General features: G+C 64.8%; 229 protein-coding genes and 4 pseudogenes. 116 read left to right on the forward strand and 117 right to left on the reverse strand.

Annotated elements, in window-relative coordinates; all coding sequences use genetic code 11:
* Positions 1–85 precede the first annotated feature (85 nt).
* Positions 86–1156 carry a Ppx/GppA phosphatase family protein gene (locus NLM15_RS19270; protein ID WP_254118636.1) on the forward strand — a complete coding sequence of 357 codons (1071 nt, stop codon included), beginning with the start codon at positions 86–88 and terminating at the stop codon, positions 1154–1156.
* Between the two features lies 1 nt (position 1157).
* Positions 1158–1838: an RlmE family RNA methyltransferase gene (locus NLM15_RS19275; RefSeq protein WP_254118637.1), complete on the forward strand. Its 681-nt coding sequence runs from the start codon at positions 1158–1160 to the stop codon at positions 1836–1838.
* A gap of 23 nt (positions 1839–1861) precedes the next feature.
* On the opposite strand, the gene NLM15_RS19280 is transcribed toward NLM15_RS19275, so the two are convergent.
* Complete coding sequence (locus NLM15_RS19280; protein WP_254118638.1) at positions 1862–2716, reverse strand: TorF family putative porin; 855 nt, start codon at positions 2714–2716, stop codon at positions 1862–1864.
* Positions 2717–2799: 83 nt separating this feature from the next.
* Positions 2800–3525, reverse strand: a complete 726-nt coding sequence (locus tag NLM15_RS19285; RefSeq protein WP_254118639.1) for a VIT1/CCC1 transporter family protein — start codon at positions 3523–3525, stop codon at positions 2800–2802.
* Between the two features lie 105 nt (positions 3526–3630).
* On the opposite strand from NLM15_RS19285, the pseudogene NLM15_RS19290 reads away from it, so the two are divergent.
* From NLM15_RS19290 to NLM15_RS19300, 3 genes and pseudogenes are all read left to right on the forward strand, one after another.
* Positions 3631–3714 (forward strand): annotated as a pseudogene (locus NLM15_RS19290) (rRNA methyltransferase); the annotation flags it as partial.
* A 116-nt stretch (positions 3715–3830) separates the two neighbouring features.
* Positions 3831–5690, forward strand: coding sequence for a hypothetical protein (locus NLM15_RS19295; RefSeq protein ID WP_254118640.1), 1860 nt, complete (start codon positions 3831–3833; stop codon positions 5688–5690).
* 138 nt (positions 5691–5828) lie between these two features.
* Positions 5829–6917 carry a hypothetical protein gene (locus NLM15_RS19300; RefSeq protein ID WP_254118641.1) on the forward strand — a complete coding sequence of 363 codons (1089 nt, stop codon included), beginning with the start codon at positions 5829–5831 and terminating at the stop codon, positions 6915–6917.
* 469 nt (positions 6918–7386) lie between these two features.
* On the opposite strand, the gene NLM15_RS19305 is transcribed toward NLM15_RS19300, so the two are convergent.
* Complete coding sequence (locus NLM15_RS19305; RefSeq protein WP_254118642.1) at positions 7387–8877, reverse strand: MFS transporter; 1491 nt, start codon at positions 8875–8877, stop codon at positions 7387–7389.
* A gap of 412 nt (positions 8878–9289) precedes the next feature.
* On the opposite strand from NLM15_RS19305, the gene guaB reads away from it, so the two are divergent.
* From guaB to NLM15_RS19320, 3 genes are all read left to right on the forward strand, one after another.
* The gene (guaB, locus tag NLM15_RS19310; RefSeq protein ID WP_254118643.1) at positions 9290–10783 is read left to right on the forward strand and encodes an IMP dehydrogenase; all 1494 of its coding nucleotides are present in this window, start codon (positions 9290–9292) and stop codon (positions 10781–10783) included.
* Positions 10784–10993: 210 nt separating this feature from the next.
* Entirely contained in the window at positions 10994–12016 is a 1023-nt protein-coding gene (locus NLM15_RS19315; RefSeq protein WP_254118644.1) for an NADP-dependent oxidoreductase, read from the forward strand.
* Positions 12017–12269: 253 nt separating this feature from the next.
* On the forward strand, positions 12270–12578 hold the full coding sequence (locus NLM15_RS19320; protein WP_254118645.1) for a hypothetical protein: 309 nt from the start codon (positions 12270–12272) through the stop codon (positions 12576–12578).
* 9 nt (positions 12579–12587) lie between these two features.
* Here NLM15_RS19320 and NLM15_RS19325 read toward each other — a convergent pair whose 3' ends face one another.
* From NLM15_RS19325 to NLM15_RS19370, 10 genes and pseudogenes are all read right to left on the reverse strand, one after another.
* The gene (locus NLM15_RS19325; protein WP_254118646.1) at positions 12588–13652 is read right to left on the reverse strand and encodes a LacI family DNA-binding transcriptional regulator; all 1065 of its coding nucleotides are present in this window, start codon (positions 13650–13652) and stop codon (positions 12588–12590) included.
* 41 nt (positions 13653–13693) lie between these two features.
* On the reverse strand, positions 13694–14722 hold the full coding sequence (locus NLM15_RS19330) for a succinylglutamate desuccinylase/aspartoacylase family protein (RefSeq protein WP_254118647.1): 1029 nt from the start codon (positions 14720–14722) through the stop codon (positions 13694–13696).
* Between the two features lie 62 nt (positions 14723–14784).
* A complete protein-coding gene (locus tag NLM15_RS19335; protein ID WP_254118648.1) occupies positions 14785–15129 on the reverse strand; it encodes a RidA family protein in 345 nt (114 codons plus the stop codon).
* Positions 15130–15184: 55 nt separating this feature from the next.
* Positions 15185–15982, reverse strand: a complete 798-nt coding sequence (locus NLM15_RS19340) for a transporter substrate-binding domain-containing protein (protein WP_254118649.1) — start codon at positions 15980–15982, stop codon at positions 15185–15187.
* Positions 15983–16013: 31 nt separating this feature from the next.
* A complete protein-coding gene (locus NLM15_RS19345; protein ID WP_254118650.1) occupies positions 16014–16742 on the reverse strand; it encodes an amino acid ABC transporter ATP-binding protein in 729 nt (242 codons plus the stop codon).
* Complete coding sequence (locus NLM15_RS19350; protein WP_254118651.1) at positions 16729–17379, reverse strand: amino acid ABC transporter permease; 651 nt, start codon at positions 17377–17379, stop codon at positions 16729–16731. Before NLM15_RS19350 ends, NLM15_RS19345 begins: the two co-directional genes overlap by 14 nt.
* A gap of 9 nt (positions 17380–17388) precedes the next feature.
* Entirely contained in the window at positions 17389–18048 is a 660-nt protein-coding gene (locus NLM15_RS19355; RefSeq protein ID WP_254118652.1) for an amino acid ABC transporter permease, read from the reverse strand.
* Positions 18049–18061: 13 nt separating this feature from the next.
* Positions 18062–19349: pseudogene (locus NLM15_RS19360) on the reverse strand (alanine racemase).
* Between the two features lie 141 nt (positions 19350–19490).
* A complete protein-coding gene (locus NLM15_RS19365) occupies positions 19491–20333 on the reverse strand; it encodes a metallophosphoesterase (protein ID WP_254118654.1) in 843 nt (280 codons plus the stop codon).
* Between the two features lie 69 nt (positions 20334–20402).
* Entirely contained in the window at positions 20403–21026 is a 624-nt protein-coding gene (locus tag NLM15_RS19370; RefSeq protein WP_254118655.1) for an acriflavin resistance protein, read from the reverse strand.
* 161 nt (positions 21027–21187) lie between these two features.
* Between NLM15_RS19370 and NLM15_RS19375 the strand changes: the two genes are divergently transcribed.
* Both NLM15_RS19375 and NLM15_RS19380 read left to right on the forward strand, forming a co-directional pair.
* Positions 21188–21610: an MAPEG family protein gene (locus tag NLM15_RS19375; RefSeq protein ID WP_254118656.1), complete on the forward strand. Its 423-nt coding sequence runs from the start codon at positions 21188–21190 to the stop codon at positions 21608–21610.
* Between the two features lie 47 nt (positions 21611–21657).
* Entirely contained in the window at positions 21658–22956 is a 1299-nt protein-coding gene (locus tag NLM15_RS19380; RefSeq protein ID WP_254118657.1) for an RsmB/NOP family class I SAM-dependent RNA methyltransferase, read from the forward strand.
* A gap of 276 nt (positions 22957–23232) precedes the next feature.
* Here NLM15_RS19380 and NLM15_RS19385 read toward each other — a convergent pair whose 3' ends face one another.
* Together NLM15_RS19385 and NLM15_RS19390 are read right to left on the reverse strand one after the other, a co-directional pair.
* On the reverse strand, positions 23233–23442 hold the full coding sequence (locus NLM15_RS19385; RefSeq protein ID WP_008141931.1) for a cold-shock protein: 210 nt from the start codon (positions 23440–23442) through the stop codon (positions 23233–23235).
* A gap of 265 nt (positions 23443–23707) precedes the next feature.
* The gene (locus tag NLM15_RS19390; RefSeq protein ID WP_254118658.1) at positions 23708–24040 is read right to left on the reverse strand and encodes a DHCW motif cupin fold protein; all 333 of its coding nucleotides are present in this window, start codon (positions 24038–24040) and stop codon (positions 23708–23710) included.
* Between the two features lie 130 nt (positions 24041–24170).
* On the opposite strand from NLM15_RS19390, the gene guaA reads away from it, so the two are divergent.
* On the forward strand, positions 24171–25769 hold the full coding sequence (gene guaA, locus NLM15_RS19395; protein WP_254124294.1) for a glutamine-hydrolyzing GMP synthase: 1599 nt from the start codon (positions 24171–24173) through the stop codon (positions 25767–25769).
* Between the two features lie 183 nt (positions 25770–25952).
* Here the strand turns inward: guaA and NLM15_RS19400 are convergent, their stop codons facing one another.
* A complete protein-coding gene (locus tag NLM15_RS19400; protein ID WP_254124295.1) occupies positions 25953–26507 on the reverse strand; it encodes a YdeI family protein in 555 nt (184 codons plus the stop codon).
* Positions 26508–26582: 75 nt separating this feature from the next.
* Between NLM15_RS19400 and NLM15_RS19405 the strand changes: the two genes are divergently transcribed.
* The 3 genes from NLM15_RS19405 to NLM15_RS19415 all read left to right on the forward strand — a co-directional run bounded on the left by NLM15_RS19405 (position 26583) and on the right by NLM15_RS19415 (position 29025).
* Positions 26583–27842, forward strand: coding sequence for a serine hydrolase (locus NLM15_RS19405; protein WP_254118659.1), 1260 nt, complete (start codon positions 26583–26585; stop codon positions 27840–27842).
* Positions 27843–28000: 158 nt separating this feature from the next.
* Positions 28001–28663 carry an SRPBCC family protein gene (locus NLM15_RS19410; protein ID WP_254118660.1) on the forward strand — a complete coding sequence of 221 codons (663 nt, stop codon included), beginning with the start codon at positions 28001–28003 and terminating at the stop codon, positions 28661–28663.
* Positions 28663–29025, forward strand: a complete 363-nt coding sequence (locus NLM15_RS19415; RefSeq protein WP_254118661.1) for a helix-turn-helix transcriptional regulator — start codon at positions 28663–28665, stop codon at positions 29023–29025. Before NLM15_RS19410 ends, NLM15_RS19415 begins: the two co-directional genes overlap by 1 nt.
* 87 nt (positions 29026–29112) lie before the next feature.
* Here NLM15_RS19415 and NLM15_RS19420 read toward each other — a convergent pair whose 3' ends face one another.
* On the reverse strand, positions 29113–29517 hold the full coding sequence (locus NLM15_RS19420; RefSeq protein WP_254118662.1) for a hypothetical protein: 405 nt from the start codon (positions 29515–29517) through the stop codon (positions 29113–29115).
* A gap of 63 nt (positions 29518–29580) precedes the next feature.
* On the reverse strand, positions 29581–30078 hold the full coding sequence (locus tag NLM15_RS19425) for a peptide deformylase (protein WP_254118663.1): 498 nt from the start codon (positions 30076–30078) through the stop codon (positions 29581–29583).
* Between the two features lie 78 nt (positions 30079–30156).
* Between NLM15_RS19425 and NLM15_RS19430 the strand changes: the two genes are divergently transcribed.
* From NLM15_RS19430 to NLM15_RS19440, 3 genes are all read left to right on the forward strand, one after another.
* Positions 30157–30741 carry a TetR/AcrR family transcriptional regulator gene (locus NLM15_RS19430; RefSeq protein WP_254118664.1) on the forward strand — a complete coding sequence of 195 codons (585 nt, stop codon included), beginning with the start codon at positions 30157–30159 and terminating at the stop codon, positions 30739–30741.
* Positions 30742–30840: 99 nt separating this feature from the next.
* Positions 30841–31431: a DUF308 domain-containing protein gene (locus tag NLM15_RS19435; RefSeq protein ID WP_254118665.1), complete on the forward strand. Its 591-nt coding sequence runs from the start codon at positions 30841–30843 to the stop codon at positions 31429–31431.
* 309 nt (positions 31432–31740) lie between these two features.
* The gene (locus NLM15_RS19440) at positions 31741–32961 is read left to right on the forward strand and encodes an MFS transporter (protein ID WP_254118666.1); all 1221 of its coding nucleotides are present in this window, start codon (positions 31741–31743) and stop codon (positions 32959–32961) included.
* Between the two features lie 76 nt (positions 32962–33037).
* On the opposite strand, the gene NLM15_RS19445 is transcribed toward NLM15_RS19440, so the two are convergent.
* The 4 genes from NLM15_RS19445 to NLM15_RS19460 all read right to left on the reverse strand — a co-directional run bounded on the left by NLM15_RS19445 (position 33038) and on the right by NLM15_RS19460 (position 35301).
* A complete protein-coding gene (locus NLM15_RS19445; RefSeq protein WP_254118667.1) occupies positions 33038–33433 on the reverse strand; it encodes an ester cyclase in 396 nt (131 codons plus the stop codon).
* A 55-nt stretch (positions 33434–33488) separates the two neighbouring features.
* Complete coding sequence (locus NLM15_RS19450; RefSeq protein ID WP_254118668.1) at positions 33489–34361, reverse strand: helix-turn-helix domain-containing GNAT family N-acetyltransferase; 873 nt, start codon at positions 34359–34361, stop codon at positions 33489–33491.
* A gap of 51 nt (positions 34362–34412) precedes the next feature.
* Positions 34413–34826, reverse strand: coding sequence for a cupin domain-containing protein (locus NLM15_RS19455; protein WP_254118669.1), 414 nt, complete (start codon positions 34824–34826; stop codon positions 34413–34415).
* An 82-nt stretch (positions 34827–34908) separates the two neighbouring features.
* Positions 34909–35301 (reverse strand): Ohr family peroxiredoxin, encoded by a 393-nt coding sequence (locus tag NLM15_RS19460; RefSeq protein ID WP_254118670.1) that lies wholly within the window; start codon positions 35299–35301, stop codon positions 34909–34911.
* Positions 35302–35450: 149 nt separating this feature from the next.
* Between NLM15_RS19460 and NLM15_RS19465 the strand changes: the two genes are divergently transcribed.
* On the forward strand, positions 35451–35915 hold the full coding sequence (locus NLM15_RS19465; RefSeq protein WP_254118671.1) for a MarR family winged helix-turn-helix transcriptional regulator: 465 nt from the start codon (positions 35451–35453) through the stop codon (positions 35913–35915).
* Positions 35916–35939: 24 nt separating this feature from the next.
* On the opposite strand, the gene NLM15_RS19470 is transcribed toward NLM15_RS19465, so the two are convergent.
* On the reverse strand, positions 35940–36293 hold the full coding sequence (locus NLM15_RS19470) for an MmcQ/YjbR family DNA-binding protein (RefSeq protein ID WP_254118672.1): 354 nt from the start codon (positions 36291–36293) through the stop codon (positions 35940–35942).
* A gap of 69 nt (positions 36294–36362) precedes the next feature.
* Between NLM15_RS19470 and NLM15_RS19475 the strand changes: the two genes are divergently transcribed.
* The 3 genes from NLM15_RS19475 (at position 36363) to NLM15_RS19485 (ending at position 38366) form a co-directional block, all read left to right on the forward strand.
* Complete coding sequence (locus NLM15_RS19475; protein ID WP_254118673.1) at positions 36363–36914, forward strand: carboxymuconolactone decarboxylase family protein; 552 nt, start codon at positions 36363–36365, stop codon at positions 36912–36914.
* A gap of 127 nt (positions 36915–37041) precedes the next feature.
* Positions 37042–37668 (forward strand): PadR family transcriptional regulator, encoded by a 627-nt coding sequence (locus NLM15_RS19480; protein WP_254118674.1) that lies wholly within the window; start codon positions 37042–37044, stop codon positions 37666–37668.
* A gap of 53 nt (positions 37669–37721) precedes the next feature.
* Positions 37722–38366, forward strand: a complete 645-nt coding sequence (locus tag NLM15_RS19485) for an O-methyltransferase (protein WP_254118675.1) — start codon at positions 37722–37724, stop codon at positions 38364–38366.
* On the opposite strand, the gene NLM15_RS19490 is transcribed toward NLM15_RS19485, so the two are convergent.
* Positions 38347–38589 carry a 4-oxalocrotonate tautomerase family protein gene (locus NLM15_RS19490; RefSeq protein ID WP_254118676.1) on the reverse strand — a complete coding sequence of 81 codons (243 nt, stop codon included), beginning with the start codon at positions 38587–38589 and terminating at the stop codon, positions 38347–38349. The genes NLM15_RS19485 and NLM15_RS19490 overlap by 20 nt on opposite strands.
* Positions 38590–38612: 23 nt before the next feature.
* A pseudogene (locus NLM15_RS19495) lies at positions 38613–39352 on the reverse strand (SDR family oxidoreductase).
* A 103-nt stretch (positions 39353–39455) separates the two neighbouring features.
* On the opposite strand from NLM15_RS19495, the gene NLM15_RS19500 reads away from it, so the two are divergent.
* The 8 genes from NLM15_RS19500 (at position 39456) to NLM15_RS19535 (ending at position 45885) form a co-directional block, all read left to right on the forward strand.
* On the forward strand, positions 39456–40349 hold the full coding sequence (locus tag NLM15_RS19500; protein WP_254118677.1) for a LysR family transcriptional regulator: 894 nt from the start codon (positions 39456–39458) through the stop codon (positions 40347–40349).
* A 215-nt stretch (positions 40350–40564) separates the two neighbouring features.
* The gene (locus tag NLM15_RS19505; protein ID WP_254118678.1) at positions 40565–42229 is read left to right on the forward strand and encodes an acetolactate synthase large subunit; all 1665 of its coding nucleotides are present in this window, start codon (positions 40565–40567) and stop codon (positions 42227–42229) included.
* A 182-nt stretch (positions 42230–42411) separates the two neighbouring features.
* Positions 42412–42759, forward strand: a complete 348-nt coding sequence (locus NLM15_RS19510; RefSeq protein WP_254118679.1) for a Lin0512 family protein — start codon at positions 42412–42414, stop codon at positions 42757–42759.
* A 5-nt stretch (positions 42760–42764) separates the two neighbouring features.
* Entirely contained in the window at positions 42765–43454 is a 690-nt protein-coding gene (locus NLM15_RS19515) for a GNAT family N-acetyltransferase (protein WP_254118680.1), read from the forward strand.
* Between the two features lie 72 nt (positions 43455–43526).
* Entirely contained in the window at positions 43527–44711 is a 1185-nt protein-coding gene (locus tag NLM15_RS19520) for a serine hydrolase (RefSeq protein ID WP_254118681.1), read from the forward strand.
* A 95-nt stretch (positions 44712–44806) separates the two neighbouring features.
* On the forward strand, positions 44807–45016 hold the full coding sequence (locus NLM15_RS19525; RefSeq protein ID WP_254118682.1) for a DUF2892 domain-containing protein: 210 nt from the start codon (positions 44807–44809) through the stop codon (positions 45014–45016).
* The gene (locus tag NLM15_RS19530) at positions 45013–45534 is read left to right on the forward strand and encodes an RNA polymerase sigma factor (RefSeq protein WP_254118683.1); all 522 of its coding nucleotides are present in this window, start codon (positions 45013–45015) and stop codon (positions 45532–45534) included. Before NLM15_RS19525 ends, NLM15_RS19530 begins: the two co-directional genes overlap by 4 nt.
* A gap of 3 nt (positions 45535–45537) precedes the next feature.
* Entirely contained in the window at positions 45538–45885 is a 348-nt protein-coding gene (locus NLM15_RS19535) for a carboxymuconolactone decarboxylase family protein (protein WP_254118684.1), read from the forward strand.
* Between the two features lie 43 nt (positions 45886–45928).
* Here the strand turns inward: NLM15_RS19535 and NLM15_RS19540 are convergent, their stop codons facing one another.
* Positions 45929–47269: an RtcB family protein gene (locus NLM15_RS19540; RefSeq protein ID WP_254118685.1), complete on the reverse strand. Its 1341-nt coding sequence runs from the start codon at positions 47267–47269 to the stop codon at positions 45929–45931.
* A gap of 310 nt (positions 47270–47579) precedes the next feature.
* Between NLM15_RS19540 and NLM15_RS19545 the strand changes: the two genes are divergently transcribed.
* The 3 genes from NLM15_RS19545 (at position 47580) to NLM15_RS19555 (ending at position 49301) form a co-directional block, all read left to right on the forward strand.
* Positions 47580–48242 (forward strand): DUF429 domain-containing protein, encoded by a 663-nt coding sequence (locus tag NLM15_RS19545; RefSeq protein WP_254118686.1) that lies wholly within the window; start codon positions 47580–47582, stop codon positions 48240–48242.
* A gap of 118 nt (positions 48243–48360) precedes the next feature.
* The gene (locus NLM15_RS19550; RefSeq protein ID WP_254118687.1) at positions 48361–48504 is read left to right on the forward strand and encodes a hypothetical protein; all 144 of its coding nucleotides are present in this window, start codon (positions 48361–48363) and stop codon (positions 48502–48504) included.
* Positions 48505–48596: 92 nt separating this feature from the next.
* Complete coding sequence (locus tag NLM15_RS19555; RefSeq protein WP_254118688.1) at positions 48597–49301, forward strand: glutathione S-transferase family protein; 705 nt, start codon at positions 48597–48599, stop codon at positions 49299–49301.
* Position 49302: 1 nt separating this feature from the next.
* Here the strand turns inward: NLM15_RS19555 and NLM15_RS19560 are convergent, their stop codons facing one another.
* The 3 genes from NLM15_RS19560 to NLM15_RS19570 all read right to left on the reverse strand — a co-directional run bounded on the left by NLM15_RS19560 (position 49303) and on the right by NLM15_RS19570 (position 51307).
* Complete coding sequence (locus NLM15_RS19560) at positions 49303–50085, reverse strand: sulfite exporter TauE/SafE family protein (RefSeq protein WP_254118689.1); 783 nt, start codon at positions 50083–50085, stop codon at positions 49303–49305.
* A 3-nt stretch (positions 50086–50088) separates the two neighbouring features.
* Complete coding sequence (locus NLM15_RS19565) at positions 50089–50721, reverse strand: TetR/AcrR family transcriptional regulator (protein ID WP_254118690.1); 633 nt, start codon at positions 50719–50721, stop codon at positions 50089–50091.
* 214 nt (positions 50722–50935) lie between these two features.
* Positions 50936–51307: a tRNA-binding protein gene (locus tag NLM15_RS19570; protein ID WP_254118691.1), complete on the reverse strand. Its 372-nt coding sequence runs from the start codon at positions 51305–51307 to the stop codon at positions 50936–50938.
* Between the two features lie 105 nt (positions 51308–51412).
* On the opposite strand from NLM15_RS19570, the gene NLM15_RS19575 reads away from it, so the two are divergent.
* Positions 51413–51766, forward strand: coding sequence for an ArsC family reductase (locus tag NLM15_RS19575; RefSeq protein WP_254118692.1), 354 nt, complete (start codon positions 51413–51415; stop codon positions 51764–51766).
* 37 nt (positions 51767–51803) lie between these two features.
* On the opposite strand, the gene NLM15_RS19580 is transcribed toward NLM15_RS19575, so the two are convergent.
* Positions 51804–52445 carry a hypothetical protein gene (locus NLM15_RS19580; RefSeq protein WP_254118693.1) on the reverse strand — a complete coding sequence of 214 codons (642 nt, stop codon included), beginning with the start codon at positions 52443–52445 and terminating at the stop codon, positions 51804–51806.
* Between the two features lie 343 nt (positions 52446–52788).
* Between NLM15_RS19580 and NLM15_RS19585 the strand changes: the two genes are divergently transcribed.
* From NLM15_RS19585 to NLM15_RS19615, 7 genes are all read left to right on the forward strand, one after another.
* Positions 52789–53544 carry an ABC transporter ATP-binding protein gene (locus tag NLM15_RS19585; RefSeq protein ID WP_254118694.1) on the forward strand — a complete coding sequence of 252 codons (756 nt, stop codon included), beginning with the start codon at positions 52789–52791 and terminating at the stop codon, positions 53542–53544.
* Entirely contained in the window at positions 53537–54283 is a 747-nt protein-coding gene (locus NLM15_RS19590) for an ABC transporter ATP-binding protein (RefSeq protein WP_254118695.1), read from the forward strand. Before NLM15_RS19585 ends, NLM15_RS19590 begins: the two co-directional genes overlap by 8 nt.
* 62 nt (positions 54284–54345) lie before the next feature.
* Positions 54346–55569: an ABC transporter substrate-binding protein gene (locus NLM15_RS19595; protein ID WP_254118696.1), complete on the forward strand. Its 1224-nt coding sequence runs from the start codon at positions 54346–54348 to the stop codon at positions 55567–55569.
* A gap of 76 nt (positions 55570–55645) precedes the next feature.
* Positions 55646–56509: a branched-chain amino acid ABC transporter permease gene (locus tag NLM15_RS19600; RefSeq protein WP_028149745.1), complete on the forward strand. Its 864-nt coding sequence runs from the start codon at positions 55646–55648 to the stop codon at positions 56507–56509.
* A 1-nt stretch (position 56510) separates the two neighbouring features.
* Complete coding sequence (locus NLM15_RS19605) at positions 56511–57479, forward strand: branched-chain amino acid ABC transporter permease (protein WP_254118697.1); 969 nt, start codon at positions 56511–56513, stop codon at positions 57477–57479.
* A 155-nt stretch (positions 57480–57634) separates the two neighbouring features.
* Positions 57635–58279 (forward strand): DUF47 domain-containing protein, encoded by a 645-nt coding sequence (locus NLM15_RS19610; RefSeq protein ID WP_254118698.1) that lies wholly within the window; start codon positions 57635–57637, stop codon positions 58277–58279.
* A 99-nt stretch (positions 58280–58378) separates the two neighbouring features.
* A complete protein-coding gene (locus NLM15_RS19615) occupies positions 58379–59383 on the forward strand; it encodes an inorganic phosphate transporter (protein ID WP_254118699.1) in 1005 nt (334 codons plus the stop codon).
* On the opposite strand, the gene sugE is transcribed toward NLM15_RS19615, so the two are convergent.
* Positions 59376–59690, reverse strand: a complete 315-nt coding sequence (gene sugE / locus NLM15_RS19620; RefSeq protein ID WP_254118700.1) for a quaternary ammonium compound efflux SMR transporter SugE — start codon at positions 59688–59690, stop codon at positions 59376–59378. The two genes, NLM15_RS19615 and sugE, sit on opposite strands and share 8 nt — an antisense overlap.
* Before the next feature lie 157 nt (positions 59691–59847).
* Between sugE and NLM15_RS19625 the strand changes: the two genes are divergently transcribed.
* The 8 genes from NLM15_RS19625 (at position 59848) to NLM15_RS19660 (ending at position 68686) form a co-directional block, all read left to right on the forward strand.
* On the forward strand, positions 59848–61467 hold the full coding sequence (locus tag NLM15_RS19625) for a peptide chain release factor 3 (RefSeq protein ID WP_254118701.1): 1620 nt from the start codon (positions 59848–59850) through the stop codon (positions 61465–61467).
* 241 nt (positions 61468–61708) lie between these two features.
* Positions 61709–62287, forward strand: coding sequence for a hypothetical protein (locus tag NLM15_RS19630; RefSeq protein ID WP_254124296.1), 579 nt, complete (start codon positions 61709–61711; stop codon positions 62285–62287).
* Between the two features lie 69 nt (positions 62288–62356).
* The gene (locus NLM15_RS19635; protein WP_254118702.1) at positions 62357–62941 is read left to right on the forward strand and encodes an NnrU family protein; all 585 of its coding nucleotides are present in this window, start codon (positions 62357–62359) and stop codon (positions 62939–62941) included.
* 72 nt (positions 62942–63013) lie between these two features.
* Positions 63014–64606 carry a class I adenylate-forming enzyme family protein gene (locus tag NLM15_RS19640; RefSeq protein WP_254118703.1) on the forward strand — a complete coding sequence of 531 codons (1593 nt, stop codon included), beginning with the start codon at positions 63014–63016 and terminating at the stop codon, positions 64604–64606.
* Positions 64607–64772: 166 nt separating this feature from the next.
* Positions 64773–65426, forward strand: coding sequence for a tetratricopeptide repeat protein (locus tag NLM15_RS19645; protein ID WP_254118704.1), 654 nt, complete (start codon positions 64773–64775; stop codon positions 65424–65426).
* Positions 65427–65455: 29 nt separating this feature from the next.
* Entirely contained in the window at positions 65456–66001 is a 546-nt protein-coding gene (locus NLM15_RS19650) for a hypothetical protein (RefSeq protein WP_254118705.1), read from the forward strand.
* 49 nt (positions 66002–66050) lie between these two features.
* Entirely contained in the window at positions 66051–67433 is a 1383-nt protein-coding gene (gene der, locus NLM15_RS19655; RefSeq protein WP_254118706.1) for a ribosome biogenesis GTPase Der, read from the forward strand.
* Positions 67430–68686, forward strand: a complete 1257-nt coding sequence (locus NLM15_RS19660) for a TCR/Tet family MFS transporter (RefSeq protein ID WP_254118707.1) — start codon at positions 67430–67432, stop codon at positions 68684–68686. The genes der and NLM15_RS19660 overlap by 4 nt, the downstream gene beginning before the upstream one ends.
* 167 nt (positions 68687–68853) lie before the next feature.
* Here the strand turns inward: NLM15_RS19660 and NLM15_RS19665 are convergent, their stop codons facing one another.
* The 6 genes from NLM15_RS19665 to radA all read right to left on the reverse strand — a co-directional run bounded on the left by NLM15_RS19665 (position 68854) and on the right by radA (position 76168).
* Complete coding sequence (locus NLM15_RS19665) at positions 68854–70080, reverse strand: ABC transporter substrate-binding protein (protein WP_254118708.1); 1227 nt, start codon at positions 70078–70080, stop codon at positions 68854–68856.
* A gap of 167 nt (positions 70081–70247) precedes the next feature.
* Positions 70248–71396 carry a hypothetical protein gene (locus tag NLM15_RS19670; protein WP_254118709.1) on the reverse strand — a complete coding sequence of 383 codons (1149 nt, stop codon included), beginning with the start codon at positions 71394–71396 and terminating at the stop codon, positions 70248–70250.
* A 91-nt stretch (positions 71397–71487) separates the two neighbouring features.
* Positions 71488–72228 carry an SDR family NAD(P)-dependent oxidoreductase gene (locus NLM15_RS19675; protein ID WP_254118710.1) on the reverse strand — a complete coding sequence of 247 codons (741 nt, stop codon included), beginning with the start codon at positions 72226–72228 and terminating at the stop codon, positions 71488–71490.
* 158 nt (positions 72229–72386) lie between these two features.
* Positions 72387–73898 (reverse strand): amidophosphoribosyltransferase, encoded by a 1512-nt coding sequence (gene purF, locus NLM15_RS19680; protein WP_254118711.1) that lies wholly within the window; start codon positions 73896–73898, stop codon positions 72387–72389.
* 28 nt (positions 73899–73926) lie between these two features.
* Positions 73927–74556 (reverse strand): CvpA family protein, encoded by a 630-nt coding sequence (locus tag NLM15_RS19685; RefSeq protein WP_097665957.1) that lies wholly within the window; start codon positions 74554–74556, stop codon positions 73927–73929.
* Between the two features lie 166 nt (positions 74557–74722).
* Positions 74723–76168 carry a DNA repair protein RadA gene (gene radA, locus NLM15_RS19690; RefSeq protein ID WP_254118712.1) on the reverse strand — a complete coding sequence of 482 codons (1446 nt, stop codon included), beginning with the start codon at positions 76166–76168 and terminating at the stop codon, positions 74723–74725.
* A gap of 202 nt (positions 76169–76370) precedes the next feature.
* On the opposite strand from radA, the gene NLM15_RS19695 reads away from it, so the two are divergent.
* Together NLM15_RS19695 and NLM15_RS19700 are read left to right on the forward strand one after the other, a co-directional pair.
* Positions 76371–77528 (forward strand): ABC transporter substrate-binding protein, encoded by a 1158-nt coding sequence (locus NLM15_RS19695; RefSeq protein WP_254118713.1) that lies wholly within the window; start codon positions 76371–76373, stop codon positions 77526–77528.
* Positions 77528–79597 carry a bifunctional diguanylate cyclase/phosphodiesterase gene (locus tag NLM15_RS19700; protein WP_254118714.1) on the forward strand — a complete coding sequence of 690 codons (2070 nt, stop codon included), beginning with the start codon at positions 77528–77530 and terminating at the stop codon, positions 79595–79597. Before NLM15_RS19695 ends, NLM15_RS19700 begins: the two co-directional genes overlap by 1 nt.
* Before the next feature lie 6 nt (positions 79598–79603).
* Here the strand turns inward: NLM15_RS19700 and NLM15_RS19705 are convergent, their stop codons facing one another.
* From NLM15_RS19705 to NLM15_RS19740, 8 genes are all read right to left on the reverse strand, one after another.
* On the reverse strand, positions 79604–80329 hold the full coding sequence (locus NLM15_RS19705) for a sulfite exporter TauE/SafE family protein (RefSeq protein ID WP_254118715.1): 726 nt from the start codon (positions 80327–80329) through the stop codon (positions 79604–79606).
* Between the two features lie 106 nt (positions 80330–80435).
* Positions 80436–80882, reverse strand: coding sequence for a ribose 5-phosphate isomerase B (gene rpiB / locus NLM15_RS19710; RefSeq protein WP_212433903.1), 447 nt, complete (start codon positions 80880–80882; stop codon positions 80436–80438).
* A gap of 67 nt (positions 80883–80949) precedes the next feature.
* Positions 80950–81744, reverse strand: a complete 795-nt coding sequence (locus NLM15_RS19715) for a transporter substrate-binding domain-containing protein (RefSeq protein WP_254118716.1) — start codon at positions 81742–81744, stop codon at positions 80950–80952.
* A 19-nt stretch (positions 81745–81763) separates the two neighbouring features.
* Positions 81764–82522 (reverse strand): amino acid ABC transporter ATP-binding protein, encoded by a 759-nt coding sequence (locus NLM15_RS19720; RefSeq protein ID WP_254124297.1) that lies wholly within the window; start codon positions 82520–82522, stop codon positions 81764–81766.
* Between the two features lies 1 nt (position 82523).
* Positions 82524–83192: an amino acid ABC transporter permease gene (locus tag NLM15_RS19725; protein ID WP_254118717.1), complete on the reverse strand. Its 669-nt coding sequence runs from the start codon at positions 83190–83192 to the stop codon at positions 82524–82526.
* A gap of 7 nt (positions 83193–83199) precedes the next feature.
* Positions 83200–83883: an amino acid ABC transporter permease gene (locus NLM15_RS19730; protein ID WP_254118718.1), complete on the reverse strand. Its 684-nt coding sequence runs from the start codon at positions 83881–83883 to the stop codon at positions 83200–83202.
* Between the two features lie 10 nt (positions 83884–83893).
* Complete coding sequence (locus tag NLM15_RS19735; RefSeq protein WP_254124298.1) at positions 83894–84883, reverse strand: NAD(P)-binding domain-containing protein; 990 nt, start codon at positions 84881–84883, stop codon at positions 83894–83896.
* On the reverse strand, positions 84829–85569 hold the full coding sequence (locus NLM15_RS19740) for a FadR/GntR family transcriptional regulator (RefSeq protein WP_254118719.1): 741 nt from the start codon (positions 85567–85569) through the stop codon (positions 84829–84831). Before NLM15_RS19740 ends, NLM15_RS19735 begins: the two co-directional genes overlap by 55 nt.
* Before the next feature lie 180 nt (positions 85570–85749).
* On the opposite strand from NLM15_RS19740, the gene NLM15_RS19745 reads away from it, so the two are divergent.
* From NLM15_RS19745 to NLM15_RS19755, 3 genes are all read left to right on the forward strand, one after another.
* Positions 85750–86067, forward strand: a complete 318-nt coding sequence (locus NLM15_RS19745; protein ID WP_254118720.1) for a hypothetical protein — start codon at positions 85750–85752, stop codon at positions 86065–86067.
* 75 nt (positions 86068–86142) lie between these two features.
* Positions 86143–86511: a GFA family protein gene (locus NLM15_RS19750; protein ID WP_254118721.1), complete on the forward strand. Its 369-nt coding sequence runs from the start codon at positions 86143–86145 to the stop codon at positions 86509–86511.
* A 96-nt stretch (positions 86512–86607) separates the two neighbouring features.
* Positions 86608–87423, forward strand: coding sequence for a hypothetical protein (locus tag NLM15_RS19755; protein WP_254118722.1), 816 nt, complete (start codon positions 86608–86610; stop codon positions 87421–87423).
* Positions 87424–87554: 131 nt separating this feature from the next.
* Here the strand turns inward: NLM15_RS19755 and NLM15_RS19760 are convergent, their stop codons facing one another.
* The gene (locus NLM15_RS19760; protein ID WP_254118723.1) at positions 87555–88331 is read right to left on the reverse strand and encodes an exodeoxyribonuclease III; all 777 of its coding nucleotides are present in this window, start codon (positions 88329–88331) and stop codon (positions 87555–87557) included.
* Between the two features lie 40 nt (positions 88332–88371).
* Between NLM15_RS19760 and NLM15_RS19765 the strand changes: the two genes are divergently transcribed.
* Positions 88372–88590 carry a cysteine rich repeat-containing protein gene (locus tag NLM15_RS19765; protein ID WP_254118724.1) on the forward strand — a complete coding sequence of 73 codons (219 nt, stop codon included), beginning with the start codon at positions 88372–88374 and terminating at the stop codon, positions 88588–88590.
* Positions 88591–88602: 12 nt separating this feature from the next.
* Here NLM15_RS19765 and alr read toward each other — a convergent pair whose 3' ends face one another.
* Both alr and NLM15_RS19775 read right to left on the reverse strand, forming a co-directional pair.
* On the reverse strand, positions 88603–89880 hold the full coding sequence (gene alr, locus NLM15_RS19770) for an alanine racemase (protein ID WP_254124299.1): 1278 nt from the start codon (positions 89878–89880) through the stop codon (positions 88603–88605).
* Between the two features lie 46 nt (positions 89881–89926).
* The gene (locus NLM15_RS19775) at positions 89927–91438 is read right to left on the reverse strand and encodes a replicative DNA helicase (protein WP_254118725.1); all 1512 of its coding nucleotides are present in this window, start codon (positions 91436–91438) and stop codon (positions 89927–89929) included.
* A 1037-nt stretch (positions 91439–92475) separates the two neighbouring features.
* Here NLM15_RS19775 and NLM15_RS19780 point away from each other — a divergent pair.
* The 3 genes from NLM15_RS19780 (at position 92476) to NLM15_RS19790 (ending at position 94610) form a co-directional block, all read left to right on the forward strand.
* Positions 92476–93426 (forward strand): hypothetical protein, encoded by a 951-nt coding sequence (locus NLM15_RS19780; protein WP_254118726.1) that lies wholly within the window; start codon positions 92476–92478, stop codon positions 93424–93426.
* Between the two features lie 108 nt (positions 93427–93534).
* Complete coding sequence (locus NLM15_RS19785) at positions 93535–94131, forward strand: TetR/AcrR family transcriptional regulator (RefSeq protein ID WP_254118727.1); 597 nt, start codon at positions 93535–93537, stop codon at positions 94129–94131.
* Positions 94132–94142: 11 nt separating this feature from the next.
* Positions 94143–94610, forward strand: coding sequence for a PaaI family thioesterase (locus tag NLM15_RS19790; RefSeq protein ID WP_254118728.1), 468 nt, complete (start codon positions 94143–94145; stop codon positions 94608–94610).
* 36 nt (positions 94611–94646) lie between these two features.
* Here NLM15_RS19790 and rplI read toward each other — a convergent pair whose 3' ends face one another.
* The 4 genes from rplI to rpsF form a co-directional block, all read right to left on the reverse strand.
* Positions 94647–95249: a 50S ribosomal protein L9 gene (gene rplI / locus NLM15_RS19795; RefSeq protein WP_254118729.1), complete on the reverse strand. Its 603-nt coding sequence runs from the start codon at positions 95247–95249 to the stop codon at positions 94647–94649.
* A 49-nt stretch (positions 95250–95298) separates the two neighbouring features.
* The gene (locus tag NLM15_RS19800; RefSeq protein ID WP_254118730.1) at positions 95299–96276 is read right to left on the reverse strand and encodes a DUF2232 domain-containing protein; all 978 of its coding nucleotides are present in this window, start codon (positions 96274–96276) and stop codon (positions 95299–95301) included.
* A 129-nt stretch (positions 96277–96405) separates the two neighbouring features.
* Positions 96406–96645, reverse strand: a complete 240-nt coding sequence (rpsR, locus tag NLM15_RS19805; protein WP_007592020.1) for a 30S ribosomal protein S18 — start codon at positions 96643–96645, stop codon at positions 96406–96408.
* 5 nt (positions 96646–96650) lie between these two features.
* Positions 96651–97157 carry a 30S ribosomal protein S6 gene (gene rpsF, locus NLM15_RS19810; RefSeq protein WP_254118731.1) on the reverse strand — a complete coding sequence of 169 codons (507 nt, stop codon included), beginning with the start codon at positions 97155–97157 and terminating at the stop codon, positions 96651–96653.
* A 344-nt stretch (positions 97158–97501) separates the two neighbouring features.
* Here rpsF and NLM15_RS19815 point away from each other — a divergent pair, with 344 nt between their 5' ends.
* Complete coding sequence (locus NLM15_RS19815) at positions 97502–98206, forward strand: TetR/AcrR family transcriptional regulator C-terminal domain-containing protein (RefSeq protein ID WP_254118732.1); 705 nt, start codon at positions 97502–97504, stop codon at positions 98204–98206.
* 3 nt (positions 98207–98209) lie between these two features.
* Positions 98210–99235 (forward strand): fatty acid desaturase family protein, encoded by a 1026-nt coding sequence (locus tag NLM15_RS19820; protein WP_254118733.1) that lies wholly within the window; start codon positions 98210–98212, stop codon positions 99233–99235.
* On the opposite strand, the gene NLM15_RS19825 is transcribed toward NLM15_RS19820, so the two are convergent.
* On the reverse strand, positions 99232–100488 hold the full coding sequence (locus tag NLM15_RS19825) for a GGDEF domain-containing protein (protein WP_254118734.1): 1257 nt from the start codon (positions 100486–100488) through the stop codon (positions 99232–99234). The two genes, NLM15_RS19820 and NLM15_RS19825, sit on opposite strands and share 4 nt — an antisense overlap.
* Positions 100489–100790: 302 nt before the next feature.
* On the opposite strand from NLM15_RS19825, the gene fabD reads away from it, so the two are divergent.
* The 7 genes from fabD (at position 100791) to gmk (ending at position 107489) form a co-directional block, all read left to right on the forward strand.
* Positions 100791–101750 carry an ACP S-malonyltransferase gene (gene fabD / locus NLM15_RS19830; RefSeq protein WP_254118735.1) on the forward strand — a complete coding sequence of 320 codons (960 nt, stop codon included), beginning with the start codon at positions 100791–100793 and terminating at the stop codon, positions 101748–101750.
* 11 nt (positions 101751–101761) lie between these two features.
* A complete protein-coding gene (gene fabG / locus NLM15_RS19835; RefSeq protein WP_254118736.1) occupies positions 101762–102499 on the forward strand; it encodes a 3-oxoacyl-[acyl-carrier-protein] reductase in 738 nt (245 codons plus the stop codon).
* A gap of 309 nt (positions 102500–102808) precedes the next feature.
* Positions 102809–103048 (forward strand): acyl carrier protein, encoded by a 240-nt coding sequence (locus tag NLM15_RS19840; protein ID WP_008130699.1) that lies wholly within the window; start codon positions 102809–102811, stop codon positions 103046–103048.
* A gap of 108 nt (positions 103049–103156) precedes the next feature.
* Complete coding sequence (fabF, locus tag NLM15_RS19845; RefSeq protein WP_254118737.1) at positions 103157–104422, forward strand: beta-ketoacyl-ACP synthase II; 1266 nt, start codon at positions 103157–103159, stop codon at positions 104420–104422.
* Between the two features lie 125 nt (positions 104423–104547).
* Positions 104548–105822 carry an endolytic transglycosylase MltG gene (mltG, locus tag NLM15_RS19850; RefSeq protein ID WP_254118738.1) on the forward strand — a complete coding sequence of 425 codons (1275 nt, stop codon included), beginning with the start codon at positions 104548–104550 and terminating at the stop codon, positions 105820–105822.
* 116 nt (positions 105823–105938) lie between these two features.
* Positions 105939–106826, forward strand: coding sequence for a YicC/YloC family endoribonuclease (locus NLM15_RS19855; RefSeq protein ID WP_254118739.1), 888 nt, complete (start codon positions 105939–105941; stop codon positions 106824–106826).
* Positions 106827–106829: 3 nt separating this feature from the next.
* Positions 106830–107489, forward strand: coding sequence for a guanylate kinase (gene gmk, locus NLM15_RS19860; RefSeq protein WP_254118740.1), 660 nt, complete (start codon positions 106830–106832; stop codon positions 107487–107489).
* Here the strand turns inward: gmk and NLM15_RS19865 are convergent.
* The 4 genes from NLM15_RS19865 to NLM15_RS19880 all read right to left on the reverse strand — a co-directional run bounded on the left by NLM15_RS19865 (position 107422) and on the right by NLM15_RS19880 (position 111961).
* Positions 107422–108762 (reverse strand): hypothetical protein, encoded by a 1341-nt coding sequence (locus NLM15_RS19865; protein WP_254118741.1) that lies wholly within the window; start codon positions 108760–108762, stop codon positions 107422–107424. The two genes, gmk and NLM15_RS19865, sit on opposite strands and share 68 nt — an antisense overlap.
* Positions 108763–108912: 150 nt before the next feature.
* Positions 108913–109416, reverse strand: coding sequence for a hypothetical protein (locus NLM15_RS19870; RefSeq protein WP_254118742.1), 504 nt, complete (start codon positions 109414–109416; stop codon positions 108913–108915).
* Between the two features lie 43 nt (positions 109417–109459).
* On the reverse strand, positions 109460–110806 hold the full coding sequence (locus tag NLM15_RS19875; protein ID WP_254118743.1) for a caspase family protein: 1347 nt from the start codon (positions 110804–110806) through the stop codon (positions 109460–109462).
* A 765-nt stretch (positions 110807–111571) separates the two neighbouring features.
* Positions 111572–111961, reverse strand: a complete 390-nt coding sequence (locus NLM15_RS19880; protein WP_254118744.1) for a helix-turn-helix domain-containing protein — start codon at positions 111959–111961, stop codon at positions 111572–111574.
* Between the two features lie 81 nt (positions 111962–112042).
* On the opposite strand from NLM15_RS19880, the gene NLM15_RS19885 reads away from it, so the two are divergent.
* On the forward strand, positions 112043–112777 hold the full coding sequence (locus NLM15_RS19885) for an SDR family oxidoreductase (RefSeq protein ID WP_254118745.1): 735 nt from the start codon (positions 112043–112045) through the stop codon (positions 112775–112777).
* 13 nt (positions 112778–112790) lie between these two features.
* Positions 112791–113432 (forward strand): DsbA family oxidoreductase, encoded by a 642-nt coding sequence (locus tag NLM15_RS19890; protein ID WP_254118746.1) that lies wholly within the window; start codon positions 112791–112793, stop codon positions 113430–113432.
* Positions 113433–113512: 80 nt separating this feature from the next.
* On the opposite strand, the gene NLM15_RS19895 is transcribed toward NLM15_RS19890, so the two are convergent.
* From NLM15_RS19895 to lptF, 12 genes are all read right to left on the reverse strand, one after another.
* A complete protein-coding gene (locus NLM15_RS19895; RefSeq protein WP_254118747.1) occupies positions 113513–113920 on the reverse strand; it encodes a hypothetical protein in 408 nt (135 codons plus the stop codon).
* Positions 113921–114290: 370 nt separating this feature from the next.
* Entirely contained in the window at positions 114291–114467 is a 177-nt protein-coding gene (locus NLM15_RS19900) for a hypothetical protein (RefSeq protein WP_254118748.1), read from the reverse strand.
* Between the two features lie 39 nt (positions 114468–114506).
* A complete protein-coding gene (locus NLM15_RS19905) occupies positions 114507–114698 on the reverse strand; it encodes a hypothetical protein (protein ID WP_254118749.1) in 192 nt (63 codons plus the stop codon).
* Between the two features lie 190 nt (positions 114699–114888).
* A complete protein-coding gene (locus NLM15_RS19910; protein WP_254118750.1) occupies positions 114889–115605 on the reverse strand; it encodes a Crp/Fnr family transcriptional regulator in 717 nt (238 codons plus the stop codon).
* Between the two features lie 310 nt (positions 115606–115915).
* The gene (locus tag NLM15_RS19915; RefSeq protein WP_254118751.1) at positions 115916–116152 is read right to left on the reverse strand and encodes a hypothetical protein; all 237 of its coding nucleotides are present in this window, start codon (positions 116150–116152) and stop codon (positions 115916–115918) included.
* Between the two features lie 96 nt (positions 116153–116248).
* Positions 116249–117307 (reverse strand): alcohol dehydrogenase, encoded by a 1059-nt coding sequence (locus NLM15_RS19920; protein ID WP_254118752.1) that lies wholly within the window; start codon positions 117305–117307, stop codon positions 116249–116251.
* 25 nt (positions 117308–117332) lie between these two features.
* Positions 117333–118187 carry a 16S rRNA (adenine(1518)-N(6)/adenine(1519)-N(6))-dimethyltransferase RsmA gene (gene rsmA, locus NLM15_RS19925; RefSeq protein ID WP_254118753.1) on the reverse strand — a complete coding sequence of 285 codons (855 nt, stop codon included), beginning with the start codon at positions 118185–118187 and terminating at the stop codon, positions 117333–117335.
* The gene (gene pdxA, locus NLM15_RS19930; RefSeq protein ID WP_254118754.1) at positions 118187–119200 is read right to left on the reverse strand and encodes a 4-hydroxythreonine-4-phosphate dehydrogenase PdxA; all 1014 of its coding nucleotides are present in this window, start codon (positions 119198–119200) and stop codon (positions 118187–118189) included. Before pdxA ends, rsmA begins: the two co-directional genes overlap by 1 nt.
* The gene (locus NLM15_RS19935; protein WP_254118755.1) at positions 119200–120135 is read right to left on the reverse strand and encodes a SurA N-terminal domain-containing protein; all 936 of its coding nucleotides are present in this window, start codon (positions 120133–120135) and stop codon (positions 119200–119202) included. The genes pdxA and NLM15_RS19935 overlap by 1 nt, the downstream gene beginning before the upstream one ends.
* A gap of 67 nt (positions 120136–120202) precedes the next feature.
* A complete protein-coding gene (locus tag NLM15_RS19940) occupies positions 120203–122695 on the reverse strand; it encodes an LPS-assembly protein LptD (protein WP_254118756.1) in 2493 nt (830 codons plus the stop codon).
* A complete protein-coding gene (gene lptG, locus NLM15_RS19945; RefSeq protein WP_254118757.1) occupies positions 122695–123792 on the reverse strand; it encodes an LPS export ABC transporter permease LptG in 1098 nt (365 codons plus the stop codon). Before lptG ends, NLM15_RS19940 begins: the two co-directional genes overlap by 1 nt.
* Positions 123789–124958, reverse strand: a complete 1170-nt coding sequence (lptF, locus tag NLM15_RS19950; protein WP_254118758.1) for an LPS export ABC transporter permease LptF — start codon at positions 124956–124958, stop codon at positions 123789–123791. The genes lptG and lptF overlap by 4 nt, the downstream gene beginning before the upstream one ends.
* 338 nt (positions 124959–125296) lie before the next feature.
* On the opposite strand from lptF, the gene NLM15_RS19955 reads away from it, so the two are divergent.
* From NLM15_RS19955 to NLM15_RS19965, 3 genes are all read left to right on the forward strand, one after another.
* On the forward strand, positions 125297–126796 hold the full coding sequence (locus NLM15_RS19955) for a leucyl aminopeptidase (protein ID WP_254118759.1): 1500 nt from the start codon (positions 125297–125299) through the stop codon (positions 126794–126796).
* 3 nt (positions 126797–126799) lie between these two features.
* Entirely contained in the window at positions 126800–127252 is a 453-nt protein-coding gene (locus NLM15_RS19960) for a DNA polymerase III subunit chi (protein ID WP_254118760.1), read from the forward strand.
* Positions 127253–127418: 166 nt separating this feature from the next.
* On the forward strand, positions 127419–127916 hold the full coding sequence (locus tag NLM15_RS19965; protein ID WP_254118761.1) for a hypothetical protein: 498 nt from the start codon (positions 127419–127421) through the stop codon (positions 127914–127916).
* Positions 127917–128028: 112 nt separating this feature from the next.
* On the opposite strand, the gene NLM15_RS19970 is transcribed toward NLM15_RS19965, so the two are convergent.
* Entirely contained in the window at positions 128029–128178 is a 150-nt protein-coding gene (locus NLM15_RS19970) for a hypothetical protein (RefSeq protein WP_254118762.1), read from the reverse strand.
* Positions 128179–128380: 202 nt separating this feature from the next.
* On the opposite strand from NLM15_RS19970, the gene NLM15_RS19975 reads away from it, so the two are divergent.
* From NLM15_RS19975 to NLM15_RS19990, 4 genes are all read left to right on the forward strand, one after another.
* Positions 128381–131227 carry a calcium-binding protein gene (locus tag NLM15_RS19975; protein ID WP_254118763.1) on the forward strand — a complete coding sequence of 949 codons (2847 nt, stop codon included), beginning with the start codon at positions 128381–128383 and terminating at the stop codon, positions 131225–131227.
* Positions 131228–131257: 30 nt separating this feature from the next.
* Positions 131258–133390, forward strand: coding sequence for a type I secretion system permease/ATPase (locus tag NLM15_RS19980; RefSeq protein WP_254118764.1), 2133 nt, complete (start codon positions 131258–131260; stop codon positions 133388–133390).
* Complete coding sequence (locus NLM15_RS19985; protein ID WP_254118765.1) at positions 133377–134828, forward strand: HlyD family type I secretion periplasmic adaptor subunit; 1452 nt, start codon at positions 133377–133379, stop codon at positions 134826–134828. The genes NLM15_RS19980 and NLM15_RS19985 overlap by 14 nt, the downstream gene beginning before the upstream one ends.
* Before the next feature lie 391 nt (positions 134829–135219).
* Entirely contained in the window at positions 135220–135399 is a 180-nt protein-coding gene (locus NLM15_RS19990; RefSeq protein ID WP_254118766.1) for a hypothetical protein, read from the forward strand.
* Between the two features lie 105 nt (positions 135400–135504).
* Here the strand turns inward: NLM15_RS19990 and NLM15_RS19995 are convergent, their stop codons facing one another.
* The gene (locus NLM15_RS19995) at positions 135505–136017 is read right to left on the reverse strand and encodes an adenylate kinase (protein WP_254118767.1); all 513 of its coding nucleotides are present in this window, start codon (positions 136015–136017) and stop codon (positions 135505–135507) included.
* Between the two features lie 228 nt (positions 136018–136245).
* Here NLM15_RS19995 and NLM15_RS44050 point away from each other — a divergent pair, with 228 nt between their 5' ends.
* Both NLM15_RS44050 and NLM15_RS20000 read left to right on the forward strand, forming a co-directional pair.
* Entirely contained in the window at positions 136246–136680 is a 435-nt protein-coding gene (locus tag NLM15_RS44050) for a bleomycin resistance protein (protein WP_375166852.1), read from the forward strand.
* A 253-nt stretch (positions 136681–136933) separates the two neighbouring features.
* Positions 136934–137899, forward strand: a complete 966-nt coding sequence (locus NLM15_RS20000) for a tripartite tricarboxylate transporter substrate-binding protein (protein WP_254118768.1) — start codon at positions 136934–136936, stop codon at positions 137897–137899.
* Between the two features lie 87 nt (positions 137900–137986).
* Here the strand turns inward: NLM15_RS20000 and NLM15_RS20005 are convergent, their stop codons facing one another.
* The 3 genes from NLM15_RS20005 to NLM15_RS20015 form a co-directional block, all read right to left on the reverse strand.
* Positions 137987–139849: an ABC-F family ATP-binding cassette domain-containing protein gene (locus NLM15_RS20005; protein WP_254118769.1), complete on the reverse strand. Its 1863-nt coding sequence runs from the start codon at positions 139847–139849 to the stop codon at positions 137987–137989.
* Between the two features lie 59 nt (positions 139850–139908).
* Entirely contained in the window at positions 139909–140082 is a 174-nt protein-coding gene (locus NLM15_RS20010) for a hypothetical protein (protein WP_254118770.1), read from the reverse strand.
* A gap of 215 nt (positions 140083–140297) precedes the next feature.
* On the reverse strand, positions 140298–140555 hold the full coding sequence (locus NLM15_RS20015; protein WP_254118771.1) for a sulfur globule protein precursor: 258 nt from the start codon (positions 140553–140555) through the stop codon (positions 140298–140300).
* 313 nt (positions 140556–140868) lie between these two features.
* Here NLM15_RS20015 and ndk point away from each other — a divergent pair, with 313 nt between their 5' ends.
* Complete coding sequence (ndk, locus tag NLM15_RS20020; protein WP_254118772.1) at positions 140869–141291, forward strand: nucleoside-diphosphate kinase; 423 nt, start codon at positions 140869–140871, stop codon at positions 141289–141291.
* A gap of 44 nt (positions 141292–141335) precedes the next feature.
* Complete coding sequence (locus NLM15_RS20025; protein WP_254118773.1) at positions 141336–142196, forward strand: TerC family protein; 861 nt, start codon at positions 141336–141338, stop codon at positions 142194–142196.
* A gap of 22 nt (positions 142197–142218) precedes the next feature.
* On the opposite strand, the gene ppx is transcribed toward NLM15_RS20025, so the two are convergent.
* The 4 genes from ppx to NLM15_RS20045 form a co-directional block, all read right to left on the reverse strand.
* Positions 142219–143721 carry an exopolyphosphatase gene (gene ppx, locus NLM15_RS20030; protein ID WP_254118774.1) on the reverse strand — a complete coding sequence of 501 codons (1503 nt, stop codon included), beginning with the start codon at positions 143719–143721 and terminating at the stop codon, positions 142219–142221.
* A gap of 15 nt (positions 143722–143736) precedes the next feature.
* A complete protein-coding gene (locus NLM15_RS20035) occupies positions 143737–145929 on the reverse strand; it encodes an RNA degradosome polyphosphate kinase (RefSeq protein WP_254124300.1) in 2193 nt (730 codons plus the stop codon).
* Between the two features lie 141 nt (positions 145930–146070).
* Positions 146071–146748 (reverse strand): DnaA ATPase domain-containing protein, encoded by a 678-nt coding sequence (locus NLM15_RS20040; RefSeq protein WP_254118775.1) that lies wholly within the window; start codon positions 146746–146748, stop codon positions 146071–146073.
* Positions 146749–146840: 92 nt separating this feature from the next.
* Positions 146841–147383 carry a CDP-alcohol phosphatidyltransferase family protein gene (locus NLM15_RS20045; RefSeq protein ID WP_254118776.1) on the reverse strand — a complete coding sequence of 181 codons (543 nt, stop codon included), beginning with the start codon at positions 147381–147383 and terminating at the stop codon, positions 146841–146843.
* A gap of 156 nt (positions 147384–147539) precedes the next feature.
* Between NLM15_RS20045 and purM the strand changes: the two genes are divergently transcribed.
* Complete coding sequence (purM, locus tag NLM15_RS20050; protein ID WP_254118777.1) at positions 147540–148613, forward strand: phosphoribosylformylglycinamidine cyclo-ligase; 1074 nt, start codon at positions 147540–147542, stop codon at positions 148611–148613.
* Positions 148613–149266, forward strand: a complete 654-nt coding sequence (gene purN / locus NLM15_RS20055; protein ID WP_254118778.1) for a phosphoribosylglycinamide formyltransferase — start codon at positions 148613–148615, stop codon at positions 149264–149266. Before purM ends, purN begins: the two co-directional genes overlap by 1 nt.
* Positions 149267–149359: 93 nt before the next feature.
* On the opposite strand, the gene NLM15_RS20060 is transcribed toward purN, so the two are convergent.
* Positions 149360–149566 carry a cold-shock protein gene (locus NLM15_RS20060; RefSeq protein ID WP_007591938.1) on the reverse strand — a complete coding sequence of 69 codons (207 nt, stop codon included), beginning with the start codon at positions 149564–149566 and terminating at the stop codon, positions 149360–149362.
* A 372-nt stretch (positions 149567–149938) separates the two neighbouring features.
* Between NLM15_RS20060 and NLM15_RS20065 the strand changes: the two genes are divergently transcribed.
* Complete coding sequence (locus tag NLM15_RS20065; RefSeq protein WP_254118779.1) at positions 149939–151153, forward strand: autotransporter outer membrane beta-barrel domain-containing protein; 1215 nt, start codon at positions 149939–149941, stop codon at positions 151151–151153.
* Positions 151154–151249: 96 nt separating this feature from the next.
* On the opposite strand, the gene NLM15_RS20070 is transcribed toward NLM15_RS20065, so the two are convergent.
* Positions 151250–152290: a LysR family transcriptional regulator gene (locus NLM15_RS20070; RefSeq protein WP_254118780.1), complete on the reverse strand. Its 1041-nt coding sequence runs from the start codon at positions 152288–152290 to the stop codon at positions 151250–151252.
* A gap of 71 nt (positions 152291–152361) precedes the next feature.
* Here NLM15_RS20070 and NLM15_RS20075 point away from each other — a divergent pair, with 71 nt between their 5' ends.
* The 5 genes from NLM15_RS20075 to NLM15_RS20095 all read left to right on the forward strand — a co-directional run bounded on the left by NLM15_RS20075 (position 152362) and on the right by NLM15_RS20095 (position 155918).
* Positions 152362–152979 carry a hypothetical protein gene (locus NLM15_RS20075; protein ID WP_254118781.1) on the forward strand — a complete coding sequence of 206 codons (618 nt, stop codon included), beginning with the start codon at positions 152362–152364 and terminating at the stop codon, positions 152977–152979.
* Positions 152966–153586 carry a GNAT family N-acetyltransferase gene (locus tag NLM15_RS20080; protein WP_212486263.1) on the forward strand — a complete coding sequence of 207 codons (621 nt, stop codon included), beginning with the start codon at positions 152966–152968 and terminating at the stop codon, positions 153584–153586. The genes NLM15_RS20075 and NLM15_RS20080 overlap by 14 nt, the downstream gene beginning before the upstream one ends.
* A gap of 25 nt (positions 153587–153611) precedes the next feature.
* Positions 153612–154175: an isochorismatase family protein gene (locus tag NLM15_RS20085; RefSeq protein ID WP_254118782.1), complete on the forward strand. Its 564-nt coding sequence runs from the start codon at positions 153612–153614 to the stop codon at positions 154173–154175.
* Positions 154176–154209: 34 nt separating this feature from the next.
* Complete coding sequence (locus NLM15_RS20090; protein ID WP_254118783.1) at positions 154210–154377, forward strand: hypothetical protein; 168 nt, start codon at positions 154210–154212, stop codon at positions 154375–154377.
* A 158-nt stretch (positions 154378–154535) separates the two neighbouring features.
* The gene (locus NLM15_RS20095) at positions 154536–155918 is read left to right on the forward strand and encodes an aspartate aminotransferase family protein (RefSeq protein WP_254118784.1); all 1383 of its coding nucleotides are present in this window, start codon (positions 154536–154538) and stop codon (positions 155916–155918) included.
* 159 nt (positions 155919–156077) lie between these two features.
* Here NLM15_RS20095 and rnd read toward each other — a convergent pair whose 3' ends face one another.
* Together rnd and NLM15_RS20105 are read right to left on the reverse strand one after the other, a co-directional pair.
* A complete protein-coding gene (rnd, locus tag NLM15_RS20100) occupies positions 156078–157226 on the reverse strand; it encodes a ribonuclease D (RefSeq protein ID WP_254118785.1) in 1149 nt (382 codons plus the stop codon).
* 292 nt (positions 157227–157518) lie between these two features.
* Positions 157519–158442, reverse strand: a complete 924-nt coding sequence (locus NLM15_RS20105; protein WP_254118786.1) for a LysR family transcriptional regulator — start codon at positions 158440–158442, stop codon at positions 157519–157521.
* Positions 158443–158542: 100 nt separating this feature from the next.
* Between NLM15_RS20105 and NLM15_RS20110 the strand changes: the two genes are divergently transcribed.
* Positions 158543–159532 carry a zinc-dependent alcohol dehydrogenase family protein gene (locus NLM15_RS20110; RefSeq protein WP_254118787.1) on the forward strand — a complete coding sequence of 330 codons (990 nt, stop codon included), beginning with the start codon at positions 158543–158545 and terminating at the stop codon, positions 159530–159532.
* 144 nt (positions 159533–159676) lie between these two features.
* On the opposite strand, the gene NLM15_RS20115 is transcribed toward NLM15_RS20110, so the two are convergent.
* The 7 genes from NLM15_RS20115 to NLM15_RS20145 all read right to left on the reverse strand — a co-directional run bounded on the left by NLM15_RS20115 (position 159677) and on the right by NLM15_RS20145 (position 166015).
* Positions 159677–161008 (reverse strand): ABC transporter substrate-binding protein, encoded by a 1332-nt coding sequence (locus NLM15_RS20115; protein WP_254118788.1) that lies wholly within the window; start codon positions 161006–161008, stop codon positions 159677–159679.
* A gap of 11 nt (positions 161009–161019) precedes the next feature.
* A complete protein-coding gene (locus tag NLM15_RS20120; RefSeq protein WP_254118789.1) occupies positions 161020–161889 on the reverse strand; it encodes a carbohydrate ABC transporter permease in 870 nt (289 codons plus the stop codon).
* Positions 161886–162836 carry a carbohydrate ABC transporter permease gene (locus NLM15_RS20125; RefSeq protein ID WP_254118790.1) on the reverse strand — a complete coding sequence of 317 codons (951 nt, stop codon included), beginning with the start codon at positions 162834–162836 and terminating at the stop codon, positions 161886–161888. The genes NLM15_RS20120 and NLM15_RS20125 overlap by 4 nt, the downstream gene beginning before the upstream one ends.
* 1 nt (position 162837) lies before the next feature.
* Positions 162838–163689, reverse strand: coding sequence for a phosphodiesterase (locus tag NLM15_RS20130; RefSeq protein WP_254118791.1), 852 nt, complete (start codon positions 163687–163689; stop codon positions 162838–162840).
* A gap of 146 nt (positions 163690–163835) precedes the next feature.
* A complete protein-coding gene (locus tag NLM15_RS20135) occupies positions 163836–164087 on the reverse strand; it encodes a hypothetical protein (protein WP_254118792.1) in 252 nt (83 codons plus the stop codon).
* Complete coding sequence (locus NLM15_RS20140) at positions 164084–164413, reverse strand: hypothetical protein (RefSeq protein WP_254118793.1); 330 nt, start codon at positions 164411–164413, stop codon at positions 164084–164086. Before NLM15_RS20140 ends, NLM15_RS20135 begins: the two co-directional genes overlap by 4 nt.
* 129 nt (positions 164414–164542) lie before the next feature.
* Positions 164543–166015 carry a YdiU family protein gene (locus NLM15_RS20145; RefSeq protein WP_254118794.1) on the reverse strand — a complete coding sequence of 491 codons (1473 nt, stop codon included), beginning with the start codon at positions 166013–166015 and terminating at the stop codon, positions 164543–164545.
* A gap of 197 nt (positions 166016–166212) precedes the next feature.
* On the opposite strand from NLM15_RS20145, the gene aspS reads away from it, so the two are divergent.
* Positions 166213–167985, forward strand: coding sequence for an aspartate--tRNA ligase (gene aspS / locus NLM15_RS20150; RefSeq protein WP_254118795.1), 1773 nt, complete (start codon positions 166213–166215; stop codon positions 167983–167985).
* Positions 167986–168134: 149 nt separating this feature from the next.
* On the opposite strand, the gene NLM15_RS20155 is transcribed toward aspS, so the two are convergent.
* On the reverse strand, positions 168135–170105 hold the full coding sequence (locus NLM15_RS20155; RefSeq protein ID WP_254118796.1) for a hypothetical protein: 1971 nt from the start codon (positions 170103–170105) through the stop codon (positions 168135–168137).
* A gap of 245 nt (positions 170106–170350) precedes the next feature.
* On the opposite strand from NLM15_RS20155, the gene NLM15_RS20160 reads away from it, so the two are divergent.
* The 3 genes from NLM15_RS20160 to NLM15_RS20170 all read left to right on the forward strand — a co-directional run bounded on the left by NLM15_RS20160 (position 170351) and on the right by NLM15_RS20170 (position 175036).
* On the forward strand, positions 170351–172660 hold the full coding sequence (locus NLM15_RS20160; RefSeq protein ID WP_254118797.1) for an NADP-dependent malic enzyme: 2310 nt from the start codon (positions 170351–170353) through the stop codon (positions 172658–172660).
* A gap of 311 nt (positions 172661–172971) precedes the next feature.
* Positions 172972–173424, forward strand: coding sequence for a DoxX family protein (locus tag NLM15_RS20165; protein ID WP_254118798.1), 453 nt, complete (start codon positions 172972–172974; stop codon positions 173422–173424).
* Positions 173425–173641: 217 nt separating this feature from the next.
* Complete coding sequence (locus tag NLM15_RS20170) at positions 173642–175036, forward strand: outer membrane protein (protein WP_256565467.1); 1395 nt, start codon at positions 173642–173644, stop codon at positions 175034–175036.
* Between the two features lie 15 nt (positions 175037–175051).
* On the opposite strand, the gene NLM15_RS20175 is transcribed toward NLM15_RS20170, so the two are convergent.
* The 4 genes from NLM15_RS20175 to NLM15_RS20190 all read right to left on the reverse strand — a co-directional run bounded on the left by NLM15_RS20175 (position 175052) and on the right by NLM15_RS20190 (position 179104).
* Complete coding sequence (locus NLM15_RS20175; RefSeq protein ID WP_254118800.1) at positions 175052–175603, reverse strand: dihydrofolate reductase; 552 nt, start codon at positions 175601–175603, stop codon at positions 175052–175054.
* Between the two features lie 7 nt (positions 175604–175610).
* Complete coding sequence (locus tag NLM15_RS20180; RefSeq protein ID WP_254124301.1) at positions 175611–176624, reverse strand: polysaccharide deacetylase family protein; 1014 nt, start codon at positions 176622–176624, stop codon at positions 175611–175613.
* A 165-nt stretch (positions 176625–176789) separates the two neighbouring features.
* Positions 176790–177359 carry a glutathione peroxidase gene (locus tag NLM15_RS20185; protein WP_254118801.1) on the reverse strand — a complete coding sequence of 190 codons (570 nt, stop codon included), beginning with the start codon at positions 177357–177359 and terminating at the stop codon, positions 176790–176792.
* Positions 177360–177448: 89 nt separating this feature from the next.
* Complete coding sequence (locus tag NLM15_RS20190) at positions 177449–179104, reverse strand: L,D-transpeptidase family protein (protein WP_254118802.1); 1656 nt, start codon at positions 179102–179104, stop codon at positions 177449–177451.
* A gap of 210 nt (positions 179105–179314) precedes the next feature.
* Between NLM15_RS20190 and NLM15_RS20195 the strand changes: the two genes are divergently transcribed.
* Entirely contained in the window at positions 179315–179863 is a 549-nt protein-coding gene (locus NLM15_RS20195; protein ID WP_254118803.1) for a CreA family protein, read from the forward strand.
* Here the strand turns inward: NLM15_RS20195 and NLM15_RS20200 are convergent.
* Positions 179853–180062 carry a hypothetical protein gene (locus NLM15_RS20200; protein ID WP_254118804.1) on the reverse strand — a complete coding sequence of 70 codons (210 nt, stop codon included), beginning with the start codon at positions 180060–180062 and terminating at the stop codon, positions 179853–179855. The two genes, NLM15_RS20195 and NLM15_RS20200, sit on opposite strands and share 11 nt — an antisense overlap.
* 301 nt (positions 180063–180363) lie before the next feature.
* A complete protein-coding gene (locus NLM15_RS20205) occupies positions 180364–180747 on the reverse strand; it encodes a hypothetical protein (RefSeq protein ID WP_254124760.1) in 384 nt (127 codons plus the stop codon).
* Here NLM15_RS20205 and NLM15_RS20210 point away from each other — a divergent pair.
* Entirely contained in the window at positions 180688–181053 is a 366-nt protein-coding gene (locus tag NLM15_RS20210) for a hypothetical protein (RefSeq protein WP_254118805.1), read from the forward strand. The genes NLM15_RS20205 and NLM15_RS20210 overlap by 60 nt on opposite strands.
* 4 nt (positions 181054–181057) lie before the next feature.
* Here NLM15_RS20210 and NLM15_RS20215 read toward each other — a convergent pair whose 3' ends face one another.
* Positions 181058–181303 (reverse strand): DUF6719 family protein, encoded by a 246-nt coding sequence (locus NLM15_RS20215; protein WP_254118806.1) that lies wholly within the window; start codon positions 181301–181303, stop codon positions 181058–181060.
* Between the two features lie 67 nt (positions 181304–181370).
* Positions 181371–182840, reverse strand: coding sequence for a PLP-dependent aminotransferase family protein (locus tag NLM15_RS20220; RefSeq protein ID WP_254118807.1), 1470 nt, complete (start codon positions 182838–182840; stop codon positions 181371–181373).
* A gap of 75 nt (positions 182841–182915) precedes the next feature.
* Here NLM15_RS20220 and NLM15_RS20225 point away from each other — a divergent pair, with 75 nt between their 5' ends.
* From NLM15_RS20225 to kynU, 5 genes are all read left to right on the forward strand, one after another.
* Positions 182916–183641: a pyridoxamine 5'-phosphate oxidase family protein gene (locus tag NLM15_RS20225; protein WP_254118808.1), complete on the forward strand. Its 726-nt coding sequence runs from the start codon at positions 182916–182918 to the stop codon at positions 183639–183641.
* 54 nt (positions 183642–183695) lie between these two features.
* Positions 183696–184973 (forward strand): ArgE/DapE family deacylase, encoded by a 1278-nt coding sequence (locus NLM15_RS20230; RefSeq protein ID WP_254118809.1) that lies wholly within the window; start codon positions 183696–183698, stop codon positions 184971–184973.
* Between the two features lie 230 nt (positions 184974–185203).
* Positions 185204–186013, forward strand: a complete 810-nt coding sequence (locus NLM15_RS20235) for an alpha/beta hydrolase (protein WP_254118810.1) — start codon at positions 185204–185206, stop codon at positions 186011–186013.
* Between the two features lie 34 nt (positions 186014–186047).
* Complete coding sequence (gene kynA / locus NLM15_RS20240) at positions 186048–186887, forward strand: tryptophan 2,3-dioxygenase (protein WP_254118811.1); 840 nt, start codon at positions 186048–186050, stop codon at positions 186885–186887.
* Between the two features lie 11 nt (positions 186888–186898).
* Complete coding sequence (kynU, locus tag NLM15_RS20245; RefSeq protein ID WP_254118812.1) at positions 186899–188113, forward strand: kynureninase; 1215 nt, start codon at positions 186899–186901, stop codon at positions 188111–188113.
* Positions 188114–188228: 115 nt separating this feature from the next.
* On the opposite strand, the gene NLM15_RS20250 is transcribed toward kynU, so the two are convergent.
* The gene (locus tag NLM15_RS20250; protein WP_254118813.1) at positions 188229–189011 is read right to left on the reverse strand and encodes a cobalamin-binding protein; all 783 of its coding nucleotides are present in this window, start codon (positions 189009–189011) and stop codon (positions 188229–188231) included.
* Between the two features lie 119 nt (positions 189012–189130).
* On the opposite strand from NLM15_RS20250, the gene NLM15_RS20255 reads away from it, so the two are divergent.
* Entirely contained in the window at positions 189131–189532 is a 402-nt protein-coding gene (locus tag NLM15_RS20255; protein WP_254118814.1) for a PaaI family thioesterase, read from the forward strand.
* A gap of 150 nt (positions 189533–189682) precedes the next feature.
* A complete protein-coding gene (locus NLM15_RS20260) occupies positions 189683–190294 on the forward strand; it encodes a GNAT family N-acetyltransferase (protein WP_254118815.1) in 612 nt (203 codons plus the stop codon).
* Positions 190295–190373: 79 nt separating this feature from the next.
* On the opposite strand, the gene NLM15_RS20265 is transcribed toward NLM15_RS20260, so the two are convergent.
* The 5 genes from NLM15_RS20265 to NLM15_RS20285 all read right to left on the reverse strand — a co-directional run bounded on the left by NLM15_RS20265 (position 190374) and on the right by NLM15_RS20285 (position 193351).
* The gene (locus NLM15_RS20265) at positions 190374–190679 is read right to left on the reverse strand and encodes a hypothetical protein (RefSeq protein WP_254118816.1); all 306 of its coding nucleotides are present in this window, start codon (positions 190677–190679) and stop codon (positions 190374–190376) included.
* Between the two features lie 85 nt (positions 190680–190764).
* Positions 190765–191064: a putative quinol monooxygenase gene (locus NLM15_RS20270; protein WP_254118817.1), complete on the reverse strand. Its 300-nt coding sequence runs from the start codon at positions 191062–191064 to the stop codon at positions 190765–190767.
* A 24-nt stretch (positions 191065–191088) separates the two neighbouring features.
* Complete coding sequence (locus tag NLM15_RS20275; protein ID WP_254118818.1) at positions 191089–191775, reverse strand: DUF2161 domain-containing phosphodiesterase; 687 nt, start codon at positions 191773–191775, stop codon at positions 191089–191091.
* A 113-nt stretch (positions 191776–191888) separates the two neighbouring features.
* Positions 191889–192569, reverse strand: coding sequence for an SDR family oxidoreductase (locus NLM15_RS20280; RefSeq protein WP_254118819.1), 681 nt, complete (start codon positions 192567–192569; stop codon positions 191889–191891).
* A gap of 23 nt (positions 192570–192592) precedes the next feature.
* Positions 192593–193351 (reverse strand): tyrosine-protein phosphatase, encoded by a 759-nt coding sequence (locus NLM15_RS20285; protein WP_254118820.1) that lies wholly within the window; start codon positions 193349–193351, stop codon positions 192593–192595.
* A 71-nt stretch (positions 193352–193422) separates the two neighbouring features.
* On the opposite strand from NLM15_RS20285, the gene NLM15_RS20290 reads away from it, so the two are divergent.
* On the forward strand, positions 193423–193749 hold the full coding sequence (locus tag NLM15_RS20290; RefSeq protein ID WP_254118821.1) for an MliC family protein: 327 nt from the start codon (positions 193423–193425) through the stop codon (positions 193747–193749).
* Positions 193750–193859: 110 nt separating this feature from the next.
* Here NLM15_RS20290 and NLM15_RS20295 read toward each other — a convergent pair whose 3' ends face one another.
* Positions 193860–194063, reverse strand: coding sequence for a DUF2735 domain-containing protein (locus NLM15_RS20295; protein ID WP_254118822.1), 204 nt, complete (start codon positions 194061–194063; stop codon positions 193860–193862).
* Positions 194064–194599: 536 nt separating this feature from the next.
* Between NLM15_RS20295 and NLM15_RS20300 the strand changes: the two genes are divergently transcribed.
* The 4 genes from NLM15_RS20300 to NLM15_RS20315 all read left to right on the forward strand — a co-directional run bounded on the left by NLM15_RS20300 (position 194600) and on the right by NLM15_RS20315 (position 198090).
* Positions 194600–195634 carry a glutamine synthetase beta-grasp domain-containing protein gene (locus NLM15_RS20300; RefSeq protein ID WP_254118823.1) on the forward strand — a complete coding sequence of 345 codons (1035 nt, stop codon included), beginning with the start codon at positions 194600–194602 and terminating at the stop codon, positions 195632–195634.
* Between the two features lie 198 nt (positions 195635–195832).
* A complete protein-coding gene (locus NLM15_RS20305) occupies positions 195833–196534 on the forward strand; it encodes a GrlR family regulatory protein (protein WP_254124302.1) in 702 nt (233 codons plus the stop codon).
* 18 nt (positions 196535–196552) lie between these two features.
* A complete protein-coding gene (locus NLM15_RS20310; RefSeq protein ID WP_254118824.1) occupies positions 196553–197236 on the forward strand; it encodes a substrate-binding domain-containing protein in 684 nt (227 codons plus the stop codon).
* Between the two features lie 32 nt (positions 197237–197268).
* Positions 197269–198090, forward strand: a complete 822-nt coding sequence (locus tag NLM15_RS20315; RefSeq protein ID WP_254118825.1) for a tetratricopeptide repeat protein — start codon at positions 197269–197271, stop codon at positions 198088–198090.
* A 63-nt stretch (positions 198091–198153) separates the two neighbouring features.
* On the opposite strand, the gene NLM15_RS20320 is transcribed toward NLM15_RS20315, so the two are convergent.
* A complete protein-coding gene (locus NLM15_RS20320) occupies positions 198154–198612 on the reverse strand; it encodes a hypothetical protein (protein ID WP_254118826.1) in 459 nt (152 codons plus the stop codon).
* Between the two features lie 91 nt (positions 198613–198703).
* On the opposite strand from NLM15_RS20320, the gene NLM15_RS20325 reads away from it, so the two are divergent.
* The 3 genes and pseudogenes from NLM15_RS20325 to NLM15_RS20335 form a co-directional block, all read left to right on the forward strand.
* Positions 198704–198853: a hypothetical protein gene (locus NLM15_RS20325; RefSeq protein WP_254118827.1), complete on the forward strand. Its 150-nt coding sequence runs from the start codon at positions 198704–198706 to the stop codon at positions 198851–198853.
* Between the two features lie 291 nt (positions 198854–199144).
* On the forward strand, positions 199145–199849 hold the full coding sequence (locus NLM15_RS20330) for a GrlR family regulatory protein (RefSeq protein ID WP_254118828.1): 705 nt from the start codon (positions 199145–199147) through the stop codon (positions 199847–199849).
* A 39-nt stretch (positions 199850–199888) separates the two neighbouring features.
* A pseudogene (locus NLM15_RS20335) lies at positions 199889–199975 on the forward strand (JAB domain-containing protein); the annotation flags it as partial.
* Between the two features lie 244 nt (positions 199976–200219).
* Here NLM15_RS20335 and NLM15_RS20340 read toward each other — a convergent pair.
* Both NLM15_RS20340 and NLM15_RS20345 read right to left on the reverse strand, forming a co-directional pair.
* Entirely contained in the window at positions 200220–200828 is a 609-nt protein-coding gene (locus tag NLM15_RS20340) for a tetratricopeptide repeat protein (protein ID WP_254118829.1), read from the reverse strand.
* A 19-nt stretch (positions 200829–200847) separates the two neighbouring features.
* Positions 200848–202446 carry a hypothetical protein gene (locus NLM15_RS20345; RefSeq protein WP_254118830.1) on the reverse strand — a complete coding sequence of 533 codons (1599 nt, stop codon included), beginning with the start codon at positions 202444–202446 and terminating at the stop codon, positions 200848–200850.
* A 206-nt stretch (positions 202447–202652) separates the two neighbouring features.
* On the opposite strand from NLM15_RS20345, the gene NLM15_RS20350 reads away from it, so the two are divergent.
* Positions 202653–203228: a GrlR family regulatory protein gene (locus NLM15_RS20350; protein ID WP_254118831.1), complete on the forward strand. Its 576-nt coding sequence runs from the start codon at positions 202653–202655 to the stop codon at positions 203226–203228.
* A 159-nt stretch (positions 203229–203387) separates the two neighbouring features.
* On the opposite strand, the gene NLM15_RS20355 is transcribed toward NLM15_RS20350, so the two are convergent.
* The 3 genes from NLM15_RS20355 to NLM15_RS20365 all read right to left on the reverse strand — a co-directional run bounded on the left by NLM15_RS20355 (position 203388) and on the right by NLM15_RS20365 (position 209426).
* Complete coding sequence (locus tag NLM15_RS20355; protein ID WP_254118832.1) at positions 203388–205175, reverse strand: vanadium-dependent haloperoxidase; 1788 nt, start codon at positions 205173–205175, stop codon at positions 203388–203390.
* A gap of 224 nt (positions 205176–205399) precedes the next feature.
* Positions 205400–207760 carry a sulfatase-like hydrolase/transferase gene (locus NLM15_RS20360; RefSeq protein ID WP_254118833.1) on the reverse strand — a complete coding sequence of 787 codons (2361 nt, stop codon included), beginning with the start codon at positions 207758–207760 and terminating at the stop codon, positions 205400–205402.
* A 142-nt stretch (positions 207761–207902) separates the two neighbouring features.
* Positions 207903–209426, reverse strand: coding sequence for a DUF1254 domain-containing protein (locus NLM15_RS20365; protein ID WP_254118834.1), 1524 nt, complete (start codon positions 209424–209426; stop codon positions 207903–207905).
* Positions 209427–209898: 472 nt separating this feature from the next.
* Here NLM15_RS20365 and NLM15_RS20370 point away from each other — a divergent pair, with 472 nt between their 5' ends.
* Both NLM15_RS20370 and NLM15_RS20375 read left to right on the forward strand, forming a co-directional pair.
* Positions 209899–210816, forward strand: a complete 918-nt coding sequence (locus NLM15_RS20370) for an NADP-dependent oxidoreductase (RefSeq protein WP_254118835.1) — start codon at positions 209899–209901, stop codon at positions 210814–210816.
* A 314-nt stretch (positions 210817–211130) separates the two neighbouring features.
* On the forward strand, positions 211131–212753 hold the full coding sequence (locus tag NLM15_RS20375) for an ABC-F family ATP-binding cassette domain-containing protein (RefSeq protein ID WP_254118836.1): 1623 nt from the start codon (positions 211131–211133) through the stop codon (positions 212751–212753).
* Here the strand turns inward: NLM15_RS20375 and NLM15_RS20380 are convergent.
* A complete protein-coding gene (locus tag NLM15_RS20380; RefSeq protein WP_254118837.1) occupies positions 212750–213733 on the reverse strand; it encodes a glycerophosphodiester phosphodiesterase family protein in 984 nt (327 codons plus the stop codon). The two genes, NLM15_RS20375 and NLM15_RS20380, sit on opposite strands and share 4 nt — an antisense overlap.
* Positions 213734–213878: 145 nt before the next feature.
* On the opposite strand from NLM15_RS20380, the gene NLM15_RS20385 reads away from it, so the two are divergent.
* Complete coding sequence (locus NLM15_RS20385; RefSeq protein ID WP_254118838.1) at positions 213879–214754, forward strand: MBL fold metallo-hydrolase; 876 nt, start codon at positions 213879–213881, stop codon at positions 214752–214754.
* A 65-nt stretch (positions 214755–214819) separates the two neighbouring features.
* Here NLM15_RS20385 and NLM15_RS20390 read toward each other — a convergent pair whose 3' ends face one another.
* A complete protein-coding gene (locus NLM15_RS20390; RefSeq protein ID WP_008133377.1) occupies positions 214820–215068 on the reverse strand; it encodes a hypothetical protein in 249 nt (82 codons plus the stop codon).
* Between the two features lie 202 nt (positions 215069–215270).
* Here NLM15_RS20390 and NLM15_RS20395 point away from each other — a divergent pair, with 202 nt between their 5' ends.
* On the forward strand, positions 215271–215735 hold the full coding sequence (locus NLM15_RS20395; protein ID WP_254118839.1) for a cupin domain-containing protein: 465 nt from the start codon (positions 215271–215273) through the stop codon (positions 215733–215735).
* Between the two features lie 3 nt (positions 215736–215738).
* On the opposite strand, the gene NLM15_RS20400 is transcribed toward NLM15_RS20395, so the two are convergent.
* A complete protein-coding gene (locus tag NLM15_RS20400; RefSeq protein WP_254118840.1) occupies positions 215739–216701 on the reverse strand; it encodes an alpha/beta hydrolase in 963 nt (320 codons plus the stop codon).
* Between the two features lie 142 nt (positions 216702–216843).
* On the opposite strand from NLM15_RS20400, the gene NLM15_RS20405 reads away from it, so the two are divergent.
* On the forward strand, positions 216844–217521 hold the full coding sequence (locus NLM15_RS20405; protein ID WP_254118841.1) for a nitroreductase family protein: 678 nt from the start codon (positions 216844–216846) through the stop codon (positions 217519–217521).
* Positions 217522–217898: 377 nt separating this feature from the next.
* On the opposite strand, the gene NLM15_RS20410 is transcribed toward NLM15_RS20405, so the two are convergent.
* Genes NLM15_RS20410 through NLM15_RS20420 form a run of 3 tightly spaced genes read right to left on the reverse strand, consistent with a single transcriptional unit; the run spans position 217899 to position 220493 of the window.
* The gene (locus NLM15_RS20410) at positions 217899–219020 is read right to left on the reverse strand and encodes an HD-GYP domain-containing protein (protein ID WP_254118842.1); all 1122 of its coding nucleotides are present in this window, start codon (positions 219018–219020) and stop codon (positions 217899–217901) included.
* Positions 219021–219075: 55 nt separating this feature from the next.
* Positions 219076–219399 (reverse strand): PilZ domain-containing protein, encoded by a 324-nt coding sequence (locus NLM15_RS20415; RefSeq protein WP_254118843.1) that lies wholly within the window; start codon positions 219397–219399, stop codon positions 219076–219078.
* On the reverse strand, positions 219396–220493 hold the full coding sequence (locus NLM15_RS20420) for a DUF2336 domain-containing protein (RefSeq protein ID WP_254118844.1): 1098 nt from the start codon (positions 220491–220493) through the stop codon (positions 219396–219398). The genes NLM15_RS20415 and NLM15_RS20420 overlap by 4 nt, the downstream gene beginning before the upstream one ends.
* Before the next feature lie 303 nt (positions 220494–220796).
* Here NLM15_RS20420 and NLM15_RS20425 point away from each other — a divergent pair, with 303 nt between their 5' ends.
* A complete protein-coding gene (locus NLM15_RS20425) occupies positions 220797–221744 on the forward strand; it encodes an AraC family transcriptional regulator (RefSeq protein ID WP_254118845.1) in 948 nt (315 codons plus the stop codon).
* Positions 221745–221772 lie beyond the last annotated feature (28 nt).

The following is a 221772-nucleotide window of genomic DNA, read 5'->3' on the forward strand; positions in this document are numbered from 1 at the left end:
GTTGCGCATACCCGCCGCGCTGCTAATGTTTCAGGCGAAAAATCAATTCCAGACCGGCCCGACCGGCCGCGGAAAGACAGTTTGTATGAATGACCACACGCGGCTCCGCGACGGCCATGTGCCGCACGGTGAGCTGGAGGGGTCGATGGCGGCGGTGGCGTTGGCCCCCGAACCGGCCGTCCCCGCGCAAGCGGGAACCGGCGTCTACGCGGCGCTGGACCTCGGCACCAACAATTGCAGGCTGCTGATCGCCTGTCCGACCCACGACGGCTTTCGCGTGGTCGATTCCTTCTCGCGCATCATCCGGCTCGGTGAGGGCGTCTCGGCGACGGGCTGCATCAGCGAGGCCGCGATCGAGCGCGCCATCGCGGCGCTGGGCATCTGCCGCGACAAGATCAATTTGCGCAAAGCCAAGCGCCTGCGGCTGATCGCGACCGAAGCCTGCCGCGCGGCCTCGAACGCCGAAGGTTTCCGCAGCCGCGTCGCGGCCGAGACCGGCATCGAGCTCGAGGTGATCAACCGCGAGACCGAGGCCGCGCTCGCCGTGCTCGGCTGCTCGCCGCTGGTGGACCCCAGGGGCAGGGGCGCGATCCTGTTCGACATTGGCGGCGGCTCGACCGAGCTGGTGCGGATCGAGCGCGATCCCGCGAATCCGGAGCCGCGCATCAAGGCCTGGATGTCGATCCCGCTTGGCGTCGTGACGCTGGCCGAGCAGTTCGGCGGTCGCGACGTCACGCCGGAGATCTATGCCGCCATGGAGCAGGAGGTCGCCAACCACGTCGCGCCGTTCGCCGAGGAACATGGCCGCGATCTCGCCGACATGCATTTGCTCGGCACCTCCGGCACCGTAACGACGCTCGCCGGCATCCATCTCAACCTCGCGCGCTACGACCGCCGCCGCATCGACAGCATCTGGATGAACGATTCCGACATCACCGCAACCATCGGCAAGCTGCTCGGCATGAGCTACGAGGAGCGCGCCGGCAACAGCTGCATCAGCGTCGAGCGCGCCGATCTGGTGCTCGCCGGCTGCGCCATCCTCGATGCTATCCGCCGCGCCTTTCCGCTGCCGCGCCTGCGCGTCGCCGACCGCGGCCTGCGCGAGGGCATGCTGGTCGAGATGATGCGCGAAGACGGCGCGCTCAGGAGCTGGTGAGATGGCGAAAGACACCACCGGCCGCTTGCACGTCCAGGTCAAGACCGGCGGCAAGCGCAAGCTCTCGTCCAAGCTGTGGCTCGAGCGGCAGCTCAACGATCCCTACGTCGCCAAGGCCAAGGCGGCGGGCTATCGCTCGCGCGCGGCATTCAAGCTGCTCGAGATCGACGACAAGCACCGGTTTCTGAAGCCCGGTATGGCCGTGATCGACCTCGGCGCCGCGCCCGGCGGCTGGAGTCAGATCGCCGCCAAGCGCGTCGGCTCCACGGAAGGCAAGGGCAAGGTCGTCGCCATCGACCTGCTCGAGATGCCGGAGATTCCCGGCGTCGATTTTGCGCAGCTCGATTTCATGGACAATGACGCGCCGGACAAGCTGACGGCGATGCTCGGGGGCGGCGCCGATGTCGTGATGTCGGACATGGCCGCGAACACCACGGGCCACCGCAAGACCGACCAGCTCCGTATCGTCGGCCTGGTCGAAACGGCGGCCGCGTTCGCCTGCGACGTGCTCAAGCCCGGCGGTACGTTTCTCGCCAAGACGTTCCAGAGCGGCGCCGACGCTGATCTGCTCGCCCAGCTCAAGCGCGATTTCGCCACGGTGCGTCACGTCAAGCCCGCGGCGAGCCGGCAGGACTCGTCGGAGCGCTACGTGCTGGCGACGGGGTTTCGGGGCGACCGTTAGGATTTGACGGTCATTCCCTTTGCCTAATTGAACGCAAACCAGACCTTGGCAACGAAGGTCGCGCCGCACCAGTTCGAGACCAGGCCGTCCGGGTTGGTGATCGGATTGGCGCGGCCGCCCGGCCGCGCATTTGGATCGCCTGTAAAGACGAAGCAGTTTTCCTTCGACAGATTGGTGTCGTAGTAGCGCAGATCGAGGTTGAGCGCCTTGTGAGTGAACGTCACGCCCGCCTGCCAGTTGAGATAGGAAGGCAGCGGGAAGCCGCCGAGTTGCGAGCTCTGGTTGCCAAACCAGGAATAGCCGGCGGCGGTGGTGAATGACACGGTCAGGTTCTGCAGCAGAAGCCGCTCCGGCACGTCGAAGCCGACTCCGGCCGCCACATATTGGCTCCAGGCACCGGTGTTCGAGACATTCGGAGAATAGGCGTAACCGCCGGCGACGCGGACCTGATCGCCGATGCGTCGGTCGCCTCGGATAACCATCTCCCAATAATTGATGCCGTTGGTCTCGCCAGGAAGTCTTTCACCGGGATAAGCGAAATAGGTCGCCCCAAGATCAAAATCGATCGTTGCAATCTGCTTTCTCATGCCGGCGGCAAAGGTGAGTTCGGCGGCCGGTTGGGTCGGCAGCTTGACGGTGGCGACCGTTGTGCCGGCGTAGAGCGGGCCCCATCTCGTCTCGAAGGCGGCGCCGGCTGCGGGTCCATGATCGGACAGCGTGGTCCCGCGATAGATGTAGTCGGATGCAAGCCCCGCGCGAGCGCTGAATTCGAGCTCGTCGGCAGGTGTTGCGTGGGTGGTGTCGGCCGCCGACCAACCGCGGTTGCCGAGGCCGAGCGCGCCGGCCGGGGATTGGGCCTGCGCCAAACCGCCCGTCATGGGTGCAAGCCACAATCCGGCCAGCGCGGCAAATAAGGCGCCGCTTGCACCCCGAAACGATGTTTCGTGTCGCCGCAAGTCGATCATCCTCCCAGAGCGACCGCGATGCCAACCAGCGTACTACCGACAGCCACCATCGCAAGTCCCGCCACCGAAGGCCGCAGCCCGCTACGAACCCCGAACACGTAGCCGCAACAGAACAGCATCCTGATGGCGACGGCGTAGGAGACGCGCAGCGCCAGTCTTGCATCGGTCAGGAGCAGGAACGGGATGACCACCGGGAAGGTCGACAGGAAGCTCAGCAGGCAAAGGCCGAGCGCTCCGATCCAGTCGCGCTTCGTCAGCCCTGGACCGGGAGCCGGCTCAGGCAATTGTTGCAACCGTTGCCGCATCAATTCCAATTGCTCTACGGGCAGCATGGCCGACAATTCCGGCGGCAGCGCGTCGGCAATGACGCGGCGCGCGGCTTCGGGATTCGGCGCCTTCCGTATTGCGCGGAGGGTCAGAACCTTGTCTCCCCGGTCATTAATGCGCGCCAGCAGATAAAGACCGCCGTCAACGATGCCCCAGGCGAGATTGCAGCCGAGTGCGCCGATCAGCATTGTTTGAACATTGATATTGGTCCCGCTCGCGACACCAAGCGAGCAGATGAAGGTGAGGGCCATGATCAGCCCGAACAAAGTCTCCGAGATCCGTTCCATCGGATCAAGTATGCCCCCGAACGGAGTATCCGGTCCCAATAAAGCCATGGCTTGGTCTTCGATCACCGTTTGCTGACGATCTTGGCTGCGCACGCGAGGCGAATGCATCGTCTCGGCTCCTGAGCCAAGCCCGACCTACGTCCGAGCAGGTGTCATCGAGGCTCATGTCCGGCTTTCGCTCTTTGAGTTATGTCAAAGCGCCTGGGCATGACCACGGTGCGTCACGTCAAGCCGGCAGCGAGCAGGCCGGATTCGTCCGAGCGCTACGTGCTGGCGACGGGATTTCGCGGGCAATGAATTGCACGCCACGTCGCGCATGCTGCCGGCTTCGCGCGAAGATAACATAACATTCACACTGACAACATCTTGAGATGTTAATTGCTGCATCCGCAATTCCAGCGGGTGGAGTCAACATGCAGTGCCTTCCTGATCGTCGACGTTTCCTTGCGCGCCGTCTTCTTCTCACCTCGGCCTCGTTCCTGATGTCCGTCTCGCTGAGCCTCGGCTCGGCGACGACGTCCCGTGCGGAGACGTCGATCGTGGTCGGCACGCAGACGCCTTACAATGTCGGCCTCAGCGGCAGCGACGATCTCGGCGACCTCAAGAAGATCTACCAGAGCGCGAACAGCCCGTCCGAACAGGCCTTCGACCAGTTCAACCAGATCATCACCGATACGGGGATGAAGCGGACACGCCTGCTGCTCAGCGATATCTATTGCGACGTCGATCAGACCGGGAACGTGTTCGGGTACACGCAGGACGGCGTCTTCCATCCGGGCGACTGCCAGCCTCTGGGCTGGCATCTTCAGTGGGCCCTGGATCGCGGGCTCTCGCCCCACGTCGCCGTCGCGGCCTTCATGCCGCCGCGCCTCGTGCAATACGGGCCCGGCGAGAGTTGGGATCCGAACGGGCCGGCTCCGGCACTCTTCAGGAAATACGCGGAAGCTCTCGTGCGCTACATCGCGAAGAAGTCGTTCGACGGTGGGGCGTCATCGGTCATCTTCGAGGTCAGCAACGAGACCGACATCGCCGATTCCGCCCCTGAGAACTGGAGCAGCACAAATCCAGCCGCCTATACGCTCAAGCCGTTGGGGTCTTGGGGCCGCTGGCTGTGGTGGATGGACCCGGCCAAGTATGTCCTCAACCAGTGGCCCCCGCTACAGAGCCACGTGATGTCCAATGCCGACGATCCGACCTTGTCGTACCCCTACCAGCTCGATGCGCGCCGTCTGCCCAGGCAGCTCCTGCCGGTCCAGAAGGTCTTCTCGCAGGCGATCGACACCATCAGGGCCGAACTCGCCGGCAACCCCAGCTATAGCGGCAAGACGCTTGAAATGTCCGGGCCGGCCCTGGTCGGACTGAGCTTTCTCTATTATCCGGCGGAGCATCTCCCAACCCTGGAGGAAGTGTTCCTCGACCAGACCTTCAATCCGCTGGCGGACACCTACGGTGCAAAATTCAACGCACGTCTCGATCGCTTCTCGTTCCATTATTACGGCTCGACCGACGGCACCGGCGGATTCGCGTTCTTCGACAATCTGGTCGACAAGGTCAGGGGCAAGCTGGCGAGCCTGAAGGCAGGCAACGCGAGCATGCCCGACGTGAAGCTGTTCCTGTCGGAATGGGGCCCGACGGCCTATGAGGAGACCGACGTCAATTACTCGCACAAGGGAGCAGCCTGGACGGCGGCCTTCCTGTCCGAAGCGGTGAAAAAGAAGATCTCGATGGGGTCGTACCTCATCATCGGCGACGGCCAGGGGGATCCGCGCATCACACCCTTCCTCGGGCAGGCGAGCCTGCTGCACAAGGTGCCGCACGGCGACAACCCGGCCGACTACTACCCGAAGCCGGTCGCGAACCTCTTCAAGATGTACAACAAGATGTCCGGCCAGCGCGTGCAGGCCGCTCTCACCGGCGGATCCGACTCCCACCTCAATGCGTTCGCGACATGGGATGGCAGCAACGCCACCGCCAACATCATGCTGTACAATTACGATGCGACACGCGTCTTCGGCTCCAACACATCGACCGAGGTCCCGGAGGCGTTTTCGCTCGCTGTCGACAATCTGCCCTTCAGCAACGGGCCGGTGACGGTGGAGCGCTATCTGATCGATGCGAACAACAGCAATCTGGCCCGCTTCCTGGTCGATTCGAGCCGTTCGCCCGATCTGCAGAAGACCACGTTGACCGGAACGGTCACGGGCGGGAAGCTCACGCTGTCTGACAGTCTGGGGCTGGGTGTCTCGCTCTATCGTGTCCTGCCGCCGCATTAGTCGAGACGTTGGTCGCGGGCATCCGGGGTAGCCTCTCGCCTTCGAGGGGGCCTTGTGACGCGCGCGTCCCGTTTTGCACTAGCGCTGCTGTGCCGTGTTCGGCTATTTTCGCCGCGGGATTCCCGCGGTGGGGTCGAAATGAAATTTCGAGCATTTTCAGGCGTCGCGGCAGCGGCTTTCACCCTGATCGTGGCGCAGCCCGCCGCAGCTCAGTCCGCCGGCATCAGTCGTTATCAGGAAATCAACAACAACGTGGTGCAGAACATTCTGCAGAACGTTCGCGACCAGTTGCGCCGGCAAGGAGTTGTTTCGCCGTCTCCCGGGAGACTTGGTTTTGGTGCAGGCGGATCGGATTTCGACAACCGCGATCCGTTTGCGGTCCGTGGTTTTGACGATCCCTTCCGTGCTCTTGCCTACGCGAAAGCACCGGGAGGGGTACCTGCCGTCGCTTCAGGGTGGCTCTATGGCGGCAACGTGATTGGCGGCGCAGACCGTTCCATGACCGCGGGTATCATGACCGATACCTCGTCAGTCACCGGGGCGTTCGACGTTACGAAGATCGGGGTCTTCACGGGTGATGACGCCCTGACGTTCATCGGAACGGGAGGCGACTCCTGGTCCCACCAAGGCGGCCTGTTCGCCGTTGACACCTCCGCGCCTTCGACCTCGGTCACGGTCTCATATCTACGGGGAGGGCTTTCCGCCGATCTGACGAGCTTCGTCGGCTGGACAAGAAGTACGCTGTCCGCTCCGGGCTTCGCGCCCGCCGTCATTGAGGGCAGCTCAATTGGCTTCACCGGAAACGTGCAATACCGGTTTGATTTTCCCTTTTCGGTATTCATCGAGCCCGGGATTGGAATGACGTACTCCGAAGGCTACACGGAAAACTTCGGGACCAAGCTTTCGGACACGACGGAGGTGCACGGGGGGGCGCGGTTCGGGACCGAAATGAAATGGATGACCTATACGGTTCAGCCATCCGTCTCCGTGTTCGCGTATCAGATCACCGACTCGAGCGCGCTGGGAGTTGTCGGGCCAATAATCCCCACGAGTGCAATCGGCTACCGCGGGTCCGGCAAGATTGCCGTGGTCTGGAGCCCAAGCTTCTCATCCTACCTCGAGGTTCACGCGATTGGGCCGGCCGGCGGTCCCAGCAAGCCGATCGTGGGGTACAGCACGACACAGACCACGGGACTTCAAGCCGGCCTCCGCTACACGTGGAATTGAGCAGCCGTCGCATTTGGAGCGAAGCGCCGGCCCTTGATCAGCTTTGACGGGCGTGCTCCACTCAAGGTGGTATATTTTAAGGACAGCTCACAATGCATATCAGAGCGATTTCTCTCGCAGCAGCGACTTTTGTCCTCGGCGCCGTCCTGATTTCCACCCTTGCCAATGCCCAGAATGTGCAGAGGCCCAACGTCGGGACCGGTGTCACGTCTCGCACATTGCCCAGTCCCACTACGCCGAGGGTTCCAAATCAAGCTCAGCCGCAGGGATTGCAGACCGGAAGCATCGCCAATCCAACCGCGAACCGCTTCAACAATCCTCGTCCGCCAAATCCGAACGTTGCTGTCTCCGGTCCCTATGTGGGGGTGAAGTGGATCGGGAACGTCCCGTAGGGGCTCACCCATCGGCTTTTGAACTTTGAGCCTGTCCTGCTGCTTTTTCGCCGCAGGGTGGATGGCGTTATCCTGGATTACCCGAGCCGCTGGTCCCGCACGTCCTGGGTATCTTCCGTCGCCGTCTTGACGGCGGCGCTGGCCGCGCTCTTCGCGGCACCCTTGCGGCTGGAAATGTCCACCGCCTTGCGGCCCGAGATCTCGCTGCCGGCGTCAGCGGGCATCTGCCAGAAGAACCAGCTCGAGGCCGCCGAGGTCAGCGCCACCACGACGAAGGCGGGCGCGAACACGGTGGCGTTGAGCTCGCTGACATGGCTCAGCCACATCGTCGTCTCCACCGTGGCCGCGCCGACCGCGACGCCGGCGGAGACCGCGAGCTGCTGGTTGACGCTGACCAGCGTCGTGGCACGGCTCATCTGCGCGGTCTCGACGTCGGCATAGGCTACCGTGTTGATCGCGGTGAATTCGAGCGAGCGGAAGAAGCCGCCGACCACGAGGATGATCATGATGATCAGCAGCGGCGTCGTCACCGTGAACAGCGCACAGGCGGCGAGGAAAACCGCGCTGACGATCGCGTTCACCGTCATCAGATTGCGGAAGCCGAAGGTGCGGATGATGCGCGCGGCCAGCGTCTTCATGCCCATCGCGCCGAGCGAGGAGGCGAAGGTGACGAGGCCGGAATGGAACGGCGACAGGCCGAAGCCGATCTGCATCAACAGCGGCAGCAGGAACGGCAGCGCGCCGATGCCGAGGCGGAACAGAAAGCCGCCGAGCACGGCCGCGCGCAGCGTCGGCAGCTTCAACAGCGAGAAGTCCAGCACCGGCGATCCGGTCCGCCGCGCGTGCAGGACATAGAGCGTCATCGAGATCGCGCCGCCGCCGACCAGGGCCGCAACCGTGCTCCAGGGCAGCAGGTTGAGCCCGGCCACGGAGAGGCCGAACGCGATGCCGGCGAGGCCGATGCCCGCGAGCACCATGCCGTAGAGATCGAACGGCTCCTGCGTCTCGCTCTTGATGGGATCGATGAAGCGCAAGGCCATGAAGATGCCGAGCAGCCCGATCGGAATGTTGATCAGGAAGATCCAGTGCCATGAGGCATAGGTCGTGATGAAACCGCCGAGCGGCGGTCCGATCACGGGGCCTATGAGGGCAGGGACCGTCACCCATGCCATCGCGTTGACTAGCGCGCTCTTGTCGACCGAGCGCAGCAGCACCAGGCGCCCGACCGGCGTCATCATCGCGCCGCCCATGCCTTGCAGGATGCGCGCGAACACGAAATCGGTGACCGAGGTCGAGAGCGCGCAGCCGACCGAGCCGACCATGAACACGCCGACCGCGATTGCAAACACCATGCGCGCGCCGAAGCGGTCCGCGGTCCAGCCGCTCGCCGGGATGAACACCGCGAGCGACAGCAGATAGGAGGTGATGGCAAGCTTGAGCGTCAGCGGGCTCGTGCCGATGTCGGCCGCGATGGCCGGCAGCGAGGTGGCGATCACCGTCGAGTCCATGTTCTCCATGAAGAGAGCGGTGGCCACGATCAGCGGGATGACGCGTTGCTTGTCGACCATGACGGATTGGTAATGAAAATCAGAAGGAAGGGCGAGAACGCGGCTTATCACCGCCACCCGGCCGGGGCCATTGTGGATCGGTGCATAGCACCTAAATCCTGCGTAACAACGGTGTGACCCCCGGCTGCGCTCGCTGAGGCAACACGGCCTCTGGCTCCCTCGTCATTCCGGGCTCGCGACTTCGTGGCGCCCGGGAATGCCGGCGCGCCCGGCTTTCCCCGCCGAATTTGCCTAAAATGCCTGTGCATGGCTGGCCAGCGGTGCGATTTGCTTTGATTCGTCACGCAGCCGTGCTATCGACCCGCGTCAACCCCACCGATGGGCTCCGATTCTCCGGCGTTGCCGCAAGGTACGCCGAGGGCGGCGCTCATCCATAGCTATTTGCGGCAGGGCCGCAGGAAGGAGTTGGCAGATGGCCACGGTGCAACTTCAAGGCATTCGCGAAGCCTTTACGTTCGACGACGTGCTGTTGAAGCCGGGCCTGTCGGACGTCATGCCGGGCGAGGTCGACATCCGCTCCCGCGTCACCCGCGCCATTCCGCTCAACATCCCGATCATGGCCTCCGCCATGGACACCGTCACCGAAGCCCGCATGGCGATCGCCATGGCGCAGGCCGGCGGCCTCGGCGTCATCCACCGCAATTTCGATCCGGAAGGGCAGGCCGCCCAGGTGCGGCAGGTCAAGCGTTACGAGTCGGGCATGGTGGTGAACCCGCTCACCATCAGCCCCGAGGCCACGCTCGACGACGCGCTCAAGCTGATGAGCGATCACGGCATCTCCGGCATTCCCGTCGTCACCGGCGCCGGCAAGAATACGCCCGGCAAGCTGGTTGGCATCCTCACCAACCGCGACGTGCGGTTTGCGACCGATCGCCGGCAAAAAGTCTCCGAGCTGATGACGCACGAAGGTCTCGTCACCGTGCGCGAGAATGTCAGCCAGGATGAAGCGCGGCGGATGCTGCACCAGCACCGCATCGAGAAGCTGCTCGTGGTCGACGAGCAATATCGCTGCGTCGGCCTGATCACCGTCAAGGACATGGAGAAGGCGGTCGCCCATCCGCTCGCCTGCAAGGACGCCCAGGGGCGCCTCCGCGTCGCCGCCGCCACCACCGTGGGTGATACCGGTTTCGAGCGCACCGAGCGGCTGATCGATGCCGGTGTCGATCTCGTCGTCGTCGACACCGCGCACGGCCATTCCCGCCACGTGCTGCATGCGGTGAACCGCATCAAGCGCCTGTCCAACTCCGTGCAGGTCGTTGCCGGCAACGTCGCCACCACCGAGGGCGCCCAGGCGCTGATCGACGCGGGCGCGGACTGCATCAAGGTCGGCATCGGCCCGGGCTCGATCTGCACCACGCGCATCGTCGCCGGCGTCGGTGTTCCCCAGCTCACCGCGATCATGGATGCGGTGGAAGCGGCGAAGAAGTCCGACATCCCCGTCATTGCCGACGGCGGCATCAAGTTCTCCGGCGACCTTGCGAAAGCGCTCGCCGCCGGCGCCGATATCGCCATGGTCGGCTCGCTGCTCGCCGGCACCGACGAGACACCGGGCGAAGTGTTCTTGTGGCAGGGCCGCTCCTACAAGGCCTATCGCGGCATGGGCTCGGTCGGCGCGATGGCGCGGGGCTCTGCCGACCGCTACTTCCAGCAGGACATCAAGGACACGCTCAAGCTCGTGCCTGAAGGCATCGAGGGCCAGGTGCCTTACAAGGGCCCGGTCGGCAACGTCATGCACCAGCTCGCCGGCGGCCTCCGCGCCGCGATGGGCTATGTCGGCGCCAAGGACATGAAGGATCTGCACGCCAAGGCCCAGTTCGTCCGCATCACGGGCGCAGGCCTTCGCGAAAGCCACGTCCACGACGTCACCATCACGCGCGAAGCCCCGAACTATCCGGGCGGGGGTTAGTTCGCTCCACACACCGCCGTCATGCCCCGCGAAGGCGGGGCATCCAGTACGCCGCGGCTTCTCGGCTCAATAACGACTGTCTCTGGAATACTGGATCGCCCGATCAAGTCGGGCGATGACAGCGAGTGTGAGGCCTCCACCGCTTTTGTATTGACGCGCATCGCTCCCTCCGCTTCCGTTCGCGTCGAAAGACAATTGGAGGAAGCCATCATGTCCCAAGCAAAACGCATCGTTCTGACCGCGCGTCCCGTTGGCGAGCCAAAGCCGTCTGATTTCCGCATCGAGGAATTCGCGATTCCGACGCCCGGCGCAGGTGAAGTTCTGCTGCGCACGGTCTGGCTGTCGCTCGATCCCTATATGCGCGGGCGCATGAGCGAGGGACCGTCCTACGCCGCGCCGGTGCCGATCGGCGGCGTGATGGAAGGCGAGGCCGTCAGCGAGGTTGCGGCCTCCAACAATCCTGATTTCGCCAAGGGCGACATCGTGCGGATTCGTTCGGGCTGGCAGTCGCACGCGATCTCGAACGGCAAGGGCTTGATCAAGGTCGATCCGAAGCTCGGGCCGATCTCGACCTCCATCGGCGTGCTCGGCATGCCCGGCATGACTGCCTATACCGGCCTGCTCGACATCGGCAAGCCGCAGGAAGGCGAGACGGTCGTCGTTGCCGGCGCCTCCGGTGCGGTCGGCTCGGCCGTCGGCCAGATCGCGAAGATCAAGGGCGCACGCGCGGTCGGCATCGCCGGCGGCAAGGACAAGTGCGACTACGTCGTGAAGGAGCTCGGCTTCGACGAATGTCTCGATCATCGTGAAACCGATTTCGCGGCCAAGCTGAAGTTCGCTTGCCCGAAGGGCATCGATGTCTATTTCGAGAATGTCGGCGGCGCCGTGTTCGAGGCGGTGTTCCCGCTGCTCAATCCCTTCGCGCGCGTGCCGGTCTGCGGCCTGATCGCCCATTACAACGACACCGAGGCCAAGCCGCCGAAATGGGCGGCAAGCATGATGCGCGCGACGCTGACCAAGCGGCTGACCTTCCGCGGCTTCATCGTCTCCGACTTTGCCTCCCGCCATGGCGACTTCCTGCGCGACATGTCCGGCTGGGTGCGGGACGGCAAGGTCAAGTACAAGGAGTTCGTCACCGAGGGCCTCGAGAGCGCGCCGGGCGCCTTCATGGGGCTCCTGAAGGGCGCCAATTTCGGCAAGCAGCTGGTGCGGGTGGGGCCGGACAAGGCGTAAAGCGTTTTCAAGCGAAGTGGGTACCGGTTCGCGTGAAGAAAACGCGCCAAACGAGAATCTAGAGCCCCGGAACGGGGCTCTAGTTGCAGGCCTGATTGAGGCCTTGTTGCACGGGCGTCACACCCCGGACACCGATGGTTAACAAAGAGTCACCGATCGGCCACACTTGCCCGCAAAACCCGCAGGTGTGACCGTTGGTTCATTGACGCTAGGGCGAAGGCATTGAATCATCGCGCATATTTTAGGTGCTGCGATGTTAGAGATCGGTATTTTCTGCGTAATCCTTTTGGCTGCCGGCTATTGGGCGGCGATGTTCGTCATGGGTCGCCATGACGACGTGATCCACGGCAAATTCGTGCATAGCGAAGACGAGGGCGCTTTCACCCAGCCCTTGATGCCGACGCCTCCGCCGCCGTTTCCGAAGCGTCCGGTCAGGGCTGCGCAGCCCGGTGGTTCGCATGCCAGTGTTCCGCCTGCGAAGACCGAGGCCAAACCGGTCAACAGCGCGGCGCTGGAATCGTTGCTGGCTGCGATCCAGCAGGATTTGAAGGGCGTTGCCTGAGCCGCACGGTCAGACGCTGCCGCGCTCGACCATGAACAGCTCGACCGCGAGCCGCTGTTCGGCGAGCGGGGTGCCGGACAGGCGCGCCAGCAGCAATTCACCCGCGATCCGCCCCACAGCCGCCGCATCGAATGAGATGGTGGTGAGGCCCGGCGTGATCTGATCGGCCACATCATTGTCGCCGAAGCCGAGCAGGGCAAGATCGCGCGGCACCGACAGGCCGCGGGCGCGAGCCTCGATCAATGCGCCGGTCGCAAGCAGATCGTTGGCGCAGAACACGGCGTCAACCTTGTCGCCGCGGTCGAGCAGGGCAGTGAAGGCGGCGCGGCCGTCGACGAGACCGGTGATCTCACTGAGGCCGATCTCGTGGACGATCTCGAGACCCAGCTGCGCCGCTGCGGCACGAAAGCCATCGCGGCGGAGCGCGCCACGGCCGCTGCGACGACCGATGAAGGCGACGCGGCGATGACCGGCCTCGGCCAGCCTTCGCGCCGCCTTCGCACCGGCATCCGCATTGGGAAGGCCAACCAGCATGTCGATGGGATCGCGCGGAAACGCCCAGGTCTCGATCACGGGAATACCGAGCTCGAGCAGCGCGGCGCGATTCTGCTCGAGCTCGATCACGCCCGTAAACATCACGGCCGCCGGCCGGATGCCGCGCAGCGACTGGATCATCGCGACCTCCTTCGCATAGGAGTAGGAGGTCTGGCCGACCAGTACCTCGAAACCCTCAGGCTCCAGCGTGGCGGCGAAGCTGCGCACCGCCAGCCCAAACTGCTGGCTGAGGATGTTGGAGACGAAGGCCATCACCACGTTGGAGCGGCCCGAGCGCAGCGCGCGCGCATGCGGGTTGGAGGCGTAGCCGGTCGCCTCGATCACCTCGAGGATGCGCTCGCGCGTCTCGCGATTGACCTTCTCGGGATGGCGCAGCACCCGCGACACCGTGATCGGCGCGACGCCGGCGCGCTCCGCCACTTCCTCGATGCGCGGCGGACGCCCGGTCGCGTTGCTGCGGCCAGGCGGCGCCGGAATGCGCACCACGTCGTCGTAAGTCGGCTTTGCCGGATCGGTCATCGAATCCCGAGAGTAATCGAAGTCGGTCTGCCCTCCAAAGTTCAGCCTGCCGGCACCTCGTCGCGCGACAGCGCGCGGCCGACCTGGACCAGGCAGTCGCCGCTCTGGCTGTCGGTGTGCAGCCGCTGCGAGATCACGATGCCGTCGGCGGGGAAGCGCAGCACCTCTTCGGCCAGCTCCGGTCGCTCGAAATCGTGATACCAGCCGGCGATGTCGCCGGCCGCAACGCGCGCGCCGACCATGACCGCAGGCTCGAACCAGCCGCGACGGGTCGCGAACACCGCCTGGGCATGGCTTTGCAACGCCAGCAGCTCGGTGGCGCGCTCGACCGGCGAATGCGGCCCCAGCACGGGCGCCTGGACGAGACCGAGCGCCAGCAACAGGCGGTCGACGGCGCGTGCGGTGAGCGCCATCGTCTGCGGCGTGACGGTGCCGCCGCCGCCGAACTCGCCGGAGAGTCCGATCGCGCCGGCACGTGCGGCCGCCGCCATCGAGGTCGGCGCCGTGGCGCCGTTCTCGGCGACGAAGGCGAAGGGCATTCCTAACCCTTCCATCAGGCGCAGCGCATGGCCGAACATCTCGGGCGGCCCCTGCCGCTCGATCAACGCGCAAGGCACATGCGCCATCGAGGTGCCGCCGGAATGGATGTCGAAGACGACATCGTGCCGCGGGAACAGCTCGTGCTCCAGGAAGTGCGCCAGGCGGAACGTCGGCGTTCCCGAGGCATCGCCCGGAAAGGCGCGGTTGAGATTGCCCTCGTCGAGCGGCGAGCGGCGCCGCGCCGCCATCACCGCCGGCAGATTGGCGAAGGGCAGGATGGTGATCTCGCCCGTCACGGCGGCGGCATCGAGCCTGCGATACAGCCGCGTCAGCGTGATCTCGCCCTCATATTCGTCGCCGTGATTGCCGGCCATCAGGAGAAGTTTTGGGCCCGCGCCGTTCTTGATCCGGAAGATCGGAATCTTGAGCTGGAAGTAGGGCGAGCGATCGATCGAGAAGGGAATGCCGAGATGGCCGGACCATTTCTGGTCCTTCCCGAAATCGATCTCGTGGAAAAGTCCGGTATGCATGGCTTGCCTCGGGGCCGCGCCGTCGCCGGCGCCGGCCGAAGGTTGGAAGAAGAACGGAGTCTTTAGAGCAAGGCGACCGCGGTCATCTCGACACGCAGGTCGGGATCGGCGAGGCGGGCCTCGACGCAGGCGCGCGCCGGCGGATTGGCCGGATCGATCCACGCGTCGTAGACCGAGTTCATGGTGTCGAAATCGGTGATGTGCGGCAGGAAGACGTTGACCGCGATCAGCTTGGAGCGGTCGGAGCCGGCCTCCTTCAGGAGGGCGTCGATCTTGCCGAGCACCTGCTGGGTCTGGGACACGATGCCGGCCTTGCGGTCGTCCGCGACCTGGCCTGCGATGTGCACCATGCCGCCGGCGGCGACGGCCTGGCTCATGCGTGAACCCACGACGTAACGTTTGATCATCTCAATTCTCCTCGTGAAGGTCGGCTCCCGCATGATGCGGGAGCCGTGTGCGAGCTTACAGGGTCGGCAGCGTCTGCTCTTCCTTGAACCATTTCAGCTGAAGTGCGCCGAGCTTGCCGTTGAGCTTGTTGAAGAAGATGTCGGTGTTGATCCAGTTGAGCAGGTTCTGCTCGCCCTGACGCACGCCGACATGGGCCGGCGACTGGCGGATGAGGAATTTCAGCTCGACCTCCTTGGTCGGGTTCTGGTCCTGCACCTTCAGCGCGATGGCGCTGTTCTCCGCGAACGTATCGGCCTGGCCTGCCAGATAGGCAGCGAGTGCGGCCGGCGTGTCCTCGAAGCGCACCAGCTTCACCTTCGGCGCGTTGTCGGTGAGCCAGACGTCGAGCGTCGAGCCCTTGGCGACTGCGACGCTGCGGCCGTCGAGATTGTCGGGTTTCTTGCCGGTGGCGGCGGGAAGCGATTTGGCGCCGTAAACGCCGAGATTCACCACCGCATAGGGCTGCGAGAACATCACCTGCTGGGCGCGCTCCGGCGTGGCGCCGAGGCCCGCGATCAGAATGTCGATCTTGTCCGAGAGCAGGCTCGGGATACGCGCGGCGCCGGTGACTGGGACCAGTTCGAGCTTCACGCCCATGTCGGCGGCGATCAGCTTGGCGAGGTCGGCGTCGAGACCTGCGATCTCGCCCTTGTCGTCCTTGAAGCCCCAGGGCGCGGCGTCGGTCAGGATGCCGATGCGCAGCTTGCCGGAGCCGAGCACGTCCTGGAGCTTGTCGGCGTGAGCAAGGTTAGGCGCAGCAACGACGGCGAGTGCGGTGGCTGCGATCGCAAAGAGGGACTTCAGTTGTCTCATGACTCTCTCCTGGTGACGGATGGCTGGTTGATCATTTCGCGGAGGCGATGAAGCTGGCGAGCTCGGGGGTTTCAGGGTTGGCGAACAGCTTTGCCGGCGGGCTCTGTTCCCAGACGCGGCCCTGATGCATGAAGACGATGCGATTGGCGACGTTGCGGGCAAAGCCCATCTCGTGGGTGACGAGGATCATGGTCATGCCTTGCTTGGCCATCGCCTCCATCACCTTCAGCACTTCGCCGACGAGCTCGGGGTCGAGCGCGGAGGTCACCTCGTCGAACAGCATGAGGTGAGGGGCCATGGCGAGGCATCGCGCGATCGCGACGCGCTGCTGCTGGCCGCCGGAGAGCTGCTCCGGCCAGGCATCGATCTTGTCGGCAAGGCCGACACGGGTGAGCACATCCTCGGCCAGCGCACGTGCTTTCGCTTTGTCGATGCGGCCGGTAAGGAGCGGGGCCAGCGTGATGTTGCGCTCGACCTTCAGATGCGGAAACAGGTTGAAGGCCTGGAACACAATGCCGACGCGCTGACGGAATTTCTTCAGGTCAGGCATCCTGGCGTGGACCTTCTGGCCCTCGACGCGGATCTCGCCGGTGTCGACGCTCTCCAGCGCGTTGATGCAGCGAAGCAGCGTCGACTTGCCCGAGCCGGAGCGGCCGATGATGGTGACGATCTCGCCTTCCTCGACCTCGAGCGAGACGCCCTTGAGCACCTCGGTCTTGCCGAATGTCTTGTGCACGTCGCGGATTTCAACGAGAGCCATCGAGGCGGGCCTCCAGGGAGCGGGACCAGAGCGTGAGCGGCAGGCACAGCGCGAAATAGATCGCAGCGACCAGCGCGTAGGTGAGCAGCGGCTGGAACGTCGCCGCGCTCACCACCTGCCCGGCACGGGCAAGCTCGACGAAGCCGAGGATCGAGGCGAGCGAGGTGCCCTTGATGAGCTGCACCAGGAAGCCGACGGTCGGCGGCAGCGACAGCCTCAGCGCCTGCGGCGCGATGATGTGGCGAAACTGCTGCCAGGCCGAGAGGCCGAGGCAGGCACCGGCCTCCCATTGCGCCTGCTTCACGGCTTCCAGGCCGCCGCGCCAGATCTCGCCGAGGAAGGCGGCGGTGTAGAGCGTGTAGGCGACGGTGACGGCGATGATCGCGGGCACCTGGATGCCGAGGAAAACCGGCATGCCGAAATAGAAGAAGAACAATAGCCCGAGCAGCGGCACGCTCTGGATGGTCTGGATCAGCGCTGCCATGGTCCAGCGCAGGCCGGCAAAGCGGCTGATGCGGCCCATGGCGAGGCCAAGGGCCAGCGGCGCACCGAAGGCGAGCGCGAGCACGACCAGCGCGACGGTCCAGCGCAGGGCTTCGACGAGCGAGACGAAATCGATGAGGGAGAAGGATCGCATCGTCTGCCCTCAGCGCCGCCGCGGCCAGCGGAAGGCGGCCAGACCGATGACGGCGAACAGCGCCTTGAACGACATCGCCATGGCGAAATAGACGACGCAGATCACCGCATAGACCTCGAAGCTGCGATAGGTGCGGCTCTCGATGAAGCCGGCGACGTGGAACAGCTCGTCGGCTGCGACTTGCGAAGCGAGCGAGGTGCCGAGCAGCAGCAGCACGAACTGGCTGGTCACGGCCGGATAGGCGTTACGCAGCGCCGGCGGCAGGATGATGTGGCGAAACACCTGCCAGCCCGACAGCCCGAGGCACTGGCCGGCTTCGACCTGGTTGCGCGGGATGGAGTCGAGGCCGGCGCGGATGATCTCGATCGAATAGGCGCCGAAATAGAGCGACAGGGCCACGCAGGCTGCTTCGAAGGCCGGAATCTTCAATCCGAAGGTCGGCAGCACGAAGAACACGATGAAGATCTGGATCAGCGACGGCGTGTTGCGGAACAGCTCGATGTAGCCGCGCACCAGCCAGCGCAGCGGTGTCATGCGCCCCTTGAGCGCGACTGCCCCGGCAATGCCGATCAGAAGCCCCGCCACCGCCGAGATCACCGTCAGCTCCAGCGTGACGATGGCGCCGTCGATGAGCTGGTTCTGATAGCGCCAGAGCGGGAGGAAATTCATCGCGTGCCCGCTCTCAACCGAACTGGGTGGGGAGGGCGCGCGCCACCACGCCCGCCTCGTCGAGGCCGAAGATCACGCGCCAGCGGTCGAGGCAGGTGCAGGGATGCGAGATGCCGAAGGCGATGACGTCGCCGACCGCGAGCGCGCTCTCGGCTGCCACGGACACGAACGCATGCTGGTCGTTGAGACGCGTGACTGACAGGCTCTCGGCCAGCCCCTGCTGTTCGACGCCGTCGCGGAAGACGCGCAGCGGTACCGGCAGTCCCTGATCGAAGGAGGCATCGCGCATGCCGAAGCCCGCGATGGCAAGATCGGCTTGCGGCCGCGACAGCACTTCGGCCCAGAGCGTCAGCGCCGGGCGGAAACTTTTGGCTGCCGCGTGCTGCGTGCCGTCGATGAGCAGACCGCCGCGCCGGTCGAGTTCGGCAAAGGCGCGCGCATAGACGCCGTGATCGGCGAAGAACAGCGCGCCGGAGCGGAGGAGGACGGTGGCGTTGCCGTCGGCCTGCGCCACCGGTGCAAGCGCGTGCGCCACGATGTCGAAATAGGCGGAGCCCCCGGCGCTGATGATCAGCGGCAGGCCCGGGGCAGCGGTGCGCACCAGGGCAAAGGCCTCGATGGTGCGCTCCATCAGTGCCGCGATCGCGCGCGCGGTCTCGCCGGCATCGGGCGTTGCGGCTGCGCCCTCGTAAGTGGCGACGCCGCCGAGCACGAGCCGGTCGGCCGCGAGCACCGCGGCCATCGTGGCCTCGACGGCCGCGCGGTCGCGTGCGCCGGCGCGGCCCGAGCCGAGTTCGATCAGCACGGACAATTTGCTCCGGCCAGCAACGCGCGCCGCCTCGGCGAGTGCTACGACCGCCGCCGGTGAATCCGCGAAGGCGTGAAGCTCGACGTCGGGATAGGCGCCCAGCAGCGCACCGAGCCGCCGGCCGGCGGCGAGCCCGCCGATTTCGTTGGCGAGCAGCAGCCGCCGTTCGCCATGGGCAAGCAGCACGGCGGCCTGCTGGATATTCGCAACCGTCGTGCCCCAGGCGCCGGCCTCGCGCAGCGAGCGCGCGAGCTCGGGCGACATCGGCGTCTTGGCGTGGGGTGCGACAGTGACGCCGGCGCCCTTGCACCAGCGCAGGAAGAGGTCGCGGTTGGCGGCGAAGGCGGCTTCATCGAGCGTGAGCGGCGAGGTCGCCGCGGCAAGGCCGCCAATCCTGGCCGGCGATCTCCTCGATCGGCAGGCCATCGACCAGGGGAATGCCCCGAATGGTCGCTGACAGACGTTGGCCATCCCTTGGGGATAAGAACTGCATCGTTGCTCCCGCAGCGGCCCCTGACCGCGGAAGGAACGACATGTCGGAATGACAACGTTGTCATTAGGCTCATTTAGCCATTTGCGAGCCTTTTTTGATGCAGCGAGGTAACAAGGTAAGGAGAGGTGCCTGCGGATTGGGCTAGTGCTCGCCGCCCATCTGGACGAGCAGCTCTTCGATATCGACATCGACCTGGCCCGCTGCGCGGACGTGGCGGACTTCAAAGCTGTCCGGCTGGAAGCGGTATTCCACGAGCCCGACTTCCTTGATCGCGATGCGATCCTGGCGCGAATCGTTGATCTTGAAGCCGGCGGACGGCGCCCAGACGTGGCGGGTGTGGCGCCAGGTGAAGTCGCGCCGCTGGTGCACGTGCCCGCTGGCGATCAGGCGCAGATCGACCTGCGCAAACATCTCGATCAGCCGCGCGCGTGCCGGCTGCGGCACGTAGCGGATCGAGGTCTCCGGTGTTTCGGGGTCGTCCGGCAGGTTAAGGAACAGCGGTTTGTGCACGAACAGCGCGACCGGCCTGCCATTGGTGCGCGCGATCTCCTGTGACAGCCAGTCGAACTGCTCGGCCTCGAAGGCGAGCCCTGAGTTCATCACCAGCGAGTTGAGGCCGATGAAGCGCCAGCCTGCGGCCTCGAACGACCAATGGTCCTCGCCGATGATCTCGCAGAACTGTTTGCGGTGTGCTTCCGCGATCGGCGGCTTGGGCGCAGGCCCGATCGCGGTCGGATTATCGCCGATGTCGTGATTGCCGGGAATGTAGCGGCAGGCGACGGGCAGCGCGGCGTGCAGTCTCTTGGCGAATTCGACATCATCGCGGCTGGTCGGGCCGTCGAAGGACACGTCGCCGGTGTTGACGACGAGGTCAGGCCTGTCGGCGTCGATATGCGCGCTGACCGCCTGGAAATTGGCGATCAGGCCGGGGAAGCGTCGGCCGAGATGCGTGTCGGAAATCTGCGTGAGGCGAAATTCGGACATGGGCTGATCATAGGCCCGGCCACGCGTCGGAACGATGACGGCATGCCCCGATCAGCGAACGAACAAAGTTTAAAGCACGCGATAGCGGATCGTGTAGGCGTCCTGCGGCGCGGCGGTGCCCGTGACGGGCGAGGCGATACGGTCGGCGAGATGCCAGGGGCCGAACTGCTCGGAGCGATGCGGTTCGGCGGGCAGGCGGAGGCGGAATTCGAACGTGCCCTTGCCGGGCAGGTTCACGACCAGCATGCGGTCGGCGGTACGGTGGTTGAGCGCCACGGCGCCGCGCAGCACCGCGCGTCCGTCGCCGAGCTCGCGCACCCCGCCGACCAGCGCCAAGGTCTGGTTGCGGTCGGTGTGCAGCTCGATCTGGGTGTCCGACACGGCCGACACGGCCGCCAGCATCTCCCTGGGCATGCGGATCTCGAACTCCACCGCGGGCCTGGACGGGTTGAGGCCGAGATAGGCCGACGCGGCATGGCGCATGTCGTAGACGGCAAAGGCGAACAGAGCGATGGCGGCGAACGTGGCGAGGCCGTGCCTGACGACGTCGCGCCAGCTCCGGTAGCTCAGCCGGAAGTACACCGTCATCGCCAGCGCGACCGCGAGCGCCGCCGCAATACCCGATAGCGCCGACATCAGGATGCCGAGCTGGTTGTCCGCGGATTCGGTCCAGAGGCTGGACAGGGTGGTCATGGCGCTATCTCGCCTTGCGCCCCGCAGAGGGGGCAAAATCGCTTTAACTGTCGGCAGTTGGTCGCCGGATCGGGAACACCGGTTCAACTGGTTGATTGTCAGGACGAGGAGCGGCGGCTAATGGACGGGTCCGGCGGCCGCCGCCGGATGGGAAAACGCAGATGTCCGTTCAAATGGTCTTGCTGCCTGTGTTCGTGCAGGTCGGTCTTACCTTCGCGCTGCTGATCGGCATGGCGCTGGCGCGCCGGCGCTCGCTCGTCTCCGGCGAGACCAAGAGCCGCGACATTGCGCTCGGCGAGCCGAACTGGCCGAAGGGCGTCACACAATTCGCCAATTGCTACCGCAACCAGTTCGAATTGCCGGTGCTGTTCTACGCCCTGATCGCGCTTGCGCTCCCCTTGCGCCATGCCGATCTCTTCATTGTGCTGATGTCCTGGGTGTTCGTGGTGACGCGCTTCGTCCATGCCGGCGTGTTCGTCTCTTCCAACGATTTCGGCCGGCGCTCCACGATCTGGCTCGCCGGCGTGCTCGTGCTGCTCGCGATGTGGATCTACTTCGCGTTGAAAATGCTCCTGCTGATCTAGGCGGTTACTCGCCGATCCTGATCTGCAAGATTCACTGAAAGATTCAAATGACTCCCGCTGCCCGGCTGTCCGCAGCCATCGAACTGATCGACACCATCGAGAAGGACCGCGTGCCCGCGGCCAAGGCGCTGAAGGAGTGGGGCACCGCGCACCGCTTCGCCGGCTCCGGGGACCGCGCCGCGATCGCCGGCCTCGTCTGGGACGTGCTGCGCCGCTATGCCTCGAGCGCGCATCTGATGGATTCCGACACCGCGCGGGCGCGGCTGATCGGCATGCTCCGGCTCGAGCGCAACATGGACGTGGCCACCATGGGCGCGCTGTTCGACGGCAGCCGGTTTGCACCGGCGCCGCTGACCGAGGCCGAACAGGCCGCGCTGGCCTCGCGTTCGCTGAAGGACGCGCCGGCTGCGATCGTCGGCGATTATCCGGAATGGCTCGACCCGTATTTGGCAAAAGTGTTCGGCGAGGATCGCGCCGCGGAGGCGGCTGCGATGGCGAGCCGGGCGCCGCTCGATTTGCGCGTCAACACGCTAAAATCCAATCGCGACAAGGTGCTGAAGGCGCTTGCTCATCTTCACGCGAAACCGACGCCATGGTCCGCAAACGGCCTGCGCATCGAGCTTTCGGCCGATGCGCGCAACCCCGGCATCCAGGCGGAGGAGGATTTCATCAAGGGCGGCGTTGAAGTGCAGGATGAGGGATCGCAGCTTGCGGCCAGCTTCACGGCGGCAAAACCCGGCGAGCAGGTGATCGATCTCTGCGCCGGCGCCGGCGGCAAGACGCTGGCGCTGGCCGCGCTGATGCAGGGCAAGGGCCGGCTGATCGCGACCGACAGCGACAAGCGGCAACTCGCCCCCATCCACGAACGCCTCTCGCGCGCCGGCGTCCACAATGCCGATGTTCGCACGCCCAAGGGCGAGGCCGATCCGCTGGCCGACATCCGCGGCACCGCCGATCTCGTCGTCATCGACGCGCCCTGCACGGGAACCGGAACCTGGCGCCGCAACCCCGACGCCAAATGGCGTATGCGGCCGGGCGCGCTGGAGATCCGCCTGCGCGACCAGGCCGAGGTGCTGGAGCGCGCGGTTCCCCTGGTGAAGCCGGGCGGCCGCATCGCCTACATCACCTGCTCGGTGCTGGCGGAAGAGAACGGCGAGCAGGTGAGGGCGTTCGTCGCCCGCCATGGCGAATTCGCGGTCGTGCCGCCCGAGCAGACCGCGAGCGTGCTCTGGGACAAGGCGGAGGATTTTGCAAAGGCCGCGCTGCAGTCGGCGGAAGGCTGGCTGATGACGCCGCGGCGGACGGGCACGGACGGGTTTTTCGTTTCGGTGCTGCGGAAATCGTAGCCCTCGTAGGGTGGATTAGCCCGCGGCTGCGCGAAGCGCGGTCCGCGGCGTAATCCACCGCTTCTCTCTCCGGCGAAGCAGGCGTTGGTGGATTACGCTCCGCGGTTTGCGCTTCGCGCAATCCGCGGGGCTAATCCACCCTACAGCACCGCTGATCGACGTTGTCATTCCGGCCCGAAAACAAAAGCCCCGCAGACCGAATCCCGGTCGCGGGGCCTGTATTAGCGAGCGCTTCTGCCGGTACGTCCGTGGTCAGAAGCGCCGGTGCGCGGGCGATTAGCCGACGCGGAGATTGTCAGCCGACGACTTGCCGCTGCGACGGTCGGCGACGATGTCGAACGAGACCTTCTGACCCTCGTTGAGGGAGGAGAGGCCAGCGCGCTCGACAGCGCTGATGTGCACGAACACGTCCTTCTGGCCGTCGTCCGGCTGGATGAAACCATAACCCTTTTGGGTGTTGAACCACTTCACGGTGCCCATAGCCATGGGAATTTCCTTTAGTTAATTAGAGAGGATACGCACGCAGACCGGTACGCACAATTGCGCCCATAGCCCTGATGAGTCGATGTTTTGGAGAGATCATCTGAAGCGTGCGCGCCTGTCTTAGACGAGGCGAAGCGGCCCAGTCGTTCGGCCAAGTATCGATGATCACAATATAGCGAGCATTTGAGGCCACTTCAAGGCACCACCCGTGAGCCGGGACGTCGCGCGACTTTGCTATTTTGCAGTGCAAATGAACTGCTCGCGCAGCTCAATCCACGATGAAGAGCGTGGCGCCGGTGACCGTCGAGGACCGGTGCGCGGCGTCGCCGAAATCCGAGACCTGGTAGCTCATTCCCGCCGTCAGCTTGAACTTGCGCCCGTCGCGCAGCTCGCTGTCGAGCTCGCCCGCGAGCACGTAAAGCACGTGGCCGCGGTCGCACCAATGGTCGGCGAGATAGCCCGGCGAATACTCGACCATCCGCACCCTGAGATCGCCGATGTTGAGCGTCCGCCACTTGGCCTGCCCGGTCTCGCCGGGATGCGTGGTGGTCTCGACCTTGCTCCAGTCGGTGACGGTGAAGGGCGAGGCGGGGAGTTTCATCGGATCATCCGCATTGCGCAAATTGGGTCAATAATATTGACGTATATGGCCGCTGTCCATGCCCAAAGAAGGATGTGGGGCGCGCGCCCGCGCGGTTGCGGGCCATCGCGCCGTCGCGTATCTGCTGGCCATGACAGCAGCACAGAACGACCGCTCCGCGTCGACGCCCTCGGTGGCCTCGGCGCACGACAAGATTCTCATCGTCGACTTCGGCAGCCAGGTGACGCAGCTCATCGCGCGTCGCGTGCGCGAGGACGGCGTCTATTGCGAGATCGTCCCGTTCAACAAGGCCGAGGCGGCCTTCGACGCGATGAAGCCGAAGGCGGTGATCCTCTCCGGCGGCCCCGAGTCGGTGCATGAGGCCGGCTCGCCCCGCGCGCCGCAGGTGATCTTCGATTCCGGCGTGCCGGTGATGGGCATCTGCTACGGCCAGATGACGATGGCGGCCCAGCTCGGCGGCACCGTCGAGGGCGGCCACCACCGCGAATTCGGCCGCGCCGATGTCGAGGTGAAGGCGCCGAGCAGGCTGTTCGAGGACGTCTGGTCGCCCGGCGGCAAGAACCAGGTCTGGATGAGCCACGGCGACCGCATCACCAAAATGCCGCCGGGCTTCTCGGTCGCCGGCACCTCGCCGAACGCGCCGTTCGCGATCATCCAGGACGAGACGCGCAAGTACTACGGCCTGATGTTCCACCCCGAAGTGGTGCACACGCCCGACGGCGCCAAGCTCATCCGCAATTTCGTGCGCAAGATCGCCGGCCTCACCGGCGACTGGACCATGCGCGCCTTCCGCGAGGAGGAGATTGCGAAGATCCGCGCGCAGGTCGGCAAGGGCAAGGTGCTCTGTGGCCTCTCAGGCGGCGTCGATTCAGCCGTGGCCGCTGTGCTGATCCATGAAGCCATCGGAGACCAGCTCACCTGCGTGTTCGTCGATCACGGCATGCTGCGTCTCGATGAAGCCAAGACCGTGGTGGATCTGTTCCGCCACCACTACAACATCCCGCTCGTGCACGTGGACGCGTCCAAGCAGTTCCTGGGCGAGCTCGAAGGCGTCACCGACCCGGAAGTGAAGCGCAAGACCATCGGCCGCCTCTTCATCGAGGTGTTCGAGGCGGAGGCCAAGAAGATCGGCGGCGCCGACTTCCTCGCACAGGGCACGCTCTACCCAGATGTGATCGAGAGCGTCTCCTTCACCGGCGGTCCCTCGGTGACGATCAAGTCGCACCACAATGTCGGCGGTCTGCCCGAGCGCATGAACATGAAGCTCGTCGAGCCCCTGCGCGAGCTGTTCAAGGACGAGGTGCGCAAGCTCGGCTACGAGCTCGGCCTGCCCGAAATCTTCGTCGGCCGCCATCCGTTTCCGGGCCCGGGCCTCGCCATCCGCTGCCCCGGCGACATCACGCGCGACAAGCTCGACATCCTGCGCAAGGCCGATGCCGTCTACATCGACCAGATCCGCAAGCACGGCCTCTACGACGACATCTGGCAGGCTTTTGCCGTGCTGCTCCCCGTCAAGACCGTCGGCGTCATGGGCGACGGCCGCACCTACGACTACGTCGTGGGCCTGCGCGCCGTCACCTCCACGGACGGCATGACCGCGGACTTCTACCAGTTCGACATGAAGTTTTTGGGGGAGACCGCGACACGCATCATCAACGAGGTGAAGGGCGTGAACCGGGTGGTGTATGACGTGACCAGCAAGCCGCCTGGGACGATTGAGTGGGAGTAGGGGGGCAGGTCAGAAGCGCGTTGGCTCGGACAAAAGCCGGGACGACGCTCGCAATCTGACTGAAGAGATGCCGCATGGGCGGAGAGCTAGCTGTTTGGGAAGTGTGCTCGTCAACTCAGGTGCTGCGACGTCCACATTTCAGTGCAAGTTACGCTGTCGCTAACCCGCCCTACGGTCTTCGATCTACCGTCGCTCCTGAAACCCTCTTCCTTCGAAGATCGCGGGCATCGCCTTCTCGATCCGCGCAGTCCTCGTCGCGGACTGCTTCGCGCCGTTGAAGTGAAACAAATATCCCCGTTGCCGTCCCGGCGTCAGCGCCTCGAACGCGCGTTTGAACTTCGGGTCTTTGCGGAACTTCTCTTTCAGCTCGTCGGGTAGGGGTAACTTCGGCGGTTTCGTCTCGACCTTCAGTCCGGCCTTCGCCGCCGCCATGGCCTCGCGCAAATAGGCCTTGATGGTAGACGTCTTCGCCGCGATCTCCTCGACGCCGGTGAACTTCATCACCCGGCCGGCCTGAACCTGTCCGAGCTGCACCAGCAGCTTCTTCGGGTCCTTCAGCAGCGCACCCTGGAAGAAGCCCAATGCGCAATATTCCTTGAAGTCCTGAATGATGACGACGTTTTTCCCATCCAGGGTGTAGCAGGGCTTTCCCCACTTGCGCTCCTCTTTCAAGTCAACCCCGGACAGGATCGCCTGCAGCTCGGCAATCTCGGCCTGCCACCGCTCTCGATACGCCATCTCCAAGCTGCACCTCCGTTGTTGCACCACGCCGTCCAATGATACGACGATCCATCACCTCTGGAGCAAGTGTTCATGTCAGTTCCCGCCGCCGCCAGCCAGCAGCCCGCACCCCCCACCGAATCCGACCCCGAAACCCTCGGCTGGATGCAGGGCTTCCCTCCGTCCCCCGACCGCACCATCACCTTCCAGAACGGCTCGTTCCGCAGCTTTCCCGAGCTGCGCTGGACCTGGAGCAACATCCGCCAGCTGGTGCCGACGGTGAACGTCTGGCGCGGGGCGGGACCCGCGTCGCCGCTTCCGCGCGCGGACCATGACATCGGCGCTGTCGCCTCCACCACGATGGACGGCCGGCCCATGACGTTCGCGAAGATGCTGGAAGAAACCTACACCGACGGCATCGCCGTGCTGCATCGGGGCAAGCTGATCTATGAGCGCTATTTTGGTGCGCTGAAGCCGCACAAGCCGCATATCGCGATGTCGGTGACGAAGTCGTTCACCGGCACGCTCGCCGGCATTCTGATCGCCGAAGGCAAGATCGATCCGCAGGCGCCTGTCACCGACTATGTGCCGGAGCTGAAGGCGAGTGCGTTTGGCGATGCGCGCGTGCACGAGGCCATGGATATGACCACCGGCCTTGTCTACACCGAAGTCTACACCGACAAGAATTCGGACGTGTGGGGGCTGCGGCGGGCGAACGGCATGGCGCCGATCCCACAGGACTATGAGGGTGCGACCAACATCTTCGATTTCCTCATCGGGCAGAAGAAGCAGGGCGAGCACGGCAAGGCCTTTGCCTATAAGACCGTCAATTCCGACGTGCTGGCCTGGACCATCAGGCGCGCCAGCGGCATGACGTTGTCCGATCTTCTCTCGGAGCGGATCTGGGCGCCCATGGGCGCGGAGGAGGACGCGCATTATCACGTCGATCGCATCGGCACCGAGAGCGGCGGTGGCGGCCTCTCCACCGCGCTGCGCGATCTCGCCCGCTTCGGCGAGATGATCCGCAATCGCGGTCGCTTCAACGGTCGCCAGATCGTGCCGTCGTCCGTGGTCGAGGACATCGCGCGCGGCGGCGACCCCGAAAAGTTCAAGCCGGCCGGCTACACCACGCTGCCGGGCGCGTCCTACCGCAATCAATGGTGGATCACGCATAACGCCCATGGCGCCTATATGGCGCGCGGCGTCCATGGCCAGGGCATCTACATCGATCCCAAAGCCGAGATGGTGATCGCGCGCTACGCCTCGCATCCAGTCGCGGGCAACGCCGCCAACGACCCCGTGACGCTGCCGGCGTACATGGCGCTGGCGAAGGAGCTGATGGCGGGCGGGTAGGTCGCGATGATCGCGTAGGCGTAATCCGCCATCTCTCGCCAAGTTGCGCTCAAGGTGGCGGATTGGGCTTCGCCAATCCGCTTCTGAATATAAGGATTGACTTATATTAGTCTTGGCCGATATTCATCTTGCGCTCAACGATAAAAAGGAGAAACGCAATGGAGATCGACGTCGCCAGGGTCCTGGGGCTTGTGACACGGTCGGTGAAGAACCTTGAGAAAGACGGGAAGGCGGCCAGCGCGGTGACGCTGACACGGCTTTACGAGACGAGCGTCGACGATCTCTGGGACGCCGTGACGAGCAAGGAACGCATTCCGCGCTGGTTCTTGCCGGTGGAGGGAGACCTTCAGCTTGGCGGCAAGTACCAGCTCAAGGGGAACGCGGGCGGCACCATCACGGCGTGCACGCCTCCGACCCATTTTGCAGCAACGTGGGAATTCGGCGGTGCGGTGACGTGGATCGACGTCAGGCTGGCGTCTGAACGGGGCCAGGCGCGTTTGACGCTGGAGCACACCGCGATCATCGAGGATCATTGGGATCAGTTCGGTCCGGGTGCGGTGGGTATCGGCTGGGACCTCGCCATTGCGGGACTTGAGCGATATCTTGCCACCGGGGCATCGGTCGACCATGAGACGGCCGAGGCGTGGATGGGCTCTCCCGCGGGCAAGGAATTCATGACGACAAGCGGCGAATATTGGCGCGCAGCGCATGTCGCAAGCGGGGTCGATCCCGACACGGCGAAGCAGCGCTCGGATCGCACCATCGCGTTCTATCGCGGCGAGATGCCGCCCGACGTCGCTCATCCAGGCACAGGAAGCTGATGCACGTCTTCGAAGTCCTCGCCGATCCCGTGCGCCGTCGTATCCTCGAGCTGCTGGCGCCTGGCGAAATGGCGTCCGGCGAGGTCGTCGAGGTGATCGGGGCCGAGTTCGGGATCACGCAGGCCGCCGTGTCGCAGCACCTCAAGGTGCTGCGCGAGAGCGGCTTTGCGACGGTTCGGGCGGAGGCGCAGAGACGGCTCTATTCGATGGATGCTGCCGGGCTTCGGGCCGTGGACGCGTGGATCGGCCGGTTCCGGAATTTCTGGGAGCCGAAGCTCGACGCGCTGGCGACCGAAATCGCGCGCGGCAAACGTGAGCGCCGTAATGCCCCAATCACCAAACGGGGCGGGAAGAGGGCGTGAGCTCGTAAGGGGATTGGCCGAAGGTGTAATCCGCCACCCTCATCGCGCCGTGCTGATGGCCGGCGGATTACGCTTCGTTAATCCGCCCTACGGTCTGTGGCGTTCGACGCGAGGGCCCCACGCATACGCCTCGTCCGGATCGTCAAACGCGCGGATGACTGGCTCCTCAAAACCAAGCGCTTCATAGCAATAGTCGCCGCCAACGAAGGAGAATTGTCGTGGCTTCCGGCCGATCGGATCGGTCGCGGCGTAGGCCGTCAGCAACGCCGAGGTCTCGGCTTCCTTGATATAGACGCCGCCGTCGTAGCGCCCCGACGCGGTGCCGTGGTTAGCGACCGAATAGATCATCTCCTCGTAGCCAGCATAGATTTCGCAAGGCATTTCGATTCCGTAAGCGCGGCCGTGAGTTGGTGGTACCACGATGAGGTGAAGCACGCCGTGCCAAAGGCCTCGATCGAGAACGAAAGGCGGGCGTTCGATGCCGTCGATCATCGACGGATATGGTCGCCAGAGGAGTGTGAAATCAGGAAACACGCTGACTCTCCCTATCGATTGTCACGTCCGCACCATCTTCTCGAACTTCTTCACCAGCCGCTCGCGCTTCAACCGCGACAGCCGCTGGATCCAGAACATGCCGTCGAGCTGGTCGATCTCGTGCTGGTGGCAGACCGCGCGCAGGCCGTCGGACTCCTCGCTCTGCATGTTGCCGTCGAGATCCTGATAGCCGATCCGCACGCGGGCGTGGCGCTGGACCTCGTCGTTGACGCCGGGCATCGAGACGCTGCCTTCCTTGTGCAGGATCATCTCGGGCGAGGCCCATTCGATCTCCGGGTTGACATAGGTCTGCGGGCCCGCCTTGGCGTCGAGCTCGAGCACGACGAGCCGCAGGGGCACGCCGATATGCGGCGCTGTGATCCCGATGCCGGGCGCGGCGCGCATGGTCTCGAGCAGGTCGGCTGCGAGCTCGCGCAAGCCGTCGTCGAAGGCCGTGACAGGACGGGCAGGCATTGCGAGGCGGCGGTCGGGATAACGAACGATCGGGCGAATGGTCATGCAGGGCTCCTACCACTCACGGATGGTTGAAGCACCCCATTCTTGACTGCCTACCAACTGGAAGGTAGCTAATGGGCCATGACCAACGTCTCCTCGACCGCCGACGACATCCTGGCTTGCGCGCGCAGCCTGATCATCGCGGGCGGCTATAACGGCTTCAGCTACGCCGACGTCGCCGATGTCGTCGGCATCCGCAAGCCGAGCGTCCACCATCATTTCGCGAGCAAGGTCGATCTGGTTCGCACGCTCGTGTCGCGCTATCGCGCGGAAGCCGAGGCGGGACTGGCGGCACTTGAGCGCAACGTCCCTGATCCGCGCGACCAGCTCAAAAGCTACGTCGCCTACTGGGAGGCGTGCATCGCGGATGCGACGGCTCCTTTCTGCGTCGGTGCAATGCTGGCCAGCGAGCTTCCGATCCTGCCGGAGGAGGTGGCACTCGAAGTCCGCGCGCACTTCCGTTCGCTCGCGTCCTGGCTGACGTCGGTGATGGAGCGCGGCAAGCGGAAGGGACGGCTTCACCTCTCCAGCTCAGCCAAGGTCGAAGCTGAGGGATTCATGGCCACCATTCACGGCGCAATGCTGTCGGCGCGCGCCTATGGCGATCCGAAGATTTTCGGCGTGATTACCGCTCCGCTGCTGGAGCGGCTGTCGACCAGGCACTGAAACATTTCGGCGAGACGACGACACGCCCGCGGGCAGGCTGCGGGTGAGGGTGATCTGTTGCCTGTAGAAACTACCAACTAGTAGGTAAAGGAGAGCGAAGTGGCGCATTATCAACTGGATCTCGTTCGGGCCGATCGCGAGCGATGGCTGAAGCAATACTATTTCCTGCGAGCTGCGTTCTCGATCGCCTGGGTCGTTGCTGCGTTCGCCGTCGGACCGTCGTCTCCGGCGATCGCCGGCGTCTTGCTCGCGCTCTATCCGGCATGGGACGCCGCGGCCAACTTCGTGGATGGTTTGCGCAGCGGCGGGCTCAATCAAAACCGTACGCAGGTGCTGAACGTCGTGGTCAGCCTTGCGACGACGATCGCCGTCCTCATTGCGTTGCAGATGAGCATGAATTGGGTGCTCGGTGTCTTCGGGGCCTGGGCGATCCTGTCAGGGTTGCTTCAGCTGGGAACGGCGACCCGGCGCTGGAAAAGTTACGGCGCGCAATGGGCCATGGTGCTCAGCGGTGGCCAATCAGCGCTCGCCGGCGGCTTCTTCATCTTTCAGGCGACGACGCCGATGTCTCCAACGATCGCGACTGTCACGGGCTATGCCGCGGTTGGCGCGGTCTACTTCCTGGTTTCTGCGGTCTGGCTCACCGTCAGCGCATGGCGTCAGCGCGCCAAGCAAGCTCAGCTGGGATGATGCGATAGCGATGGCGGGATCATGACATGATGCCGGTGTTTTGCCCGACGAGTCAAATCGCGGTCTTGCAGTTGATGCGCATCGTAAGTCATTGATCCCGCAGGGGCCGTCTACTGTGCATGGGGTTGTTTTCGACATTTTTGTTTGACGGGCGCGTCGGACTGGCGAACTAGTCCGGATAGGGCGTGCCGTCCTTGTGCACGAAGCGGCCATCGGAATTGATGGCGCGAAAATTAAAGTACAGATGTCTTGTCGGCCTGCGCGGTTCCCATTCGTCTTCCACCCAGACGGACCTGACGGAAGACCAAAATGAACGCTTCCTCCTATCGCTGGGTGATCGTGGCTGCGGGCGGCTTGCTCGGCTGCGTCGCGATCGGCGGCATGTTTTCGCTCCCGGTGTTTTTGCAGCCGATCGCAAAGGACACCGGATGGTCGGTGACAGGCATCTCCAGCGCGATGACGATCGGATTTCTGGCAATGGCTTTCACCAGCATGGCCTGGGGCACGCTGACGGATAAGTTCGGGCCGCTGCCGGTGGTGCTGACGGGATCGGCGGTACTGTCACTCAGCCTGTTCGCCGCGAGCCACGCGACCTCGCTGCTGGCGTTCCAGTTCGTGTTCGGCCTTCTGGTCGGCGCCTCCTGCGCGGCGATCTTCGCGCCGATGATGGCGACCGTCACCGGCTGGTTCGACACCCATCGCAGCCTTGCCGTGTCGCTGGTGTCGGCCGGCATGGGCATGGCGCCGATGACGATGGCGCCGCTCGCGGCCTGGCTCGTCTCCGGCCACGACTGGCGGACCTCGATGCAGATCGTGGCGCTCGTGGTCGGCGCCATCATGATCCCGGTCTCGTTCCTGGTGCGCCGCCCGCCCGCGCTCGCGCATGCCGCGGCCGCGCCAATGGGCGAGGGCGGGTCGCAAGGGGAGATGTCGCTGGGCGAAGCGCTGCGCTCGCCGCAATTCATGATCCTGCTCGCCACCAACTTCTTCTGCTGCGCCACCCATTCCGGCCCGATCATCCACACCGTCAGCTATGCCGTGAGCTGCGGCATCCCGCTGATCGCGGCGGTGACGATCTACAGCATCGAGGGTTTTGCTGGGATGGGCGGCCGCATCGCCTTCGGGCTGCTCGGCGATCGCTTCGGCGCCAAGCGCGTGCTGGTGACGGGCCTGTTGCTGCAGGCGTTCGGCGCGCTCGCCTATGTCTTCGCGCAGCAGCTCGCGACGTTCTACGCGGTCGGCGCCGTGTTCGGCTTCATCTATGCCGGCACCATGCCGCTCTATGCCGTGCTGGTGCGCGAAAACTTTCCGCTGCGCATGATGGGCACGGTGATCGGCGGCACGGCGATGGCCGGCAGCCTCGGCATGGCGACCGGCCCGCTCGCCGGCGGCCTGATCTACGACGCGTTCTCCAGCTACGCCTGGCTCTACATCGCCTCCTGGGCGATGGGCCTGGGTGCCTTCCTGATGGCGATGAATTTCAGGCCGTTTGCCAAACCACAAGGGGAGACGGCGGCGGCGACGGCGTGATCTTGTAGCCCGGATGAGCGAAGCGACACCCGGGACAGTGCTCGTGGCATCCCGGATGTCGCTGCGCTCATCCGGGCTACGGCACTTTCAGCTGCGCCTCGATCGCGGCCTTGTCGACCACCGACCACACCTGCCAAATCCTATCCTCGCGAAACTCGTAGAACACGTTCTCGCAGAAGGACACGCGCTTGCCGTTGACGGCAAGTCCCAGAAATGTCCCGACCGGCGAACAGTCGAACTTCAGCCGGGCAGCAATGCTTGGCGGATCGGAGATCAGCAGCTCGATGTCGAAATGCAGGTCCGGAAGCTCGCGAAAATCCCGCTCCAGCATCGCGCGATAGCCTGACAGCCCGAGTGGCCGCGCATTGTGGGCGACGTCGTCATGCACGAACTGCCCGAGCGCCGGCCAATCCTGCCGGTTCAGGCAGGCGATGTAATCGCGGTAGATGCCGGCGAGGTGGTCTTTGGTCATATCGAAGTTCCCAAGGCTTCGATGATAACGCGGAGGAGAGGAGGTGTGGCTCAGCTCACAGCCGTTTTTCGAAGAATAGATCCGGGTAGGGATCGTCGTTGAAGCGCGGGATCTCGGTCCAGCCCGTGGTGCGGTAGAGCTGGCCCGCTTCGGGGAGGGCACTGTTGGTGTCGAGCCGCAGCAGCGCGATGCCGAGCTCGCGTGCGGCGTCCTCGGCCGCGTCCATCAGGCGCCGGCCGAGCCGCAATCCGCGCGCGGCGGGGGCAACCCAGAGACGCTTGATCTCGGCATAGCCGCGATCCGTTCCCTTCAGTCCGACGCAGCCGATCGGGAGCGTGTCGGACATCGCGACGATGAAGGTGCCGCGCGGCCGGCGCATGTCTTTGGCATCGGGATCGCGCGACAGCGACACGTCAAAACCCTGTTTGAAGCGGCGGCCGAGCTCGGCATAGTACGCGCCGAGACAATGGCGGGCCTCCTCGCTCCGCGGATCCATCTCGTCCAGCGTGACGCGCTCGCGCGTCAGCGCCGAGGCGATCAGGTCCATCGCCGCCAGCAGCGCCTCGCGCTGCGAATGTTGCGACAGGAGGCCTTCGGCCTGCGTATTCGAGAGCGCCTCGTAGGCTGCGAACTCGCGCCGGCCCGCCCGCGTCAACGTCGCCACACGGCGGCGCGCATCGTTCTCGTGCGTCGTGGTCTCGACCAGGCCTTCGTCCTCGAGGCTGCGGAGCAACCGGCTCATCAGTCCGGAATCGAGGCCGAGATAGTCGCGGATCTCGGCGACATCCGAGCGCCCATGCCCGATCGCATTGAGCACGCGCGCCGCACCCAGCGGCCGCCCGCGTCCCAGGAACGAATTGTCGAGCGCGCCGACGGCGGAGGTCACGGCACGGTTGAAGCGGCGGACGCGGGAGACGGGGTCGAGCATATATCTGACGTTAGTCAGACATCGTGCGGGTGTCAATCGGAACGGCTGGTCTCACTTCACCGGCGTCAGCAGCGGCCTGTTCTTCTCGACGATATAGGTCGCAAGCTCGCTCGCGGTGTCCTGGCCGACGTTCTTCGCCGCATGCACCGTTCCGGCGGGGATGAACAGCACGTCGCCCGCCTTCAGCGTCACCGGCGGCTTGCCGTCGACGTCGTATGCGATGGCGCCCGCCAGCACGTAGATGATCTCTTCGCCGGGATGGGTGTGGCGGCCGAACGCCACGCCGGGGGCGAGGTCGACGCGCACCTGCACGGCCTCGCGCCCGGGCGCGCTGAGATCGTGGCGCTGAAGGTCGGTGCGCGTGACACCGGCCGGCTGCGCCGCCGCCGGCAGCGTGAGAAGGTTGGTGGCGAGCACGGCTGCGCTGACGAGAAGGCGCACGGCGTGCAACGAACGGTGGCTCATGGTCGACTCCTTGTGAGCTCTCGATTGTCGGCACCGCGCGGGCCCGGCCGATGTCCGGCCGGTCCGCGTCGGGTGGGAAGGGTCAGGCGAGGGTCGTGGTCACCTCGATGTTGCCGTGCACCGCCTTGGAATAGGGGCAGATGCCGTGGGCGGCCTCGATCAGTTCTTGCGCCACGGCGCGGTCGACACCGGGCACGCTGACGTCGAGCCGGGCGCGGAGGAAGAAGGCGCCATCGGCGTTGTTCAGGTCGATCGCGGTGTCGACCGAGGGCTCGCTCGGCAGCTTGACCTTGCGCTGGGCCGCAGCGAGTCCGAGCGCGCCGAGATAGCAGGCCGACCATGCGGCGGCGAACAGGTTTTCGGCGGCCGGATGCGGCTGGGCCAGCTTGATGGCGAGAGAGCCGTCGCTGGAGCGCGCGGCGCCGGAGGTGACGTGGGTCTTGCCCGTGAAGAGAAGCTTTGCAGCGGATGACATGACGATATCCTTTCGAAATTCACTTGTATCGCATCCGATCTAATCGGATGCGATGTGAAATAGACTCGTCTCAGTCGGCGGTCAAGCTCTTCCGATTTAATCGGATACGAGTTATATCGGTCGGCGGATCACGAATTGCGGAGGTTCCGATGGCCCGTAATGCCAAAGCTGCCGGCAAAGGCCGAAAACTGTCGAATTTCCTGTGCTTTGCCGTCTATTCGGCCAATCTGGCCTTCGGCCGCGCCTACAAGCCGCTCCTCGACAAGGTCGGCCTGACCTACACCCAGTACATCGCCTTGGTCGCGCTGTCGGACGAGGACGAGCTGACCGTCAGCGCGCTGGGCGAGAAGCTGTTCCTGGAATCCAACACGCTGACGCCGATCCTGAAGAAGCTCGAGCAGATGGGGTACCTCAAGCGCCACCGCGATCCAGCCGACGAGCGGCAGGTGCGGGTGAGCCTGACGCCGGCGGGGCGAAAACTGATCGAGCAGGACCTCGGCCAATCCGTGATCGAGGCGACCGGCCTCGGCGACGATTTTCCGGTGGTGCAGACAACGGTGAGCCGACTGCGCGACAATCTTCTGCGCAACACCAGGGCCAGAGAGAAATCTTAAAGCGCGGCGCACCGGCGCTTGCGCTCACTCCAGTCCCAACACCTTGCGCGACTTGCGCGTGAGCTTCGTAACGATCAGCGCGTGCGCCTGAACCAGATAGGCCGTGAGCTCGGCATCGGACAGCGCGCTGTTGCTGACGAGCTGCACCCATTTGGCGCGCGCGAGATAAGGCGCTGGCCGCGCGATCCCTTGCTCGATCAGCATTCCATAAGCCATGTCCGAGGCCTTGAACATGTAGCCGCCGGAGCCCGCGGCAAAGCCGCCGCCGAGTGCGAACATCTTGCCGCCGACCTTGAACACGGAGGTGCCTTCCCACTGCACGACCTTGGTGGCGGCAGGCAGGCGCAGGCAGCGTGCTTCGAATGTCTTGGGTGTCATGCGATCGCGACCGAGACGCGGGACGAGCCTTTATGGCAGCATGCGGGTTCCAACCAGGGATGAATGGCCATGTCGCGCGTTTCGATCAAGACCAGGGACGATTTGCCGGAGGCGCTGAGACCGCTGTGGGACAAGATGACAACCTACGGTGCGTTCGAGAACCAGGCCGGCGTCATGGCGCATCGGCTGCCGATCTTCAAGCACATGTGGTCGCTGCTGGTCGACCTCGCCAGCGAAGGCATGGTGTCGAAGCGCCATCTCGAGCTCGCGCTGGTCACGGTCTCGCTGCTCAACAAATGCGATTATTGCGTCTCGCACCACGCGCCGAAGCTCGCGGTGCAGGGCGTGTCGGAGCAGGGCGCCGCGCGCCTCGTCGACTACAAGGATCATCCCGAGCTCGATGAGCTGGACAAGCTCGTCGTCGAATACTCCATCGCCGTCACCAACAACTGGAACAAGACCCGCGACGAGATCTTCGCCCGCCTGCGTGCACACTTTTCGGAGGCGCAGATCGTCGAGCTGACCTGGCGCATCGCGCTGTGCGGGGCCTTCAACCGCTTCAACGACATTCTTCAGCTCGAAGTCGAGCAGGGCGTCCCCCACAGCGAAGCCGCCGAGTAGCGCCGCGCCGGCGGTGCCGGTCTTTCGCCCTGCGCCGGCGCCAGAGTGCCCGATCACAGGTTTGTGGGTTGCAGTCGGTCTATCGCAAGCTATATCGTAAGATATATTTTACAGAAGGACGTACGATATGCACCACGGACGCGACCACAGGGACTTCCATTTTGGGCATTTCGCCCATTTCGCCATGGGCCGGCACGGAGGACGGCACCGCTTCGGCCGCGGCGGACATGGCTTCTTCGGCGGCGGCCCGGGCGGGGACTTTCCCGGCGCCAGGCGGCTGTCCTCGCAGGATCTCCAGCTGGTCATTCTGGCGTTGCTGACCGAAAAGCCGGCCCATGGCTACGAGCTGATCAAGATCATCGAGGAGCGGTCCGACGGCTTCTACACGCCGAGCCCGGGCGTGATCTATCCGGCGCTGACCTATCTCGAAGAGGTCGGCCACAGCAGCGTCGCGCAGGATGGCGGCCGCAAGCTCTACAGCATCACGCCGCAGGGCACGGCACATCTCGCCGAGAACCGCGCAACCGCTGACGCGATCCTGCAAGCGCTGTCGCGGATCGGTCGCCGCATGGACGAGGTGCGCGAGGCCTTTGCCGGTGTCGGCGATCTCGATGCGGGTGCATCCGACGAGTTGCACCGCGCCCGCCACAATCTCAAGCGCGCGCTGCGCTCCCGGCACGGCAGCGACGCCGCCGAGGCCCGCCGCATCGCTGCGATCCTGGATCGTGCCGCCGCCGAAATCCTCGGCAAGTAACGGGCCGGCAAGTCACCGATCGGCAAGTAACTGACCTGGAAGTGAGACAACGCATGAATGATCGGCCCCACAGCCCGATTCAGGATCCCCGCATCAACGCCGTCCTCGCGCGCCTGCAAGGCGCGCGGCAGCGGCCGGCCGGCGGCGGCCCGCGCGGCGCCTTCAACAGCCGTGATCCCCACGCCTATGCAGAGCAGGGCTTTTCGATTCATCCGGAGCAGGGCGAATTGATCTACCTGCTGTGCCGTGGCCTGCGCGCCACGCGTGTGGCCGAGTTCGCCACCTCGATCGGAATGTCCACGCTGTATTTTGCGGCCGCCATCCGCGACAATGGCGGCGGCACCGTGATCGGCTCGGAGATCGTGCCGGCCAAGGTCGAAACCGCCAGGCGCAATCTCACGGAGGCGGGCCTTGCCGACTATGCCGAGATCCGCGAGGGCGATGCGCGGCAGACGCTGCGCGATCTCGGCGGCCCCGTCGATTTTGTTCTGATCGACGGCTGGCCGGGCGAGGCGGGCCCGTCGCTGGCACGCGAGGTGATCGAGATCGTCGCGCCGCAGCTGCTGGTCGGCGGCTACGTCATGAACGACAACGCCGAGCCCGACTATCTCGCCTTCATCCGCGATCCCCAAAACGGCTTCGTGTCGATGACGCTGCCGCTCAAGGGCGGCACGGAGCTCAGTCTGAAGGTGAAGTGACGGGCGCGCCGGCATCGCTGGCACGATACGCGTCGGGAACGACGAACACCTCGTCGGCGCGGCCATAGCCGCCGTCGCCGACTTCCTCGATCAGCACCATCGTGTGCGGCCGCGCCGCCTCGCCGAAATAGTCGACGAACAGCGCGGTGAGGCGGTGCACGATCTCGGCCTTTTGTGCGCGCGACAGCGCGGCCTGCGGGATCTTGATGTTGGCGAAAGGCATGATTGATATCTCCGTGTGAGCTGTCAGATCACGCCGCCATTGGCGCGGATGACCTGGCCATTGACCCAGCCGCTGTCGTGTCCCGCAAGGAAGGCGACGACGCCGGCGATGTCGTCGGGCTGGCCGAGGCGGCCGAACGGGTTCATGGCGGCGGTCGCGCGCACCTGCTGCTCCTCTTGCCCTCGAGGAACAGCCGGGTTTCGACCGGCCCGGGCGCGACCGCGTTGACGGTGATGCGGCGGCCGCCAAGCTCCTTGGCGAGGATGTGCGTCATGGCCTCGACCGCGGCCTTGGTCGCGGCGTAGACGCCGTAGCCGGGCTGATAAAGACCGATGACGCTGGACGAGAAGCTGACGATGCGGCCACCGTCGCGCAGCCGCCGCGCAGCTTCGCGCATGGACCGGAACACGCTGTCGAGGTTGATCGACGTCTGTCGCGCGAACGCTTCGTCGGTCACCTCAGCGAGCGGCCCGAGCTCCATCACGCCGGCATTGTTGACGAGGATGTCGACGCCGCCGAAGCTGCGCTCGGCCGCATCGAACAGCCGCGCCGGCGTTGCCGGATCGGCCAGATCAGCCTGGACCGCGAGGGCGCGTCCGCCGGCGGCTCCGATCTCGGCAACGAGGGCCTCGGCAGCCGCTTGGCCGCTCGCATAGTTGATCGCAACCGCGATTCCGTCTTGCGCCAGCCGGCGGGCGATCGCTGCGCCGATGCCGCGGGAGCCGCCGGTGACGATGGCGGCGCGCTGATGTTGGTTGGTCATGGCTGATATCCTCGATGTCTATGCCGGGAGAATAGCCGGTCGCTATGGCCGGATAATCGCGTAGGACTTGCCATCACTTGTCGGCTGTGGTGAACAATCGATCATGGATCGCTTTGACGCCATGCGCCTGTTCGTCCGCCTCGTCGAGCGGCAGAGCTTTACGGCTGCGGCGGCTGATCTCGGCATTCCGCGCTCGACCGCGAGCGAGGTGTTGCGCGGCCTCGAGGCGCGTCTGGGCGCGCGGCTGCTCGAGCGGACGACGCGGCACGTCACGCCGACGCTCGACGGCGAGGACTACTATCGCCGCTGCGTTGCCATTTTGGCGGAGGTCGAGGAAGCGGAAGCTGCCATGCGCGATGCGCAACCGCGCGGCCTGCTCCGCATCGATGCGCATCCCTTGCTGACCCGCACCTTCATCCTGCCGCACCTGCCGGATTTCCTGGCGCGTCATCCGCAACTCGAATTGCAGATCGGGCAGGGGGACCGGCTGGTTGATCTCGTGCGTGAGGGCATCGATTGCGTGATCCGGTCGGGCGAGCCCGAAGACAGCGGCATGATCCTGCGCCGCCTCGGCACGATCGCGGAGATCACGGTGGCGAGCCCGGCCTATCTCGCCGGCCATGGCATACCCGCGACGCCTGATACGCTCGACGGGCATCAGATGGTCGCATTCGTCTCCTCGCGTACCGGCGATGTGCTGCCGCTGGAATTTTCCGTCGCCGGCGCGCTTCGCCACATCGTGTTGCCGAGCCGGGTTCGCGTCAACAATTCCGACACCATGGCCGATCTCGCACGGCTCGGCTTCGGCCTCGTGCAGGCGCCACGCTATCGCTTCGCGGACGATCTCGCCAGCGGCGCGCTGGTCGAGGTGCTCGCGGATTATCCGCCATCGCCGACGCCGCTCTCCGCGCTCTATCCGCAAAACCGCCAGCTCGCGCTGCGCCTGCGCGTCTTCCTCGACTGGATATCCGGCATCTTTGCCGCGGCGAAGCTGTGAGGGACGCGCGCTATTGCCACTCACTCCGTCATTGCGAGCGCAGCGAAGCAATCCAAACAGTTACCGCGGAAAGACTCTGGATTGCTTCGCTGCGCTCGCAATGACGATGTTGAAACGACCGTGCGCTTCTTTGTGAGTTGTGCCAGCGCGGCAGACCGTTACGATGCGCCCGCTTTCGTGGAACACGACAGTACCCATAGCCATCAGGAGGCGACATGAGCGGGCAGGAACGCAAAGTCAAAGGATCGGACCTGTTTGTCGCGGCGCTGGAGAACGAAGGCGTCGATCGCATCTTCGGTGTTCCCGGCGAGGAAAATCTCGACCTTGTCGAATCCTTGCGTACCTCCAAAATCGAACTGGTCCTGACCCGTCACGAGCAGGCTGCCGCCTTCATGGCCGCCACGCACGGGCGGCTGACCGGAAAACCGGGCGTGTGTCTGTCGACGCTCGGTCCCGGCGCGCTCAACCTGTCCACCGGTGCGGCCTATGCCCATCTCGGCGCGATGCCGATGATTTTGATCACCGGCCAGAAGCCGATCATGAGCAGCCGGCAGGCGCGCTTCCAAATCGTGGACGTGGTTCCGACTATGAAGCCGCTGACGAAGCTCTCGCGGCAGATCGTCAGCGCCTCCAGCATTCCGACCGTGGTCCGCGATGCCTTTCGCGTGGCGATGGAGGAACGGCCGGGGCCGGTGCATCTCGAGCTGCCCGAGGACATCGCGGGCGATGAAGTGCCCGCCGCTCCCGTGATCCCGGTCCACCCGATTGAAATTCCGGTGGCCCATCGCGCCGCGCTCGACCGCGCTGCCGAGATGATCCTGGCCGCAAGGCGTCCATTGGTGATGATGGGAGCTGCGACCAGCCGGCCGAGCTCGACTCACGGCATCGCCAGCTTCGTGCGGCGAACCGGCATTCCGTTTTTCACGACGCAGATGGGGAAGGGCACGGTGCCCGGCGGCACCAATCTCTACATGGGCACGGCGGCGCTATCCGAGCGCGATTACGTCCACGACGCGATCGACGCAGCCGATTTGATCGTCGCGATCGGCCATGATCCGGTCGAGAAGCCGCCCTTCATCATGGGACCGTCGGGGCCCAAGGTCATTCACGTCAGCTACACGCCGGCGAGCGTCGAGCTGGTCTATTTCCCGGATGCCGAGGTCGTCGGCGACGTCGGCCCGAGCCTGGAGCTCCTCGCCGACCGGCTCGAAGGCAAGCTGCCGCAGGCGGCGGCGCTGTTGCCGTTGCGCGAGGAGATCCTCAGGCACATCGCCGACCGCGCCACCGAGGCGCGCTGGCCGCCGACGCCGCAGCGAATCGTGCACGACATCCGCCAGGTGATTCCGGAGAACGGCATCGTCGCGCTCGACAACGGCATGTACAAGATCTGGTTCGCGCGCAACTACCGCACCCGCGTCGCCAACACGCTCTTGCTCGATAACGCGCTGGCGACCATGGGCGCAGGCCTGCCGTCGGCGATGATGGCCGCAATGCTCTATCCCGAGCGCCGCGTGCTCGCGGTCGCCGGCGACGGCGGTTTCATGATGAACAGCCAGGAGATGGAGACCGCCGTCCGCCTCAAGCTCAACCTGGTCGTGCTGGTGCTCGAGGACAACGCCTACGGCATGATCCGCTGGAAGCAGGCTGTCGATCACTTTGCCGATTACGGCATGACCTTTGGCAATCCCGATTTTGTCCTGTACGCGAAGGCTTATGGCGCCAAGGGGCATCGCATCGAGAAGATCGACAGCTTCGGCCCGACTTTGGATGCCGCGTTCAAAGAGGGCGGCGTGCATCTGGTCGTGATCCCGATCGACTATTCGGAGAATGTGCGCGTGCTGGTCGACGAGCTGCGGGCGCACGAGAAGGCGAAGGCATGAGTTTGTTCGAGCCTCTCGCCACACCCGTCATTGCGAGGAGCGTAGCGACGAAGCAATCCAGACCGTCTCCGCGGAAAGATTCTGGATTGCTTCGCTGCGCTCGCAATGACGGAGTATGCCGATCGGTCCAAATGCGATAACAATTTGCGTCAACATCATCCAACCAATTACGGGAATAAAACATGGCTCGCGTTCGCTGTATCACCGAGATGGGCATGGGCGTCGACGTCCACGGCAGGGACGCCACCAAGGCGGCGAAGCGCGCGGTGTCGGATGCCATCCGGCATTCGAGTCTCGGTTTCTTCCGGATGATCGACAAGACCGCGAACGACATGTTCGTCGATGTCACGATCGCCGTGCCGAACCCTGAGGCGGTGGACAAGGAAGCCGTTGCCAAGGAGCTGCCTTACGGCACCGTGACCGTCACCGCGGTCAAGGGCGGGCTGGAGATCCCCTCGGCCACGGAAGTCGCCAACGACCCCATCCTCATCGCCAACGCTGCCGTCATCGTCAGCTTCGAGAAGGATTAGGTCCGGTGTCCGACAGCGATGTGGCGCTGCTGGATCGCCCGATCTGGAGCGCGCTGACGACCAGCCACCGGCACCTGGCGGAGGGCGGCCCGCAGGCACTGCGCTATCCCGTGGACATGACGCCGTTCGCGGACATGGTCGACATGTCGCCGGCGAGCTTTGCAGCGCTCGGCGATCTCATGTCGGGCTCGCAGGTCGCCGCACTGTTCACGCCGGAGCCGGTCGATGTCCCCGCCGGCTTCAAGGTCGTGTTGGCCGAGACCGGGGAGCAGATGATCGGCTCGCCCGCCGACAGTCCGCTGCGCGACGCCGAGATCGTCACGCTGGGGGCGGCCGACGTGCCCGCGATGATGGCGCTGACGGAGCTGACCAAGCCCGGGCCTTTCGCCGCGCGGACGCATCAGCTCGGCACGTTCCTGGGCATCCGCGCCGGCGGCGAACTGGTCGCGATGACGGGCGAGCGGATGAAACCGGGAAAATTCGTCGAGATGACTGCCGTTTGCGTGCATCCCGACTATCGTGGGCGCGGCTACGCGCAGGCGCTGCTGGCGGCGGTCGCGCGCCGGATCGAGGCGCGCGGCGAAATTCCGTTCCTGCACGTATTTTCCCACAATGCCTCGGCGATCGCGCTGTACGAACGGCAGGGCATGACGAACCGCCGCCGCCTGTACGTCACGGCGCTGATGAAGGCATGAGGGCCGCGCGGGCGACCTTCAATTCCTGCCAAAGCGCGCTATATCCATCCCAACCATAATTGGGGGAAACACATGGACGCCAGGACGATTGATTTTTCCGCCGCGCGGACGGCGATGCAGCGTTACGTCGATCAGGAAATCGTTCCGGGCGTATCCTGGGCGGTGCTGCGCGGCCGCGACGTGGTCGATCAGCAATGCGTCGGCTTTGCTGATCGCGAGGCCAATACCGCGCTGCGGCCCGACCATATCTTCCGCGCCTATTCCAACACCAAGATCTTCGTCACGTGCTCGATCATGCTGCTGGTCGAGGAAGGCCGCATCGGGCTCGATGACGCCGTCGAGAAATTCCTGCCGCAGCTCGGCAATCGCAAGGTGCTGAAGCAGGGCGCTTCGAGCCTTGCCGATGTCGAGCCGGCGAAGAGCCCGATCACGATACGTCAGCTGCTGACCCACACCTCGGGCCTCAGCTACGGCATCTTCGATCCCGGCACGGTGCTGTTCAAGGGCTATAACGAGGCGGGCGTGCTCAATCCGCTGACGCCGCTGACCGACATGATCGACAAGCTGGCCGGTCTGCCGCTGTCCTATCATCCCGGCACGGGCTGGGAATATTCTGTCGCCACCGACGTGCTCGGCCGCGTCGTCGAGGTCGTCTCGGGCAAGTCGCTCGATGCCTTCTTCAAGGCCCGCATTTTCGATCCGCTCGGCCTGACCGATACCGGCTTCTACGTGCCGGAAGCACAGCAGGGCAGGCTGGTTGCGCTCTACACCGGCGCTGATGTGCTCGATCCGATGAAGCCCGGCCTGACCCGGGCCGACAATCTGCCTTACCCGCAGGCCTATCGGCGACAATTCCCGCGGCTGTCGGGTGGCGGCGGCCTGGTCTCGACCTTGCCCGACATGCTGGCGCTGGTACGCGCGCTGCTACCCGGTTCTGATGCGCTGCTGAAGCCCGACACGCTGCGGCAAATGATGACGAACCAGCTGCCCGCAGGCCAGACCATCCGCTTTGCCAATCTCGGGCCGATCCCCGGCAAAGGCTTTGGCCTCGGCGGCGCCGTCACTTTCGCGCCGACGCCGTTCGATCCCCCGAATTCGACCGGCGAATTCCAGTGGGGCGGCCTTGCCGGCACCCATTGGTGGATTTGTCCGCAAGCCAATACCGCGGGCGTCCTGATGGCGCAGCGTCATATGGGCTTCTGGAATCCATTCTTCTTCGAGTTCAAGCGCCTGGCCTATCAGGCCGTGGGAGGCTGACCGCGAAAAAATTGTCGGCGGCCGCGAATCCTTTCGGGTCGTCGCGCCCTCTTGATGGTCGAGGCAGTTTGCCTCGGCTCATCTCGGAGGATGTGATGGCATTTTACAGGAAGAACATCGGCGGCCTGCATCAGGCGGTGCGGGTCGCTGCGGGGATTGCGGTGGCGGTCGCGGCGTTCGTTTATCTCGCCGGCGCCGCGGCGTGGCTGGTGGCCCTTGGCGGCGCGGGCTTCGCGCTGACCGGCCTCGTCGGCTATTGCCCGATGTGCGCGATGGCCGGGATCGGTCGGGGAGGCGTGTCGTGAGCGCGGCTGCGATCTCGCCAAACCTGTTCGAGGCGGCACGGCTCGGCGACCCGCAGGCGATCGCCTCGCTGCTCGAGACGGCGCAGCCGGACATCCGCCGCTATGCGCGCGCGACCTGCCGAAGCTCGGCGGATGCCGAGGACGCGACGCAGGAGGCGCTGTGGATCCTGTTCCGTCATGTCGGCACGATCCGCTCGCTGCTGGCGTTTTCGGCCTGGCTGTTCAGCGTGGTCCGCCGCGAATGTCTGCGGCTCGCCCGCAAGGCCGGCCTTGTCCCATCGATCGATGACGGCGAGGCCGAGGCCTTGCTGCTGTCGCGTCCCGAAGCCGATTTGCGTCTCGATGTGGCGGCTGCGTTCGAGGCGCTGCCGCCGCATTATCGCGATGTCGCGCTGATGCGCGACGTCAGGGAAATGACCATCGACGAAATCGCTGACGCACTCGGTGCGTCCAGGCAGACCGTGAAGGCACGCCTGCACCGCGCCCGCGCCCTGATGCGCGAATACCTGACGAGATGAGACATGACCGATTATCAGAGCCCTGACGATCTGAAGTTGGTTCCCGGTTTCGTGGCGCTCGCGCCGGTCGAGGCCAACGCGTTCCTGGCTTTCAACCACGCGGTCGAACGCAAGGACGGACTGATCCCGCCGAAATATCGCGAGCTGATCTCGCTCGCGGTCGCGCTCACCACGCAATGCGCCTATTGCCTCGACGTGCATACGGCGCAGGCAGCGAAAGCCGGTGCGACGCGCGAGGAAGTCGCCGAAGCCGCGCTTATTGCGGCGGCGGTACGGGCCGGTGGCACGCTTGGCCATGCGTTGCTGGCGCAGCGGCTGTTCGAGCGGCATCGCGGCGAGGGAGAAATGTAGATGGTGCAGGCGGGAGGTATTCACCTCCCGCCCACTGTTTGCGTCAGTCCTTCCACGGATCGAACTCGCCTTCGCCGGCCATGGCGACGGCGAACGGGCGCAGCGTGTGCAGCACCCGCACGGTGCCGGCACGCTGCGCGAGCACATCGGGCAGGCGGCGATAGGCCATCGGGCTCTCGTCGAGGTCGGCACCGATCAAGGTGACGCCACGCTCGTTGAGCCAGCGGTCCATCTCCGCGCGCGAGAAGCGCCGCTTCGCTTCCCGTCGCCCGAACATGCGGCCGGCGCCGTGCACGGTCGAGTAGAGCGAAGCCTTGGCTTCCGGACTGTCAACGCCTTCGAGAATGACGGCGTCGTCGCCCATGGAGCCACCGACGAATCCCTTCTGGCCGGGAAACGCCGGCGTCGCGCCCTTGCGCACCACCCACAGATCACGCCCGTCGTGGGTCTCACGCCAAGCATAGTTGTGGTGGTTGTGCACGCTCTCGGTCACGCTGCCGCCGATGATCTGGCGGACGCGTTCGACGACCCACTCGCGGCCCGCATAGGCATAGCGCCCGGCGAGCTGCATCGCCGCGATGTAGCGGCGGCCGAGCTCGGAGTCCTCGTCGACCACGGCGGGTGGGACGTTCATGCCGTCCTTGCCGCCGGCGGCCTTGAGGTAGCGCGTCGCGGAGGTGTGCCCGAGACCGCGGCTTCCGAAGTGGACGCCGATCCAGACAAAGCCGTCCTCGTCGCGCATGAGGTCGACATAGTGGTTACCCGATCCGACCGTGCCGAGCTGGCTCACGGCCTTTTGTCGGTAGGCCTCCATGTCGCTCTCGCGCCAGGCATCGCCGTCGTCGAACAGCGCGTGCTCGGCCCGTTCGGAATTGGCGCGGCCGACACCGAACGAGATCACCTTGGCGACGTCGCGGATGATTGTGGGCACGATCGCCGCAATGTCGTCGAAGCGCGTGTCGAGCCGCGCGGCCATGTTGCCGCAACCGATATCGAAGCCGACGCCGGAGATGCTGATCTGCTTCTCATAGGCGATGACGCCTCCGACCGGCTGGGCGTAGCCGAGATGGCCGTCGGCGCAGATCACGCCGGACACGACATTTCCGACCGCCATGCAGTTGCGCATCTGCGCGATCGTCGCCTCCTCGTGCGGGCCGAAGATCTTCAGCGGCGCATTCTGGAAGCGGGCGTCCTGCAGTCGGAACTCGGCGATCGAGCTCGCGGTCGCATTGGCCTCGCGGGCAAGGTGTTCCTTGCGCGCGGCGTCCTTGTACAGGCACCAGGCGGGCTGGCCGCGTCCTTCGCCGACGCGCGAGTCGGGATCGACGCCGGCGGCGAGGCAGAGCTCGCGGGCGCGTTCCATGTAGGGATCGGGTCGTCGCATGGTCTTGCTTTCTGCTTAGGTCGTACTTCAGGCAACAAAAAACCCTCCGGAGCGGCTGGCTCGGGAGGGTCCGTAGACGTGGACTTTTGGTCTCGCTGTCAGGCAAGACCTCTCCCATGAGCCAGGCGCGCGCAATCGATTGACCGTGGGTCATTCGACGGGCGGACGATTCTTTCGTAGCGATGCAGCATTGCTCGGTTCATGGTGTCTGTCGCGAACGGACGTGTTCGCGAGGGCGCAGGACCTACGCCCGCAACTTGCGGATGTCAAGCAACGCGCTTGTGAAATTTGCAAGACATGGATCGATGACGTGCCCAACTATCTCGGTCTCGATGGATTTCGCTTCGGTTGGGTCGCCGCGTGGATTGATGATCGCGGCGATCACGGTTTCGATTATTCACCGGGCCTGACGCGCTTGCTTGCCCTGCCGCATGCGCGCGCGATGATCGACATGCCGATCGGATTGAAACCGAGCGGTTATCGGGTCTGCGACCTGCGCGCACGCGAGCTGATCGGCCCTGCCGTATTTCTCGGCGCGCGCCGCGACCTCTGGACATTTCCCGACATGGCGGCAGCCAATCGCCACTACTGGGAGCATGAAGGCAAGGGCAGGGGCGTGTCTGCGCAGCTCTGGAATATCAGGGACAAGATCAGGGACGTCGACGAGATCATGACGCCGGCGCGGCAGGCTACGATCGGCGAGGCGCATCCGGAATTGATCTTCTGGAATCTGGCGGGGCGAGCCCGGCTTGCGCGGAAGACGTCCGCGGAAGGTCGCGCGCAGCGCATTGCGCTGCTGGCGCAACGCGGCTTCACGCGCTTGCCGAAATGGCTGACGCAGCGACATGGCACCGGCATAGGCCGGGACGATCTCATCGACGCCTGTGCCTGTGCCGTCGCGGCACGCGACAGCAATCAACGTGTCGGTGGAGAGGAGGATCCGCGCGGGCTGCGGATGGAGATCAATTACTGAGGCAGGGAGCCGGCGGCCCATTAGACGGGAAGAAGTGGCAATTTATTTGAGGCATGCAGGAACTGTCGATCCTCAGCCCGCGTTCCCCATTCGGACCGATGAGGGAGAATCTCGTGCGATGAAGGATGCCAGTCAGCTCGCGACCGCGATGCTCGCGCTCGTTTTCACCGGAGCGCTGCTCGTCACCGGCCAGCTCTTCATCGAGCAACGCGCACAGCGCGATAGCGTGTACGCCACCAGCCATTTGCTGCGGCCCTTGTAGTCCGGCTTCGATGCGTGATCACTGCTCGGCCTTGCGCCGTTCGGTGGCTCGCCTAGATTAGGCGGAGTTTCACGAACGAAGCCGGGGTCCCGATGTCTGATCTGTCCGCCTTTCCCATCACCAAGCGCTGGCCGGCCAGGCATCCGGAATTGCTTCAGCTCTATTCGCTGCCGACGCCGAATGGCGTCAAGGTTTCGATCATGCTGGAAGAGATCGGTCTGCCTTACGAGGTCCATCTCGTCGATTTCGGCAAGGACGACCAGAAGACGGCGGAATTCCTCTCGCTCAATCCCAACGGCAAGATCCCTGCGATCCTCGATCCCAACGGTCCTGGCGGCAGGCCGCTGCCACTGTTCGAGTCCGGCGCGATCCTGCAATATCTCGCGGAGAAGACCGGCAAGCTTTTGCCCGAGGACGCCGCGCGGCGCTACCAGACCATCCAGTGGGTGCACTTCCAGATGGGCGGCATCGGGCCGATGTTCGGTCAGGTCGGCTTCTTCCACAAATTCGCCGGCAAGGAGTTTGAGGACAAGCGGCCGCTGGAGCGCTATGTGGGCGAATCCAAGCGGCTGCTCGGCGTGATGGAGACGCATCTTACGGGCCGGCAGTGGTTCATGGATGACGACTACACCATCGCCGACATCTCCATGCTCGGCTGGGTGCGCAACCTCAACGGCTTCTACGGCGCCGGCGATCTCGTCGAATTCAGCAAGTTCAAATCGGTCGGTGCCTGGCTCGAACGCGGCCTTGCGCGTCCGGCGGTGCAGCGCGGGCTCAACATTCCGAAGCGGCCGTGAACTAGGTCAGCGCCTTGTGGGTCATGTAGAGCGCCATCAACGAGATGAGGGCGATCATGACCCGGCGCAGCACCGCTTTGCTGACGCCGTTCGCCGCGCGTGCCCCGAGATCGGTGCCGATCCAGAGCCCTGCCAGAATGCCGATGATGGCCGGCCAGCCGACCATCAGGCCCTTGCTCCAGTAGATCCAGGCCGCCGGAATGTTGGTCGGGATCACCGAAAAGACGAGGCTGACGAGTTGCGCCTGATGCTGCGGCACGCGCAGGCCGGCGGCGAGGCCGACGGTGATCGCGAGCCCGCCGCCGATGCCCATGAAGCCGGAGGAAAATCCGGCAAGCACGCCGATGAGGAGCAGGGGTAGCCAGGGCAGTTCGTTGCGATCGCCGGCTTCGCTGTCGCCGTCCTTCCGGTCGCGGCGCAGGATCAGCAGAGCGATCAGTGCGACGAGATAGACGACGTAGGTCCATTGCAGGACGGAGTCTGGGACAGCCGCCGCGGCGTAGCCGCCGCCGGCGCCGCCGATGAGAAATCCGATGCCGATCCAGACGATCCATTGCAACGGGCTGCGGTTGCCGCTCTGCCAGTAGCGGCGCACGCCGGCAAGGCCCGTCGGCGGGACCTGCGTGATCAGCGACGTTCCTTGCGCGACGTGCTGCTCTGCGCCGAGCAGCAGCACGCTGAAGATCACGAGCCCGCCGCCCGGGCTCGTTCCCATGAAACCCGAGGTCAGTCCGCCGACGAGACCGACGCCGGCACCGGCGAGGAGATCGTGGATCCAGGACATCGCTTACGTCCTGCTTCGTCGCTTGACGTCGGGCTTGGCCGTGCGAAACCCTTCGATCACGCCCGCCACGGCCGTCATGCAGGCCACGACGTCAAAATCCTCGCCCCAGCATTTTTGCAGCACAAAGCCCTGGAAGATCGCGATCAGGACGCGCGCGATCGCGTCCGCTCCGACGTCGCGCTTGATGAGGCCGTCATGCTGGCCGCGCTCGACCAGAGCGACGATCAGGGCGCGCGGCATGTCGATGCCTTCCACGACGCTGGTGCGGACGCGGCGGTTGCGCAGGGCCTCGGCCCAGCCATGAATACCGACGCGGCGGCGCGCTTCGCCGGCGGGATCGCCGAGCCATTGCGCGTAGACGCGGACCAGCGCGTGAAGTCCTTCGATCGGATCGCCCGATCCCTGCGCCACCGAGTTGAGCACGGCCTCGCGCCGGTGCCGGTCGTCGGCGAGCGCCTCGATCAAATCGTCCTTGCTCTGGAAGTAGAGATAAACCGCGCCGTGGCTCAGCCCGGATCGCTTCACGATGTCGGCCATGCCGGTCTGGTGGAAGCCGTTGTCCGAGAAACAGGCAAGGGCGGCTTCGAGGATCTGCTGCCGCCGGCTTTCGCGCTGCTTGTCGCTGATCTTGGGCATCGGGGGCTTCCATAAATAACTGACAGATCGATCGTTTTGGCTGTTGGCCAAAACCTGCCTGCAGAAGGTTTGTCAAAATAAAAAGCGATCAGTCAGTCATTTTATAGCCAAAGCGGATTTTGGTCAAGGTCCTGCCATCTGAGCCGGGAAAGAGGAGGTCTATGCCGTTGTAACGCGCCGACAAGGCGCCGCTGCGGCCCCCGATCGCGCTCGGCTAGAACAGCCGCCCACCGTTTGGCACCGGCTTGCCCGGCTGCACCAGCACGACCTTGCCATCCGCATCGGGGAAGCCGAGCGTCAGCACTTCCGAGACGACCGGGCCGATCTGGCGCGGCGGGAAGTTCACGACGGCTGCGACCTGCTGTCCTACCAGCGTCTCGAGCGGATGGTTTTCGGTGATCTGCGCCGAGCTCTTGCGCACACCGATCGCGGGGCCGAAGTCGATCCACAGCCGCCAGGCCGGCTTGCGCGCCTCGGGGAACGGTTTTGCATCGACGATGGTGCCGACACGGATATCGACCGCGAGGAAGCTGTTGAAGTCGATGGTCGGCGAGGCCGTGGCGGCGGGATCGTGGGTGACGTGCATGCTGTGTCCGTTGGAAGAGCGAGGTTCGTTGGCAATATTGTCGCGCGAAGCGGAGTTTCGTACAACATGCGCACTTGACGATACGACGCATGCACGAGGGACGTCTTGCCCAACATCATCTATGGCATCAAGAACTGCGACACCATGAAGAAGGCGCGCGCCTGGCTCGACAGCCATGGCGTCGCATACGAGTTCCACGACTACAAGGCAGCGGGCGTCGAGAAGGACAAGCTCAAGCAGTGGAGCGACAAGGCCGGCTGGGAGACGCTGCTCAATCGCGCCGGCACGACCTTCAAGAAGCTGCCCGATGCCGACAAGGAAGGCCTCACCGAGAAGAAGGCGCTGGCCTTGATGCTAGCGCAACCATCGATGATCAAGCGGCCGGTGCTCGAGGTCGGCGGCAAGCTGCTGGTCGGCTTCAAGCCGGAGATCTATGCCAAGGATATAAAGACCAAGTAGGTCGGCGCCCAATCGCGGTGAAAAGTCGCGCTGATTCCTAGTTCAGCTCGACGATCTCGGTGGTGACGCCGGGCTGTTCGGCGAACTCGACCACATCGGCCGCCGCGATGCGGCCGGGAGCGCGATGGAAGAGATCTCGGTCGATCACCGCGCGCAATTTCGGGCGCGGCAGCGCGTCATTTCCGCGCATCAGATTCTTGATCTCGAAGCCGCCGTCCTCGCAGAACGTCTTGAGCGAAGCGATGACGTGGCAGACCTTGCCATCGGTCTGGAACGGCAGCAGCAGGCGCTCATAGGCGACGACGCGTCCATAGATGTCGTCGACGTCGGCAATGCTGTAAACCGGAAGCCCGCGTGCCACGCATTCATGATAGATCGGCATCACGAAGGGCGCGAGCCGCGGTCCGATATAGTCGTCGAGCAGAACGCCCTTGCCGGTATGTCCATAGGCGCGAGAGATGCGCGTGCCTTCGCTCTGGATGGTGAGTCGCGGCGCCGGTGCAGAGATCTCCACCGTATAATAGATGAGATCGGACAGCTCTTCCTCGAGCCGCGCGGGCTGATACTCCCAGATCGCCGGTGCCATCTGCTCGCGCGCATAAAGTCGCAGCCACGTGTTGAGGAGATCACGCTGCCTGATCGACTTGACGACGGAAGGAGCGGCGCTTGCAAAATCCAAGACAATATTCCCGGCGCATAAAGCCCGCACATGATGCCGCTTGCGGGAAAATTTTCTATGAAGGCTGGCGCGCGGGATGAAAGACCGTTAACGACGGCTTGATGACCGGTGCCTTGCGAACCGGGAGGCCGGGCAGGCACGACATCAAAACGCGTCCGACTAAGGGAGCATAAGCCTCCCGGCCGGAGACCTGATCTGCTCAGCTTTCCGCCTTGCCTAACCCCCGTCACCTCCGGCATATTCCGCGCCCGGAGGCGGCGTTCCGGGACAGGCTCCAAGGCCTCCGGAAAGCCGAAGCAACTAAGGACAGCCACGCGCATTTCGCGGGCAGGGGGAAATCTGTTTGGCCGATGAGTTCATTCTCGAAACGGAAGGCTTGACCAAGGAGTTCGCGGGCTTCTTCGCCGTCCGCGACGTTGCGCTCAAGGTTCGCCGTGGGAGCATTCACGCGTTGATCGGGCCGAACGGCGCCGGCAAGACGACGTGCTTCAATCTTTTGACCAAGTTCCTCAAGCCGTCGGCCGGGAAAATCCTGTACAAGGGACAGGACATCACCGCGATGGCGCCGGCTGACGTCGCCCGCATGGGGCTGGTCCGTTCATTCCAGATCTCGGCGGTATTTCCGCATCTCACCGCGCTGGAGAATGTTCGTGTCGCGCTTCAACGCCAGCACGGCAGCTCGTTCGATTTCTGGCGCTCCAAGTCCGTGCTCAATCGCTTCAACAACCGCGCGCTGGAACTGTTGAACGATGTCGGCCTCAGCGAGTTTGCCAATACGCCGGCGGTCGAGATGCCCTATGGACGCAAGCGCGCACTGGAGATCGCAACGACGCTCGCGCTCGACCCGGAGATGATGCTGCTGGACGAGCCCATGGCCGGCATGGGCCACGAGGACATCGACAAGATCGCGGCGCTGATCAAGCGCATCTCGGCCAAATATACCATCCTGATGGTCGAGCATAATCTGAGCGTCGTCGCCAATCTCTCCGACATCATCACCGTGCTGACGCGCGGGCAGGTGCTGGCGCAGGGCAATTACGCCGAGCTCACCAAGGACGAGCGCGTCAAGGAAGCCTATCTGGGAGCCGGTCATGCCTGAGACTGCAATCGCGGACGCTCCCGCAAAGGCCGCAACCGGCGGCAACATCCTCCAGGTCCGCAACCTGGAAGCCTGGTATGGCGAGTCGCACATCCTGCACGGGATCAATTTCGACGTGAACGCGGGCGAGGTCGTCACCCTGCTCGGGCGCAACGGCGCCGGCAAGACGACCACGCTGAAATCGATCATGGGCATCATCGGCAAGCGCACCGGCTCGGTGAAGTTCAACAACCAGGACATCATCCGCGCGACCTCCGACAAGATCGCGCGGATGGGTATCGCGTTCTGTCCGGAGGAACGCGGAATTTTCTCCAGTCTCGATGTGCGAGAGAATTTGCTGCTGCCGCCGGTGGTCCGCGCGGGCGGATTGCCGCTCGAGCAGATCTTCGATCTGTTTCCGAACCTAAAGGAACGTCTCAACAGCCAGGGCACCAAGCTCTCCGGCGGTGAGCAGCAGATGCTCGCGATCGCGCGCATCCTGCGCACCGGCGCGAGCTTCCTGATGCTGGACGAGCCGACCGAAGGTCTTGCGCCTGTCATCATCCAGCAGATCGGCCACACCATTGCGCGGCTCAAGAAGGAGGGCTTCACCATCCTCCTTGTCGAGCAGAACTTCCGCTTCGCATCCACCGTCGCCGACCGTTATTACGTGGTCGAGCACGGCAAGATCATTGACGGATTTTCCAATTCGGAGCTTGCCGCCAACATGGACAAGCTCCACACCTATCTCGGCGTCTAGAACGGCCAAGACTCGAACGGCCAACAGAAAACGGCGAAGAGAAAATTCACAAGGGAAGTAGCATGAAGACAAAGTCGATTGCATCGTTTCTGCTCGGCACGGCGTTGGCCGTGACCGCCGCCGGCGCAGCCTTCGCGCAGGACAAGACCGTCAAGATCGGCGCGCTGTCCGATCAGTCCGGCCTCTACGCCGACCTCGGCGGTCCGGGCTCGACCGTGGCCGCGCAGATGGCCGTTGAAGATTCCGGCCTCGCTGCGAAGGGCTGGAAGATCGACATCATCTCGGGCGATCACCAGAACAAGCCCGACATCGGCACCGCGATCGCGCGGCAGTGGTTCGACGTCGACAAGGTCGACGTCATCGTCGACGTGCCGAACTCCGGCGTGGCGCTCGCCGTCAACAACGTCATCAAGGAAAAGAACGGCGTCTACATCAACTCCGGTGCGGCGACCTCGGATCTGACCAACGCGCAGTGCTCGCCCAACACCGTGCACTGGACCTACGACACCTACATGCTGGCCCACACCACGGGCCAGGCGCTGGTGAAGGCCGGTGGTGACTCCTGGTTCTTCCTGACCGCGGACTACGCCTTCGGTGCGGCGCTGGAGCGCGACACCACGGCCGTGGTCACCGCCAATGGCGGCAAGGTCGTCGGCGGCGTCAAGCATCCGCTGAACACGCCGGACTTCTCGTCCTTCCTGCTCCAGGCGCAGGCCTCCAAGGCCAAGATCATCGGCCTTGCCAATGCCGGTGGCGACACCACCAACACGATCAAGCAGGCGGCCGAGTTCGGTATCGTCAAGGGCGGCCAGAAGCTCGCGGCGCTGCTGCTGTTCCTCACCGACGTCAAGGCGATTGGTCTGGAGACCGCGCAGGGCCTCAACTTCACCGAGACCTTCTACTGGGACATGAACGACCAGACCCGCGCCTTCTCCAAGCGCTTCGCCGCGAAGATGAAGAACAATGCTCCGCCCACCATGGTGCAGGCCGGCGTCTATGCGGGCGTCCGCCACTATCTCAAGACGCTGGAAGCGCTCGGCGGCAATCCTCATGACGGCGTCAAGGTCGTCGAGAAGATGAAGTCGATGCCGACGGAGGACGATCTGTTCGGCAAGGGCGAGATCCAGCCCAACGGCCGTACCATCCACAACGCCTATCTGTTCGAGGTGAAGAAGCCCTCCGAGTCCAAGGGACCGTGGGACTTCTACAAGCTCGTCGGCACGGTGCCGGGCGACCAGGCCTTCACGCCGCTCTCCGAGAGCAAGTGCGCGCTGCTTAAGAAGTAAGACAATAGCCCGCAGGCCTTGAACCGGCCTGCGGGTGACTTTCAGGGGAACGCCGAAGGGACCGGGTGCGGGATCGATGCAGGCTCTTTACGCTCAGCTACTGGTAGGACTGATCAACGGCTCGTTCTACGCGCTGCTCAGTCTCGGGCTCGCCGTGATCTTCGGCATGCTCAACATCATCAATTTCGCCCATGGCGCGCTCTACATGATGGGTGCGTTCGTCGCCTATTTCCTGCTGAACCTCGGCGGCATCAACTACTGGTGGGCGCTGCTGCTGGCGCCCATCATCGTCGGCATCTTCGGCATGATCCTGGAACGGACCATGCTGCAATGGCTGACAGGGCTCGACCACCTCTACGGCCTGCTGCTGACCTTCGGCATCGCGCTGATCGTGCAGGGCGTGTTCCAGAACTATTTCGGTTCCTCCGGCCTGCCTTACGCCATTCCGGACCAGCTCAAGGGCGGCATGAATCTCGGCTTCATGTTCCTGCCGATCTACCGCGGCTGGGTCGTCATCTTCTCGCTGGTGGTGTGCATCGCCACCTGGTTCCTGATCGAGAAGACGCGGCTCGGTGCTTACCTGCGCGCCGCCACCGAAAACCCGACGCTGGTCCGCGCGTTCGGCATCAACGTGCCCCGCATGATCACGCTGACCTACGGGCTCGGTGTCGGACTTGCCGCGCTCGCCGGCGTGCTCTCGGCGCCGATCAACCAGGTGCGGCCGCTGATGGGCGCAGACCTCATCATCGTCGTGTTTGCGGTGGTCGTGATCGGCGGCATGGGATCGATCATGGGCTCCATCATCACCGGCTTTGCGCTCGGCGTGATCGAGGGCCTGACCAAATATTTTTACCCCGAGGCCTCCAACACCGTCGTCTTCGTGCTGATGGTGCTGGTGCTCTTGGTGAAGCCAACGGGATTGACGGGAAGGGCGGCCTGATATGACAGCCTTGACGGACGACACGCTGCCGGTAGCCCCGCGCGCCATTCGTGACGAGATGATCGTGTTCGTGGTGATGGCACTGCTGCTGGCCGCGGTGCCATTCAGCGGCATCTACCCGTTCTTCGTGATGCAGGCGCTGTGCTTCGCGCTGCTCGCCTGTGCCTTCAATCTTCTGATCGGCTACGGCGGCCTGCTGTCGTTCGGTCACGCGATGTTCCTCGGCACGGCCGGCTATTGCAGCGCGCATGCGCTGAAGGTGTGGGCGTTGCCGCCGGAGCTCGGCATCCTCGTCGGCATTGCCGCGGCTTTCGTGCTCTCGATCATCACCGGGTACATCTCGATCCGCCGCCAGGGCATCTATTTCTCGATGATCACCCTGGCGCTGTCGCAGCTCCTGTACTTCATCTACCTCCAGGCGCCGTTCACCCATGGCGAGGACGGCATCCAGGGCATTCCGCAAGGGCGCATGTTCGGCTTGTTCGATCTGTCCAAGCCGACGGTGCTTTATTACGTCGTGCTGGTCGGTTTCCTCGCCGGCTTCCTGCTGATCTACCGCATCATCAACTCGCCGTTCGGCGAAGTCCTGAAGGCGATCCGCGAGAACGAGCCGCGTGCGATCTCTCTCGGATACCGGACCGATCAATACAAGTTCCTGGCGTTCGTCCTGTCGGGCACGCTGGCGGGCTTTGCCGGCGCGCTGAAGGTGTTCGTGGCACAGAATGCCTCGCTCACCGACGTGCACTGGTCGATGTCGGGCGAAGTCGTGCTGATGACGCTGGTCGGTGGTCTCGGCACCATCTTCGGGCCCGTGATCGGCGCCTTCGCGATCATCGCGATGCAGCAGTATCTGGCGGGTTTCGGCCAGTGGGTGACGGTGATCCAGGGCTCGATCTTCGTGATCTGCGTGCTCACCTTCCGCCGCGGCGTCATCGGCGAAATCGCGCATTACTTCCGGCGATCGCTCTAAGTAGTTGATTTCAAGTCAATTTACCTAGTGCGTGAAAGCGGTGGATGATCCGGTTCCGCGGGCGTGAGATGACACGCGCGCGGATCGAAAATGGTCTATGACAGTTTTGTGACGGCCGTTCAGGCCGGGCCATTTCCAACCGGTAGTCTCTCCCCATGATGCGATGGTTTCGCGCTTTCCTGCCCAAGGAAGAACGGTTCTTCGACCTGTTCGACCGCCACGCCCAGACCGTGATCCAGGGCTCGATCGCGCTTCAAGGCATGCTCAACGGTGGCGAGGAGACGCCGGTCTACTGCCAGCGTGTCAATCAGTTCGAGAACGACGCCGACAACATCACCCGTGAGGTGCTGACGGCGGTGCGCCGCACCTTCATCACCCCTTTTGACCGCGGCGACATCAAGAATCTCATCACCTCGATGGACGATGCCATCGACCAGATGCAGCAGACCGCCAAGGCCGTGATGCTGTTCGAGGTCCGTACCTTCGAGCCGCCGATGCGGGAGATCGGCGCTCTTCTGATCGAATGCGCCAATCTGGTCGGCCGCGCGCTGCCGCTGATGCAGTCGATCGGCCCGAACGTCGCGATGCTGACCGCGATCACGGAAGAGCTGGGCAAGCTGGAGGGCCGGGTCGACGATCTCCATGACATCGGGCTGAAGGAATTGTTCCTCAAGCACCGTGACGGCAGCGCGATGGATTTCATCGTCGGCGTCGAGATCTACGACCATCTCGAGAAGGTGGCCGATCGCTTCGACGACGTCGCGAACGAGATCAACAGCATCGTCATCGAGCAGGTCTAGCGCATGATCCGGAAAAGTGTGCAGCGGCTTTCCTTCGCGACAAACGCGGAACGCGTTTGCGCGGAGATCATGCGCCGACTTTAAGGCGGGGGCCGCGCTGTGGATGCTGCGTTGGGTCTTCCCGTCCTGGTCGGACTGATCGCCGTCGCGCTGCTGTTCGACTTCCTGAACGGCCTGCACGACGCCGCCAATTCGATCGCGACCATCGTCTCGACCCGCGTGCTGCGGCCGCAATTCGCGGTATTCTGGGCCGCGTTCTTCAATTTCATCGCCTTCATGGTATTCGGGCTGCACGTCGCCCAGACCATCGGCACGGGCATCATCGACCCCGCGGTCGTCGATGCCCAGGTGATCTTCGCGGCGCTCGTCGGCGCGATCGTCTGGAACCTCGTGACCTGGGGGCTCGGCATCCCGTCCTCATCGTCGCACGCGCTGATCGGCGGCCTCGTCGGCGGCGGCATGGCCAAGGCGGGGATCTCGGCGGCGGTGTGGAGCGGCCTGTCCAAGGCGGTGCTGGCGATCGTGCTGTCGCCGCTGGTCGGCTTCCTGTTGGCCATGATGCTGGTGGCGATCGTGTCCTGGCTCTCGGTGCGTTCGACGCCGTTCGCGGTCGACCGCGCCTTCCGCATCCTGCAATTCGCCTCCGCCTCGCTGTATTCGCTGGGGCATGGCGGCAACGACGCGCAGAAGACCATGGGCATCATCGCCGTGCTGCTCTATTCGCAGGGCCATCTCGGCGGCGAATTCTCGGTGCCGTTCTGGGTGGTGCTGTCCTGCCAGGCCGCGATGGCGCTGGGTACGCTGATGGGCGGTTGGCGCATCGTCCGCACCATGGGCCTGCGCATCACGAAACTGACGCCGATGCAGGGGTTCTGTGCCGAGACCGGCGGCGCCGCGACGCTGTTCATGGCGACCTTCCTCGGCGTTCCCGTCTCGACCACGCACACCATCACCGGCGCGATCGTCGGCGTCGGCGCGGCCCGCCGCGTCTCGGCGGTGCGCTGGAACGTCGCAAGCTCGATCGTCTACGCCTGGGTGATCACCATCCCGGCCTCGGCCATCGTCGCGGCACTGACCTGGTGGGCGGTCCAGATATTCAAGTAACCAGCTTCAGCCCGATGATGCCGGCGACGATCAACCCGATGCTGGCGAGGCGGAGTGCGGTGGCGGGCTCGCCGAACAGGACAATGCCCAGCGCCGCGGTGCCGACCGCGCCGATACCGGTCCAGACGGCATAGGCGGTTCCAATGGGCAGCGATTTGAGGGCGAGGCCGAGCAGGAGCACGCTACCGGCCATGGCCGCGAGCGTAAGGACGGACGGAACGAGCCTGGAAAAGCCCTCGGTGTATTTAAGCCCGATCGCCCAGCCGACTTCCAGGAGGCCAGCGACGAACAGGATGCTCCAGGCCATGACGACCCTCCATTCAAGGCAGGGTCGTCCCCGCGGCTGATGTGCTGATGAGCAGGAAGGCCGTCCTCCCCGGGAACGATATGGGGCTGGCCGAAGGGCTCCGCAATCACCAAATGAGGCTTGATCAGGCCCATTTTCCCTGCCAAACGCTCCCGCCATGTCCGACATCGCCATATCAGCCGACTCGCCGGCCCGTTCCCCGCTTGCCACCGAAGTGGCGCGGCGGCGCACCTTCGCGATCATCTCCCACCCGGACGCGGGCAAGACCACGCTGACCGAGAAGCTGCTGCTGTTCGGCGGTGCCATCAATCTCGCCGGCCAGGTCAAGGCCAAGGGCGAGCGGCGCAACACTCGCTCGGACTGGATGAAGATCGAGCGCGAGCGCGGCATCTCGGTCGTGACCTCGGTCATGACCTTCGAGTTCGAGGGCCTCGTGTTCAACCTCCTGGACACGCCGGGCCACGAGGACTTTTCGGAGGACACCTACCGCACGCTCACGGCCGTCGATTCCGCCGTCATGGTGATCGACGCCGCCAAGGGCATCGAGGCGCGCACCCGGAAGCTGTTCGAGGTCTGCCGGCTGCGCGACATTCCGATCATCACCTTCATCAACAAGATGGACCGCGAGAGCCGCGACGTGTTCGAGCTGCTCGACGAGATCGAGAAGACGCTGGCGCTCGACACCACGCCGATGACGTGGCCGGTCGGCCGCGGCCGCGACTTCCTCGGCACCTATGACGTCGCCAATGGCGGCGTGCGCCTGCTCGAAGGCGGCGGCGCCAAGACTGGCGCGGCACAGCAGATCGAGATCGAGGAGCTGGCGAAGCTCAACGCCAATCTCGACGTCTCCGCGGTGAAGGACGAGCTCGAGCTCGTCACCGAAGCGTCGAAACCGTTCGAGCTCGGCGCATTCCGCGAGGGCCATCTGACGCCGGTCTATTTCGGCAGTGCGCTGCGTAATTTCGGCGTCGGCGACCTTCTGGAAGGTCTCGGCAAGTTCGCGCCCGAGCCGCGCGCGCAGGAGAGCGACCAGCGCAAGGTCGAGGCGACCGATCCGCGCATGAGCGCCTTCGTGTTCAAGATCCAGGCGAACATGGATCCGAACCATCGCGACCGCATCGCCTTCGCGCGACTATGCTCGGGAAAACTCAGCCGCGGCATGAAGGCCAAGCTGGTGCGTACCGGCAAGAGCATGCCGCTGTCGAGCCCGCAATTCTTCTTCGCGCAGGACCGCTCGGTGGCGGACGAGGCCTTCGCCGGCGACGTCGTCGGCATTCCCAATCACGGCACGCTGCGCATCGGCGATACGCTGACCGAGGGCGAGGATTTCACCTTCGTCGGCGTGCCGAGCTTCGCGCCGGAAATCGTCCGCCGCGTGCGTCTCACCGACGCGATGAAGGCGAAGAAGCTGAAGGAAGCGCTTCAGCAGATGTCGGAAGAGGGCGTGGTGCAGGTGTTCCGCCCGCGCGACGGCGCGCCGGCGCTGGTCGGCGTGGTCGGCGCGCTCCAGCTCGACGTGCTGAAGGCGCGGCTCGAGGCTGAATATTCGCTGCCGGTCGAGTTCGAGGTCAGCGAGTTCCAGCTGGCGCGCTGGGTGTCGTCCGAAGATCGCAAGAAGCTCGACACCTTTATCGCCGCCAACACCTCGAGCATCGCCGACGATGTCGACGGTGATCCCGTGTACCTGGCGAGGAACGAGTTCTATCTCGGCTACGCCAGGGAGCGCGCCGAGGGAATCGAGTTCACCAACGTCAAGGACGTCAAGAAAAAGGGGTAGGGCGGGATCGCTGGTAGCCACGTTCTTGGCAGCCGCACCTTCCGCTGTCATGCCCCGGCTTGACCGGGGCATCCAGTACACCGCAGCCCATCGATTGAATCAAAACCGTCACGGAGTACTGGGTCGCCCGGTCAAGCCGGGCGACGACACCGTGATTGAACGCGAGCATGTGAACGCCGCCAGGCTTGACGCGTTCATGGACGATGCCACGTTTGTCGGTGTGGCATTGCGAGTTCGCATCATGTGGCGCGGCATCCTCGTCTTTCTCTTGCTGGCAATATCGACGATCGCCGCCGACGCGCAGCGCCGCCAGATCAATCCGATCCCGTTTTCGCACGAGCCCTGCAGCGTGCTCGACGGCCGGCCCTGCACGCCGTACTATTGCAGCCCGCTCGAGCCCGGTCCCTGCATTCCCGAGATCGACTATCCCTACGGGCAGAACCTCCAGCTCACGATTCAGAGCGTGCCGGCGGAGGCCGATCGCGCCAAGTATCAGAAGCCCGATCACGATCTCGATACGATCGGCGATCTCTTCGCCGAGCTGCGCACCTGCTGGTCGCCGCCGTCGGACCATGCGCGCGCGGGCATGCAGGTGGCGGTGCGCTTCAGCTTCAACAAGGCGGGCGGCCTGATCGGTCCGCCGCGCCTGACCTATGCGACCGCGGGCGTCCCGGCCGATACGCGAACGACGTATCTGAACGCGATCAATTCATCGTTGAACGCCTGCCTGCCGCTGAAATTCACCAGCGGCCTTGGTGGCGCTCTGGCCGGGCGGCCGATCGCGATCCGCTATGTCGACAATCGCGAGCTCGGCAAGTAGCGCATCAGTTGCGACCAGCTACCAATCGATGATACCTCAGAGGCGGGGGCTGCTTGTGGGGAGGATGTCGTGGGTCTGCTGGTCATGATCCTGGGGCTGGTGCTGTTTTTCGCGGCCCATGTTTTTACGACGAAGCGCGAGGCGCGCGCGCAGGCGATCGCGAAGCTGGGCGAGGGGACCTACAAGATCCTCTATTCGGTGGTCTCGCTTGCGGGACTTGCACTGATCATCTGGGGCTTTTCCCATTATCGCAGCTCCGGCTGGATCGACGTCTGGTATCCGCCGAAGGCGATGAAGCACATCACGCTGGCACTGATGCTGCCCGCGGTCATCCTGGTGGTCGCCTCATATCTGCGCGGCCGCATCTACGCGACGCTGAAGCATCCGATGCTGGCCGGCATCAAGCTGTGGGCGGCTGCGCATCTGCTCGCCAATGGCGACCTCGGCTCCATCATCCTGTTCGGCTCGTTCCTGGGCTGGGCGGTATATGATCGCATTACGCTGAAGCATCGCACCGATGGCGGCGGCCCGCCGATTCCGGTGGGCGGCGTCACCAACGATCTGATTGCGGTGGCAGTCGGCGTCGTCGCTTATCTGGCGCTCGCCTTTGCATTCCATCCGGTCGTGATCGGCGTTCCCGTCATGGGCACCTAGCCGGTCAGCACAAGACGGAACCTGGATGCCCATGGGCGGAAGGTAGCAAGAGCAACAAGCCGAGGCATTCCGATGGACTGGTCGCAATCACTGATTCCGCCGATGCGGCTCGAGGCGCGCTTTGGCGATCGGGTGGTGCCGGCGTTCTGCGACCGGCCGGCGAGCCTGTGGGCGATGATCGCGGACGCTTGCGCCCGCAATGCCGATGGCGAAGCGCTGATCTCGGGCAATGTCCGGCTGAGCTGGCGGCAGGCCGTGGAGCAGGCTGCACGGATCGCAGCCGGTTTTCGCAAGCTCGGCCTGCAGCGCGGCGACCGCGTGGCGATCCTGCTCGGCAACCGCATCGAATTTCCGCTGCTGCTGTTTGCCGCCGCGCATGAGGGGCTGGTGACGGTGCTGCTCGGCACGCGCCAGCAGAAGCCGGAGATCGCCTATGTCCTCACCGATTGCGGTGCCAGGATCCTGATCCACGAAGCGGCGCTCGCCGAGCGGCTGCCCGATGCGATGGACGTGCCTGATGTGATCCACCGCATCGCGATCGACAGCGATCCGGCCTTATCGCGTTTCGCCGTGCTTGCCGACAATCCACCGGCACCCGCGCCGGTCGAGGTCGGCGAGGAGGACACGGCGATGATCCTCTACACTTCGGGCACGACAGGCAAACCGAAGGGCGCGATGCTCGCCCATTGCAACATCGTCCATTCCTCGATGGTGTTCGTCTCCTGCCTGCAATTGACGGACGTGGACCGCTCGATCGCGGCAGTGCCGCTCGGCCACGTCACCGGCGTCGTCGCCAACATCACGACCATGATCCGCTGCGGCGGCGCGCTGATCATCATGCCGGAGTTCAAGGCCGCGGATTATCTCAAGCTCGCCGCGCGCGAGCGCGTGACCTACACGGTGATGGTGCCGGCGATGTACAATCTCTGCCTGCTCCAGCCCGATTTCGACAGCTACGACCTGTCGAGCTGGCGCATCGGTGGCTTCGGCGGCGCGCCGATGCCGGTCGCCACGATCGAAAAGCTCAAGGCGACGATTCCCGGCCTGAAGCTGGCGAATTGCTACGGCTCGACCGAGACGACATCGCCCTCGACGATCATGCCGGGCGAATTGACGGCGAGCCATATCGACAGCGTCGGCTTGCCGTGTCCCGGTGCGCGCATCGTCGCGATGGGAGCGGATGGGCGCGAACTGCCCCATGGCGAGATCGGCGAGCTCTGGATCCAGAGCGCCTCGGTCATCAAGGGCTACTGGAACAACCCGAAGGCTACCGCCGAAAGTTTCACTGGCGGCTTCTGGCATTCCGGCGACCTCGGCTCGGTCGATGCGGAGGGGTTCGTCCGCGTGTTCGACCGGCAGAAGGACATGATCAATCGCGGCGGCCTGAAGATCTATTCGGCCGAGGTCGAGTCCGTGCTGGCCGGCCACCCGGCGGTGGTCGAGAGCGCGATCATCGCCAAGGCCTGCCCGGTGCTGGGCGAGCGCGTCCACGCCGTGGTGGTGACGCGCGCGCCGGTCACCGACGCGGCCCTGCGGGCCTGGTGCGCCGAGCAGCTGTCCGACTACAAGGTCCCCGAGACCATGGCGATCACCGCCGAGCCGCTGCCGCGCAATGCCAATGGCAAGGTGTTGAAACGGCAACTGCGGGAGCTGCTGGGAGCCTGAGCCGGGCGAGCGGTTCCCGGGCTGTCCCGGGTGGTTAACGCCTTGATCGGGCTCGCTTTGCCTTGCCACCGCCATATCGTTAGGGTACCTCGCCGCCACGCGGGGACGGGATTCCTGACGCGAACGCTCTGGCGCGCGCACCCGGACGGGCATGGGATTAGCATAAGTGTCTGAATTATTTGACGAAGTCGACGAGGAAGTACGTCGCGAACAGCTCAAGAAGCTGTGGGAGAAGTATTCGATTGTCTTCATCGCCCTGATGGTGCTGATCGTGGCCGCCGTGGGCGGCTGGCGCGGCTACCAGTATCTGGAGGGCAAGAAGGCCGCCGAGGCCGGCGCTGCCTTCGAGAAGGCCGCTGAGCTGTCCGACCAGGACAAGCACGCCGAGGCCGAGGCCGCCTTCACCGAGCTCGCCGCCAAGGCTCCCTCGGGTTATCGCACCCTGGCGCGGCTGCGCGCTGCGGCCGAGGCCGGGCCCCGCGATCCCAAGGCTGCCGCCAAGATGTTTGACGATATCGCCGCCGATCGCAGCGTCGGCGGCGAGTGGCAGGATCTGGCGAAGATTCGTGCCGCCGGCTTGCTGGTCGACAGCGCGTCCTATGCCGACATGCAGCAGCGGCTGGAGTCCTCCGCCGCCCCCAAATCCACGTTCCGCCACAGCGCCCGCGAGTTGCTGGCGCTGTCGGCTTGGCGCAACAACGACATGACCGCGGCCCGCAAATGGCTCGACGCGATCGCCGAGGACGGCGAAACGCCGCCGGGCCTGCGCTCGCGCGCCGAGGCGCTCCAGGCTCTGTTGCCGCCCGTCGCCAAAAGCTGACGGCTCTCTGACTCGAACGAGACACCAAGATGCGCCGCACGCCACGCTTGATCGCAGCCGCCGTCCTGATCGCCTTCACGGGCGTCCTGGGCGGCTGCTCCAGCTTCGATCCAAGCGATATGCTCGACTTCCTCGACACCAAGAAGAAGCTGCCGGGTGACCGCAAGCCGGTCTTCCCGGGAGGCGTGCCGGGCCTCGAGCAGGGCGTGCCGCGCGAGATGTATAAGGGCACGGCACAGCAGCCGCCGGATCCGAACGCGCCTGCCGTCGCGGCTCTGCCCACGGAGCCGCCGCCCGAGGCCAAGCCGGCCAAGGGCGCCAAGGCGAAGAACACCAGGCAGCCGTCCGCGGCCGCGCCGGCCGAGGCGCCTGCCGGTGAGGTCGATGGTGAGGCCCAGCCGGAGGCCGCGCCGCCCACAGCCGCTCCGGCGCCCAAGCAGAAGATCGTCCGCAGGCGCACCACCGCGCCGCCGCCGGATCAACCCGTCCAGCAGACGCAACCGACCCAGACCACGCAGCAGCAGTCGCAGGGTGCTTTCCCGGCGCCGATGCCGAGCGGCAGCTTCTCGCGCTAATTGTTTCATTGCATTGACAGGCGCAGCTCTCGCAGCGCACGAATGACCGATGTCCTTCACGATTGCCATCATCGGCCGACCCAATGTCGGCAAGTCGACGCTGTTCAACCGCCTGGTTGGGCAGAAGCTGGCGCTCGTCGATGACCTGCCGGGCGTCACGCGCGACCGCCGCGAGGGTGATGCCAGGCTCGGCGATCTCGAATTCACCATCATCGACACAGCCGGACTCGACGAGGGCGCCAAGGGCTCCCTGACCGCGCGCATGCAGGAGCAGACCGAGGCCGCGATCGCTCAAGCGGACGCGCTGTTCTTCGTCATCGATGCCCGCATCGGACTGACGCCCACCGATCGCGCCTTCGCCGATTTCGCCCGCAAGGCCAACAAGCCGGTGCTGCTGGTCGCCAACAAGAGCGAAGGCAAGCATGGCGATGCCGGCGCGATGGAGTCTTTTGCGCTCGGCCTCGGCGATCCCATCCAGATCTCGGCCGAGCACGGCGAGGGCATGGGCGAGCTCTATGATGCCCTTAGAGAGCTGATGCCGGAGCCCGTCGACGAAGACGAGAACGAGGACGACGCGCCGCTCTCCGAGGAGGAGGCCGCGACGCGTCCGATCCGGGTCGCCATCGTCGGCCGGCCCAATGCCGGCAAGTCGACGCTGATCAACCATCTGCTCGGCGAGGAGCGCCTGCTGACGAGCCCGGAGGCCGGCACGACGCGTGATTCCATCGCGGTCGAGATCAACTGGAAGGGCCGTGATTTTCGCGTGTTCGACACCGCAGGATTGCGGCGGCGCTCGCGTATCGAGGAGAAGCTCGAAAAGCTCTCGGTCGCCGATGCGTTGCGCGCGGTTCGCTTTGCCGAGGTCGTCGTGCTGATGATGGACACGCAGAACCGCTTTGAGGAGCAGGATCTGCGCATCGCCGATCTGATCGAGCGCGAGGGCCGCGCGGTCGTGCTCGCCGTCAACAAATGGGACCTGATGGAGACCAAGGGCGGCGGCGCGATCTCGACTCTGCGCCGCGACGCCGATCATTGGCTGCCGCAGGTCAAGGGCGTGCCGATCGTCGCCGTCTCCGGCCTGATGGGCGAGGGCATCGACCGCCTGATGCAGGCGATCCAGGACGCCTACGCGGTCTGGAACAGGCGCGTGCCGACGTCCGCGCTCAATCGCTGGTTCGAGCAGGCGGTCCAGGCCAATCCGCCGCCCGCGGTGTCCGGCCGCCGCCTGAAGCTGAACTACATCACGCAGAACAAGGCCCGTCCGCCGAGTTTTGTGCTGTTCTGCTCGCGCGCGGACGCGGTGCCGCAGTCCTATCTGCGCTACCTGACCAATTCCATGCGCGAGACGTTCGAGCTGCCGGGTACGCCGGTACGCATCACCTTGCGCGAGAAAGCCAACCCCTTCGCCCACAAGCGCAAGCGGCCGTCGTGAGCAACGATGCCGGCGAGGCGATGGCGCAGGGCGCAGCGCCGGTCCGGCGCGGTGCGGTCGCCTTCATCTTCGTCACCATCCTGCTCGACATGCTCGCACTCGGCGTGATCATGCCGATCCTGCCGAAGCTGATCGAGAGCTTCGTCGACAACGACACCGCGCATGCGGCCCGTATCTTCGGCCTGTTCGGCACCGCCTGGGCGCTGATGCAGTTCGTGTTCTCGCCGGTGCTCGGCGCGCTGTCGGATCGCTTCGGACGGCGGCCGGTGGTGCTGCTGTCGAATTTCGGGCTTGCTGCCGATTATGTGCTGATGGCGCTGGCGCCCTCGCTGGTCTGGCTGTTCGTCGGCCGCGTGATCTCGGGCATCACGTCGGCGAGCATTTCGACCGCCTTTGCCTATATCGCCGACATCACGCCGCCGGAGCGGCGCGCGGCGATCTTCGGCAGGATCGGGGCGGCCTTCGGTGCCGGCTTCATCCTCGGCCCCGCGCTTGGCGGTTTGCTCGGCGATATCGATCCACGCCTGCCGTTCTGGGCCTCGGCTGCCCTCAGCTTCGCCAATGCGCTCTATGGGCTCTTCGTCCTGCCGGAATCGCTGGCATCCGACAAGCGCGCGCCGTTCCGCTGGGCGAGCGCCAATCCGGTCGGGGCGCTGCACCTGCTGCGTTCCAACGCGGCGCTGGCCGCGATGTCGGTCGTCAACTTCATCGCGCAGGTCGCGCATGTCGTGCTGCCGTCGACCTTCGTGCTCTATGCGACCTATCGTTACGGCTGGGATTCCAAGACCGTCGGACTGACCCTCGCGATGGTCGGCATCTGCGCCATGGTGGTGCAGGGGCTCGCCATCGGTCCGATCGTGCGCGTGCTCGGCGAGCGGAACGCGCTGGTGCTCGGCCTGTGCTGTGGCGCGATCGGGTTCGTGATCTTCGGCGCTGCGCCGACCGGCCCGCTGTTCTGGATCGGCATTCCCGTGATGTCGCTGTGGGGCATCTCGGGTGCCGCCATGCAATCCTTGATGACGCGGCTGGTCGCGCCCGATCAGCAGGGCCAGTTGCAGGGCGCGACCGCGAGCGTGCAGAGCGTGTCGCAGCTCGTCGGGCCGTTCCTGTTCACGCTGACGTTTTCCTATTTCATCGGCGCCAGCGCGCCGCTGCATCTGCCCGGCGCGCCGTTCCTGCTTGCGGCGGTCTTGATGGTGGTGTGCGTGGCGATCGCGATGCGGACGCTGGTGACCACGAAGACGGTCTCGTAGGGTGGGCAAAGGCGCGTAGCGCCGTGCCCACCATTTCTCTGCGACCTCAAGAAGTGGTGGGCACGCTTCGCTTTGCCCACCCTACGACAGTCTTTTCCGAGGCCTGACGCAAATGCCCGGGACTTGCCCGGGCATCACGTCGTGGAGGTGGTGCGTGCGCTACGCGGTTACTTCTTCAGCAGCGGACATTCGCTGTCCTTGAGCGGCTTGGCCGCGTCTTCGGCCGCGATCGTGGCGATCTGCTTGTAGTAGTCCCACGGGCCCTTCGACTCCTCGGGCTTCTTCACCTCGAACAGATAGGCCGGGATGAGGCGGCGTCCGTCCGCGCGCAGCGGGCCGTTGCCGAACAGCGGATCGTCGGTCGGCAGCTCCTTCATCTTGGCGACGACCTTGGCGCCGTCATGCGGGTTGCCGCCAAGCGCTTCCATCGCCTTGAGATAGTGCAGCACCATCGCGTAGTTGCCGGCCTGGGTCATCGACGGCATCGCGTTCTTGCTGGCCAGTGCGGCGAAGCGCTTCGACCAGGCGCGGGTCTGCTCGTTCATGTCCCAGTAGAACGACTCGGTGAAGGTCAGGCCCTGCGCGGTCTTCAGCCCCAGCGAATGCACGTCGTTGATGAACAGCAGCAGCGCCGCGAGCTTCTGCCCGCCCGACACGATGCCGAATTCCGCCGCCTGCTTGATCGAGTTCGTGGTGTCACCGCCGGCATTGGCGAGGCCGACCACCTTGGCCTTGGACGATTGCGCCTGCAGCAGGAACGACGAGAAGTCCGAGCTGTTGATCGGATGCTTGACGCTGCCCAGCACCTTGCCGCCATTCGCCGTCACGACGGCCGTGGTGTCGCGTTCCAGCGCGTGGCCGAAGGCATAGTCGGCGGTAAGAAAGAACCAGGTGTCGCCGCCGGCCTTGGTCAGCGCCTTGCCGGTGCCGTTGGCCAGCATGTAGGTGTCGTAAGTATAGGAGATCGTGTTCGGCGTGCAGGCCTTGCCGGTCAAGTCGGCAGAGGCAGCGCCTGAATTCAGCAGCACCGCGTTCTTTTCCTTGACGAGGTTGCTGACCGCGAGCGCGACGCCGGAGTTCGGCGTATCGGCGATCGCATCGACCTTCTCGTTGTCGATCCACTGCCGGGCGATATTGACGCCGACGTCCGGCTTGTTCTGGTGATCGCCGCTCAGCACGTCGATCTTCCAGCCCTTCTTGAGCAGGCCGGAATCTTCGACGGCCATCTTGATTGCGACCACGGAGTTCGGGCCGCCGATGTCGGCATAAAGGCTCGACATGTCGTTCAACACGCCGATCTTGACGGTCTTGTCCTGCGCGTAGGCGGATGTTGCAAAACCGAAGGTGGCACAGGCCAGAAGGGCCGCATAGCGGCGCGCGAGCGTCGTCGTCATAAAAGGTTTCCTCCATTGTCAAATATGCGGACGGCTCTCTTGCGGAGCCTTGTTCCGGCTGATCGCTCTACCGTGTCCCACGGCCGGCGGCAATGCGCCTAAAGCCGGATGACGCTGCGTCGAAGCGTCATCCGTCGGTTAACTTTTGAGCAAAGTGTGTTGAGACGCTATTTGAGCGCGTCCGACGTCAGCTTGAATTTCTGGATGCGCTTACCGGTGTCGACCTCGGCGGTATAGACGTTACCCTTGGCGTCGATCGCCATCGCGTGCACCCAGTGGAATTGCCCGGCATTGCGGCCGTTGCGCCCGAAGCTGCCGACCACGCTGCCGTCGTCGCGCTTGATGACCCTGATCTCGTTGTTCTCGCCGTCGGCGGTGAGCAGCCAGGTCTGCTTCGGATCGGGCCAGATCGCGATATCCCATACCGCGCCGTTGCCGAGCGTGTTCTTCTCGAAGAAGAACTCCTTCACGAAGGTGCCGTCCTTCCTGAACACCTGGATGCGGTTGTTGATGCGGTCGCAGACATAGACGAGGCCGTCCTTGGCGAGCTTCACGCAGTGGACGGGATTTCCGAATTGCTGGGCGACCGGCGCCTTGGGATCGTAGGCCGCCTGCTTGCTGTCGTCTGGCTTGTTGCCATAGGCGCCCCAGTGCCGCTTGTAGGCGAGCGTCGTCGCGTCGAACACGATCACGCGGCGGTTGCCATAGCCGTCGGCGACGTAGATTTCGTTCGCATCCTTGTCGATCGCGGTTTCCGCGGGCTTGCCGAGCTGCGTCGTGTCGTTGCTGCCCAGGCTCGGTGCGATCTTGCCGATCTGCGCGACGAACTTGCCGTCGAGCGTGAACTTCAGGATGGCGTTGTCATTGTCGGCATTGCCGCCGACCCAGACGAAGCCGCGTTCGTCGACCTCGATGCCGTGCTCGCGTCCGACCCATTCATAGCCTTCGCCCGGACCGCCCCAGGACCGCAGCAGATTGCCGTCGGTGTCGAATTCGAGAACAGGCGGCGCCGAGACGCAGCACTTCGAGCGCGGCGGGCTGAGGCTCGCACCTTTCTCGTCGTCGGTGAGCGAGCGCGGGCGATGGATGACCCAGATGTGGCCCTGCCAGTCGACGGTGATGCCGCCGACCTGGCCGAGAATCCAGTTGTTCGGCAATTGCTTTGGCCAGGAAGGATCGACCGCAAAGGTCGGGATGTCGCCGGCGCTTGCCGTGCCCGGAAGCAGAAACGCGATGGCGGCGATGAGGATCGAGAAGGCGTGAGAGACGTTTGCGAGCGCACGCGTAAAGCTTGCGCGATCATGCCATGGTGCCATGGCGACCTCCCTTTTTTGGCTTGCGGCTTGCTGCCGCTTGAGCAGCGGCAGTCAAACGCGGGGAGGCACGCGAGTCAATCAGGCAAGGCAATTACGCAGGCGCGCGGAAGCTCATCAGGGTGCGGGTCTTGTAGTCGTAGAACTTGCCGGTCTCGGTCCAGCCGGGTCCGCACATCGGCACGATGAATTCGGCGACCTGCTCGGCCGTGTCGAGCGTGGCGGGGTCCTCGCCCGGCATCAGCGTGGCGCGCATGCGGGTGCGGACCGGGCCGGGATTGAACAGGTTGACACGGATCGGTGTGTTCGCGGTCTCCTGCGCCCAGGCGCGGGCCAGCGTCTCCAGCGCGGCCTTGGAGACGGCGTAGGGGCTGACATAGGCGGTCGCCTTGTTGGCGGCGCCCGAGGTGATGAACACGGCGCGGCCGGCGTCGGACTGCTTCAGCAGGGGCTCCATGCAGCGGATCAGCTGGAAGTTCGCGGAGACGTTGACCGCCATCACGTCGGTGAAGGCCTTCAGCTCGATATGACCGACCGGCGAGGAGGGGCCGAGCACGCCGGCATTGCCGACCAGGATATCGAGCTTGCCGTAGCGCTCATGGAGGCCCGCGCCGAGGCGTGCGATGCCGTCGGAATCGGTGAGATTGAGCGGCACCAGCGTGGCGCTGCCGCCGTCCTTCCGGATCTCGTCGTCGAGCTCTTCCAGCCCGCCCTGCGTGCGTGCGACCGCAACGATATGCGCGCCGGCCTTGGCCAGCGCGCGTGCCGTGGCGAAGCCGATGCCGCGCGAGGCGCCGGTGACGAGAGCGATGCGGTTGGCGAGGGGATTTGTCATGGCGGGGTTTTACAGGCGTGGATGGCCGGGACAAGCCCCCACTACGTCGTCATTCCGGGGCGGTCCGCAGGACCGAACCCGGAATCCAGACGTTTGAGGCAACACGTCGAGATCCCGGGCTCGATGCTTCGCATCGCCCCGGGATGACGGCTGTGCCGTCAGCTCGCCTCCGCCAGCAGCGACAATTGCCGCGGCTGCTGCTCGGTCTGGGTCTGGTCGGTGAGGTGGGTCGGATACGCCCCGGTGAAGCAATGATCCGAGAACTTCGGATTGGCGGGATCGCGGCCGGGCTCGCCCATGGCGCGGTACATGCCGTCGATCGACAGGAAGGCGAGCGAGTCGGCGCCGATGATCTCGCGCATCTCCTCCAGCGAATGCGTCGCGGCCAGCAGGCCGCCGCGATCCGGCAGGTCGATGCCGTAATAATCGGGATAGAGGATCGGCGGCGAGGCGAGGCGGAAATGCACTTCCTTCGCGCCCGCATCGCGCATCATGCGAACGATCTTCTTCGAGGTGGTGCCGCGCACGAGCGAGTCGTCGATCAGGATGATGCGCTTGCCCTCGATCGCGGCGCGGTTCGCCGAATGCTTCATGCGCACGCCGGACTCGCGGATCGCCTGCGTCGGCTGGATGAAGGTGCGGCCGACATAGTGGTTGCGGATGATGCCGAGCTCGAACGGCACGCCGGAATGCTGGCTGTAGCCGACCGCGGCCGGCACGCCGGAATCCGGCACCGGCACGACGACGTCGATCGGCACATGGCTCTCGCGCGCGAGCTGCGCACCAAAGGCCTTGCGCACCTCGTAGACCGAGCGGCCGTGAACGATGGAGTCCGGACGGGAGAAATAGATGTATTCGAAGATGCAGGGCCGCGGCGCCATCGGCGGGAACGGCTTGTGAATGTCCTGGCCGTTCTCGTCGAACACGATGACTTCGCCCGGTTCGATGTCGCGGATGAAGCGCGCGCCGATGATGTCGAGCGCGCAGGTCTCCGAGGTCAGGATCGGGCAACCATCGAGCTCGCCGAGCACCAGCGGACGGATGCCGCGCGGATCGCGCGCGCCGACCAGCTTCTTGTTGGTCAGCGAGACCAGCGCATAGGCGCCCTCGATCTCGCGCAGCGCGTCGATATAGCGCTCGATGAAGCGGCCGCGCTTGGAGCGTGCGACCAGGTGCAGGATCACCTCGGTGTCGGTGGTCGACTGCATCATCGCACCGTGCCGCACGAGCTCGCGACGCAGCGTCAGGCCGTTGGTGAGGTTGCCGTTGTGGGCGACCGCAAGGCCGCCGGCGTTGAGCTCGGCAAACAGCGGCTGCACGTTGCGCAGGATGGTGGCGCCGGTGGTGGAGTAACGGACATGGCCGACGGCCATATTGCCGGGCAGGCGGTCGATCACCTCGCGGCGGGAGAAGGTGTCGCCGACGAGACCGAGGCGGCGTTCGGAGTGAAAGCGGCTGCCGTCGTAGGAGACGATGCCGGCGGCTTCCTGGCCGCGGTGCTGAAGGGCGTGGAGACCGAGCGCGGTAATGGCTGCGGCGTCGGGGTGGCCGTAGATGCCGAAGACGCCGCATTCCTCGCGCAGCGTATCCCCCTCCAGGTCATCCTGTAGCTCGAGCGCGGCTGGGCCGAGATCGTGGTCAAGCTGGGCGTCCTGGTCAGGGTGTCGCATCTCGTCCGCGCCTCTCTTTAGGGCTAAATCAACGCGCCGCAGGTTTCTCGATCAGCTTTTTAAGGCTGTCACGAGCCGGTTTGCTGTATCCGTCGCCACTGCCCGAAGGCTGCTGCTCGGAATCAGCTTGATCATCATCTGGTTTGTTTTTCTTGAATCTCTTCAAGATGGTGTTCTCGGGGTCGTCAGGCAAGAGGGCCATCAGCCAATCGCCGGTTCCCTGGAGCACCACGCGGGACTTGGCCCCCGTGACCCAGTCCGGGCGCTGCTTGTCCGGCACCAGCCAGGTGAAGAACAGGAACGCGACCACGACGATCAAAAGCCCGCGAGCCAGCCCAAACAGGAAGCCCAGGGTGCGATCCAGCGCACCGATGCGCGAATCCAGGATCATGTCGGAGATCCGGACCGTGATCACCGAGACCACGACCAGGGTTCCGACGAACACGCCCGCAACGACGACCACGCTCGCGACCGTGTCGTTGTTGAAATAGGTCTTGGCGGTCGGCAGCAGCTTCGAGAACGAGTACAGCGTCACGATGGCCGCCGCGCCCCAGGCCGCGATCGAGAGAATTTCGCGCATGAAGCCGCGGACCATGGCGAGCAGGCCCGAGATCAGCATCACACCGAGCAGGATCAGGTCGAGGATGGTTACTGGCATCGGCTGGTCTGGTCCGCTCGTACTTCAAAGGTGCTCAGCGAATCGGTGTTTGGCCGTGGCCCTAAGTGAGGGCCAGACGGCGTTCCCGGCAAGGCCGCAACCACGCAATCCCATGCTGCTTTTGTGACGGCTGTATAGCGGCGGGGGCGGAGGACGTCACCTCCGCCTAACCCTCTCCACGGCGGAATCTTGCCGGTGTGGCATTTTTCTCCGCCGGCGCGCTCTGTTCGCCGCGGCGGGAGCCCTTGGCGGCGATCTCGGCCACGAGGGTCGTGAGGCTGTTGACGGCGTTCAGGGACAGTCCGGCATCGCCGCCGGAGTCGCCCCGGGCCGATTCGGGCAGCACGGCGCGTTTGAAGCCGAGTTTGACGGCTTCCTTGAGCCGGGCCGGGGTCTGCGCCACCGGCCGGATCACGCCGGAGAGCGAAATCTCGCCGAAATAGACCGCGTCGGTGGGTAACTGCGCATTAACCAGGGACGACACCAGCGCGGCAGCAGCGGCCATATCGGCCGCCGGCTCGTGGATGCGCAGGCCGCCTGCGACGTTCAGATAGACGTCGTGACCGGACAGTTTGACCCCGCAATGGGCCTCCAGCACCGCCAGCACCATGGAGAGCCTGCTCTGATCCCAGCCGACCACGGCCCGGCGCGGAGTGCCGAGCGAGGTCGGCGCCACCAGCGCCTGCAATTCGACCAGAACGGGCCTTGTGCCCTCAATCCCTGCGAAGACCGCGGTGCCGGGCGTGCCGAGGTCGCGCTCGGACAGGAACAGCTCGGAAGGATTGGTGACTTCGCGCAGGCCAAGTCCCGTCATCTCGAACACGCCGATCTCGTCGGTCGGGCCGAAGCGGTTCTTCACGGCGCGCAGGATGCGGAATTGCTGCGAGCCTTCGCCCTCGAACGACAGCACCGCGTCGACCATGTGCTCGACCACGCGGGGGCCGGCAATCTGGCCGTCCTTGGTGACATGGCCGACCAGGATGATGGCCGCACCGGTCTTCTTCGCGAAGCGGATCAGCGCCTGCGCCGAGGCGCGCACCTGGGTGACCGTGCCGGGCGCGGATTCCACCGTGTCGGTCCACATGGTCTGGATCGAGTCGATCACGATCAGCCGCGGGACCGCACCTTCCGACAGCGTCGAGACGATGTCCTCGACCGAAGTCTCGGCGGCAAGCTGCACCGGCGCATCCGACAGGCCGAGCCGCTCGGCGCGCAGCCGTACCTGCGCGACCGCCTCTTCGCCGGAGATGTAGACGATGCGATGCCCGGCGCGCGCCATCATGCTGGTGGCCTGCGTCAGCAGCGTCGATTTGCCGATGCCGGGATCGCCGCCGACCAGCAGCACCGAGCCGCGGACGAAGCCGCCGCCGGTGACGCGGTCGAGCTCGGTCATGCCTGAAGACAGGCGCGGCGCGTCCGGGCTTTTGCCGGCGAGACTCTCCAGCGCAAAGGTCCGGCCCTTGCGCTTGGAGCGGATCGAGACTGGCACGCTGCCGGTCGTGTCCTCCTCGGCCAGCGTATTCCACTCGCCGCAGGACTCGCACTTGCCCTGCCAGCGGTTATAGGCCGCGCCGCAGTTCTGGCAGACGAAGGAAAGCGTGTTCTTGGCCATGGGGACAGCGAGTCGAGGGTTTCTGGTTTGCTGATAGCACGGAATGACGGGTGGAGACGGCGATCGCCAGCCCCCCAATTAGCGCAATTCACATCAGCCGATACACCCTTTGTTAGCTCTGCGCCGCGGCGCCGTTCCGGACTTTGCCAAATATTAGCGGACACCGGTCCAGTTTCGGAACCAATACGGGGTAGCGAACAGAATGACGGTAGTCTTGCGGATCGTGCTCGCTGTGGGCATCGCCTGCGGCGTATTTGTGCCGCCCGGCGGCGCCGTTGCGGCCGACGCGAGGCATCTCAACATCGTTTTCGTCAACCCCGGCAAGACCGGCGAGGTCTATTGGGACATGGTTTCGCAGACCATGCAGGCCGCCGGCCGCAAGCTCGATGCTCATGTCGAGGTGCTGACCAGCGAACGCAATTATCGCACCATGCAGGAGCTCGGGCTCGGCGTGGTGGCGCGCGCCGACAAGCCGGACTTCCTCATCCTGTCGAACGAGGAATCCGCCGCCGTGCCGATCCTGGAGGCGGCCGAGGCTGCCGGCGTCAGGACGCTGCTGTTGTCGAACACGCTGATCGGTGACGACGCGGCGCGTCTCGGACCGCCCCGGCAAAAGCTCAAGACCTGGCTCGGCGACATCACGACGGATCTTCAGACCGCGGGCGCGCGGATGGCCAATGCGCTGATCAGCGTGGCGCGCGCCGAGAAGTGGCAGAGCCCGGACGGCAAGATCCACATTCTCGGCATCGGCGGCGACGAGATCACGCCGGCCTCGATCGCCCGCAACGCCGGCCTCAAACTCGCGGTGGACGCCGCGCCCGATGTGGTGGTGGACCGGATGCTGTTCGCCAACTGGACCCAGTCGGAGGCCGAGCAGGTCACCACGAATTACCTGAGCTGGGCCGCGCGCAAGGAGATCCGGCCTGCCGGCATCTGGGCCGGAAACGATCCGATGGCGCTCGGCGCGCTTCGCGCGGTGGTCGCTGCCGGCCTCACGCCGGGCCGGAACATCCAGCTGGTCGGCCTCAACTGGTCGGAGGACGCACTGCGCGAGATCAAGGCGGGCCGTCTCCTGCTGACCGACGGCGGGCATTTCCTGCTCGGCGGCTGGTCGATCGTTCTGCTGCGCGACTACGCCGACGGCTGCGATTTCGCGGCGGTATCGCCCCGCGTCGAGGCGAAGACGGCTGCGATCACGCGCGGCAATCTCGCTGCGGTCGGAGACCTCATCAAGACGCGCGCCTTCGACCGGATCGACTTCGCACGTTTCAGGGCGAGGGCGGGGCGCTGCGGCCAGTATGATTTCTCCATCGATGCGCTCATCTCTTCGCTGACGCCGCCGGAAGGCGCTGCCGACTGATGCGAAACGGTAACGACACGAGCGATCCGGATCGCAAGCAGCACGCGCCGCCGTCGCGCTCGCGCTCGGTCGTCCGTGCGATGATCTGGGCCACCGTGCCGGTGCTGCTGGTGGTGCAGCTGCTTGCCTCCGCCGGCGTCGAGGCCTCGAGCTTCTGGTCGCAGATCAGGCAGCTCGACGCCCGCATTGTCCGCACGGCCGACAGCCGCGCCGAGCTGATCGCCGAGCCGCTCTGGAAGATGCGTTACGACCAGGTCACGAGCGTGCTCAACGAGATCATGCACGACGAGACCATCGCCGCGGCGGCGGTCTATGACGACACCGGCGTTGCGATCGCACGCGTGGTGGCGCGTCCGGCGGACCAGGCGGTCGCGGAAGTCTCGCGTCCGATCAACTACAGGAACGGCAACATCGCCGTGCAGGCCGGCCGTATCGCGATCGCCTATTCCTATGCGACGGTCTACGCGGACACGGGCAGCCGGCTGATGTTGCTTCTGGTCGTCGGCCTGCTCGCAACGTTTGCGACCATGGTTGCGATGCGGATCTCGGCCGACATCTTCATCGGCAAGCCGCTCGCCGCGATCATGTCGGCTATTCAGCGCAGCAAGCAGGACGGCCGCGCCTATCCGGCGGACATCAAATCGTCCAACGAATTCGGCCAGCTCGCGCACGCCTTCAACGCCATGCAGCATACGACTTCGGGTGCGCTCGACCGCCTCGGGCACATGGCCGCGCACGATCCGCTGACGGGCCTGCCCAATCGCCGCTCGCTGTCTGAGCACCTGGTGACCCTGAGCAGCGATGCCGGCTCGCCGGACTCGCTGATCGCTTTCTGCTTCATCGATCTCGACGACTTCAAGGGCATCAACGACACCTTCGGCCATGATGCCGGCGACAAGTTCCTGGTGCACATCTCCGAGCGCCTTCGTGATGCGGTCGAACCGCAGGATTGGGTGGCCCGGCTCGGCGGCGACGAATTCGTCGTCATCCGCCCCGAGGTCAGCAATGAAGCGACCGCCCAGGCCTTCGCGCGCCAGCTGCTCGATGCGATCTCCGAGCCGATCCGGCTGCACGACAAACAGGTCGTGCCGCGCGCCAGCATCGGCCTTGCCGTGCGCCGCGCCGGCGATCCTGAATTGTCGCATCTGCCGGCGCTCGCCGACATCGCGCTCTACCACGCCAAGAGCAAGGCGCCCGGCACGGTCGCCGTGCTGGACGAAGCGCTCCAGCGCGACTATCGCCGCCGCCGGGATCTCGAGCTCGCCATTCCCACGGGTTTCGCCGAGGGGCAGTTCGAGGTCTGGTATCAGAGCCAGGTCGACCTCGAGAGCCAGGCCGTCGTCGGCCTCGAGGCGCTGATCCGCTGGCGCCATCCCGAACATGGCCTGATCGGTCCCGGCGAATTCCTCCCCCTGATCGAGCGCAGCGGCAACAATGCGCAGCTGACGCGCTATGTGCTGACCGATGCCTGCCGCGCGCTGCAACGACTGGCGTCGGCCGGCAAGCCGCACATCCGGATCGCGATCAACCTGCCGCCGTCCGAGCTTGCCGACCATTCGTTCGCCGCAGAGCTGCGCGCGACCTGCGCGCGCTTCGATGTCGCGGCATCATTGCTGGAGCTCGAGATCACCGAGGGCTCGCTGATCAACAACATCGCCAGCGCCTCCGAGACGCTGCATCGCCTGCGGCGCCTCGGCGCAACCATCGCGCTCGACGATTTCGGCACGGGCTACAGCTCGCTCGCCCATCTCAGGCGTTTCCCGCTCGACAAGGTCAAGATCGACAAGGCCTTCATCAGCGAGATCCCGGCCAGCGCGGAAGACAAGGCGATCGTCGGCGTCATCGCCTCGCTCGCCGGCACGCTGGGGCTGACCCTGGTCGCGGAAGGCATCGAGCGGGCCGAGCAGGCGCAAGCCATGCGCGAGATGGGCGTGACGCTCGGGCAGGGCTATTTCTATCAGCGGCCGCAGCCGCTCGAGGCCGTGCTGCGATGGCTCGCGGGACAGGCGCCGGCGGAAAGCCGTGTTCTTGCGGAGAGCCCGTCGATCGCGCCGGAGTTCGCTGCCTGAGCGGGCCTACGGCTGGGTCGCATTCCACAACATCGAGAGCCCGGCGGCGATCATGATCGCGTCCATCACCATGCGGAACATCTCCGGCTTCAAGTGAAGCACGAAACGCTTGGCAATGAAGGCGCCTGACATCAGCGAGGAGCCCGCGATCAGGCCCTTGACGAACACGTCGCCGGTCAGGGCGCCGAACCGCTCGAACGTCACGGACTTCGCGAAGTAGAGCCCGAGCGAGGAGGCGGCCTCGGTGGCGAGGAAGGCGCCCTTGGACAGGCCGTAGAACAGGAACAGCGGCACGCTGAGCGGTCCGGTCGAGACCACGATGCCGGTGAGATAGCCGATGATCGCTCCGCCGATCGCCAGGTGCCAGAGATTGGCCTTCAGGTCATGCCGCGCCAGCCAGTGCCGCACCGGCACCATCGCGATCAGGAAGGTGCCGATGGCGAGATCGACCGCGTGCGAGGGGAGCGCGAGCAGCGTGCGGGCGCCGAGCGCCGCGGCCGGAATGCCGGTGACGGAATAGGCTGCACAAGCGCGCCAGTCGACCTCGCGCCACCAGGCCAGGATCCGGGAGAAATTCGCCATCACGGAGGCCACTGCCATGATGGGCACGGCTTCCTTCGGCCCGTAAGCATAGACCAGCACCGGCATGAGCATGATCGACGAGCCGGTGCCGACGATGCCCGAGACGGTGCCGGCGATCAGGCCGACGATAAGGACGAAGAGGAAGGCCAAGTTGCTCTCCACGAATCGGGAGAGTTTAGCCGTCGCCGGCCGTGCGGGCGATCCGTTCCAGGTAAGGGAACCGATCGCCCCGCGCATGCCCGGTCTGAGCGGGGCGTCAGCCTTGCTCGTCCATGACGCGCAGCTTCTCGACGCGGCGGCGGAAGTCCTCGTCGGTCGAGAATTCGGCCGAGAGATAGGACGAGACGAGATCGACCGCGAGCCAGGCGCCGACGATCTGCGCGCCGATGCACATGACGTTGACGTCGTCATGCTCAACGCTCTGATGGGCGGAATGGACGTCGTGGCAGACCGCGGCGCGGATGCCCTTCATCTTGTTGGCGGCGATCGAGGCACCAACGCCGGTGCCGCAGACCATGATGCCGCGCGCGGCTTCGCCCGAGGTCACCTTCTGGGCGACCGCCCGCGCGATGTCGGGGAAGTCCACCGGCTTGTCGTCGTAGGAGCCGACATCGATGACGTCGTGGCCGAGCTTGCGGATGTGGTCGATAACGGTCTGCTTGAGCGGCCAGCCGGCGTGGTCGGATCCGATGACGAGACGCATGTGATGTCCTTCTTGATCTTGCATGGGTCGTGACAGCCGCATGCGGCTGTCACGATTGTTTCTGGTCTTAGCTACGCATGTCCGGCGGCAGCTCGACGCCGTGGAATTTCTTGTAGATCGCGTTGAGCTTGCCGTTCTTGACGTTTTCCGTGATCCAGGCGTTGAGCTTGTCCATCAGGCGCTGCTCGCCCTTCTTCAGGCCGATGGCGAGGTCGAAGGTCGCCAGCGGAATCCGGGATTCGAACACGCGCGAAGGATTCTTCACGCCGATCTGGTTGATGATCGTCGCGGAGGAGGCGACGCAGTCGACCTGGCCGGAGACGGCCGCCGTCACCATCGTGGCGTCGTCGTCGTAGCGAGCGATCTTGAGGTCCTTGTCCTTCATGTTGGACAGGGTGGTGTCCTGCGTGGTGCCGCGCGAGACGCCGATCTGCTTGTCCTTCAGGTCGGGCCAGTCCTTGACGGTCGAGGATTTCAGGCAGCCGACGTCGGATTGCAGCGTCGCATAGCGCTTGGTGAAGTCGATGACCTTGGCGCGATCGGGCGTCACCGACAGGGTCGAGATGATGATGTCGGCCTTGCCTGTCAGGACGTTGGGGATGCGGGTCGCGCCGGTGGTCTGGATGAATTCGAGCTCGAGCCCCCAGTCCTTGGCGAGCAGCTGCGCCACTTCGACGTCGGAGCCGGTCGGCTTCATGCTCGCGTCCATCATGCCCGAGGGCGGAATGGCGACGTCCGTCGAAATGCGGATCTTCTTGGCCTGCGTGATGTCGTCGAGCAGGTCGGCTGATGCCGGCGTGGCCGATATCATGGCGAGGCCGAGCAGCGCAGCGGCGGTCCCCAGAAGCTTCTTGTTTGTCATCCTTGGTTCTCCCTTCCTGTTATGATTTTAAGTTTCCTGTGCCCACGAATTGCGTGAGTTCGGGCGTGGTCGGCGACGTCAGGATCGAGGCGGATCCGGTCTCGTGGACCTTGCCGCGATGCATGAAGACGATCCGGTCGGCGATCCCCTTGGCAAAGCCCATCTCGTGGGTGACCATCACCATGGTCATGCCGTCTGCCGCGAGCTGCTCGATCACCTTGAGCACCTCGGCGGTGAGCTCGGGATCGAGCGCGGAGGTGACCTCGTCGAACAGCATGACCTTCGGCTGCATCGCCAGCGAGCGGGCGATCGCCGCACGCTGCTGCTGGCCGCCGGAGAGCTGTTCGGGATAGGCGTGCAGCTTCTCCTCGAGCCCGACCTGCGCCAGCACTTTTCGCGCGAGGTCCTTTGCATGCGACGTGGCCATACCTTTCACCGCGCAGGGCGCCAGGGTGATGTTCTGCTCGATCGTGAGATGCGGAAACAGATTGTAGCTCTGGAATACGATGCCGACGTCCTGGCGCAGCGCGCGCAGATCGACGTCGGGACGATCGACGCGGTGCCCGCAGACGACGATCTCGCCGCCGTCGACCTTCTCGAAGCGGTCGATGCAGCGCAGCGCGGTGCTCTTGCCGGAGCCTGAGCGGCCGATCAGCGCCAGCACCTCGCCGCGCTCGACGGCAAAGGAGACGCCGTCGAGCACCCGGAGCGGGCCAAAGCTCTTCTGCACGTCGCGGAGCGACACGATCGGTTCGGGGGAGGAGGGGTTTTGCTGCATGTCAGGCTGGCGCGAGGTTGGACGTGCCACGCCCCATCCGTCGTTCCAGCTTCTGGCTGAACAGCGACAGGGGATAGCACATGGCGAAATAGACGACGGCGATGATCGCGTAGATGGCGAACGGCTCGAACAGCGAGTTGTTGACGATCTGGCCCGAGCGCATCAGCTCGACGAAGCCGACGACGGAGGCGAGCGAGGTGTTCTTGATGATCTGCACCATGAAGCCGACGGTCGGGGGCGTCGCGATGCGGATCGCCTGCGGCAGGATCACCTTCATCATGCGCTGGGTGCGGCTCAGCGCGAGGCCCTCGGCGGCTTCCCATTGCGGCTTCGGCACCGACTGGATGCAGCCGCGCCAGATCTCGCCGAGATAGGCGGCGACATAGAGCGTCAGCGAGGCGCCGGCGGCAGCGAGCGGCGACACTTTGAGGCCGATGGCAGCGAGGCCGAAATAGCCGAGGAACAGGATGACAAGCAGCGGCGTGCCCTGGATCAATTGGACATAGACGCCGCTGGCGATCCGCAGAGATCTAAGCGGCGAGATTCGCGCCAGCGCGATCACGAAGCCGACAATGCCGCCGCCGATCAGCGCGATCACCGAGAGACCGACGGTCCACAGCGCGCCCTGGCCGAGGAACATCAGATGGTTGATGTTGAGATGTCCGCCCATGGTCATCTCACAACGGCGTGCCGAGCCGGCGACGGCGCGGGAACAGTACGAGGCCGAGGCCCCAGAAGCCGGCGCGCATCACCAGCGACAGAATGACGTAGAGCACGGCGACGATGATGTAGGTTTCGAATGCCCGGTAGGTGTCCGACTGGATGTAGTTGGCGACGGCGGTGAGCTCTTCGGCCGAGATCTGCGAGCAGACCGAGGAGGCCAGCATCAACAGCACGAACTGGCTGGTCAGCGCCGGATAGACCTTCTCGATCGCCGGCAGCAGGATGATGTGCCAGTAGATCTGCAGGCGCGACAGCGCCAGCCCCTCGGCGGCCTCGATCTGTCCGCGCGGGATCGCCTCGAATCCGGCGCGCATGATCTCGGCGGTGTAGGCGCCGACATTGATCGTCAGCGCGGCCACCGCGACGGTGAAGGCGGAGAATTTCAGACCCAGGCTGGCGAGGCCGAAATAGACCAGGAAGATCTGCACCAGCAGCGGCGTGTTGCGGATGGTCTCGACATAAGCCTTGCAGGCGCCCGCGATCAGCGAATTGTGCGTGCCGCGTCCGACCGCCGCGAGCGTGCCGAGCAGGGCGCCCAGCACCGTCGCGAAGGCCGCAAGCTCCAGCGTGAGGGCGGCGCCGGCCACAAAACTCGGCCAACGCTCCAGCACTGCGGGAAAGTCGAGTTGGAGGCTCATCGTATCAGGTTCAGCCAGTGGTCTGGTTGGTCATGCGGTCGTAGACGCGGAACAGCGCCTGATTGCCGTTGCTGCCTTCGCCGTGGGCGCGCGCATCGACATACTGGCTGGTGACGAGCGCGGTGCCGGGCAGGGGCACGCTCAGCGCCTGGGCCTGCTCCTGCACGAGCCGAAGGTCCTTGAGCTGCAGGTCGATCCGGAAGCCGGCGGAGACGTCGCCAGCGATCATCGCGGGGCCGAGCTTGTCCAGCATCCAGGAGGCGGCGGAGCCACCGAGCAAAACCTTGCGCAGCAGATCGAGATCGAGGCCTGAAGCGCGCCCGAGCGCCAGGGCCTCGCAGATCGCCTGGATGTTGATGCCGCAGATCAGCTGATTGCAGAGTTTGACTGTCTGGCCGGCACCGGATGCGCCGACATGCGTGATGGTCGTGCCCATCGCGCGAAAGAACGGCTCGGCCTGCGCGAAGGCGGCCACATCGCCGCCGGCCATGATCGAGAGCGCGGCGTTCTTGGCGCCGACGGGCCCGCCCGAGACCGGCGCGTCGATGAAGCTGACGCCGACCTTTTGCAGGTCGGCATGGATCCGGCGGACCGCGACCGGCGAGATCGTGCTCATGTCGACGATCAGCTTGCCTGATGGAGGCGACTTCAGCAGGCCTTGCTCACCGTAAACGGTCGCCTCGACATGGGGCGTGTCGGGCAGCATCGTGATGACGATGTCGGCGCCATGCGCGGCATCGGCGGGGCTGTTGGCGCGGGTCGCGCCTTCCTTCGCGCTGTCGGCCAATGCGGCCTCGTTGAGATCGAAGACGCGAACCGCGTGCCCGGCCACCAGGAGGTTGCGCACCATCTCCCGGCCCATCGTGCCGATGCCGATGAAGCCGACCTTGCCCTTGTCGTTCCGTCCCATGTTGCTTGTCCGTTTCTTGGTTCGTTGGTCTGCGGTCAGCCCGAGGCGCTGGTCTTGTCGATGTCGCCGACGACGGCGCGCCTGCGGTATTCGTCGCCGATGGCAAAATGCTTGCGCAGCGTCGCGTCCGCGCGCTCGGGATCGCGCGCGATCACGGCTTCGAAGATGCGGCGGTGGTCGTCGATCAGATAGGTCTTCATCGACGGTAAGGCCTGTACCAGCTCGCGGCGGCTGCGATGCGAATGCGTCAGCAGGCCGGCCATGGAGCTGTGCAGGACCGTCAACGTCTCCGAATGCGAGGCCACGACGATGGCGCGATGGAAATCGAAGTCGGCCATGCCGCCGGCATCGGCCTCGTCGATGGTGTCCCCGATCTTGGCGAGTGCGCGCTGGAGGCGTTCGAAATCGGCGATGTTGGCGCGCTCGCAGGCGAGGCGGATCGCCTGGCATTCGATCGCGACGCGGGCCTGCATGACGTCGTCGAGCATGTCCGCCTGCTGGGCGAGCGCGAAGGTGAAGAAGTCGTTCAGCACGGAGACGTCCGGCCGCGTCACCACGGTGCCGATGCGGTCGCGGATCTCGACGATGCCGAGCACGGTGAGGGCACGCAGCGCCTCACGGACGATCGGACGGCTGACGCCGAGCTGGGTTGCCAGCTCGCGTTCGGAAATCAGGCGGTCACCGGGCTTGAGCGATCCCGCAAGCAGGCGCTCACGCAAGAAGGCGAACACCTTCTCGAACCCTTTTTCGCCCTCGGCGGCGCGCTTCAGCTCCATCCCGGTCTCTTTTGGTCTGATCTTGGTCAGACCAGTAGGCTAACCAGAGCGACCGCGTCAAGGGCCTTGGTTAATGGCGGGTGTCGCAGGCACGCCCAATCCGACCGGTTCCCCGGCCTGATCCTTCAAATTTGAAGCGTATTGATCGGAGCGTTCGCTCAAAGAATTTGAGGTCCCGCGATGCCCGATCACCATTCCTTCTCCGCGCTCGACCGCCATGCGGTGCTCGGCGGATCCGACAACGGCTTTCCCTGGTTTGCCGGCGCGATGCTCGCGGTTGAAGCGAGCGAAGTGGTGCGGCTGCGCTGCGAGAAGCTCCGCCATGGCGACGAGGCGGCCGGGCAGGAGGCCGTGCTGATGGTCAGCGAGAAGATCGCCGCGGCCTTCGAGGCGGCAGCGAACCTGCTCGCCGGAGCAACGCCGGCGGCGATCGTCCAGCGCTATCGCGAGCATGTGGCCGCAAATGCCAGGCGGCTCTCCTCGAACGAAGCTCCGTGACGAATTGCGCTGCTGACAGCATGTTGGCAGCAGGGGCAGGCTACGACCACCTCCTGACAAAACGGAGAGCGGGTCATGCCGATCGAGGCAAGCTGTCATTGCGGTGAGACGGTGTTCGAGGTGACGGAGGCGCCCGCGAGCGTGACCCGCTGCACCTGTTCGCTCTGCGCCAAGCGCGGCGCGTTGTGGGCGTACTACACGCCGGCGCAGTTTCGCCTGCTGTCACCCCCGGACAATGTCGCGACCTATCTGTGGGGCAGCCGCACGGTCAAACATCATTTCTGCGCAAGCTGCGGCTGCGGCACTTATTCGGAGTCCCCGGACTGGTCGACCGGCAAGCCGGATTTCGACAATCCCAAGGTCGCAGTGAACGCACGCCTGTTCGACGATTTCGATCTCGAGGCCGTGCCGGTGAACATGATCGACGGCAGGAATTTGTGGTGAGTGCCGGGCTCACGCATGTCTGCTCCACGCCCGTGCTCTTGAGGCTCTTTTGAAAAGCTGATTTGGTTCCGGCCCCGGACAACAAGGGGAGAAATCATGATGCGTCTTTTTGCGCGAGTGATGCTTGCGATGTGTCTGGCCGTTGCAGCCGGCTTCAATGCACAGGCGCAAACCAAGCCGAAGGTCACGACAGCAGGGCCCGACTTCCCGAAGGCGACCCTGTTCGTCGGCAACAGCTTCTTCTACTACAACAACGGCATGCCCGGGCATCTCTCGTTCATGGAGCGAGCCGCGGACGCGGCCAACAAGGCGGCGTATCGCAACACCATGGCCACGATCGGCGGCTCCGGCCTCGACTGGCACGACATGGACAATCTGCTGCGGCCGGGCGGCCTCGGCGCCTATTCCTTCGACGAGCAGAACAACGTCGTCTTCAACAAGCCCGGCAGGCAGTACGACGCGGTCGTGATGATGGATTGCAGCCAGTGCCCGATCCATCCGCAATTGAAGGACGTCTTCGCGACCTTCGCGAAGAAGGATAGCGACATCGTGCGCGCCCATGGCATGCGGCCGGTGCTGTTCATGTCCTGGGCCTATGCCGACAAGCCCGAGATGACGGACGCATTGGCGGAGGCCTATACGGTCGCGGGCAATGCCAACGATGCGCTGGTCATTCCGGCAGGTCTCGCGTTTGCGCGCGTCCGCAAGCTGCAGCCGGAGCTTAATCTCTATGCACCGGACAAGCGGCATCCGAGCCCGGCCGGCACGTATCTGGCGACGTGCGTCACGCTCGCCGCGCTGACGGGCCGCTCGCCGGTCGGCAATTCCTACACGATGGGGCTGGATGCGCCGACGGTGGAACTGTTGCAGAAGGCGGCGTGGGATACGGTGCAGGACTACTACGGGCGCTGATCTGAACTCGGCAGTAGGGCGGATTAGCGCAGCGTAATCCGCCACTGTTCATATCCGCAGAGACAGAAACGGTGGATTACGCCAGCGACCGCGCTTCGCGCAGCCGCGGGCTAATCCACCCTACGGCACTGTCATCGCGGCTTCAGCACCACCCACGCCGGCGCATGATCGCTGGCGCCGTCCTCGCCGCGGACCTCCTTGTCGACGCCGGCCTTGGCCAGGCGCGAGACGAGGGCAGGGCTGAGCAGGAGATGATCGAGCCGCAGGCCCGCATCGCGCGGCCACCGGTTCCGCTTGTAGTCCCAGAACGTGTAGATGCGTTTCTCCGGGTGCAGTTCTCGGATCGCATCGCACCAGCCTTGTTCGACGAGCGAGGCGAATGCCGCACGGCTCTTCGGCTGGATCAGCGCATCCTTGTCCCATGACCGCGTCGGATAGATGTCGATCTCACCAGGCGCGACGTTGTAATCGCCGGCGAGCACCACGGGCAGATCCTGCTTGATGAAGGTTTTGGCGTGGCGCTTGAGCCGCGCGAACCAGTCGAGCTTGTAGTCGAATTTCGGGCCCGGCTGCGGATTGCCGTTTGGCAGGTAAATGCTGGTGACGATGATTCCGCGCACGGCGGCCTCGATGTAGCGCGCCTCGAGATCTGCAGGCTTTCCCGGCAGGCGGTCGCGCGTCAGCACGGGCTCGGCGTTGCGGGCGAGGATGGCGACGCCGTTCCACGTCCTTTGTCCACACCAGACCGCGCCGTAGCCGGCCTTTTCGATCGCCGCCGCCGGAAATTCGCCATCACTTGCCTTCAATTCCTGAAGCGCGACGACATCGGGCTTCGCCGCCTTCATCCATGCCAACAGATTGGGCAGGCGGCGATTGATGTTGTTGATGTTGAATGTCGCAATCTTCATGTAGAGCTACCGGCTCCTGCCTTCCGTCTCCGGAGATACAATGTCCAAGTTGAGCTTTGCCGCCATTGCATTCGTCGTTGCGTTCTCCGGAGTCGCTTCGGCACAATCGTCCGATCCGCGCGGCGCATGCAAGGCGGACTATGACAAATTCTGCGCCGGCATCGCGCCGGGCGGCGGCAAGATCATCGCCTGCCTCAACGCCAAGCGCGATCAGCTCAGCGCGTCCTGCAAGACGGCGCTCGACAGCCGGAAGAAGTAAGCGGCGAGACGTTCAGCTCGGCAGCGGTGGCGGGCTCGCCGGCTGCTCGACGGGCGGCGGCGAGGGCGGCTGCTCGGCCGGCTGCGCAGGCTCCGGCCTTGCCAGCGGCTCCACCACATTGCCGCCCTTGTAGACGCGGGCGTAGCGGTGGCCGAGGCTGGTCAGCACCTCGTAGCCGATGGTGCCGAAATGATGCGCGAGCTCGTCGACGGTGATGCCCTCGCCGAGCAACGTCACCATGTGGCCGCGCCGCGCTGCGTTCGGCGGCAGATCGGTGATGTCGATCGCGATCAGGTCCATGGAGACGCGGCCTGCGACCGGGCAGCGCTTGCCGGCGACGATGACCTCGGCGCCGCGGGTGCCGTCATTGGAGCTGGCGGCGCGGAAATAGCCGTCGGCGTAGCCGACCGCGATGATCGCGAGCCTGGTCGGACGCCGCGCGGTCCAGGTGCCGCCATAGCCGACGCTCTCGCCGCGATCGACAGTGCGGATCTGCACAATGCGGGCCTTGAGGTCGACCACCGGCTGCATCGGATTGTCGGCCTCCGGCGTCGGGTTGACGCCGTAGAGCGCCGCGCCCGGCCGCACCAGGTCGAACTGGAACGGCGCGCCGAGGAAAACGCCTGAGGAATTGGCGAGCGCCGCCGGCACGCCGGAGAATTCGCTGGCGATGCCGCGGAAGGCCGCGAGCTGTTTGGCGTTCACGGAACTGTTGAGCTGCTCAGCCGAGACCAGATGGCTCATCACCAGCGTAATGCCGTGGTCGCCCGCGTGGATGCGGGGGATGATCGCCTGCGCGTCCGCAAGCGTCAGCCCGAGCCGGTTCATGCCGGTGTCGACGTGGATTGCGGCGCCGCCGGTCCAGCCGGTGCGGCGGCAGAACACGTCCCACTCGGCAAGCTCGTTGAGATCGCCGATCACCGGCCGGCAATTGATCTTGGCGTAGTGCTCGCCGGTGTTCTGGAAATAGCCGCCGAGCACGTAGATCGTGGGCTCCGGTACGGCCGCGCGCACCTTGCGCGCTTCCTCGATGGTGGCGACGAAGAAGGTCTTGCAGCCAGCCTTGCTCAGGGCACGCGAGACCTGCTCGGCGCCGCAGCCATAGGCATCGGCCTTGATGACGGCCGAGCATTCGGCCGGCACTGCCGTCTTCTCGAGCTTGCGCCAATTGGCGATGATGGCGTCGAGGTCGACGGTGAGCACGCCGCCGAAGGCAGCGAGCGCGGCAGCCTGATTGGCCTCCGCGGAGAGAAGGCCGGTTTGCGGGGTCATTTTCGGGTCGGACGCCATTGTCATGGCGCCGTTTTACGCAAGAGGCGTCTCTGGTTCAAGAAACTCAGTAGTCGCCACCGCTGCGAGCCGGCAGCTGACTGTCAGGCGCGAGGTCGCCGAACCGCGTGACCGAGGCTTCGAACGCCAGATCGACGGTGCCTGTCGGGCCGTGGCGCTGCTTGCCGATGATGACTTCGGCCTTGCCGTGCGCAAGACTCATGTCGAGCTGCCATTTCTCGTGCTCGGGCGTGCCGGGGCGCGGCTCCTTCATCGCGAGGTAATATTCCTCGCGATACACGAACAGCACGACGTCGGCGTCCTGCTCGATCGAGCCGGATTCACGCAAGTCGGAGAGCTGAGGCCGCTTGTCGTCGCGGGATTCGACCTGGCGTGAGAGCTGGGACAGAGCGATGACCGGAACGTTGAGCTCCTTCGCCAGCGCCTTCAGGCTGGTCGTGATCTCCGTGATTTCCTGCACGCGGCTGTCGCTGGCGCGCTTGCCCGAGCCCGACAGCAGCTGGATGTAGTCGATCACGAGCAGATCGAGGCCCTTCTGGCGCTTGAGCCGGCGTGCACGCGCCATCAGCTGCGCGATCGACAGGCCGCCGGTCGCGTCGACATAGAACGGCAGCGATTGCAGCTCGATCGAGACCTGGCGGATATTCTCGAAATCGGCTTCGGAGATGCCGCCGCGGCGGATGTGGGAGGAGGGAATGCCGGTGCGCTCGGCCACGATACGCGTGGCGAGCTGGTCGGCCGACATTTCGCAGGAGAAGAAACCGATGACGCCGCCATTGGCGGCCCTCATGGTGCCGTCGGCCTGGAGCTCCGGAACGTAGGCCTGCGCGACGTTGTAGGCGATGTTGGTCGCCAGCGACGTCTTGCCCATGCCGGGACGTCCCGCGACGATGATGAGGTCGGAGTGCTGCAGGCCGCCCATCTTGGTGTCGAGGTCGCGCAAGCCCGTCGAGATGCCCGACAGCTTTCCGTCGCGCTGGAACGCCTTCGCCGCGAGGTCGACCGCGACCGTCAACGCCTGCGAGAATTTCTGGAAGCCGCCGTCATAGCGGCCGGATTCGGCGAGCTCGTACAGGCGGCGCTCGGCGTCCTCGATCTGCGCCCGCGGCGCGAAGTCGACCGGGGCGTCGTAGGCGACATTGACCATGTCCTCGCCGATGCCGATCAGGTCGCGGCGCAGCGCCAGATCGTAGACGGTGCGGCCGTAATCCTGGGCGTTGATGATGGTGGTCGCTTCCGCCGCGAGCCGCGCCAGATACTGCCCGATGGTCATGCCGCCGACGTCAGTGTCGGCGGGCAGGAACGTCTTCAGCGTGACGGGCGTGGCGATCTTGCCCATCCGGATCAGGCTGCCGGCGGTCTCGTAGATGGTCTGGTGCAGCGGCTCGAAATAGTGCTTCGGCTCCAGGAAGTCGGAGACCCGATAGAAGGCGTCGTTGTTGACCAGGATCGCGCCCAGAAGGCTCTGTTCCGCCTCGATATTATGCGGAGCACTCCGATAGGCGGGAGTTCCGGGCTCGGGCGCGAGTTTGAGGACGTTCGAATCAGTCAGGGCCATGGTCGAGCGTTAGCAATTTTCTGGGCGGATGCGGGGCCGGGATAAAGCGCCGCCCCGGGCCAAAGCGGAAGCAAAAGCTCGCCGCTATCAACCGATCTTAAAAGCGGTGGATGATTGGCAACCGCAGCATGCCGCGCGCTTGACGGATTTTCGCGGAACTCGCCCGTCCAGCGGGGACCGTGACCGCGCCACGGAAAAATCAGGATGAGGTGAACCTAATGGATCGGCGGGCAGACGTATCGAGAAGTGCGCGAAATGACGCACGAAGGGAGCTCTGGGCTCAGATTCAGACCAGCAGAAGGTAGACCAGTGCAGCCAGGGCCGCTCCGATGCCGGTGGCGATCAGGGCGTAATCGGTGCGGAGGTCTTCCTGCGCGTCGAATGAGGTTTGGGTCTGCTTGCTCATAGCGACGGTCTAAGCCGAGCCCGACAAGACTTATGTGAAACAGATCACATCTCCCCGGATTCTTTCGGGGTACCACCGGAACCGGCGGGCCGGCGGGGGGTTGTCTCCCGCCATCAGGGAACGAGGCAAGCGATGCGGCCAGAACGGCAGCACCAGAATTGGCGAAGCGAGGCAGGCAGCCGGCTTTGGCTGACGGGGCTGATCGCGGCCATGCAGCACGCCGAGCGGCCCGAAGTGCGGCGCGAGCCTGTCTCGCCGGAGACCCTCGCGGACCTGCGGGAGCAATTGGCGTTAACGGCCTCTTTCCCGTCCGCTCCGATTTCGACCTTGCATCACTAGGATTGATTCAGCTTCAGGCCCGGGTTCGGCGCGCACGCAGAGGGGCGTCTGCGGCGATGTGGCTTTGCGACGATCTGCCGCTTTCCGGCAGGCGGCGCGTGGTCTCACAGGCCTCCGGCGTTCGAACGAGATGCTGCGCTATTGCACAGTGATCACAGCCGAATTCGAAAATCGCTTAATCACATCCTTGCGTGCGCGGGCTGCTTCCATTCGCGGCTCAATCCGCTAAAAGGTGACCCGCCGCGGCGCCGGATGCCGGCTGCAATCGCATGAATTCAATGGAGATGATGGGATGTCGAGCCGAGCGCTCAGCCTCGCGACGGTACTGCTTCTGATCGGCTTCGGCGCGACCGACGCCGTTCTGGCGCAGGCGACGAACCTCGAGGCGGGCAAGGCCCCATCCCAGCTTTTCGCGCAGACCTGCAATGTCTGCCACAAGAGCCCGCGCGGTCTGTTGAAGACGGTCGCGCCGGGCTCGCTGCCGGGCTTCCTGCGCCAGCACTACACGACCAGCTCCGACATGGCCGGCGTGCTCGCTTCCTATCTCGTCTCCAACGGTGCCACCGACACCCGCTATCAGGCCAAGGACGGCAAGGACAAGAAAGACGGCGCCAAGGATAAGGAAGCCAATACGGCTCCGGGCCAGGCGCCGGAACATCAGGGGCGCCGCCAGCGCTCGCAGGACGCCGCCAGGCCGGAAGGCGAGGCTGCTCCCGCGGCGGAGGGCGCGCGTCAGAAGCGCGCGGCGCGGCCGCCCGAAGAGGGATCCAAGGAAGGTGCGAAGCTCGAGGGCCAGGCAGCGCCCGAGGGACGCAAAGGTAAGCGTCGCGGCAAGCCTGGGACCGAGGAAGCACCGAAGGTCGACGCCGCCACACCGGCCGCCGACGACAAGAAGGGCGAGTCCAAGCCCGAGTTGAAGCCCGAACCCAAGCCCGAGCCGAAGCCCGACACGGCCAAGGTTGAGCCCGGCCGCGACGAGGCGAAGCCCGAAAGCGCCAAGGTCGAGCCGCGCGGCAGCGATGCTCCGGCGCTGCGACCCGATCCGGTCCCGCAGGTGACGCCGGCTGCACCGGCCGCCGCGAAGCCCGCCGAGCCGGCTGCGCCCAAGCCGGTCGAAGAAGCGGCTCCCAAGCCTGCCGCGAGTTCCGAGCCGGCAGCGAAGCCGCAGGAGCCGGCATCGCCCGCGACCGCTGCGGCGCCAGCCGAATCGTCCGGTTCGCCGACACCGCCGATTTCGCGATAAGGATCCCCATTTTCCGTCGACTTGCCGAAGGCCGCATCCATCGCGGCCTTAGCATCGTCTTGACCGCGATTAGAGTAACACTCTAGAGTAGTGCTCTAGGAGGCGGCGATGACGACGAGCATGCGTGACGATCTGTTGGCGGCCGGGCTTGTCGTGTTCGACCGCGTCGGCTTCGAAGCTGCGACGGTGGCGGCGATCCGCGCACGGGCGCGCGCTTCCAATGGCAGCTTCTTCCACGCCTTCGGCTCGAAGAAGGAACTCGCCGGCGCGCTGTTCCTGGAGGTGCTCAGGCACTATCACGCCGCAGTGCTGGCCGTGCTCGATCCTGCCCCCGATGCCGCGCAGGGCATCGATCGCCTGATCCGGGCGCATCTCGACTGGGTGGTGTCGAGCCGGCGCGAGGCGCGCTATCTCTTCGAGATCTCGCGCAGCGAATGGGGCGAGGACGTCCGCGACGCCCAGCGCGCGCAGAATGCGCGTCTTGCCGAAGGCATCGAGCGCTGGCGCGCGCCGCTCGTTGCCAGCGGCGAGCTTTTGCCGATGACGCCGGTGATGTTCGTCAGCCAGCTGATCGGCCCTGCTCAGATCTTCTGCCGCGCCTTTCTCTCAGGACGCGACCGCGCCGATCCGCGCAGCGAAGCCGACACCCTGGTCGCCTGTGCCGTCCGAGCATTGCGGCCGCCCGATCGCATCAACAAACAATGAGGAGAGGCCTCATGCGAGCCGAAGCAGATCCCGAATTCGCAGCCGTAGCCGAGCGCATCCACGCCAATGTCGGCCGGCAGGGTTTTATGAACCTGGTCGGCGCCGAGCTGTCGGACTTGTCGCGTGGCACCTGCACGATCGCGGTCGAACGCCGGCCGGAGCTGCTCCAGCAGCACGGCTTCTTCCATGGCGGCGTCACCGCCTTCCTGGTCGACAACGCCACAACCATCGCGGCGGCCACCTCGCGCGGCCAGCCGGCGCTGACGGCGGAATACAAGCTCAATCTGTTATCACCGGCGGTCGGTGAGAAGCTGATCTGCCGGGCCAGGGTGATCAAGCCGGGGCGCCAGGTCTCCGTGGTCGCGGCCGACGTGTTCTGTGTCAGCGACGGCGTCGAGAAGCATACGGCAACGGCGCTCGCCTCGATCGCGATGCTGAGCGAGGACGTCGCTACGAAAACGAAAAGCCCGGCCGCCTGAGGCGGCCGGGCTTCGCAACCTGCGCGAACGCGAGGTTTACTTCTCGGTTTCTTCCGCGGCCGGCGCCGGCTCGTCGTCGTGCTGGGCTTCCGGATCGAAGAACTCGCCGGCGGCGGCGATCGCCTCGGCGGCCGCATCGCGGTCCTCGTTGCGGGTCGAGATGTCCTCGCCGCGGTTGATGCGCTCGGCTTCGTCCTGGCTGCGTGCAACCGTGACGGTGATCTCGACTTCAACCTCGGGGTGGACGGCAACGGTGATCGAGTGCTTGCCGATGGTCTTGATCGGTGCGTCGAGCTGGATCTGCGGGCGAGCCAGTGAAATGCCGTCGGCTTCGAACGCGATGACGATGTCACGCACGTTGACCGAGCCGAACAGCTGGCCGGCTTCCGAAGCCTGACGGATCACGATGATGTTCTTGCCCTCGATCTTCTCGGCGACCTTGGACGCCTCGGCCTTGGACGCGAGGTTGCGGGCCTCGAGATCGGCCTTCATGCCGTCGTACTTGGCGCGGTTGTCGGCGGTGGCGCGCAGCGCCTTGCCGCGCTTGAGCAGGAAATTGCGGGCATAACCGTCGCGAACCTTCACGACTTCGCCCATCTGGCCGAGCTTGCTCACGCGTTCCAGCAAAATGACTTCCATATTCGTTCTCCTTTGAAGTGTTGAGTGAGTTGGATTTTCGAACTTGAACTTAAGGGGTCGGCAGTGGCGGCGGCTGGCGTGTGCGCAGGAAGCGCTCACGGAAGCCGAACACCGCATCCGCAAGGCCGAGGATCACCATCGCGATGACGGGCCAGCCGAACACGACGACGACGGCGTAGGTCGAGCCGAGCCAGAAGGTGCGGCTCTTCAGCGCCAGCGTCAGCGTATGCAGCACGGCGAAGCCGGTGAACGCGTAGCCCATCATCAGCGCCGCCGTGACGATCTGCGCGACGATCGCGAGCAACCCGCCGGTGAAGCAGAAGGCGAGTGCGACGCAGAGCCCGACCAGGGTCATCGGCGGCAGCTCGGCCGTCATCATGTCCGGCCAGGGACGGCGCAGCCGGCCCGACGTCGCCGTCACCTTGGCGCTGAGCCAGAGATTGAGCGTGAGCGTCATCATCGCGACGATGGTGGCGGCGGCCGGTGCGATGCGCACCAGCGCGTCGACGAACTGGCCGGCTTCGCCCGATGTCTGCGGGTCGGTGGCGCGGAGCAGGCGCATCAGGCCGCGCCGCAGCGTGCCGATGATGGTGTCGGCGTCGGTGCCGAGCGTGAGCAGGGCGGCGATCGTGGTCAGCGCGGCGAAGCCCGCGATCCACAGCAGAATGCGACCGACCGGATACCATTCGAGCTCGGGTTCGGCCGGCGGCTCGGTGGCGGCCTCCGGTGTGACGGGGCCTGTCCGCCGGCTGAGCAGGACGAGATGGCCGAGCCACCACGCCGGCAGCGCGACGGTGACGGCAAAGGCGATGCAGTAGGGCAGGCCGAACAGGGCCCCGAGGCCGAGCGCGGCGGCGATGCCGCCGAGGCTCGCGCAAAGCGGACCCCAGCCGATCGAGGCGACCATCAGCGGCAGCGGTGCGAGATAGAACAGGACGAGCGAGATCAGCGCGCCCGACACGATCGAGGCGAACATCAGGGCCGACGCAGCGCCGGCGATCAGGGCTATCAGTCCAAAAGCCATCATCAGCTGTCCCGCTCCCTTCGAGCGGTTAGAGGCATCTCGCCCCAACCATCGGCGACCGGACGACCCGGAAGCCTTATGAAACCAAAAGAAGTACGGCCGGCGGCAATTTTGCCGCCGGCCGAATTCGTCTTAGCGAATGACGTAGGGCAGCAGGCCCAGGAAGCGCGCGCGCTTGATGGCACGGGCGAGCTCACGCTGCTTCTTGGCCGACACCGCGGTGATGCGGCTCGGCACGATCTTGCCGCGCTCGGAGACGTAGCGCATCAAGAGCTTGGAGTCCTTGTAGTCGATCTTCGGAGCGTTAGCGCCCGTGAACGGGCAGCTCTTGCGACGACGGAAAAACGGACGGCGTGCACCAGCTTCAGCCATTGATCTTACTCCGCATCCGTCGTTGTGGTTTCAGCTTCGTCACGCGGACGGCGCGGACCGCGGTCACCGCGGAAGCCACCACCGTCACGATCGCCGCCACGGAAACCGCCCTCGCGGTCGCCACGGAAGCCACCGCCTTCGCGGTCGCCACGGAAGCCGCCGCCACGGTCGTCACGCTCGCGGTCGCGGTCGGCCTTGCGCATCATCGCGGACGGGCCTTCCTCCAGCTCCTCGACGCGGACGCTGAGATAGCGGATCACGTCTTCGCTGATGCGCTCCTGGCGCTCGATCTCGGCGATCGCCGCGGACGGCGCGTCGATGTTGAGCAGCACGAAGTGCGCCTTTCGATTCTTGTTCATGCGATAGGTGAGGGAGCGAACGCCCCAATTCTCGGTCTTGGTGACCTTGCCGCCGAGACCCTCGACGATGCCGGTCATCTGCGCAGTCAGCTCTTCGACCTGCTGCGTGCTCGCGTCCTGACGCGCGAGAAATACATGCTCATAGAGAGCCATGGTGGTCCTTTCCTCGTGTTGGCGCATCGCCCGGCGTCAAGCCCTTAAGAGACCTTCGGAAAGGACTCTGGGATTAAGCTCAGAAGGCGGAAACACGGGACGACGGGCCGACTGGCCCTGCCACACCAAAATCACGAATGATTTGCTGAGACCGTCCGTTCAGCTCCCGGCCGGGGTCTGCGGATGCGCGCCTTATACGGATTTTGGCTGGCTTTGCAAGGTTGGAAGGCCGGCCGTCAGCCCGGATCGTCCTGACCCGGGGTGGCCGGACCCGTCCTCCCATACCACAACAGCTTGATTTATTTGTTTGTATAGCATACAAATAAATCGACGGAGACGACCCAATGGCGGAAAAGTCGGTCCATGAGCCGTTTGAGGCGGCTGGCGACCCCAAGCATGCCGCACGCGCCACGCGTTCGGCCGGCCGCAAGATGCGGTCGCTGCTGCTGGATGCCGCGAGCCCGCTGTTCCGGGAGCGGGGCCTGTCGGGCACGGCGATCACCGACATCGCCGCGGCCGCGGACGCGTTTCCGAGCCAGATCACCTATTACTTCCGCACCAAGGAGGCGCTGTTCGTCGAATGCGCCTGCCGCGATCTGCTGTATCTGGCACGCGCGACCGAGCAGGCGGCGCTGAAGGCGCGCACGCCGCGTGAATACACCCATGCTCTGGCCGAGACCGTGACGGCGAGCGATTCGATCGCCTTCTTCGCCGAGGCATTGACGCTGACGCGCCGGCGCCAGGATCTGGCGCCGCTGGTCGAGCGCACCATCGAGCGCCTGCACGGCGAAGGCGCGCGCGCCTATGCGAGCCAGGTCGAGCGGCACGGCTGGCGCTCCCTGCGCGCGCCCGACGAAAGCTCGCGGCGGTTCTGGGCCGTCGCCATCGGCGTCATTCTCGAAGGTTACGCCATGGGGCGGTCGCCGGATGAATTATGCGCCGAGATGCTGCGCGTGCTCGGCGAGCAAGCGAAATCCAATGATGACACCGCGCGCCTGCGTCTCGTCGGTGAGCGCGATGCATCGAGCAATTCGAATGAGGAGGGTTAGGCCATGACCGCGCTTCGCATGCGTGCCCGCGATTTCCTGACCGACGATCAACTCGCCGACGTGCGCCAGCGCGTGACCTGGAAAGGCGTCGCGCTGATCGCCCATGCCTGGGCGTTGATCATCGGCGCGATCGCTTTGGTCGCGTGGTGGCCCAACCCGGTCACCTATGTCCTCGCCGTCGCCATCATCGGCTCGCGCCAGCTTGGGCTCGCGATCCTGATGCATGACGGCGCGCATGGCTGCCTGTCCGCCGACGAGAAGACCAATCTGGCCCTGAGCCAGTGGTTCTGCGCTTATCCTCTCTTCGCGGAGACGCGGAGCTACCGGCGCTATCACCTTCAGCATCATGCGCGCACCCAGCAGGAGGACGACCCCGATCTCGTGCTGTCGGCGCCGTTTCCGATCACGCAGCTGAGCTATCGCCGCAAGTTCATCCGCGACATCACGGGGCAGACCGGCTACCAGCAACGCAAGGCACAATTGCTTAACGCGCTCGGGCCGAAGGATTGGCCGTGGCGCCAGCGCGCCACGCATTTCTGGGAGAAGCTCGGCCCGCAATGCCTCGCCAATGCCGTGATGTTCGCAGTGCTGGCGGCGGCCGGCGTGTGGTGGGCCTATCCGCTGCTATGGCTGGTGCCGCTCCTGACCTGGATGATGGTCATCACCCGCATCCGCAACATCGCCGAGCACGCCGTCGTGCCCGACAGCAGCGATCCCTTGCGCAATACCCGCACCACACATGCGAATTTTCTCGAGCGCCTGTTCATCGCGCCGTACTACGTGAACTACCACCTCGAGCATCACCTCCTGTTCTACGTGCCCTGCTACAATCTGCCGAAGGTGCATCGCCTGCTGAGTGCGAGCCGGCACGCCGGCCGCATGGAGGTGCAGCCGGGCTACGCCGCGGTGCTGCGGCTTGCGACCGCGAAGCCAAACCGCGATGACCGGCCGGGGCAATTGGTCAACAGCGCGCGCCGCGCGCAGGCGGGGTCGGAGGTCGACGCCAATCAGACGGCCGGCGGATTTTAGCAGGCCAGCGCGGGAGTTTTAGCGAGGGGGACGAGAGGCACGATCTCGGCGACGAGCTCGACGCCGCGATGGATCACGAAATCGCCTTTGCCCCGGCGCTTGGCCTCGTACATCGCGCGGTCGGCCGCGCTCAGCAACTCGTCGGCGCTGGTGCCGTCACGCGGCGCTGACGCGATGCCGATGCTGGCTCCGACGCAGGCTGCCGGCGCGAACTCGAACGGTTCGCAGACGCGCGAGATGATACGCTCGGCCACGACGACGGCTTCGCGCTCGGTAATGTCAGGCAGCAGCACGACGAACTCGTCGCCACCGAGCCGGCACACGAAATCGACGTCGCGCACGCTGGCGCGCAGGCGCTTCGCCACCGCAACGAGGACGGCGTCGCCTGCTGCATGTCCAAACCTGTCGTTGACGCCCTTGAAGCCGTCGAGATCGACGCAGAACACGGTGAGCTTCGAGCTGGCCGACGCGGCTTCCGGCCACGGGCCGTCGAGCATCTCGGCGAAGAGCTTCTGGTTGAGCGCGCGGTTGGGAAGGCCGGTGAGCAGGTCGTGATGCGCCATCAGGCGGTTGTTGCGCTCGGAATGGTGGAGATCGAGCAGGATCTTGTGGTTCTCCAGCAGCAGGAAGATCATCCCCGCCGTGTAAACCGGCGTTTGCAGGCCGATGATGAACAGGAACGGCACCGGCGACAGGATCGTGGCCACCGCGAACGGCAGCGTCAGGATGCAGATCAGGAGAATGCCGTAGCGCGGCGTGCCGGCATTCCGCGAGGCGATGCCGCCGACGAGATTCGCCAGTCCAATGCCGGCCATCAGCACCAGCGGCATGACGCCCGATGCGACGCATTGATAGCAGCCGGCGGAAATCAGGACGACCGAGGCGAGCCCCGCCCAGATCGGCGAGACGTTCACCGGCGCCCGCCGGTCGCGCTTCGCCCGTGCGAGGGCCCTCATCATCAGGCAGATGCGCGTGCTGCCGAGCGCCAGCTCCGCCAGCACCCAGGCATAAGCCCATGCGGCACCGGTCAGCGCGGCGGCAAGCGATGCGATCAGCAGCGATGCCAGTATGGCCACGACCATCGTCCTGGTCTTGTTGGTCCGCTGCTGCAGCAATTCGTTGTGGATGTCGTCAGGCTGCGGACGTGGGCCGGCGAGCAGCCATTCGACGCTGGCATGGAAAGGAAACCACGGCCGCCGCGGATGCCCGGCCGGAGCGGAAACGGTGGATGCCAGTGGGACCATTGTTGCCATGCCGGCAACCTAGGTGAGCTGAATTTAAGGCCTCTTAAGTGGTGGAACCAAGTTCCGGACAGCGTAAATGCTTTGCTCGCGCGCAATGCCCGGCAGGCCCGCATGGTGCACAGCAACGGGCGGCTTTTGGGCGCCGCGCCCATGGCCAAGTGCCCACCAGCGGCCCATCGCGGCTTGACAGCGCGGCCCTGGTCGTTGTCTACGGCCCCCTTTGGAGCAAGATCGGGAACCAAGGCTCGGGCCGGACGTAGTTCGCTGCCGGTTCTCGAAGAAGACTGCTCAAGCGATCCAGGGGAGCGCCGATGACGGCAGCATTCACATTTCCGGGGCAGGGGTCCCAGGCGGTTGGCATGGGCAAGGCCCTGGCCGACGCCTTCCCGGTGGCGCGCGCCGTGTTCGACGAGGTCGATGCCGCGCTCGGGGAGAAGCTGACAGCGACCATCTGGGATGGTCCGGCGGAAACCCTCCAGCTCACCCAGAACGCCCAGCCGGCGCTGATGGCGGTATCTGTCGCCACCCTGCGCGTGCTGGAGGCTGAAGCCGGGTTTTCCGTGGGGCGGGATGCAGCCTTCGTGGCCGGCCACTCGCTCGGTGAATATTCGGCGCTGGCCGCGGCCGGCAGCCTGACGATTTCCGACACCGCGCGGCTGCTTCGCACGCGCGGTCTCGCAATGCAGAAAGCCGTGCCGGTCGGTGCCGGCGCGATGGCCGCACTGCTCGGCCTCGACTACGAGGCTGCCATGGAGGTCGCCACCGAGGCGGCGCAGGGCCAGGTCTGCCAGGCCGCCAACGACAATGGCGGCGGGCAGGTGGTGGTCTCCGGCGACAAGGCCGCGGTCGATCGCGCCGTCGAGATCGCCAAGACCAAGGGCGCCAAGCGCGCAATGTTGCTGCCTGTGTCCGCGCCGTTCCATTGCAAGCTGATGCAGCCGGCTGCGGACGCCATGGCGGAAGCGCTGGCCAAGGTCACGATCAAGGCGCCGGCCGCGCCGCTGGTGTCGAATGTGCTGGCGAGCGCGATCACTGATCCCGACGAGATCCGCCGCCGTCTGGTCGAGCAGGTGACGGGCACGGTGCGCTGGCGCGAGTCGGTTGCCTATATGGCAGGACAGGGCGTCACCCGTTTCTTCGAGATCGGCGCCGGCAAGGTGCTGTCGGGACTCGTCAAGCGCATCGCGGACGGCGCCGTCGGCGTTTCGGTCGGTGGTCCCAACGACATTGCCGCCGCCAAGGATGCATTGGCCGCTGCGAAGCAGGGCTAGAGGAGTACTCAATGTTCGATCTGACTGGCAAGAAGGCGCTCGTCACCGGCGCGACCGGCGGCATCGGCGGCGCGATCGCGCAGGCGCTGCACGCGCAGGGCGCTACCGTCGCGATCTCGGGAACGCGCAAGGAAGTGCTGGATGAGCTTGCCGGCAAGCTTGGCGAGCGCACCCATGTGCTGCCCTGCAATCTCTCCAAGGCCGACGAGGTCGAGGCGCTGGTGCCTGCCGCGGAAGCTGCGATGGGTCAGGTCGACATCCTCGTCGCCAATGCCGGCATCACCCGCGACAATCTCTTCGTCCAGCTCCGTGACGAGGACTGGGAGGAGGTCATCAATATCAATCTGACCTCGACCTTCCGCCTGGCGCGGGCCGCCACCAAATTGATGATGCGCAAGCGCTTCGGCCGCATCATTGCCATCACCTCGGTGGTCGGCGTCACCGGTAATCCCGGGCAGGGCAACTACACCGCGTCGAAGGCGGGCCTGATCGGCATGATCAAGACGCTGGGTGCCGAATACGCCAAGCGGGGCGTCACCGCGAACTGCATCGCGCCTGGCTTCATCAAGACGCCGATGACCGATGCGCTCAATGACAAGCAGCGCGAGACGATTCTGACCAAGGTTCCGGCCGCTCGGCTGGGGACGCCCGAGGACATCGCGGCGGCCGCGGTTTACCTGAGTTCGAACGAAGCAGCTTACGTCACAGGGCAAACCATCCACGTCAACGGCGGCATGGCCATGATCTGACCTCTCGTTCCGCACTGCCCACAAGGGCGGTGCGGGATGCGGCAAACGGCCGTTTCGGGAGCGAAATGAGGCTTGTAGTCAAGGCAGTTGAAGTATGATAACCGGACCTTCAACGGATGGGCAAAGAACGCCATTGCAGGTTTTTGAAACCCTGTATATTGGCGATGCGGAGCCTTGGCCGTCGTTCGCCCGGGCCCGCATCGTTAGGATGGGGCCAAATCAAGTTCGTAAGCGAAGGCAGTCAACGACCACGACGGCTCGTATCGTCCCGGGGGGTCGGGTCTACAGGGAACAACACGAGGTTATGCAATGAGTGACATTGGCGAGCGGGTTAAGAAGATCGTGGTCGAACACCTTGGTGTTGAACCCGAGAAGGTTGTCGACGCTGCGAGCTTCATCGATGACCTCGGCGCCGACAGTCTGGACACCGTCGAATTGGTGATGGCGTTCGAAGAAGAATTCGGTTGCGAGATTCCGGATGACGCCGCGGAGACGATTCTCACCGTCGGCGACGCCACGAAGTTTCTCGAGAAGAACGCGAAGAGCTAAGGCTCTTCATTTTCGCGGGGACAACATTGAAACCGGACGGGCCGCTTCCCAGCGGTCAGCCGGTTTCTTGTTATTGGCCGTGAATCTTTCGATGCGGAGTTTTCAGATATGAGGCGAGTTGTCGTCACGGGTCTCGGCATGGTGTCGCCACTCGGCTGCGGCGTCGAGCCGACCTGGAAACGCATCCTCAACGGCGAAAGCGGTGCGCGCCCGATCGAGAGCTTCGATGTCTCCGATCTGCAGACCAAATACGCCTGCAACGTCGTTCGCGGCGACGGCACCAACGACACCTTCAATCCCGACAAATGGATGGAGCCGAAGGACCAGCGCAAGGTCGACGACTTCATCATCTTCGGCATGGCCGCTGCCGGCCAGGCGCTCGACGATGCCAACTGGCATCCCGAGACCGAAGAGGACAAATGCGCGACCGGCACCATGATCGGTTCCGGCATCGGCGGCCTCACCGGCATTGCCGACACCGCAATCCTCCTGAAGGAGCGCGGACCGCGCCGGGTCTCGCCATTCTTCATCCCGGGCCGCCTGATCAATCTGGCCTCCGGCTACGTCTCGATCGCGCACGGATTGAAGGGGCCGAACCATTCGGTGGTCACGGCCTGCTCGACCGGCGCGCATGCGGTCGGCGATGCCGCCCGCCTGATCGCCCTGGGCGATGCCGACGTCATGGTCGCCGGTGGCGCAGAGTCGCCGATCAGCCGTATCGGCATTGCCGGCTTCAACGCCGCGCGAGCGCTTTCGACCGGTTTCAACGATACGCCCACGAAGGCATCGCGCCCTTACGACAAGGACCGCGACGGCTTCGTGATGGGCGAGGGCGCCGGCGTCCTCGTTCTGGAAGAACTCGAGCACGCCAGGCGCCGCGGCGCCAGGATCTATGCCGAGGTGATCGGCTACGGACTTTCGGGTGATGCCTATCACATTACGTCGCCGTCGCCCGATGGCGATGGCGGCTTCCGCAGCATGTCGGCAGCGCTCAAGCGCGCCGGCCTCACGGCATCCGATCTCGACTACATCAACGCGCACGGCACCTCGACACCGCTCGGTGACGAGATCGAGCTCGGTGCGGTCGAGCGCCTGCTCGGCAACGCCGCTTCAAAGGTCGCGATGTCCTCGACCAAATCGTCGACCGGCCATCTGCTTGGCGCCGCCGGCGCGATCGAGGCGATCTTCGCCATTCTCGCGATTCGCGATAATGTCGTGCCGCCGACCATCAACCTGGACAATCCGTCGGTCGAGACTGCAATCGATCTCGTGCCCCACGCTGCAAAGAAGCGCGAGGTCAACGTCGCGTTGTCGAATTCTTTCGGTTTTGGCGGTACCAATGCGTCGGTGATCGTCCGGCGTCTGGTCCATTAGTTTGTTGTTGCGACGAATCCACCGTTTTGCCGTATTCGGCGATAGTCATGGAAGTGGGCGCGTGCATGTGGCTCGGCAAGCGATTGCCTGGCCGCGATTGAACCGGCAGGATTCAGGTTGCTTCGATGAGTGAAAGGCCGCCCATTTCGCCCCGGAGTCCGCGGGCCGCGCTGGAGCCCGAACAGGTTCCGCCGCCGCCGAGGCGATCGGACCGGGCGCGAAATCCCTTCGTGATCGTCGGCAATGCCATCATCACCCTGCTGCTGATCTCGATGATCGGCGCGGGCGGCGTGTACTATTACGGCAGGCAGGTGCTCGAGGCGCCGGGGCCGCTGAAGGAAGACAAGATCGTCAACATCCCGCAGCGGGCCGGCAAGCGCGACATCGCCGAGACGCTGAATCGGGAAGGCGTGACCGACATCAATCCGTGGGTGTTCATCGCCAGCGTTGCCGCGCTGAAGGCGAGCTCGGACCTGAAGCCGGGTGAATATTCGTTCCAGAAGACCGCCTCCTTGCGCGACGTCATCGCGACCATCGTCGAGGGCAAGGTGGTGCAGCACGCCGTGACCATACCGGAAGGCCTGACTTCCGAGCAGATCGTGGCGCGGCTGTCCGACAACGACATCTTCACCGGCAGCGTCCGCGAGCTGCCGCGGGAGGGCACGCTGCTGCCCGAGACCTACAAGTTCCCGCGCGGGACCCCGCGCGATCAGGTGATCCAGCGCATGCAGCAGGCGCACAAGCGCGTGCTGGCCGAGATCTGGGAGCGCCGCAGCCAGGACACCCCGGTCAAGACGCCGGAGCAACTGGTGACGCTGGCCTCGATCGTCGAGAAGGAGACCGGCAAGCCGGACGAGCGCAGCCGTGTCGCGGCCGTCTTCGCCAACCGCCTGAAGCAGAAGATCAAGCTGCAGTCCGATCCCACGATCATCTATGGCATCGTCGGCGGCAAGGGTACGCTCGGCCGTCCGATCAAGCGCAGCGAGATCACGCAGCCTTCGCCCTACAACACCTATGTCATCGAGGGACTGCCGCCCGGCCCGATCTCCAACCCAGGCCGCGCCTCGCTCGAAGCCACCGCCAATCCGGCCCGTACCCGCGACCTCTATTTCGTCGCCGACGGCACCGGCGGGCACGCCTTCACCGAGACCTACGACGCGCACCAGAAGAACGTCGCCAAGCTCCGCGCGATGGAGAAGCAGATCCAGAACGACACCGTCGAGCCGGCCGAGGATGCGCAGCCGCCGGCGGCCGCCGCGCCCGGCGCTGCCGCGGATCCGCCGACGGCGACCACGCCGGCGCGGCCCAACCAGCAGAAGAAGCCGCCGGCGCGCCCCGCCGGCCCGGCGCCGGCCCGGCAGGGTGCGGTGCAGCCGTCGCCGCCGGTAGTCCAGCGCTAGCGCTGCCGCAGGGCTGCCTACCGGACTTTGCGGATTCCACTTTCCGGCAAAATAGTCTTAAGATTCGCGTGCCTTGATGGCCCCGCGAATCTTATCTTTCTGGAGAATCTGACCTGATGGCGCTGTCGTCCATGACCGGCTTTGCCCGAAGCCACGGCGCTAGCGGGCCGTATACGTTCGAATGGGAGTTGAAGTCGGTCAACGCCAAGGGCTTTGACCTCAGGGTGCGGCTGCCGCAGGGGTTCGACGAGCTGGAGGCCCACGCCAAGAAGCGCGCCGGCGAGGTTTTGTCGCGCGGTACGGTCTACGCCAATCTCAACGTCAAGCGCGCCAACACCGCCGCCACGGTCCGCGTCAACGAGGACGTGCTCAACGCCGTCCTGAAGGCCGCCGCCGTGATCGCCGGCAAGGTCGATGCGGTCGCGCCGAGCGTCGACGGCCTGCTGGCCATCAAGGGCGTCGTCGAGGTCGCCGAACCCGAGGGCGACGAGGACGAGGACAAGGCCGCGCGCGCTGCTGTAGCGGAGGCCTTCGACAAGGCGCTCGCCGATCTCGTCGAGATGCGCAAGCGTGAGGGGACTTCGCTCGGGCAGATCCTGACCCAGCGGGTTGACGAGGTCGAGGCGCTGGCGAGGAAGGCGGAGGCCGCGCCGGGCCGCAAGCCCGAGGCGATCAAGGCCAGGCTCGCCGAGCAGATCGCAACGCTGCTCGACACCTCCGACCGTTTCGATTCCGACCGCCTGATGCAGGAGGCGATCCTGATCGCCACCAGGGCCGACATCCGTGAGGAGCTCGACCGCATCGCCTCCCACGTCGCGCAGGCGCGCGAGCTGATCGGCAAGGGCGGCCCGATCGGCCGCAAGCTCGACTTCCTGGCGCAGGAGTTTCACCGCGAGGTCAACACCTGCTGCTCGAAGTCGAACGACATCGAGCTGACCAATACGGGGCTCGCCATGAAGAACGTGGTGGAGCAGTTCCGCGAACAGGTCCAGAATCTGGAGTGATCGATGACGACGGGCGGTCACGGAACTGACGGTGTCGAGCGACGCGGATTGATGTTCGTGCTGTCCTCGCCCTCGGGCGCAGGCAAGACGACGCTGTCGCGTCTCCTGATCGACCGCATGCCCGGCCTCAGGATGTCGGTCTCCGCGACCACGCGGGCGATGCGGCCCGGCGAGGTTGACGGCCGCGACTATCTGTTCGTCGACAAGGCCAAGTTCGACGCGATGGTGAAGGGCGACGAGCTGCTGGAATGGGCGACGGTATTCGACAACAGCTACGGCACGCCGCGCAGCCCGGTCGAGGCTGCGCTGTCAGCCGGGCAGGACGTGCTGTTCGACATCGACTGGCAGGGCACGCAGCAGCTGCGCGAGAAGGCGCGCGCTGATGTCGTGAGCGTCTTCATCCTGCCGCCCTCGGCCGCGGATCTCGAGAAGCGGCTGCATTCGCGCGCGCAGGATTCCGACGAGGTGATCCGCAAGCGCATGAGCCGCGCCAGTCACGAGATGAGCCACTGGGCCGAGTACGACTACATCGTCATCAACCACGATGTCGATGAGGCCTTCGCCGAGGTGCAGTCGATCCTGAAGGCCGAACGCCTCAAGCGCGAGCGGCGGACTGGCCTCGTTGGTTTCGTGCGAGGTTTGCAAGGCCAGCTTCAAGGTTAGGCTTCGAGAGGCGCGGTCCTTCGTGCGCCAGCCGTTCCAGCATCGCCGTGATCACGTCGACGTCGACGGTGTCCTCGATCTGCACACTGTCATCGCGATCGGCCGATTTCTGGTCCTTGATGTCGTCGGTCGCGAGCCGGGGGGCTGATGCCTCGATCTCGAACTCTCGATTGAACATGTAGGCCTCGTCGAGGTCGGCGACCTCGTTGCGGGCTTGCGGTTCGCGCTCATCGACGACGTCGATCGCGTGATCGATCGCCTCGAGCTGCGCAGCTTTGAGCTGCGCGGCTTCGCGTTGGGAGGCCTCGAGTTTGGTGGTTTGGGGACGCGCGGCGGCCTGGCGACGGGCGGCATCGAAATCCACCGGGCGCGGCTGCTGCGCGCGCGGCGCGGCAGCTGGCGTCATCTGGCGCCAGGGCGCACGGCCCTCGTCATGCGGCTCCCGATTGTCCCAATTGACGCGGCGCTGGTCGGCGGCCTGAACGCGGACGCGCCGGCCCGCGAAGCGATAGATGATGCTGGCGAGCAGGCCGGCGAGCGCCAGCGCGCCGCCGATCACGAGCAGCAGCATCTGGAATGAGCCGGTCGCCTTCTCCGTGGTGGCATCTGCTGCGGCAAGCGTGACCGGGGCAGGGGATTTTGCCGGCTTTGCGCTCGGCGGCGCGGGCGACGCAACGGGAGCGGGCGCCGGCTGCGGTGCGGCCGCCGGTTGCGGTGCGGGCGCCGGCTGCGATGCAGGCGCCGGTTGCGGTGCGGGCGACGTGGCCGCGGTGGAGGCATCGGGCCAGCGCGTGGCGACGGCGGGCTGCTGTGCGTTGCTGTCGGCGGTCGGGCTCGCAGGCTGCTGCGTCGGCACCGGCTTCGCTGGCGCGGTCGGCGTCGTCGGCTTGGCATTGCTCTGCGCCGTCAGATATTCGGCGCGTGCGTCCTGCACCGAGTTCTGCTGCGGCGGGGGTGCTGAATCTGCTGTCGGTGCGTCGGGCGTAGCCTGCGCGGTTTGCGCGGGCTTCGCGCTATCCTTGGCGCTGTCTTTCGCGTTGTCCTTGCCGCCTTCGGCACGTAGATACCAGCATTGCCGCTTGGTTCCGCGCTCGACGCGATAGTACCAATGCTGACCCTGCGGCGCGACGCCCTTTGGCGAGCCGAGGCAGTCGCTGGCGGCATTTGCCGTGCTCGTTGCCGCCGGCGCATTCTGCGACACGGCGGCCAGTGGCGCGCCGGCGATGATGCTGCCGGCAAGCGCGGATATGAACTTTGCGGTGCGGTTGCCCATCCTGGTCTCCCGTTTACGCATGACGCAACTTGTTACCGACCCTTTGTCATCAAAGACTTGGGTGGCAATGAGCCGCAAATCCGGACAGGATGTGGCTTGAATCGGGCCCGCGCCGCGTTCGTTCCGCTGCGAAATCAGGCTTTTTCGCTGCTATTGCTTGGTCGAGGTCCAGGTTCCGCCGCAGCCGTCGGAGCGGCGAAAGGTTCCGGAACCGCTGCGGCTCGACAGACGTCCGGAGCCCCTGAAGGTTACGCCTTCGCCCTGACCGAACGTGCTGACTGCGCCGCCGGAGCTGACGGTTCCGCTGACGCCTTGGCCAATGACCTTGCCGGAGGAGACCACGACCGCGCCGGACGTGGTGCCGCCGCAGCCGACGCTGACGACCATCCAGGCCCCGTCGAAGCTGCCGCCACCTCCACCGCCGCGGCGCGACGATGAGCGCGGCTCCTCGGCCGCAGGCTTGCTTCGGCGCACTGTGGGCGCGGGCTCGGCCGAGCGGCCTGAAGACGAATCCTGACGCGAGCCCGACAGCGATTTCTCGTCATTGCCGATCGAGCCGCCGGCACTGCCGGACTGCGCGACGGCGGACGATGAGGCGAGGGTACCGGTGAGGAGGAAGGCGAGGGCCATCGTTCGAACGGAGACAGTGCGCATGAGCAAAAATCCAAAATGAAAAAAATCCAAAATGAAAACTGTATCAGCGGCCGGAGCCGTCGGCGCAGACGGATCCGATAATGCGGCAAGCTTTGCCAGCCTTGCCGCATTCGTCAAGCGCGGCATCCCTGGCGCGCTGGACGCTGTCGCGCTGGACCAGCGACCAGGATTTGTCGGAGATCGCGAACGCGCCGCAGCTTCTGCCGTAGAAGGAGAGCTCGATCGGACATTTGGCGCCGGCGCAATTGCCACGCGCATCCGCAACCGCCGCGCGCCGCGAGGCGTGGTTCCACGCTATGCCCCATTTGCTGCTGTCGGGGCCGTAGACGATCGAGCCCCACGGCTTCAGATCCTCCATCTTGCGCATCCGCAGCAGCAGGCCCTCAGTTGCTTCGCCGGTCGGCGCCATCGCAATCCGCTGCTGGAGTTTCGTGATCGCGCGGGTCAGTCCATCAGGCGTGTCAGGATCGAAATTGAGCTCGTACAGCCGCTCGCTCAATTCGCTCAGCAGCGCGGCATCGCGCAGCGGCGCGCGATCCGGATCGGCGCGCAGCCGATCCGCCTGCAGCGGATCGGGCTGCATCGCGGCGACCTGCGGCGGCGGGCTTTGCGCCGGCGGCACGAAATAGAAGGTGCCGTCGATCGGCGAGGACGACACCCAGGGCTGCTGCGCGCCTGATGTGGCGCGCTTCACGGCGAGGCCGACCTGGTTGAAGGTCTGGAACACGTCGAGGCCGGCGGTCCGGACCGTCGCCGCCAGCGCCTTGGTGTAGGGGCTGTGGCCGTCGCTGCCGTCCTGGGCGACGTTGCCCGGCTGCGTCGCGTAGGAGATCAGCGTGCCCTCCGGCGCGCGCATCTGTGCCAGGCCGCCGTCGGAGGATCGCAGGCCGCGCGAGCCAAACGGGTTGTTGCGGCAGGCGTCGAGGATCACGAGGTTGAGCCGCGTGCCGGATCCCTGCATCTGCCGCAGCACGAGGTTGACGTCCGTCATCTGGAAGTCGACATCGGCCTCGCGCGTCGGATTGGCGCCGACGGGCACGAGATAGTTGGAGCCTGCGACCTGCACGCCGTGGCCGGCATAATAGAACAGCGCGACGTCGGCGCCCTGGACCTGCCGGCCAAAGCTCTGCACCGCGATGTCCATCGCGCCCTTGTCGAGATCGAGCTGGGCGCGCCCGCCGACCAGCGTGAAGCCGAGCTGCCCGAGCGTCTCCGCCATCAGGCTCGCGTCCTTGGAGGGATTGTCGAGCGGCGTGATGTTCTTGTAGGCGGAGTTGCCGACGACGAGCGCAATGCGCTTCTCGGCCGATGCCGGTGCAACAGTGGCGACAAGCAGGGCCGCGGCCAGCGCCGCCAGCCCCACGACGCGATTGAAAATTCTCGCGCGCATCAAAATTCCCCAAAATAATAGCGCCAACCTACCAGCCCGCGGCGCGGGCGAAAAGCGTGCGACATTCTGGACGGTAACGGCTGTGCGTATGGTGCCGGGAAGGGCGCGTGGTTGTACCTTCCCGCGGCAGGTTTTGCCCGAGTCTTGCCTGGATAAGGTCGCCCGTTGGAGGCCAAAGGGCGCAGGGAAGGCCGGGCGCCGGCGGCACCCTTGGTCCGTGCGCTACGAGAAATGCACACGGGGTGGACCGATGGGTTGACCGAACGCCCGGCCTTCCCTGCGCGGATGGTTTTAACGGTGTCCTTCGTGCTCTCCCCGGGGAGCGATGCACTATTGCCCCCGTCGCCTCGCGGTTCGCCGATGCGCGCGCCCGGTCGGGCCGCTCGCATCACCGCAGGACTTGACGCACAGACCCCGGGCGTCAGGACCACACGACTTCTCCGTCCGCGGACGGTCCCGCCTGATCGTCCGGGGCTGGCGCGTGCTCACCCCCTGACGATTGTCGAGCCCGCTTTGACTGCGCCGTGTCGTACCGCGTCGCGTGAGACTCACGGTTGCCCGCCCTGTCGTCACGCATTCCGCGCCGGCGCTGCCGCGTCCTCCGCCACCCGGCCCGCATGTCGTGACGGTCGCGAACGCCCCTTTGGCAGGGCCGGGATGACGGAGCTTATGCCATAAATCCGAAATTCGGGAAAGTGGAATGTTTTTGCGCAGAGGGATTGACGAGGTGTTTTGCCCGACGGGTCGCGTGACGTCTCCGCGGCCTCACCCCTTTGCCTTGGAGCGTCGCGTCTCGCGGGCGGCCAGCACCTGCGCCGTGTTGTCCGATATCCACGTCGCGAGCCTGGCGACGTGCGTGGCGAGCTGACGTCCCATCGGGGTCAGCGCGTATTCCACGCGCGGCGGCACTTCGCCGAAATCGTGCCGGAGCACGAAGCCGTCCTCCTCCAGCGCGCGCAGCGTCTGCGCCAGCATCTTCTCGCTGACGCCGCCAATGCGCCGGCGCAGCTCGCTGAAGCGGTGCGTCCCGTCGCGCAGCGCGAGCAGCACCAGAACGCCCCAGCGTGACATCACGTGGTCGAGAATGCCGCGGCCGGCACAGTCGCGGCCGCCTTGCGGGCCGCCAAGGAGGTCGTCGTAGGTTTTGGGCTTCATGGCGGGGGTACTTACCAGAAAGTGGGTACTTACGAAAGGAAATCGAGGGTGGTAGCGAGCCGTCACAGGAGAAAAATCACCATGAGCACGACCAAGACCACCACCAGGACCATTGCCATTTTCGGCGCCGGCACCGGGCTCGGCGCCTCCCTTGCCGCGCGGTTCGGACGCGAGGGTTATCGCGTTGCGCTCGTCGCGCGCCGTGCCGCGCCGCTCGAAGAGCGGGTCGCCGAGCTCGCGCGCGCCGGCATCGAGGCCGCGGCGTTTCCGGCTGACATTACCGACATCGCAGCTGTCCCGGCGCTGGTGCGCGCCATCGAGCAGCGGTTCGGGGCGATCGACATCGCCGTCTACCAGCCGGTCGGGCATGCCGGCTTCGTGTCCGCCGTGGACCTCGACGCCGCGAAGCTCGAGCCGATGGCGAACATCTTCGCGTTTGCGCCGATCGAGGTGTCGCATGCGGTGCTGCCCGGCATGCTGGCACGTGGCGACGGTGCGATCGTGATCGTCGGCGGGCTGACGGCGGTGGTGCCGATCCCGGGCCTTAGTGGCGTCGGCCCCCTGATGGCGGCGGCGCGCAATTACGTCTTCACGCTCAATGCCGAGGTGAAGGAGAAGGGTGTCTTCGCGGGCACGCTGAATATCGGCGCCGTCATCGAGAACTCGGCGGGCTTCCGCGCCATGACGGCCGGCGGTGTTGCACTCGATCCGAGATATCCCGTGCTCAACCCCGACGACATCGCCGAGGAGCTTTGGACCCTCGTCAACAGGCGCGACCGGGTCGAGGCCATCCTTCCGCCGCTGCCGGCAGCGTGAGGCCGAGGGCGCCATGCTGCAAATCGACCTCTATACCGAGATATCCTGCCCGTGGTGCATGATCGGACTGCACCGGCTGGACAAGGTGCTGATGGAGCGCTTTCCCGATCTCGCCGCGGATATCCGGCACCATCCGGTCCTGCTGCTTCCCGAGACGCCGGAAGCGGGACTGTTCATTCCGGATCTGCTTCGGGCGCGCTACGGCGTGACGGATGCCAAGGCCGCCTTCGCGCGGCCTGAGGCCGAGGCGCGTCTGTCCGGGCTCGACCTCGATCTCACGCGACAGCTCTGGGCCTATCCGACGCAGCGTGCTCATGCGCTGGTCCTCGCCGCACGCGAGAAGGGCACCCAGCATCGCCTCGCGGTCGCGATTTCGAAGGCCTATTTCCTCGGTGCGATGAACGTCGCGGATGTCGATGTGCTGGCCGATATCGCGGTCGACTACGGTTTCGATCGCGCCGAGGCCGGTGCAATCGCGCGGGATCCGGCGCGGCAAAAGCGTGTCGAGCAGGAGGCGGCGCGCGCCGCAGCGGCAGGCGTTCGCGCTGTTCCTCACTTCGTCTTCGCCGGCCGCCTCGCGATCAATGGCGGCCGGAGCGAGGACGAGATCGCCGCATCGGTGCGCGACGCGCTGCGGGGTGGCACGCAGAGTTAGCGAATATCCGTCACCGGGCGCAACTGTGAGCGGACGGCAATGCTCCTGGCGCATTGCCATCCGCATCCAGTGGATTCCGGTCAGTACCGATACCCGTACTGACCCGGGCAAACCCAATTGCCGTAGGTGTCGTAGGTGCAGTTGCTGTTGTTGTAGTAGCCGTAAGCTCCTGCTGCGGCGGCTCCTACCGCGGCCGCTCCCAAACCATAGGCTGCGCCTCGATAGGCACCGCGATAGGCCGCATTGCGGTAAACGCCCCTGGCGACCGGTCGGCCGGGTATTGGGCGGTATCCATATCCGCGACCTGCCACGCGATATCCGCCGCCGACACGTCCGGCACGAACAGCGCCGCCCCCGGCGTAAGCGCCGCGCATGCCGCCGCCTCCATGAAATCCGCCACCCCCGCGGCGGGCATAGGCCTCATCTGGAATCAGGCTCACTGTGATCAGGACGAGAGCTGCCAGCGCAGCGAGAACGTATCGAAGCATGGCGTTCCTCCGTGAGTTGGGGTGCCGTGCAAACACCAGCGCGCGATGCCGCCTCGTGAGGATCGGCACCCGCCGAGAACCTCGGCTTCTGCCCGGAGTCTGATTTGACCTAAATCAAGCATCGAGGCGTGTGGGTTCGAGTTCCACTTTGGGAGACCTCTCACCTCGGCGGTCGCATTGATTGCGGTCTATCTGCACCTGAAGCGTCAGCCGCCGCCGCGAATTTGAGACCACAAGGCGCCAGCCCTCGGCAGATGCCGCGCACTCCGCACGCGCCAATGAGGGCCTAGCGGACGATACGGATCATTGATGCAGGGTTACAACGACACGGCCGAGCGGGTTGCTCCGCTGCTGTGCGCGGGCCTGTGTGTCAGTTGCGCGCGCAGCAATCGACGAGCGCGCGCCAGATGCGCTGGACCTCGATTGTTCTCTGGCGTTCGAGCACGTGGTTCTCGCTCTCATGGGAAGATGTCGCCTTCAGGCGTATTTCGCGCGGTGCGATCCAGCGTTCCGATATCGGATCGTACCATTTGCCGAGATTGACCAAGCTCGTCTCTCCTGTTTCGTCTCCCCCGTGGTTGTCTGCCTATCCCATGCGCCTGTTGCTGGTGTTCTGGGTGAGATTGCCGTGCGCGGCCTGCTCGCGAATGTTCTGCTTCTCGTCGTCGCGATGGCCCTTGGTGGTATCGACCGGTGTTGCGGGCGTGCTGCCCGCGCCCTTGTGGCTCCTGTTCTGTTCGGGAACAGGCTGCACCGTTTTCGTCAGCGGCTTTGTCATCGGCTCTGACTCCATCGTTGCCTACGGGTTGCCAACGCGCGGAACATTCGCGGCGTTCCAACGCGTGATCCGAAGTGATGAGGGCGGAAGGCGCCGTCGCGAAGGTTTTACCGTCGGGGCGGGGCTCTGGATTTTCGTCCTGGCCCGTTTTCCTGACGCGACCAAGTGTCGACTTCGCTCGACAATTCTCTTAGCTCGCCGAGGCCGCGCGTCCGAGCACTTCGCGAAAGTGCTTCTTCACCGTGCCGTTGCAGGTGCAGGCGCTGGTCTCGAGCGCCGGGGCATCGAGAATCAGGATGGCACCGCGGCGGGTCGCGAGGATGCGCCTGGCCTTGAACGTCTGGATGACGCGGCTGGCATAGCTGCGGGAGACGCCGAGCATACCGGCGAGCTGCTCATGGGTAAGAGGGATTTCGTCGCTGCCGATATGCTCGCGGGCAGCACAGATCCATTTGGCCGCGCGTTGCTCGATCGAATGCGTCGCATTGCAGGCCGCGGTCTGGAGCAGCTGCGCGAACTGCCATGCTGCGTAGCGCGAAAGAATCTCGTGCAGGCTGGCCGATCGCTGCTGTGCCTGCTCGAGCGCGCGCAGCGGCAGGCGAATTAGCGTGCCGCCGACCTTCACGACGACGCGGGAAAAGGCCAGCGACGGGCTGCGGCCCGCGGAAAGACCGACCCCGCCTTCGCGGCCGACCAGGAGACTTTCGACCTCGCGGTCATCCTCGACCGGCACGGCGAACGACACGAACGCAGGGCCGCAGGGGAAGTGGACGGCGGAGATGCCGTCGCCGGCATGATGCAGAACGTGGTTCGCGGCGAGCTCGACCGCTTGCAGATGAGGGGCGAGCAGCTCGAAGTCCTGGGCGCTGAGCGTTCGCAGCAGATCGTTCCTGGGCCGGCCGGTCACGCTTCTTGTCTCGTGGTTCTTGGTCTTGGCTCGTGCTGGCCGGGAATCGGCACGTCGGAAAACCCTACGTTTCCGCGCAGGAACCGACAGTTCCAAAGTGAACACAAGTGTTTGGGGAAATCGAAAAGTTCACAGCCGGAGGCGTCGCGCCGTCCGGCGTTGCGCGCGGGACACGCTGCGAACTTTGTTCTCGTCCGGAGAACTACGGAATTTCGATAGCCCGGGGTCCTCTGTTCAGGAGTGAACATAAGTCGCGCCGGGATTGCACCGGCATCGGGCGGCCGGTCCGAGATGGCTGCGCCGCAGGCCCTTAGCCGAGACGGATCTGGCGTCCGGCCAGGAGACGGCCTTGGGCCATCTGCCTGCGGTAGGCATCGATCGCCTTGTTGGCGAGCATCAGCTGCCGGCGCTCGCCGGTCCTGAGCTGCGCTTCGATGGCATCCAGAATGATGTTCGCCGTCGCGTCCGGAGGACCGAGCTCGCCGCTCTGCTCCAGGAAGCTCCAGGCGATGAAGAATGCGCTTTCGACGGTGCAGCGAATGGACATGCGCTGCCAACGCGGTGTGGCCGCAGCCGTTCCGCGTTGCCGTGTCGCGGAAGGAAGGTGTGGAGGCGGCGAGACTACATCCCGCCGCCTCGGGCCTCAGTTCTTCAGCACGATGCGGCCGACGACCTTGCCGGCGCGCAGCTCCTCGATCCATTTCTGGACGTCGCCCATCGGCTCCTCGCGCATCGGCGTCGGCTTGATCTTGCCGGCGCGGGCGAGCGCCATCAGCTCCTGGGCCTCCGTGAGCGTGCCGACCATGAAGCCTTCGACGGTCAGGCGCTTGTAGACCCACTGCACCATCGGCAGCGTGAACTGGCCGCCCATCAGGCCGGAGACCACGACCTTGCCGCCGCGCGCGGCAACCGCCACCGCGAACGCCATCGACTTCTCGTTGCCGGCGAAATCGACGACCTCGTCGAAGCCGCCTTCGGTCTCCTTGAGGATGCGCTTGATCACGTCGGGCTCGGCCGGATCGTAGGCGCTGGCTGCGCCGTTCTTCAGCGCGGTGTCGCGCGCGGCGCCGCTGAGGTCGGCGACCGTGATCGGCTGCTTGAACATCGCCTGCGCGAACGACAGGCCCATCATGCCGACGCCGCCGAGGCCGATCAGCAGCAAATTGCGCTGGCGCGGACGGTCGACCAGGCGCTTGAGCGCGCCATAGGCGGTGACGCCGGAGCACATCAGGGTCGCGGCCTGGTTGACGGGCAGGGGATCGTAGTCGAGCAGGTATTTGGCGTCGGGCACCAGCACGTGGGTGGCGAAGCCGCCGTCGATGGAGACGCCGAGGAAGCGTTGTTTCGCGCAGAGGTTCTCGTCGCCATTGGCGCAGTCGCGGCACTGGCCGCAGCCGATCCAGGGAAACACCGCCTTCTTCGCGCCGACGAGGCCGGCGGGAACGTCAGGGCCGACCTCGTCGACCACGCCCGCGATCTCGTGGCCGAGCGTGAAGGGCAGCGTCATGCCGCGCGTGGTGTCGAGCTTCTTGCCGCCGCCGAGATCGGCATAGCCGTCCTGGATGTGCAGATCGGAATGGCAGAGGCCGCAGCGCTCGATGCGCACCAGCACTTCGCGTCCTTGCGGCTTGGGCGTGTCCACGATGGTCTCGCACAAGGGCGCATCGAACTTGACCAGGGACTGCCGACGCATCAACGCCATTTTCTTTCCTCCGGAATTTCCGTTGTTACGCTTCGCTGCGTATATCCGCCAATTCACGCGCCATGGCAACAAAACCGGAAATCGGAATGGTCTCCGCACGCCGCGTCGGATCGACGCCCGCGGCGGCCGCGAGCCGTGCAGGATCGACGCCCAGCGATTTCAGGCTCTGGCGCAGCATTTTTCGGCGCTGGCCGAAGGCGGCGGCCGCGACCTGCTCGAGCAGTTTTCGCTCGCAAGGCAGAGGCTTTTCGCGCGGTATCAGTCGTACGACGGAGGAGGTGACCTTCGGCGGCGGGACGAAGGCGGACGGCGAAATGTCGAACAGGATCTTGGTCTCGCAGCGCCAGTTGGCGAGCACGCCGAGGCGGCCATAGGCCTCCTCGTCCTCACGCGCGACGATGCGCTCGCCGACTTCGCGCTGAAACATCAGGACCATCATGTCGTACCAGGGCGGCCAGGGTTCGGTCGTGAGCCAGTTGATCAAGAGCTGGGTCGCGATGTTGTAGGGCAGGTTCGCGACGATCTTGGCCTTGTTGCCGTCGAGCAGCGGGCGCGGATCGAAGGTCATGGCATCGCCGTGCACGATCTCGAGCCGGCCGGGATAGCGCGCGGAAATGTCCTCCAGCGCGGGGATCGCGCGCTCGTCATGCTCGATGGCGATGACGCGCCTGGCGCCGAGCGCAAGCAGCGCGCGCGTCAACCCGCCCGGGCCGGGCCCGATCTCGACGATCGTGGAGTCGTCCAGCGGCGCCGCCGCACGCGCGATGCGCGCGGTGAGATTGAGGTCGAGCAGAAAATTCTGGCCGAGCGATTTGCGCGCCGACAGCGCGTGCTGGCGAATGACCTCGCGAAGCGGCGGGAGGTCGTCGATCGCGCTCATCAGCTTTTCGCAGCCGCCATGCGGCTCGCAAGCCTCAAGGCCGCGATCAGGCTTGCCGGATTGGCCTTGCCGCTGCCGGCGATGTCGAAGGCGGTGCCGTGGTCGGGCGAGGTGCGGATGAAGGGCAGGCCGAGCGTGACGTTGACGGCGTCGTCGAAGGCGACCGTCTTGATCGGGATCAGGGCCTGGTCGTGGTACATGCAGACCGCGCAGTCATAGGTGCTTCGCGCGGCTTCGTGGAACATGGTGTCGGCGGGCAGCGGGCCCCTGGCGTCGATGCCGTCGCTGCGCAATGCCTTGAGCGCCGGCGCAATCACGGTCTGCTCCTCGTGGCCGAGCGAGCCGTCCTCGCCGGCATGCGGATTGAGGCCCGAGATCGCGATGCGCGGCCTTTCGATGCCGAAGCGGGATTTCAGCTCGGTCGCGACGATGCGCGTGGTCGAGACGATCAACTCACTCGTGAGCTGGGCCAGCGCATCGCGCAGGGAGACGTGGATCGTCACCGGCACCACGGCGAGCCGCGGCGACCACAGCATCATCACCGGCTGCGGCACGCGGCCGTCCTCTGCGGCCAGCTCGGCGAGAAATTCGGTGTGGCCGGGATGGCGGAAGCCCGAGCGGTAGAGCACGCTCTTGGCGATCGGGTTGGTGACGACGGCGCTGGCGCGGCCTTCACGGACATCGCTGACCGCCTGCCGGATCGAGGCGAGCGCGGCCGGTGCGCTCGAGGTGTCGGGCTTGCCGGGCTCGGCGGTCGCGCGTTCGCCGGTTGCGACGACGGGCAGGGCCTCGGGGAAGGCGGCTCCGGCCTCACCGGCGCTCACGGCGGCGGTCTTGATATCCGCACCGAGCGCCTTGGCGCGGCGCGCAATCGCCGCCTCGTCGCCGAGCAGATAGAAGGCGGGCAGGTTCAGCTCGCGGCGCTTGAGCCAGGCTGCGATCGTGATGTCGGGGCCGATGCCGGCAGGCTCTCCCAGGGTCAGGGCGAGGGGCTTTGCGGTGGGCTTGGCCATCAGCGGTTGCGATATTCGATCATCGCCGCCTTGCGGAGATCGTCGAGATAGGCCTTCTGGGTCTTCTCGTATTTCTCCGAATACATCTTCTCGCGGACCTCGCGCTTCTTCGGCGTGTCGATCATGGTCGGCTTGCGCGAGCACAGCACCACCATCTCGATGCCAGACTTGGTCACCTCGGGGGCGGTCAAATGGCCGATCGGGGTGTCGTCGAGCACTTTGCGCAGCGCCTCGGGCAGCTCCGCGGTGGTCTTGGTGACGCTGTCGCGGATGGTGGCGTTCGGCGTCGAGCGAAACAGCGAGTTGGCTTCCTCGCAGCTTCCGACGCGCGAGCGATATTGCTCGGCCTCCTTGTGCCGCGTCTCGATGAAGGCCGGCGAGGAGCCGCGCGGCACGATCAGGACGATCGGCTGCATCTTGTATTCGGTGCCCTCGATCTGGAGCTTGTCGCCGGTCTGGGCCTGCACGGCCTGCGCGACGTCGCGCTCGCCGACCATCAGCTTCTCCTTGAAGCGGCCGCGCACGAGGCTGGTCCAGACCATCTCGGCCTTCATGCGGCCCTTCAGGGTCTCGGGGCGGACGCCTTTGACCTCGAGCGATTTGGTGAGCTGTTCGGGCGAGAGGCGCATGCGCTGCGCCATGCCCTCGTAGGACTGGTTGATGTCGGAGATGCCGGGATCGACGCCGTACTTCTTGCCTTCCTTGAGCTTCACCTTGTCGTCGATCAGCTCGTTGATGACCTCCTGCCGGCTCGGGACCTTCTGCGTCGTCAACTGGTCGAGCTTGGAACGCTGCTCGATGTCGAAATCGGTGATCGGATCGCCGTTGACCATGACGACGATGTTCTGCGCGCGCGACGGCGCCGGCAGGCCGGTCAGGATCAGCCCGGCGCCGAGGGCGAGGAGGAGGCGGAAGACAGGCAGTGGGGTCGTCATGATTCTCGCTCGCATGTCAGCCGAGATGAACCCTGCGATTGGGAACGCGGTCGTCACTTCGGATGGTTTATTGCATGCCGGTCAGGCCAGACGCACTGGACCCGGTCGAGGTCGCCAGCGTGCGCAGGCCGATCTGGAACATGAACGCGTGGCTCAGCACGGGCGGTGTCGTGCCCGCGGAGTAGCTATACGAAGTTACATAGTTCGCCGCCAGCACGAAGCAATCGTCGACATAGCCGGCGCCGAGCACATACTGGTTGATCTTGTTGGCCTCGAGGTCCCAGCGCGCCGAGCCCGTCACCACCCAGTTGGCCGCAACCTTCAGCGAGCCCGAGGTCAGGATGCCCTCGCGGCGCGTCAGATAGCCGAGTTCCGGCTGCGCGGCGTAATTGCCGTACATCACGCCGACCGACCAGCGATTGAAATTGGCGCGGCCTTCCGCCTCGAAGCGCTGCACGTTCCAGGTCTGCTCGTCCATGCGGGAGCGGACGCTGAACGTGTAGGTGCTGTTGGGCGAGTAGGCGGCGCTCGCGACGTAATCCGAGCGCGGCTTGTCGAGGCCGGAGTCGAGGCCGGTATTGATGGAGTCCTGGACCGCGTAGGAGTTCAGGCCGAACAGCTGGTAGGACTGCCCGAACAGCACCTTGACGGCGCCGCCCCGGTCGAATTGCGTGGTCGACTGCACGCCGACATTGGCGCGGCCGCCGCCCTCGACGCGGTCGTAGCCGGAGAACTTGTCGACGCTGAACAGGTTCGAGGTGTCGAACACCATGCTCTGGGCGTCCTCGTTCGGGAACTTGCCGGCATAGGTCTCGTTCGGCCGGATGATGATCTGTGCGATCGGCTCGATGGTGGTCGAGCCCCAGGGCTGAACGTTGATGAAGGGATAGCGGTATTCGAGGCCGACGGTCGGCATCAGGCGGAACGCCTGGGTGTCGCCGACGGGAAGGAAGTTCGACACGCCCGGCTGGTTGGAGATCGAGGCGTTGATCGCATCGGCGCGAACGCTGGCGAACGGGGTCCAGATCTGGCCGAACGGATCAGTGAAAGACTTGCGCCACTGCGCTTCGGCCGTCAGGCGGGTGTAGTTGCCCGGGAAGCCGCGCAGCAGGCACTGCGACGGCGTCCGCGCGAGCGGATCGGCCGACGCAGTCGTGCACAGGCTATTGGTGTTGGCGAGCGTCGTGATCGGGTCGAACACGGCGGTATCACGCGACATGTTCACGAAATTGGTCCTGTAGCTCAACTCGCCGCCGAACACCGGATAGTTGAGCACGTTCGAATAGTCGATCACGGGATAGACGATCGGCACCTGGCTCTGGTTGCCCGAATAGCTCAGCCAGTACATCGTGCGCGCGTCGAAGAAGCTGCGATTGCCGACGCCGGTCAGATAAAGCTGCGACAATGCGTCGGTCGGCAGATACAGGAACGAGCCGAGCGGATCGCGGTACTGCGACAAGCGGTAGTCCGAGAAGAAGTAGTAGTCGGACATGACCACGCCGTCCCAGCCCCAGACCCACTTGTCGTTCAGCGCGAACTGACCCTTGGTGTCGACGGCGCCGCGGAACTGGCGGTCGCCGGGCTGCCCGGCGAGCGCGCCGGGGTCGAGCTGGTCGATGCCGTAGACCCGGATCTGGTAGGCGCCGTCCATCAGGCGCTGGCGGTACTCGGCCTGGAACAGCACGCCCTGCTTGGAGGTGATGCGCGGGCTGAAGGTCATGTCCATATCGGGCGCGATCGCCCAGTAGAACGGAACTTCGACGCCGTAGCCGAACGGCGTGTTCGACGTGAAGCCCGGCATCAGGAAGCCGGTCTTGCGCTTCACGGTCGGATCGGGCGTCGAGAAATAGGGCATGTAGGCGAGCGGCACGCCGAAGAACTCGAGCGACGCCGTCTCGAAATACAGCATCTTCTCCTGCTGGTCGTGGATGATGCGCGCACCCTTGACCTGCCATAGCGGCGGCTTCTTCGGATCGTCCTTACACGGCGCGCAGGCCGTGTAGACGCCGTTCTCGAACACCGTGTAGTTGCCGCTGGAGCGGTCGGCGCGGCTCGCGGCCATGCGGGTCTGGTCGGCGGTGTCCACGCGCAGCGAATCGACGAAACCATCGCGGTAGTCGTCGGAGAGATCCAGGATCTCGGCATAGGTGATCTTGCCGTCGGCATCCGTCATGCGGATGTTGCCTTCGGCATGCAGCCGCTTGGTCTTCTGGTCGTAGATGACCTTGTCGGCCTCGACGCTGGTGCCGTTGTAGAACAGCTGGACGTTACCGACCGCGGAGACGCGTGAGTTGTTGTAGTCGTAGTCGACCTCGGTCGCCTGAACCAGCATCTGGTTGTCGTTGGCGACCTTCGGCGGCTTCGGACGCGGCGGCAGCGGATTGTAGGTGAAGCCCTGGGCCGATGCAGGGGCCACGGCGGCAACGTCGATCAGCGCGCCGAGCGATGCCACGGCGGCGACAGCCAGGAGAAGCCTGCGAATGGACAAGCCTACCCCGTTCGCGCGCACCAATGTGCGCCGCGTCAAACGAGACACGGGTCCGCGATGGACGGCAGTCACTAACCGTCCTCCTGGTACAACAAGGCCAAAAAGCCGGTGAGGCCGCCCACCACCACGGGCAACCACGCCGCAGCGATCGGATGCATCAACTCAGCCTTGCTCAAGTCTTCAGTCACTTTCGACAAAACGTAGAGCAGAAAGCCTGCGCCCACGCCACTCAAAACCATCTTCTGCACGCCGCCCATCCGGAAGAAGCGCAACGACACGGAAGCCGCCAGCATCACCATGGCGGCCAGCAAAAACGGCTGTGCCAAGAGCTTGTGATACTGGAGTCGATAGCCCGCTGTCGCGAAGCCCGAGCTCTCGGAAGAGCGGATGTAGCTCGGTAGTTGCCAAAAGGACACAGTCTCGGGTGTGGAAAAACTGTTGCGGACCTGCGCCTCGGTCAGCGTCGTCGGAATCTCCAACCTGGCCTGGTCGATCGGCGGCGAATCCAGCGAGAAGCGGCGGACGGTCTTGAACAGCCAGTGGCCGGCCTCGAGTGTCGCCTCGCGCGCCTCGATGCGCTCCTTGAAATGCCAGTCCGCATCAAATCGGAACAGGGTCAGGCCGGTCAGCCGGACGCCTTGCTGCTCGCTGCGCGCCGCGTTGATGATGACCTGGCCGTCATTGGTGACCTGGTTGAGCCAGAAGCCGGAGGCGTCCTGGATGCCGCCGCCGGGCGCCGAGCCGAACAGCTCGGCTTCCATGCGCTTGGACAGCTCGCGCAGGTTGGCCGACATCGGATTGTAGGCGACGGTGGCGATCACCCCGATCAGGAGCGCGCTGCCGAGGGCAGGCGAGATGAACTGCCATGCGGAGATGCCGGCGGCGCGCGCGACCACGAGCTCGAGCCGGCGGGAGAGGGCGAGATAGCAGGTCATGGCGCCGATCAGCATGCAGAACGGCGTCAGCTTCTCCAGCAACTGCGGCACCCGGAACAACGAGGTCTCGGCCACCATGATCGCGGAGGCGGAGGCAAGGCCGGAGGTCTTGCGCACCATCTCGATGTAATCGACCAGCACCAGCAGCAGGAAGATGCTGGCGAACACGCCGAGCGCCGCGACGACGAAGCGCCCGGCGAAGTAGCGCCCGAGTGTGTTGGTGAGCATGCTCATGCGGTGGCCGGCCGTCCGAACAGCCGCGCGATGCGCGCGTTCGACCTGTTGATGGCCTCCATGAGGCGGGGCGGCGGCTCGACCACGATCCCGCCGATGATCATCCACAGCCCGACGCCGATGGCGCCCAGGACCATCGCGTATTGGAACAGCACCGGGCCAGGCGACTTCACCGCCATCACCGAGCAGGCAAATCCCGCCATGCGCAGGCCGAACACGGCGAGCACCGAGCCGCCGATCGAGAAGTTGCGGCTCTGGCGGGTGGTGCGCGGCGCGCCGAGAAAGGCGAAGGTCAGCACGGCAAAGGCGAACGGATAGATCGGCGCCAGCAGGCTGTCGTGCAGGGCCGAGCGGAACTGCCCGGGGATCTGCTTGTAGACCGGGTCGTCCTCGGACGGCGCGAACAACTCCCAGAGATAGCGCTCGCGGATGCCGAGGGTGACGTCGTGGCCCTGGCCCGAGAACTTCGACATGTCGAAGCCGTAGCGGCCGAACGCCACCAGCGCGGGATCGCGCTTGCCGGCCTCGAAGCGCTGGAGATTGCCGTCCTTCAGCACCAGGAACGAGCCGTTGTCGTTCTTCACGACCTCGCCATGCTCGGCGACGATCGAGACGCGCTCGTTGGGATCGCGGCGATCGTCGATGAAGATGCCGGCGAGGATGCCGCCGGGCTGGCGTTCGCGGATCCGGATCGTGAGGTTCTTGTCGAGCTGGGCGAAGCGGCCGGGCTGGAGGATGTTGGTGAGCACGTCGGCGGTGATCTCGGCGTCCCACTGCTTGATCCGCCGCATGCCGTCGGGGGCGAGATAGGCCGCTATGAAGGCGACCAGCAGCGCCACGACACAGGTGGCGTAGAAGAACGGATAGAACAGCCGGAACGGCGAGAAGCCGGCGGCATTCATCACGATGATCTCGGAATCGGTCGCGAGCTTGTTCAGCGTGTGCGAGATCGCGATCATCAGCGCGATCGGCGAGATGATCAGGACCAGCGCCGGCACGACGAGGCTGGTGATGCCGAGGAAGGTCAGGATGGTCTGACCCTGACTCGTCATCAGGTCGATGCCGCGCAACGCCTGCGTAATCCAGATCACGCCGGTGAGGCTGACCAGGACGAGCGCAAACGACGCCAGCGTCGTGCGGAAAATATACCTATCGATTGACCCCATGCGCTACCGCACGAATCCCACCAAGCCCCAAATGTCGGCTGAAATTCTGTCTGTCCAACCAATCCCCGACAAGGGATCCCCAAGGTTGGCCAACAGCTCGTCCGCCGACTTACTGTCTCACTAGCATCCCTTTGATCCGTCAACAAAATGGCTGCCCCGTGGCACCCTCACAATATGGTTAATATTTCCCTTGTTGTGACATGGCGGCCACGGGGGTGCTTGGCATCCGCCGGGCGGGTGGCCCATAGTGGCGAAAGTCCAGTGAATCGCCGTTCAGCGCCGGCTCGTGACCGGAACCGCCGAGCGGCGAAAAGCCCGATGTTTTGAAGGAGTTACCCATGTCCGATGCCATCAAGGTCGGCTTCGTCCCGCTGTCTGCCGCCGCCCGTGGCATCCTGGTCGTGTTCTGCGACGACACTTTGAAGCTCGGGCCGGCGACGGCCAAGGCGCTGGGGGGCGCCACCGAGCTGGTGAAGCGGGCCGCCGTCGCGGCCGGCTTCAAGGGCAAAAGCGGCGCGGCGCTGGACATCCTGGCGCCGGAGGGGGTGAAGGCCACCCGTCTGGTCGTGATCGGCGCCGGGAAGGCGGCGAGCCTGAAGGCGAACGACTTCCTCAAATTCGGCGGCGTGGTGGCGAGCAAGCTCTCCGCCGGGGCCACCGCCATGACCATCGTGGCGGAACTACCCGATGGGGCGATGACGAGCGAGCAGGCGGTCGCGATCGCCTCGGGCCTTCGCTTACGCGCCTACAAGTTCGACCGCTACAAGACGAAAAAGAAGGAGGGCGAGGAGGGCGGCCTGCGCGCCGACGTCTCGCTTGCCGTGGGCGACGCCGCCGCGGCGAAGAAGGCGTTCGTCTCGGCCGGCCATGTCGTCGACGGCGTGATCATCGCGCGCGACCTTGTCAACGAGCCGCCGAACGTCCTCTTTCCCGAGGAATTCGCGCGCCGCGCCAGTCAGCTCCGCAAGCTCGGCGTGAAGGTCGAGGTGCTCGACGTCAAGGCGATGGACAAGCTCGGCATGGGCGCGCTGCTCGGCGTCGGCCAGGGCTCGTCGCGGCCGAGCCGGACCGTGATCATGCGCTGGGACGGCGGCAAAAAGGGCGAGGCACCGGTCGCCTTCGTCGGCAAAGGCGTCTGCTTCGACACTGGCGGCATTTCGATCAAGCCGGCCGGGAGCATGGAGGACATGAAGGGTGACATGGGGGGAGCTGCCTGCGTCGTCGGCCTGATGCATGCGCTGGCGGCGCGCAAGGCCAAGGCCAACGTGGTCGGTGCCATCGGCCTCGTCGAGAACATGCCCGACGGCAATGCGCAGCGGCCGGGCGACATCGTCACCTCGATGTCGGGCCAGACCATCGAGATCATCAACACCGACGCCGAGGGCCGCCTCGTGCTGGCCGACGTGCTCTGGTACGTCGCCAAGAAGGCCAAGCCGAAATTCATGGTGGATCTGGCGACGCTGACCGGCGCGATCATGGTCGCGCTCGGCACCGAGCATGCCGGCATGTTCTCCAACAATGACGAGCTTGCCGAGCGGCTGCTGGCAGCCGGCATCGAGAGCGGGGAGAAGGTCTGGCGCATGCCGCTCGGCCCCGAATACGACAAGCTGATCGATTCCCAGTTCGCCGACATGAAGAACACCGGCGGCCGCCATGGCGGCTCGATCACTGCGGCGCAGTTCCTCCAGCGCTTCGTCGACGGCACGCCCTGGGCGCATCTCGACATCGCCGGCACCGCGATGGGCGCGCCGAAGACCGACATCAACCAGAGCTGGGGCAGCGGCTACGGCGTCCGTTTGCTCGACCGTCTGGTGGCCGACCATTACGAGCGCAAATAACCGATGACTGAAGTGCTGTTCTACCATCTGCAAAACATGACGGTGGAGAACGTGTTGCCGCCGCTTCTCGAGAAATCGCTCGAGCGCGGCTGGCGCGTCGTGGTGCAGTCGACCTCGGAAGAGCGCGCCGATGCGCTCGACGCTCATTTATGGACCTATCGCGACGATTCCTTCCTGCCGCACGCGACATGGCGCGTGAACGATGCCGCCGAGCAGCCGATCGTGCTGGCGATCGAGGAGGGCAATCCGAACGGAGCCAATGTCCGCTTCCTGGTCGACAACGCCGCGCTGCCGCAGGACGCGCAGGGCTATGAACGCATGGTGCTGCTGTTCAACGGCGACGACCCGGACGCGCTGGCGTTTGCCCGCAGCGCCTGGACGGATTGCAAGGCGCGGGGATTTGATGTCACCTATTGGCAGGCCGACGAACGGGGCCGTTGGCAGCGCCGGAATTAGCGGTCGTTTGCAATTAATGATAATTTGCACTTTTCGGGCGATGCTGGCTTTTGTCACCTTCGTGCCGCAAAGTGATGTTGGGACAATCGCTTAGGGCCGGTCCTTCACGCGGGGAATTTAGTTTATCGTGCGACATCAAAAGCTTCCCAGCTCGCTCATAGTTGCGTTGGCTGCCGTAGCACCGCTGGTCGCGGGCTGTTCGGGCGGGACCGATCTGCTGGCGTCCGCCAAGGACGCCCAATGGTTCAACACGCCGAGCCGCCTGTTCATCAAGAGCATCTCGATCGAATCTCCGCCGCTGACCCCCGATAAGCCGGTGACGGCGGAGGATCTGGTCAGCGCCGACGGCGCCTGTCCCGGCATGGTGCCGCCACCTGGACCTGCGGATGCCAATGCCTCGACGACGACCCCGGCCCCGATGGGCGGAACCGTCGCGCTCGGCCATACCGAATGCGACGTGGTCCGTGGCGTCGGTGCGCCCTCGACCGTCAATCTCTCCAGCGATGCCGCCGGCCGGCGCGTTGCCGTGGTGACCTGGACCAGCGGTCCGCGTGCCGGCATCTACACCTTCACCTCCGGCCGCCTGTCCTCGATCGAGGGCACGCCGGAAGCGCCTGTCATGCCGAAGGCGACCAAGCCGAAGCCGAAGAAGAAATCGGCGTAAGCCGGTGCTCTTGTCCCGGACGCGGCGCGGCATGTCCCGGCGTTGCGAAGCATCGTCCGGAATGACGCGACGCTGAATCGGGACCGAGCCTCTCTCGCTCATAGGCCCCGGTTCAACAGCGCATCATGATCGTGCTGCGCTGAATTTGGGACACGCGAGCAACGATCCAATCTGCGACCTCATCAAACTGCACGCTCGCTTCGAGGCACTGCTTCTCCTTCTCCGCGCGCGTCAGTGCGTCGGCTGCATTCGCCTGCACCATTAAAAGTCACGCGGCCGTGACACGCGATCAGGCGACTCGCGATGTCACAGTCATTGCGTCTGCGATCGAAAATCCACCCAAGGAAAACTGGAGGAAATCTCCAGAATAATCACGCGCGTCTCAAGCGGCGCTTCAAGAATGTCATCCACGCGGCTGCTACGCATCGAGGCGAGGGGCGATATCGACCGCAAGGATCATTAGGATGTCTATTACTTCTGTTTTTTCCCCGGTTACGGGCCAGCTCACGATTTTCGGCGATAGCGCCAATAACGGCGTCGTGATCAGCCGCAATAACTTAGGCCGCATTCTGATCAATAACGGCTCTGTGAAGCCGATCGGTGGCGATCCCACAATTGCCAACACCAACGAGATCGACGTTTTCGGTCAAGGCGGCGATGACACGATCACTGTCAACGAATGCCACGGGCCGATGCCTGCCGTGCACATCTTCGGCGGCGACGGCAATGACAGGATCACGGGCGGCTCGGGCGCCGATCTGCTTTTCGGTCAGGCGGGCGACGATACGATCAAAGGCGGCGGCGGCAACGATCTGCTGTTCGGCGGCGCGGGTAACGATACGCTGGACGGCGGCAGCGGCGACAACCAGTTGTTCGGCGAGGCCGGCAACGACCTCATGATCTGGAATCCCGGCGGCGGCACCAATCTGTTCGAAGGCGGCGACGGCAACGATACGGCTGAGGTTAACGGCAGCAATGACGCCGAGACGTTCACGATCACGGCGAACGGCACGCGCGTGCGCTTCGACGGCACGGGCGCCGCGCCATTTTCGCTCGATATCGGCACGACGGAGAACCTCGTGCTGCACGCCGGCGGCGGCGACGATGTCATCACCGCGAGCAACGGGCTCGGCAGCCTGATCTCGTTGACGCTCGATGGCGGCGCCGGCAACGACCGGATCACCGGCGGCGACGGGAACGACCTCATCATCGGCGGCAGCGGCGACGACATCGTCAATGGCGGACGCGGCAACGACACCGCCCAGCTCGGATCTGGCGATGACACCTTCATCTGGAATCCCGGCGACGGCAGCGACATCGTCGAGGGCGGGGCGGGCACCGACAAGCTGCTGTTCAACGGGGCCAACGTCAACGAGACCATCGATATCTCGGCGAATGGCAGCAGGGTTCGCTTCACCCGCGATGTCGCCAACATCACGATGGACCTCAACAGCGTCGAGCAGGTCGAATTCGATGCGCGCGGCGGCGCCGACAACATCAGCATCGGCGATCTCACCGGCACCGGCGTCAAGCAGGTGCTGGTCGATCTCGGAGCCGTTCCCGGCGGAACGCAAGGCGACGGTGCGGCCGATACGATCACCGCCAACGGCACCAACGGCAATCAGCACATCCTGGTCACGGCCGAGGGCACCACGGTCACGGTGACCGGCTTGCCGGAGGTGGTGACCATCGCAAACGCAGAGGCTGCCAACGACCGGCTGGTGATCCAGGCGCTCGGCGGCAACGATGTCATCGACGCATCCGCGCTTGCCGCGGTGATCGGGCTGACGATCGACGGCGGCGCGGGCAACGACACCATCACCGGTAGTCAGGGCGCCGACACCCTGATCGGCGGTGACGGCAACGACAAGGTCAACGGCGGCCGCGGCAATGATGTCGCTCTTCTCGGTGCGGGTGACGATCTCTTCACATGGAATCCCGGTGACGGCAGCGACACCGTCGAAGGCGGTACGGGAACGGATACGCTGGTGTTCAACGGCTCCAACGTGGCCGAGAACATGTCGATCTCGGCGAACGGAGGCCGTGCGCTTCTGACCCGCGACGTCGGCGCCATCACCATGGATCTCAACGGCGTCGAGCGCGTGCAGATCGCTGCCGCCGGCGGCGCCGACAACATCACCGTCAACGACCTCTCCGGGACCGGCGTCACCCAGGTCGCCATCGACCTCAGCGCCGGCCCCGGCAGCCAGAGCGGCGACGGCGCGGCGGACCGCGTGACGGTGAACGGGACTGCCGGTGACGACAACATCTCGGTCGTGACCTCCGGCGGATCGATCGTGGTCAACGGCCTTGCGGCCCAGGTGACGATCGCGCATGCGGACGCGGGCGACGTGCTCGGTGTCAACGGTGGCGGCGGCAACGACGTCATCAATGCCTCCGCGATCAAGGCGGGGCAGCCGTTCAGCCTCAACATCAACGGCGGCGACGGCAACGACACCATCACCGGCAGCGCCGGCAATGACACCGTCATCGGCGGACGCGGCAACGACGTCGCCAATGTCGGTGCCGGTGACGACACCTTCATCTGGAACCCCGGCGACGGCAGCGACACCGTCGAAGGCGGCAACGGCACCGACACGCTGGCGTTCAACGGCGCCAACATCAGCGAGAACATCAACATCTCGGCCAATGGCGGCAGGGTGCTGTTCACCCGCGACGTCGCCGCCATCGCGATGGACCTGAACGGGGTCGAGCACATCGACTTCAATGCTCTCGGCGGTGCCGACAACATCACCGTCAACGACCTCTCCGGGACCGGCGTGAACCAGGTCAATCTCGACCTCGGCGCCAATGACGGGGCCGCCGACACCGTGACCATCAATGCGACCGGCGGCAACGACGTCATCACGGTGACCGAACACGACGGCATCATCACGGTGTCGGGGCTTGGCCAGGACATCAACATCACCGATGCCGGTGCGGGCGACAGGATCGTCATCAACGGTCTCGATGGCGATGATGTCATCACGGCTTCCGGCCTGCATGGCGGAATCCAGCTTGTCGCCAACGGCGGCAACGGCGACGACATCCTGATCGGCAGCCCCGGCAACGACACGCTGGCGGGCGGCGCCGGTGACGATGTGCTGATCGGCGGCGGCGGCCTCGACATCCTCGATGGCGGCACCGGCAACAACGTCGTCATCCAGGGCGGGGCGTTTGCGGCGGCGATGCTGCTCAACCAGGCCATGGCGGCGAACCTCATCCCGGCAGGCGACGGGCACGGCGAGATGCCGCTGCCCGATCCGCACACCGCGCAGAGCCAGACGCTCGCACCGCCGCAGCACGCCTGAGGCCCGCTGCTTCCGGCCTGGAGAACGCGCATGACGACGAACGTGGTCGGGACCGACACGGGGCTCGACGCGCTGCTGACGCTTCTGCATTTGCAGGGCGTTGCGGCCGATCGTGACCAGCTCAGGCACCGCGCCGGAGCGGCAATCTTCGGCGCAGCGGACATCGTCCGCTGCGCCAGGTCCCTCGGACTGAAGGCACGAACCTATCGGACGACATGGAGCCGCCTTGCGGCCAGCCCGTTGCCGGCGATCGCGATGCTGCGTGACGGCGGCTTCATGGTGATCGCCAAGGCGACGACCGACAAGGTGCTGGTGCAATCGCCGGAGGCGCAGCGCCCGGTGCTGATGGATCGCGACGAGCTGTGCGCGATCTGGGACGGCGGATTGATCATGATGGCCCGACGCGCCGGGCTATCGGACCTGCGGCGGCACTTCGATATCACCTGGTTCATCGGTGCGATCCGCAAATACCGGAGGCTGCTCGGCGAGGTGCTGGCCGCCTCGTTCTTCCTTCAGCTCTTCGCGCTGGTTTCGCCGCTATTCTTCCAGGTCGTAATCGACAAGGTGTTGGTCCACCGCTCGCTGTCGACGCTCGATGTCCTCGTCATCGGCCTCGTCGTCGTCTCGCTGTTCGACACCGTGCTCGGAATCCTGCGCAGCTACCTGTTTGCGCACACGACCAACCGCATCGACGTGGAGCTGGGTGCGCGCCTGTTCCATCATCTGCTGGCGCTGCCGATGGCCTGGTTTCAGGCGAGGCGCGTCGGCGATTCCGTGGCGCGGGTCCGCGAGCTCGAGAACATCCGAAATTTCATCACCTCTTCGTCGCTGACGCTTCTCATCGACCTGTTCTTCACTTCGGTGTTCCTGGCGGTGATGTTCGCCTATTCGCCGCTGATGAGCTGCATCGTGCTTGGCTCGTTCCCGTTCTACATCGCGATCTCGGCGGTGGCGACGCCGCTGTTTCGTCGCAGGCTGGACGAGAAATTCCGCCGCGGTGCGGAGAACCAGGCCTTCCTGGTCGAGAGCGTCAGCGGCATCGAGACGCTGAAGGCGATGGCGGTCGAGCCGCAGATGCAGCGCCGCTGGGAGGAGCAGCTCGCCGGCTATGTCTCCGCAAGCTTCGGCGTGACCAGCCTCGGCAACACCGCAAGCCAGCTCGTGCAATTCGTCAGCAAGATCGTGACCGCCGCCATCCTCTATGTCGGCGCGCGGCTGGTGATCGGGGACGCTTTGACCGTCGGCGAGCTCGTGGCCTTCAACATCTTTGCGGGCCGCGTTTCGGCGCCGGTGCTGCGGCTGGCCCAGGTCTGGCAGGATTTTCATCAGGCGCGGCTGTCGATCGCGCGGCTCGGCGACATTCTCAACAGCGCCGCGGAGCCGGCTTACTCCGCGGCACGAGCGGGGCTGCCGCCGCTCCGGGGCAATATCCGGTTCGAGCACGTCGCGTTCCGCTATAGGCTCGACGGGCCGGAAATCCTGCACGACGTCTCGTTCGATATTCCGGCGGGGCAGACCGTCGGCATCGTGGGATCGTCGGGCTCGGGCAAGAGCACGTTCGCAAAACTGGTGCAGCGGCTCTACGTGCCCCAGGGCGGTCGCGTGCTGATCGACGGCATGGATCTGGTGATGACCGACCCGGCCTGGCTGCGCCGGCAGATCGGCGTGGTGCTCCAGGACAACATGCTGTTCAACCGCTCGGTGCGCGACAACATCGCGCTGGCCGATCCGGCCCTGCCGATGGACCGCATCATGGACGCCGCAAAGCTTGCGGGCGCGCATGATTTCATTCTGGAACTCCCTGAGGGCTACGACACCGTGGTCGGCGAGCGCGGCTCGACGCTGTCGGGTGGGCAGCGCCAGCGCATCGCGATCGCCCGCGCGCTGGTGAGCAATCCCCGCATCCTGATCTTCGACGAGGCGACCAGCGCGCTCGATTATGAAAGCGAGCGGATCATCCACGACAACATGAAGGAGATCGCCAGGGGCCGCACCGTCCTGATCATCGCGCATCGTCTGTCCACCGTCCGCGGCGCCGATCGCATCTTCACGCTGGAGCGGGGACGTCTGGTCGAGGACGGCACGCATGATGCGCTGATCAAGACCGGCGGCCGCTACGCGGCCCTGCATCGTCTCCAGGGAGGGATCTATGAGGTCGGCTAGCGCCGCGCCGGCTCCTCGGCCGGAGCAGACCGTCGTTCCCTTTCGCACAGTGAAGGGACGACGCACTGAAGAGATCGCCTTTCTGCCCGCGGCGCTGGAGATCACCGAGGCACCACCGTCGCCGACCGGCCGCGCCACCGGCGCGGCGCTGATGTTGCTGGCTTGCGCGGCGCTCGCATGGTCCGCCCTGGGCACGATCGACATCGTGGCGTCCGCAACCGGGAAGGTCGTGTCGAGCGGGCGAAGCAAGGTGGTCCAGCCGTTCGAGACCGGCGTGGTGCGCGCCATCCACGTGCAGGACGGGCAGTCGGTCAAATCGGGCGATTTGCTGATCGAGCTCGACCCGACCGTGAACGCCGCGGAGCGCGATCGCCTGCACGACGATCTCATGGCCGAACGGCTCAATATCGCCCGTCTGCGTGCTGCGCTGGCGAGCGGCGAAGATGCCAGTGCCGATCTCGTGCCGCCAGGGGACGCCGATCCCTTGCTTGTCGCGACGCAGCGGCAGCTTCTCGCCAATCAGGTCAGCGAGCATCGTGCCAAGGTCGCGGCGCTCGCGCGCCAGGAGGCGCAGAAGGATGCCGAGCATCAGACGATCGCGGCGACGATCCACAAGCTCGACGCGTTGCTGCCGGTCACCCAGCAACGCGTCGATATCCGCAAGACGCTGATGGAGAAGGAAATCGGCTCGAAGCTGACCTATTACGAAACCCTTCAGCTCCAGATCGAGCAGCAGGAGGAGCTCCGCGTTCAGCGCAGCCGCCTGAAGGAGGCCGAGGCGGCCGTCGCCGCGATCCGGGAGACCCGCACCCAGGCCGGGGCGGAGTATCGCAAGAGCCTGTCCGACGAGCTGGCCAAGAGCGAGCAGAAGGCCAACGGAATTGCGCGGGATCTGATCAAGGCGCAGCAGCGGACGAAGCTCCAGCAACTGACGTCACCGGTCGACGGCGTCGTGCAGCAGCTTGCGGTCCACACCGTCGGCGGCGTGGTCACGCCGGCGCAATCGCTGCTCGTGATCGTGCCGAGCGATACGCGGCTCGAGATCGAGGCGATGATCTCCAACCGCGACATCGGCTTCGTCGAGGCCGGGCAGGGCGCCGCCATCAAGATCGACACGTTCAATTTCACCCGTTACGGCCTTCTGGAAGGCCGGGTGCTGAGCGTCTCGCAGGACGCCATCATCCGCGATCGTCCGCCGGAGCGCGGCGACCGTGCGCTCGCGACACAACGCGACAGCAGCGAGCCCAACGGGCAGGAGCTGAGCTACGGCGCCCGCATCTCGCTGGACCGCACCCAGATGCAGGTGGACGACCGCCTCGTCAGCCTGTCGCCGGGCATGGCGGTGACGGTGGAGATCAGGACCGGCTCGCGCACCATCTTGAGCTATCTGCTCTCGCCGCTGCAGCGCTACCGGCACGAGATCATGCGGGAGCGGTAGATTCCACTTCAGGCGACCGGTCAATCTTTAGCTTAGCGAGCGCGCCTCTCGCTTGAGGTACGAGGCCAGTAATTCTTTCGAGATAACTCTCGTCCATCGGCCAACCAATGACGGTCGCAACTCGTTACCACGGTCTACTCGTTCGATGCGATCTTCATTCTGGCGCTAGCATATCCTTTGCTAATACTCTTTGCCCGGAAGAGCGATCGGCGAAGCAGCTAGGGTCGGGTCACAAGCCGAAATCGTGATCGTCAACGCTCTTGGTCCACTTTGGCGCTGAAAGCGGACCTTCGGACCAACTCGACGACGGTCGGCTAGGGGCCAACAACTGACATTGAAGCTGACAAAAGTTCCAACGATGCTATCATTGGACAGCGATCAGGAGTTGCCCATGCCGACGTGGCTGATCTTCCAGCTTTTCGCGATGGCCTGTATGCCTGCTGCTTATGACATGGCGCGCGACCGTGGCCGATCTACAAAGGCCTGGCTTTCAACCGCCTTGATCTTTGGGCCGTTTGCGCTTCTGGCGCTGCTTATTCTAGGCCGTGTTCGAACGCCAGTACCCCACTGAGGTGGCCTTTCGAAAGGTACCCGCAGGCGGACTTTGCTTGCCCCGGTCGGCTTGTCTCACTCAGACTTAGCGGACGGCAAGCGCGAGCGCGGCAACCTAGCTCTCTCAGGGTCGATCTACCTGCAGCGAATAGGCATCGATTTCTTCGAGACTACAAAGCCGAGTTAGCTTTTTTGCTTCCTCGGCCCTGCCACAGAGTTCGCGAATGGCTGGCAGCCAGTGCTGATCGACCTCCCACATCGTCCTGAATAGCGCCATCGTGGGTGGCTTCTCATCCATTCCGGCGGGACGCATATCTTCATGGTACCAGCGGGCTTGACGTTCGGCTGCCAGTGCGAAGTGAACCCAAAGAGGCAGGTCGATCAGCACAATCTCTGTCGCCCTAGATACCCGTGTCGGTATCGATCCTTGGCTACCCAGTCCCTCGATGACCCACTTATCACCGGCGATAGCCGCTGCATGCCTAGTCTCATAAACATCTGAGGGAGCGAGCTTCCATCCTTCCTCCCAAAGGAGCTTGTCAACCTCGATGCGAGGCAGTCCTCGCGCGGTCGAGATTTTGTTGGCCAAGGTGGACTTGCCGCCGGCCGCATTTCCAATGATGACTATGCGGATCAATGTTAGCCCCTAAAGACTGATGCGCCCTCGTCGCAGGCCGATCCTATGACTTCTCGGAAAGTCCGCAATGGGTCAAAAGCTGACCGTCGGCGGGCAGCGCGGCAGGGTCAGCTATGGGCCAAAAGCGATCGTCAAGGCGTCCGGTGAATGATATCTGATTTTCCCGCAAGAGTAGCGTCGTGCCTAAGTGCACTGCATCGACTACGAATGCGGGAGGATTGGCGAGCCATGGAACTACCAACAGATAGATTACCAACTGGGGGCTTTGCCCGGCTCGTCCCTGAGCTAGACGTTTTTGACTTGGGACAGAGCAAGAATTTTTGGTGCGAGATACTCGGCTTCCAGATCGCGTATCAGCGACCAGAGAATCGCTTCGTGTACATCGAGCTACAAGGATCCCAGGTCATGCTGAAGCAACAAAATGGCAACTGGGAAACTGGGGCTCTGCAACGACCACTGGGACGCGGGATCAACTTTCAGATATTCGTCGACTCCGTGGCACCTCTTCTCGATGCACTAAAGCATGCGAAATGGCCTCTCTTCAGAGAGTGTCATGACGCGTGGTATCGGATCGCAGGAGAGGAGCGCGGCAACAGGCAATTCTTGGTCCAAGACCCTGACGGCTACCTCCTGCGTTTCGCAGAGGATTTGGGCAAGAGATAACCTCCCCGAACGGTGCTTTCGCAATGCGGTCGCGTCGAGCGGCCCCCGTCCGCTTTGAGTCCTGTCCGCTATTGGTCACTTGCCGACGTTGGTCCGAGCGCCGCTGAAGGTCGGCTATGGGCCAGAACCGGAAGCCGCATGGGCCTGCGGCGCCATCACGAGCGTGGTTGCGACACTTTTGCTGACGTCGCTTTCCCGATGGCTGTGCGGCCGGAGATGCGCTTTTATGACGCGATAAGAATCCGGAGGGAACATGCGTCTCATCACGATCGTATCGGCTCTGCTTCTGCCGCTTGGCGCGGCGGTCGCCCAGGACTATCCGTCGCGACCCATCACCGTGCTGGTGCCGTACGCCGCCGGCGGACCGACGGATACCATCGCCCGCCTGACGGCAGCGGGCATGGCGAAATCCCTGGGACAGCAGATCATCGTCGAGAACGCGACCGGCGCCGGCGGCACGATCGGCACGACCCGCGCTGCGCGCGCCCAGCCGGACGGGTACACGCTGCTGGTCCATCACGTCGGCATTTCGACTGCGGCTACGCTGTATCGCAATTTGAGCTATGACACGAAGACCGCCTTCGCGCCGATCGGGCTCGTGACCAATGCGCCGATGACCATCATCGCGCGTCCGGATTTTCCGGCCGACACGCTGAAGGAACTGGTCGCCTACGCCCAACAGCAGGGCGACAAACTGACTTACGCCAATGCGGGGCTCGGCGCGGCATCGCATCTCTGCGGCATGCTGTTCATGACGGCGATCCAGAAGCAGCTCACCACGGTCCCCTACAAGGGCAACGGCCCGATCATGAACGATCTGCTCGGCAAGCAGATCGATCTCACATGCGATCAGGCGACGAACACCACGGGCCCGATCACGGCCAAGCAAGTCAAGGCCTATGCGGTCACCACCAAGGAGCGGCTGAAGAGCCTGCCTGATCTGCCGACCGCCGATGAGGCGGGCCTCAAGGGTTTCGAGCTCGGCGTCTGGCACGGCATTTACGCGCCCAAGGGCACGCCGCCTGCCGTCGTTCAGAAGCTGACGGCGGCGCTCCAGGCCGCGCTCAGGGATCCCGCTTTGATCGCCCGGTTTAACGATATCAACACCGAGCCGGTCCCGCAGGACAAGGCGACGCCGGAGGCGCTCGGTGCGATGCTGACGAGCGAGGTCGATCGCTGGGCGCCGATCATCAAGGCGGCGGGGCAGTATGCGGACTGAGCCGGTCGGTCGGTAAAGAGCAGGCAGTTCAGGGGCTTGCTATCGGGTAATTTATTACCCGTACTGGTTGTTTTCAAGGTTTTGAATCTAGCCCGCCGCCTCGTCGAACTGCGTGCTCGCCTCGAGCCACTGCTCCTCCGCGCGCGCCAGCGCATCTGCTGCATTGGCGCGCGCCTTCGACAGTTGCGCGGCCTGCTTGGGATCGCGGGTGAAGATGTCGGGCAGGGCGAGGGCCGTGTCGATCTTGGCGATGATGTCGCTGACGCGGGCGATCTCGGTTTCGGCTTCCGCGATCCGCTTCTTCAGCGAGCCGCGATTGTCTGACTTCGGGCGCGGCGGTTTTTCGCTGGCGCCGTTGCGCTCGCGCGGGGCGGGTTCGGCGTTGCGCGTCGACAGCACCAGGCGGCGGTACTCGTCGAGGTCGCCGTCGTAATTGGTGACGGTGCGGTCGGCGACGATCCAGAGCCGGTCGGCGCACGCTTCGATCAGATAGCGATCGTGCGAGACCATGATGACGGCGCCGGGGAATTCGTTGATGGCTTCGGCCAGCGCGGCGCGGCTGTCGATGTCGAGATGGTTGGTCGGCTCGTCCAGGATGATCATGTTGGGGCCGAAGAAGGTCGCAAGGCCCAAGAGGAGGCGTGCCTTCTCGCCGCCCGACAGTTTGCCGGCCTTGGTGTCGGCCGCCTTGCCGGAGAAGCCGATCGCGCCAGCGCGGGCCCGCACCTTGGCTTCGGGTGCATCGCCCATCAGTTTGCGGACGTGGTCGTAGGCCGAGGCGTCCTCGTTCAATTCGTCGAGCTGATGCTGCGCGAAATAGGCGATCGACAGCTTGTCGGCGCGCGTCACCCTGCCGGAGAACGGCGCGAGCCTTCCGGCGAGCAGTTTTACGAGTGTCGACTTGCCGTTGCCGTTGGCGCCGAGAAGGGCGATGCGGTCGTCATTGTCGATGCGCAGCGTAACCCGGCCCAGTACCGGGGCTGCCGGATCGTAGCCGACCGCGGCGTTGTCGACGGCGATGATCGGCGGCGACAGGATCTTCTCCGGCGCGGGAAAGCTGATCTCGCGCACGTCCTCGGTGACCAGCGCCGTGATCGGCTTCAGCCGCTCCAGCATCTTGACGCGCGACTGGGCCTGCCGGGCCTTGGAGGCCTTGGCCTTGAAGCGGTCGACGAAGGCCTGCAGCCGCGCGCGTTCGGCTTCCTGGCGCTTGACCTGCTTGGCGTCGAGCAGCTCGCGCGCGGCACGCTGCTCCTCGAAGGAGGAGTAGGTGCCCTTGTAGAGCGTGAGCTTGCCGCGCTCCAGATGCAGGATCTGGTCGACCGAGCTTTCCAGGAGATCGCGGTCGTGGCTGATCACGATCACCGTGCGCGGATAATGGGCGAGGTGATCCTCGAGCCACAGCGTGCCTTCGAGGTCGAGATAGTTGGTGGGCTCGTCGAGCAGCAGCAGGTCAGGGGCCGCGAACAGCGTCGCGGCGAGCGCGACGCGCATGCGCCAGCCGCCGGAAAACTCGGCGCAGGGGCGAAGCTGGTCGGCGGCGGAGAAACCAAGGCCGGAGAGGATTGCGGCGGCACGGCTCGGCGCCGAATGCGCGTCGATGTCGACGAGCCGGGTCTGGATCTCGGCGATTCGGTGCGGATCGGTCGCGCTCTCGGCCTCGGCGAGCAGCGCGTCACGTTCGAGATCGGCCTTGAGCACGACCGAGATCAGGCTTTCGGGCCCGTTCGGGGCTTCCTGTGCGAGGCTGCCGACGCGCCAGCGTGGCGGCAGGGTGACCATGCCATGCTCGGCCGCCAGCTCGCCGCGGATCACCTTGAACAGGGTCGACTTGCCGGTGCCGTTGCGCCCGACCATGCCGACGCGCGATCCGGGCGTGATCTGCACGGAACTCTGGTCAATCAGAAGGCGTCCGGCGAGGCGGATGGAGAGGTCGGTGATGGACAGCATGCGGGGCCTTGTCACCGCAAGGCGCGTCGAACGCAACCCGTTTTTCCGTGAGCCTCAAGTCAGTGCGAATCGCGATCGCGCTTCTTCAACTCGTCGAGGAGCTGTTCAAGGTGCGTCGGCAGCCGGGGTTCGGGGCGCAGGCTCTGCTGGAGCCGTTCGCCCACGGCATCGCAAATCGAGCGACTGGTGCGCCGGTCGATCTGGTCGCTGTCAGTGGCAAAAAGGCCGGCCATCGCGGGGTTCCGTGCTCTCAAAGTAAGGACACGGTATCAAGTCCCTGGCCCCCCAAATGGTTTCGCCACTCGCGGAGATTGCCCAGCCTTCTAGTAAAAATTGTATGGAGCCGTCGTATCGGCTGAAATACGAAGCCCCGGCGCAGGGGAACGCCGGGGCTTCGCTTGCAAGGTACCTGGGGGGCCTAGGTACCCGTGGAAAGGTGCTGTCGGGCTCAGTAGCAGCGGTTGATCAGCCGCCAGCGGGGTCCCCAGGGGGTCGGGACCAGCCGGCGCACATAGCAGCCGCCATAACCGTAGGAGACGACGGGACCGCGGGCATAAAAACGCGGGCCACCCCAGCCGTGATGGCCCCAGCCGCCACCGCCGCCATGCCAGCCGCCACCATGCCAGTGGGCGGAGGCCGAGGTCGGTGCCAGCGCGGCACCCAGCGCAACCGCAGCGACAGCGGCAAGCGAAAGTTTCCTCAACATGGTGATCTCCTAAAGACTGCCGGCGCGGGGCTATCGCGTCGATGGAAAGGCCGCCGAAACGGTCCGCCTGATGGTCGGGCTTTCGGTTTCGATAGGCCCGACCTTATGCCGGTGAAGCTGAACCGAACCCTGACGGGGGTTTCAGATTGGGTTCATCTGGATGAAATTGTTGTCATCCATGCTGGAATCCGGGGGGCGGCCCCTGCGGCGAAGCGCCTGTGAGGCCGCTTTTGCGGTCGCTTGCCGTCCGGCGATGGCGCCGATATAAGCCCCGCAACTCCGAACCACTGCTTTTCTTCTCAAGGACAAGATTATGGCCCTCGAACGCACTTTCTCGATCATCAAGCCCGATGCGACCGCGCGTAACCTGACCGGTGCGGTTAACGCCGTGATCGAGAAGGCGGGCCTGCGCATCGTCGCGCAGAAGCGCATCCGGATGACCAGGGAACAGGCCGAGACCTTCTATGCCGTCCACAAGGCGCGCCCGTTCTTCGGCGAGCTGGTCGAGTTCATGACCTCGGGCCCCGTGGTGGTCCAGGTGCTGGAAGCCGAGGGCGCCATCGCCAAGTACCGCGACGCGATGGGTGCGACCGATCCGTCCAAGGCCGCCGACGGCACCATCCGTAAGCTCTACGCAAAGTCGATCGGCGAGAATTCCGCTCACGGCTCGGACGCGCCGGAGACCGCCGCGATCGAAATCGCGCAGTTCTTCTCGGGCAACGAGATCGTCGGCTGATCCATCAGCCGCTAAGTTAAATCGACGGGGCGAAAGGACGTATTGTGAGCTGGCTCTGGCAGATCTTCGATCCCGCTACGATCGGGGCATTCTTCACCCAGTTTCGCAACGAGATGGCCGAACCGACCTTCTGGATCGCGGTCGGCAAGATCATCTGGATCAACATCCTGCTCTCCGGCGACAACGCGCTGGTGATCGCACTCGCCTGCCGCGGCCTCAAGCCGCGGCACCGGCTGTGGGGCATGATCTTCGGCGCCGGCGCCGCCGTGATGCTGCGGATCATCTTCACCGGCATCGTCGCGAGCCTGATGGAGCTGCCGTATCTCAAGCTCGTCGGCGGTCTCGCGCTGATCGTGATCGCGGCGAAGCTCCTGGTGCCGGAGAACGAGGACGAGGAGGGCGTCGAGTCCGCCTCGCATCTCTGGCAGGCGATTCAGATCGTCGTCGTCGCCGATATCGTCATGAGCCTCGACAACGTCATTGCGGTTGCCGCCGCCGCCAATGGCAGCGTGCCGCTGCTGATCCTCGGTCTCGCCATCAGCGTTCCCTTGATCGTCGCCGGTGCGGCGCTGATCATGGCGCTGCTCGCAAAGCTGCCGGTCCTGGTATGGGCCGGTGCGGCGTTGCTCGGCTGGATCTCGGGCGAGGTGATCGCGACCGATCCCGGCATCGCGCCGAGGCTGCACACGCTGTTCGACGGTCCGCTCGGTGTCTCGCTGGACAACATGCTCGGCGCATTCCGCATTCCGCCGCAATTCACCCATGGCGGCGGAGGCGGTGAATATCTCTGCGCAGTGCTCGGCGTCGTCGTCGTGCTGGTCGTCGGTTCCATCTGGCGCCGGCGCAGCCTGAGTGCGGCCGCGCTGGAGTCCTCCGAGCGTCACGCCAAGGCCTCGGCGGAATAAACGGCTTCGACCGGATAATTTTCTAGCGCCGGACGATCGAGCCGGCCCGTCCAATCAGGCGGGCGAGGGCGCGGAAGCGGCTGCCGACGCGGTCGGCGACGAGGTCCCCGAGCCGGTGCTCGAACACCAGCATCAGGTTGCGGCCCTGGCTGCGGAAATGCGTCGCCGGCAGCACGCCCGGGCGTGCCGCCGAGATCAGATGGGCGACGCGGAACGCGGCGCCCAGCAGGCGGGCGCGTTCGAGCTGGGCCGGTGTCAGCAGCTCCTGCATGGTCACCGGCGGCTGGTTCTCCTCGCTCAGGCCGGCATAGCGGTAGAACACGGACAGGCCGACGAAGGCGCGCTCGGTGTGGGTGATTGCGCCGAAATTGCCGTTGACGACCAGGCTCAGCGTCTGCTCGCCGCGATGGTCGGGATGCACGCGCCAGCCGATGTCGGAGAGCAGGCACGCGGTGTGGCGCAAGCGGCGGTCTTCCTCGGTCTCGCGCAGCTTCACCACGCGCACGAGTCGGTCGGTCCAGGCGATCAGCTCGCGGGCGTGCTTTGCCGAACGCGACAGCAGCTGATTGAGCTCTTCCGCGGCGCAGATCAGCCCGTCCTTGTTGCGCTCGGACTCCGGCAGCTTCTCATGCAGCAGGCCCTCGCGCACGCCGAAGGTCGAGAACACGATGGATTTGGGTTTCGCCACCCGAATGATGTGCTCGAGCACGAGCGCCGCATAGGTCAGGAGCGGGCGCCTTGCATCCGCGACGATCTCGATGTCGGCCAGCATGCCTGCGGCTGCGAGCCGCCGTAACCTGCGGGAAAAGTCGAGCGCTTCGGCCGCGGAGATGGAGTAGCCGTGCATCACCTGCAGCGAGTAGCCGCTCTGGATGATGTGGATGCGCGCGAGCGCGCGCCAGGTGCCGCCGACGGCGTAGAAGGTGCGGCCGCGACCGGCGGCGAGCTGCGGCACCTCGTCGAGCTCCTCGCGTACGATGCGGTCGGCGCGCTTGAGCGATTTGTGCGCGAGATCCTGGAGCGCGAGGCCGCCGAGCGGCAGCGTCACGCCGCTGCGCACGCTGTTCTTGCGCACGTCGATCAGTTCGAGCGAGCCGCCGCCGAGATCGCCGACGATACCGTCGGGATGATGGATGCCGGAGATCACGCCAAGCGCCGACAGCCGCGCCTCGCGCGGGCCCGACAGGATCTCGATCTTCACGGCGCAGATGCGCTCGGCTTTCGCGATGAAGTCGGGGCCGTTGGAGGCGTCGCGGCAGGCTGCGGTGGCGATCGCGAACACGCGTCCGACCTGCATCACGCGGCACAGCGCCCGGAAACGCTTGAGCGAGGTCAGGGCCTTGTCGACGGCGTCGGGCGCAAGCAGGCCCGTGCTCTGCACCTCGCGCCCGAGGCCGCACAGCGTCTTCTCGTTGAAGATCGGAATGAGGCTCCGCGTCAGTCCCTCGTAGACGACGAGACGGACCGAGTTGGAACCGATGTCGATGACCGCGACGCTCGAGCCGCGCTTGCGCGGCCGCTTCACGTCGGGAATCCCGGATCAGGATTGATGACGTTCATTACGGCGCGTGAGACGGCGCGGAGAGGATTCCTTGAGCGACTTTCCACGGCCAGACAGACTCGGATTTGTCATGAAGTAGTTGTGGACGTTGAAAGGCTCCTCGCCCTTCGCGGTCTTCATACGCGTTGAGGACCCGTCCGGCAACAATTGCCAGCTCTGCTCATTGTCCTTCAGGTTCGCGACCATGATCTGCTCGAGAACCTGCTGATGCACCGTGGGATTTTGCAGCGGACACAGCACCTCGACGCGGCGGTCGAGGTTGCGCGGCATCATATCGGCCGACGAGATATACACAGCCGCTTTCGCGCTCGGCAGGCCCTGGCCCATGCCGAAGCAGTAGATTCGGCCGTGTTCCAGGAAGCGCCCGATGATCGACTTGACGCGGATGTTCTCCGACAGGCCCGGAATGCCGGGCCTGAGGCAACAGATGCCGCGCACCACGAGCTCGACCTGAACGCCGGCTTGTGAGGCCTCATAGAGCGCGTCGATGATGTCGGGGTCGACCAGCGCATTCATCTTCATCCAGACCGCGCCGGGCCGGCCATGCCGCGCATGCGCCGTCTCGCCCTGGATGTGCTCGATGATGCGCTTGCGCAAGGTCAGCGGCGACACCGCCATCTTTTCCAGGTCGCTCGGCGCGGCATAACCGGTGATGAAGTTGAACACGCGCGCGGCATCGCGGCCGATGGTCGGGTCCGAGGTGAAATAGGAGAGATCGGTGTAGATGCGCGCGGTGACGGGGTGATAGTTGCCGGTGCCGGTGTGGACGTAAGTCGTGAGGCCGCCGCCCTCGCGGCGCACCACCATCGACAGCTTCGCGTGCGTCTTCAGTTCGAGGAAGCCGTAGACGACCTGCACGCCGGCGCGCTCGAGGTCGCGCGCCCAGCGGATGTTGGCCTCCTCGTCGAAGCGTGCCTTGAGTTCGATCAGCGCAGTGACGGACTTGCCGGCTTCGGCAGCCTCGGCAAGCGTACGCACGATCGGCGAGTTGTTGGAGGTGCGGTAGAGCGTCTGCTTGATCGCGACTACGTCGGGGTCGCGCGCGGCCTGCTGGAGGAACTGCACGACCACGTCGAAGGATTCGTAGGGGTGGTGGACGACGAGGTCCTTCTGCCGGATCGCGGCGAAGATATCGCCGCCGTGCTCACGCACGCGCTCGGGATGGCGCGGCACGTAAGGGGTGAATTCGAGATCGGGCCGGTCGAGGCGGGTCAGCTGCGAGAGCTCGTTCATGGCGAGGACGCCGTCGACCAGGAACACCTCGTCATCGGCGGCCGAGAGCGCATGCTGTACGAAGCTGCGCAATTCCTCCGGCATCTTGGCGTCGATCTCGAGCCGGATCACCGACCCGCGACGGCGGCGCTTCAGTGCGGTCTCGAACAGGCGGACGAGGTCTTCGGCCTCTTCCTCGATTTCGAGCTCGGAGTCGCGGATGATGCGGAAGGCGCCCTGGCCGTGGAGATTGTAGCCGGGGAACAGGCGGTTGATGAACAGCCCGGTCGCCTGCTCCAGCGAGATCAGCCGGACGACCTTGCCCTCGGCCGGCAACCGGATGAAGCGGTCGATCTTGCCGGGCATGCGGATCAGCGCGTTCATCTGCTTGCCGTCGGCAGCGCGTGTCAGCTGGAGCGCGATGGTGAAGCCGAGGCTCGGAATGAACGGGAAGGGGTGAGCCGGGTCGATCGCGAGCGGGGTCAACAGCGGGAACACGTTGTTGAGGAAGTAGTCCTCGATCCAGGTCCGCTCCGCCTTGGTGACGTCCTTGCCGTCGACCAGCACGATCCCGACGTCAGCCAGTGTGCCGCGCAGGTCGCGCCAGATCGCCTGCTGGTCGGAGGCAAGCTGCGAGACGGTGCGGTTGATCAGCGCGAGCTGCTCCGACGGTGTCAGGCCGTCGGGGCTGCGCTCGGCAATGCCCTCGCGCACCTGGGCCTTGATGCCGGCCACGCGGACCATGAAGAATTCGTCGAGGTTATTCGCTGAAATCGACAGGAATCGCACCCGCTCCAGCATGGGGTGGCTGGGATTGACCGCTTCCTCCAGGACGCGGCGGTTGAAATGCAGCCAGGAGAGCTCGCGATTGATGAAGCGCTCGGGGCTCGAGGCAATCGCCGGAAGGCCTTCGGTCTCCGGAGATTTTTCTTTAATTTCAACAGCTTGCGCAGAGTCCATCAGAAGTCGGTCCATCCAGTTCGCCCCAATTTGCGACTTGCGCGCAAAACCGCCGGGAGCATGTGTTAGTCCGATGACGTTTCGATGACATTGATGTTCCGCCGCCGCGCCCCGTCAAGCGGCCTTGGAGCCGGGGGCGGGTCAGGCGTCCCGAAGCAGCTCGGCGGCCAGCGCCCGAGTGACGGGGCGACCGAGGCGCAGGGCCTCGCTGTCGAGCCGTTCCACGGCCTCCCGCGCGGCGGCCGAAGACCGTTCCAGGCGGGTGGCGAGGTAGCCGACCACGCTCTCGTCCACGGCGAGCTGGCGGTCGGCGCAAAATTTGACGATCAGGCCGCGGAAGAGCTGGTCGTCGGGCGGCAGCAGCGAGATGACGGGCACGGCGCGCAGCCGCGAGCGCAGGTCGCGCAGATCGATCTCGATCGATGCCGGTACCTCGCGACCGGTGAAGAGCACATAGGCGCCATCCTCGCGGGCGAGGTTCATCAGGTGGAACAGGGCGCGCTCGTCGAACTCCCTGGCCCTGAGATCCTCGACCACCAGCGCCCCCGTGGCGAGCGCGCCCGGGACGGTCTCGGCGGTCAGCCCATTGGCCGCGGTCGAGCGGGCGCCTGAAACCTCGGCCCAGATCGCGGCGAGATGGCTCTTGCCGCTGCCTTCCGGGCCGGCCAACCACATGATCCGGTTCGGCCATTCCGGCCAGGCATCGATGAGGGCAAGACCGGCTGCGTTGGCGGGGCCTTCGAGGAAATTGTCCCGGCTGAGGCTCTCCGCATGCGGAAGCGAGAACGCCAATTGTCGGGGATGAACGCGGCCTGCCACGCTTGCTTTGCTCCGTGCCGGCATGCCGGCTTGTTTGAAGAGAGTCGACTTCATCGAGCGGGAGTTGGCCTTTTGCGGGGCCGCATCCCGGCTCATTTGGCCTCGATAGTGCTCATGTGCCGCAGCCACTCGACAAGATAGAGCGACACGGAGGCGAGCGTGAAGACCGTGACGAGGCCCATCAGGACCTTATCATAGGGTGCCGGGTTGAAGCCGAAGGCGAGGGAGGCCAGCACCAGCGCCGCATAGGCCACCTGGGCTGCTGTGTTCAGCTTCGACACCTTCGACGGCTTCATCTCGACCGGCTTGTCGAACAGCCAGGACACGATCACGGCGGCGACGATCATGATGTCGCGCGACACCACCAGGATCACGATCCAGCGCGGGATGTCGCCCCAGATGCCGAGCGCCAGGTAGATCGAGACCAGCAGGGCCTTGTCGGCGAGCGGATCGAGCAGGGCCCCGAGTTCGCTCGTCATGTTGAAGCGCTTGGCGAGGAAGCCATCGACCGCGTCGCTGATGCCGGCAATGAGGAAGACGGCGAATGCCACCTCCATTTGGCTCGACACGATCGCCCAGACGATGATCGGGACCAGCATGATGCGGCCCAGGGTAATGATATTCGGAATACTCACGCGGCGCGTCCTGGCACCCGGTCTGACCTCGAATCCGGCCCCCTTCGAGGCTGAACCGGTTGATATCTCTACATAGTATACGGAGGTGCGCCATGCGAGCCATTGCGTGTCCCCGGAATTCGACGTAACCAGCCGCAAACCCACTGGAAATCGGGCATGACCGACCGCAAAAACGGCCTCACCTACGCCGATTCAGGCGTCGATATCGACGCGGGCAACCGCCTGGTCGACCTGATCAAGCCGATGGTGCGCGCCACCGCACGGCCCGGCGCCGACGCCGAGATCGGCGGATTCGGCGGCCTGTTCGACCTCAAGGCGGCCGGTTTCAAGGATCCCGTCCTGGTCGCCGCCACCGACGGCGTCGGCACCAAGGTCAAGATCGCGATCGAGACCGGGCTGCATGGCGGGATCGGCATCGACCTCGTCGCCATGAGCGTCAACGACCTCGTGGTGCAGGGCGCCGAGCCGCTGTTCTTCCTGGATTATTTCGCCTGCGGCAAGCTCGACCCGGAGGCGACCGCCTCGATCGTCGCCGGCGTCGCCGAAGGCTGCCGCGAATCCGGCTGTGCCCTGATCGGGGGCGAGACTGCCGAGATGCCCGGCCTCTACAAGGACGGCGACTACGATCTCGGCGGCTTTGCCGTCGGGGCCGCGGAGCGCGGTACGCTGTTGCCGCGCAAGGACATCGCCGCAGGCGATGCCGTGATCGGGCTGGCCTCGTCGGGCGTGCACTCCAACGGCTTCTCGCTGGTGCGCAAGATCGTCGAGCAGTCCGGCCTCGGCTTCGAGGCGCCGGCGCCGTTCGCGCCCGTCATGACGCTCGGCGGCGCGCTGCTGACGCCGACGCGGCTCTACGTCAAATCCTGCCTGCGTGCGATCCGCGAGACCGGCGCGGTGAAGGGGCTTGCCCACATCACCGGCGGCGGTTTCACCGACAACATCCCGCGCGTGCTGCCGAACCATCTTGGCGTCGGCATCGATCTCGCGCGCCTGCCGGTGCTGCCGGTGTTCAAATGGCTGGCTGCGCAGGCCGGTATCGCCGAGCTCGAAATGCTGCGCACCTTCAACTGCGGCATCGGCATGATCGCGATCGTCGAGCCCGACAAGGTCGACGAGGTCGTGCAGGTCTTCAGCGACGCCGGCGAAACGGTGGCGCAGCTCGGCACCGTGATCCCGGCCGAGGGCGAGCACCGCGTCGTCTATAACGGCCACCTCGATCTGGCGCTGTGATGAAGCGCCGCGTCGCCATCCTGATCTCCGGCCGCGGTTCCAACATGTCCGCGTTGATCAGGGCTGCGGCCGCGCCGGATTTCCCGGCGGAGATCTCGCTCGTGATCGCGAACAAGGCCGATGCGCTCGGGCTCGAACGGGCCAGGGCGAGCGGCGTGAACACGCTGGTGATCGAGAGCAAGCCGTTCGGCAAGGACCGCGCCGGCTTCGAAAAGGTGCTGCAGGCGGCGCTCGATCAGCACGGCATCGAGCTGATCTGTCTCGGCGGCTTCATGCGCCTGTTCACCGCGGAATTCACCAGGGCCTGGTACGGGCGGATGCTGAACATCCATCCCTCGCTGTTGCCCTCGTTCCCCGGCCTCGATCCACACGGTCAGGCCTTGCGCGCCGGCGTCAAACTGTCGGGCGCGACGGTGCACTTCGTCATCCCCGAGACCGATGCCGGCCCGATCGTGATGCAGGGGGCGGTTCCCGTCAGCGACCACGACACCGCGGACACGCTCTCGGAGCGCATCCTTGAGGTCGAGCATCGCATCTATCCCGAAGCGCTGCGGCTGCTCGCAACCGGCAAGGTCAAGATCGAGGGCGATGTGTGCAGGACGGACGGCAGCGGACCGTCGGAGAATTTTCTGCTTTCGCCGGTGGTGCGCTGAAGCGCCCTCGCACAATATTCGTCTTCGCAAACAAAATCCCCCGGCAGAGCCGGGGGCAACGTCATGATCTCGCGCGCCTGGGCTCGAGAGAAATCAGGAAACCTTGAGGTTTTCCGCGGATGCTTTGCCGCGGTTTTCCACGAGGTCGTATTCAACCACCTGATTTTCATTGAGGGTGGAAAGTCCCGCACGCTCGACGGCGGAGATGTGGACGAAGACGTCCTTATCGCTGCCGTTCGGCTTGATGAACCCATAGCCCTTGGTCGGGTTGAACCATTTGACGGTGCCCTTTTGCGGCATCCTCAGTCTCCTCCACTAGATACAAAAACGACGCGGCCGCTTTTTCGCGTGCCACGCCACAAACGGGCTTCCGGAAGTCTGTTCGAGTCTCATTGTCGCGAAACGCACAGCCGAGCGGCCAATTCCGATTGTGTCCAATATTGCAACATGAAAATCGCGCGTTAGCAAGCCGCGCACGGATTTCAAGGCCGGCCGGGATGTCACCGTCTGCTATTTGCGACCTGTGGCAGGGGAACCACAATCCGGGCAATAGCCTCGGCCATGGTGCGCCAACTGGTTGACCCTCCGTGGCAGTTCGGCACAAATCGCCGCACGTGCCGCAGCTCGTGTTGCATTTTTGCGGGCCGCCATTTTGCTTCGGGATTAGTCATCATGTGCTGCACCTCGCAGCTGTCCGGGACACGGCAGACGATCGGGCTGGACCGTGTCCGCCGGGTCGCGGCTGTGGCCGCCAGGACCATTGCAGCCAAGTCCTTTGCCGCCAAGTCCTTTGCCGCCAAGTCCTTTGCAGTCATGGCGCTTGCGCTCGTCGCGATGATGTCGGCGACGCCAGGCTTCGCGCAAAGTCCGACGCCCACGCCGACCCCGACGCCTACGGCATCGCCGACCCCGGTCCCGATCCCGACCTCGACCAATTACGACCTATCAGCCGGCAACACCGCGCTCAATCTCGGCTCGAATTTCCTGGAGCGGCTGGGCAACCAGGCATCGGGCGGCGTCAACCGCGCGTTCCGCACCAACCCCGGCGGCGGCGGCGCCTCGGCGAGCACGGAAGATCCGCGCTATCGCACCTGGTTCGAGGGCTACGCCATCTCGGTGCGGACCGACGCGCAGGGCGATTTCGTCGGCGACAAGCGCAAGACCTTTGGCGGCGTTGCCGGCTTCGGCGCACGGGTCGCGCCGGGCGTCAATCTCGGCTTCTCCATCGACCAGAGCCACACCGACGTCGACGTGCCGCTGGCGCTGCAGTCGGCGACGCTCGACCTGACGCAAATCGGCTTCAACGGCTCGGTCGACAAGGGACCGTGGACGTGGGCGTTCGCGGTGGTGCACGGTTTCGGCAAGGTCCATTCCAGCCGGGACACCGGCGCTGGTCTTGCGACCGCGGGCTATCGCGCCGCCGTCGACGGTGCGCTGACCGAGATCAGCTATTACTGGACCAAGGACCAGATGCGCGTCGTGCCCAAGGGCGCGCTCGAATATGTGCGCGCCACCAGCGTCGCGTTCCAGGAGTCCGGAGGGCTCGATCCATTGAACGTTGGCTCCACTGCACTCTCACGCGCGCGCGTGATGATCGGCGCGGAGATCGGGCGCTACTTCATCTACGATCAGAAGATTCTGGACCTGTCGGCCTACGGCAAGTTCGTCGACAATTTCTATCAGAACCTGGGATCGGTGCAGGTCAGCCTCGGAACTCAAAGCATCGTCGTGCCCGGCATCGGCGAGGGCCGCTACGGCATGGACGCCGGCGCCTCGGCCTCGCTCAGCCTGACCAACACCGCGCGGCTCTACGTCAATTACGACGGCAAGTTCCGTAACGAGCTGACGTCACATCAGGGCACGGTCGGCTTCGAATACCGGTGGTGAAGCGAGCATGATCCGGAAAAGTGTGCAGCGGTTTTCCCTCGCGACAAACGCGGACCGCGTTTGCGCGGAGATCATGCTCAAAATAACGACCTGCGCTCACGTCGGCGTCACCGCGACAGAACCCGTGAGCCCGAAGGCCTCGCGCGCAGCCGTCATGATCGGCACCAGCGCATTCGGATGGATGAACTCGTCGCGGAAGCAGGGATAGGTCTTGGCATCGAAGATCTTCTTCAGCCAGTCGACCACGATCTTGTGGCGCTCGGAGTTGCGGAATTCCTTGTGATAGGTGAGCCAGAGATCGGCGTGGTGGCTGACGCCGAGATCGACGGCAATGAGCGGTGCGCCGAGTGCGATCGACACGGTCGGCAGGAAGCCGATGCCGGCGCCGCGCTCCACCGCATAGAGCACGCCGACCGAGGAGTTGGTCTTGATCCCGACGATGCCCTCGAGCGATTTCAGTCCGAGCACGCGGGCATAGGCGCCGTCGTCGACCTGCGGCGCGCTCTGCTTGATGATGCGGTGATCCGTCAGCTCGGCCAGGGATGTCGGCACGCCGTAGAGGCGCTCGTATTCCCTGGAGACAAAGGGATAGATGTGCAGACGGCCGAGCTTGGCGACGATCAGGTCGGGATTGGTCGGCGGCTCGAGCTGGATCGCGATGTCGGATTCAAGCCTTGCGACGTCGGCCTGCTCCATCGCGCAGCGCAGATCGACGGTGATCTTGCGATAGGTCTTCTGGAAATCGATCAGCCGCGGCAGGATCCAGAAATTGCCGGGGCCTTCCGTCACCGCGACACGCACGGTGCCCGCGGTGTCGTTCGACGATCGCGACGCACGCCGGAAGACGTTGAAGGCATGACGCTCCATATGCGCGACGTCGGCGATCATCGCGGCGCCTTCATCGCTGAGCGTCAGTCCGCTCTGGTCGCGCAGGAACAGCTTGCAGTCGATGCTCTCTTCGAGCCGGTCGATCCTGCGCATCAGCGTGGTGGAGGTCAGTCCGAGTTCTTCCGCGGCGTTGCGGAAACTTTTATATTTTGCGCACGCTAAAAACAATTTCAAATCGTCCCAGGACGCGTCCAGGGCTTCTTCACGGTGCTGCATCATAGCAGCACCCCGGTGCAATAACTGCTGCATACTCCTGGTCCCCAACCGCTAAGCTCATCGTCATAGCGGGGCACTAAAGCCTCGGACGATAGAGGCGGGACATGAGTATGGAAAGGGGCTCGTTTGCCGCAAGGCATGATTTCGATGCCTTGCCGCTGAGCCCGGACGTCGACGTTCGCTGTGCGCAACCTTCCGAAATCGCCGCACTTTCCGAAATGGCACACCGGCTGGTGCCGGGCGTCCGGATCGGAGCGGCGGAGCTTGCGCGATATTCCACCTTCGATCCCGAGAGCATCCTGACGTTCAGCCGCAAGGGCAATCTGCTCGGCGGCATGGCCTTCCTGTTCCTCAATGACCGTGGGCATGATGCGCTGCTGCTCGACGAGATCTGCCTGACCGCGCCCGAGACGCACTATCTCGCGTCCGCGAAGGAGGACGTTGCCGCCATCTACATCTGGGCGATCGCGACGGCGGGGCGCGGCATCGCCGGTCTCGGCAAGGCCGCGGCTCATCTGCGTCAGATAAGATTTCGCGGCGCGGATTGCTATGCGCAGCCGTCAACCGTGGCCGGACGCGACATCATGAAGGCGACGGGCTTCGAACCCGTCCCGAGCTTCCAGCCCGATCTCTGGTGTTACGAGCGACCCTGGCATCGGCAGCCGATGCGGATGCCGGGAGCGATCATTCAAGCAAGGAGTTTTGCAGATGCACGGTACTAGGATTCCTCTCGCGAAGCCCGACTCCCGCGCCATCACCATCCGCCTCGCGCGCGATCCCGGCGATCTCATGCTGGTCACCGCCATTCGCTCCGCGGTCTATCTGGCCGAGCAGGATTGTCCGTTCGAAGAGGAGTTCGACGGCAACGACATGGTCGCAGCGCATTTCATCGGCTACGTCGGCAACGAGCCTGCGGGCTGTCTGCGGGTACGCTTCTTCGGCGATTTCGCCAAGGTGGAGCGGCTCGCGGTGCGTCACCAATATCGGCGCTCGCGCGTCTCGTTCAAGCTGGTGCAGGCGAGCGTCGACTACGTGAAGCGCAAGGGCTTTCGCAAGATCTACGGCCAGGCGCAGGACCGGCTGGTTGATTTCTGGGCTCATTTCGGCGCCAAGCCGCTTGGTCACAACCGCAAGATCACCTTCTCGGATTTCTCCTACACGGAAATGCTGCTGGAGATCGAGCCGGGGCCGGACGCCATCACGCTGGACAGCGATCCCTATGTGATCATCCGTCCCGAGGGCGATTGGGACCGGCCTGGCGTGCTCGACGCATCGGCGGGACGGGCAGTGACCTCGCCGCTGCGAGACCTCGCACTCGCCGACCACTGAAACTGGTGCAGCTCCGCGCAAGAAAATGCTGGCTTCCATCACCGATGATCCGCCGATCCTGGTCTGCGCGGATCTCCAGGTCGAATATCTGACCCCCGGGCGTCGCCATGTCATCCTCGACGGCGAAGCCGCCACCGTGCGCTGCCTGGAACTCCTGACGCTGTGGCGCACCAACCTCTGGCCGGTGATGCATCTGAAGCGCATCGCCCAGGCCGCCTGGTTCAATCCGGCATCCAGGCTGACCGATTGGATCGCCGAGGCGAAGCCGCGGCCCGGCGAAATGACGTTTGAGCACCCGCTGCCGTCGGCCTACAGTTCCTCACGGTTCGTGGACTACATGTCCAATATCCGCAATGTGCGCTGCATTCTGGTCGGCTTTTCCCTGGATGAAACCATCCTGGCCACCGCCGTCGACGGGTTTCACCGCAGCCACCGCTATCAGGTGATTGGAGACGCCGTGGCCTGCCGGCAGCCGGGCACGGGCGATGCCGCCGCCTACAAGCATGCGGTAGTGAATGTCGTCGGGAATTTTGCTACGATCCACGCCAGCGCCGAACTGATCAGAACCAGCGGCGCCATCGCGGTGTAGGCGGCCGCGATCGGCGGATGGATGGGGTGGGACATTGTCACGCGGAGAGCAGCTCAAGGAGCTGGCGAGCGATTTGTCGCGTGCCGCCGAGACGGCGCGACGCCTCGGCTTGCTTACGACGGTTTATCTGCTGTCGATGGCGCTGGTCGAGGTGAGGGAAGCCGCCGCCGCTGACCATGGGGACGACGACGGGGCGGCCTGAGCGTCTTCGCGCGTGCGGCTTTGTGCAACGCTGCTGAGCGCTTGCTGCCGACGAATTGGCGTTGCAAGTTTTGTCCTGCCGCAATAGCCAAGTGATGCAATCATCGCGTGATGACGCTGGCCGGGCCGGCGACGTGACCACTTAAGGGATCCCCGCAAATGTCCATGCTGCCCAATTCGCAAGAAGCCCGGGATGTGGCCTATCAGCTCCACGCCTATACCAACGCGCGCGCGCATCAGCAGGCCGGTCCGCTGGTGATCGAGCGCGGCGAGGGCCCTTATGTGTTCGACGCGTCGGGCAAGCGCTATTTCGAGGCCATGGCGGGCCTGTGGAGCGTCGGGCTCGGCTTCAACGAGAAACGTCTGGTCGAGGCCGCGCACAAGCAGATGCAGGCACTGCCGTTCTACCATACGTTCTCCGCCAAATCGCACGGCCCCTCGATCGACCTCGCCGAGAAGCTGGTGGCGCTCGCGCCTGTCACGATGAGCAAGGTGTTCTTCACCAATTCCGGGTCGGAGGCGAACGACACCGTCCTGAAGCTGATCGCCTATCGTTCCAACGCACTCGGCCAGCCGCAGCGCAAGAAGGTGATCAGTCGCATGCGCGCCTATCACGGCGTCACCATTGCCTCGGCAAGCCTCACCGGCCTGCCGAACAATCACCGCTCGTTCGATCTGCCGCTGCCCAACATCCTTCACACGGGCTCGCCGCATTTCTACAAGGACGGCGCGCCTGGCGAGAGCGAGGAGGCGTTCGCGACGCGCCGGGCCGAGGAACTCGACGCGCTGATCCAGAAGGAAGGGCCCGATACGATCGCGGCCTTCTTCGGCGAGCCGGTGATGGGGGCGGGCGGCGTCGTCGTGCCGCCGGCGACCTATTGGGACAAGATCCAGGCGGTGCTGAAGAAGTACGACATCCTGCTGGTCGCCGACGAGGTGATCTGCGGCTTCGGCCGTACCGGCAAGATGTTCGGCTGCGAGACCTATGGCATCAAGCCGGATGCGATGGTGGTCTCCAAGCAGATCACGTCGAGCTATTTCCCGCTGTCGGCGATCATCCTGAACGACCGGATGTTCGAGCCGATCGCGGACGAGAGCAACAAGATCGGCGTGCTCGGCCACGGTTTTACAGCGGGGGGCCATCCCGTCGGCTCGGCCATCGCGCTGGAGAACCTCAAGATCATCGAGGAGCGCGGCCTGGTCGCGCACGCCGCCGAGCTCGGCGCCTACATGCAGGGCAAGCTGCGCGAGCTCACCAGCCATCCGCTGGTCGGCGAGGTCCGCGGCGTCGGCATGATCGCGGCGATCGAGCTCGTGCTCGACAAGGGCCGCAAGACGGCCGCGGCGACGCCCGGCGCAGTCGGCGGCATCGCCAGCCGCATGCTCCAGGAACGCGGCGTGATCTCGCGCAACATGCTGGATGCCATCGCCATCTGCCCGCCGCTGATTGTCACCAAGGCCCAGATCGACGAGCTGGTCGCGGCAATTTCAGGCGTGCTCGAGGATATGAAGCCGGAAGTGGCGAAGCTGACGCCGGCGTAGCGAGGCATCGGGATAGTCGACCCTCACCCTGAGGAGCGCGCTCTTTGCGCGCGTCTCGAAGGGCGAGGCCGAGGTCCGGGCCTTCATCCTTCGAGACGCGCGTTCCGCGCTCCTCAGGATGAGGGTTGGGCTCTGTCGGCGTTGCTGGTCCCGCTGTCGCTACGCCCGCTGAACCCCGATCACGCGGCCTTTCTCGATCGCCAGGGCCAGCTCGCCGCGCTTCAGCTTCAGCGCGGCATCGCCGAACAGCTCGCGGCGCCAGCCGCGCAAGGCGGGGACGTCGGCCTCGTCGTCGGCTGCGATCTCTTCGAGATCGTCGACGGTGGCGATCACCTTGCTGGCGACCGCATGGCGTTCTGCCGTCATGCGCAGCAGCACCTTCAAGAGCTCGACAATCGCCGCGCCATTGCTGTTGTTGCGCGGCTTCTCCAGCTTCGGCAGCGTCGAGAAATCCCGCGCCAGCCCGCGCTCGACCGCGGCGACGATGTCCGCGCCCCATTTGGATTTCTCAAATCCCTTCGGCACCGAGCGCAGATGGGCGAGCTTCTCCAGCGTGTTCGGCGCGTGGGTCGCGATGTCGCTGATGGCCTCATCCCGCAGCACGCGGCCGCGCGGCACGTCGCGGCTCTGCGCTTCCTGCTCGCGCCAGGCGGCGACCTCCATCAGGACCGCGAGGTCCTTGGGTTTGCGGACCCGCGTCTTCAGCCGCTCCCAGGCACGCTCGGGATGGAAATCGTAGGTCCTGGGCGAGGTCAGAACCTCCATCTCGATGGAGACCCATTCGCTGCGGCGGCGCTTCTTCAGATCGGCATCGAGCGCCGCAAAGACGTCGCGCAAGTGCGTAACGTCGGAGACTGCGTAGTGCATCTGCTCCTTGGTCAGCGGCCGGCGCGACCAGTCGGTGAAGCGGTGGGTCTTGTCCGGGCGATGGCCCGTGACTTTCTCGACCAGCGCGTCATAGGCGATGCTGTCGCCATAGCCGAGCACCATGGCCGCGACCTGGGTGTCGAACACCGGGTGCGGGATGATGTTGGCCTGATGCCAGATGATCTCGATGTCCTGGCGGGCGGCGTGGAATACCTTCAGTACGCCCTCGTTGCCCATCAGCTCGAAGAACGGCTTGAGGTCGATGCCCTCGGCCAGGGTGTCGATGACGATCGCTTCCTCGGGGCTCGCCATCTGCACCACGCACAGCAGCGGGTAATAGGTGGTTTCGCGCAGGAACTCGGTATCGACGGTAATGACGGGGTGCTTGGCCAACCGGCTGCAGGCAGCCGCGAGGTCAGCAGTGGTGGTAATCAAATCCATGAACGGCCCATGACGAGATCATCAGCCGTTCTGCCGAAAGCGCTGTGATGTCAAGGGGGTTGGAGCGAATTCGAGCCTTGCATTTGGGCCGGAATCGCCAGATCGGTCGAAATTCCTATTCGTAACGGATCCGGTGCGAGGATTTGCGGGCGCAGGGCAGCGCCACCACGACCACGCACATGGCGACCAGCGCCAGTCCCAGGAACTCGAAAACCAACAGATCCACGGCGAAATCTCCAGAAACATTGATAGATTTGTCGGGGGTGCGTTGAGGGTCTGTTAATTCTCGTGGTTACCGGCCGAGGGCCCGGCCGGATGGTGGACGGGGGGTTAATGGGGGACCGGGGGCCTGCGTCATGTCATGAGCTTCGGCAAGCGGCAGCCGGGGCGAGCGGGGCCACAGCGCGTGGCAGTCGTAGAGGAATTCCACCTGGCCCCCGAAGAGATCGACCAGCGCGCCGGCGTTGAGGCGTTCGCGGACCAGCCAGTAGGGTAGCCAGGCGAGCCCCATGCCTTGCGCGGCGGCATCGGCGATTGCCTCCAGATCGTCGAGCCTCAGCCTGCCTGATGGCATGATCTCGCGCGCGGGCTGGTCTTGTTGTGGAAATAGCCACGGCCGGACGCGCCCGGAGCGGCGATAGATGATCGCCTGGTGAGCGGCGAGATCGTCCAGTGATTTCGGCTTGCCGTTGGCGCGCAGGTAGGACCGCGCGCCGCACACCACCATGCGCTGGCTTGCGATGCGTCGCGCGATCAGGCCGGACTGGTCGTCCAGATCGCCGGTCCGGATCGCAAGATCGTAGCCGGCCTCGACGATGTCAGCGATCGGATCGGCGAAGGAGAGGTCGAGCTCGAGATGCGGATATTTCCGCGCGAGCTTCATCAATAACGGGGCGATGCAATGCCGTCCCAGCAGGGCCGGCATGGTCACGCGCAGCCTGCCGCGCGGCTCCGAGAGCTCGTCGGCAACGACGGCATCGGCGGCTTCGGCTTCGGCGAGCACCGCGCGGCAGCGCTCGTAATAGGCTTGGCCAGCTTCGGTCAGGCTCTGGCGCCGCGTGGTGCGGTTGAGGAGGCGGACGCCGAGGCGCTCCTCGAGAAAGCGCACATGCTTGCCGACCATCGGTCCTGAGATCTCGAACGCATCGGCCGCTGCTGCGAACGAGCCGAGATCGGCGGCCCTGACGAACACGGCCATGCTGCTCAGGCGGTCCATTGAAAACTCCTGGTTTCGACTGTTCGCCCCTTTGCGCGATTTATCCGCTTCCCCGGGAGCGGCATAGCTCTATTCGGTTCAACTGTTTTGGAGTGCATTCATGACGCGCGCCGTTCGCTTTCATCAACATGGTGGTCCCGAAGTCCTGCGTATCGAGACGGTCGATGTCGCGCCGCCGGTGCGGGGCGAGGTCCAGATCCGCGTCAGGGCCCTCGGTCTCAACCGTGCCGAAGCCCTGTTGCGGAGGGGGACCTATATCGAGACCGCGACATTTCCATCGGGGCTTGGGCTGGAGGCGGCAGGCATCGTCGAGGCTGTTGGGATGGACGTGGCTGGTCTTGTGCCGGGCGATACCGTCAGCATCGTGCCGCCGCTGTCGATGGTGCTTTGGCCGGCCTATGCCGAACTCGCGACGTTTCCTGCCGAACTCGTCGTGAAGCATCCGCCGGAGCTTGGCTTCGAGATGGCGGCTGCGGTGTGGATGCAATATCTGACGGCCTACGGCGCGCTGGTCGACATCGCTGGACTCTTGCGAGGAGACGTCGTCGTTATCACGGCGGCTTCGAGCAGCGTCGGGCTTGCAGCCATCCAGATCGCGAACCGGATCGGCGCTATCCCGATCGCCATGACCCGGACCTCTGCCAAGCGGCGCGCCTTGCGCGATGCCGGTGCCGCCCACGTCGTCGCCTCGGACGAAGAGGACATTCGAGCACGACTGGACGAGATCGCCGGTTCAAGCGGCGTCCGCGTCGTGTTGGACGCGGTGGGTGGTTCCACGTTCGAGCCGTTGACTGCGGCGATGTCACCGGGCGGCACCTTGATCGAATATGGCGGGTTGAGCCCCGATCCGACGCCGTTCCCGCTCTTCAACGTGCTGAGCAAGAGCCTGACACTGCGCGGCTACCTCGTGCACGAGATCATCCGCGATCCCGCACGCCTTGCGAAGGCAAAGGCGTTCATCATCGAGGGACTGTCGGACGGCACATTGAAGCCGATCATCGCGCGAACGTTCAAGTTCGAGGACATCGTCGAAGCACATCGCTTCCTGGAGTCGAACAATCAGTTCGGCAAGATCGTGGTGACGATCTGAACACGCGTCGTTCGGGGAGGGGCCGTAGGGTGGATTAGCCGAAGGCGTAATCCACCATTGTTGACATCCTGGGCGGCAGAAGAGGTGGATTACGCCAGCGACTGCGCTCGCGCAGCCGCCGGCCAATCCACCCTACGAAGCTTCTTACGGCAGCTTCAGCGACGTTTCCGCATTGTACGGCTTCAGCGTCTCGTCGGCGGCCTTCTGGGCGGCGACGAGGGCTTCCTTCGGCTGCTTCTTGCCGTTGAGGACCAGCATCACCTCGTCTTCGAGGTTCTTGCGGACCGGGACCGTCTTGTAGGTCGCGAACCAGGGCTTGGCGACGTCGAGCTGCTCGACCGCGGTCTTGGCGTCCGGGTTCTTGTTCAGGAACTCGACCATGTCAGGCGTCTTGTACGCCGCCATGTTGGGCGCGAAATAGCCGGTGGCGCGGCTCCACCAGGCGCACTTCTCGGGCGAGGTCATCCACTTGATCAGCGTCCAGGCGGCCTTCTGCTTGTCGGCTTCGAGACCGGCCGGAACGATCAGCGAGGCGCCGCCGATCGGCACGGCGTTGCGGACGTTGCGCGGGATGAAGGCGACCTTGTAGTTGAACTTGGCGTTGTCGCGCACATAGGTCAGCGAGCCCGTGGACAGCATCATCATCGCGGCGTTGCCGGAGATGAAGGAGGTGCTGACGGCAGGACCAGGCGTGGCGCCGGGGGCGTGGACCTTGTGCTTGTAGACGAGGTCGTTCCACCAGGTCAGCGCGCCGAGCATCGAGGGCGTGTCGTAATAGACTTCGCCGCCGAACTCCTCGTTGTAGTAGCGCCCGCCATTGGTCATGGTGAGCGTTTCCATCATCCAGCCGCAATAGTCGTAGGCGCAGGGGATCGCGATGCCCCATTGGGTCACCTTGTCGCCCTCGCGCTTGGTGAGCTTCTTGGCCCAGTCGGTGAGCTCGGCCCAGGTTTGCGGCGGCTTGTTCGGATCGAGGCCGGCTTCCTTGGCCTTGTCGGCATTGATGTAGAGCAGCGGTGTCGAATTGTGGAAGGGCACGCCATAGACCGAGCGGTTGATCACCGCATTGCCCTGCAGCGCCGGGAAGAACTGGCCGAGGAACTGGTCCTTGGTGGTGCCGTCGGCGGCGATCAGGCTGTCGAGATTGGTGAGCTCGTTCTCGATCTGCATGTCGAGCAGGAAGTTGGCCGACATGATCACGGCGGACGGCGGCTTGCCGGCCTTGATCGCGGCACGCGTCTTGATCAGCGTGTCGTCGTAGGAGCCGGTGTAGACGGCGGTCGCCTTGATATTCGGGTGCCCCTCGTTGAACTCCTTGATCAAGGTGCCCATGTCGCGGGCGAGCTTGCCGTCGACGGGGACGGGGAAGAAGAGGTCGATCTCGGTCGGGCCTTCGGCCATCGCCGGGAAGGCGAGGGCGCCTGCCAAACTACCTGCCATGGCGAGGCCAAGCATGAGCCTGCGGGAAAACAGCATCGAGAAATCTCCTATTTGATGCCAGAGGTGACGAAAGAGCTGATGAAGCGCTTCTGGAAGATCAGGAACGTGATGAGCAGCGGCGCGATCACCATCAGCGTGCCGGCGGCGATGGTGCCCCAGGCCTGGGTGCCTTCGGCGGTCGCTGTGAACACCGACAGGCCGACTGTGAGCGGTCGCTTGTCCGGCGAATTGATCACCATCAGCGGCCACAGGAAGTCGTTCCAGTGGCTGGTCACGGAGATGATGGCGAAGGCCGAGAAGCTCGGCATCGACAGCGGCACATAGATGTGGCGGATGCGCTGCAGAAGGCTGGCGCCGTCGATCAGGGCGGCGTCCTCCAGCTCGGTCGGAATCGCCTCGAACGCCTGCCGCATCAGGAAGGTGCCAAAGGCGGAGGCGAAGAACGGCATCATCACGCCGGTAAGCGTGTCGTAGAGGCCGAGCTGCGCCACCAGGCTCAAATTCGGCACGATCAGCAGCACCGGCACCAGCATCAGCTGCATCAGGAACAGATAGAAGATCAGCGACTTGCCGGCGAAGTCGAGGCGCGCAAAGGCAAAGCCCGCCAGCGTGATCGTGACGAACTGCACGAGCAGGATGCCGGTGCAGATGATCGTGGTGTTGAGCGCGTAGCGCGGGAAATCGCCGATCTCCCAGGCATCCCTGACATTGTCGAGCGTCGGCTTCAGGCTCGGCAGCAGCTCGGCCATCGCGTTGATGCCGTCGGAGGCCGGGCGCAGCGTCGCCACGCCCATCCACAGGAACGGGATCAGCCAGACGATTGCGAGCAGCACCGTCAGCGCGAAGCCGAGCTTGGGCGTGATCTCGCGGCGGGTGGCGAGCGGGGTGTCCTTGTAGAGCTTGTCAATCAGCTTCATGGCCCACCCTCGCGGTTCGCCATCGTGCGGAAGGAGAGCGCGGTGAGGCCCATCAGCGCGGCGAGCGTCAGCAGCGTCGCCGCCGAGGCCTTGCCGATGTCGTAATGCTCGACGGCCTGCTGGTAGATGTAGAACAGCACGAGATTGGTCGAGTTGGACGGCCCGCCCTTGGTCATGACGAAGACGTGGTCGACCTGCGTCACCGCGTTGAGCGTGGCGATCACGATGACGAACAGGAAGGTGGGCTTGAGCTCGGGGAGGATGATGTAGCGCAGGCGCATGAAAGGGCCCGCGCCGTCGAGATGCGCGGCCTCCATGACGTCCTCGGGCACGGCCTGGAGGCCGGCGAGGAAGAACAGCATGTAATAGCCGGCGTTCTTCCAGATCGTGATCACCATGATCGCTGACAGCGCGATGTCGGGATCGCCGAGCCAGTTCGGCAGCACCGGGAGCAGGCGGCCGATGTAGTAGTCGAGCAGGCCGACATTGGGCAGGAAGATGAACAGGAACAGCGCGGACGCGGCGACCATCGGGATCAGCACCGGCAGGAACAGCGCGGCGCGCAGCGCGCTGTTGACGGCGTTGGTGCGCGACAACGCGAGCGCGAACAGCAGCGCAAGGCCGATGCTCGGGATCGCGGTGCCGACGGCGTAGAGGAGGTTGTTGATAACAGCGCCGGTGAAATAGGGATCGGCAAGCACTGCGCTGAGATTGTCGAGGCCGACGAAGCGGAGCGGCGCCTTGGGCGTGGCGCGCTGATAGAGCGCATCGACGAGCACGCGGCCCGTCGCGCCGTAGGTGAACAGCGCGAGGAAGACCAGTGACGGCAGCAGCAGGAGGTAGGCAGGCAGCGAGGCTTTGAAGCGGCTGGAAAAGCGCTTCAGGACGTGCAGGCGCGGTGCCGCCGATGCCGCGACCGGGAGAGCCGCGGGTTCAGCGAGGCTCATCTCACCGCGCCGCGAACTTGAGCGCATAGTCGCGGCCGTCCATTCCCGCGGGCGGGTCGAACGGGAAGCGCAGACTGGTGTCGAGGAAGTCGTGGCTGTGCACGACCAGATTTTCCTCGTCGATCAGCGCCACGCCATAGGCCGGCGGCTCGTGGCTGGCGAGATGGTCGGTGGCGGTCGCATCGAGCTCGAACCAGACCTGGTGGTTGGTGCCGCGCAGTGTCGAGAACGGGATCTTGCCGTAGCTGCCGAAGATCGGCCGGTGCACATGGCCGAAGAAGAGGTGGCGGATGCGCGAGCGGTAGGGCGCAATGACTTCCGCGAATTCGGCGCTCTGCGCCAGCGCGATCTCGTCCATCGCGTGCACGCCGACCGGGAAGGGCGGGTGATGCATGAACACGACGAACTGCTGGTCGGCGGGCGCGGCTGCAAGCGTCTTGGCGAGCCAGTCGAAGCGTTTTGCGCACATCTCGCCGGCATGGCTGGTCTCGTCCAGCGTGTCGAGGAAGACGAACAGGCCGTGCTCGGTGGTGCGCGTGCCCTGCACGAAGCCGTTGGGATCGCGCGGCGCGGCCTTCAGGCCGTCGAGGCAGGCGACGCGCTTGTCGTGATTGCCGACCATGGCAATGTAGGGAATCTTCAGCGCGGCCATTGCCTCGGCGAAATTGGCGTAGGATTCCGGCTCGCCCCAATGGGTGAGGTCGCCGGTCACGACGGCGAAGGCGGCATCGGACTGGTGCTTGTTGATGTCGGCGATCGCAGCGTCCAGCCGGTCGCGCGGGTCGAGGCCATAGAGCTTCAGCCCCGGATTCGCGAGATGCGTGTCGGTGATGTGGATGAACTTGAAGGGCATGGCGCGCTTGTCAGGACTGTTGGAGGATGGGCGCCTCCGGCAAGACGTCCTGACAGGCGGTTAGAGCGCGTGTGTTTCAGTTTGATGACAGCGGTTCCCGTGTGCGGGATGTGTCCACAGGGAAGCTGTCTGTAGCAGGAATGGAGCTAGCGAATAATTGCGCGAAGGCGCTCAATCTCAGCGATCAGTCTCGGAATATCCTGCCGCGCGTGGGCGATGAATTCCTGGTCGGCGAGGGTCGCGCCAGTGAGGTAGATGTCTTCGCCGTTGGTTTGGATAAAGTCTGAGCCACTGAATTTATCGCGCCTCTCGATGAACGATTTCCACGGACCAGCGGTAGCCTGTTCGCAGCGTGCCTTGATTGCCTCGATCTCGTCGTTGGTGAGCGGACCATTCATTTCAGCGGATCTCCGTTGCCCGCTCGATCTCGCTTCGCGAAATAGTCGGCCCAATGTTGGATCCAATCGAGCGCACGGGCTTTATCGATCGGGGCGATCCAGTCAACATCCTCGCGGGACAGCTGGAAAGCCTCCAACACTTCGTCGACAAACGGTTCGACATCGATCTCCGCGATATCCCGCGCATCAACCTCGACCACAGGGCCCTTTGAACCGAGGTGCTCGACTGCATGCGCATGTTCGGTCAGAAAAAGGGCCCGCCCGGATTTCAGCCTCACAAACATCGAGGCGGCCTGACCGAGGCCGTCGTCGTCGTAGTGAATCAACGCAAAAGCCGAAGCGTTCGGCGAGGTCTGTGATCCGAATTGCGAGGGTACAAAGCTGCATTTCGGGGCCGGCGAACCGAAAGTCGTTTGGGAGTTGCGTGATCACGACGGCCCCTTTGAAGCTTGTCGCTACGTCCCGCAGAACGTCTGCAGCACCCGTTGATCTGGCAGCGGCGGATCGGCGTAGGCGGCGTAGTCCGGCTGGTCGTCAAATGGCTTGGCCAGCACCTTCACCAGCTCTTCGAACGGCGCGTAGTCGTCGTTGTTGACGGCGGCCTGGATCACGGCCTCGACGCGGTGGTTGCGCGGGATGAAGAGTGGGTTCACGGCGTGCATCGCCGCCCGCCGTTCAGTCGCGGTCTGCGGCTCCAGCGCGATGCGCGCGCGCCAGCGTCCGGCCCATTCGTCGAAGGCCGCCGGTTCCATGAACTGCGCGCGGACATCGGCGCTTTCATCGGCCGCGGCGTCGCCCAGCTTGCGGAAGGTGAGGGTGAAGTCGGCCTGGTTCTTCGCCATGGCGTCGAGCAGGTCCTGGATCAGCGCCTCGTCACCGTCGTGCTCCCTAAACAGGCCGACCTTCTGGCGCAGGCCCGCCTGATAGGCGTTGCTGAACGTCTCCGAGAAGGCACCGAGAATGTCCTGCGCTTCCGCCACCGCCTTGTCCTGGTCGTCGGAGAACAGCGGCAGCAGGCATTCGGCCAGGCGCGTCAGATTCCACAAGCCGATGCGCGGCTGGTTGGCATAGGCGTAGCGGCCCATCTCGTCGATCGACGAGAACACCTGCGCGGGGTTGTAGGCATCCATGAAGGCGCAGGGGCCGTAATCGATGGTCTCGCCCGAGATCGAGCTGTTGTCGGTGTTCATCACGCCATGGATGAAGCCGACCAGCAGCCATCGTGCGACGAGCTCGGCCTGACGTGCGACCACGGCGGCGAGCAGGGCGTGATAGGGCCGTTCCGCTTGCAGCAGGTCCGGATAGTGGCGGGTAATGACGTGGTCGGCGAGCCGGCGGATGGCGTCGGTGTCGCGGCGGACGGCAAAGAACTGGAAGGTGCCGACGCGGATGTGGCTCGCGGCGACGCGCGTCAGCACGGCGCCCGGCAGCGCGGTCTCGCGGATGACGTGCTCGCCGGTGACGACGGCGGCGAGCGAGCGCGTGGTCGGAATGCCCAGCGCATACATGGCTTCGCTGACGATGTATTCGCGCAGCACGGGGCCAAGCGCGGCCCGGCCGTCGCCACGGCGGGAGAACGGGGTGGGGCCGCTTCCCTTGAGCTGGATGTCGCGGCGGACGCCGTCCCTGTCGATGACCTCGCCGAGCAGGATCGCCCGGCCGTCGCCGAGCTGGGGTACGAATTGGCCGAACTGGTGCCCGGCATAGGCCATGGCGATCGGATCGGCCCCGGGGGGAACCGTCTTGCCGGCCAGGATTTCGGCGCCTTCCGGCGTCTCCAGGAGGTCCGGATCGAGCCCGAGCTGGACCGCCAGGGGCCGGTTCAGCTTGATCAGCCGGGGGGCGGCGACAGGGGTCGGCGCGACGCGGGCGAAAAAGCTGTCCGGCAGCGCCGAATAGGAGTTCTGGAAGGGGAAATGAACCGTCATGGCCTCAAGATAGGGCTGGAACGGCTGATGGCAAAGGCTTGGACCCCGATCGGCCAAAAATGGACGTCCCGGGGCCCAAAACGGGGCGTTCCCTTGGTTGCCGCCCCCGGCCTCGTCGGGTAAACCCTGCCGCAACTTCGGACTGGCCGTGACAGGCCGTTCGATTCGCTTCCTCCGACATTGATTTTGGGACGACCATGCATCGCTACCGGTCACATACATGCGGCGCGCTCCGCGAGAGCAACATCGGCGAGACGGTCCGCCTGTCAGGCTGGGTCCATCGCGTTCGCGACCATGGCGGCGTGCTGTTCATCGACCTGCGCGACCATTACGGCCTGACCCAGTGCGTGGTGGACCCGGACTCGCCGGCATTCTCGCAGGCCGAGAAGCTGCGTTCGGAATTCGTGGTGCGGATGGACGGCAAGGCCCGCCGCCGCCCCGAAGGCACCGACAATGACGACCTGCCGACCGGCAAGATCGAGATTTATGTCAGCGAGATCGAGGTGCTGGGCCCGGCCGGCGACCTGCCGTTGCCGGTGTTCGGCGACCAGGAATATCCGGAAGACATCCGCCTGAAGTACCGCTTCCTCGACCTGCGCCGCGAGAAGCTGCACCAGAACATCATGACGCGCGTCGAGATCATCAAGTCGATGCGCCGGCGGATGGAGGGGCAGGGCTTCTTCGAGTTCAACACCCCGATCCTGACCGCGTCCTCGCCGGAGGGCGCGCGCGACTTCCTGGTGCCCTCGCGCATTCATCCTGGCAAGTTCTACGCGCTGCCGCAGGCGCCGCAGCAGTACAAGCAGCTGCTGATGATGTCTGGCTTCGACCGCTATTTCCAGATCGCGCCCTGCTTCCGCGACGAGGACCCGCGCGCCGACCGTCTGCCGGGCGAGTTCTACCAGCTCGACGTCGAGATGAGCTTCGTCACGCAGGAAGACGTGTTCGCGGCGATGGAGCCCGTGATCACCGGCGTGTTCGAGGAATTCGCCAAGGGCAAGCCGGTGAGCAAGAACTGGCGCCGCATTCCGTTCGCCGAGGCGCTGCGCAAATACGGCAGCGACAAGCCGGACCTGCGCAACCCCATCGAGATGCAGGACGTCTCCGAGCACTTCCGTGGCTCCGGCTTCAAGGTGTTCGCGCGCATGCTCGAAGATCCCAAGAACCAGGTCTGGGCGATCCCCGCGCCGGGCGGCGGCTCGCGCGCCTTCTGCGATCGTATGAACTCCTGGGCGCAGGGCGAAGGCCAGCCCGGCCTCGGCTACATCATGTGGCGTGAGGGCGGCGAGGGCGCAGGTCCGCTGGCGAACAACATCGGGCCTGAGCGCACCGCCGCGATCCGCGCGCAGATCGGCACCAAGGAAGGCGATGCCGCCTTCTTCGTTGCCGGCGATCCCGACAAGTTCTGGAAGTTTTCGGGCCTTGCCCGCAACAAGGTCGGCGAGGAATTGAACCTCACCGACAAGGAGCGGTTCGAGCTCGCCTGGATCGTCGACTTCCCGATGTACGAGTACAACGAGGACGACAAGAAGGTCGACTTCTCGCACAACCCGTTCTCGATGCCGCAGGGCGGTCTCGACGCGTTGAAGGGCCAGGACCCGCTGACCATCAAGGCGTTCCAGTACGACATCACCTGCAACGGCTACGAGATCGCCTCGGGCGGCATCCGCAACCACGTGCCGGAAGCGATGGTGAAGGCGTTCGAGATCGCAGGTTACGGCGAGCAGGAAGTGGTCGATCGCTTCGGCGGCATGTACCGCGCCTTCCAGTTCGGCGCCCCGCCGCATGGCGGCATGGCGGCCGGTGTCGACCGCATCGTGATGCTGCTCTGCGGCACCAACAATCTGCGCGAGATCTCGCTGTTCCCGATGAACCAGCAGGCGATGGATTTGCTGATGGGCGCGCCGTCGGACGCCACGACCAAGCAGCTCCGCGAGCTGCATGTGAAGGTGAACCTGCCGCAGAAGTGACGGTCTCGTGCCCCGGACGCAGCGCAGCACGTAGTGATGCGCTGCTGAGCCGGGGCCCACGTCTCGGCGCACATTGGCCTCTTTGGGTCCCGGCTCTGCGTCGCACCGCTTACGCGCTGCGCCGCGTCCGGGACACACTGCGCCTTTCTCTACAGCCCCGTCGAGGCCTCGATCCTGAACTGCGTCAGCGCGGCGATCGGCTCGCTGTTCAGGGCATCCACGAGCTGAAGCACCGGCACCTTGCCGCGCGGGGTCAGCTTGATCGTCAGTGTCTGCCCTGACGTCTCGACGAATCCGGCGAGCGCGTCCACCGCCACCCGGGCATCGAGGTTGGAAGCCGCGAGCTTTTCGCCCTGCGCCCTTATCATCTCGACAATGGCGCTACGCGCGGCATCGCGGCTGACATTCTGCATGCGCGAGAACTGCGCCACGACGAGATCGACGACGCCGCTGTCGCGCAAGGAGAGCTCGATCGCGCCGGTGTCGATCTGCGCCGCCTGGCCCATCGCCTGCACCGGGTCGGTCGTGAACAGGCCGCGCGGCACATTGGCGAGCGCGAAGCGGGCCTGCGCCCTGGCGAGATTACCGAGATCGATGGTGGCAGGCGCAAGCGCAAACGCGCCCGATGACTCCGTCCAGGCCGCGCCGAGATCGAGGTCGATCGCGAGCTTGTCCACGCCCGCCATGATCAGCGGCCGCTGCGCCGGATTGGCGGGATCGGTGGGCGTGACCATCTTCACGACCAGGTTGGCCTTGCTCGGGATCGATCCGACCAGCTGGCTCCAGTTCAGGCTGATCGTGTCGATGGTGACGAGCTGCCGCGTGTTCTTGAAAGGAGAGACGACGCCCTTGATCTCGGCGCCTTCGAGCACCCGGAACAGTCCCAGCATCTGGTCCGGCGAGGGGGCCCGTCCGGGATTGCTGAGGCTGGCCGCCCAGCGCATCAGGTTAGCCGCGCTGAAGGACTTCAGCGCGAAGCGCTCCATCTTGAACTGCCCCTGCGGGGCGGGCGTATCGACGCCCTCGACCGCGAACTCGCCGTCGCGATACCTGACGGAATTGACCCTGGCGATTCCTTGCGGTGTGCCGACCGACGTCTTGCCGATTTCGGCCCGGCCGATGCGAAAACCCTCGTAGAATCCAGCAAGCTTCTCCAGCAGTTCGCGCGCTTGTGCCGGCGTTGGAGCGGCTGAGTTTTCCTGCGGCAGCGCTGCAAGCATGTCGGCGAGCCGGAATTTCGACGGCTGCACGGCGATGTCCTCGATGGTGAAACCGTCGATATCCACGCGCATTCCCTGTGCCGACTTGAGCACATAGGGGCCGGTCGAGACGCGCCGGTAGACGCGGCGATAGCTGTCGTCACCGGTCGTCTGCGGATCGAGTGCGGCGCGGATCACGCTCGCGTCAAAATCGTTGACGATGATGTTCGACAGTTCGCCCGTCAGCTTGTCCGGCTTGCCTGGCTGCTTCACGTCGATCGAGATGACGGCGCGGTCCGCCTTCATCGCATCGATCTTGCCATCTTTCAGGTTCTGAATCGCCAGCCCGGAATAGGTGATCTCGCCGCTGCCGGCGGCGCCGCTGCCGGAATCGAAGCTCATCGTCAGTGCCGGGGCCGCGAGCGAGGATGCCGTGACGCCTGCGTATTGATCGAGCACGTAGCGGTACATGTCGATCAGGGAGCCGCCCGCCGGCGCATTCCCGGCATGAATGGGACCGGCGTAATCGCGCAACGTGAGCTGCGGCACCTTGTAGGAGACCTTCAGCTTTGCCGGACCGGCCTGGTCCAGCGCGACTTCGAAACCGGTGATGTCGATGCTGTCAGCCGAAAATCTGAGATCGTCGATCAGGCGAACGCCGCCGGCCTTGATGCCGGCGATCTTGATCTGCGCCTGCTGCTCATTGCCGGGCGCAAGCGCGACGTCCTCGATCGTCAGGGTGCGGCTCGTCGTGTCGAACGTCACCTTGCCGTGGCTCGCCTTGCCACCCTGCTTGCGGATCTGCTCGAACGCCGCTTCGACCTCGGCAGTGGCCCGATGCGTGGCGTAGAGGTTGAAGCCGAACCATCCGCCCGCGGCGAGCACGACTGCCACGATCAGGCCGATCAGGATCCGCTTCATTCCCAGCTCCAGTTGCTCGTTTTGCACTGCGCAACCTGCCATATTCGGGAAATGCCGCGCGGTCCAGGGAAAGCTAGCGCTATCAGATATTTGACCGTGTGCCCTGTTGATGGGGCCGCAATCGGATGTTGCCACCGGGCCTTCGGCCGTGCTTCATCCCGTTTCCACGACCCGGAAATAGCGTCCGCTTGGGCGGTCGCTCCGGATGATGCATTTGTGGCCGGTAACGCGAGGCGAGACACCGCATGTCGTCCTTTTCTGATGATCTCCACCAGGCGGCGTTGGCCTATCACCGTCTGCCGCGCCCCGGAAAGCTCGAGATCCAGGCGAGCAAGCCGCTCGCCAACCAGCGCGACCTCGCGCTCGCCTATTCTCCGGGCGTTGCCGCCGCCTGTACCGAGATCGCCAAGAACCCGGCCGAGGCCGCCACGCTCACCACCCGCGCCAACCTGGTCGCGGTGGTCTCGAACGGCACCGCGGTGCTCGGCCTCGGCAATATCGGCCCACTGGCTTCCAAGCCGGTGATGGAGGGCAAGGCGGTCCTGTTCAAGAAGTTCGCCGGCATCGACGTGTTCGACATCGAGATCGCCGCCGACACCATCGATCGTGTGGTCGAGACGGTGGCGGCGCTCGAGCCGACCTTCGGCGGCATCAATCTGGAAGACATCCGCGGACCGGAGTGCTTCGAGATCGAGGCGCAGCTGAAGGAGCGCATGAAGATCCCGGTCTTCCATGACGACCAGCACGGCACCGCGATCATCGTCGCCGCCGCCATCACCAACGGCCTTCGGCTGAACGGCAAGAAGCTGTCCGACGTCAAGATCGTGGCGTCGGGGGCAGGGGCCGCAGCGATCGCGACGCTGAACCTGCTGGTGTCGATGGGCGCGCAGCGCAAGAACATCTGGGTCTGCGACATCGACGGCCTCGTGCATGAGGGCCGCAACACCACGATGGATCGCTGGAAGGCGGTCTACGCGCAGAAGACCGACAAGCGGACGCTTGGCGACGTCATCGGCGGCGCCGACATCTTCATCGGCCTCTCGGCACCCGGCGTGCTCAAGCCTGAGATGGCCAAGGCGATGGGCGAGAAGCCCCTCATCATGGCGCTCGCCAACCCGACGCCCGAGATCATGCCGGAGGAAGCGCGCAAGGTGCGCCCCGACGCCATGATCTGCACCGGCCGCTCCGACTATCCGAACCAGGTCAACAACGTCCTCTGCTTCCCCTTCATCTTCCGCGGCGCGCTCGACGTCGGTGCCAGCGCCATCAACGAGGAGATGAAGCATGCCGCCGTCGAGGCCATCGCGCAGCTCGCGCGCGAGGCGCCGTCCGATGCGGTGGCGCAGGGCTTTGACACCGGCGAAACGCAGGGCTTTGGTCCCGGCTCGCTGATCCCGAGCCCCTTTGATCCACGGTTGATCCTACGCATCGCGCCCGCCGTCGCCAAGGCTGCGATGGAGTCCGGCGTCGCGACGCGGCCCATCACCAATTTCGATGAGTACACCGCGCTGCTCGAGCGCTTCGCCTTCCGCTCCGGCCTCGTCATGAAGCCGATGTTCGCCAAGGCCAAGACCCAGCCGGTGCGCGTGATCTACGCCGAAGGCGAAGACGAGCGTGTGCTGCGTGCGACGCAAGTCGTGCTGGAGGAGAAGCTGGCGACGCCGATCCTGGTCGGCCGTCCGTCGGTGGTCGAAGCACGCATCAAGCGCTTCGGCCTGTCGATCAAGGCAGGCAAGGACTTCGACCTCGTCAATCCCGAGGACGATCCGCGCTATCGCTCTTATGTGCAATCCTATGTCGAGGTCGCCGGCCGCCGCGGCGTGACGCCGGACGCGGCGCGCACGGTGGTGCGCACCAACAACACGGTGATCGCCGCGCTCGCGGTCACGCGCGGGGAGGCGGATGCGATGCTCTGCGGCGTCGAGGGCCGCTACATGAGCCATCTACGCCATGTCCGCGAGATCGTCGGATTCTCGCCTGGAATCAGCGACTATGCGGCGCTGGCGCTGCTGATCACCAGCAAGGGTGCGTTCTTCATCGCCGACACGCAGGTTCGCCCCAACCCGAGCGCGGAAGAGCTCGCCGAGATCGCTTCGCTTGCGGCGGTCCACGTCCAGCGCTTCAACATCAAGCCGAAGATCGCCTTCGTCTCGCATTCGGATTTCGGCAGCTATGACACCGAGTCCTCGCGCAAGATGCGCCGGGCGACCCAGCTGTTGAAGGAGAAGCATCCGGAGATCGAAGCCGACGGCGAGATGCAGGGCGACACCGCGCTCTCCGCTGCTGCGCGAAAGATGGTGTTGCCGCACTCCAAGCTGGAGGGCGAGGCCAACATCATGATCATGCCGGGCCTCGACACCGCCAACGTCGCCTATCAGATGATCAAGTCGCTGGCGGATGCGCTGCCCGTCGGTCCGATCCTGGTCGGCCCGGCGCGCCCGGCGCATATCCTCACGCCATCGGTGACCGCGCGCGGCATCCTGAACATGACCGCCGTCGCGGTCGTCGAAGCGCAGGAACGCGCGGCCCGGCAGCAGCCGACGTTGTTTACGTAACGTCATCGGTGGTGCAAACTCTTCTCCCCTTGTGGGAGAAGGTGGCGCGAAGCGCCGGATGAGGGGTTCTCTCCGCGAGTCGCGATCGCAAGAGTTTTCCGTGCCGATAGAAACCCCTCACCCGTCTCGCCGCGTCGCGGCGAAGCCACCCTCTCCCACAAGGGGAGAGGGCAAGCAGCCCCGCCTCGCCAGTTTTGAATTACTTTCAGTTCCTCATTTCCCCGTTTGAAAACCGCAAGCGGACTCTCCATAATCCCTCGGTGCTTTCGTCCAAATTCCGGTTTCAAAAAGCCTGAGCCAAGAGGCCGATCATGCCAGCGTTCGTGACTTTCGGGCGAATCCTGTTCGCCGTGCTGTTCATCTACACGGGCGCGACCAAGCTCTTTGCCATCCAGGCGACGGCCGATTTCATCGCCACCAAGGTCGTGGTGCCGGAAGCGATCGCGCCTTACGCCAAGCAGATCGAGACGGCGACCGCCATGACCACGCCGCAGCTGCTGGCGATCGCGGTGGGCGCGCTCGAGGTCATCGCGGGGCTGATGATCGCGCTGAACTTCGGCGCGCGTTTCTTCGCGTTGCTGATGATCATCTACGTCGCGGTCGCGACCGTGCTGTTCTACGACTTCTGGAACCAGGCGGCGCCCGACAACGCCAAGATGCTGGTCGACGCGCTCAAGAATCTCTCGATCATCGGCGCGCTGTTCATGATCATGGGCTTTGGCCGCGCCACGCGCTCGGCCGAGACGGCTTACGGGGACGTCTAGCCGAGCACGCGCCTTCACGCGCCGATCGCGTGAACCTTCATTCACACATTATGGCTTTGAGATCACAGCGGTTCCGCAAAATCGCGGACGCTGTGGTGCGCGCACGTTTCTCGCCTTGTCGGACTCTGCTGGAACCGAATACTAGCTGTCGGTCGGTTGTATGGGCGCAACCGGCACGGGGCGATAGGGGCGGCACTTGGTTTATTCGAAGCGACGGTTGGCGCGTGCGGTTGTTGTCCTGGGAGCCGCGCATGTCGCAGCCTTTGCCGTAACGGCAGCTCGCGCAGCTGACTTGCCCGTAAAGGCGCCGCCGCGATTGGCCCCTGTGGCGAACTGGACCCAGTTCTATGTCGGCGGCGGGCTAGGCTTCGACTTCGCGACGGGCCGGTCGAACCTTGCGCCGGTCGGTGGCGGCGCGGATCTGTTCACGCTCGACGGTCTGCAGGGCGCCGATCTCGGACTATCCGTCTTCGCTGGCTTCGACGTCCAGGTCGCACCGCGCGTCGTGGTCGGCGGCTTCGTCGACTACGACTGGTCGCGCCAACGCACGACGGTCAGTGCCGGGGGCGTCGCCATCGGCCAGAGCCTGAGCGCCGCGTTGCCGTCGCTCGACCAGGGCTGGACCATCGGCGGCCGTGCGGGATTTCTGGTGACGCCCGATATCCTGCTCTATGGCCTTGCCGGCTACAGCGAGATGCGGATCAACAACTGGAATCTCAACTACGTGATCCTCGGGGGTGGTCCCTCGTTCACGGTGCAGGAACCAGCGCTGACGTCGCACGGTTACACGGTCGGAGCGGGCGCGGAATATCGCCTTGCAAGCAATGTCTCGCTGCGCGGCGAATACCGCTACGTCGCGCTGGGCCGCAACACGACGGTCGATCCGCTTGGTGCGGTCTGGACCACGGACCTGTCCGAGCATGTGGTCCGGATCGGCGCAGCCTATCGCTTCGGCCAGTTCGGCGGACCCGCGACTGCCTCGGCGGCACCCGCGCTGAAGCCGATCTGGACGGGCGTTTACGTCGGTGCGGGCATCGGCGGCGATGTCATCACGCCCCATATCGCGGGCTCGTTCGCCGGTGTGCTGGATCTCAACGCGTCCGGCCTCGGCGGCGCCGATGTCGGCGGCACCTTCACGATCGGCTACGATCGCCAGGTCGCGCCGCGCTGGGTCCTCGGTGCATTCGGGCTGATCGATGCCGGGACCAATGGTGGCGCCAAGGTCAAGGCCTCCGGCGGAGGTGCCGAGATCTCGTCGGATCTCGCCGCGGTGAAATGGGGGTGGACCGTCGGTGGGCGCGTCGGCTATCTCGTGGCGCCGGAGACGCTGGTCTATCTGCTCGGCGGCTACAGCGGAACGACGGCGCAGTCGATCTCGTACAATTTCCTCGGACTTCCCGGCACCGCTCCGACGCGGGAATATCACGGCGCGACCTTTGGCGGCGGCTTCGAGCGCTTCTTCACCGACAGCATCTCCGCCCGCGCCGAATATCGCGTCACGCATCTCGGGACGCGAGACGATCTGGCGTCTGATTTCATGACCAGCTTGAGCGCCGGCGGCACGGTGCACACGCTGCGCGGCGTGCTAGCCTATCACCTTCCGGCGCCGTAGCGCGGATCGCCTACGCTAGGCTCGGCGCCACGGCGTGACGGTGACGTCATGCGCCGCGTCGAGCACGAACGGCGCGCCCGGCTTCATGCCGTGCGACGCCAGCACCTCGTGTGGCGTCCGCTCCGGCACGCCGACAAAACAGCCTTCGCCGCCAGGCAGCAGAAGATGCGGGGCTTCCGACAGCCAGAACGTGTCGTAGCGATCCATGAACATGTCGAACACGACGGGGCCGCCGATGATCGCTACGGTGCCGGAGGCGACGTCGGCGAAGGCGCAGGCCTCCTCGAAGCTGGCATGGTCCGGATTCCACAGCGTCGCGTTGGGCATCTCGGGATCGACGGTCAGGGCCTTGATCTTGTGGGTCAGGACCAGCCGCTTGCGCTTGGGAGAGTTCGGCTGCTGCTCGTGCGAGTGGCGGCCGTGCACGATCAGCGCGGCACGATCGAGCGCCTGCTCGAAGAACAGCTTGTCGCCTTCGAACTTCAGGCTGTCGGGCATGACATGGCTGGCGTCGGCAAGCATGCCGTCCGCCGAGACGATGACGTAGCCTTCGAGACGGAAAGACAATTGCCGTCTATTCGGAAACTGTCGTAACGACGCTGTTGACCGGGCGCTGGCTCACCGTCGGCAGCTTGACGTCCTTGAGCAGCTCCTGGTCGTATTCCGGCAGCGTCGAGGCCGGGAATTTGGCGCGCATCGCCACCACCTTGTAGCCGCCGGCCTTCAAGCGCTTGAGCAGCTCGGGCAGGGCTTCCGCAGTGTGCTTCTGGAAGTCGTGCATCAGAATGATGCCCTTGCCCTTGGTGTCGAGCTTCTTCATCACGGTCTCGACCACCTTCTCGGGCTTGGAGGCCTTGAAGTCGAAGGAGTCGATATCGCAGGAGAAGATCGCGACGTTGCGGTTGCCGAGATAGGTGACCATCTCCGGCGGATGCTGGAGCGCCGGGAAGCGGAAGAACGGCGAGGGCGAGATGCCGCCGAGCGCCCACTTCACTGCCGAGAATCCCTTCTCGATCTCTTCCTTGCGCTGCGCTTCCGTGAGCTTCTTGTTGTTGAGATTGGCGTGCGACCAGGTGTGCGCGCCCACGGTATGCCCGGCCGCGTAGACCTGCTTCAGGATCTCCGGCTCATAGGTCGCGTGCTTGCCGATCGAGAAGAAGATGCCGGTGGTGCATTCATCGGCGAGGGCCTTCAGCACCGCGGGTGTGTTCTTGGGCCAGGGGCCGTCGTCGAAGGTCAGCACGACCTCGTGGTCGCGCAGGAAGTCGAGCTCCTTGAAGTGCTCGAAGCCGAAGCCGGGACCGCCTGTGGTGTCGATCTCGACGGTGCGGGCGACACCGAGCGCGCCCGGTGTGTTGCAGGCCGCGCGAGCGGGCTGGGGAGCCTGTTTCGGAGGGGGCGGGAACGCCGGCTGGGCCGGAGTGGCGGCCGCAGCCGCCGGAGCGGGCGCTGGTGCAGCGGCTGGCGCTGCTGCCGGTGCCGCCTGGGTGGCTGCTGCGGGCTTTGCGGCCGGGGTCTGCGACCACGCCGCCCCTGCCATCGCAACTGACATCGCGCTTGCCAAAATCAGTCCTGCCGCCACACGCATGGTGATGTCCTCGAGATTGATCCCGTTGTTCCGCCGTGGCTTTTCGCCTGCGGCAAAACCTTCCTGCCCCTGATCGTCGTAGCCTAGATGGTGGGCCATCGTCATTGCAACGGCTGTTTGGTGCCCCGCCACAATTGTGCCCAGCCGGATTGGGGGCGCGACGTGTCAGCTATCGGCCAACGCCTTGGCGACGGCGGTCTTGATCCGCGTGTCGGCCGGATCGACCGCCGACGGAAAGACTTCGGCAATGTAGCCATCGCGGCCGATCAGATATTTGTGGAAGTTCCAGCGCGGAACCTCGCGCGGACGCGCTTCGGCCGCCCATTTGTAGAACGGATGCGCCTTCGCGCCGACCACCACAGCCTTGGCCGCGATCGGGAAGGTAACGCCGTATTGGTGGTGAGCGGTCTCCGTGATCTCGCTGGTGCCGCCGGGCTCCTGTCCGCCAAAATCGTTGGAGGGCACACCGATCACGGTAAGGCCGCGCGCGCGAAACTCGTTCCAGATCTCCTGGAGGCCGGCATATTGCGGGGTGTAGCCGCAGAGCGAAGCGGTGTTGACCACCAGCAGCGGTTTGCCGCTGAAGGCAGCAAGGCGAATGTCGTCGCCTGACAACGCTGGAAAGGAGAAGGCGTAGGCCGAGATCCGGCTCATGCCGCCATCGGCGAACGCGCACGTCACAGGCGCGAATGCGCCTGCGAGCGTCGCAACGATCATGCTTCTGCGGTTCATCATGACGGTGTCCCCCGAAATGACCTGGGGCATGTTACTCCGCCGGCGCAATCCGGCCGCTCAACACCGCGTTATCGGGCTCGGCGCCTCGATCAGTACAGGCGGACGATGAAGTCGGTGCCTTCGCCGGTTTCGCCCTGGTTGATGCCCTGGTCGGAGACGATGATCGAGCCGCCAGATGTCAGCATCTCGTTGATCTTCGCCATGGTGTCGGCGGGGATCGAGATCCGGTCGAGTGCCTCGGCCGGGCTGTCCGGCGTGACCACGGGCTTGGTAACAGGCTTGGCGGCGACGGGAATCACGTCGGCGCCACGCTGGCGGCGTGTGACGCGGCTGTCATCCTCGCGCGCGGCGGCGCGGGCGGAGACCGGCAGCGACACCACCGACCAATGCAGCGCATTGGTGTCGGTCTTGTCGACCTCGGCGGTGAAGACATGCGTGCCGAGCGGCCGGTCGCTCGCAGCGATCGTGACGGGCACCTCGAACAGCGGCGCAAAGTTCTGCCGCACGTAGAGCTTGGAATCCTTGCGGCTGATGAAGACGGCAATCTGGCCCGCCCGCTTGGGCGCTTCCGGCTTTGCCGCTGGCGCGGGATCGGCGGCGCGGGTCTCGTCTTTCTTCGCCTCGGGCGTGCCGGCCAGCGCGGGCGCGGCACCCGATGTGTCAGGCTTCTTCGCGGCGTCAGCAGCTTCAGTCTTGACCGGTTCAGCTTTCGCGGGCTCGGACTTTGCGGCTTCGGGCTTCGCTGGCTCGGTCTTGGCGGCCTCGACCTTGTCAGCGGGCTTGGCTTCGGTCGTCGAGGGTTCGGCCGGCTTGGCCGCGCCAGCCGCCTCGGCGGTCCTTGTCTCGGATTTGGCAGGCGCTTCGACCTTGTCGGCTGATGCTGCGGCATCTTCGCGGGCCGTCGCATTGCCGGTGGTCACATCCGACATCACGGTGTGGCCGACAGATGCGCGCAGCTCGAGCACGCTGTCGGCGGCGCTGGCGGTCTTCGTCTCGACGGTGTTTGCTTCGCTGGCCTTGGTTTGCGCGGCGCCCTTGTCGGCCTTGTCGCCGGCATTGGTCTGCGGCTGCAGGCTGGCAGAGGGCTGCGGCGGCACGCGCAACGAGGCGAGCAGCGGATGCGAGAAGTTTTGCGGCGACATCTGGCCGGGCGAGACGATCACGCGCGCGCCCATCCTGGTCCAGTTCCACATCTTCACCGCGAACGCCATCGGCATGCGGATGCAGCCGTGCGAGGCCGGATAGCCCGGCAGCACGCCGGCATGCATGGCGACGCCGGACCAGGTGATCCGCTGCATGTACGGCATCGGCGCGCCGCTATAGATGTTGGAATGGTGGAATTTGTGCTTCTGGATCACGCTGAACACGCCCATCGGCGTCGAATGGCCCTTCATGCCTGTCGACACCGGCGATTCCGCGAACACGCCGTTGGTGTCGTAGACCGTCACCTTCTGCCGGTCGATCGACACGACGATCACGAGCGGGCCTTGCGGCTTGGTGCCGGCTTCCTTCTCGGCGACGACCGCTTTCTTGCCGGCCGCACTGCGCTTCTGCGGCTTCTGCCGGGGAATGTCGGGATACCGTTCCTGCCGGGCGGTGTAGGACCCGTCGGAGTAATCGCTCCAGTAGTAGAACGCCGCGTCTGCCTGGCTGGCCGTGCCGATCGCACCTGCCGCCGTCAAAATGGCGACCTGCCACAGCCGGGCCGGCACGGCAGAAAAACGGGACTCGTTCACGCTATTCATTTCCTCGAATCCACAGTCCAATCAGAGATTAGTCTCGCAGAGGGGATACTCGTTCACCAGCAAGGCAGTTCTGCGATCATCGTCTTTTGTCCAGGACGTAGCAAAAAAGCCTCACGGAGCGGTAAACAGCGGCCGTGTCGGCTCGCCGGTCAGTCTTCCTGACCGGCCGCCTCATACCTACATTGCTGGGACTTGTTACCGGAGAACTTCATGTCATCTCGTTTCCCCGGTCTTTCCGGCATCCGCTTGAAAGGCCTCGCATTATTCCTCTTGGCTCTGACTGTGCCAGCGACTTCCGCAATTGCCGCCGACGAGCCCGATCTGATCTTCCGCCGCTCGACCGTGTTCAAATGGATGAGCCCGAATGACAAGCTCGCGACCTATGGCCTCGACGACCCTGAAGTCGAGGGTGTGGCCTGTCATTTCACGGTGCCGGAGAAGGGCGGCTTCAAGGGCTGGCTCGGCCTTGCCGAGGAGGTCTCGGACATCTCGCTGGCCTGCCGCCAGATCGGCCCGATCAAGTTCAAGAGCAAGATGGAGCAGGGCGACGATATGTTCCGACAGCGCCGCTCGCTGTTCTTCAAGAAGATGCAGATCGTGCGCGGCTGCGACGCCAAGCGCAATGTGCTGGTCTACATGGTCTATTCGGACAGGCTGATCGAGGGCTCGCCGAAGAACTCGACCTCGACGGTGCCAATCATGCCGTGGGGACCCGCTGACGCAAACGTCCAGAAGTGCGGCGAGTTCTTCACTCAGTGACGATGGCGCGGCTGGCCTGCGGTTTGACATGGTGCGAGCCGGTCAGCCGCACGAATGCTTGGGGCGCGGCTTCGTAGCCGCGGCCCGACTGCAGGGACATTGCGCCGCCTGCGGCGGCACGGCCGCGAATGGGCTGTTGGTCGGCGCGGTCCGTCGGCAGATCCGCCTCGCGCGTCGCTGCGCGATCTTGCGCCATCATGATGGCCATCCCTCAACTTGAACGCCCGGTGATTCCGGGTTTCTCGGTTTTCGATGGCTTGGGTCGCGCCCGAAGCGCCCCCGGTTCGACAGGACCCAGCCCTCGTTTGGGCTTCTCTTCAGCAGAAAAACGTAAAATGCGTGTGAAGTGCGGAAGGCGCGCGTGTGACGGCGCGCAGTGTGGGGACCTGCTCCAAGCGCGAACAGCGCTTGCCAGGCCACTTTGATCCGCGGTGCGACCCGCCTGAAAAGATTGGGATTTTTCGCCGAATGTTTCGTCGCCCAGGGCGCGACGAAACAATTCACGCAAAGACGAAACCATTTTGCGCTTTTGGCGCATCACGCGCGAAACCGCCCATGGTTATCAGCTTCACAACGACGACGGCGGCACCGCCGGTCACGGAATTGGGAGACAGGACCATGCGCGCGCTTAGCTTCATCCTTGCCTTCGGTTTCGTGCTCGCCGGCTCCTCGTTCGCGGGTTCGCCGGACGGCAGTCTCCCGGGTGTCGGCACTTTCCAGTACAGCGGCTCGCCGGTCTCGGCGCCGCAGCCGATCGTGGTCGCCGCGCGCTTCTGATCGTCCGTCAAGAAAATCACAAGAAAAACCAGCCGATAAAGGCCATCATGATTGTTCGATTCTGCGCCGCAGCATTCGTTTCGCTTCTGACGATGAGTGCTGCCCATGCGCAGGTTCGCGCTCCCTCCAGACTACCGGATCCCCGCGGCGAGTTCGTGCGTCAGTGTGCGCCGCGGATGCTCGGGCGCTGGGAGCATCCCGAGGCGGTCTGCAGCTGCCTGCATGATCACGCCGCTGCGGCCGTCGAGGACCGCGATCTGCGCGAGGCGCTGTTGCGGGGCATCAGCGAGACCGGGGTGCCGACGATCGAGACCGATTGGGTGCCGGCGTCCAAGCAAAGCGAGATCGGCCCGACCTTCACCAAGATCGCCAAGCCGACCCTTCAGTGCATGTTCGATCCGGCGAAGTCTTAAGCCCTCACTTCGATTTCGGACCGTAGCGCGGCACGCAGGCGCTGGTCCGCGCCACGCCCTTGTCGGTCATCTTGGCGCCGCGCACTTCCTTGACCTGCCCGGCGGGGCAGGTTCCGTCATCCACCTGCACGCGCTGACCGAGCTTGAGATCAGTGATGTCCTGCTCGCGGCCGACCGTGACGGCATGCGCCGTCGTGGCAAGCGCGACCGAGATCAGGAGCGAGAGGCAGGCTGCACGGCGGAGAAACATGAGGAGAGGTCCCGGCATCGATGCGGCAATCTAGGGACGCCCTCGCGATTCTGATAGTAAACCTTTGTCACGCCCGCCGGGCCGATTTGCCCTTCGCGCGCAAGGCCGCGCGTGATTCTCGCGCGAGGCGCTCCGCCGATGCCACGAGCTTCGGAACCGCGTGGCCGGAAAATCCCAGCACGAACCCGGGCAGGGGACGCGCGCGCGAATAGGTGTCGGCGAGCAGCCAGCCTTCCGCGCCGGCGGCCTGCTTGGCCTGCGCCGCGACCGCAAGATCGACCGACGGATCGAACCGGGCGACGAGGTGCAGCCCTTGCGACGGCACCGGCACCGACAGCGCGCCGTCGGACGCTGCCTCCAGTGTCTCGGCCAGCGCATCGCGTGCCTCGCGATAAAGCTTGCGCACGCGCTTCAGGTTTGCGGCGAACGCGCCGGAATTGAGCATGTCGGCCACCGCGCCTTCCATCAGCGTGCCGGGAAACCGGTCGAGCGCGGCGCGCGCGGCCGTGACGTCGGCGATCAGGCGCTCGGGCAGCGCGCAGTAGCCGATGCGCAGTCCCGGAAACAGCGTCTTGGCGAACGTGCCCATATAGATCACGCGCTGCAGGTGATCGATGCCGGCAAGCGACATCAGCGGCGCGCCGTCATAGCGGAACTCGCTGTCGTAATCGTCTTCCAGCACGAAGGCGCCGGCTTGCTTCGCCCAGTCCAGCAGCTCGAGCCGCCGCGGCATCGACATCTGCACCCCCAGCGGAAACTGGTGCGATGGCGTCACATAGGCCGCACGCGCGGACGGCGCGGCAATGCGGCCCTTGGCGACACGCATCCCGTGCTCGTCGACGGGAACCGGCACGGCGCGATAGCCGCAATGCCCGATGGTGTTACGCGCGGCGGGGTAGCCGGGGTCTTCGCACCAGACCTGGTCGTTTGGCTTCAGGATCGCGCTCAGCACGATGCGCAGCGCGTGCAGCGTGCCCGACGTCAGCATGATCTGGTCAGGGTCGCAGCGCAGGCCGCGCGCCGACAGCAGATGATCGGCGATGGCGGCACGCAGCTCGCGGCTGCCGCGGGGATCGCCATAGTGCAGATGCTCGGGCCCGAACGCGCGCATGCGCCGCCCGACGAAAGCGCGAAAGCGCTGCACCGCGCGCTCGTCGATATGGGTGCAGCCGAGCGAGAACGCGCCCTGCGTTGGAGCTTCGACCACGACCTTCGTTTTTTTCGGCTCGGTCGCGCGCGCTGGAATCCGCGCGGCGACGAAGGTGCCGGAGCCGACGGTTGCGTCGGCAAAGCCGTCGGCGATCAGGCGCTCATAGGCGGTGACGACGGCGTTGCGGCGGAAGCCCGTTTGCTTCGCCAGCGTTCGGGACGGTGGCAGCGGCTCGCCCGGCTTCACGAGGCCGGAGACGATCATCTCGCACAGCGCCTGATAAAGCCGGTGCGCCGCGGATGCGCCCGCCGTGATGTGCGCGCCTGTGAGGTCGAGCGGCAATTCGGGCTTGGCCGGCGAGGGGGAATTGGTCGGAAATTTTTGCATGGAATTGGCACTATCGCAGACCAAATCGGCCGCTACAACTCTCCTGGAATTGTTCCAATCCCGACAGGAGCGGCCGTGAGCCAGAGCGAGAGCCAAACTTCCTATCCGACATCAGCGCGCAACCAGGTGAAGCGCCGTCACGACCGCGGCTTCTACGACCACGAGACCGTTCATCGCATCCTGGATTCCTCGATGATGTGCCATGTCTCCTATGTCATCGACGGTCAGCCTTATTGCACGCCGACTTTCTTCTGGCGCGAGGGGACGAAGCTCTATTGGCACGGCTCGAGCGCCAGCCGCATGCTGCGCAACCAGACCAGGGGCGAGCGCGTTTGCCTGACTGTCGCCCATCTCGACAGCCTCGTGCTGGCGCGGTGCGGCTTCAACCATTCCGCCGACTATCGCGCGGTGATGGCGTTCGGCACGGCCTATCTCGTCACCGATCCCGACGAGAAGGAGCGGGCGGTGATCGCTATGGTCGATCGCTTCTTCCCGGACCGCACCGCGAGTCTGCGGGCGAGCAGCACGCAGGAGATCAAGGCGACCTCGTTCATCGCGATGGAGATCGAGGAGGCCTCCGCCAAGGTCCGCGCCAAGGGTGTGGCCGACGACGACGAGGACTACGAATTGCCGATCTATGCCGAGCGCATTCCGGTCCGCACCGTGCTCGGCGCCCCGGAGCCGTGCCCGCGACTGCTCGACGGCGTGCGCCGGCCTGCGACGCTGAATGGCTACTCCGAAGGCCGTCTGCTCGAAGATGCATTGCGGGATGCCTATTTTGCAGAGTACCCGAACGGCTGAAATCGGCTAGCTTGCGCTCCTTCGATGATCTGAATGCCCGATTGGAGTTGCCTGATGAATGCCGAAACGCAGCAGAGGATTGTTGCCGCCGTCGACGCCGGCTTCGAAGCCCAGCTTGCGACCACAAGCGACTTCGTCGCGATTCCTTCGACCCGCGGGGCGGAGGGGCCGTGCCAGGACATGATTGGCGACCTCCTGCGCGCGCGCGGCTACGAGGTCGACGACTGGCACATCAATGTCGACGATCTCAAGGATCTGCGCGGCTTCGGCCCGATCGAGCACGATTTCTCCAGGGCACGCTCGGTGGTCGGCACCTATCGCCCGAAGACCGAGGCCGGCAAATCGCTGATCTTGCAGGGGCACTGCGACGTCGTGCCGGCCGGACCGCTGGAATTGTGGGACACGCCGCCATTCTCGCCCGTCGTCAAGGACGGCAAGATGTTCGGTCGCGGGGCCTGCGACATGAAGTCCGGCACGATTGCCGCGCTCTATGCGCTGGATGCGATCAAGGCTGCGGGCTTCAAGCCGACGGCGCGGATCCACTTCCAGTCGGTGATCGAGGAGGAGAGCACCGGCGTCGGCGCGCTCTCGACATTGCAGCGCGGCTATCGTGCGGACGCCTGCTTCATCCCGGAGCCGACCGGCGGCAAGATGGTACGTTCGCAAGTCGGCGTGATCTGGTTTCGCCTGCGCGTGAAGGGCCATCCGACCCACGTTGCCTTCGCCGGCTCCGGCGCGAACGCAATCATGGCGGCCTATCACCTGATCCAGGCGCTGCAAAAACTCGAGATCGAGTGGAACGAGCGCGCCAAGGCCGATCGCCATTTCAAGACGTTGAACCATCCGATCAACTTCAATCCCGGCATCATCAAGGGCGGCGACTGGGCCTCCAGCGTGCCGGCCTGGTGCGACGTCGATTGCCGGATTGCGGTGTTGCCGGGCTGGTCGATCGCCGATCACCAGAAGGAGATCACGGCCTGCGTTGCGGCTGCCGCGCGCAACCACCGCTTCCTCGCCAACAATCCGCCGGAGATCGAATGGTCGGGCTTTTTGTCTGAAGGCTATGAACTGACCGACGCCGCCGCGCCCGAGGCCGCGTTCGGCAAGGCCTTCAACGCCGTCTATGGCGGCGAAGTCGAAGACCTCGTCTTCACCGCGCTCACCGACACCCGCTTCTACGGCCTCAACCACCGTATCCCCAGCCTGTGCTTCGGCGCCAGCGGCGGCGAGATGCACGGCTTCAACGAATATGTCGACCTGGACTCGCTGAAAAAGTCGACCAAGGCGATGGCGCTGTTCATCGCGGAATGGTGCGGGGTGGAGAAGGCGTAGCTCGCTCCGTCGTCATTGCGAGGAGCTCTTGCGACGAAGCAATCCAGACTGTTGCTGAGGAGGCAGACTGGATTGCTTCGCTGCGCTCGCAATGACGGCGTTTGCCGCTCTGCTGCCCGAAGCACAGGCGGCCAAAACTCCTTTAAGCTTAAAAGAAAGACTAGGATGCCGGCCTGACCGGTGGCAGACTGGCGCCCGGTTCGCTTGGCCTTGAGTCCTCGGGAGTCACGATGCGCGATTGGGATGATGCTTACGCCAATTCGGCCCATATCCCGGGTTCGGAAAAGATGCCGGCGCAATGGGCCGAGCGGGCGGCGGCTTACCGCGCCGGCCTGAAAGATTTCCGTTCGGACATCGCCTACGGCCCGGGCGAGCGCCAGCGTCTCGACCTGATCCCGCCGGATGGCGACAGCAAGGGCCTCGTCGTGTTCGTGCACGGCGGCTACTGGATGCGCTTCGACAAGTCGACCTGGACGGATCTGGCCGAAGGTGCGCGGCATCACGGCTGGACCGTGGCGCTGCCGAGCTACACGCTGACGCCGGCCGCACGCATCTCCGACATCACCGCCGAAATCACCGCCGCGATCGCCAAGGCGGCCTCGCTTGTCGCTGGGCCAATCCGGCTCGCCGGCCATTCCGCCGGCGGCCATCTCGTCACCCGCATGCTGTGCGACGACAGCCGGCTCGAGCCCGCTGTCTACAACCGCATCGCCGGCACGCTCTCCATCAGCGGCCTGCACGATCTGCGTCCGCTGCTGAAGACCAAGATGAACGAGACGCTGCGCATGACCATGGAGGAGGCGACGCTCGAAAGCGCGGCGCTGCATCTGCCGCGCGGACATTCGCCTGTGACCGCCTGGGTCGGCGGCAGCGAGCGGCCGGAGTTCATCCGCCAGTCCGATCTGATGGCCAATGTCTGGACCGGGTTTGACGTGCCGACGCGCCTCGTCGTCGATCCCGGGCTGAACCATTTCACCGTGATCGACGGACTGAAGGATCCGTCGTCGCCGATCACCGCGCGCCTGATCGGCCTCGACTGACGAGGCGAGGGATGATCGATCGAAAGGGCCTGCCATGACGTCCAGCGATTACGATCCCACGAAGGAAGGCGCCGAGACCGATTTCGCCCGACGGATGTCCTACGGCGACTATCTGGCGCTGGATGCGATCCTCGGCGCGCAGCATCCGCTCTCGGAAGCCCATGACGAGATGCTGTTCATCATCCAGCATCAGACCACGGAGCTGTGGATGCGGCTTGCCATCCACGAGCTCAGCGCCGCACGCCGCGCCATCGCCAAAGACGAAATGCAGTCCGCGATGAAGATGCTGGCGCGGATGTCGCGTATCTTCGAGCAGCTCAACAACGCCTGGGACGTACTGCGCACCATGACGCCCAGCGAATATACCCGTTTCCGCTCGCAGCTCGGCCAGTCCTCGGGCTTCCAGTCGCGCCAGTACCGGCTGATCGAATTCCTGCTCGGCAACCGCAACCACGCCATGCTCAAGCCGCACGCGCATGATGTGGAAACGACCAGGCTGCTCGAGGCCGAGCTTGCGACACCGAGCCTTTATGACGAGGTGCTGCGGCTCGCCGACCGCCACGGGCTCAAGATGCCGGCCGCGGTGCTCGCCCGCGACGTCCGCGAGACCCACAGTTTCAACGAAGGCGTGCTGCAGGCCTGGCGTATCGTCTACGAAGCGCCGGAGACGCACTGGATGCTCTACGAGCTCGCCGAGAAGCTGGTCGATTTCGAGGACTACTTTAGGCGCTGGCGCTTCAACCACGTCACGACGGTCGAGCGCGTCATCGGCTTCAAGCGTGGCACCGGCGGCACCGGTGGCGTCAGCTATCTCAAGCGCATGCTGGAGGTCGAACTGTTCCCCGAACTCTGGCGCGTGCGCACGATTCTGTAGAGATGCCCAGGATGTCTACCCTCAAGGCCAAGCTTCGCGTCTATGACGACACCCGGGCCCTGTTCCATCTGCCCGACGGCGTGGTCTATCTCGACGGCAATTCGCTCGGCGCGCTGCCGCTCGGCGTTGCCGAGCGCGTCAGCCAGGTCATCACGGCCGAGTGGGGCAACGAGCTGATCCGCGCCTGGAACACCGCGGGCTGGTACGCCCAGCCGCGCCACGTCGGCGATCGCATCGCGCGGCTGATCGGCGCCGAAGCGGGCTCCGTGATGGTGGGCGATACGCTGTCGCTCAAGGTCTATCAGGCGCTCGCCGCCGCGCTCGACATGAACGCATCGCGCAAGGTCGTGCTATCGGACACTGGAAACTTTCCGACCGATCTCTACATGGCCGAGGGCCTGATCGCGACGCTCGGCCGTGGCCATCAATTGCGCCTGGTGGCACCGGAGGAGATTGAGGCCGCGCTGTCGGAGGAGGTCGCGGTCCTCTACATCACCGAGGTCGACTACCGCACCGGACGGCGCCATGACATGGCGAAGCTGACTGCGAAGGCGCATGCGCTCGGCATCGTCACGGTCTGGGATCTCGCGCATTCGGCCGGCGCGCTCCCGGTCGATCTCGCCGGCTGCGGCGCCGATTTCGCCGCTGGCTGCACCTACAAATACATCAATGCCGGCCCCGGCGCGCCGGCCTTCCTCTACGTCGCGCCGCGCCATGCCGAAAACGTGCGCGCCGCGCTGTCGGGGTGGATGGGTCACGCAAAGCCGTTTGCGTTCGAGCTTGCCTACGCGGCCGCAGGCGGCATCGAGCGGATGCGCGTCGGCACCCCGCCGGTGCTCGCCATGGCGGCGCTGGAGGCCTCGCTCGACATCTGGGACCGGGTCGAGATCGCGGAGGTCCGCACCCGCGCGCTGGCGCTCGGCGACTTGCTGATTGCCGAAGTCGAACGCCGCTGCCCGCAGCTCAAGCTCGTTACCCCGCGCGTGCACGAGCGCCGTGGCTCACAAGTCTCCTTCGCCTTCGACGGCGGCTACGCCGCGATGCAGGCCTTGATCGCCCGCGGCGTCATCGGCGATTTCCGCGCGCCAGACATCATGCGGTTCGGGATCACGCCGCTGTATATCGGCGAGGATGAGATCATCCGTGCGGCTGAGATCATCGAGGAGGTCATCGCAGGCGAGGTGTGGCGGCGGCCGGAATATCAGGTCGTGAACGCGGTGACGTGAAGACGGTCGGCGACCCAGACGTCATTGCGAGGAGCTCTGGCGACGAAGCAATCCAGAATCCCTCCGCAGGAGCAGTCTGGATTGCTTCGCTTCGATCGCAATGACGGTGGAGAGATCAAGCGCCCCACAGCGCCTGCACGATCGCATCCAGCCCATCCGTCAGCGCGGCCGGCCCCGGCTGCAAGATGATCGGCGACTTGATCTCGACGATACGATTGTCGCGCACGGCCGGAATCTCGCTCCAGCCATCGCGCTGCTTGATGCGGGCAGGGACGACCTTCTTGCCGCACCATGATGCGAGGATCACGTCGGGTGCGGCCTTGCGCACCGCCTCCGCCGAGACGATGCGATCCTTCGCGACCTGCCGGACCCGCAGGTCCGGAAACACATCCTCACCGCCGGCGATCTCGATCAACTCGGACACCCAGCCGATGCCGGAGATCAACGGATCGTCCCACTCCTCGAAATGGACTTTTGGTCGCGAGGAGGGACGTGGCGCCGCCGCTATCTCTGCGAGGCGCCGTTCGAGCCCGTGAGCCAGCACCTCGGCAGGCTCAGCCGCGCCGACCAGCGCACCGAGCGTGCGGATCATTGCCAGAATTCCGGCGACGTCGCGCTGGTTGAAGACGTGGACATCGACACCGGCGCGGACGAGGTCGGCGACGATAGCGGCCTGAAGATCGGAGAACGCCAGCACCAGGTCCGGTTCCAGCGCCAGGATCTTCGGGATGTCTGCCGACACGAAGGCTGACACCCGCGGCTTCTCCCGCCGCACCTGCGGCGGGCGGACGGCGTAGCCGGAGACGCCGACGATGCGATCCTGCTCGCCGAGCAGGTACAGCGTTTCAACGGTCTCTTCGGTCAGGCAGACGATGCGGCGAGGCGGGAAGTGGCGCATGGGAAGAGCATATGCGCAAATGCGGTGGCCGATGTCAGCAGGGCCATTACCTCGGACGTCATTGTTTTGCCGCGCGAAGCAATTCACGCTGAGACAACAAGGAATTGGGAGGAGATCCGATGACGCCGCTCGAGAAACTTAAAGCGATGAAGATGCCGTTTGCCGAGCTCAAGGGCGTCGAGTTCGTCGAAGCCGGGAAGGACCGCGTGGTGGCGCGCATGACGGTCCTGCCCGACCTCTGCACGCTCCACCACACCATCCACGGCGGCGCGGTGATGGCGCTCGCCGATTCCGTCGGTGCGGCCGCGACCGTGATCAATCTGCCGGAGGATGCCAAGGGCACCACGACGCTGGAGAGCAAGACCAATTTTATCGGTGGGGCGAAGGAGGGAACCACCGTCATCGCCACGGCGACACCGGTCCATCGGGGGCGGCGGACCCAGGTCTGGACCACACGGCTGGAGACCGAGGACGGCAAGCTCGTCGCCGTGGTCACCCAGACGCAGCTCGTCCTCGTATGATTACGGGGGCTTGATTTTGTTAACGAATTAGTCGCTTCCGATGCCCGAAACTTGGGCAGGTTCCCGTCTTGAAAAACATGCTGCGTCGCACAATATTGGAGGCCTAGGGATTCGAACGCCTCCTCGAGGGACACCAAGAGGAGTTTTGACGTGGTACTTGAAGATACGACCCGCACGACGTCGGTTCCGGGCTATGTGCGGACCTTGAGCCAGCAGGAAGAATTGCCGCTTCTGCGCGATCACCTGCTGAGGCTTGATTCCGGAAGCCGGCACGACCGCTTCAACGGGTTTCTCGACGACAGCTTCATCGAGCGTTACGCGGCCCGCTGCGCCGAGGACGGCACCGTGATTGTCGCCTACATCGTCGACGGCGTGGTCCGCGGTGCAGCCGAGCTGCATCCGCCGGAGGACGATTCGCTGCCTGAGGTCGCCTTCAGCGTGGAGGCCTCCGCGCGCCGCCAGAACGTCGGCACCGTGTTGTTCAGCCGGCTGATCGCGGAAGCGCGCTGGAAAGGCTACAAGCGCCTGCGCATCACCACCGGCGCCGAGAATCACGCCATGCGGGCGCTCGCCAGGAAGTTCGGGGCGCATCTGCAATTCCGTCATGGCGAATCGACCGGCACCATCGATCTTGCCAAGTCGCCCGAGGACGAGCTCGCCGATCTCGCGGCCGCTCCGTTCACGGCCAGCCGCGCCTTGCTCAGCTTCAACAGCACCTGCTGGAAGCTGATCTCCGCGATGTACGGCGATCGCGCCGCCTGAACCAAAATGCGGACTAGAATCAAAAAGCGGACCGGCAAGACCGGTCCGCTTTCCGTATTGGGGATAGGGAATTAAGTGCTCAGGTGCCGGTGCGCTTGTCGTTGCCGAAGCGGCGGACCACACGGCGTTCGACCACCACGGAGCGCTGCGCACCCTGTTCGCCTGCGATCACGCGCGTGGCGGTGATGCGGCTGTTGGTGCGGGCCTGCTTCTTCACCTCGGCCTGCACGACTTCGAGCGGCATGCCCATCAGCGCTGCCGCGATCTCGGCCTGCTGCTCGTGGTCATCGGTGATGCCGACGGCGGCGAAGATCGCCTCGTCCAGGGTCGGGGGATCGTGGCGCACGCGCCGCGTGCCATATTTGGTATTCCAGTCTGCGCTCATAACGGCCTCGTTTTGATGCCGGGATACCTAGTGCCGTCAATGTTGCATTGCAATATGAATTTGGTGTGGCATCTCAGCTATGCACTCACAGCTTCTCGAGCCTGCTGGCGTCGTAAAGCTCAAGTGTGGCCGGCCCTGTGGCCAATGAGCGCAAGGTGCGCACGAACTCGCCGGATGCAGGTACCGCAAAGTGGGCGGCGAGCGCGGCGTGGTCGGCCCATTGCTCGAAGAACACCAGCCTGAGCGGGTTCTCACAGTCGACATGCACGGCATGGGCGATGCAGCCGGGCTCCTGTCGCGACCGATGAACATGTTCGAGGCTCAGGCGACGCACCTCGTCGAACGTTTCCGGCCGGGCCGTTACGCTGCCGGTCACAACGATCATTTGAAGTCTCCCGATAGATTGCCGCTAAGGCAGGGATGCCTCGCGGGCGGTGTCGTTCACCGGCGCCTGCGGCCAGCGTTTCAGCGCCGCGTGCCCGGCCTCGGTCAGGCCGTAAATTCCCCGCTCGGTGCGTTCGAACCAGCCATACACATTGTTAAGCATGATCTTGCCGGCATCGGGACAGCGTTGGCGCAATTCGCTCACGCGCCGCGGGCCTCCCGCGAGCGCCGAGGCGCAGGCCAGCGCCTGCTGGCGATAGGCCGTCATGATCGGTGCGCGGGTGCTGCCACCGAGCACGGGATCGCCCTGGCGGCGCTGATGTTCGGCGACCAGGCGCGATCGGACTTTCAGCTCGCGGCGTGGCGCTGCCGTCGGCGGCTTCACCAGCACCTCGACCTGGCCGCGGTCAGTCACCCCAAGCATGCCGAAGCCGAGGCGGCGGCAGAGATTGCGATAACGCGCATCGCTCTCGCGCCCCTTGCCGCGCACGGACATTTTTGCGGCGATCCAGACCTCGTCGCCGGCGGGGGCGCGGTCGACCGCCTGCAGGATCAGCTCGAGATTGAAGGCGAGCTTGAGCTCGCCGATCACGACGACAGGCGGATCGCCGGCGCTGAGGCCGACGAGATCGCAGCCGCCGATCTCGCCCTTGACCGTGAAGCCGAGCTCTTCGAGGAAGCGTTTGACGGGCAAATAGAGCGTGGTTTCCAAGGAAAGCTTCCGGGTCTTGCGTTCCGATCGGAGAATCAGTTGGGGGCAGTCTAGAGCGTTCGCTGCTCCGATTGAATCAGAGCCTCCGCTCGGACGATCCGACCGGAATGCGACTATACCCGTCCGCCCACCGGGATCAGCGCGCCGGTAACGCCGCTCGCGGCATCGCTGGCGAGAAACAGGATCACCTCGGCGAGCTCCTGCGGCGTCACCCATTTGGAGAAATCCGCTTTCGGCATGTCGGCGCGGTTGGCCTTGGTGTCGATGATCGAGGGCAGCACGGCGTTCACGGTCACCTTGCCTTTCCACTCGTTGGCGAGCGCCTCGGTCAGGCGATGCACGCCTGCCTTCGACGCCGCATAGGGGCCCATGCCGGAGCCGGCCTGAAGAGCGCCCATGGCGCCGATATTGACGATGCGGCCGGCTCCGGACGCGGCGAGATGCGGCAGCGCCGCACGCGAGGTGTTGAGGGCCGTCAGCACGTTGAGCGCATACATGCGCTGCCACGTCTTGATGTCGCCGTCGGCCACGGTCTCGAAGGCGAAGCCGCCGGCGATGTTGATCAGCGCATCCAGCCTGCCGAAGTGCCTTGCCGCCGCCTCGACCGCCGTCTTCGCTTGTGCCGCGTCGGACAGATCGACGCCGCCGATCTCGATGCTTTCAGGCGTTGCCGACATCTGCGAGGGGGCGTGATCGATGCCGGCCACGCGTGCGCCGCGCGCCAACGCTGTCTCGGCGACAACCTTGCCAAGCGCACCGAGCGCGCCGGTCACGATCAGAACCTTGCCTTGCATCGTCGTTCTCCCGGCGCGGCCGCTTACGATTGCAGATAACGCGCCTTCAGCGCGGTTTGCTCTGCTGTGCCGAGCTTGAGGCCATCGCGCAAGTAGGTTTCGAGATCGCCGTACTCCTTGCCGACGGCTTCGAAAGCAGCGGCAAGATACGAGGCCTCGACGTTGCCGATGGCGTTGCGAACGTCCTCGGGCAGGTCGATTGCCGCCGTGGCATCGCGTTTGTAGTGCTGGTTGGTCAGCAGATAGTCCTCGGCAATGACGTCATCGGGCACACCCAGCGCATGCAGGATCAGCGCGCTGGCAAAACCGGTGCGGTCCTTGCCGGCGGTGCAGTGAATGACGAGCGGTGCGCGGTCTTCCAGAAGATGTCCGAACAGCGCGCGGAAGCTGTGGGTGTTGTGGCGCACATAGTTGCGATAGGACTCGCGCATGAGCTCGAGCGCGACCGGCGCAGTCAGCGCGCCCCTGGCGAGTTCGGCGCGCAGCGCGGCCACCACTGTCGGCTCGATCGGCAGCGAATGCACGGTGATCTCGTTCACCACGCAGACGCCGGCCGCGCGCTCCTCGACGCCGCGAAAATCGAACGCGCTTTTGACCCCCAGTGAACGCACGATCTCGATGTCGGCAGCGGTGAGCTGGCCGAGATGGTTGGAGCGGAAGATGTGGCGCCAGCGCGTGGTGCGGCCGTCAGTCGTGGCGTAGCCGCCGAGGTCGCGAAAATTGCTGGCGCCTTGCAAGGCGAGGTGACGGGCAGGGGAGTCTTTTAGGGAAGAGTCTTGCATGAGCTCAGCTTGGGTTATGGTTCCGTCGGACGCACGGCTGGCGTCCTTGAGGTCTATTACAGGGGGCGATCATGGGCCGGCACAAGGCCATTCTTTGGGGGATCACCATGCTGGCGGCTGGAATGACCAGTGCGCGGCAGGCTGATGCGCAGACCTTCCGGACGTACCGCTGTGCTGATGGTACGCAGTTCATCGTGGGGTTTTATGACGGCGACAAGCGCGCCTTCCTCCAGATCGACGGCGAGCTCGTCACGCTCGCCAAGCGACTGACCGTCTCGGGCGCGCGCTATTCGGGGGCGGGGATCACACTGAGGATTCCCAAGACCGGGGCCACCACGGTCAAGCATCTGAAGCGGCCGGTCACGGCCTGCGCGGTGGTCGAAAAGCCCGGGCTCTAGCCGGGAGGCCAGCAAGAATCAAAAAGGGCCGAAACTTCGTTGTTCCGACCCTTTTTCAAACTGCGCCGCTCGCTCGAGAGAGCGCGGCGGTATCAAACCAGCCACAGGCATCAGCGATCCCATTTCGGCTTGGCTTCGTCGACCGCTTCCTGGTGGTACCAGCTATCGCTGCAGATCGAGACGTTCGCGGGAAGCGAAGCTTGATCGGCGGGAAGGCGGGTCTCGCCATAGCGGCGTCCGGCGAGAGCCGCGCGGCCCCCGGCGGGGAATTGGTAGATCGTCGCAGATCCGTGACTCAGACCATTGTTCATCATTGCGATTTGCTCCTGGGTCGAAGCGCCTTGGCCTCCATGGTGCGCCCGACTCGTTCGATTGTGGTTACTGGAATCCCCATATCGGCCGCGCATCCAGAATTGGAAAGTGCTGAAAAGGAAATCAGTTGCCGCCCAATTTGTAGGCAGCCAACCCTCTGCATCGCCTAAGGCACCCTTCTGATGACTAACGCCTGGGCCATTCCAAAGGTTGCGAGGCAGGGGCATCCGGCTTTGCGAAAATTGCTGGACGTTGATGCGCGGTTCACCGGCAACCTCCGGCGTCGGGTCACTTGCTCCAGAAACAGGCGATTTCAGCGGGAATTTTGCAGTGCAGCTTCACGCGAAGGTGCGCTTCTATGACGCACGCCGGTGTGGACGGCGTGTCTGCGGCTGGCCCGTGCCGGCCGCAGTGGACAACCTCCCGCACTGCGGCCTTTTGGCACGCAAAATGCTTGTAGGGGGGCGGCCGATGATGGCCGGGTACAAACGTGCGGGGCTCTCAACCCCACCTTTCGCATCATCTACAGAGAGGCTCAATGACCAAGTATAAGCTCGAGTACATCTGGCTCGACGGATATACGCCGACTCCGAACTTGCGCGGCAAAACTCAGATCAAGGAATTCGCGTCGTTCCCGACGCTCGAGCAGCTTCCGCTCTGGGGCTTCGATGGCTCCTCCACCCAGCAGGCCGAAGGCCACAGCTCCGATTGCGTGCTGAAGCCGGTCGCGGTGTTCCCGGATGCCGCCCGCACCAACGGCGTGCTGGTGATGTGCGAAGTCATGATGCCCGATGGCAAGACCCCGCATCCGTCCAACAAGCGCGCCACCATCCTCGACGATTCCGGCGCCTGGTTCGGCTTCGAGCAGGAATACTTCTTCTACAAGGACGGCCGTCCGCTCGGCTTCCCGACCTCGGGTTATCCGGCGCCGCAGGGTCCGTACTACACCGGCGTCGGCTTCTCGAACGTCGGCGACGTCGCCCGCAAGATCGTCGAAGAGCATCTCGACCTCTGCCTCGCGGCCGGCATCAACCACGAGGGCATCAACGCGGAAGTCGCGAAGGGCCAGTGGGAATTCCAGATCTTCGGCAAGGGCTCCAAGAAGGCCGCTGACGAAATGTGGATGGCCCGCTATCTGATGCTGCGCCTGACCGAGAAGTACGGCATCGACATCGAATTCCACTGCAAGCCGCTCGGCGACACCGACTGGAACGGCTCCGGCATGCACGCCAACTTCTCGACCGAGTACATGCGTACGGTCGGCGGCAAGGAGTACTTCGAGGCGCTGATGGCAGCCTTCGACAAGAACCTGATGGATCACATCGCCGTCTACGGCCCGGACAACGACAAGCGTCTGACCGGCAAGCACGAGACCGCGCCGTGGAACAAGTTCAGCTACGGCGTTGCCGATCGCGGCGCTTCGATCCGCGTTCCGCACTCCTTCGTCAACAACGGCTACAAGGGCTATCTGGAAGACCGCCGTCCGAACTCGCAGGGCGACCCATACCAGATCGCTTCGCAGATCCTGAAGACGATCGCGTCCGTGCCGGCCGACAAGAAGGCCGCCGCCTAAGCTCCTCCCGGCTCGGGCTGGGGGGCTGGCCTGGGTTGGACTTCAATCCGCCGGAGCGACAAGGCTCCGGCGGATTTTTGCATTCTGGTGACAGCCGTTGTTGTGGGTCTGCCGGCCATGCCGGCTTGACGTCTGTGCATCGCCAGCGAAACCGGGATAGAATGTCCCTGGATGCGCGCGGGGCCGGGGACACGGCTGGTGTTTGAAGGCTTCTACAAGGTGAGATTTCAGCTCGGCGACGCCGTCGGCCGGAGCGTGATGCATGCCGCCAACGGCAAGATGCTCGGCGGCAATTCGGCGTTCGCCCATATCGGCAGCTATGAGAAGACCGACAGCGGCGTCGACGTCGTCATCAAGACCGTCCGCCACAATCCCGACCCGAACTATCGCGCCATGGCCGGCACCGACGATGCCACCTTGCTGGCGAAGGGCTGGCCCGACGGCGATCTCTATCGCTTCAAGGGCGAGCTCAAGGAGCTGCCCGGCGTGCCCTTCCAGTCGTTGATGACGCCGATCACCGAAGACGAGGTGCCGATCGCGGGCGGCGTCGGCGAGGCCGGCATCGCCGACGGGCTCTATTCGGTGCATCTGCGCATGCTCGACGGCGTCGATGGCGGCCTGACCGGCGTGATGCTGCTCAACCGGGGCCGCATCCTCGGCGGCGATGCCTCGTTCTACTATCTCGGCAGCTACACCGCCGCCAACGGGCGCTGGAAGGGCCAGATCCTCAACCAGGAGCACACGCCGGCCAAGGATGATCCGATCTTCGGCGGCCACGAGGTCGGCATCGGTTTCTCCGGCACCTATGACGCGGAGCAGGCGGTGCTGGAGGCAACGGCGCTCGCCGGCAAGCGCAGCCTGCGCCTGACCGCCGCGCTCAAGCTGATGCACCGCGCCTGATCCCGACTGGAATTGCTCATGGAAAAAATTCGCATGCTCTCGACGCTCGGCCTGATGGGCGCAATGCGAGGCTTGTCCTCCGCCTTCGAGACCGCATCGGGCATCCATGTCGATGCCGACTTCGCGCCGACCCTGGCACTCCTGAAGCGCTTGCGCGACGGCGAGGCCGCCGATCTCGTGATCCTCACCCGTGAGGGGCTCGACGAGATGATCGGCGAGGGCCGCGTGCTCGCAGGTAGCGCGGCCGATCTGGCGCGCTCCTTCGTCGGCATCGCCGTGCAGGCAGGGCAGGCGCATCCCGACATCTCCAGCGAAGCCGCCTTGCGCAAGTCGCTGCTCTCGGCGCGGTCGGTCGCCTATTCGCGGCTGGGCGCGAGCGGTGTTTATTACGCCCAGCTGATCCAGCGATGGGGCATCGCGGCCGACATCAATGCGAAGGCCACTATCGTCGAGCAGGGCTTTACCGCCGAGCGGCTCGTGACCGGCGAGGCTGATCTCGCCGTGCAGCAGATCAGCGAACTGAAGCAGGTCGACGGCATCGAGGTGGTCGGCCCGATCCCGCACGATTTGCAGACGCCGGCGGTGTTTTCCGCCGGCCGCATGGCCAACGCGAAACAGGCCGAAGCGGCCGATCGGCTGCTGCGCTATCTGGCATCGCCGGAGGTCGTCCCGGTGCTGCGCCAATCGGGACTCGAGCCTTGAATTTGCCGGGGCAGAGACGCAACGTGTTGCCCATGCGGACTTGTCTCCTTGCCATCCTCCTCACGCTCGCAGCGCCATTGTCGGCGCAGGCCCAATCGGCCGATCTCGTCCTGTGCGACCGGGTGGCGGCCGATCCCAGCGATCCCGACAAGCCGGCCGATGTGAAGGGCGTGACGGAGCTTGCTTCCTCCGACGTCGCGACCGCGATCAAGTTCTGCAAGCAGGCCGCACCGTCATCGCGGCGCGCCATGTTCGCGCTCGGCCGCGCCTATGCGGCCAACAGGCAGACGGCAGAGGCGATCGCCGCCTGGCGCAAGGCCGCCGACAAGGGATCGACGGCGGCGATGGTCGAACTCGGCGTGGCCTACGGCACCGGCTCCGGCGTCGCTAGGGACGAGGCACAGGCACGCAAATTGTTCGAGAGGGCGGCGCAATCAGGCAATCCTCGCGGTGTCAGCAATCTTGCCGCGCTCGGCGGCGCTGGCGGTGGTGCGCCAGCCGATCCCGCGCAGGCGCGAACGCTGCTCGGCAAGGCCGCCGAGACCAACGCGGAAGCGCAGTATCAGCTCGGCCTGATGCTCGCCAACGGCAACGGCGGCGAGAAGGACGACGTCGCGGCGCGCGCGCTGTTCGAGAAGGCGGCGGCGCAAAACCATCCCGGCGCGCTGGAGCGGATGGGTGCCTTCGCGCAGGACGGCCGCGGCGGTCCGAAGGACAAGGACGCCGCGAAGGCCTATTACGAACGTGCGGCCGCGCTCGGCGACGAGGATGCCAAGAGGGCGCTGGAGCGGATACGCTGTCCCTATGCGATCAAGGACAAGCAGGGCAAGCTCGTCACCACGCTGTGCTTCTAGATTCCTGTTTGACGCGTTTTCTTGACGCGAACCGGCATCCACTTCGTTCGAAAACGCTTTGGCTTACTTCATGTAGTAGGCGAGATTGTTGCGGGCGTCGCGATAGGTGGTCTCGAGAAAATCGGGATATTGCGCGGCGGCCTGCGCCACGGCGCGCACGACGCAGTCCCAGAAATCGCCGTTCCAGTTGAAATGCGTGAAGGTCGCGTCCTCGAATTTGACGGCGGTGATGATGGCCTGCCGGATCGCGTCGTCATCGGCGCGTGGATGGGCGCGCTTGAGATAACCGAACATCGGCCCTTCATGGGCATGGTCGCGGCCGTAGCGGTATTTCTCGTCCATCTGCTGCGGGGTGAGGGTGCGATAGATGCGCACCTCCTCGTCGGTCGGACGCCCCTCGATGGAGTCCAGCCGGTAGCGGCGGCACCATATCTCGAAGGCTGCGTCGAGCAGCGGCTGCTTCGCCGCGCTGGCGACGATCGCTGCGATCTGCTCCTCGGCTGACGGTTCTGTCCTTTTCATGCCCCCTTCGTCGCGCGCTTGCGCTGGCAGGTTCGAAAGGAACCAGCCCGGACACGGTCCGTTGAATCCTCGACAAGCAGGAGGCGCAATCATGATCCGCAAGCTCGCATCCGGCGAATACCGGCTCTATTCACGCAAGGTGAACCCCAGGACCGGCAAGCGCCGCAACCTCGGCACGTTCAGGAGCCGCGCGGCGGCCGAGAAGCACGAGCGCGAGGTGCAGTATTTCAAGCGGCATTGACGCAACAGGGATCGTCCGCAGCCGCGCAAGGCAAAAAAGTCGAAAACAACCCCATGCACAGTAGCCAAGTCGTTGAAATCACTTTGATCGTTGAAGGCGCTGCGGGCTCGCAATCGCATAATGCGGATTTGGCGAAATCATCTTGCTCCGTCGGGCAAAACAGGGGCATAATGGAATGATGCAGCGAGTGGCCCCCGCGAGCGGCCCTGCGCGGAAAAGCCGGATGGCCTCGGTGCGGCGACAGTGCTAGGTAGCCCGCGATTCTTTTTCCGATTTTGCGGGTTTACGATTTTGCTGGACGGACTCTACAAGGTTGAATACGGCATTGGCGGCGCCTTCGGCCGCAGCATCATGTGCCTGCACAATGGCAAGATGCTGGGCGGCAATTCCGCCTTCGCGCATCTCGGGACCTACGACGTCAGGGACGGCGCGATCGAAGCCAGTGTCATCACCGAGCGCCACAACGACGATCCCAACTACAAGCCGCTGATGGGAACCGATGTCGCCGCGATCAAGGTGCGTGGCAGGACGGAGGGGTCGACGATCCTGCTCGAGGGCAAGGCCGATCCGATGCCCGACAGCGTGTTCTGGGCCAATCTCGCGCCGCTCGACGACGAGGCGCTGCCGCCGCGCGGTACGGTCGGACCCGACAGCATCGTGAACGGGCTCTACTCCATCCACATCCGCGCCCTCGACGGTGTCGAGGCCGAGCTCTCCGGCGTGATGCTGCTGATGGATGGCCGCATCCTCGGCGGCGATGCGTCGTTCTACTATCTCGGCTCCTATTCGTCGGCGGGCGGCCGCTGGAAGGGAGAAATCCTTCATCAGGAGCACACGCCGTCCAGGAGCGAAAACCCCGTCTTCGGCGGCTGCGAGGTCGGGATCGGCTTCTCCGGGACCTGCACGACCGGGAGCGCCGAGCTCGAAGGCGTCGCGTTCGACGGCAAGCGCAGTTTGCGGCTGGCGGCGTCACTGAAACTGATGCGAAGGGCCTGAGAGCCTTTTGACCCCAAGCGGATATCATGCCGTCCAGTCGTGCTGATGCACAATCATCCGGGAGGAGACCCAACACGATCGCGCGCTGATATCGAGATGACGCGAGTGATTGTTGAGATCGCGAAGCAGGAACGTAATTCCTTGCCGACCGTTCCCGGTACCGACAATAGTCACAATCGCCGGCGGCGTCCGGTAACGCGTCACTGTCGAGGCACTTTTTTATTTTCTTGAGCGTTCCTTCCTCGCCGGACTTACTGGCGGTCACGGCGGCGAAGTTGTTGATCGACGTGAGCGTGCCGAAGGCGAGGTAGATGTGAGCCCAACGGCAACGCCCGGATGACATCCAGAGTCCTAAGCGGCCGATCTGCCATCAATGTGGAGCTGAGTTTCTGTATGCTGCGATGGCGCGCTTGAGATCGTCATATTCCTGGCAAGGAAGGAGGAGGCAGAGATTTTCCAATGTGGCGAGGTGTTGCTCAGCTTTGGTGGGCTCGCCGAGCACCAGATAAGCCTCGCCAAGATGCTCGTGCGCGCTGCGGTGGCGCGGATTTAGCATCAGCGCCTGCTGATAGTGTCCAATAGCCGGCCCGAGTTGGCGCAAACGTCGATAGGAATAACCAACGTAGTTCTGGATATCGGCATTGAGCGGATCACGCAGGGCGGCGCGCGTGAACGATACAATGGCACCATTCCAGTTCGAAGCGGCAAGCGCCCTCTTGCCCGCCTTGAAATCGGGATCGAGCTCCACCCACTCAGCATCAGCCGCCACTGATGCCATGGTGGTGCAGATCGGCCAGGCTTCGGTCGCGAGTGCGGTCGTCCCTTTGCCGTTGGACCCGCTGAACGGCAGTCTGATCCCCCAATCCGTCCGGTCATTCGTGGAGACGGCGAAGTAAGCGACAAGCCCACCGAGCACCGTCGCTGCAGCGATTGCCGGTATCAGCGTTGTCGTTCTTACATTGACGGCGCTCTTGAGCATGGGGCGAACAGCCGAAGCATCATTGTCGTGAAGTACCCACGGTGTCATTCCGCAATTGAGCTTTGGCTTCGCGGATTTCCTGCCGCTCCGTATCGGCGTTCCTCGCGAGCTCCATCAGCTTGCTATAATACTCGGTTGACCTCTGGCGGTCGCCCGCGCGGTCGGCAGCGCGTGCGGCGCCCAAGAAGGCGCGGAAGCGATTGGGAGTTTGCTTGAGTGTGGTCTCATACTCGTTCAGTGCGGCTGTGGGCTGTCCCACCTCCAGGAGCAATTCCGCCAGCTGTTCGCGCAATGGAAAGAGGCGGTTCTCCATAGCCACGTGTTTGAGACTGCCGTCTTCGCTGTCGGCAGCTGCCCGCATCAATTTGAGGGCCCGATCGTGGTCACCTTCCTTCAGTGCGACCCATGAGGAAACGGCAAGCATTTGCTCTTCGGTGCGTTCGGCCCAGTAGGATTGATCAGCACCCTGCAGCGTCGTGCGCAACACTTTCATCTCCTCGATCTCTTTATTGGCGCCGGCGATATCGCCGACACGTGCCATGCCGAGACCACGCGTGAAGCGGATCAACGAATCCGCCATGGGATATTTGGTCGGTGTCATCGGCAGAGCGGCGGCACCCGCCCAGTCGGCACGCTCCAAGACATAGCGCGCCGGCATGGCGGCCTTGGCAGTGAAATTGACGAAGTTGATCGGTCGGTCGCCGCGATCGGCTGTGGCCAGCGACTTCTTGATCATCGCGTCGGCTTTGGCGTCTTGAGCGAGCTGCAGATGCGCATACACCGTGAAGTCCGATGCGTGATAGTAGTCGGGCTGGATTTCAAGGGCCAAGGCGTTTGAGGCGATGGATTCCTCCCAGAGCCCGACCATGGAATAGATGTGAGACGGCATGTGCCGCGCGTGCGGTACCGCTGGAGCGATGCCGGCGTAGCGACGGGCTGACGCAATACCCTTTTCGGCAAGTGGAGCAAAATCGTAGGCGTGAATGAGGTAATGCGTCACACCCGGATGTTGCGGGTTCTGTTCAAACAGGCTCTCCAGGAGTGCCGCGGATTTCAGCTGGTTGGCGTATGTCAGGTCGTTCTTCTGCGCGGAAGCTTGTAGGGTGAGCGCGTAGTACGCCTTGGCCTCGTAGTCGTCGGGATAGGTTTGCACCATCCGCTCCATCGCAGCATTGTAGGCCGCCAGACGGGCATCAACGGGCGCCCGGTTGTAGTCGCGGAAATAGGCGCTCAGCGCCTCGATCCAGTCCCGCTCACGTGGAGTCTTCGGCCCGACCGCCCGCGCTTTTTCCAGAGCGTCCCAGGCGGCCTGAGCATCCGCATTTGTCGGCGTGGTTGCAAGTGTATTGCCAAGGAGGTCCATCGCCACGCCCCAATATGCCATGGCACAGGCGGGGTCTTGTTGCAGTATCGCTTCGAATTTCCTGCGGGCGATCAGGAACCAATATGAATGCAGCATGGCCACGCCGCGGTCGAACTCGGCTTGTACAGCGGGATCGCAGGAGGTGGGGAATGTCACCTTGCCGAGCTGCTGGTCTTGCTGACCAATTGCACCGCTTGTGAGGGCTGCACTTAGCAAACCTGTCGCAAACAATACTCTTATCGAGTGAGTGCTCATCTGAGTCTCCTCTCCAGGATGCACGCGGCGCCGGAGGCGTGCTGCTGAATTGGTGAACTCCGTCGGAGCTTACTCCATGCGCCACCTCCTTAATAGGACAGCGAAATTTCCGTTATTGGTCCGTGGCGACCTCAGCTTAGAGCCCCGCGACGTCTGCTTGCTAAAGCTGAGCCGAACACGGGCATGAAAGCTGCCCAGGGCAGCATTTGACCGGCGCGATCGAAACCAGTGTCATCACCGAGCGCCACAACGACGATCCCAACTACAAGCCGTTGATGGGCACCGACGTCGCCGCGATCAAGGTGCGTGGCAGGACGGAGGGGTCGACGATCCTGCTCGAGGGCAAGGCGGATCCGATGCCCGACAGCGTGTTCTGGCCCAACCTCGCGCCGCTCGACGACGAGGCGCTGCCGCCGCGCGGTACGGTCGGGCCCGACAGCATCGTGAACGGGCTCTACTCCATCCACATCCGCGCCCTCGACGGTGTCGAGGCCGAGCTCTCCGGCGTGATGCTGCTGATGGATGGCCGCATCCTCGGCGGCGATGCCTCGTTCTACTATCTCGGCTCCTATTCGTCGGCGGACGGCCGCTGGAAGGGAGAAATCCTTCACCAGGAGCACACGCCGTCCAGGAGCGAAAACCCCGTCTTCGGCGGCTGCGAGGTCGGGATCGGCTTCACCGGGACCTGCACGACCGAAAGCGCCGAACTCGAAGGCGTCGCGTTCGACGGCAAACGCAGTTTGCGGCTGGCGGCCTCGCTCAAGCTGATGCGAAGGGCTTGAGAGGCGTCCTCATAGACACCGCGTCTGCTTCCGCCAAAAAGCGACGCATCGTAAGACGCATCGTAAGACGCATCGTAAGATGATAGAACGAGGTCTCCTCCGGGGCCATCGTCAAGTTTGCGGGCGCCGCCTCGCGCCAGGGACGCCGCCCGGCTACAGTCAAACCGTCACCCGGCTGCCGTCGAAACGCGTGAAGGAGAAGCCATCGAATGGCTCGCGAAGGGTAACGCGCTCGTCCCGCAGCATGCCGATACCCACTTCTTCGCCGATCGCCATTGAGGCCGAAGCGTCGGAACGCCAGTGGATGCCCGCCCAATTCCGTCCGAAACCAAAATTCACCGCAAGCTTGTTCAACTCTCCACCCACCGTGAGCGGCGGGCCGTTATAGGGCACGAGCTTTGTCGGGTCAGCCGGGTCAGGCTGCACCGGGTTGGGGATGACGCGGCTCTCGTCGAAAAACGCCTTCAATATGGTAGCCGTGACGGCACCAACGCTCGTGGCGCCGCCGGGATAGGTGGAGTGGAAGGGCGCGGCCTCCGGATAGGTTTGTGACAATAGGTAGGTGCCGTATTTGGCTTTACTGCGATCGAGGGCTTCCGATTTCAGGAAGTTCTCATGCAACGGGTAGTCGCTCACGCCATTGGCGAGGCGATGATGCGCTAGGCCGCCGTAGGCTTCGGGTCGAACAGTCCGGTGCACGAAATACTTCTGCCAGTACGACGCGCGGACGGAGTTACTGATCCCCGTGGCGAGCAGTGCCTGCACATATTGCAACCCGAAGGTGGCACCCGCAGGGGTTTGGGTTTTCGATTTCCGATACGGGTCCGATGGGTAGGACACGGGTTCTGCCGGTGGATACATCCCGGAGTAACGCTGGTCCTTCCCACCGCCGGGGGTCGCAAGGATCAGTGCTGCCGCCCACCCAAGTGCGGGACCGGTGTGGATATACTCCGCCAGATCTCTTCCTGTCGTGATGTATCGCGGTGTCGGGTTGAACTCCAACCGGCGTTTCGGTGCGGCGCCGCTCTGGGTCGCCAGCCACTCCTCGTATTCGGTCAGGAATTCGTTGGCGGGCGACGCGGTGCGAATTTGAGCGCTGATCCACTGCGTGGCATAGGGCACGTCCCGGAGCAGGAATTGCGAGATCAGCGGTCCGTCCAAAACGCCTGGAGGCGTGACGGAGCGGCCCTTCGGATCAACCGGGTCGAAATAAAGCGCATTGGCACGGAACAGCGTAGCGGGTGTGACCCGCCCACCAGACTTTGGCCCCCGGAAATCGGCAAGCTTGTTGATCTCCTCGGTTGCCGCAAGCACGTCGCGATTGGAGGTGTCGTCGCGCAACTCGGTCAGCGGAACGTCACGAAGCAGGGATTGCCAATAGACCTCGACGGCCTCGCCGCCGCGCTCCGCGCTTGCGAGGGCTGGTGCCGGCGGTATCGCAATCTGGGTGGGGCTTATGCCGCTGAGACTGACGGCTTGCGTGCCGACGGGATTGACCAGTTTGCGCGTGCCACCGAGCGGGATCTTTTCGAAATCAGCGGGATCGCCCGATTGGCAAGCGGCATAGAGCGCCTGCCATGCCACTTGTTCCACTTCGCCGCGTTGGTCGTGCGGCAGCCCGCGGGAATCGGAACCGATCTTATTGCTGTAGCGCACCTCATCGCCATTCGTCGGGTGGGGCGCGACGGGAATTTTCTCGTTGTTGCTTGCACAGCCCCCTCGGACTTCGAAGGCTCGGCGCTTGAAAGCCGCGTCGAGCGGTCGGGCATCCGCGCTTACAGGCTGCGCCACCGCCGGAGCGATTCCGGGCATGCTCAACGGAGGCGCAAGCACCGCGGCGCCAACCGCAACGCCGGTCCGGCCGAGCAGCGAGCGGCGAGTCATCGCGGTCGGCAGGCCGGACGATGCCAAGCAGGATTCGGTAGAAGCGATGGGATTGTCAGCCATGGAGGTCTCCTTCCTCGCGGGTAAATCTCGATGTGATTCCGCCGGAGCCGTCCGAACTCTAAAGCTGAGCAACTTATTTCAGCTGGTAGGCATGGAGAGAATTGACGCAGATCAATGGTGAGTGGGGCAGACCAATTTTATGCCGGCGAGGAGCGCCGCATCCGCTGCGCCTTCGAACAACGCAAAAGCAAACATCCTGTGAGGTCTGCCTCGGTGCGCGCCGCCTATTTCTCCATTGCGATTGTGACGCTCTGGATTTTTCCGTTAAATGAGAACGGCGACTTGTAGTCGGGGCTCACGGCCGAGATGTTATCGGCGCCGACATCGAACCCTTCACCGCTGTAGCCGACAGGAACCGTCCTCTCGACACGAACGGTTGCCGTCTGCCTCCCGTCAACGAGCAGTTTTGCGACTGCGGGCTTTCCATAGCCCTTCTCCTCGGGAGTGAACTCCACGCGCACCGTGCTCTTGCCCTCCGGCAAGGGTCCGGGAGATTCCGCGCGGTATCCGGCAATACTGAAGAAGTTGTAGTAAAAAATCGGCCTCCCGTTCCGAACGAAAAGCGACCATCCGGACGTCTTTCCGCCCATGGCCGCGATCACGCCCTCGGCAGAGCCGGAACTGCGTTCAACTTCCGCGGTGATCGAAAACCCTTGATGCGTATTGATCGCAGCGCTTTCCTGGATGTAGCCGACGCCGGGGCCGTAGGTGAAACTCGTGAGACCGGTGAGCGCGTTGGGCCGATTTGACAGATCGAAGCGACCGGCCATGCGATCATCCAGAGGAAAGACGTTGTACTTGCGTGCCTCCTCGTCGAACGCAGCCTGAAGCTCCTTCAGCTTCTCGGGGGATTGCGCTGCAACGCTATCGGCTTGGGTGAAGTCCTTGGTGAGATCGTAAAGCTCCCACACGTCGCTCTCGAAACCGGTGGCCTGGCCTGCGGTCATCCAGGGGATGCCGTGCCGCGTCGCGGCGAACCAACCGTCTTTGTAGATCGCCCGGTTTCCCATCATCTCGAAATACTGGGTCGTGCGGACCTCGGGCGCGCCCGGAGAATCGAAGGTAGACAGGAAGGTGACGCCTTCTATCGGTTTCTGCTGCACCCCATTGACGACCTTTGGCTGCGGGAGGCCGACTGCCTGCAAGATGGTAGGAACGACGTCGATGCAGTGAAGGAATTGAGAACGCAGCCCACCCTTGTCGCGGATGCGCTTCGGCCAACTGATCACCATCGGGTTGCGTGTTCCGCCGAAGTGCGACGCCACCTGCTTGGTCCACTGGAACGGAGTATCTGCGGCAATCGCCCAGCCAACCGGGATATTCGGCTCGGTCTCCGGGCCGCCAATGTCGTCATACTTGGCCAACAGGCCAGGCAAGCCGAGCTGGATGCCGTTCAGACCCGCAATGCCGTTGACCGTGCCCTCCAAACCGCCTTCGGCAGAGGCGCCATTGTCGCCGACGATGTAAATGATCAGCGTATTGTCGAGCTGGCCCTTCGCAGCAACGGCGCCGATCACGCGTCCGATCTGGGCGTCGGTATATTCGAGGTAGGCCGAGTAGTTCTCCATCATCCGCGCATAGACTTTCTTCGCGTCTTGCGAGAGACCTTCCCATGCGGGAACTTCCTTCGGAAGCGGGGGGAGTTTGGCGTCAGCCGGGACGACGCCAAGCCGTTTCTGCCGTGCGAATGTCTCCTCGCGATAATTGTCCCAGCCCGCGTCGAACTTGCCTTTGTATTTGTCGCGATACTCCTTTGGCGCCTGGTGAGGTTCATGCACCCCGGGGGTTGCTAGATAGATGAACCACGGCTTCTTGGGATCGGTCGCACCGACATTGTTGATCCAGGCGATCGTCTCGTCAGCCATGTCCTCGCTGAAGCTGTAACCTTGCTCGGGCGTGCGCGGCGGGTTGAGAGGAGTCGTATTGCGGTAGAGCACTGGATAGTATTGATCGGTCTCACCGGCCATGAAGCCGTAGAAAGTATCACAGCCCCAGGTGCTGCCGGTGGGCCACCGCTCGAACGGTCCGGCAGCGCTGACTTCCGTCGCGGGCGTGTTGTGCCACTTACCGAAGCAGCCGGTTGCATAGCCATTGAGGCGCAGGATTTCGGGAACGCCTACGGCGCTGTTGGGCACGATGCCGGTATAGCCCGGATAACCCGTGGCCATTTCCATGATCACGCCGGTCCCGACCGAGTGATGATTGCGGCCGGTCAGGAGGGCGGCGCGGGTAGGCGAGCAGAGTGCGGTCGTGTGGAAGCGGTTGTATCGTAACCCATCGCGAGCCAACTGCTCCAGCACCGGCGTAGCGGCGCCTCCGCCGAATGTCGACGCGTGTCCGAAGCCCGTATCGTCGGTGAGGACAAGGAGAACGTTGGGCGCTCCTTCCGGGGCCACGAGAGGCTTGGGAAAATCCGGCCTCGATTGCTGCCACGTCTGTCCAATCTGTCCTGCAAACGGTGTTGCCGAACGGGGCAAGACGGTTCTCGAATCATCGACAGTCGCGCCGGGCCTGGATTGCCCGTGCGCCGATGCCGACAGCGTCATCATCAGGGCGGTGGCCGCAAGAAGATTAAGACGGATCATCCGAACCTCCATGAGTCGTCCTTCGAGCCACTATGCCGGGGGGCTCCTTCGTGCTCACACCTTGGCCCTTTACCGGCAGCCGGCAGCAGCACGTCGATCAGTCGGCCCAGCCAAGATGTCCACTTTGGGCCAGAAGCAGACTCTATTCGACCAGCTCAATGTCGCCCGGCTTCCAAGTCTTGTCGAACCACGGTTCTAGCGGGCCATAGAGACGCAGGAGGATGTTCCAGCCCTTGCCCGGCCAAGTCTGGACCCAGTTTCCCTCTTGTCCAGCGGGCGCCTTGGGACCGAACCAAACCGTGTAGGAACCGTCCGCGTTAGCCTTCAGAGATTTGCTATTGCTATCGAGACCTGCAGTTTTCTGATCGGTCTCCAGCATCGACCGGGTCTGATTATCGTAGACGACAAAAGACCAGAAGTTATTGATGGGGATTGGATTCGGTAGCGTCACCTTATAGGTCTTGCTGCCATCGAAGTAGCGATCCTTTGAGTCGCGAAATGCGCCGGCGTAGGCCGAGCCGCTGCCGGGCTTGGCATCTGCCATCGCAGGTGTGATGCCGGTGGCGTAGTAGAAGAACAACGTCCGCGCATCTAGCATTCGTTCGGCACCGTCCAGGAATTGATAGCTGCCGCCGATGAAGCCATTCGTCCATTGACGGTCGGGATAAACTTTCGACCGTGGGTCACGTGATGCCCAATCGATCGCCCGCGCTGTCGCGTTGCCCACCGCAACCGCATCAGTAAGGATAGCCCGCATCCGGGCATCAGGCGCAAACGGCTTGCCCTTCTTGATTCCGATTGCAGCAAAGAGCCCGACCGTCTCCGGTTCGACAAAATCGGCGGGCTCGTTCTGTATCACGGCATCGAGTTCTTCATAGAAATGGAAGGTGTTTGCGCCGATCGTGTTGAACTGCAGCCCCGACGTATTGAGGAACGTTGAAGCGGGCGGGTTCGCCGCCGCGGACAGCGGATACAGGCGTGCATTCGCCTTAACGCTGCGAACTGCGGCTGGGATGTCACCATTCTCCACGAATGCGCGGAAAAAGATGAGGTTGAGATTGGTGCGAGACTTGGCGACGAAGTAGCCGTCGGACGAGACGCTGCCGCCGTAGCCCGGAGGAACGAATAGGTACTTACCGCCCTTGCCTTGGTCAGGTCCGGTAAGACCGATGTCCGTCACCCAGCGAAAATAGGCATCATCCACCGGCCCCAGCACCTTGGGTGGCACCTGCACGACCATCGGTCCATCTTTTAGATCAATGCAGGTGAAAACGTAGACAACAGTCGAGTTCGGGGTCAGAAATAAGGAACGTGCATCCATCAGGTCTTCAGTGATCCCGAAGTCATGATTTCTCTTTACGCCCGCCTTATCGATCCCCTCGCACACCGCGTAGACTGAGTCGGCCGGAATTCCCTGGAGGAACGCCTCGATGCCGCGCCCGAAGTCGAGTTGGTCATAGACCTTCTGCACGGTTTCCGGATCAGGCGCACCATCCTTGAACCTCAGGGTGCCGATCCTGGTCTGCACCGTATCCGGTGTCGTGATTTCCGGTGGAACATTGGCGGAGTACTTCGGGGGGGCGCTTTGCGCAAAAGCCGCTCCAGCGAAAAGCATCCCGCAAAATGTCATCACGGAGATGGTCGGCTTCTGGATCATGGGTTTCATGAGGACATTCCGTTTGTCGGCAACTTCGATGCAGAGAAAGGGGACATCCGGCAGAGAAAATAGAAGCGACGCGCTGCCCTTATTGATTTAGGTCAACGCAGGTCAGCTGCGGGGCACTTCCAGACATCGCAGAAGCAACCGCCAAGATCGGCTTTGGTCGACAGCGGACATGAAGCCTAGCGGCCTTTGCAATCCAAGACTCTCCGTCTCAATGCGCTCTCGGATCGCCGGAACAATCTGCGGAGCCCGTTTGGCACGATCAAGTTGGATGGGGGGAAGCGATTGCGCTTGGTACAGCCGTAATTGGCGATCTTGGTACTGTTTTATGCCAGGCGCGAACGCATCTATTCGCTGACAGCGACCGGGGCAATCCCGATCCATCGGGCTTGGTGGAGCCCCGTCGATGCAGACAGCGCGGATCGCGCGCCCGCGCTCCCCACCAAAGAGACAAATGACCGAGGAGACAATTCCCATGAAGGCGATCGTTGTAACGGACCAGGCCGCGGGAACGGCCGGGATGAAGTTGGTGGACCGGCCCGTGCCGCAGGCCGCGATAAACGACGTTGTGGTTCAGGTTCACGCGTCGGGATTTATCCCGACTGAGCTGACGTGGCCCTCGACCTGGACCGATCGCCTCGATCGTGATCGAACACCGTCGATCCCGGGGCACGATCTGGCCGGAGTGGTCACCGCTCTCGGATATGGCACGACGGGGCTCTCGGTGGGACAGCGCGTGTTCGGCCTCGCGGACTGGTATCGCGACGGCTCGCTGGCCGAATACGTGGCGATCGAGGCACGCAACCTCGCGCCGCTGCCGGGCGACGTCGACTTCACGGTGGGGGCGAGCCTGCCGATTTCGGGCCTGACCGCATGGCAAGGGCTGTTCCAGCACGGCCGCCTCCAGGCGGGGCAGCGCGTCCTGGCACACGGCGCGGCCGGCGCAGTCGGGTCGATGGTGACGCAACTCGCGCGAGAGGCCGGCGCCTATGTCATTGGCACGGGACGCGCCGCCGACCGGCAAACGGTGCTCGACTTCGGCGCGAAGGAGTTCGTCGACCTCGACAGAGATGCGCTGAAAGACGTCGGCAAGGTCGATCTGGTGTTCGATGTCATCGGCGGGGAGATCCAGAAGCGGTCCGCAGAACTTATTCGAGCCGGAGGAACACTGGTGACCATCGTCGGGCCGGCCGAGGCGAGGCCCTCGGACGGCCGGGCGGTCGACTTCGTCGTCGAGTCCGATCGTGCCCAACTGAGTGAGATCGCCCAGCGGGTGCGGGACGGACGACTGCGGACGAACATCGGCAACGTCTCGACCCTCGATGAGGCCGTCGCCGCCCTAAATCCGACCGGGCGACGCAAGGGGAATACGATCATTCGCGTTCGTCCGTGAGCGACGCAAGCATTGATGCACGCGGTCGGCCGGGCGTTGAGATGTCCGAAACGGGCCAAGAGCCGGCGCCTGGCGGGTGGCAGCGTCTGTCCGCCACGGCGATGGCGGACGTCACGCCTTGCGGCTCGGACGGCGTGCATCGGCCCGGATGCGGAGAGCAGGCTGGCGGGCCGAGCAGGTCAGGGGGCGAAGCGGGCTTCGGAACGTTGGGTCGAATTGACCCGACGCGGGGTAAATCCGGGTCCCGCCGGGCTTCCCCTCGCGGCCCGCATGGCCTATGACGCTGCAACGCAAAAATCCCCCAAAAAGACCCCATGATCCGCCTCGACAACGTCAGCAAGCAAGCCGGCCACCAGATCCTGTTCATCGAAGCCTCCGCGGCCCTCAACAAGGGCGAAAAGATCGGGCTCGTTGGCCCGAATGGCGCCGGAAAAACCACACTGTTCCGGATGATCGCCGGTGAGGAACTGCCCGACGAAGGCCAGGTCTCGACCGATCGCGGCATCACCATCGGCTATTTCAACCAGGACGTCGGCGAGATGAGCGGCCGCAGCGCCGCGGCCGAGGTGATGAATGGTGCGGGTCCCGTCAGCGAAGTCGCGGCCGAGCTGCGCGAGCTCGAGGCTGCGATGGCCGATCCTGACAAGGCCGACCAGATGGACGAGATCATCGCGCGCTACGGCGAGGTGCAGCACGCGTTCGAAGAGCTCGACGGCTATGCGCTCGACGGCCGCGCGCGCGAAGCGCTGTCCGGTCTCGGCTTCAGCCAGGAGATGATGGACGGCGACGTCGGAAAACTCTCCGGCGGCTGGAAGATGCGCGTGGCGCTGGCCCGCATCCTCCTGATGCGTCCCGATGTCATGCTGCTCGACGAGCCGAGCAACCATCTCGATCTCGAAAGCCTGATCTGGCTGGAGAAGTTTTTGCACGACTACGAAGGCACGCTGCTGATGACCTCGCACGACCGCGAGTTCATCAACCGCGTGATCTCCAAGGTGATCGAGATCGATAGTGGCTCGCTCACCACCTATACCGGCGACTACGAGTTCTACGAGCAGCAGCGCGCGCAGAACGTGAAGCAGCAGCAGGCGCAGTTCGAGCGCCAGCAGGCCATGCTCGCCAAGGAGATCAAGTTCATCGAGCGTTTCAAGGCACGCGCCTCGCATGCCGCCCAGGTGCAGAGCCGGGTCAAGAAGCTCGACAAGATTGAGCGCGTCGAGCCGCCGCGCCGCCGCCAGACCGTCGCGTTCGACTTCCCGCCGGCACCGCGTTCGGGCGAGGACGTCGTCGCCTTGAAGAACGTCCACAAGGGCTATGGCAGCAAGCGCATCTATGACGGCCTCGATTTCATGATCCGCCGTCGGGAGCGCTGGTGCGTGATGGGCGTCAACGGCGCCGGCAAGTCGACCCTGCTCAAGCTCATCGCCGGTGCAAGCGAGCCGGACGAGGGCACGGTGTCGGTCGGCGGCAGCGTCAAGATGGGCTATTTCGCGCAGCACGCGATGGATTTGCTCGACGGCGAGCGCACCGTGTTCCAGTCGCTGGAAGACCAGTTTCCGACCGCGGGGCAGGGCTCCTTGCGCGCGCTCGCCGGCTGCTTCGGCTTCTCCGGCGACGACGTCGAGAAGCGCTGCCGCGTGCTGTCGGGCGGCGAGAAGGCGCGCCTCGTGATGGCCAAGATGCTGTTCGATCCGCCGAACTTCCTGGTGCTGGACGAGCCGACCAACCATCTCGATCTCGCCACCAAGGAGATGCTGATCACGGCGCTGGCGGATTTCGAGGGCACCATGCTGTTCGTCTCGCATGACCGCCACTTCCTGGCGACGCTGTCGAACCGCGTGCTGGAGTTGACGCCGGAAGGCATCCACCAGTTCGGCGGCGGCTATACGGAGTACGTCGCGCGCACGGGACAGGAAGCGCCGGGGTTGCGGAGCTAATTGTTGTTCTTGCCCGCGATCGTGGCGATGGCCTCGATTTCGTTGGTCCAGATCCCGCCGGAATAGCCTCGCGGGAGCCGGGCCAGCAAATCCGGCGTATCGATGCCGGTCGAGAATTCGCCGCCACTGTAAGGGCCGAGCACGAACACCGCGCTGTTGGCGCCGTCCATACGATTCAGGAAGCGATCGGGCCAGCCCCATAGCCAAGGTGCGACGTTGACCGGCAGGAGCACCATCGCATTTCGGCAGGCCGACGGCACGAAGCCGGTCCAGCCGTAGCCGATATAGCCGATCAGGCAGCTCCGGATCGCCGCGCGCGAGATCGTGCGAACGTCCGGGGTGAGGCGGCGGATCATGTCGATGGGCTCGTCGCCGCCATAGACCATGATCGTGCGGCGCCGCTCGGCCGGCAGCGCGTTCAGCACGGCGGCAAGTTTCTCGCCTTCGCTTGGATCCCGGCTCTTCACGTTGATGAGGAGCTTCTTGTCAGGGAAGGCGGCGAACACCTCCGACAATGTCGGCATCATCCCGATCCCCTTACCGCGAAACGGGAAGGTCTTGCCGCCGTCGGTTGTGTAGCCGTAGCCGATGTCGAGCAATCTCAGCTTCGCCATGCTCTGCGCGCGCGTAACGCCCTGGCCGTCGGTGCGGCAATCGAGCGTCCAGTCGTGGAATACGGCGAACTCGCCGTCGGTGGTCGGGTGCACATCGAGCTCGACCACGTCGGCGCCGGCGTCGAAGCTCGCGCGCATCGAGCGCAGGGTGTTTTCGAGATGATCATGGACCGGCGGCAGCATCCGCGTCGCGGTGCAGGTGTCGTTCTTCACGTCGCGCTCGTCGAAGCGCTGGGCCATGCCGCGATGGGCGAGCAGCACCGGCTTGCCGTCGCGATGCGGTGCCAGAAGGCTGGTGTTGTTGAGATAGATGCCCGCTGCGACGACAAGGAGGGCTGCCGCCGCGTATTTCAATTTCCGGCCCACGGATGATTCCCATTTCCACGATCACCCTCAGTGGTGTTTGAGGTTGATTTGCGGCGGCCGCCGCGCATGGGCGTCGTCCGCGCTGTGCGCCTTGAACGCTCCCGTGCCGGCCGCTACGCTTTCCTCAAAAAGGGAGCGAACAACCATGAAGCAACTTCGGATCGGCGACATCACCATCGACGCGGTGATCGAGCGGGAAGGGCCGTGGCGGCGGCCGCAGGATTTTTTCCCCGCTTATGACGAGGGCGTGTTCGCGCGCCATCTGCCGACGATGGAGCCGGAGGTGTTCGATGCCGCGCGCGGCATGATGGTGATCACCTACCAGACTTTTGTGGTGCGCACGCCGCGCTACACGATCCTCGTGGATACCTGCACCGGCGAGGACAAGGGCCATCCGCCGCCGTTCGATTTTCCCGGCAAGGAGCGCTGGCGCAACGAGCTGTTCGCGCTCGGCATCGGCTTCGAGCAGGTCGACTATGTCTTCTGCACGCATCTGCACATCGATCACACCGGCTGGAACACGACCTTGCGCGACGGCCGCTGGGTGCCGACGTTCCCGAACGCGAAATACGTCTTCCACAAGGGCGAATACGCGGCCTGGGAAGCCGAGCACGCCAAGGGCAACAATCCGCCGGGGACCGTGTTTCGCGACAATTGCCTGCCGATCGTCGAGGCCGGGCAGGCGCTCTTGGTCGACGATGATTACGCGCTCGATGACACGGTCACGCTGACGCCGACGCCGGGGCACTCGCCCTGTCATTGCTGTGTGAACATCTTTTCGAAGGGCCAGCGTGCGGTGGTCGCGGGCGATCTCATGCATCACCAGATCCAGTGCCGCGAGCCGGACTGGTCGGCGAAGCCGGATTGGGATCCGAAGCAATCGGCGGTCTCGCGGCGAAAGTTCTTCGCCTCCGTTGCGGATACCGACACGCTGATCCTGCCGATCCATTTCCCGGCGCCGACGGTCGGGCTGATCAAGCCGCTGGATGGGGCGTTCGACTACCGGTTCAAGCGGGAGTGAAGCTCTGCGTTCACCTCGCCCCGCAAGGGCGGGGCGAGGGCGTAGAGGCGCATCGTGCCCGCGCCTTACGCGCTGACCTCGCATTTCTTCATGAAGCTGTTCTTGGCGGCACCGGCGAGCGGCTTGCCGTCGGCGCTGACGGCCTTCGGCGTGCAGGCGTCCGCCTTGCACTTCTTCATGAACGAGGTCTTGGCGGCGCCGGCCAGCGGCTTGCCGTCCTTGCCGACCGCCTTGCTCTCGCAGGTATCGTCCGCGAAGGCCGAGCCGGCTGCAAAGGTGGCAACGATCGCAGCCAGGAAAATCCGCTTCATCATGGGTGTCTCCTAAAGCCAAAAAGATGGCGGGTGGGATTGGAGCCGGGAATCGTGGCGCAATCAAGCAGGATGAGCCCGTCATCCGGTCCCCTGTTGCGAATTTCGACCACCGGCGAGGAGGTCGCGGCGTGTTGCGCTGCGCGCTGACCCGGCCGGGCAACCCTGCTAGCTTCGGCCGCGTTGAACTGGAGGGAGCATCGTGATGGACGCCGTGATTCCGAAAGTGCCGGACGCCGCCGGTCAGCATTCTCACCTGGTCCGGCCTCAAGACATGGAATGGCAGAAGACGCGGTTTCCGGGCTGCGAGGCCAAGACGCTGCTGTTCGATCGCAGCAGCGGTCTGATGACCGCCTTGATGCGGTTTGCGCCGGGATCGGTGCTGCCCGATCATGAACATGTCGGCATCGAGCAGAGCTACGTCATCGAAGGCGCGCTCGTCGACAAGGAGGGACCAGCCAAGGGGATCGCCTGCAAGGGCGGCGAATTCATCTGGCGCGAGGCGGGCAGCCGCCATGCCGCCTGGTGTCCGGAGGGGGCCTTGATCCTGGCGATCTTCCAGGTGCCGAACAAGTTCTTCGAAGCCGACGGCCGCGTCGTCGATGCCGCCGGTCAGGACTGGGACGAAACCTGGGGGCACACCGGCGCGCAACGGGCGCGGGGCACCTAGGTCTCATACGCCCCGCGCGAGCAGCGCCTTGAAATCAGCACGTGCGCGCTGCGCTTCGGCCCGCGCCACCTCGGAGGCGTCGCCAAGGCCGAAATAGCCGTGGATCAGGCCGGGGCCTTCGTGGCGCTTCACGGCGACCCCGGCGGCCTCCAGCGCCTGTGCATAGGCCGCGCCTTCGTCGCGCAGGGGATCGAACCAGGCGGTGGTCACGACCGCGGGCGCAAGGCCTGCGAGCGAGTTGGCGCGCAGCGGCGAGACGCGCCAGTTGGCGGCGTCGCTGGGGTCGGCGAGATAGTGGCCGCAAAACCATTCCATCGTGGCACGCGTGAGGAAATAGCCCTCGGCATTCTCAGCGCGCGAGGGAAAGCGTGCGTTCTCGCGCGCATCCGCATAGCTGCCGACGATCTCGGTCACGGGATAGACCAGCAATTGCGCAGCGAGCTTGATGCCGGCATCGCGGCAGGCGATCGCGGTGGTCGCCGCGAGATTGCCGCCGGCGCTGTCGCCGGCAACGCCGAGGCGCTTTGGATCGCCGCCAAATTCCGCGACGCGGTTGAAGATGTCGCTTGTAGCAGCGAACGCGTCCTCGAAGGCGCCGGGAAAACGCGTTTCCGGCGGGCGTCGATAGTCGACGGAGACGACGACCGCGCCGGTTTCGATCGCGAGATTGCGCGCCTGCCGGTCGTGGGTCTCGAGATCGCCCGCGACCCAGCCGCCGCCGTGAAAGAAGACCACGGTTGGCGCCGGCGCGGAGCCGATCCGATAAACACGGGCGTCGAGCGGGCCGGCGCCGCCTTTCACCTTGATATCCTGCACCGTATCGACCGGGGGCGGCGCCACGGCTGCGCGCGCGGCAGCCAGTGCGCGCAAGGAATCACGGGCGCTCTGTGGCGTCATCGTGGTGGGATCGCGCAGCGGCAGCAGCGGAATGATCTGGGCGATGACGGGATCGAGCGGCGCGGGCATTTCTGAGTCCTCACAGGGTTCTTGGTCTTGCTTGGCCGGTAGCATAGATTTCGCGCGCCGCATCGGCAACCGGCGACGTGTTGCATTTGTAGCGTGTTGGAATTGTAATGCCGGCGAATGAACGGGCAGGGAGGCCAAAGAGGTGGAATTCGAAACGCTGGTCCAGTCGCGCCGCAGCGTGCGCGGTTTCAAGCAGCAGCCGGTGCCGCGTGCGGTGATCGAGGCGATCATCGAGAGCGCCAAGCGCGCGCCGTCGTCGATGAACACCCAGCCCTGGCATGTCCACGTGCTCACAGGCAACCCGCTCGAAGAAGTGCGCCGCCGCAACATGGAAGAGATGGTTGGCGGCGCCAAGGTCAAGCGCGACATCATCAGCCATGGCGAATACCAGGGCATCCATCGCACCCGGCAGGTCGACATTGCCAAGAAGCTGTTCGGCGCGATGGGGATCGCGCGCGACGACAAGCCGATGCGGCAGGACTGGGTGCTGCGTGGCTTCCGCCAGTTCGATGCGCCGGTCTCGCTGGTGCTGACCTATGACCGCGTGCTCGATCCCGGCGCAGTCTGCCATTTCGATCTCGGCGCGCTCTGCTACGGCATCGTGCTCGCGGCCTGGGACCGCGGTCTCGGTTCTGTCATCAACGGGCAGGGCATCATGCGCTCCGACATCGTGCGCGAGGTCGCAAGGATTCCGGAAGACGAGGTCATCATGACATGTGTCGCGATGGGTTATCCCGACGACGGCTTTGCCGCGAACGCCGTCCGCTCCGATCGCGAGGGCAACGACGATTTCGTGCGTTATGTCGGCTTTGCTGACTGACGCGGCGTGCCGACTCTCGCGGCAGGGAGGAGATTATTCTCGTCGAAATTTTTGGTGTGAGCCGTGAGTGGCCTCTTGCAATCTCGATCGTGCGGGAGGAACAATATGCAGATTGAAAGGTTTGTTGCTGGCGCGAGGGAATTGACATGCGGCGGCTGGCTAGCCTGGTTCGACGGTTCTTCGGTCCGCGACTGCGGCACCCGATCGATGATGATCCGACGCTTCCCTTCACAGCCGACGAGCTCGGCAGATTGATCCGTAGCGGCAAACGCGAGGACATGAAGCTGCTTGCGGATGGACTGGCGTGCCGGTCCATTCCCCGCCGCGCCAGATATCGCGCGACCCACTAGATCGCGTTCAGGGCAAGGTGTTCGCGCTCAGCGCGTGAGCGCGACCTGCTTGAATGAGGCCACCAGCGCCTTTTCCAGCTTGCCGTTCATTCCGCAGAGAATGTTGTAAGCTTCCGCGCGCGGCATCGTCGGCTTGTAGTGCCGGTGCTCGATCAGTGCGGCGAAGATGTCGGAGATCGTGAGAAGGCGCACGATGTCGCCGATGCTCTCGCCGCAAAGCCCATCCGGATAGCCGCTGCCGTCGAGATATTCGTGATGATGCCGCACGGCGTCGAGGATCTCCGGCGAAATCTTGTCGTGACTCTTCAGAAATTCGTGGCCTGCTGCCGGATGGGTCTCGATCATGGCCCGTTCCTCGGCATCGAGGCGGCCCGGCTTGTCGAGAATGGCGAGCGGGATATGGGCCTTGCCGATGTCGTGGAACATGGCGGCCGTGTAGAGGCGCTCGAGATCGGCGCGCCCGACGCCGAGGCTGAGGCCGAAGTCGATGGCGACGCCGGTGACCAGCAGGCAATGCTGATAGGTGCCCTCGTGATGACGCCGCACCGTCCTCAGCCACTCCGACAGGCCATGCTGGGTGATGCGATCGGCGATCTGACGGCCGGCCTCCTTGGTGCCGTCGACATCGAGCGGCTGGCCGAGGGTGACGGCCGTGAACATCGATGCGATGGCGGTGGCCGCGGTCTCGACGGCGTTGTCCGGCTGCGCCTCTCCGCCTGACGACGCGGACGCGTCGTCGGCCGGATCGCTCAGCGCTGCCAGCAATTTGATCCGGTCGATCGTTCCGGGGAGGACCAGCGTCGCGCCCAGCGCATAGGCCTGCGAAATGCCGACGTGAGAGGTGTGCTCGAGCAGGAAGATCCGCTTCTTGGCCTTGGCGAGCTTGCCGGCCCGCTTCTTGATGGCCGCGATGTTGTCGACGTCGCGCAGCTCCGCGCGGATGACGACGGCGGACGGCACCTGCGCCAGCCTGGCATCGGCATCGAGCCGTTCGCCCGCAACGGTAAACTTCGCCTCGAGGATCGCGCGAACGCCCGACAGCTTGTCGGACGTGTCGGCCAGCACTTCCACGAGCGGGCGGGCCGCTTCCTGCTCCCGGACGCCGCCGTTACGATTGACAGGGCTTTGCATGGTTCGCGCGTTCTGCACGGTCTGGCCTGGATTGACTCGCTTGCGTTCAATGCGTGGGGGTGAATGTCCGGAATTACTTGCTCTGGGCGGCGTTCTCCGCCCCCTGTACCTTCGGCTTCTTCTTGCTGTCCGCGTTGATGAAATGAACGCCGGCCATGGTGCCGTCGATCCAGACCAGTTCGCAGCGCCGGTAGGCGAGCCCGGTCGAGGACAGCAGCATGAAGAACTCCTTGGCCTGGAGCACGTCGAGGGTGCCTTCGACCTCGATCTTGGCCCCGCTTTGCGAGACGTCGAGCAGGACGCAACTGCGTCGCCACGTACCGTCCGAACCCATCAGATTGATCGGCTGCTTGTGGTCCATTTTCACGCGCAGCGCCTTGCGACCGTCGAACTTCATCGGCTAACCCCCATTTTCGCGCCACGAGTTCCCGCATCGCTGGTGTTGGCGCCTGCTGCGATTTCCCCCCAGCGCACCGTCCATTGGCTGGTCGACAGAAGCAGTGTTTCGAAGATGTGTTGCGCGCGTTCGCGCTCGGCAAAGGAGAGCCGCGTGCCGCCGCGGTTGCTCAGGATCGCGAGCGTGGTTGCCCAGCTCAGCCGCGACGCCCGGCAGGCCATCACCAGGCCCTCGCAGTCGTCATCGGCCATGACATGCTCGACGATCTCGATCGGTGCGCCTGACAGCACCGACAGCGCCGTGAACAGGTTGGCGGTCTCGCCGCGGATCGCGAAGCGGTTCACCGAGGAATCGTTGAGCTTGCCGACACGGCTGAGCGCGACGATCTCCGGCCGCGCGCCGGCATAGTCGGCCGCGCAGGGCCGCTTTGGTGCGGCCCGTGGCGCAGGCGGACTGGCGGATGCGTTCGGCTTGGCCGGCGTCGTCTGGCCGGGAGAGGCGGACAGCAGCTTCCGCACGACCAGGTCGGGGGTGTCGGGCCGGAGCGCCAGCGCCTTCATGATCTCGCCGTCCTGGTCGGCCTTGGCGACCAGCGCGGCATAGGCCGCCTCGGAAAATCCGGTTCCGGGATTCCTGATCAGCGCGAGGCAGATCGGACCGCCGTGCTTGATCAGCGCCTCGGTCACGACCGGCTCGATGCTGTCGCGCGCGGCGATCGCGCGTTGATGCCGCGGGCCGCCGGAGGCCGCGACCGCCGCGAGATCGGTCGCGGAAAGTGCCGGTGATCTCTGCAGGACAGGACAGGCCACGTCCGGGTTGGCGTGTGAGGCGAGGCGCCGCAATGTCTCCGGCGGCGCCACCTTGAGTTCGGCAAGCGAGGTGCTGAGTTGAATCAGCGCATCGGCCTCGACCCGTTCCGTTAATCGCAGCAGAACGCCATCGACCACCCCCGACAGCAATTCCTGCGATCGGTCGCGGCTGCCAGTTAGCAACTGCACAATGCCGGAGAGGATGCGCGCGCAGCGGTCCAGCGGACACGTTGCGACCGCTTCCTCCAATTCACCCAGAATATCAGCAGGCGAATTTGCCATCATGGCAGGAGCCTGTACTCAAATAAATTTCGACTAACTAACGACGTACATTCCGCGCCAGATGCGTTAATTTGAAATTGAGACCTCGATGGCTCGGGTATTCTCGCACCGCCGACCGCACTGGAAACGCTATCGAAATTCGGCGAGGCTTGACGCGGCGGCTTGTCCTTTGATCGGGACCCCCGCCAACTGAATGGGACGAACCAGGATGATTCTTTCGGTCTAACGGGACAACCGAAAGGGGGAAACTCGTACCGGCATCGTCGCCGGACGCGCGTCGGTTGCGACGCGACGTTTCAGATTGCCATGAACAATATTGATGACGCGCCCGGATTGGCGCCCAAGGTATTTCGCTTCGCAGACGTCGATGAGTTCCGAAATGCCATACGAGGCCTGAATTTCGAGTTCACGCCTCTCGTACGGAGGATTTCGGCTGAGCAGACCATTCTCTCGCTGCCCGGTTGCGACATCAATTTCACGCGGGCGTTCCCCCGCGTTGTCGACGCGCAGCTCGTCGAGAATTGCACCGCCATCGGGTTCACGATGGACGACCTCAACGTGCCCATCCGCTTCAACGGCTCGCAGCGCGCCCGTCCGGTCGTCGTCATCGGCAGCGGCGGCGCGGCGTACACCACCATCGAGGAGGTGCAGCGGCAAATTGCCTCGGTGGTGTTCAGGCCGGAGGTGACGGATCGCGGATGGCCGCACACGATCTCGAGCTTCAAGATTTTTGAAACGACCGCCGCAAGCTTGAACCGGCTGCGGAGCATGGTTCGGGAGGTGATGGCTGCGGCGTCGGAACCGGTCGATGCAGCGGAGATGCCGTTGAAGGCGGCAGCCATCAAGGAGTCGCTGCTTGGCGCCGTCGACGACGCGTTCGAAAACGTCGTTCCCGCGCGATGGACCCTGCGTCCCAACGACGAGCGGAACTTCAGGATATTCCAGGACGTCCGCGCGCTTCTGTCCGACGACCTCTCGCAGCCGATCTACAGCGAGGAGATCGCGCGCAAGCTCGGCCTGTCCGTCCGCACCATGCATGATGTCATCCGCCGCTATCGCGGCATGAGCCTGCACCGGTACTTGCGCCTGCGCCGGTTGTGGCTGGTGCGCCGGCGGCTGCTCGCCGGCGCCGACAGCGTCAAGGCCGTCGCACTGGCGTTCGGCTTCTGGCATCTCAGCGACTTCTCCAGAAGCTATCGCGACCAATTTGGCGAGACACCGTCGCAAACGCTGGAGCGCGGCCGGGGCCGATAGCAAAGGGATGGGGTCGGCCCCTCGTTTT

It is taken from the genome of Bradyrhizobium sp. CCGB20 (assembly GCF_024199855.1).
Taxonomy (GTDB): domain Bacteria; phylum Pseudomonadota; class Alphaproteobacteria; order Rhizobiales; family Xanthobacteraceae; genus Bradyrhizobium.

Excerpts from the sequence above, each read along its gene's own strand:
- NLM15_RS19270 (WP_254118636.1), top strand. The coding sequence starts at position 86 with ATGAATGACCACACGCGGCTCCGCGACGGCCATGTGCCGCACGGTGAG.
- NLM15_RS19275 (WP_254118637.1), top strand. The coding sequence starts at position 1,158 with ATGGCGAAAGACACCACCGGCCGCTTGCACGTCCAGGTCAAGACCGGC.
- NLM15_RS19280 (WP_254118638.1), bottom strand. The coding sequence starts at position 2,716 with ATGACGGGCGGTTTGGCGCAGGCCCAATCCCCGGCCGGCGCGCTCGGC.
- NLM15_RS19285 (WP_254118639.1), bottom strand. The coding sequence starts at position 3,525 with ATGCATTCGCCTCGCGTGCGCAGCCAAGATCGTCAGCAAACGGTGATC.
- NLM15_RS19295 (WP_254118640.1), top strand. The coding sequence starts at position 3,831 with ATGCAGTGCCTTCCTGATCGTCGACGTTTCCTTGCGCGCCGTCTTCTT.
- NLM15_RS19300 (WP_254118641.1), top strand. The coding sequence starts at position 5,829 with ATGAAATTTCGAGCATTTTCAGGCGTCGCGGCAGCGGCTTTCACCCTG.
- NLM15_RS19305 (WP_254118642.1), bottom strand. The coding sequence starts at position 8,877 with ATGGTCGACAAGCAACGCGTCATCCCGCTGATCGTGGCCACCGCTCTC.
- guaB (WP_254118643.1), top strand. The coding sequence starts at position 9,290 with ATGGCCACGGTGCAACTTCAAGGCATTCGCGAAGCCTTTACGTTCGAC.
- NLM15_RS19315 (WP_254118644.1), top strand. The coding sequence starts at position 10,994 with ATGTCCCAAGCAAAACGCATCGTTCTGACCGCGCGTCCCGTTGGCGAG.
- NLM15_RS19320 (WP_254118645.1), top strand. The coding sequence starts at position 12,270 with ATGTTAGAGATCGGTATTTTCTGCGTAATCCTTTTGGCTGCCGGCTAT.
- NLM15_RS19325 (WP_254118646.1), bottom strand. The coding sequence starts at position 13,652 with ATGACCGATCCGGCAAAGCCGACTTACGACGACGTGGTGCGCATTCCG.
- NLM15_RS19330 (WP_254118647.1), bottom strand. The coding sequence starts at position 14,722 with ATGCATACCGGACTTTTCCACGAGATCGATTTCGGGAAGGACCAGAAA.
- NLM15_RS19335 (WP_254118648.1), bottom strand. The coding sequence starts at position 15,129 with ATGATCAAACGTTACGTCGTGGGTTCACGCATGAGCCAGGCCGTCGCC.
- NLM15_RS19340 (WP_254118649.1), bottom strand. The coding sequence starts at position 15,982 with ATGAGACAACTGAAGTCCCTCTTTGCGATCGCAGCCACCGCACTCGCC.
- NLM15_RS19345 (WP_254118650.1), bottom strand. The coding sequence starts at position 16,742 with ATGGCTCTCGTTGAAATCCGCGACGTGCACAAGACATTCGGCAAGACC.
- NLM15_RS19350 (WP_254118651.1), bottom strand. The coding sequence starts at position 17,379 with ATGCGATCCTTCTCCCTCATCGATTTCGTCTCGCTCGTCGAAGCCCTG.
- NLM15_RS19355 (WP_254118652.1), bottom strand. The coding sequence starts at position 18,048 with ATGAATTTCCTCCCGCTCTGGCGCTATCAGAACCAGCTCATCGACGGC.
- NLM15_RS19365 (WP_254118654.1), bottom strand. The coding sequence starts at position 20,333 with ATGTCCGAATTTCGCCTCACGCAGATTTCCGACACGCATCTCGGCCGA.
- NLM15_RS19370 (WP_254118655.1), bottom strand. The coding sequence starts at position 21,026 with ATGACCACCCTGTCCAGCCTCTGGACCGAATCCGCGGACAACCAGCTC.
- NLM15_RS19375 (WP_254118656.1), top strand. The coding sequence starts at position 21,188 with ATGTCCGTTCAAATGGTCTTGCTGCCTGTGTTCGTGCAGGTCGGTCTT.
- NLM15_RS19380 (WP_254118657.1), top strand. The coding sequence starts at position 21,658 with ATGACTCCCGCTGCCCGGCTGTCCGCAGCCATCGAACTGATCGACACC.
- NLM15_RS19385 (WP_008141931.1), bottom strand. The coding sequence starts at position 23,442 with ATGGCTATGGGCACCGTGAAGTGGTTCAACACCCAAAAGGGTTATGGT.
- NLM15_RS19390 (WP_254118658.1), bottom strand. The coding sequence starts at position 24,040 with ATGAAACTCCCCGCCTCGCCCTTCACCGTCACCGACTGGAGCAAGGTC.
- guaA (WP_254124294.1), top strand. The coding sequence starts at position 24,171 with ATGACAGCAGCACAGAACGACCGCTCCGCGTCGACGCCCTCGGTGGCC.
- NLM15_RS19400 (WP_254124295.1), bottom strand. The coding sequence starts at position 26,507 with ATGGCGTATCGAGAGCGGTGGCAGGCCGAGATTGCCGAGCTGCAGGCG.
- NLM15_RS19405 (WP_254118659.1), top strand. The coding sequence starts at position 26,583 with ATGTCAGTTCCCGCCGCCGCCAGCCAGCAGCCCGCACCCCCCACCGAA.
- NLM15_RS19410 (WP_254118660.1), top strand. The coding sequence starts at position 28,001 with ATGGAGATCGACGTCGCCAGGGTCCTGGGGCTTGTGACACGGTCGGTG.
- NLM15_RS19415 (WP_254118661.1), top strand. The coding sequence starts at position 28,663 with ATGCACGTCTTCGAAGTCCTCGCCGATCCCGTGCGCCGTCGTATCCTC.
- NLM15_RS19420 (WP_254118662.1), bottom strand. The coding sequence starts at position 29,517 with ATGATCGACGGCATCGAACGCCCGCCTTTCGTTCTCGATCGAGGCCTT.
- NLM15_RS19425 (WP_254118663.1), bottom strand. The coding sequence starts at position 30,078 with ATGACCATTCGCCCGATCGTTCGTTATCCCGACCGCCGCCTCGCAATG.
- NLM15_RS19430 (WP_254118664.1), top strand. The coding sequence starts at position 30,157 with ATGACCAACGTCTCCTCGACCGCCGACGACATCCTGGCTTGCGCGCGC.
- NLM15_RS19440 (WP_254118666.1), top strand. The coding sequence starts at position 31,741 with ATGAACGCTTCCTCCTATCGCTGGGTGATCGTGGCTGCGGGCGGCTTG.
- NLM15_RS19445 (WP_254118667.1), bottom strand. The coding sequence starts at position 33,433 with ATGACCAAAGACCACCTCGCCGGCATCTACCGCGATTACATCGCCTGC.
- NLM15_RS19450 (WP_254118668.1), bottom strand. The coding sequence starts at position 34,361 with ATGCTCGACCCCGTCTCCCGCGTCCGCCGCTTCAACCGTGCCGTGACC.
- NLM15_RS19455 (WP_254118669.1), bottom strand. The coding sequence starts at position 34,826 with ATGAGCCACCGTTCGTTGCACGCCGTGCGCCTTCTCGTCAGCGCAGCC.
- NLM15_RS19460 (WP_254118670.1), bottom strand. The coding sequence starts at position 35,301 with ATGTCATCCGCTGCAAAGCTTCTCTTCACGGGCAAGACCCACGTCACC.
- NLM15_RS19465 (WP_254118671.1), top strand. The coding sequence starts at position 35,451 with ATGGCCCGTAATGCCAAAGCTGCCGGCAAAGGCCGAAAACTGTCGAAT.
- NLM15_RS19470 (WP_254118672.1), bottom strand. The coding sequence starts at position 36,293 with ATGACACCCAAGACATTCGAAGCACGCTGCCTGCGCCTGCCTGCCGCC.
- NLM15_RS19475 (WP_254118673.1), top strand. The coding sequence starts at position 36,363 with ATGTCGCGCGTTTCGATCAAGACCAGGGACGATTTGCCGGAGGCGCTG.
- NLM15_RS19480 (WP_254118674.1), top strand. The coding sequence starts at position 37,042 with ATGCACCACGGACGCGACCACAGGGACTTCCATTTTGGGCATTTCGCC.
- NLM15_RS19485 (WP_254118675.1), top strand. The coding sequence starts at position 37,722 with ATGAATGATCGGCCCCACAGCCCGATTCAGGATCCCCGCATCAACGCC.
- NLM15_RS19490 (WP_254118676.1), bottom strand. The coding sequence starts at position 38,589 with ATGCCTTTCGCCAACATCAAGATCCCGCAGGCCGCGCTGTCGCGCGCA.
- NLM15_RS19500 (WP_254118677.1), top strand. The coding sequence starts at position 39,456 with ATGGATCGCTTTGACGCCATGCGCCTGTTCGTCCGCCTCGTCGAGCGG.
- NLM15_RS19505 (WP_254118678.1), top strand. The coding sequence starts at position 40,565 with ATGAGCGGGCAGGAACGCAAAGTCAAAGGATCGGACCTGTTTGTCGCG.
- NLM15_RS19510 (WP_254118679.1), top strand. The coding sequence starts at position 42,412 with ATGGCTCGCGTTCGCTGTATCACCGAGATGGGCATGGGCGTCGACGTC.
- NLM15_RS19520 (WP_254118681.1), top strand. The coding sequence starts at position 43,527 with ATGGACGCCAGGACGATTGATTTTTCCGCCGCGCGGACGGCGATGCAG.
- NLM15_RS19525 (WP_254118682.1), top strand. The coding sequence starts at position 44,807 with ATGGCATTTTACAGGAAGAACATCGGCGGCCTGCATCAGGCGGTGCGG.
- NLM15_RS19535 (WP_254118684.1), top strand. The coding sequence starts at position 45,538 with ATGACCGATTATCAGAGCCCTGACGATCTGAAGTTGGTTCCCGGTTTC.
- NLM15_RS19540 (WP_254118685.1), bottom strand. The coding sequence starts at position 47,269 with ATGCGACGACCCGATCCCTACATGGAACGCGCCCGCGAGCTCTGCCTC.
- NLM15_RS19550 (WP_254118687.1), top strand. The coding sequence starts at position 48,361 with ATGAAGGATGCCAGTCAGCTCGCGACCGCGATGCTCGCGCTCGTTTTC.
- NLM15_RS19555 (WP_254118688.1), top strand. The coding sequence starts at position 48,597 with ATGTCTGATCTGTCCGCCTTTCCCATCACCAAGCGCTGGCCGGCCAGG.
- NLM15_RS19560 (WP_254118689.1), bottom strand. The coding sequence starts at position 50,085 with ATGTCCTGGATCCACGATCTCCTCGCCGGTGCCGGCGTCGGTCTCGTC.
- NLM15_RS19565 (WP_254118690.1), bottom strand. The coding sequence starts at position 50,721 with ATGCCCAAGATCAGCGACAAGCAGCGCGAAAGCCGGCGGCAGCAGATC.
- NLM15_RS19570 (WP_254118691.1), bottom strand. The coding sequence starts at position 51,307 with ATGCACGTCACCCACGATCCCGCCGCCACGGCCTCGCCGACCATCGAC.
- NLM15_RS19590 (WP_254118695.1), top strand. The coding sequence starts at position 53,537 with ATGCCTGAGACTGCAATCGCGGACGCTCCCGCAAAGGCCGCAACCGGC.
- NLM15_RS19595 (WP_254118696.1), top strand. The coding sequence starts at position 54,346 with ATGAAGACAAAGTCGATTGCATCGTTTCTGCTCGGCACGGCGTTGGCC.
- NLM15_RS19600 (WP_028149745.1), top strand. The coding sequence starts at position 55,646 with ATGCAGGCTCTTTACGCTCAGCTACTGGTAGGACTGATCAACGGCTCG.
- NLM15_RS19605 (WP_254118697.1), top strand. The coding sequence starts at position 56,511 with ATGACAGCCTTGACGGACGACACGCTGCCGGTAGCCCCGCGCGCCATT.
- NLM15_RS19610 (WP_254118698.1), top strand. The coding sequence starts at position 57,635 with ATGATGCGATGGTTTCGCGCTTTCCTGCCCAAGGAAGAACGGTTCTTC.
- sugE (WP_254118700.1), bottom strand. The coding sequence starts at position 59,690 with ATGGCCTGGAGCATCCTGTTCGTCGCTGGCCTCCTGGAAGTCGGCTGG.
- NLM15_RS19625 (WP_254118701.1), top strand. The coding sequence starts at position 59,848 with ATGTCCGACATCGCCATATCAGCCGACTCGCCGGCCCGTTCCCCGCTT.
- NLM15_RS19630 (WP_254124296.1), top strand. The coding sequence starts at position 61,709 with ATGTGGCGCGGCATCCTCGTCTTTCTCTTGCTGGCAATATCGACGATC.
- NLM15_RS19640 (WP_254118703.1), top strand. The coding sequence starts at position 63,014 with ATGGACTGGTCGCAATCACTGATTCCGCCGATGCGGCTCGAGGCGCGC.
- NLM15_RS19650 (WP_254118705.1), top strand. The coding sequence starts at position 65,456 with ATGCGCCGCACGCCACGCTTGATCGCAGCCGCCGTCCTGATCGCCTTC.
- der (WP_254118706.1), top strand. The coding sequence starts at position 66,051 with ATGTCCTTCACGATTGCCATCATCGGCCGACCCAATGTCGGCAAGTCG.
- NLM15_RS19665 (WP_254118708.1), bottom strand. The coding sequence starts at position 70,080 with ATGACGACGACGCTCGCGCGCCGCTATGCGGCCCTTCTGGCCTGTGCC.
- NLM15_RS19670 (WP_254118709.1), bottom strand. The coding sequence starts at position 71,396 with ATGGCACCATGGCATGATCGCGCAAGCTTTACGCGTGCGCTCGCAAAC.
- NLM15_RS19675 (WP_254118710.1), bottom strand. The coding sequence starts at position 72,228 with ATGACAAATCCCCTCGCCAACCGCATCGCTCTCGTCACCGGCGCCTCG.
- purF (WP_254118711.1), bottom strand. The coding sequence starts at position 73,898 with ATGCGACACCCTGACCAGGACGCCCAGCTTGACCACGATCTCGGCCCA.
- NLM15_RS19685 (WP_097665957.1), bottom strand. The coding sequence starts at position 74,556 with ATGCCAGTAACCATCCTCGACCTGATCCTGCTCGGTGTGATGCTGATC.
- radA (WP_254118712.1), bottom strand. The coding sequence starts at position 76,168 with ATGGCCAAGAACACGCTTTCCTTCGTCTGCCAGAACTGCGGCGCGGCC.
- NLM15_RS19695 (WP_254118713.1), top strand. The coding sequence starts at position 76,371 with ATGACGGTAGTCTTGCGGATCGTGCTCGCTGTGGGCATCGCCTGCGGC.
- NLM15_RS19700 (WP_254118714.1), top strand. The coding sequence starts at position 77,528 with ATGCGAAACGGTAACGACACGAGCGATCCGGATCGCAAGCAGCACGCG.
- rpiB (WP_212433903.1), bottom strand. The coding sequence starts at position 80,882 with ATGCGTCTCGTCATCGGATCCGACCACGCCGGCTGGCCGCTCAAGCAG.
- NLM15_RS19715 (WP_254118716.1), bottom strand. The coding sequence starts at position 81,744 with ATGACAAACAAGAAGCTTCTGGGGACCGCCGCTGCGCTGCTCGGCCTC.
- NLM15_RS19720 (WP_254124297.1), bottom strand. The coding sequence starts at position 82,522 with ATGCAGCAAAACCCCTCCTCCCCCGAACCGATCGTGTCGCTCCGCGAC.
- NLM15_RS19725 (WP_254118717.1), bottom strand. The coding sequence starts at position 83,192 with ATGGGCGGACATCTCAACATCAACCATCTGATGTTCCTCGGCCAGGGC.
- NLM15_RS19730 (WP_254118718.1), bottom strand. The coding sequence starts at position 83,883 with ATGAGCCTCCAACTCGACTTTCCCGCAGTGCTGGAGCGTTGGCCGAGT.
- NLM15_RS19740 (WP_254118719.1), bottom strand. The coding sequence starts at position 85,569 with ATGGAGCTGAAGCGCGCCGCCGAGGGCGAAAAAGGGTTCGAGAAGGTG.
- NLM15_RS19745 (WP_254118720.1), top strand. The coding sequence starts at position 85,750 with ATGCCCGATCACCATTCCTTCTCCGCGCTCGACCGCCATGCGGTGCTC.
- NLM15_RS19750 (WP_254118721.1), top strand. The coding sequence starts at position 86,143 with ATGCCGATCGAGGCAAGCTGTCATTGCGGTGAGACGGTGTTCGAGGTG.
- NLM15_RS19755 (WP_254118722.1), top strand. The coding sequence starts at position 86,608 with ATGATGCGTCTTTTTGCGCGAGTGATGCTTGCGATGTGTCTGGCCGTT.
- NLM15_RS19760 (WP_254118723.1), bottom strand. The coding sequence starts at position 88,331 with ATGAAGATTGCGACATTCAACATCAACAACATCAATCGCCGCCTGCCC.
- NLM15_RS19765 (WP_254118724.1), top strand. The coding sequence starts at position 88,372 with ATGTCCAAGTTGAGCTTTGCCGCCATTGCATTCGTCGTTGCGTTCTCC.
- alr (WP_254124299.1), bottom strand. The coding sequence starts at position 89,880 with ATGGCGTCCGACCCGAAAATGACCCCGCAAACCGGCCTTCTCTCCGCG.
- NLM15_RS19775 (WP_254118725.1), bottom strand. The coding sequence starts at position 91,438 with ATGGCCCTGACTGATTCGAACGTCCTCAAACTCGCGCCCGAGCCCGGA.
- NLM15_RS19780 (WP_254118726.1), top strand. The coding sequence starts at position 92,476 with ATGTCGAGCCGAGCGCTCAGCCTCGCGACGGTACTGCTTCTGATCGGC.
- NLM15_RS19785 (WP_254118727.1), top strand. The coding sequence starts at position 93,535 with ATGACGACGAGCATGCGTGACGATCTGTTGGCGGCCGGGCTTGTCGTG.
- NLM15_RS19790 (WP_254118728.1), top strand. The coding sequence starts at position 94,143 with ATGCGAGCCGAAGCAGATCCCGAATTCGCAGCCGTAGCCGAGCGCATC.
- rplI (WP_254118729.1), bottom strand. The coding sequence starts at position 95,249 with ATGGAAGTCATTTTGCTGGAACGCGTGAGCAAGCTCGGCCAGATGGGC.
- NLM15_RS19800 (WP_254118730.1), bottom strand. The coding sequence starts at position 96,276 with ATGATGGCTTTTGGACTGATAGCCCTGATCGCCGGCGCTGCGTCGGCC.
- rpsR (WP_007592020.1), bottom strand. The coding sequence starts at position 96,645 with ATGGCTGAAGCTGGTGCACGCCGTCCGTTTTTCCGTCGTCGCAAGAGC.
- rpsF (WP_254118731.1), bottom strand. The coding sequence starts at position 97,157 with ATGGCTCTCTATGAGCATGTATTTCTCGCGCGTCAGGACGCGAGCACG.
- NLM15_RS19815 (WP_254118732.1), top strand. The coding sequence starts at position 97,502 with ATGGCGGAAAAGTCGGTCCATGAGCCGTTTGAGGCGGCTGGCGACCCC.
- NLM15_RS19820 (WP_254118733.1), top strand. The coding sequence starts at position 98,210 with ATGACCGCGCTTCGCATGCGTGCCCGCGATTTCCTGACCGACGATCAA.
- NLM15_RS19825 (WP_254118734.1), bottom strand. The coding sequence starts at position 100,488 with ATGGCAACAATGGTCCCACTGGCATCCACCGTTTCCGCTCCGGCCGGG.
- fabD (WP_254118735.1), top strand. The coding sequence starts at position 100,791 with ATGACGGCAGCATTCACATTTCCGGGGCAGGGGTCCCAGGCGGTTGGC.
- fabG (WP_254118736.1), top strand. The coding sequence starts at position 101,762 with ATGTTCGATCTGACTGGCAAGAAGGCGCTCGTCACCGGCGCGACCGGC.
- NLM15_RS19840 (WP_008130699.1), top strand. The coding sequence starts at position 102,809 with ATGAGTGACATTGGCGAGCGGGTTAAGAAGATCGTGGTCGAACACCTT.
- fabF (WP_254118737.1), top strand. The coding sequence starts at position 103,157 with ATGAGGCGAGTTGTCGTCACGGGTCTCGGCATGGTGTCGCCACTCGGC.
- mltG (WP_254118738.1), top strand. The coding sequence starts at position 104,548 with ATGAGTGAAAGGCCGCCCATTTCGCCCCGGAGTCCGCGGGCCGCGCTG.
- NLM15_RS19855 (WP_254118739.1), top strand. The coding sequence starts at position 105,939 with ATGGCGCTGTCGTCCATGACCGGCTTTGCCCGAAGCCACGGCGCTAGC.
- gmk (WP_254118740.1), top strand. The coding sequence starts at position 106,830 with ATGACGACGGGCGGTCACGGAACTGACGGTGTCGAGCGACGCGGATTG.
- NLM15_RS19865 (WP_254118741.1), bottom strand. The coding sequence starts at position 108,762 with ATGGGCAACCGCACCGCAAAGTTCATATCCGCGCTTGCCGGCAGCATC.
- NLM15_RS19870 (WP_254118742.1), bottom strand. The coding sequence starts at position 109,416 with ATGCGCACTGTCTCCGTTCGAACGATGGCCCTCGCCTTCCTCCTCACC.
- NLM15_RS19875 (WP_254118743.1), bottom strand. The coding sequence starts at position 110,806 with ATGCGCGCGAGAATTTTCAATCGCGTCGTGGGGCTGGCGGCGCTGGCC.
- NLM15_RS19880 (WP_254118744.1), bottom strand. The coding sequence starts at position 111,961 with ATGAAGCCCAAAACCTACGACGACCTCCTTGGCGGCCCGCAAGGCGGC.
- NLM15_RS19885 (WP_254118745.1), top strand. The coding sequence starts at position 112,043 with ATGAGCACGACCAAGACCACCACCAGGACCATTGCCATTTTCGGCGCC.
- NLM15_RS19890 (WP_254118746.1), top strand. The coding sequence starts at position 112,791 with ATGCTGCAAATCGACCTCTATACCGAGATATCCTGCCCGTGGTGCATG.
- NLM15_RS19895 (WP_254118747.1), bottom strand. The coding sequence starts at position 113,920 with ATGCTTCGATACGTTCTCGCTGCGCTGGCAGCTCTCGTCCTGATCACA.
- NLM15_RS19905 (WP_254118749.1), bottom strand. The coding sequence starts at position 114,698 with ATGACAAAGCCGCTGACGAAAACGGTGCAGCCTGTTCCCGAACAGAAC.
- NLM15_RS19915 (WP_254118751.1), bottom strand. The coding sequence starts at position 116,152 with ATGTCCATTCGCTGCACCGTCGAAAGCGCATTCTTCATCGCCTGGAGC.
- NLM15_RS19920 (WP_254118752.1), bottom strand. The coding sequence starts at position 117,307 with ATGGCGTTGATGCGTCGGCAGTCCCTGGTCAAGTTCGATGCGCCCTTG.
- rsmA (WP_254118753.1), bottom strand. The coding sequence starts at position 118,187 with ATGAGCGCGATCGACGACCTCCCGCCGCTTCGCGAGGTCATTCGCCAG.
- pdxA (WP_254118754.1), bottom strand. The coding sequence starts at position 119,200 with ATGGCCAAGCCCACCGCAAAGCCCCTCGCCCTGACCCTGGGAGAGCCT.
- NLM15_RS19935 (WP_254118755.1), bottom strand. The coding sequence starts at position 120,135 with ATGACGACCCCACTGCCTGTCTTCCGCCTCCTCCTCGCCCTCGGCGCC.
- lptG (WP_254118757.1), bottom strand. The coding sequence starts at position 123,792 with ATGAGCATGCTCACCAACACACTCGGGCGCTACTTCGCCGGGCGCTTC.
- lptF (WP_254118758.1), bottom strand. The coding sequence starts at position 124,958 with ATGGGGTCAATCGATAGGTATATTTTCCGCACGACGCTGGCGTCGTTT.
- NLM15_RS19955 (WP_254118759.1), top strand. The coding sequence starts at position 125,297 with ATGTCCGATGCCATCAAGGTCGGCTTCGTCCCGCTGTCTGCCGCCGCC.
- NLM15_RS19960 (WP_254118760.1), top strand. The coding sequence starts at position 126,800 with ATGACTGAAGTGCTGTTCTACCATCTGCAAAACATGACGGTGGAGAAC.
- NLM15_RS19970 (WP_254118762.1), bottom strand. The coding sequence starts at position 128,178 with ATGGTGCAGGCGAATGCAGCCGACGCACTGACGCGCGCGGAGAAGGAG.
- NLM15_RS19975 (WP_254118763.1), top strand. The coding sequence starts at position 128,381 with ATGTCTATTACTTCTGTTTTTTCCCCGGTTACGGGCCAGCTCACGATT.
- NLM15_RS19980 (WP_254118764.1), top strand. The coding sequence starts at position 131,258 with ATGACGACGAACGTGGTCGGGACCGACACGGGGCTCGACGCGCTGCTG.
- NLM15_RS19985 (WP_254118765.1), top strand. The coding sequence starts at position 133,377 with ATGAGGTCGGCTAGCGCCGCGCCGGCTCCTCGGCCGGAGCAGACCGTC.
- NLM15_RS19990 (WP_254118766.1), top strand. The coding sequence starts at position 135,220 with ATGCCGACGTGGCTGATCTTCCAGCTTTTCGCGATGGCCTGTATGCCT.
- NLM15_RS44050 (WP_375166852.1), top strand. The coding sequence starts at position 136,246 with ATGGAACTACCAACAGATAGATTACCAACTGGGGGCTTTGCCCGGCTC.
- NLM15_RS20000 (WP_254118768.1), top strand. The coding sequence starts at position 136,934 with ATGCGTCTCATCACGATCGTATCGGCTCTGCTTCTGCCGCTTGGCGCG.
- NLM15_RS20005 (WP_254118769.1), bottom strand. The coding sequence starts at position 139,849 with ATGCTGTCCATCACCGACCTCTCCATCCGCCTCGCCGGACGCCTTCTG.
- NLM15_RS20010 (WP_254118770.1), bottom strand. The coding sequence starts at position 140,082 with ATGGCCGGCCTTTTTGCCACTGACAGCGACCAGATCGACCGGCGCACC.
- NLM15_RS20015 (WP_254118771.1), bottom strand. The coding sequence starts at position 140,555 with ATGTTGAGGAAACTTTCGCTTGCCGCTGTCGCTGCGGTTGCGCTGGGT.
- ndk (WP_254118772.1), top strand. The coding sequence starts at position 140,869 with ATGGCCCTCGAACGCACTTTCTCGATCATCAAGCCCGATGCGACCGCG.
- NLM15_RS20035 (WP_254124300.1), bottom strand. The coding sequence starts at position 145,929 with ATGGACTCTGCGCAAGCTGTTGAAATTAAAGAAAAATCTCCGGAGACC.
- purM (WP_254118777.1), top strand. The coding sequence starts at position 147,540 with ATGACCGACCGCAAAAACGGCCTCACCTACGCCGATTCAGGCGTCGAT.
- purN (WP_254118778.1), top strand. The coding sequence starts at position 148,613 with ATGAAGCGCCGCGTCGCCATCCTGATCTCCGGCCGCGGTTCCAACATG.
- NLM15_RS20060 (WP_007591938.1), bottom strand. The coding sequence starts at position 149,566 with ATGCCGCAAAAGGGCACCGTCAAATGGTTCAACCCGACCAAGGGCTAT.
- NLM15_RS20065 (WP_254118779.1), top strand. The coding sequence starts at position 149,939 with ATGTGCTGCACCTCGCAGCTGTCCGGGACACGGCAGACGATCGGGCTG.
- NLM15_RS20070 (WP_254118780.1), bottom strand. The coding sequence starts at position 152,290 with ATGCAGCAGTTATTGCACCGGGGTGCTGCTATGATGCAGCACCGTGAA.
- NLM15_RS20075 (WP_254118781.1), top strand. The coding sequence starts at position 152,362 with ATGAGTATGGAAAGGGGCTCGTTTGCCGCAAGGCATGATTTCGATGCC.
- NLM15_RS20080 (WP_212486263.1), top strand. The coding sequence starts at position 152,966 with ATGCACGGTACTAGGATTCCTCTCGCGAAGCCCGACTCCCGCGCCATC.
- NLM15_RS20085 (WP_254118782.1), top strand. The coding sequence starts at position 153,612 with ATGCTGGCTTCCATCACCGATGATCCGCCGATCCTGGTCTGCGCGGAT.
- NLM15_RS20095 (WP_254118784.1), top strand. The coding sequence starts at position 154,536 with ATGTCCATGCTGCCCAATTCGCAAGAAGCCCGGGATGTGGCCTATCAG.
- rnd (WP_254118785.1), bottom strand. The coding sequence starts at position 157,226 with ATGGATTTGATTACCACCACTGCTGACCTCGCGGCTGCCTGCAGCCGG.
- NLM15_RS20105 (WP_254118786.1), bottom strand. The coding sequence starts at position 158,442 with ATGGACCGCCTGAGCAGCATGGCCGTGTTCGTCAGGGCCGCCGATCTC.
- NLM15_RS20110 (WP_254118787.1), top strand. The coding sequence starts at position 158,543 with ATGACGCGCGCCGTTCGCTTTCATCAACATGGTGGTCCCGAAGTCCTG.
- NLM15_RS20115 (WP_254118788.1), bottom strand. The coding sequence starts at position 161,008 with ATGCTGTTTTCCCGCAGGCTCATGCTTGGCCTCGCCATGGCAGGTAGT.
- NLM15_RS20120 (WP_254118789.1), bottom strand. The coding sequence starts at position 161,889 with ATGAAGCTGATTGACAAGCTCTACAAGGACACCCCGCTCGCCACCCGC.
- NLM15_RS20125 (WP_254118790.1), bottom strand. The coding sequence starts at position 162,836 with ATGAGCCTCGCTGAACCCGCGGCTCTCCCGGTCGCGGCATCGGCGGCA.
- NLM15_RS20130 (WP_254118791.1), bottom strand. The coding sequence starts at position 163,689 with ATGCCCTTCAAGTTCATCCACATCACCGACACGCATCTCGCGAATCCG.
- NLM15_RS20135 (WP_254118792.1), bottom strand. The coding sequence starts at position 164,087 with ATGAATGGTCCGCTCACCAACGACGAGATCGAGGCAATCAAGGCACGC.
- NLM15_RS20145 (WP_254118794.1), bottom strand. The coding sequence starts at position 166,015 with ATGACGGTTCATTTCCCCTTCCAGAACTCCTATTCGGCGCTGCCGGAC.
- aspS (WP_254118795.1), top strand. The coding sequence starts at position 166,213 with ATGCATCGCTACCGGTCACATACATGCGGCGCGCTCCGCGAGAGCAAC.
- NLM15_RS20155 (WP_254118796.1), bottom strand. The coding sequence starts at position 170,105 with ATGAAGCGGATCCTGATCGGCCTGATCGTGGCAGTCGTGCTCGCCGCG.
- NLM15_RS20160 (WP_254118797.1), top strand. The coding sequence starts at position 170,351 with ATGTCGTCCTTTTCTGATGATCTCCACCAGGCGGCGTTGGCCTATCAC.
- NLM15_RS20165 (WP_254118798.1), top strand. The coding sequence starts at position 172,972 with ATGCCAGCGTTCGTGACTTTCGGGCGAATCCTGTTCGCCGTGCTGTTC.
- NLM15_RS20180 (WP_254124301.1), bottom strand. The coding sequence starts at position 176,624 with ATGCGTGTGGCGGCAGGACTGATTTTGGCAAGCGCGATGTCAGTTGCG.
- NLM15_RS20185 (WP_254118801.1), bottom strand. The coding sequence starts at position 177,359 with ATGATGAACCGCAGAAGCATGATCGTTGCGACGCTCGCAGGCGCATTC.
- NLM15_RS20190 (WP_254118802.1), bottom strand. The coding sequence starts at position 179,104 with ATGAATAGCGTGAACGAGTCCCGTTTTTCTGCCGTGCCGGCCCGGCTG.
- NLM15_RS20195 (WP_254118803.1), top strand. The coding sequence starts at position 179,315 with ATGTCATCTCGTTTCCCCGGTCTTTCCGGCATCCGCTTGAAAGGCCTC.
- NLM15_RS20200 (WP_254118804.1), bottom strand. The coding sequence starts at position 180,062 with ATGATGGCGCAAGATCGCGCAGCGACGCGCGAGGCGGATCTGCCGACG.
- NLM15_RS20210 (WP_254118805.1), top strand. The coding sequence starts at position 180,688 with ATGATTGTTCGATTCTGCGCCGCAGCATTCGTTTCGCTTCTGACGATG.
- NLM15_RS20205 (WP_254124760.1), bottom strand. The coding sequence starts at position 180,747 with ATGGGCAGCACTCATCGTCAGAAGCGAAACGAATGCTGCGGCGCAGAA.
- NLM15_RS20215 (WP_254118806.1), bottom strand. The coding sequence starts at position 181,303 with ATGTTTCTCCGCCGTGCAGCCTGCCTCTCGCTCCTGATCTCGGTCGCG.
- NLM15_RS20220 (WP_254118807.1), bottom strand. The coding sequence starts at position 182,840 with ATGCAAAAATTTCCGACCAATTCCCCCTCGCCGGCCAAGCCCGAATTG.
- NLM15_RS20230 (WP_254118809.1), top strand. The coding sequence starts at position 183,696 with ATGAATGCCGAAACGCAGCAGAGGATTGTTGCCGCCGTCGACGCCGGC.
- NLM15_RS20235 (WP_254118810.1), top strand. The coding sequence starts at position 185,204 with ATGCGCGATTGGGATGATGCTTACGCCAATTCGGCCCATATCCCGGGT.
- kynA (WP_254118811.1), top strand. The coding sequence starts at position 186,048 with ATGACGTCCAGCGATTACGATCCCACGAAGGAAGGCGCCGAGACCGAT.
- kynU (WP_254118812.1), top strand. The coding sequence starts at position 186,899 with ATGTCTACCCTCAAGGCCAAGCTTCGCGTCTATGACGACACCCGGGCC.
- NLM15_RS20250 (WP_254118813.1), bottom strand. The coding sequence starts at position 189,011 with ATGCGCCACTTCCCGCCTCGCCGCATCGTCTGCCTGACCGAAGAGACC.
- NLM15_RS20255 (WP_254118814.1), top strand. The coding sequence starts at position 189,131 with ATGACGCCGCTCGAGAAACTTAAAGCGATGAAGATGCCGTTTGCCGAG.
- NLM15_RS20265 (WP_254118816.1), bottom strand. The coding sequence starts at position 190,679 with ATGAGCGCAGACTGGAATACCAAATATGGCACGCGGCGCGTGCGCCAC.
- NLM15_RS20270 (WP_254118817.1), bottom strand. The coding sequence starts at position 191,064 with ATGATCGTTGTGACCGGCAGCGTAACGGCCCGGCCGGAAACGTTCGAC.
- NLM15_RS20280 (WP_254118819.1), bottom strand. The coding sequence starts at position 192,569 with ATGCAAGGCAAGGTTCTGATCGTGACCGGCGCGCTCGGTGCGCTTGGC.
- NLM15_RS20285 (WP_254118820.1), bottom strand. The coding sequence starts at position 193,351 with ATGCAAGACTCTTCCCTAAAAGACTCCCCTGCCCGTCACCTCGCCTTG.
- NLM15_RS20290 (WP_254118821.1), top strand. The coding sequence starts at position 193,423 with ATGGGCCGGCACAAGGCCATTCTTTGGGGGATCACCATGCTGGCGGCT.
- NLM15_RS20295 (WP_254118822.1), bottom strand. The coding sequence starts at position 194,063 with ATGATGAACAATGGTCTGAGTCACGGATCTGCGACGATCTACCAATTC.
- NLM15_RS20300 (WP_254118823.1), top strand. The coding sequence starts at position 194,600 with ATGACCAAGTATAAGCTCGAGTACATCTGGCTCGACGGATATACGCCG.
- NLM15_RS20310 (WP_254118824.1), top strand. The coding sequence starts at position 196,553 with ATGGAAAAAATTCGCATGCTCTCGACGCTCGGCCTGATGGGCGCAATG.
- NLM15_RS20315 (WP_254118825.1), top strand. The coding sequence starts at position 197,269 with ATGCGGACTTGTCTCCTTGCCATCCTCCTCACGCTCGCAGCGCCATTG.
- NLM15_RS20320 (WP_254118826.1), bottom strand. The coding sequence starts at position 198,612 with ATGAAAAGGACAGAACCGTCAGCCGAGGAGCAGATCGCAGCGATCGTC.
- NLM15_RS20325 (WP_254118827.1), top strand. The coding sequence starts at position 198,704 with ATGATCCGCAAGCTCGCATCCGGCGAATACCGGCTCTATTCACGCAAG.
- NLM15_RS20340 (WP_254118829.1), bottom strand. The coding sequence starts at position 200,828 with ATGCTCAAGAGCGCCGTCAATGTAAGAACGACAACGCTGATACCGGCA.
- NLM15_RS20345 (WP_254118830.1), bottom strand. The coding sequence starts at position 202,446 with ATGAGCACTCACTCGATAAGAGTATTGTTTGCGACAGGTTTGCTAAGT.
- NLM15_RS20355 (WP_254118832.1), bottom strand. The coding sequence starts at position 205,175 with ATGGCTGACAATCCCATCGCTTCTACCGAATCCTGCTTGGCATCGTCC.
- NLM15_RS20360 (WP_254118833.1), bottom strand. The coding sequence starts at position 207,760 with ATGATCCGTCTTAATCTTCTTGCGGCCACCGCCCTGATGATGACGCTG.
- NLM15_RS20365 (WP_254118834.1), bottom strand. The coding sequence starts at position 209,426 with ATGAAACCCATGATCCAGAAGCCGACCATCTCCGTGATGACATTTTGC.
- NLM15_RS20370 (WP_254118835.1), top strand. The coding sequence starts at position 209,899 with ATGAAGGCGATCGTTGTAACGGACCAGGCCGCGGGAACGGCCGGGATG.
- NLM15_RS20375 (WP_254118836.1), top strand. The coding sequence starts at position 211,131 with ATGATCCGCCTCGACAACGTCAGCAAGCAAGCCGGCCACCAGATCCTG.
- NLM15_RS20385 (WP_254118838.1), top strand. The coding sequence starts at position 213,879 with ATGAAGCAACTTCGGATCGGCGACATCACCATCGACGCGGTGATCGAG.
- NLM15_RS20390 (WP_008133377.1), bottom strand. The coding sequence starts at position 215,068 with ATGATGAAGCGGATTTTCCTGGCTGCGATCGTTGCCACCTTTGCAGCC.
- NLM15_RS20395 (WP_254118839.1), top strand. The coding sequence starts at position 215,271 with ATGGACGCCGTGATTCCGAAAGTGCCGGACGCCGCCGGTCAGCATTCT.
- NLM15_RS20400 (WP_254118840.1), bottom strand. The coding sequence starts at position 216,701 with ATGCCCGCGCCGCTCGATCCCGTCATCGCCCAGATCATTCCGCTGCTG.
- NLM15_RS20415 (WP_254118843.1), bottom strand. The coding sequence starts at position 219,399 with ATGAAGTTCGACGGTCGCAAGGCGCTGCGCGTGAAAATGGACCACAAG.
- NLM15_RS20420 (WP_254118844.1), bottom strand. The coding sequence starts at position 220,493 with ATGATGGCAAATTCGCCTGCTGATATTCTGGGTGAATTGGAGGAAGCG.
- NLM15_RS20425 (WP_254118845.1), top strand. The coding sequence starts at position 220,797 with ATGAACAATATTGATGACGCGCCCGGATTGGCGCCCAAGGTATTTCGC.